This is a genomic window from Geodermatophilus sp. URMC 62, from assembly GCF_052931475.1.
The window spans coordinates 1371135-1601820 of record NZ_JBRFHY010000001.1 but is presented as its reverse complement, the minus strand read 5'-3'; the positions used below and the strand labels follow the sequence as shown (position 1 = coordinate 1601820).

The 230686-nt window shown below is 75.4% G+C and carries 221 protein-coding genes, 5 pseudogenes and 2 riboswitches (2 of these 228 only partly in view); of the genes and pseudogenes, 127 read left to right on the top strand and 99 right to left on the bottom strand.

Translation table 11 applies throughout. The annotated features are described in order from the left end of the window. From ACU616_RS07670 to ppk2, 3 genes are all read left to right on the top strand, one after another. A protein-coding gene (locus ACU616_RS07670; RefSeq protein ID WP_446757880.1) for an NAD-glutamate dehydrogenase crosses the window boundary here: on the top strand, positions 1-4276 show its 3' portion. The gene continues 677 nt to the left of window position 1, outside the view; 4276 of the gene's 4953 nt are visible here — the last part of the coding sequence; the start codon falls outside the window, past its left edge; the stop codon is at positions 4274-4276. 203 nt (positions 4277-4479) lie between these two features. Continuing rightward, positions 4480-5832, top strand: coding sequence for an alkaline phosphatase (locus tag ACU616_RS07665; protein ID WP_446757879.1), 1353 nt, complete (start codon positions 4480-4482; stop codon positions 5830-5832). 161 nt (positions 5833-5993) lie between these two features. Further along, on the top strand, positions 5994-7025 hold the full coding sequence (ppk2, locus tag ACU616_RS07660) for a polyphosphate kinase 2 (protein ID WP_446757878.1): 1032 nt from the start codon (positions 5994-5996) through the stop codon (positions 7023-7025). A 48-nt stretch (positions 7026-7073) separates the two neighbouring features. Here ppk2 and ACU616_RS07655 read toward each other — a convergent pair whose 3' ends face one another. Beyond that, positions 7074-8504 (bottom strand): amidase, encoded by a 1431-nt coding sequence (locus ACU616_RS07655; RefSeq protein ID WP_446757877.1) that lies wholly within the window; start codon positions 8502-8504, stop codon positions 7074-7076. A 115-nt stretch (positions 8505-8619) separates the two neighbouring features. On the opposite strand from ACU616_RS07655, the gene ACU616_RS07650 reads away from it, so the two are divergent. Next, a complete protein-coding gene (locus tag ACU616_RS07650; RefSeq protein WP_446757876.1) occupies positions 8620-10350 on the top strand; it encodes a DEAD/DEAH box helicase in 1731 nt (576 codons plus the stop codon). On the opposite strand, the gene ACU616_RS07645 is transcribed toward ACU616_RS07650, so the two are convergent. Both ACU616_RS07645 and ACU616_RS07640 read right to left on the bottom strand, forming a co-directional pair. After that, positions 10304-10852, bottom strand: coding sequence for an N-acetyltransferase family protein (locus ACU616_RS07645; protein ID WP_446757875.1), 549 nt, complete (start codon positions 10850-10852; stop codon positions 10304-10306). The two genes, ACU616_RS07650 and ACU616_RS07645, sit on opposite strands and share 47 nt — an antisense overlap. 23 nt (positions 10853-10875) lie before the next feature. Beyond that, entirely contained in the window at positions 10876-11505 is a 630-nt protein-coding gene (locus tag ACU616_RS07640) for a GDSL-type esterase/lipase family protein (protein ID WP_446757874.1), read from the bottom strand. Positions 11506-11728: 223 nt separating this feature from the next. Between ACU616_RS07640 and ACU616_RS07635 the strand changes: the two genes are divergently transcribed. The 3 genes from ACU616_RS07635 to fdhA all read left to right on the top strand — a co-directional run bounded on the left by ACU616_RS07635 (position 11729) and on the right by fdhA (position 16012). Then, positions 11729-12682, top strand: a complete 954-nt coding sequence (locus tag ACU616_RS07635; RefSeq protein WP_446757873.1) for a cyclase family protein — start codon at positions 11729-11731, stop codon at positions 12680-12682. Positions 12683-12701: 19 nt separating this feature from the next. Continuing rightward, a complete protein-coding gene (locus tag ACU616_RS07630) occupies positions 12702-14372 on the top strand; it encodes a class I adenylate-forming enzyme family protein (protein WP_446757872.1) in 1671 nt (556 codons plus the stop codon). Positions 14373-14794: 422 nt separating this feature from the next. Continuing rightward, positions 14795-16012: a formaldehyde dehydrogenase, glutathione-independent gene (fdhA, locus tag ACU616_RS07625; RefSeq protein WP_446757871.1), complete on the top strand. Its 1218-nt coding sequence runs from the start codon at positions 14795-14797 to the stop codon at positions 16010-16012. A gap of 50 nt (positions 16013-16062) precedes the next feature. Here fdhA and ACU616_RS07620 read toward each other — a convergent pair whose 3' ends face one another. The 3 genes from ACU616_RS07620 to ACU616_RS07610 all read right to left on the bottom strand — a co-directional run bounded on the left by ACU616_RS07620 (position 16063) and on the right by ACU616_RS07610 (position 20765). Then, positions 16063-18564: a SpoIIE family protein phosphatase gene (locus tag ACU616_RS07620; protein ID WP_446761460.1), complete on the bottom strand. Its 2502-nt coding sequence runs from the start codon at positions 18562-18564 to the stop codon at positions 16063-16065. Between the two features lie 267 nt (positions 18565-18831). Further along, positions 18832-19581 (bottom strand): peroxide stress protein YaaA, encoded by a 750-nt coding sequence (gene yaaA / locus ACU616_RS07615; RefSeq protein ID WP_446757870.1) that lies wholly within the window; start codon positions 19579-19581, stop codon positions 18832-18834. Positions 19582-19649: 68 nt separating this feature from the next. Next, positions 19650-20765, bottom strand: coding sequence for a spore photoproduct lyase family protein (locus tag ACU616_RS07610; RefSeq protein ID WP_446757869.1), 1116 nt, complete (start codon positions 20763-20765; stop codon positions 19650-19652). Between the two features lie 158 nt (positions 20766-20923). Between ACU616_RS07610 and ACU616_RS07605 the strand changes: the two genes are divergently transcribed. From ACU616_RS07605 to ACU616_RS07595, 3 genes are all read left to right on the top strand, one after another. Then, a complete protein-coding gene (locus ACU616_RS07605; protein WP_446757868.1) occupies positions 20924-21676 on the top strand; it encodes a TSUP family transporter in 753 nt (250 codons plus the stop codon). Positions 21677-21811: 135 nt separating this feature from the next. Continuing rightward, complete coding sequence (locus ACU616_RS07600) at positions 21812-22441, top strand: ATP-dependent Clp protease proteolytic subunit (RefSeq protein ID WP_446757867.1); 630 nt, start codon at positions 21812-21814, stop codon at positions 22439-22441. Between the two features lie 20 nt (positions 22442-22461). Then, positions 22462-23031, top strand: a complete 570-nt coding sequence (locus tag ACU616_RS07595) for a hypothetical protein (protein ID WP_446757866.1) — start codon at positions 22462-22464, stop codon at positions 23029-23031. A gap of 38 nt (positions 23032-23069) precedes the next feature. Here the strand turns inward: ACU616_RS07595 and ACU616_RS07590 are convergent, their stop codons facing one another. Continuing rightward, a complete protein-coding gene (locus ACU616_RS07590; RefSeq protein WP_446757865.1) occupies positions 23070-25058 on the bottom strand; it encodes a potassium transporter Kup in 1989 nt (662 codons plus the stop codon). Between the two features lie 251 nt (positions 25059-25309). Between ACU616_RS07590 and ACU616_RS07585 the strand changes: the two genes are divergently transcribed. Beyond that, entirely contained in the window at positions 25310-25840 is a 531-nt protein-coding gene (locus tag ACU616_RS07585; RefSeq protein ID WP_446757864.1) for a gamma carbonic anhydrase family protein, read from the top strand. Here the strand turns inward: ACU616_RS07585 and ACU616_RS07580 are convergent. Both ACU616_RS07580 and ACU616_RS07575 read right to left on the bottom strand, forming a co-directional pair. Beyond that, positions 25837-25968, bottom strand: coding sequence for a hypothetical protein (locus tag ACU616_RS07580; protein ID WP_446757863.1), 132 nt, complete (start codon positions 25966-25968; stop codon positions 25837-25839). The two genes, ACU616_RS07585 and ACU616_RS07580, sit on opposite strands and share 4 nt — an antisense overlap. Positions 25969-27202: 1234 nt before the next feature. Continuing rightward, a complete protein-coding gene (locus tag ACU616_RS07575) occupies positions 27203-27871 on the bottom strand; it encodes a TIGR04222 domain-containing membrane protein (protein ID WP_446757862.1) in 669 nt (222 codons plus the stop codon). 976 nt (positions 27872-28847) lie between these two features. Between ACU616_RS07575 and ACU616_RS07570 the strand changes: the two genes are divergently transcribed. From ACU616_RS07570 to ACU616_RS07550, 5 genes are all read left to right on the top strand, one after another. Beyond that, the gene (locus ACU616_RS07570) at positions 28848-29135 is read left to right on the top strand and encodes a transposase (RefSeq protein WP_446757861.1); all 288 of its coding nucleotides are present in this window, start codon (positions 28848-28850) and stop codon (positions 29133-29135) included. Between the two features lie 60 nt (positions 29136-29195). Beyond that, positions 29196-30023: an IS3 family transposase gene (locus ACU616_RS07565; protein ID WP_446757860.1), complete on the top strand. Its 828-nt coding sequence runs from the start codon at positions 29196-29198 to the stop codon at positions 30021-30023. 139 nt (positions 30024-30162) lie between these two features. Then, positions 30163-31416, top strand: coding sequence for an IS256 family transposase (locus ACU616_RS07560; RefSeq protein ID WP_446757859.1), 1254 nt, complete (start codon positions 30163-30165; stop codon positions 31414-31416). A gap of 167 nt (positions 31417-31583) precedes the next feature. Beyond that, positions 31584-32126: a helix-turn-helix domain-containing protein gene (locus tag ACU616_RS07555; protein ID WP_446757858.1), complete on the top strand. Its 543-nt coding sequence runs from the start codon at positions 31584-31586 to the stop codon at positions 32124-32126. Continuing rightward, positions 32036-32650: an IS630 family transposase gene (locus ACU616_RS07550; RefSeq protein WP_446761459.1), complete on the top strand. Its 615-nt coding sequence runs from the start codon at positions 32036-32038 to the stop codon at positions 32648-32650. Before ACU616_RS07555 ends, ACU616_RS07550 begins: the two co-directional genes overlap by 91 nt. Positions 32651-32891: 241 nt before the next feature. Here the strand turns inward: ACU616_RS07550 and ACU616_RS07545 are convergent, their stop codons facing one another. Then, positions 32892-33932 (bottom strand): TauD/TfdA family dioxygenase, encoded by a 1041-nt coding sequence (locus ACU616_RS07545; RefSeq protein ID WP_446757857.1) that lies wholly within the window; start codon positions 33930-33932, stop codon positions 32892-32894. Between the two features lie 472 nt (positions 33933-34404). Next, entirely contained in the window at positions 34405-34995 is a 591-nt protein-coding gene (locus ACU616_RS07540; RefSeq protein ID WP_446757856.1) for a YdcF family protein, read from the bottom strand. A 159-nt stretch (positions 34996-35154) separates the two neighbouring features. Here ACU616_RS07540 and ACU616_RS07535 point away from each other — a divergent pair, with 159 nt between their 5' ends. Continuing rightward, complete coding sequence (locus ACU616_RS07535) at positions 35155-36423, top strand: hypothetical protein (protein ID WP_446757855.1); 1269 nt, start codon at positions 35155-35157, stop codon at positions 36421-36423. A 146-nt stretch (positions 36424-36569) separates the two neighbouring features. Here the strand turns inward: ACU616_RS07535 and ACU616_RS07530 are convergent, their stop codons facing one another. After that, positions 36570-37445, bottom strand: a complete 876-nt coding sequence (locus ACU616_RS07530) for a protein phosphatase 2C domain-containing protein (RefSeq protein WP_446757854.1) — start codon at positions 37443-37445, stop codon at positions 36570-36572. 468 nt (positions 37446-37913) lie between these two features. Here ACU616_RS07530 and mobF point away from each other — a divergent pair. The 3 genes and pseudogenes from mobF to ACU616_RS07515 all read left to right on the top strand — a co-directional run. Beyond that, positions 37914-40559, top strand: a pseudogene (mobF, locus tag ACU616_RS07525) (MobF family relaxase); the annotation flags it as partial. A 266-nt stretch (positions 40560-40825) separates the two neighbouring features. After that, on the top strand, positions 40826-41035 hold the full coding sequence (locus ACU616_RS07520; RefSeq protein WP_091161178.1) for a helix-turn-helix transcriptional regulator: 210 nt from the start codon (positions 40826-40828) through the stop codon (positions 41033-41035). Between the two features lie 146 nt (positions 41036-41181). Further along, complete coding sequence (locus ACU616_RS07515; protein ID WP_446757853.1) at positions 41182-42303, top strand: tyrosine-type recombinase/integrase; 1122 nt, start codon at positions 41182-41184, stop codon at positions 42301-42303. Here the strand turns inward: ACU616_RS07515 and ACU616_RS07510 are convergent. Then, positions 42300-43103, bottom strand: coding sequence for an exodeoxyribonuclease III (locus tag ACU616_RS07510; protein ID WP_446757852.1), 804 nt, complete (start codon positions 43101-43103; stop codon positions 42300-42302). The genes ACU616_RS07515 and ACU616_RS07510 overlap by 4 nt on opposite strands. Before the next feature lie 186 nt (positions 43104-43289). Here ACU616_RS07510 and ACU616_RS07505 point away from each other — a divergent pair, with 186 nt between their 5' ends. Beyond that, complete coding sequence (locus tag ACU616_RS07505; protein WP_446757851.1) at positions 43290-44924, top strand: LCP family protein; 1635 nt, start codon at positions 43290-43292, stop codon at positions 44922-44924. Positions 44925-45029: 105 nt separating this feature from the next. Continuing rightward, positions 45030-45656, top strand: coding sequence for an FMN-dependent NADH-azoreductase (locus tag ACU616_RS07500; protein ID WP_446757850.1), 627 nt, complete (start codon positions 45030-45032; stop codon positions 45654-45656). A 6-nt stretch (positions 45657-45662) separates the two neighbouring features. On the opposite strand, the gene ACU616_RS07495 is transcribed toward ACU616_RS07500, so the two are convergent. Next, the gene (locus tag ACU616_RS07495) at positions 45663-46106 is read right to left on the bottom strand and encodes a MarR family winged helix-turn-helix transcriptional regulator (RefSeq protein ID WP_446757849.1); all 444 of its coding nucleotides are present in this window, start codon (positions 46104-46106) and stop codon (positions 45663-45665) included. A 135-nt stretch (positions 46107-46241) separates the two neighbouring features. Here ACU616_RS07495 and ACU616_RS07490 point away from each other — a divergent pair, with 135 nt between their 5' ends. Beyond that, complete coding sequence (locus ACU616_RS07490; protein ID WP_446757848.1) at positions 46242-46463, top strand: hypothetical protein; 222 nt, start codon at positions 46242-46244, stop codon at positions 46461-46463. Between the two features lie 74 nt (positions 46464-46537). Beyond that, on the top strand, positions 46538-46738 hold the full coding sequence (locus ACU616_RS07485) for a hypothetical protein (RefSeq protein WP_446757847.1): 201 nt from the start codon (positions 46538-46540) through the stop codon (positions 46736-46738). A 91-nt stretch (positions 46739-46829) separates the two neighbouring features. Here the strand turns inward: ACU616_RS07485 and ACU616_RS07480 are convergent, their stop codons facing one another. The 11 genes and pseudogenes from ACU616_RS07480 to ACU616_RS07430 all read right to left on the bottom strand — a co-directional run bounded on the left by ACU616_RS07480 (position 46830) and on the right by ACU616_RS07430 (position 61453). After that, a complete protein-coding gene (locus ACU616_RS07480) occupies positions 46830-48041 on the bottom strand; it encodes an acyl-CoA dehydrogenase family protein (RefSeq protein WP_446757846.1) in 1212 nt (403 codons plus the stop codon). Positions 48042-48185: 144 nt separating this feature from the next. Continuing rightward, entirely contained in the window at positions 48186-48629 is a 444-nt protein-coding gene (locus tag ACU616_RS07475; RefSeq protein WP_446757845.1) for a DUF4383 domain-containing protein, read from the bottom strand. Between the two features lie 274 nt (positions 48630-48903). After that, entirely contained in the window at positions 48904-50550 is a 1647-nt protein-coding gene (locus ACU616_RS07470) for a carbamoyltransferase family protein (protein ID WP_446757844.1), read from the bottom strand. A 270-nt stretch (positions 50551-50820) separates the two neighbouring features. Beyond that, positions 50821-52089, bottom strand: coding sequence for a right-handed parallel beta-helix repeat-containing protein (locus ACU616_RS07465; RefSeq protein WP_446757843.1), 1269 nt, complete (start codon positions 52087-52089; stop codon positions 50821-50823). 305 nt (positions 52090-52394) lie between these two features. Further along, complete coding sequence (locus ACU616_RS07460; protein WP_446757842.1) at positions 52395-52766, bottom strand: amidase family protein; 372 nt, start codon at positions 52764-52766, stop codon at positions 52395-52397. 161 nt (positions 52767-52927) lie between these two features. Beyond that, positions 52928-53710: pseudogene (locus ACU616_RS07455) on the bottom strand (amidase); the annotation flags it as partial. Between the two features lie 79 nt (positions 53711-53789). Beyond that, a complete protein-coding gene (locus tag ACU616_RS07450; RefSeq protein WP_446757841.1) occupies positions 53790-53990 on the bottom strand; it encodes a hypothetical protein in 201 nt (66 codons plus the stop codon). A gap of 59 nt (positions 53991-54049) precedes the next feature. Beyond that, positions 54050-55762, bottom strand: a complete 1713-nt coding sequence (locus ACU616_RS07445; RefSeq protein ID WP_446757840.1) for a RecQ family ATP-dependent DNA helicase — start codon at positions 55760-55762, stop codon at positions 54050-54052. A 190-nt stretch (positions 55763-55952) separates the two neighbouring features. Further along, positions 55953-57707: a DUF222 domain-containing protein gene (locus ACU616_RS07440; RefSeq protein ID WP_446757839.1), complete on the bottom strand. Its 1755-nt coding sequence runs from the start codon at positions 57705-57707 to the stop codon at positions 55953-55955. 162 nt (positions 57708-57869) lie between these two features. Continuing rightward, positions 57870-59042 carry a DUF2786 domain-containing protein gene (locus ACU616_RS07435; RefSeq protein WP_446757838.1) on the bottom strand — a complete coding sequence of 391 codons (1173 nt, stop codon included), beginning with the start codon at positions 59040-59042 and terminating at the stop codon, positions 57870-57872. Positions 59043-59134: 92 nt separating this feature from the next. Then, a complete protein-coding gene (locus ACU616_RS07430; protein ID WP_446757837.1) occupies positions 59135-61453 on the bottom strand; it encodes a putative bifunctional diguanylate cyclase/phosphodiesterase in 2319 nt (772 codons plus the stop codon). A 99-nt stretch (positions 61454-61552) separates the two neighbouring features. On the opposite strand from ACU616_RS07430, the gene ACU616_RS07425 reads away from it, so the two are divergent. The 8 genes and pseudogenes from ACU616_RS07425 (at position 61553) to ACU616_RS07390 (ending at position 67463) form a co-directional block, all read left to right on the top strand. After that, on the top strand, positions 61553-61948 hold the full coding sequence (locus ACU616_RS07425) for a TOBE domain-containing protein (protein ID WP_446757836.1): 396 nt from the start codon (positions 61553-61555) through the stop codon (positions 61946-61948). A 126-nt stretch (positions 61949-62074) separates the two neighbouring features. Further along, a complete protein-coding gene (gene modA, locus ACU616_RS07420) occupies positions 62075-62872 on the top strand; it encodes a molybdate ABC transporter substrate-binding protein (protein ID WP_446757835.1) in 798 nt (265 codons plus the stop codon). After that, complete coding sequence (locus ACU616_RS07415; RefSeq protein WP_446757834.1) at positions 62869-63663, top strand: ABC transporter permease; 795 nt, start codon at positions 62869-62871, stop codon at positions 63661-63663. The genes modA and ACU616_RS07415 overlap by 4 nt, the downstream gene beginning before the upstream one ends. Before the next feature lie 29 nt (positions 63664-63692). Further along, positions 63693-64130 (top strand): annotated as a pseudogene (locus tag ACU616_RS07410) (ATP-binding cassette domain-containing protein); the annotation flags it as partial. A gap of 120 nt (positions 64131-64250) precedes the next feature. Beyond that, entirely contained in the window at positions 64251-64706 is a 456-nt protein-coding gene (locus ACU616_RS07405) for a TOBE domain-containing protein (protein WP_446761458.1), read from the top strand. 13 nt (positions 64707-64719) lie between these two features. After that, positions 64720-65301 (top strand): nucleotidyltransferase family protein, encoded by a 582-nt coding sequence (locus ACU616_RS07400; protein ID WP_446757833.1) that lies wholly within the window; start codon positions 64720-64722, stop codon positions 65299-65301. After that, on the top strand, positions 65298-65723 hold the full coding sequence (locus ACU616_RS07395; protein WP_446757832.1) for a molybdenum cofactor biosynthesis protein MoaE: 426 nt from the start codon (positions 65298-65300) through the stop codon (positions 65721-65723). Before ACU616_RS07400 ends, ACU616_RS07395 begins: the two co-directional genes overlap by 4 nt. 150 nt (positions 65724-65873) lie before the next feature. Next, on the top strand, positions 65874-67463 hold the full coding sequence (locus tag ACU616_RS07390) for a SpoIIE family protein phosphatase (protein ID WP_446757831.1): 1590 nt from the start codon (positions 65874-65876) through the stop codon (positions 67461-67463). 9 nt (positions 67464-67472) lie between these two features. Here the strand turns inward: ACU616_RS07390 and ACU616_RS07385 are convergent, their stop codons facing one another. From ACU616_RS07385 to moaA, 5 genes are all read right to left on the bottom strand, one after another. Further along, positions 67473-67691 (bottom strand): hypothetical protein, encoded by a 219-nt coding sequence (locus ACU616_RS07385; RefSeq protein WP_446757830.1) that lies wholly within the window; start codon positions 67689-67691, stop codon positions 67473-67475. Further along, complete coding sequence (locus tag ACU616_RS07380) at positions 67688-68737, bottom strand: hemolysin family protein (RefSeq protein ID WP_446757829.1); 1050 nt, start codon at positions 68735-68737, stop codon at positions 67688-67690. The genes ACU616_RS07385 and ACU616_RS07380 overlap by 4 nt, the downstream gene beginning before the upstream one ends. Continuing rightward, positions 68730-70118, bottom strand: a complete 1389-nt coding sequence (locus ACU616_RS07375) for a hemolysin family protein (protein WP_446757828.1) — start codon at positions 70116-70118, stop codon at positions 68730-68732. The genes ACU616_RS07380 and ACU616_RS07375 overlap by 8 nt, the downstream gene beginning before the upstream one ends. A 69-nt stretch (positions 70119-70187) precedes the next feature. Further along, a complete protein-coding gene (locus tag ACU616_RS07370) occupies positions 70188-70430 on the bottom strand; it encodes a MoaD/ThiS family protein (RefSeq protein WP_446757827.1) in 243 nt (80 codons plus the stop codon). A 4-nt stretch (positions 70431-70434) separates the two neighbouring features. Further along, positions 70435-71496 carry a GTP 3',8-cyclase MoaA gene (gene moaA / locus ACU616_RS07365; protein ID WP_446757826.1) on the bottom strand — a complete coding sequence of 354 codons (1062 nt, stop codon included), beginning with the start codon at positions 71494-71496 and terminating at the stop codon, positions 70435-70437. Between the two features lie 253 nt (positions 71497-71749). Here moaA and ACU616_RS07360 point away from each other — a divergent pair, with 253 nt between their 5' ends. Further along, positions 71750-72664, top strand: coding sequence for an IS982 family transposase (locus tag ACU616_RS07360; RefSeq protein WP_446757825.1), 915 nt, complete (start codon positions 71750-71752; stop codon positions 72662-72664). A gap of 10 nt (positions 72665-72674) precedes the next feature. On the opposite strand, the gene ACU616_RS07355 is transcribed toward ACU616_RS07360, so the two are convergent. Then, entirely contained in the window at positions 72675-72956 is a 282-nt protein-coding gene (locus ACU616_RS07355; RefSeq protein ID WP_446757824.1) for a hypothetical protein, read from the bottom strand. A gap of 135 nt (positions 72957-73091) precedes the next feature. Here ACU616_RS07355 and ACU616_RS07350 point away from each other — a divergent pair, with 135 nt between their 5' ends. Further along, entirely contained in the window at positions 73092-74351 is a 1260-nt protein-coding gene (locus ACU616_RS07350; RefSeq protein WP_446757823.1) for an MFS transporter, read from the top strand. 101 nt (positions 74352-74452) lie between these two features. Further along, complete coding sequence (locus tag ACU616_RS07345) at positions 74453-75292, top strand: aldo/keto reductase (protein ID WP_446757822.1); 840 nt, start codon at positions 74453-74455, stop codon at positions 75290-75292. 81 nt (positions 75293-75373) lie between these two features. Here ACU616_RS07345 and ACU616_RS07340 read toward each other — a convergent pair whose 3' ends face one another. Continuing rightward, positions 75374-76183 carry a DUF3097 domain-containing protein gene (locus tag ACU616_RS07340; protein WP_446757821.1) on the bottom strand — a complete coding sequence of 270 codons (810 nt, stop codon included), beginning with the start codon at positions 76181-76183 and terminating at the stop codon, positions 75374-75376. Positions 76184-76557: 374 nt separating this feature from the next. Here ACU616_RS07340 and ACU616_RS07335 point away from each other — a divergent pair, with 374 nt between their 5' ends. The 5 genes from ACU616_RS07335 (at position 76558) to ACU616_RS07315 (ending at position 81589) form a co-directional block, all read left to right on the top strand. Then, positions 76558-77523, top strand: coding sequence for a PRC and DUF2382 domain-containing protein (locus ACU616_RS07335; protein ID WP_446757820.1), 966 nt, complete (start codon positions 76558-76560; stop codon positions 77521-77523). A 153-nt stretch (positions 77524-77676) separates the two neighbouring features. Beyond that, positions 77677-78591 (top strand): AAA family ATPase, encoded by a 915-nt coding sequence (locus ACU616_RS07330; protein ID WP_446757819.1) that lies wholly within the window; start codon positions 77677-77679, stop codon positions 78589-78591. Between the two features lie 85 nt (positions 78592-78676). Then, entirely contained in the window at positions 78677-79759 is a 1083-nt protein-coding gene (locus tag ACU616_RS07325) for a vWA domain-containing protein (protein ID WP_446757818.1), read from the top strand. Between the two features lie 29 nt (positions 79760-79788). After that, positions 79789-80910, top strand: a complete 1122-nt coding sequence (locus tag ACU616_RS07320; RefSeq protein WP_446757817.1) for an XdhC family protein — start codon at positions 79789-79791, stop codon at positions 80908-80910. Positions 80911-81007: 97 nt separating this feature from the next. Then, positions 81008-81589, top strand: a complete 582-nt coding sequence (locus ACU616_RS07315) for an MOSC domain-containing protein (RefSeq protein ID WP_446757816.1) — start codon at positions 81008-81010, stop codon at positions 81587-81589. On the opposite strand, the gene ACU616_RS07310 is transcribed toward ACU616_RS07315, so the two are convergent. Continuing rightward, the gene (locus tag ACU616_RS07310; RefSeq protein ID WP_446757815.1) at positions 81564-82472 is read right to left on the bottom strand and encodes a LysR family transcriptional regulator; all 909 of its coding nucleotides are present in this window, start codon (positions 82470-82472) and stop codon (positions 81564-81566) included. The two genes, ACU616_RS07315 and ACU616_RS07310, sit on opposite strands and share 26 nt — an antisense overlap. Positions 82473-82542: 70 nt before the next feature. Between ACU616_RS07310 and ACU616_RS07305 the strand changes: the two genes are divergently transcribed. The 3 genes from ACU616_RS07305 (at position 82543) to ACU616_RS07295 (ending at position 86157) form a co-directional block, all read left to right on the top strand. Then, positions 82543-82908, top strand: a complete 366-nt coding sequence (locus ACU616_RS07305; RefSeq protein ID WP_446757814.1) for a nuclear transport factor 2 family protein — start codon at positions 82543-82545, stop codon at positions 82906-82908. Between the two features lie 136 nt (positions 82909-83044). Next, the gene (locus ACU616_RS07300; RefSeq protein ID WP_446757813.1) at positions 83045-84184 is read left to right on the top strand and encodes an NDMA-dependent alcohol dehydrogenase; all 1140 of its coding nucleotides are present in this window, start codon (positions 83045-83047) and stop codon (positions 84182-84184) included. Positions 84185-84228: 44 nt separating this feature from the next. Beyond that, positions 84229-86157 carry an AAA family ATPase gene (locus ACU616_RS07295; RefSeq protein WP_446757812.1) on the top strand — a complete coding sequence of 643 codons (1929 nt, stop codon included), beginning with the start codon at positions 84229-84231 and terminating at the stop codon, positions 86155-86157. An 87-nt stretch (positions 86158-86244) separates the two neighbouring features. Here the strand turns inward: ACU616_RS07295 and ACU616_RS07290 are convergent, their stop codons facing one another. Next, the gene (locus tag ACU616_RS07290; protein ID WP_446757811.1) at positions 86245-87102 is read right to left on the bottom strand and encodes a LuxR C-terminal-related transcriptional regulator; all 858 of its coding nucleotides are present in this window, start codon (positions 87100-87102) and stop codon (positions 86245-86247) included. Between the two features lie 134 nt (positions 87103-87236). Between ACU616_RS07290 and ACU616_RS07285 the strand changes: the two genes are divergently transcribed. Continuing rightward, on the top strand, positions 87237-88976 hold the full coding sequence (locus tag ACU616_RS07285) for an AMP-binding protein (RefSeq protein ID WP_446757810.1): 1740 nt from the start codon (positions 87237-87239) through the stop codon (positions 88974-88976). Between the two features lie 72 nt (positions 88977-89048). Here the strand turns inward: ACU616_RS07285 and ACU616_RS07280 are convergent, their stop codons facing one another. The 3 genes from ACU616_RS07280 to ACU616_RS07270 all read right to left on the bottom strand — a co-directional run bounded on the left by ACU616_RS07280 (position 89049) and on the right by ACU616_RS07270 (position 91228). After that, positions 89049-90176: an NDMA-dependent alcohol dehydrogenase gene (locus ACU616_RS07280; RefSeq protein WP_446757809.1), complete on the bottom strand. Its 1128-nt coding sequence runs from the start codon at positions 90174-90176 to the stop codon at positions 89049-89051. A gap of 112 nt (positions 90177-90288) precedes the next feature. Then, positions 90289-90453 (bottom strand): hypothetical protein, encoded by a 165-nt coding sequence (locus ACU616_RS07275; RefSeq protein ID WP_446757808.1) that lies wholly within the window; start codon positions 90451-90453, stop codon positions 90289-90291. A 10-nt stretch (positions 90454-90463) separates the two neighbouring features. Next, positions 90464-91228 carry a class E sortase gene (locus tag ACU616_RS07270; protein WP_446757807.1) on the bottom strand — a complete coding sequence of 255 codons (765 nt, stop codon included), beginning with the start codon at positions 91226-91228 and terminating at the stop codon, positions 90464-90466. Between the two features lie 56 nt (positions 91229-91284). Here ACU616_RS07270 and ACU616_RS07265 point away from each other — a divergent pair, with 56 nt between their 5' ends. The 4 genes from ACU616_RS07265 to ACU616_RS07250 all read left to right on the top strand — a co-directional run bounded on the left by ACU616_RS07265 (position 91285) and on the right by ACU616_RS07250 (position 96355). Continuing rightward, complete coding sequence (locus ACU616_RS07265) at positions 91285-92748, top strand: bifunctional 3-(3-hydroxy-phenyl)propionate/3-hydroxycinnamic acid hydroxylase (protein WP_446757806.1); 1464 nt, start codon at positions 91285-91287, stop codon at positions 92746-92748. A 44-nt stretch (positions 92749-92792) separates the two neighbouring features. Beyond that, positions 92793-93020, top strand: coding sequence for a hypothetical protein (locus tag ACU616_RS07260; RefSeq protein WP_446757805.1), 228 nt, complete (start codon positions 92793-92795; stop codon positions 93018-93020). Positions 93021-93198: 178 nt separating this feature from the next. Further along, entirely contained in the window at positions 93199-93885 is a 687-nt protein-coding gene (locus tag ACU616_RS07255; RefSeq protein WP_446757804.1) for a MadR family response regulator transcription factor, read from the top strand. 262 nt (positions 93886-94147) lie between these two features. Then, positions 94148-96355 carry a glycoside hydrolase family 15 protein gene (locus tag ACU616_RS07250; protein ID WP_446757803.1) on the top strand — a complete coding sequence of 736 codons (2208 nt, stop codon included), beginning with the start codon at positions 94148-94150 and terminating at the stop codon, positions 96353-96355. Positions 96356-96395: 40 nt separating this feature from the next. Here ACU616_RS07250 and ACU616_RS07245 read toward each other — a convergent pair whose 3' ends face one another. After that, positions 96396-96860 carry an SRPBCC family protein gene (locus ACU616_RS07245; RefSeq protein WP_446757802.1) on the bottom strand — a complete coding sequence of 155 codons (465 nt, stop codon included), beginning with the start codon at positions 96858-96860 and terminating at the stop codon, positions 96396-96398. Positions 96861-97140: 280 nt separating this feature from the next. Here ACU616_RS07245 and ACU616_RS07240 point away from each other — a divergent pair, with 280 nt between their 5' ends. After that, positions 97141-98352 carry a cysteine desulfurase-like protein gene (locus ACU616_RS07240; protein WP_446757801.1) on the top strand — a complete coding sequence of 404 codons (1212 nt, stop codon included), beginning with the start codon at positions 97141-97143 and terminating at the stop codon, positions 98350-98352. A gap of 106 nt (positions 98353-98458) precedes the next feature. Here ACU616_RS07240 and mftR read toward each other — a convergent pair whose 3' ends face one another. Beyond that, complete coding sequence (gene mftR, locus ACU616_RS07235; RefSeq protein ID WP_446757800.1) at positions 98459-99112, bottom strand: mycofactocin system transcriptional regulator; 654 nt, start codon at positions 99110-99112, stop codon at positions 98459-98461. Positions 99113-99246: 134 nt separating this feature from the next. Between mftR and mftA the strand changes: the two genes are divergently transcribed. The 6 genes from mftA to ACU616_RS07205 all read left to right on the top strand — a co-directional run bounded on the left by mftA (position 99247) and on the right by ACU616_RS07205 (position 102579). Further along, the gene (mftA, locus tag ACU616_RS07230; protein ID WP_446757799.1) at positions 99247-99369 is read left to right on the top strand and encodes a mycofactocin precursor MftA; all 123 of its coding nucleotides are present in this window, start codon (positions 99247-99249) and stop codon (positions 99367-99369) included. A 10-nt stretch (positions 99370-99379) separates the two neighbouring features. After that, positions 99380-99724: a mycofactocin biosynthesis chaperone MftB gene (gene mftB, locus ACU616_RS07225; RefSeq protein ID WP_446757798.1), complete on the top strand. Its 345-nt coding sequence runs from the start codon at positions 99380-99382 to the stop codon at positions 99722-99724. Continuing rightward, complete coding sequence (gene mftC / locus ACU616_RS07220; RefSeq protein WP_446757797.1) at positions 99721-100935, top strand: mycofactocin radical SAM maturase; 1215 nt, start codon at positions 99721-99723, stop codon at positions 100933-100935. The genes mftB and mftC overlap by 4 nt, the downstream gene beginning before the upstream one ends. 128 nt (positions 100936-101063) lie before the next feature. Then, positions 101064-101642 carry an SDR family oxidoreductase gene (locus ACU616_RS07215; RefSeq protein ID WP_446757796.1) on the top strand — a complete coding sequence of 193 codons (579 nt, stop codon included), beginning with the start codon at positions 101064-101066 and terminating at the stop codon, positions 101640-101642. Then, positions 101582-101989, top strand: coding sequence for an IS630 transposase-related protein (locus ACU616_RS07210; protein ID WP_446757795.1), 408 nt, complete (start codon positions 101582-101584; stop codon positions 101987-101989). Before ACU616_RS07215 ends, ACU616_RS07210 begins: the two co-directional genes overlap by 61 nt. Further along, positions 101986-102579, top strand: coding sequence for an IS630 family transposase (locus ACU616_RS07205; RefSeq protein WP_446761457.1), 594 nt, complete (start codon positions 101986-101988; stop codon positions 102577-102579). Before ACU616_RS07210 ends, ACU616_RS07205 begins: the two co-directional genes overlap by 4 nt. Before the next feature lie 9 nt (positions 102580-102588). Here ACU616_RS07205 and ACU616_RS07200 read toward each other — a convergent pair whose 3' ends face one another. Beyond that, positions 102589-103077 (bottom strand): pyridoxamine 5'-phosphate oxidase family protein, encoded by a 489-nt coding sequence (locus ACU616_RS07200; protein ID WP_446757794.1) that lies wholly within the window; start codon positions 103075-103077, stop codon positions 102589-102591. A 79-nt stretch (positions 103078-103156) separates the two neighbouring features. On the opposite strand from ACU616_RS07200, the gene ACU616_RS07195 reads away from it, so the two are divergent. After that, a complete protein-coding gene (locus tag ACU616_RS07195; RefSeq protein WP_446757793.1) occupies positions 103157-104407 on the top strand; it encodes a multidrug effflux MFS transporter in 1251 nt (416 codons plus the stop codon). A 9-nt stretch (positions 104408-104416) separates the two neighbouring features. Then, entirely contained in the window at positions 104417-105103 is a 687-nt protein-coding gene (mftE, locus tag ACU616_RS07190; RefSeq protein WP_446757792.1) for a mycofactocin biosynthesis peptidyl-dipeptidase MftE, read from the top strand. 12 nt (positions 105104-105115) lie between these two features. Here the strand turns inward: mftE and ACU616_RS07185 are convergent, their stop codons facing one another. Further along, positions 105116-105880: a DUF427 domain-containing protein gene (locus ACU616_RS07185; protein WP_446757791.1), complete on the bottom strand. Its 765-nt coding sequence runs from the start codon at positions 105878-105880 to the stop codon at positions 105116-105118. A gap of 59 nt (positions 105881-105939) precedes the next feature. Here ACU616_RS07185 and ACU616_RS07180 point away from each other — a divergent pair. The 10 genes and pseudogenes from ACU616_RS07180 to ACU616_RS07135 form a co-directional block, all read left to right on the top strand. Further along, positions 105940-106566: pseudogene (locus tag ACU616_RS07180) on the top strand (cytosine permease); the annotation flags it as partial. A gap of 175 nt (positions 106567-106741) precedes the next feature. Then, on the top strand, positions 106742-107452 hold the full coding sequence (locus ACU616_RS07175) for a hypothetical protein (protein WP_446757790.1): 711 nt from the start codon (positions 106742-106744) through the stop codon (positions 107450-107452). A gap of 59 nt (positions 107453-107511) precedes the next feature. Next, a complete protein-coding gene (locus ACU616_RS07170) occupies positions 107512-108051 on the top strand; it encodes a cysteine hydrolase family protein (RefSeq protein ID WP_446757789.1) in 540 nt (179 codons plus the stop codon). After that, positions 108048-109496, top strand: a complete 1449-nt coding sequence (gene mftF, locus ACU616_RS07165) for a mycofactocin biosynthesis glycosyltransferase MftF (RefSeq protein ID WP_446757788.1) — start codon at positions 108048-108050, stop codon at positions 109494-109496. The genes ACU616_RS07170 and mftF overlap by 4 nt, the downstream gene beginning before the upstream one ends. Before the next feature lie 183 nt (positions 109497-109679). Then, positions 109680-110999: a GAF domain-containing protein gene (locus ACU616_RS07160; protein ID WP_446757787.1), complete on the top strand. Its 1320-nt coding sequence runs from the start codon at positions 109680-109682 to the stop codon at positions 110997-110999. Between the two features lie 51 nt (positions 111000-111050). Next, complete coding sequence (locus tag ACU616_RS07155) at positions 111051-112277, top strand: MFS transporter (RefSeq protein ID WP_446757786.1); 1227 nt, start codon at positions 111051-111053, stop codon at positions 112275-112277. Between the two features lie 227 nt (positions 112278-112504). After that, the gene (locus ACU616_RS07150; protein WP_446757785.1) at positions 112505-113008 is read left to right on the top strand and encodes a (2Fe-2S)-binding protein; all 504 of its coding nucleotides are present in this window, start codon (positions 112505-112507) and stop codon (positions 113006-113008) included. Continuing rightward, the gene (locus ACU616_RS07145) at positions 113005-115503 is read left to right on the top strand and encodes a xanthine dehydrogenase family protein molybdopterin-binding subunit (protein ID WP_446757784.1); all 2499 of its coding nucleotides are present in this window, start codon (positions 113005-113007) and stop codon (positions 115501-115503) included. Before ACU616_RS07150 ends, ACU616_RS07145 begins: the two co-directional genes overlap by 4 nt. Beyond that, positions 115500-116357 carry an FAD binding domain-containing protein gene (locus ACU616_RS07140; protein ID WP_446757783.1) on the top strand — a complete coding sequence of 286 codons (858 nt, stop codon included), beginning with the start codon at positions 115500-115502 and terminating at the stop codon, positions 116355-116357. The genes ACU616_RS07145 and ACU616_RS07140 overlap by 4 nt, the downstream gene beginning before the upstream one ends. A gap of 97 nt (positions 116358-116454) precedes the next feature. After that, on the top strand, positions 116455-117465 hold the full coding sequence (locus ACU616_RS07135; RefSeq protein WP_446757782.1) for an SRPBCC domain-containing protein: 1011 nt from the start codon (positions 116455-116457) through the stop codon (positions 117463-117465). A gap of 53 nt (positions 117466-117518) precedes the next feature. Here the strand turns inward: ACU616_RS07135 and ACU616_RS07130 are convergent, their stop codons facing one another. From ACU616_RS07130 to ACU616_RS07120, 3 genes are all read right to left on the bottom strand, one after another. After that, positions 117519-118148 carry an alpha/beta hydrolase family protein gene (locus ACU616_RS07130; protein ID WP_446757781.1) on the bottom strand — a complete coding sequence of 210 codons (630 nt, stop codon included), beginning with the start codon at positions 118146-118148 and terminating at the stop codon, positions 117519-117521. Continuing rightward, positions 118145-118813 (bottom strand): HAD family hydrolase, encoded by a 669-nt coding sequence (locus ACU616_RS07125; RefSeq protein WP_446757780.1) that lies wholly within the window; start codon positions 118811-118813, stop codon positions 118145-118147. The genes ACU616_RS07130 and ACU616_RS07125 overlap by 4 nt, the downstream gene beginning before the upstream one ends. A 73-nt stretch (positions 118814-118886) precedes the next feature. Further along, positions 118887-119579 carry a DedA family protein gene (locus ACU616_RS07120; protein WP_446757779.1) on the bottom strand — a complete coding sequence of 231 codons (693 nt, stop codon included), beginning with the start codon at positions 119577-119579 and terminating at the stop codon, positions 118887-118889. Between the two features lie 81 nt (positions 119580-119660). Between ACU616_RS07120 and ACU616_RS07115 the strand changes: the two genes are divergently transcribed. From ACU616_RS07115 to ACU616_RS07105, 3 genes are all read left to right on the top strand, one after another. Further along, complete coding sequence (locus ACU616_RS07115) at positions 119661-120956, top strand: amidohydrolase family protein (RefSeq protein WP_446757778.1); 1296 nt, start codon at positions 119661-119663, stop codon at positions 120954-120956. A 213-nt stretch (positions 120957-121169) separates the two neighbouring features. Beyond that, positions 121170-121523, top strand: a complete 354-nt coding sequence (locus ACU616_RS07110) for an ArsR/SmtB family transcription factor (protein ID WP_446757777.1) — start codon at positions 121170-121172, stop codon at positions 121521-121523. Then, entirely contained in the window at positions 121520-121999 is a 480-nt protein-coding gene (locus ACU616_RS07105) for an SRPBCC family protein (protein ID WP_446757776.1), read from the top strand. Before ACU616_RS07110 ends, ACU616_RS07105 begins: the two co-directional genes overlap by 4 nt. A gap of 4 nt (positions 122000-122003) precedes the next feature. Here ACU616_RS07105 and ACU616_RS07100 read toward each other — a convergent pair whose 3' ends face one another. Both ACU616_RS07100 and ACU616_RS07095 read right to left on the bottom strand, forming a co-directional pair. Then, positions 122004-122804, bottom strand: coding sequence for an MBL fold metallo-hydrolase (locus ACU616_RS07100; protein ID WP_446757775.1), 801 nt, complete (start codon positions 122802-122804; stop codon positions 122004-122006). Between the two features lie 29 nt (positions 122805-122833). Then, a complete protein-coding gene (locus ACU616_RS07095) occupies positions 122834-123223 on the bottom strand; it encodes a hypothetical protein (protein WP_446757774.1) in 390 nt (129 codons plus the stop codon). Positions 123224-123303: 80 nt separating this feature from the next. On the opposite strand from ACU616_RS07095, the gene ACU616_RS07090 reads away from it, so the two are divergent. Together ACU616_RS07090 and ACU616_RS07085 are read left to right on the top strand one after the other, a co-directional pair. Further along, positions 123304-124818: a TldD/PmbA family protein gene (locus ACU616_RS07090; RefSeq protein ID WP_446757773.1), complete on the top strand. Its 1515-nt coding sequence runs from the start codon at positions 123304-123306 to the stop codon at positions 124816-124818. Continuing rightward, complete coding sequence (locus ACU616_RS07085) at positions 124815-126203, top strand: metallopeptidase TldD-related protein (RefSeq protein ID WP_446757772.1); 1389 nt, start codon at positions 124815-124817, stop codon at positions 126201-126203. Before ACU616_RS07090 ends, ACU616_RS07085 begins: the two co-directional genes overlap by 4 nt. Before the next feature lie 105 nt (positions 126204-126308). On the opposite strand, the gene ACU616_RS07080 is transcribed toward ACU616_RS07085, so the two are convergent. Together ACU616_RS07080 and ACU616_RS07075 are read right to left on the bottom strand one after the other, a co-directional pair. Continuing rightward, positions 126309-127673, bottom strand: a complete 1365-nt coding sequence (locus ACU616_RS07080; RefSeq protein ID WP_446757771.1) for a phosphotransferase family protein — start codon at positions 127671-127673, stop codon at positions 126309-126311. Continuing rightward, complete coding sequence (locus tag ACU616_RS07075) at positions 127670-128965, bottom strand: acyl-CoA dehydrogenase family protein (protein WP_446757770.1); 1296 nt, start codon at positions 128963-128965, stop codon at positions 127670-127672. The genes ACU616_RS07080 and ACU616_RS07075 overlap by 4 nt, the downstream gene beginning before the upstream one ends. A gap of 279 nt (positions 128966-129244) precedes the next feature. Here ACU616_RS07075 and ACU616_RS07070 point away from each other — a divergent pair, with 279 nt between their 5' ends. From ACU616_RS07070 to ACU616_RS07015, 12 genes are all read left to right on the top strand, one after another. Next, positions 129245-130291 carry an LLM class F420-dependent oxidoreductase gene (locus tag ACU616_RS07070; protein ID WP_446757769.1) on the top strand — a complete coding sequence of 349 codons (1047 nt, stop codon included), beginning with the start codon at positions 129245-129247 and terminating at the stop codon, positions 130289-130291. Next, complete coding sequence (locus ACU616_RS07065) at positions 130288-131070, top strand: enoyl-CoA hydratase/isomerase family protein (protein ID WP_446757768.1); 783 nt, start codon at positions 130288-130290, stop codon at positions 131068-131070. The genes ACU616_RS07070 and ACU616_RS07065 overlap by 4 nt, the downstream gene beginning before the upstream one ends. A 28-nt stretch (positions 131071-131098) precedes the next feature. Continuing rightward, the gene (locus ACU616_RS07060) at positions 131099-131911 is read left to right on the top strand and encodes an enoyl-CoA hydratase/isomerase family protein (RefSeq protein WP_446757767.1); all 813 of its coding nucleotides are present in this window, start codon (positions 131099-131101) and stop codon (positions 131909-131911) included. A gap of 31 nt (positions 131912-131942) precedes the next feature. Beyond that, entirely contained in the window at positions 131943-133154 is a 1212-nt protein-coding gene (locus ACU616_RS07055) for an acyl-CoA dehydrogenase family protein (RefSeq protein ID WP_446757766.1), read from the top strand. A 75-nt stretch (positions 133155-133229) separates the two neighbouring features. After that, positions 133230-134342 (top strand): acyl-CoA dehydrogenase family protein, encoded by a 1113-nt coding sequence (locus ACU616_RS07050; RefSeq protein ID WP_446757765.1) that lies wholly within the window; start codon positions 133230-133232, stop codon positions 134340-134342. Between the two features lie 5 nt (positions 134343-134347). Continuing rightward, a complete protein-coding gene (locus ACU616_RS07045; protein WP_446757764.1) occupies positions 134348-135211 on the top strand; it encodes an enoyl-CoA hydratase in 864 nt (287 codons plus the stop codon). Further along, the gene (locus tag ACU616_RS07040) at positions 135208-135912 is read left to right on the top strand and encodes a TetR/AcrR family transcriptional regulator (protein WP_446757763.1); all 705 of its coding nucleotides are present in this window, start codon (positions 135208-135210) and stop codon (positions 135910-135912) included. Before ACU616_RS07045 ends, ACU616_RS07040 begins: the two co-directional genes overlap by 4 nt. Before the next feature lie 46 nt (positions 135913-135958). Beyond that, a complete protein-coding gene (npdG, locus tag ACU616_RS07035; RefSeq protein ID WP_446757762.1) occupies positions 135959-136657 on the top strand; it encodes an NADPH-dependent F420 reductase in 699 nt (232 codons plus the stop codon). 146 nt (positions 136658-136803) lie between these two features. Continuing rightward, entirely contained in the window at positions 136804-137106 is a 303-nt protein-coding gene (locus ACU616_RS07030) for a hypothetical protein (RefSeq protein ID WP_446757761.1), read from the top strand. Between the two features lie 196 nt (positions 137107-137302). Continuing rightward, positions 137303-137776 carry a hypothetical protein gene (locus ACU616_RS07025; RefSeq protein WP_446757760.1) on the top strand — a complete coding sequence of 158 codons (474 nt, stop codon included), beginning with the start codon at positions 137303-137305 and terminating at the stop codon, positions 137774-137776. Positions 137777-137943: 167 nt separating this feature from the next. Beyond that, positions 137944-138978 carry a C40 family peptidase gene (locus tag ACU616_RS07020; protein ID WP_446757759.1) on the top strand — a complete coding sequence of 345 codons (1035 nt, stop codon included), beginning with the start codon at positions 137944-137946 and terminating at the stop codon, positions 138976-138978. A gap of 25 nt (positions 138979-139003) precedes the next feature. Next, complete coding sequence (locus ACU616_RS07015) at positions 139004-140482, top strand: APC family permease (RefSeq protein WP_446757758.1); 1479 nt, start codon at positions 139004-139006, stop codon at positions 140480-140482. Here ACU616_RS07015 and ACU616_RS07010 read toward each other — a convergent pair. Both ACU616_RS07010 and ACU616_RS07005 read right to left on the bottom strand, forming a co-directional pair. Further along, positions 140400-141026, bottom strand: a complete 627-nt coding sequence (locus ACU616_RS07010) for a YdeI/OmpD-associated family protein (RefSeq protein ID WP_446757757.1) — start codon at positions 141024-141026, stop codon at positions 140400-140402. The genes ACU616_RS07015 and ACU616_RS07010 overlap by 83 nt on opposite strands. A 28-nt stretch (positions 141027-141054) precedes the next feature. Beyond that, positions 141055-142092 (bottom strand): uroporphyrinogen decarboxylase family protein, encoded by a 1038-nt coding sequence (locus tag ACU616_RS07005; protein ID WP_446757756.1) that lies wholly within the window; start codon positions 142090-142092, stop codon positions 141055-141057. Between the two features lie 38 nt (positions 142093-142130). Between ACU616_RS07005 and ACU616_RS07000 the strand changes: the two genes are divergently transcribed. Then, on the top strand, positions 142131-142718 hold the full coding sequence (locus ACU616_RS07000; RefSeq protein ID WP_446757755.1) for a gamma carbonic anhydrase family protein: 588 nt from the start codon (positions 142131-142133) through the stop codon (positions 142716-142718). A 72-nt stretch (positions 142719-142790) separates the two neighbouring features. On the opposite strand, the gene ACU616_RS06995 is transcribed toward ACU616_RS07000, so the two are convergent. From ACU616_RS06995 to ACU616_RS06955, 9 genes are all read right to left on the bottom strand, one after another. Continuing rightward, positions 142791-143861 carry a threonine aldolase family protein gene (locus ACU616_RS06995; RefSeq protein WP_446757754.1) on the bottom strand — a complete coding sequence of 357 codons (1071 nt, stop codon included), beginning with the start codon at positions 143859-143861 and terminating at the stop codon, positions 142791-142793. Between the two features lie 88 nt (positions 143862-143949). Continuing rightward, positions 143950-145032: a homoserine O-acetyltransferase MetX gene (gene metX / locus ACU616_RS06990; RefSeq protein WP_446757753.1), complete on the bottom strand. Its 1083-nt coding sequence runs from the start codon at positions 145030-145032 to the stop codon at positions 143950-143952. Then, positions 145032-146324, bottom strand: a complete 1293-nt coding sequence (locus ACU616_RS06985; RefSeq protein WP_446757752.1) for a bifunctional o-acetylhomoserine/o-acetylserine sulfhydrylase — start codon at positions 146322-146324, stop codon at positions 145032-145034. The genes metX and ACU616_RS06985 overlap by 1 nt, the downstream gene beginning before the upstream one ends. Before the next feature lie 42 nt (positions 146325-146366). Next, positions 146367-146481, bottom strand: a riboswitch (SAM riboswitch). Between the two features lie 31 nt (positions 146482-146512). Continuing rightward, a complete protein-coding gene (locus ACU616_RS06980; protein ID WP_446757751.1) occupies positions 146513-148513 on the bottom strand; it encodes an acetyl/propionyl/methylcrotonyl-CoA carboxylase subunit alpha in 2001 nt (666 codons plus the stop codon). A gap of 74 nt (positions 148514-148587) precedes the next feature. Then, positions 148588-150198, bottom strand: a complete 1611-nt coding sequence (locus tag ACU616_RS06975; protein WP_446757750.1) for a carboxyl transferase domain-containing protein — start codon at positions 150196-150198, stop codon at positions 148588-148590. A gap of 75 nt (positions 150199-150273) precedes the next feature. Then, complete coding sequence (locus ACU616_RS06970; protein ID WP_446757749.1) at positions 150274-150840, bottom strand: hypothetical protein; 567 nt, start codon at positions 150838-150840, stop codon at positions 150274-150276. Further along, positions 150840-151751, bottom strand: coding sequence for a mechanosensitive ion channel family protein (locus ACU616_RS06965; RefSeq protein ID WP_446757748.1), 912 nt, complete (start codon positions 151749-151751; stop codon positions 150840-150842). The genes ACU616_RS06970 and ACU616_RS06965 overlap by 1 nt, the downstream gene beginning before the upstream one ends. 66 nt (positions 151752-151817) lie before the next feature. Beyond that, positions 151818-152597, bottom strand: coding sequence for a thioesterase family protein (locus ACU616_RS06960; RefSeq protein WP_446757747.1), 780 nt, complete (start codon positions 152595-152597; stop codon positions 151818-151820). Positions 152598-152640: 43 nt separating this feature from the next. Next, positions 152641-153009 (bottom strand): hypothetical protein, encoded by a 369-nt coding sequence (locus tag ACU616_RS06955; protein WP_446757746.1) that lies wholly within the window; start codon positions 153007-153009, stop codon positions 152641-152643. Between the two features lie 135 nt (positions 153010-153144). Between ACU616_RS06955 and ACU616_RS06950 the strand changes: the two genes are divergently transcribed. Beyond that, positions 153145-154137 (top strand): EamA family transporter, encoded by a 993-nt coding sequence (locus ACU616_RS06950; RefSeq protein WP_446757745.1) that lies wholly within the window; start codon positions 153145-153147, stop codon positions 154135-154137. A 15-nt stretch (positions 154138-154152) separates the two neighbouring features. Here the strand turns inward: ACU616_RS06950 and ACU616_RS06945 are convergent, their stop codons facing one another. The 3 genes from ACU616_RS06945 to ACU616_RS06935 form a co-directional block, all read right to left on the bottom strand. Continuing rightward, the gene (locus ACU616_RS06945) at positions 154153-154866 is read right to left on the bottom strand and encodes a mycothiol-dependent nitroreductase Rv2466c family protein (protein ID WP_446757744.1); all 714 of its coding nucleotides are present in this window, start codon (positions 154864-154866) and stop codon (positions 154153-154155) included. Positions 154867-155015: 149 nt separating this feature from the next. After that, complete coding sequence (locus tag ACU616_RS06940) at positions 155016-155555, bottom strand: glutathione peroxidase (protein WP_446757743.1); 540 nt, start codon at positions 155553-155555, stop codon at positions 155016-155018. Positions 155556-155564: 9 nt separating this feature from the next. After that, complete coding sequence (locus ACU616_RS06935) at positions 155565-155960, bottom strand: DUF2237 family protein (protein ID WP_446757742.1); 396 nt, start codon at positions 155958-155960, stop codon at positions 155565-155567. 85 nt (positions 155961-156045) lie between these two features. Between ACU616_RS06935 and ACU616_RS06930 the strand changes: the two genes are divergently transcribed. Together ACU616_RS06930 and ACU616_RS06925 are read left to right on the top strand one after the other, a co-directional pair. Then, on the top strand, positions 156046-158025 hold the full coding sequence (locus tag ACU616_RS06930; RefSeq protein ID WP_446757741.1) for an acetoacetate--CoA ligase: 1980 nt from the start codon (positions 156046-156048) through the stop codon (positions 158023-158025). Between the two features lie 73 nt (positions 158026-158098). Next, positions 158099-159100, top strand: a complete 1002-nt coding sequence (locus tag ACU616_RS06925) for an extracellular catalytic domain type 1 short-chain-length polyhydroxyalkanoate depolymerase (protein WP_446757740.1) — start codon at positions 158099-158101, stop codon at positions 159098-159100. Here ACU616_RS06925 and ACU616_RS06920 read toward each other — a convergent pair. Genes ACU616_RS06920 through ACU616_RS06910 form a run of 3 tightly spaced genes read right to left on the bottom strand, consistent with a single transcriptional unit; the run spans position 159079 to position 160921 of the window. Then, entirely contained in the window at positions 159079-159762 is a 684-nt protein-coding gene (locus ACU616_RS06920; RefSeq protein WP_446757739.1) for an NUDIX domain-containing protein, read from the bottom strand. The genes ACU616_RS06925 and ACU616_RS06920 overlap by 22 nt on opposite strands. Further along, positions 159759-160130, bottom strand: a complete 372-nt coding sequence (locus ACU616_RS06915; protein ID WP_446757738.1) for a DUF4406 domain-containing protein — start codon at positions 160128-160130, stop codon at positions 159759-159761. Before ACU616_RS06915 ends, ACU616_RS06920 begins: the two co-directional genes overlap by 4 nt. Further along, positions 160127-160921, bottom strand: a complete 795-nt coding sequence (locus ACU616_RS06910; protein ID WP_446757737.1) for a DeoR/GlpR family DNA-binding transcription regulator — start codon at positions 160919-160921, stop codon at positions 160127-160129. The genes ACU616_RS06915 and ACU616_RS06910 overlap by 4 nt, the downstream gene beginning before the upstream one ends. A 427-nt stretch (positions 160922-161348) precedes the next feature. Here ACU616_RS06910 and ACU616_RS06905 point away from each other — a divergent pair, with 427 nt between their 5' ends. Then, positions 161349-162629, top strand: coding sequence for an MFS transporter (locus ACU616_RS06905; RefSeq protein WP_446757736.1), 1281 nt, complete (start codon positions 161349-161351; stop codon positions 162627-162629). Here the strand turns inward: ACU616_RS06905 and ACU616_RS06900 are convergent. Continuing rightward, a complete protein-coding gene (locus ACU616_RS06900) occupies positions 162613-164322 on the bottom strand; it encodes a glycoside hydrolase family 13 protein (protein WP_446757735.1) in 1710 nt (569 codons plus the stop codon). The two genes, ACU616_RS06905 and ACU616_RS06900, sit on opposite strands and share 17 nt — an antisense overlap. Positions 164323-164391: 69 nt before the next feature. Between ACU616_RS06900 and ACU616_RS06895 the strand changes: the two genes are divergently transcribed. The 4 genes from ACU616_RS06895 to ACU616_RS06880 all read left to right on the top strand — a co-directional run bounded on the left by ACU616_RS06895 (position 164392) and on the right by ACU616_RS06880 (position 167466). After that, the gene (locus ACU616_RS06895) at positions 164392-165138 is read left to right on the top strand and encodes an SDR family oxidoreductase (protein ID WP_446757734.1); all 747 of its coding nucleotides are present in this window, start codon (positions 164392-164394) and stop codon (positions 165136-165138) included. 73 nt (positions 165139-165211) lie between these two features. Beyond that, complete coding sequence (locus ACU616_RS06890) at positions 165212-165589, top strand: FKBP-type peptidyl-prolyl cis-trans isomerase (protein ID WP_446757733.1); 378 nt, start codon at positions 165212-165214, stop codon at positions 165587-165589. Positions 165590-165734: 145 nt separating this feature from the next. After that, the gene (locus ACU616_RS06885) at positions 165735-166751 is read left to right on the top strand and encodes a cation diffusion facilitator family transporter (RefSeq protein WP_446757732.1); all 1017 of its coding nucleotides are present in this window, start codon (positions 165735-165737) and stop codon (positions 166749-166751) included. A gap of 28 nt (positions 166752-166779) precedes the next feature. Continuing rightward, on the top strand, positions 166780-167466 hold the full coding sequence (locus ACU616_RS06880; RefSeq protein ID WP_446757731.1) for a DsbA family oxidoreductase: 687 nt from the start codon (positions 166780-166782) through the stop codon (positions 167464-167466). Positions 167467-167551: 85 nt separating this feature from the next. Here ACU616_RS06880 and ACU616_RS06875 read toward each other — a convergent pair whose 3' ends face one another. Beyond that, positions 167552-167794, bottom strand: coding sequence for an acyl carrier protein (locus ACU616_RS06875; RefSeq protein WP_106281135.1), 243 nt, complete (start codon positions 167792-167794; stop codon positions 167552-167554). A 78-nt stretch (positions 167795-167872) separates the two neighbouring features. Beyond that, entirely contained in the window at positions 167873-168124 is a 252-nt protein-coding gene (locus ACU616_RS06870; protein ID WP_446757730.1) for a hypothetical protein, read from the bottom strand. Positions 168125-168197: 73 nt separating this feature from the next. On the opposite strand from ACU616_RS06870, the gene ACU616_RS06865 reads away from it, so the two are divergent. From ACU616_RS06865 to ACU616_RS06835, 7 genes are all read left to right on the top strand, one after another. Beyond that, complete coding sequence (locus ACU616_RS06865) at positions 168198-168539, top strand: ArsR/SmtB family transcription factor (RefSeq protein ID WP_446757729.1); 342 nt, start codon at positions 168198-168200, stop codon at positions 168537-168539. After that, entirely contained in the window at positions 168536-169063 is a 528-nt protein-coding gene (locus ACU616_RS06860; RefSeq protein ID WP_446757728.1) for an SRPBCC domain-containing protein, read from the top strand. The genes ACU616_RS06865 and ACU616_RS06860 overlap by 4 nt, the downstream gene beginning before the upstream one ends. Before the next feature lie 359 nt (positions 169064-169422). Further along, positions 169423-171237: a phosphoenolpyruvate carboxykinase (GTP) gene (locus tag ACU616_RS06855; RefSeq protein WP_446757727.1), complete on the top strand. Its 1815-nt coding sequence runs from the start codon at positions 169423-169425 to the stop codon at positions 171235-171237. Between the two features lie 226 nt (positions 171238-171463). Further along, positions 171464-172678 (top strand): MFS transporter, encoded by a 1215-nt coding sequence (locus tag ACU616_RS06850; RefSeq protein ID WP_446757726.1) that lies wholly within the window; start codon positions 171464-171466, stop codon positions 172676-172678. A 10-nt stretch (positions 172679-172688) separates the two neighbouring features. Beyond that, complete coding sequence (locus tag ACU616_RS06845; protein WP_446757725.1) at positions 172689-173360, top strand: acVLRF1 family peptidyl-tRNA hydrolase; 672 nt, start codon at positions 172689-172691, stop codon at positions 173358-173360. Between the two features lie 123 nt (positions 173361-173483). Beyond that, positions 173484-175523, top strand: a complete 2040-nt coding sequence (locus ACU616_RS06840; protein WP_446757724.1) for a HelD family protein — start codon at positions 173484-173486, stop codon at positions 175521-175523. A 103-nt stretch (positions 175524-175626) separates the two neighbouring features. After that, the gene (locus tag ACU616_RS06835) at positions 175627-178155 is read left to right on the top strand and encodes a transglycosylase domain-containing protein (RefSeq protein WP_446757723.1); all 2529 of its coding nucleotides are present in this window, start codon (positions 175627-175629) and stop codon (positions 178153-178155) included. A gap of 41 nt (positions 178156-178196) precedes the next feature. On the opposite strand, the pseudogene ACU616_RS06830 reads toward ACU616_RS06835, so the two are convergent. Together ACU616_RS06830 and ACU616_RS06825 are read right to left on the bottom strand one after the other, a co-directional pair. Then, positions 178197-179015: pseudogene (locus tag ACU616_RS06830) on the bottom strand (YhjD/YihY/BrkB family envelope integrity protein); the annotation flags it as partial. Positions 179016-179065: 50 nt separating this feature from the next. Then, positions 179066-179290 (bottom strand): hypothetical protein, encoded by a 225-nt coding sequence (locus ACU616_RS06825; protein WP_446757722.1) that lies wholly within the window; start codon positions 179288-179290, stop codon positions 179066-179068. A 188-nt stretch (positions 179291-179478) separates the two neighbouring features. Beyond that, positions 179479-179612, top strand: a riboswitch (cyclic di-AMP (ydaO/yuaA leader). Positions 179613-179628: 16 nt separating this feature from the next. Here ACU616_RS06825 and ACU616_RS06820 point away from each other — a divergent pair. Then, positions 179629-180783, top strand: a complete 1155-nt coding sequence (locus ACU616_RS06820; protein ID WP_446757721.1) for a C40 family peptidase — start codon at positions 179629-179631, stop codon at positions 180781-180783. A 125-nt stretch (positions 180784-180908) separates the two neighbouring features. After that, complete coding sequence (locus ACU616_RS06815; protein ID WP_446757720.1) at positions 180909-181286, top strand: DUF2568 domain-containing protein; 378 nt, start codon at positions 180909-180911, stop codon at positions 181284-181286. 66 nt (positions 181287-181352) lie between these two features. On the opposite strand, the gene ACU616_RS06810 is transcribed toward ACU616_RS06815, so the two are convergent. After that, complete coding sequence (locus ACU616_RS06810) at positions 181353-181667, bottom strand: hypothetical protein (RefSeq protein WP_446757719.1); 315 nt, start codon at positions 181665-181667, stop codon at positions 181353-181355. A 78-nt stretch (positions 181668-181745) separates the two neighbouring features. On the opposite strand from ACU616_RS06810, the gene ACU616_RS06805 reads away from it, so the two are divergent. Both ACU616_RS06805 and ACU616_RS06800 read left to right on the top strand, forming a co-directional pair. Beyond that, entirely contained in the window at positions 181746-182063 is a 318-nt protein-coding gene (locus ACU616_RS06805) for a DUF3817 domain-containing protein (protein WP_446757718.1), read from the top strand. Positions 182064-182077: 14 nt separating this feature from the next. Continuing rightward, positions 182078-183409: a serine hydrolase domain-containing protein gene (locus ACU616_RS06800; protein WP_446757717.1), complete on the top strand. Its 1332-nt coding sequence runs from the start codon at positions 182078-182080 to the stop codon at positions 183407-183409. Between the two features lie 122 nt (positions 183410-183531). On the opposite strand, the gene ACU616_RS06795 is transcribed toward ACU616_RS06800, so the two are convergent. Further along, positions 183532-184050 (bottom strand): hypothetical protein, encoded by a 519-nt coding sequence (locus ACU616_RS06795; RefSeq protein ID WP_446757716.1) that lies wholly within the window; start codon positions 184048-184050, stop codon positions 183532-183534. A gap of 54 nt (positions 184051-184104) precedes the next feature. Here ACU616_RS06795 and ACU616_RS06790 point away from each other — a divergent pair, with 54 nt between their 5' ends. Beyond that, positions 184105-184359, top strand: a complete 255-nt coding sequence (locus ACU616_RS06790) for a DUF3253 domain-containing protein (protein WP_446757715.1) — start codon at positions 184105-184107, stop codon at positions 184357-184359. On the opposite strand, the gene ACU616_RS06785 is transcribed toward ACU616_RS06790, so the two are convergent. From ACU616_RS06785 to ACU616_RS06775, 3 genes are read right to left on the bottom strand one after another with little or no spacing between them, the layout of a single operon-like run. Beyond that, the gene (locus tag ACU616_RS06785) at positions 184349-184831 is read right to left on the bottom strand and encodes a hypothetical protein (RefSeq protein WP_446757714.1); all 483 of its coding nucleotides are present in this window, start codon (positions 184829-184831) and stop codon (positions 184349-184351) included. The genes ACU616_RS06790 and ACU616_RS06785 overlap by 11 nt on opposite strands. 8 nt (positions 184832-184839) lie before the next feature. Beyond that, positions 184840-185421, bottom strand: a complete 582-nt coding sequence (locus tag ACU616_RS06780; protein ID WP_446757713.1) for a hypothetical protein — start codon at positions 185419-185421, stop codon at positions 184840-184842. Positions 185422-185449: 28 nt separating this feature from the next. Next, positions 185450-185947 carry an Lrp/AsnC family transcriptional regulator gene (locus tag ACU616_RS06775; RefSeq protein WP_446757712.1) on the bottom strand — a complete coding sequence of 166 codons (498 nt, stop codon included), beginning with the start codon at positions 185945-185947 and terminating at the stop codon, positions 185450-185452. Positions 185948-186166: 219 nt separating this feature from the next. Between ACU616_RS06775 and pdhA the strand changes: the two genes are divergently transcribed. The 3 genes from pdhA to ACU616_RS06760 are packed head-to-tail and all read left to right on the top strand — an operon-like array spanning position 186167 to position 189772. Continuing rightward, positions 186167-187306 carry a pyruvate dehydrogenase (acetyl-transferring) E1 component subunit alpha gene (pdhA, locus tag ACU616_RS06770; RefSeq protein ID WP_446757711.1) on the top strand — a complete coding sequence of 380 codons (1140 nt, stop codon included), beginning with the start codon at positions 186167-186169 and terminating at the stop codon, positions 187304-187306. After that, on the top strand, positions 187303-188283 hold the full coding sequence (locus ACU616_RS06765) for an alpha-ketoacid dehydrogenase subunit beta (protein ID WP_446757710.1): 981 nt from the start codon (positions 187303-187305) through the stop codon (positions 188281-188283). Before pdhA ends, ACU616_RS06765 begins: the two co-directional genes overlap by 4 nt. Positions 188284-188287: 4 nt before the next feature. Further along, positions 188288-189772: a dihydrolipoamide acetyltransferase family protein gene (locus ACU616_RS06760; protein WP_446757709.1), complete on the top strand. Its 1485-nt coding sequence runs from the start codon at positions 188288-188290 to the stop codon at positions 189770-189772. Between the two features lie 38 nt (positions 189773-189810). Here the strand turns inward: ACU616_RS06760 and ACU616_RS06755 are convergent, their stop codons facing one another. Next, positions 189811-191010 (bottom strand): FAD-dependent monooxygenase, encoded by a 1200-nt coding sequence (locus ACU616_RS06755; RefSeq protein ID WP_446757708.1) that lies wholly within the window; start codon positions 191008-191010, stop codon positions 189811-189813. 126 nt (positions 191011-191136) lie between these two features. Here ACU616_RS06755 and ACU616_RS06750 point away from each other — a divergent pair, with 126 nt between their 5' ends. After that, a complete protein-coding gene (locus ACU616_RS06750) occupies positions 191137-191604 on the top strand; it encodes an SRPBCC family protein (RefSeq protein WP_446757707.1) in 468 nt (155 codons plus the stop codon). Between the two features lie 229 nt (positions 191605-191833). On the opposite strand, the gene ACU616_RS06745 is transcribed toward ACU616_RS06750, so the two are convergent. From ACU616_RS06745 to ACU616_RS06730, 4 genes are read right to left on the bottom strand one after another with little or no spacing between them, the layout of a single operon-like run. After that, complete coding sequence (locus ACU616_RS06745) at positions 191834-192094, bottom strand: HPr family phosphocarrier protein (protein WP_204692040.1); 261 nt, start codon at positions 192092-192094, stop codon at positions 191834-191836. 55 nt (positions 192095-192149) lie between these two features. Beyond that, positions 192150-194282, bottom strand: a complete 2133-nt coding sequence (locus ACU616_RS06740) for a PTS fructose transporter subunit IIABC (RefSeq protein WP_446757706.1) — start codon at positions 194280-194282, stop codon at positions 192150-192152. Positions 194283-194300: 18 nt separating this feature from the next. After that, positions 194301-195317 carry a 1-phosphofructokinase family hexose kinase gene (locus ACU616_RS06735; protein WP_446757705.1) on the bottom strand — a complete coding sequence of 339 codons (1017 nt, stop codon included), beginning with the start codon at positions 195315-195317 and terminating at the stop codon, positions 194301-194303. Further along, the gene (locus ACU616_RS06730; RefSeq protein WP_446757704.1) at positions 195314-196081 is read right to left on the bottom strand and encodes a DeoR/GlpR family DNA-binding transcription regulator; all 768 of its coding nucleotides are present in this window, start codon (positions 196079-196081) and stop codon (positions 195314-195316) included. The genes ACU616_RS06735 and ACU616_RS06730 overlap by 4 nt, the downstream gene beginning before the upstream one ends. 190 nt (positions 196082-196271) lie before the next feature. On the opposite strand from ACU616_RS06730, the gene ACU616_RS06725 reads away from it, so the two are divergent. The 3 genes from ACU616_RS06725 (at position 196272) to ACU616_RS06715 (ending at position 200729) form a co-directional block, all read left to right on the top strand. After that, positions 196272-197981: a putative PEP-binding protein gene (locus ACU616_RS06725; RefSeq protein ID WP_446757703.1), complete on the top strand. Its 1710-nt coding sequence runs from the start codon at positions 196272-196274 to the stop codon at positions 197979-197981. A gap of 143 nt (positions 197982-198124) precedes the next feature. Beyond that, positions 198125-198259: a hypothetical protein gene (locus tag ACU616_RS06720; RefSeq protein ID WP_446757702.1), complete on the top strand. Its 135-nt coding sequence runs from the start codon at positions 198125-198127 to the stop codon at positions 198257-198259. A 394-nt stretch (positions 198260-198653) separates the two neighbouring features. Next, complete coding sequence (locus ACU616_RS06715; RefSeq protein ID WP_446757701.1) at positions 198654-200729, top strand: diguanylate cyclase domain-containing protein; 2076 nt, start codon at positions 198654-198656, stop codon at positions 200727-200729. 61 nt (positions 200730-200790) lie between these two features. Here the strand turns inward: ACU616_RS06715 and ACU616_RS06710 are convergent, their stop codons facing one another. Continuing rightward, entirely contained in the window at positions 200791-201621 is an 831-nt protein-coding gene (locus ACU616_RS06710) for a tyrosine-protein phosphatase (protein WP_446757700.1), read from the bottom strand. Positions 201622-201799: 178 nt separating this feature from the next. Between ACU616_RS06710 and ACU616_RS06705 the strand changes: the two genes are divergently transcribed. The 5 genes from ACU616_RS06705 to ACU616_RS06685 are packed head-to-tail and all read left to right on the top strand — an operon-like array spanning position 201800 to position 206699. After that, entirely contained in the window at positions 201800-203008 is a 1209-nt protein-coding gene (locus ACU616_RS06705) for a substrate-binding domain-containing protein (RefSeq protein ID WP_446757699.1), read from the top strand. Positions 203009-203057: 49 nt separating this feature from the next. Then, complete coding sequence (locus tag ACU616_RS06700) at positions 203058-203858, top strand: ABC transporter ATP-binding protein (RefSeq protein ID WP_446757698.1); 801 nt, start codon at positions 203058-203060, stop codon at positions 203856-203858. Beyond that, on the top strand, positions 203855-204676 hold the full coding sequence (locus tag ACU616_RS06695; protein ID WP_446757697.1) for an ABC transporter ATP-binding protein: 822 nt from the start codon (positions 203855-203857) through the stop codon (positions 204674-204676). The genes ACU616_RS06700 and ACU616_RS06695 overlap by 4 nt, the downstream gene beginning before the upstream one ends. Further along, positions 204673-205557, top strand: a complete 885-nt coding sequence (locus tag ACU616_RS06690; protein ID WP_446757696.1) for a branched-chain amino acid ABC transporter permease — start codon at positions 204673-204675, stop codon at positions 205555-205557. The genes ACU616_RS06695 and ACU616_RS06690 overlap by 4 nt, the downstream gene beginning before the upstream one ends. Next, positions 205554-206699 carry a branched-chain amino acid ABC transporter permease gene (locus tag ACU616_RS06685; protein WP_446757695.1) on the top strand — a complete coding sequence of 382 codons (1146 nt, stop codon included), beginning with the start codon at positions 205554-205556 and terminating at the stop codon, positions 206697-206699. Before ACU616_RS06690 ends, ACU616_RS06685 begins: the two co-directional genes overlap by 4 nt. Positions 206700-206811: 112 nt before the next feature. Here the strand turns inward: ACU616_RS06685 and ACU616_RS06680 are convergent, their stop codons facing one another. The 3 genes from ACU616_RS06680 to ACU616_RS06670 all read right to left on the bottom strand — a co-directional run bounded on the left by ACU616_RS06680 (position 206812) and on the right by ACU616_RS06670 (position 210474). Next, on the bottom strand, positions 206812-207105 hold the full coding sequence (locus ACU616_RS06680; protein WP_446757694.1) for a hypothetical protein: 294 nt from the start codon (positions 207103-207105) through the stop codon (positions 206812-206814). 601 nt (positions 207106-207706) lie between these two features. Continuing rightward, the gene (locus ACU616_RS06675; protein ID WP_446757693.1) at positions 207707-209650 is read right to left on the bottom strand and encodes a helix-turn-helix domain-containing protein; all 1944 of its coding nucleotides are present in this window, start codon (positions 209648-209650) and stop codon (positions 207707-207709) included. 71 nt (positions 209651-209721) lie between these two features. After that, complete coding sequence (locus ACU616_RS06670) at positions 209722-210474, bottom strand: 3-hydroxybutyrate dehydrogenase (protein WP_446757692.1); 753 nt, start codon at positions 210472-210474, stop codon at positions 209722-209724. A gap of 254 nt (positions 210475-210728) precedes the next feature. Here ACU616_RS06670 and ACU616_RS06665 point away from each other — a divergent pair, with 254 nt between their 5' ends. The 5 genes from ACU616_RS06665 to ACU616_RS06645 all read left to right on the top strand — a co-directional run bounded on the left by ACU616_RS06665 (position 210729) and on the right by ACU616_RS06645 (position 215915). Beyond that, positions 210729-212102 (top strand): MFS transporter, encoded by a 1374-nt coding sequence (locus ACU616_RS06665; protein ID WP_446757691.1) that lies wholly within the window; start codon positions 210729-210731, stop codon positions 212100-212102. A gap of 170 nt (positions 212103-212272) precedes the next feature. Continuing rightward, the gene (locus ACU616_RS06660; RefSeq protein WP_446757690.1) at positions 212273-213223 is read left to right on the top strand and encodes an ABC transporter ATP-binding protein; all 951 of its coding nucleotides are present in this window, start codon (positions 212273-212275) and stop codon (positions 213221-213223) included. A gap of 27 nt (positions 213224-213250) precedes the next feature. Continuing rightward, positions 213251-214063, top strand: a complete 813-nt coding sequence (locus ACU616_RS06655) for an ABC transporter permease (protein ID WP_446757689.1) — start codon at positions 213251-213253, stop codon at positions 214061-214063. A 56-nt stretch (positions 214064-214119) separates the two neighbouring features. Continuing rightward, on the top strand, positions 214120-215313 hold the full coding sequence (locus tag ACU616_RS06650; RefSeq protein ID WP_446757688.1) for a sensor histidine kinase: 1194 nt from the start codon (positions 214120-214122) through the stop codon (positions 215311-215313). After that, a complete protein-coding gene (locus tag ACU616_RS06645; RefSeq protein WP_446757687.1) occupies positions 215310-215915 on the top strand; it encodes a response regulator in 606 nt (201 codons plus the stop codon). The genes ACU616_RS06650 and ACU616_RS06645 overlap by 4 nt, the downstream gene beginning before the upstream one ends. 64 nt (positions 215916-215979) lie before the next feature. Here ACU616_RS06645 and ACU616_RS06640 read toward each other — a convergent pair whose 3' ends face one another. From ACU616_RS06640 to ACU616_RS06595, 10 genes are all read right to left on the bottom strand, one after another. Beyond that, positions 215980-216171 (bottom strand): hypothetical protein, encoded by a 192-nt coding sequence (locus ACU616_RS06640; RefSeq protein WP_446757686.1) that lies wholly within the window; start codon positions 216169-216171, stop codon positions 215980-215982. Beyond that, positions 216168-216428, bottom strand: a complete 261-nt coding sequence (locus tag ACU616_RS06635; protein ID WP_446757685.1) for a hypothetical protein — start codon at positions 216426-216428, stop codon at positions 216168-216170. Before ACU616_RS06635 ends, ACU616_RS06640 begins: the two co-directional genes overlap by 4 nt. A 127-nt stretch (positions 216429-216555) precedes the next feature. Next, positions 216556-218400: an acyl-CoA dehydrogenase gene (locus tag ACU616_RS06630; RefSeq protein WP_446757684.1), complete on the bottom strand. Its 1845-nt coding sequence runs from the start codon at positions 218398-218400 to the stop codon at positions 216556-216558. Between the two features lie 171 nt (positions 218401-218571). After that, positions 218572-218946 carry a LapA family protein gene (locus tag ACU616_RS06625; RefSeq protein ID WP_446757683.1) on the bottom strand — a complete coding sequence of 125 codons (375 nt, stop codon included), beginning with the start codon at positions 218944-218946 and terminating at the stop codon, positions 218572-218574. 46 nt (positions 218947-218992) lie between these two features. Next, the gene (locus ACU616_RS06620; protein ID WP_446757682.1) at positions 218993-219178 is read right to left on the bottom strand and encodes a hypothetical protein; all 186 of its coding nucleotides are present in this window, start codon (positions 219176-219178) and stop codon (positions 218993-218995) included. A gap of 98 nt (positions 219179-219276) precedes the next feature. Next, positions 219277-219702 carry a hypothetical protein gene (locus ACU616_RS06615; RefSeq protein WP_446757681.1) on the bottom strand — a complete coding sequence of 142 codons (426 nt, stop codon included), beginning with the start codon at positions 219700-219702 and terminating at the stop codon, positions 219277-219279. A 72-nt stretch (positions 219703-219774) separates the two neighbouring features. Beyond that, entirely contained in the window at positions 219775-220413 is a 639-nt protein-coding gene (locus ACU616_RS06610; protein WP_446757680.1) for a TetR/AcrR family transcriptional regulator, read from the bottom strand. A gap of 167 nt (positions 220414-220580) precedes the next feature. After that, positions 220581-220712: a hypothetical protein gene (locus ACU616_RS06605; RefSeq protein ID WP_446757679.1), complete on the bottom strand. Its 132-nt coding sequence runs from the start codon at positions 220710-220712 to the stop codon at positions 220581-220583. 127 nt (positions 220713-220839) lie between these two features. Next, positions 220840-222033, bottom strand: a complete 1194-nt coding sequence (locus ACU616_RS06600; protein ID WP_446757678.1) for a ribokinase — start codon at positions 222031-222033, stop codon at positions 220840-220842. A 33-nt stretch (positions 222034-222066) separates the two neighbouring features. Beyond that, positions 222067-222666 carry a DUF6328 family protein gene (locus ACU616_RS06595; protein ID WP_446757677.1) on the bottom strand — a complete coding sequence of 200 codons (600 nt, stop codon included), beginning with the start codon at positions 222664-222666 and terminating at the stop codon, positions 222067-222069. 93 nt (positions 222667-222759) lie between these two features. Here ACU616_RS06595 and ACU616_RS06590 point away from each other — a divergent pair, with 93 nt between their 5' ends. The 4 genes from ACU616_RS06590 (at position 222760) to ACU616_RS06575 (ending at position 225679) form a co-directional block, all read left to right on the top strand. Continuing rightward, complete coding sequence (locus ACU616_RS06590; protein ID WP_446757676.1) at positions 222760-223101, top strand: DUF3140 domain-containing protein; 342 nt, start codon at positions 222760-222762, stop codon at positions 223099-223101. Between the two features lie 10 nt (positions 223102-223111). Further along, positions 223112-223894 (top strand): class I SAM-dependent methyltransferase, encoded by a 783-nt coding sequence (locus tag ACU616_RS06585; RefSeq protein ID WP_446757675.1) that lies wholly within the window; start codon positions 223112-223114, stop codon positions 223892-223894. 40 nt (positions 223895-223934) lie between these two features. Then, positions 223935-224963, top strand: coding sequence for a type III polyketide synthase (locus tag ACU616_RS06580; protein WP_446757674.1), 1029 nt, complete (start codon positions 223935-223937; stop codon positions 224961-224963). A gap of 95 nt (positions 224964-225058) precedes the next feature. Continuing rightward, positions 225059-225679: a response regulator gene (locus tag ACU616_RS06575; RefSeq protein ID WP_446757673.1), complete on the top strand. Its 621-nt coding sequence runs from the start codon at positions 225059-225061 to the stop codon at positions 225677-225679. 39 nt (positions 225680-225718) lie between these two features. Here the strand turns inward: ACU616_RS06575 and ACU616_RS06570 are convergent, their stop codons facing one another. The 5 genes from ACU616_RS06570 to ACU616_RS06550 form a co-directional block, all read right to left on the bottom strand. Then, positions 225719-227428, bottom strand: a complete 1710-nt coding sequence (locus ACU616_RS06570) for a GAF domain-containing protein (RefSeq protein ID WP_446757672.1) — start codon at positions 227426-227428, stop codon at positions 225719-225721. Continuing rightward, positions 227425-227871 (bottom strand): universal stress protein, encoded by a 447-nt coding sequence (locus tag ACU616_RS06565; RefSeq protein ID WP_446757671.1) that lies wholly within the window; start codon positions 227869-227871, stop codon positions 227425-227427. The genes ACU616_RS06570 and ACU616_RS06565 overlap by 4 nt, the downstream gene beginning before the upstream one ends. Positions 227872-227932: 61 nt before the next feature. After that, a complete protein-coding gene (locus ACU616_RS06560; protein WP_446757670.1) occupies positions 227933-228751 on the bottom strand; it encodes a putative protein N(5)-glutamine methyltransferase in 819 nt (272 codons plus the stop codon). 32 nt (positions 228752-228783) lie between these two features. Beyond that, positions 228784-228957 carry a DUF1059 domain-containing protein gene (locus ACU616_RS06555; RefSeq protein ID WP_446757669.1) on the bottom strand — a complete coding sequence of 58 codons (174 nt, stop codon included), beginning with the start codon at positions 228955-228957 and terminating at the stop codon, positions 228784-228786. Positions 228958-229011: 54 nt separating this feature from the next. Next, a complete protein-coding gene (locus ACU616_RS06550; RefSeq protein WP_446757668.1) occupies positions 229012-230178 on the bottom strand; it encodes an EAL domain-containing protein in 1167 nt (388 codons plus the stop codon). 125 nt (positions 230179-230303) lie between these two features. Here ACU616_RS06550 and ACU616_RS06545 point away from each other — a divergent pair, with 125 nt between their 5' ends. After that, positions 230304-230686: the 5' portion of a sulfurtransferase gene (locus tag ACU616_RS06545; protein ID WP_446757667.1), read on the top strand. 430 nt of this gene lie beyond the right edge of the window; the window shows 383 of its 813 coding nt (coding positions 1-383); its start codon is at positions 230304-230306; its stop codon lies beyond the right edge, outside the window.

Below are 230686 nucleotides of genomic sequence, written 5' to 3'. Positions count from 1 at the left end.
GACGGTGCTGGCCGACGTCCGCGCCGTCGACGAGGACGCCCCGCGCACCGCCGCCCGGGCGCTGGAGCTGGCCACCCGGCTGGAGGAGCAGGGGACCGTCGACACCGCCGACCCGGCCGACGACCCGGCGGAGGCCGCCGCGCTGCTGCGCTGGCTGGCCGACGGCAACTTCGCCTTCCTCGGCGCCCGCGAGGTCGAGGTGGGGGAGACCGTCCGCGCCGTCCCCGGCAGCGGCCTGGGCGTGCTGCGCAGCGACGCCGGCCCGGCGGCGCTGCCCGAGGCCCCCGGCCGGCTGGGCCCCGCGCTGGTCACCGTGACCAAGGCCGACATGCGCTCGACGGTGCACCGCCGCGCCTGGCTGGACCTGGTGGCGGTCACGCTGCCGGCCGACGGCGACCGCCCGGCCCGCCAGCACCGCCTCGTCGGGCTGTTCCCCACCGCGGCCACGGCCGCCGGCGTCCGCGACGTGCCGCTGGTCCGCCGCAAGGTCGACGAGGTGGTGGAGCGCTCCTCGGTGCCGGCCGACAGCCACACCGGCAAGGTGCTCGTCGACATCCTGGAGACCCTGCCGCGCGACGAGCTGTTCCAGGCCTCCTCCGGCGAGCTGCTGCCCGTCGCGATGTCGGTGCTGTACCTGCAGGAGCGCCGGCAGACCCGCCTGTTCCTGCGCCGCGACCCCTACGACCGGTTCTGGTCGGCGCTGGTCTACCTGCCGCGCGACCGGTACACGACCGAGGTCCGCCTGGCCATGCAGCAGCTGCTGCTGTCCCGGCTGGGCGGGCGCGACATCGAGTTCACCGCCCGCTCCACCGAGTCGGTGCTGGCCCGGCTGCACTTCGTCGTCCGGGTGCCGATCGGCCGCGACGGCGTCCCGCGGCTGCCCGAGGTCGACGCCGAGGCGCTGCAGCAGGAGCTGTCCGCCGTCGCCCGCAGCTGGACCGACGACCTCGCCGACGCGCTGGCCGCCCGCCACGGCGACGGCGCCGGGCAGGTGCTGGCCCGCGTCGCCGACGCCTTCCCCGCCGCCTACCAGGAGGACTTCCCGGCGACGGCGGCCGTCGAGGACCTCGCCCGCCTGGAGGCGCTGGCGCCCGGCGAGCTGGGCCTGCGGCTGCGCCGCCCGCGCGGCGCCGGGGCGGCCGAGCCGCGGCTGACCGTCTACCGGGTGGGGGAGCGGCTGCTGCTGTCCGACGTCCTGCCGGTGCTGCAGCACATGGGGGTCGACGTCGTCGACGAGCGGCCCTACGAGATCGACCGGATCGGCGCCCGGCCGGCGTGGATCTACGACTTCGGGCTCACCGCGCCCGGCGGCGAGCTGCCCTTCCCCGGCTCGCTGCCCGAGCGGTTCACCGAGGCGGTCGGCGCGGTGTGGCGCGGCGAGGCCGAGGACGACGGCCTGGGCGCGCTGGTGCTGCTCGCCGGGCTGAACTGGCGGCAGGTCACCGTGGTGCGCGCCTACGTGCAGTGGCTGCGCCAGGCCGGGCTGCCCTTCGGCCAGCGCTACGTCGAGACGACGCTGGCCGCGCACCCCGACGTCGTCGCCCGGCTGGTCGCGCTGTTCGAGACCCGGTTCTCCCCCGGCCGCGAGTCCGGCCGCGCGACCCGGCAGGAGGCGCTGGTCGGCTCGCTGCGGGAGTCGATCGGCCGGGTGGAGTCCCTCGACGCCGACCGGGTCCTCACCAGCCTGCTCGCCGCCGTCACCGCCACCCAGCGGACGACGTACTACGCGGGCGGGCCGCTGGCGATCAAGCTCGACCCGCACGCCGTCCCCGACCTGCCCGAGCCCCGGCCGGCCCGCGAGGTGTTCGTCAGCTCGCCGCGGGTGATGGGCGTGCACCTGCGCTTCGGCGCGGTCGCCCGCGGCGGGCTGCGCTGGTCCGACCGGCGCGAGGACCTGCGCACCGAGGTGCTCGGCCTGGTCAAGGCGCAGATGGTGAAGAACACCGTCATCGTCCCGACCGGCGCCAAGGGCGGCTTCGTCGTCCGCAACCCACCCCCGGAGGGCGCCTCCCGCGAGGAGGTCCAGGCCGAGGGCCAGGCCTGCTACCGGCTGTTCATCGGCGCGCTGCTCTCGCTCACCGACAACCTGGTGGGCGGCCGGGTGGTGCCGCCGGAGCGCGTGGTCCGCCACGACGGGGACGACGCCTACCTGGTCGTCGCCGCCGACAAGGGGACGGCGACCTTCTCCGACCTGGCCAACGCCGTGGCGCTCGAGCGCGGGTTCTGGCTCGGCGACGCGTTCGCCTCCGGCGGCTCGGTCGGCTACGACCACAAGGCCATGGGCATCACCGCCCGCGGCGCGTGGGAGTCGGTGACCCGGCACTTCCGCGAGCTCGACGTCGACGTGCAGAGCCAGGAGTTCACCGTCGTCGGCGTCGGCGACATGTCCGGCGACGTCTTCGGCAACGGGATGCTCCTGTCCGAGCACATCCGGCTGGTGGCGGCCTTCGACCACCGGCACGTCTTCGTCGACCCCACGCCGGACGCCGCGACGTCGTTCGCCGAGCGCCGCCGGCTGTTCGACCTGCCCCGCTCGTCGTGGGCCGACTACGACCCCTCGCTGATCAGCCCCGGTGGCGGCGTGTGGCCGCGGACGGCGAAGGCGATCCCGGTCAGCGAGCCGATGCGCGCCGTGCTGGACCTGCCCGCCGACGTCGACACCCTCTCGCCGGTCGAGCTCATCCGTGCCGTCCTGCTCGCGCCGGTGGACCTGCTGTTCAACGGCGGCATCGGCACCTACGTCAAGGCCGCCGCCGAGAGCCACCTCGACGTCGGGGACAAGGCCAACGACGCCGTCCGCGTCGACGGCGGCCAGCTCCGCGTGCGCGTGGTGGGGGAGGGCGGCAACCTCGGCCTCACCCAGCGCGGCCGCGTCGAGTACGCGCTGGCCGGCGGCCGGGTCAACACCGACGCGATCGACAACTCCGCGGGCGTGGACACCTCCGACCACGAGGTGAACATCAAGATCGCGCTCAACGGGGTCGTCGAGGCCGGCGCGCTCGACGCCGAGGGCCGGGCCGCGCTGCTGGCGGACATGACCGACGAGGTCGCCGTCGCCGTCCTCACCGACAACCACGCGCAGAACGCGACGCTCGCCGCCGAGGTGACCAACGCCCGCAGCCTGCTCGACGCCCACGAGCGGTTCATCCGGGCCCTGGAGCGCTCCGGCCGGCTGGCGCGCGCCGTGGAGGCGCTGCCCGACGACCGCGCGCTGGCCCAGCGCCGGCGCGACGGGCAGGCGCTGACCAGCCCGGAGCTGTCGGTGCTGCTGGCCTACGCCAAGCTCGAGGTCAGCGACGCCGTCCTGTCCTCCGAGCTGCCCGACGACCCGGCACTGGCCAGGCTGCTGCGCGACTACTTCCCGGCGGCGCTGCGCGAACGCTTCCCCGAGGCGGTCGACAGCCACCCGCTGCGCCGGGAGATCGTCGCCACCGCGCTCACCAACCGGGCGGTCAACACCGCCGGGGTCACCGGCCTGTTCCGGCTGGCCGAGGAGACCGGCGTCGACCTGGTCGGCGTGGTGCGGGCGCACGCGGTGGCCCGGGCGGTGTTCGACGTCGACCGGCTGTGGGACAGCGTCCGGCCGCTGGACAACCGGGTGCCCGCGCCGGTGCAGGTGGAGGTGCGCACCGAGGCGACCCGGCTGGCCGAGCGGGCGACGCGCTGGCTGCTGGGGCTGCCCGAGCTGGTCAGCGGGCCGGCCGCCGGCATCTCGGCCCTGACCGACCGGTTCGCCGCGCCCGTGGCGGCGGTGCGGGCCGGCCTGCCGGGGTGGCTGCTCGGCGAGGAGGCGGCCGCCCACGCCGAGCGGTCGCAGCGGCTGCAGGCGGCGGGAGTGCCCGCTGCGCTGGCCGCGGAGGTGGCCGCCGCGCCGCTGATGCCCGCCGCGCTCGACCTCGCCGTCGTCGCCGAGCGGACCGGTGCGCCGATCGAGCTCGCCGGGCAGGTGGCGCAGGCGCTGGCCGAGCGGCTGGCGCTGGTGCCGCTGCGGGAGCTGGTCATCGCGCTGCCCCGCGACCGGCGATGGCCGTCGATGGCGCGGGCGTCGCTGCGCGACGACCTGGCCGCCGAGCAGGCCGAGCTCACCGCCGAGGTGCTGGCCGGGCGCGGCCGGGGAGCCGACGCGGCCGGGCTGGTCGAGGCGTGGGCCGCCGGGTGGGACCCCACCCAGCGCCGGGCCGCCGCCCAGCTCGCCGACATCGCCGCGGGGGACCGGCACGAGCTGCCCGAGCTGCTGGTCGCCGTCCGGACGCTGCGGGGGCTGCGCCGCCGCTGAGCGCCCGTCCCACGGGCCTCCTGGGCCGGCTGCGAGGTCGCTGGGCGGTGACCGTGAGGAACCGGTCCGTCGCGCACGAGTGGCGACGCGGCGCGGTGTGTGACGTGGTTCACCAGATGTCCTCGCGTCGCACACCTGCCGGACGGTGCCGCCCCGGACGGTGGCCGGGCACCGGGAACCGCTCCCGGGCGGGAGGGACGGTCATGACCAGGTCGAGGACAGGACGGCGGACGCGGACGCTCGCCGTGGTCGCGGTCGCGGGCGGCACGCTGGCACTGCTGCCGGCGACCGGCGCGTTCGCCGGTGGCGGCGGTCCGGGCAACGGCTCCGGGAACAGCTCCGGGAGCGGCACCGCGAACGGGCACCCGCGCAGCGTCATCTTCGTCAACGGTGACGGGATGAGCGCCGCCCACCGCGAGGCCGGCCGGCTCGACCAGGAGGGCTTCGACGGGGAGCTGGCCATGGACCAGCTGCCGATCGCCGGGCTGCAGACCGCCGACGCACGCGACCCCGAGGACACCGTCACCGACTCCGCGGCCGCGGCGTCGGCCTGGGCAACCGGGGTGAAGACCTACAACGGCGCGATCAGCGTCGACGTCGACGGCAACCCGCTGCCCACCATCGGGCAGCAGGCGGAGGAGGCGGGCCTGGCCGCCGGCATCGTGACCACCGCGCAGGTCACCGACGCCACGCCGGCGGCCTTCTTCTCCAACAGCGTCAACCGCTCAGCGCAGGACGACATCGCCCGCCAGTACCTCGAGGTCAGCCACCCCGAGGTGATCCTGGGCGGTGGCGAGGACTGGTGGCTGCCCGCCGGCGACGAGGGCACCTACCCGCCCCGCACCGGCGACACCGAGGACCCGGAGGTGTCCCGCAGCACCCAGGGCGACCTCGTCGCGCAGGCGCAGGCGCAGGGCTACCAGTACGTCAGCACCGCCGAGGAGTTCGCCGACGCCGGCTCCGGCCCGCTGCTCGGGCTGTTCGCCAACGAGGAGATGTTCCAGCAGCGCCCCGAGGGCGAGGGCGACGAGTACGACCCGGTCGTGCCCCTCGCCGACATGACCACCAAGGCCCTCGACGTCCTCTCCCAGGACGAGGACGGCTTCTTCCTGCTGGTCGAGGAGGAGGCGGTCGACGAGATGAGCCACGACAACAACGGCACCCGGATGCTGGAGGCCATGCGCTCGCTCGACGCCGCCGTCGAGGTCGCCCGCGCCTACGTCGAGGAACACCCGGACACGCTGCTGATCGTCACCGGCGACCACGAGTGCGGCGGGCTGACCATCGAGGACGTCGATCCCGAGGACGAGAGCGGCCCCGGCGGCACGCTGCCGCAGGAGACCGCGGCCGAGGGCGAGACGGTCTCCGGTGAGGACGGGCCGTTCGCCGTCGCCGGCACCGGCGGCGCCTACGACTTCGCCCTGGACTGGACGACGACCGCGCACACCGGCGTCCCGACCGTCGTCACCGCGGAGGGCCCGGGCAGCGAGGAGTTGACCGGCTACTACCCGAACACGCACCTGCACGACGTCGTGTCCTCGGTGCTGTTCGACTGACGCCGCAGGGGCCGACCCCCGGGCGCGTGCGCGCACCCGGGGGTCGACCCACGACGGCGAGGCTCCCGGCGCGGGGAGTCCGCTCGGTGCGGCGCAGGACTGCCGGCGCGCGTCCGGGGTACGGCCGCACCGGAGCGTGACCGACCCGGGAGGGGATCCGCGTGCAGCCCGACGCCCTGATCGACCGCGACGACGCAGCAGCCCGCCCGGTGGCGGAGGACGGGACACCGTGCCGGCTGGAGCCGCCCCGCACGGCCGACGTCCTGGACCTGTCCCGGTGGCGGCTCAACGCCCTGCCCGACGAGAACAGCGACGAGGACTGGGACGACGACCGGGAGCTGTTCGACCCCGACGGGCTGCTGGTCGAGACCTGGCGCGAGGGCTATCCCTACACCGAGCGGATGCAGCGCCGCGAGTACGAGATCGAGAAGCGCCGGCTGCAGATCGAGCTGCTCAAGCTGCAGGGCTGGGTCAAGGACACCGGCCAGCGGCTGGTCATCGTCTTCGAGGGGCGCGACGCCGCGGGCAAGGGCGGCACGATCAAGCGCTTCACCGAGCACCTCAACCCCCGCGGCGCCCGCGTCGTCGCGCTGGACAAGCCCAGCGAGCGCGAGCAGACGCAGTGGTACTTCCAGCGCTACGTGCAGCACCTGCCGGCCGCCGGGGACCTGGTCCTGTTCGACCGCTCCTGGTACAACCGCGCCGGCGTCGAGCGGGTCATGGGCTACTGCACCGACGAGCAGTACGAGCAGTTCCTGGTGCAGGCCCCCGAGCTCGAGCGGATGCTCGTGGCCAGCGGCATCCGGCTGTTCAAGCTGTGGTTCTCCGTCTCGCGCGGCGAGCAGCGGACGCGGTTCATCGTCCGGCAGATCGACCCGGTGCGGCGCTGGAAGCTCTCGCCCACCGACCTCGCCAGCCTGGACAAGTGGGACGCCTACACTGAGGCCAAGGAGGCGATGTTCCTGCACACCGACACCGCGCACGCGCCGTGGACGGTGATCAAGAGCAACGACAAGAAGCGCGCCCGGCTCGAGGCCATGCGCCACGTGCTGTGCCGGCTGGACTACGAGGGCAAGGACTGCGACGTCGTCGGCGACCCCGACCCGCTCATCGTCGGCTCGGCCGCCGACGTCCTGGAGGAGTCCTCCGGCACCCCGGTCGCCCCCCCGCCGCCGCGCGCCGAGCGTCGATGACCTCGTCTGCGGCTCTCTAGCGACGGAGCTAGAGAGCCGCAGACGGCGTCAGACGGGCGGCCGACGGCGGCCGTGCCCGGTGGCCTGCTCGATCGCGGAGGCGATCTCCAGCAGCCGCCGGTCGGCGCGGGGCGCGGCGACGAGCTGCAGGCCGACCGGCAGGCCGTCGTCGGTGAAGCCGCCGGGCAGCGACAGCGCCGGGCAGCCGGTGGCCGAGACCAGCGTGCACGAACGCATCCAGCTCAGGTAGTCCGGCTGCGGCACCCCGGCGACCTCGGTCGGGTACTCCAGCTCCACGGGGAAGGGCAGCACCTGCGTGGTGGGCGCCAGCAGGACGTCGTAGCGGTCGAAGAACTCGACCACCCGCTCGTGCAGCCGGGTGTGCGCCTGCTCCGCGCGGGCGACGTCGGCCCCGGTGAGCGCCGCCCCGGCCGCCGCGTTCCAGCGGATCGTCTCCTTGACCGCCTCCGGCGAGCGGCGGACGACGTCGCCGAACGTCGCGTCGAACAGCCAGGCGCGCAGCGTGCCGAACACCTCGTCGGCCTCGCGCAGGTCGGGGCAGGCCTCCTCGACGGTGCCACCCAACGACTCGACCACCGGCAGCACCGCGGCCAGCACCGCCGTGATCGCCGGGTCGACCGGCACCAGGCCGCCGAGGTCGGGCGCCCAGGCGACCCGCAGGCCGCGCAGGTCGCCGTCCAGGGGGGCCGCGAAGCCGGCGGGGTCGTCGGACAGCGACAGCGGCGCCCGCGGGTCGGGCCCGGCGATCGCGGAGAGCACCAGGGCGACGTCGCCCACCGTGCGGCCCAGCGGCCCGTCCACCGACAGGGTCGACCAGCCCATCGCCGCCGGCCAGCTCGGCACCCGGCCGGGCGTGGGCCGCAGGCCGACGACGTTGCAGAACGCCGCCGGGTTGCGCAGCGAGCCGCCCATGTCGCTGCCCTCGGCGACCGGCACCAGCCCGGCGGCCAGCGCCGCGGCCGCGCCGCCGCTGGACCCGCCGGCCGACAGCCCGTGCCGCCAGGGGTTGTGCGTGGCCCCGAACAGCGGGTTGACCGTGTGCGACCCGGCGGCGAACTCGGGCACGTTGGTTTTGCCCACCCGGACCGCGCCCGCGCGGCGCAGCCGCTCGACCACCAGCTCGTCGTGCAGCGGCACGTGCTCCGCGTGCAGCGGCGAGCCCCAGGTGGTGCGCATGCCGCCGGTCAGGTGGTTGTCCTTGTGCGCCACCGGCAGCCCGTGCAGCGGCCCGACGTCCTCGCCGGCGGCGAGCGCGGCGTCGGCGGCGTCCGCGGCGGCGCAGGCGCCCTCGGCGTCGAGCGTCACGATCGCGTTGACCTGCGGGTCCACCCGCCCGATCCGCGCGAGGTGCGCCTCCAGCAGCTCGCGCGCCGACACCTCCCGCGCGCGCACCAGGGCGGCCAGCTCGGTGGCCGGGCGGAAGCAGAGGTCGTCGTCGGCGCGGGTCGCGGCGGTCACCGGGGGAGGGTGCCACGGACGGCCCTCCCCCGGTGACCACGGGCCGGTCGGGAGGCTCCGCGCGTGTGGTCCACCCGGCAGGAGGAGCGGCGCCCCGACCGGGGACCATCAGGACATGACCAGCGAGGTGGGCACGGTGACGGCACCGGACGAGGAGAGCGCGCCTCCGCCCGAGGACGGCGTGGCCTTCGCCGACCTCGGCCTGCGCCCCGAGCTGCTCGCGGCGCTGTCCCGCCTCGGCTATGAGGAGCCGACGCCGATCCAGCGCGAGGCGGTCCCGCCGATGGTGGCGGGCCGCGACCTGCTCGGCCAGGCCGCCACCGGCACCGGCAAGACGGCGGCCTACGCGCTGCCGGTGCTGCAGCGGCTGCCCGACGACCGGCCCGGCGGCGACCCGCTCGCGCTGGTCCTGGTCCCCACCCGCGAGCTGTGCATCCAGGTGTCGGAGGCGCTGCACCGCTACGGCCGCGACCTCGGCGCCCGGGTCGTGCCGGTCTACGGCGGCCAGCCGATCCCGCGCCAGCTGCGGGCCCTGGAGGCCGGCGTCGACGTCGTCGTCGCCACACCCGGGCGGGCGCTGGACCTCGTGCAGCGGAACAGCCTGCACCTCGGCGGCGTCACGACCGTCGTGCTCGACGAGGCCGACGAGATGCTCGACATGGGCTTCGCCGACGACCTCGAGGCGCTGCTCGACGAGGTGCCGGAGGACCGGCAGACGGTGCTGTTCAGCGCCACGATGCCGCGCCGCCTCGACGCGATGGCCCGCCGGCAGCTGCGCGACCCGCTGCGCATCCAGGTCGCCCGCGAGGTGCCGGTCGAGGGCGAGGCGCCCAGGGTCCGGCAGACGGCGTTCGTCGTCGCCCGGGCGGCCAAGCCCGCGGCGCTGGGCCGGGTGCTCGACGTCGAGAGCCCGACCGCGGCGCTCGTCTTCTGCCGCACGCGCGACGAGGTCGACGACCTGACCGAGACGCTCAACGGCCGCGGCTACCGCGCGGAGGCGCTGCACGGCGGGATGAGCCAGGAGCAGCGCGACCGGGTGATGAACCGGCTGCGCAGCGGCACCGCCGAGCTGCTAGTGGCCACCGACGTCGCCGCCCGCGGCCTGGACGTCGAGCAGCTCACCCACGTCGTCAACTACGACGTCCCCGCCGCGGCCGAGACCTACGTGCACCGCATCGGCCGGGTGGGCCGCGCCGGCCGCGAGGGCGTGGCGATCACGCTGGTCGAGCCCCGGGCGCACCGGATGCTCAAGACCATCGAGCGGGTCACCGGCGCGCCGATCTCCGTGGAGCGGGTGCCCACCGTCGCCGACCTGCGCGCCCGCCGGCTCGAGCTGACCCGCGCCGCGCTGCGGGAGAGCCTGCTCGGCGACGACCTCGAGCGCTTCCGCGCCGTCGTCGACACGCTGACCGACGAGTTCGACGTCGTCGAGGTGGCCCTGGCCGCGGTCAAGCTCGCCCACGAGGCCACCACCGGCCCGGACGACGACGAGGAGATCCCCGAGGTCACCCTGCGGCCCGAGCGGCCGCGGCGGGACGGCGACCGGGACGGCCGCGGCGAGCGGGGTCAGGGCCGACCGCCGCGCTCGCGGTCGGGCTCGGGCGACGCCGTCCGCCTGTTCATCGGCGCCGGCCGCAGCGCCGGGGTGCGCCCGGGCGACCTGGTCGGCGCGATCGCGGGGGAGACCGAGCTGCGCGGCCGCGACGTCGGCGCCATCGAGATCGCCGAGCGGTTCTCGCTGGTCGAGGTGCCCGCCGCGGCCGCCGAGGACGTCATCGCGGCGCTGCGGGCCACCACCGTCAAGGGCCGGAAGGTGACCGTCCGCCGGGAGCGCCCGCGCCCCTGAGGGCGGGGTCGCCGGGCACGGGCCGGCTGAACACCACCCGGTGCAGCCCTGGGCCGTCGTGGTCGGCGTGCACCGGGACGCCGTCCACCACCAGGTCGCCGGGCTCGACGCGGAACCCGACCCGGGTGTGGAAGGCGATCGAGGCGGCGTTGCCCGGGCTGGTCACGCACCGGACCTCCCGCGCGCCGCGCTGCGCCGCCGCCGAGAGGAAGCGGGCGTGCAGCTCCCGGCCCAGGCCGGCCCGCCGCACGGCCTGGTCCACGCCCAGGAAGTGCACGTAGGCGGTCGCGGGCCGCGCGGGGGAGAGGAACCCGACCAGGAACGCCACGAGGCGCCCACCGGCGTCCTCGACCACGGTGCTGGTGTCGGCGAAGTGCTCGAGGAAGAGCCGGGGGAGCAGCAGCGCCCGTTCCCGGGACCCGGCCGCGCCGCCGAACCCGCCCCACCACTCGTCGAGCACGGCCAGCACCCGCGGGTGGTCCTCCTCGACGGGGCGGCGCACGGTCCACCCCGCCGGCAGCCCGGTCACGGGGTGCCGCCCGGCCGGGCCACCGGTCCGGCCAGCCAGGCGGTGAAGGCCGGGCCGACCAGCGCGGCCAGCCGCCCGTAGCCGGCGGTCGAGGGGTGGAACGCGTCCCCGGCGGCGACCTCGGCGATCCAGACGGGGTCCGTGGCCAGCCCGCCGACGTCGACGAAGGGCACGCCGGAGCGGGCGCACACACCCGCCATCCCGCGGGCCAGGTCGGCCGCCCGGGCGCTGAGGTCGGCGTCGCGCGCGGGGGGCGGGCCGACGACCAGCGCCGGCCAGCCGGCGCGGGACGCGTCCGCCAGCAGGGCGGCCAGGACGGCGAGCGACCGCTCCCGCCCGACCCGCCGCCGCCCGTCGGACGTGTCGACGTCGTTGGTGCCGAACGCGAAGGCGACCCCGTGGCGGTCGCCGTCGCGCAGCCGGCGGCGGGCCTCGTCGAGCCACCGGTCGGCGACGTCCGCCGAGGTGTCCCGGCGCACCCCGAGGCCGTAGGCCGTGAGCGCCCAGCCGGCGTCCCGGGCCGCGGCGGCCACGGGGCCGACCCAGCCCCCGCCCGTCGGGTCGCCGACCCCCGCGGTGAGGGAGTCGCCGAAGAGGCACACCCGTACGTCGAGCGCGGCGGTCACGGCAGGTCGCCGACACGGAGGGAGGACACATACGTAGCATAGTCATGCACTGCACTGCATGAGCATTCACGCCGGCAGGCCGCCACCGGCTCGTCGGTCACGTCCCGTCGTCCCGGATCCGCCTGCGACCTGCGCTTGACGCCGCTGTCACCTCTTGTGACGCTGGCCACCTTCCCGCCCCGGAGCTGCGCGCTCAGCCGGGGCCCGACAGCTGGGAGACACCGTGGCCGACGCGCCCGCCATCACCGAGGTCCTCGCCGACGCACCGAAGAACTGGGGCAGGTGGGGTGACGACGACGAGGTCGGTGCGCTGAACTACCTCACCGCCGACGAGGTCCTGCGCGGCGTGCGGCACGTCCGGCAGGGCAAGGTCTTCACCCTCCAGCGACTGATCGGCGACCCGAAGGGCGACCCGGTGTGGCCGGGGCGCTCGCCGGCCGAGCGGACGATGATCCTCGACGAGTCCTCCTGGGACTCCCCGGGCGCCCCGCAGTTCCCCGGCGGCCTCCACTACGCCGACGACAAGATCAACGCCTTCCTGCAGGGCTCCACGCAGTACGACGCGCTCGGCCACGTCTGGTACGACGGCCAGATCTGGAACGGCTACGACGCCCGCACCACCGTCGGCGGGCTGGACCGGGCCAGCGTCGAGCCGATCGCCCGCAAGGGCGTGGTCGGCCGCGGCATCCTGCTCGACATGGCCCGCTTCCGCGGCAAGCCCCAGCTGGACAAGGGCGAGACCTTCACCCACGAGGACCTCGTGGCCTGCGCCGAGGCCCAGGGCACCCCCATCGAGAAGCGCGACGTCCTGCTGATCCGCACCAACTTCCTGCAGCTGTTCTTCGACCAGGGCCAGGCCTTCTACGAGGGCTTCAACGAGCCCGGCCTGGTCTACAGCCCCGAGCTGGTGCGGTGGTTCCAGGACATGGAGATCCCCAACCTGACCACCGACACGATCGCCAACGAGGTCACCTACGACCCGAACAACGGGACGGCGCTGCCGCTGCACTGCGCGCTGATGCGCAACCTCGGGGTGACCCTCAGCGAGATCGCCGACCTGGAGGAGCTCGCCGAGGACTGCGCCGGGGACGGCCAGTACACCTTCCTCTACGCCGCGGCCCCGCTGAAGATCCACCAGGCGACGGGCGCGCCGGTCAACCCGCTCGCCGTCAAGTGACCGGCGGGAGGGGACGACGGTGAGCGTCTACACCGACCGGCCCTGGCTGGCCCTCTACGGCGAGGGGCAGCCGGCCGACATCACGCCCGAGCACGAGACGCTGCTCGACGTCTTCCGCGCCTCGCTGGCGGCGGCGCCCGACACCGTGGCGATCCGGTACTTCGACGGCGTCCTCACCTTCGCCGACCTCGACCGCGCCTCCGACGCCCTGGCCGTCGCGCTGGCCGAGGGCGGCTTCGCCCCGGGCGACCGGATGGGCGTCTACGTGCAGAACGACCCGGCGTTCGTCATCGGGCTGCTCGGCGCGTGGAAGGCCGGCGGGGCCGCCGTCGCGATCAACCCGATGAACAAGGCCCGCGAGCTCACCTACCTGTTCAGCGACTCCGGCGCCACGGCGCTGCTGTGCCTCGAGCAGCTCTACGAGTCCGTCGCGCGCGACGTCATCGAGAGCGGGGAGACCAAGGTGGCGACCGTGGTCACCTGCTCGCCGCTGGACCACCAGTCCCGCGACGACGTGCGGGTCCTCGGGGACGTCGTCCGGACCCGCCAGGAGGGCACCCTCGACCTCGCCGGGCTGCTGGAGACCCACGCCGGGCGGACGCCGTCGCCGGCCGCCCTGTCCGGCGGTGACGTGGCGATCCTGACCTACACCTCCGGCACCACCGGGCAGCCCAAGGGCGCCATGAACACCCACGCGACGATGGTGTTCAACGCCTGCACCTACCGGGAGTGGATGCGGCTGACGCCCGACGACGTCGTCCTCGGGGTCGCGCCGCTGTTCCACATCACCGGGCTGATCGGGCACGTCGCCCTCGCGCTGCTGCTGCCCTGCCCGCTGGTCCTGGCGCACCGGTTCCACCCGGAGGTGGTGCTCGACGCGATCCGGGAGCACCGGCCGACGTTCACCGTCGGGGCGATCACGGTGTTCATCTCGCTGTCGGGGGTCGAGGGCGCGAGCCGGGAGGACTTCTCCTCGCTGCGCACCATCTACTCCGGCGGTGCCCCGATCGCACCGGCGGTCACCGACGCGTTCGAGGAGAGGACCGGGCGCTACATCCACAACATCTACGGGCTGACGGAGACCAACTCCCCGTCGCACGCCGTGCCGATGGGTGTGAAGGCGCCGGTGGACCAGAACTCCGGGGCGCTGTCGGTCGGCGTCCCGGTCTACAACACCGTCGTCCGGATCCTCGGCGAGGACGGCCAGGAGCTGCCGCCCGGCGAGGTCGGGGAGATCGCCACGTCCGGCCCGCAGGTGGTGCCCGGGTACTGGGGCCGGCCCGAGGCCACGGCGGAGTCGATCCCGGGCGGCGAGCTGCGCACCGGCGACGTCGGCTTCATGGACGAACAGGGCTGGTTCTACCTGGTCGACCGCAAGAAGGACATGATCAACGCGGCCGGCTACAAGGTGTGGCCGCGCGAGGTCGAGGACGTCCTCTACGGCCACCCGGCGGTGCGCGAGGCCGCGGTGGTCGGGGTCGCCGACCCCTACCGCGGCGAGACGGTCAAGGCCTTCGTGTCGCTCAAGCCCGGTTCCTCGGTGACGCCGGAGGAGGTCATCGCCTGGGCCAAGGAGCGCATGGCCGCCTACAAGTACCCGCGGTCGGTCGAGTTCGTCGACGAGCTGCCCAAGACGACGACCGGGAAGATCCTGCGCCGCGAGCTGCGCGACCAGCAGTCCGGCGGCTGAAGGAGGCCCCCTCCAGGAAGGCCTCCGGCCGCGACGGGGCGCCCGCCCGGCAGCGGGACGAGCACGACGGGCCACGCTGCGTGCACACGGGCCAGGTCCCTCCGGAACCGCCCCGTCCCGTGGTGCGCGACCGAGTGGTCTGCACCACACTCGTTCTCCTGCCGCCTCCGAGACGTGGAGGTCCGAGATGGATCCGACCCGATGCCCGCCGCCCGGCCCCCGGGGCCGGCCGTGCCCGGCTGGCGGTCGCCTCCCCGGGTCGGCGGCAGGTGTGCACCAGGCACCCCGAGCACCCGCGACCGGGGCGGCCGGCGACGACGCCGGACCGCGCCGGCCGTCGGGGACGGCCGCGCCCACGGCGCGGTGGACGACGGACGAGGCCGGCACATCGGCGTGCCGGCCACCGACTGGGAGGAGCGTCCGTGGCAGGCAACAAGGCAGTCATGTACATGGGGCCGGGCAAGGTCGAGGTCGCCGACCTGGACTACCCCGGGCTCGAGCTCAAGGAGGGGCCGGGGGTCAACCCGGCCAACGTCGGCCGCAAGACCCCGCACGGGGTCATCCTGCGGACGGTGGCCACCAACATCTGCGGCAGCGACCAGCACATGGTCCGCGGGCGCACGACGGCGCCCGAGCGCCTGGTGCTCGGCCACGAGATCACCGGGGAGATCGTCGAGAAGGGCTCGGACGTCGAGTTCCTGCAGGTCGGTGACATCGTCAGCGTGCCGTTCAACATCGCCTGCGGCCGCTGTCGCAACTGCAAGGAGGGCAAGACCGGCATCTGCCTGAACGTCAACCCCGACCGCCCCGGCTCGGCCTACGGCTACGTCGACATGGGCGGCTGGACCGGCGGCCAGGCGGAGTACGTGATGGTCCCGTACGCGGACTGGAACTGCCTGAAGTTCCCGGACCGGGACCAGGCGCTGGCCAAGATCCGCGACCTGACGATGCTGTCGGACATCTTCCCGACCGGCTACCACGGCTGCGTGACCGCCGGGGTGGGCACGGGGTCGACGGTCTACATCGCCGGCGCCGGCCCGGTGGGCCTGGCGGCGGCCGCCTCCGCGCAGCTGCTCGGCGCCGCGGTCGTCATCGTCGGCGATCTCAACGCCGACCGGCTGGCCCAGGCCCGCAGCTTCGGCTGCGAGACCATCGACGTCTCCCAGGGCGACCCCAAGGACCAGATCGAGCAGATCCTGGGCGAGCCCGAGGTGGACTGCGGCGTCGACGCGGTCGGCTTCGAGGCGCGCGGTCACGGCAAGGACGCCGAGCGTGAGGCACCGGCCACGGTGCTCAACTCGCTGATGGACATCACGCGGGCCGGCGGTGCACTCGGCATCCCGGGTCTCTATGTGACCGGTGACCCGGGCGCGGCCGACGAGGCGGCCAAGACCGGGTCGCTGTCCATCCGGCTGGGCCTGGGCTGGGCGAAGTCGCACGCGTTCACCACCGGCCAGTGCCCGGTCATGCGCTACAACCGCCAGCTGATGATGGCGATCCTGCACGACCGGGTGCAGATCGCGAAGGCGGTGAACGCCGAGGTCATCCCGCTGGAGGACGCACCGCGCGGGTACCAGGAGTTCGACCAGGGCGCGGCGAAGAAGTACGTGCTGAACCCGAACGGCCTCATCCCGGCCTGAGCCGAGACCCTGCAGGGGGGCTTGCTCACGTCCCCCTGCAGGGTCCTCCCTCAGCGGCGGGGCGGGCCGGCCGGGTCCTCCGGGACGACGTCGGGCACCCGGTTGGGCCCGGCCACCGCCGGGCGCGGCCGGTCCTGGGGGTGCAGCCGGACGGCGACCAGGGCGACGTCGTCCTCCGGGTGGCCGTCGACCAGCCGCTCGAGGACCTCGTCGAGCAGCTCCTGCAGCGGCCGGTCGGCCAGCTCCCGCAGGGCCTGGCGCAGCCGCGCCAGGCCGGCGTCGAGGTCGGCGTCGCGCCGCTCGACCAGGCCGTCGGTGAACAGCAGCACCGTCGCGCCGCGGTCGAGGGTCACCACCGACTCCTCGCGTCGGGTCTCCGGGTCGACGCCGAGCAGCAGGTCACCGCGCCAGGCGGCCAGCTCGGTCACGCTGCCGTCGGCGCCGACGACCAGCGGCGGCAGGTGGCCGGCGTTGGCCCAGCGCATCCGGGTGACGCCGCGGGCGCGCTCGTCGTCGGTCTGCTCGAACCGGGCCACCGCCGCGGTCGCCAGCACCCGGGTCTGCAGCAGCGCCATCGAGGCGTCCAGCCCGCGCAGCACCTCGCCCGGGCCGGCGTCGCTGTAGGTCGCGATGCCGCGCAGCAGCCCGCGCAGCTGGCCCATCGCCGCGGCGGCCTCGGTGTCGTGACCGACGACGTCCCCGATGACCAGCATCGTCGCCCCGCTGGGCTGCAGGAAGGCGTCGTACCAGTCGCCGCCGACCCGCGCGGCCTCCGCGGCCGGCTGGTACCGGACGGCGACCTCGGCGTGGTCGGGCTCGGGGGGCTCGGTCAGCAGGCTGCGCTGCAGGCCCTCGGCGAGGGCCCGCTGCTGGCCGTAGAGCCGGGCGTTGTCCAGGGCCAGGCCGGCGCGGTCCGCGACGTCCTGGGCGGTGGCCAGGTCCTCCTCCCGCGGCGTCCAGCCGCGGCGGAAGTACAGGGTCATCACGCCGAGCGTCCGGTCGCGGCCGCGCAGCGGGATGGCGATCGCCGACTCGGGGGCCAGCGCGGCCAGCAGGTCGCGCGCCTCCCCCTCGGGCAGCACCCCGAGCACGGACTCGGCCAGCTCCCTCACCGGTTCGCCGGTGAGCAGGGCGCGCATGAGCGGCGCCGTGACCGGCATGGCGTCGGTGCGCACGGCGGCGTAGCGCTCCACCAGCGGGCGGGCGGAGGGGTCGGCGTGCCAGTGCCCGACGTCGCGCGGGCGCCCGTCGGGGTCGACGACGGTGACGATGCAGCAGTCGCCCAGCGCCGGCACGACCAGCCTCGGCAGGTGGGCGGTCGCCGTCCGGACGTCGAGTGCCCCGGCCAGCTCCGCGCTGACCTGCGCGAGCAGCGCCAGCCGCTGGGCGCCGCGCTCGGCGCGGTCCTGCACCCGGCGCCGCTCGGTGACCTCCAGGAAGTAGACCGACAACCCCTCGGGGCTCGGCCAGGCCCGCAGCTCGTACCAGCCGTCGAGCGGCGCGGGGTAGTGGGCGTCGAAGTGGACCGGCGTCCCGGTGCGGACGGCGGTGCGGTAGTTCTCCTCGAACACGCTGCCGACCGCGGCCGGGAAGGCGGTCCACAGCTCCCGGCCGAGCAGCTCCTCGCGGCTGCGCCCGAGCAGCCGCTCGGCCTCGGCGTTGACGTGGGTGAACCGCCACTCGCGGTCGAGGGAGTAGAAGCCGGCCGGCATGGCCTCCAGCACCCGGGTGACCCGCAGGCCGGCGGCCCGCTCGGCGGTGGTGTCGTACGCCGCGCCGATCACCCGCGACGCCCTCCCGTCGCCGTCGACCAGCGTGCGGCCGCGGGCCTGCAGCCAGCGGGTGTCCCCGCCGGGCCACACGACCCGGTACTCGGCCTCGTAGTCGCCGCGGGTCTCGATGCTGGCCTGCAGCGCGTCGGTCACCCGGGGCAGGTCGTCGGGGTGCACGCGCTCGTTGAAGGCCTCGATGCTGTTGCCGAAGGTCTCCGGCGTGTGGCCGAACATCTCGATCAGCCGCGCGTCCCAGGTGAGCTCCCCGGTGCGGAGGTCCCAGTCGAAGGTGCCGATGCCGGCGGCGTCGACGGCCAGGCCCCAGCGCAGCCGGTCGCTCTCGTAGGCGGTGGTGAGCGCGGCGAGCTCCAGCTCGGTGACCGCGGCCCCGGCCAGCTCCCGCAGGGTGGCGACGTCGGTCTCCGACCACGGCCGGGGCGCCGGGGCGACGGCGCACAGGACCCCCACGGTGTGCCCGTCGCCGTCGATCAGCGGTGCGCCGAGGTACGCGCCGACGGCGCCGGCCGCCACCGGCGCCAGCCCGCTGACCCGCGGGTCCGTGGGCGCGTCGGGGACGGCCAGGGGCGCGCGGTCGGCAGCGGTGATCGCGCAGGCGGTCGCCTGCAGCGGGGTCTCCGTGCCGACGCTGCCCGGCCGCAGCCCGGCGCCGGCCACCACGACCTGGACGTCGTCGATCAGGGAGATCTGGGTGATCGGGGCGCCCACCAGCCGGGAGGCCAGCTCGGCGAGGCGGTCGAGCGCGGCGCTGGCGTCGCGCAGGCGCAGCCGCCGCGCCGCCCGCGCCCGGGGGCGGTCGGCCTGCAGGACCTCGGCCGCCGCACGAGGTCCGCGACGGCGCCCCCCGCGGGGGGACGCGACGTGTCGTCCACCGAACCTCTCCGCCCGGCTCGTGGCCGACTCCGGTGCCGCGGCCGACCGGCCGCCGTTGGGTCGGGGAGCCGGACAGATCGTAGGTGACGTCCGCTGCGACGGGACGGACCTGACGCTCACCGCTGTGTCGGATCACGCCCGGTGACGGCCCCCCGCTCAGGCCGCCGGCAGGACCAGCGTGAGCGCCGTCCCGCCGTCGTGTTCCACGTGCAACCCCGACCGGCGCAGCAGCGCCCGCAGCCGCACCACGTCGTCCGGCTCGGCGGTCGTGGTGGCCAGCACGCGGGCGATCCGCCCCTTGTGCGACTTGTTGGCGTGGCTGACGACGGTCCGGCTGCCGTCGGGACGCTCGCTCCGCACGTCGACGGTCACCGCGCCCGGGACGGGGGCCAGGGCCCGGTAGCCGCCGCTGCGCAGGTCGACGACGAGCTCGCCCGTGGCGGCCAGGGCCGGGCCGAGGACCGGCCGCCACAGCGCGCGCAGGGTGGGCAGCCCGGGCAGCGCCGAGCCGGCCGAGAGCCGGTAGGCCGGGATGGGGTCGCTCGCGCGGGCCAGGCCGAACAGCGCCGAGCCGACGGCGAGCCGGCGGTCGGCCCGCGCCCGCTGCGCCCGGGTCATCGAGCGGACGCCGAGGGCGTCGTAGAGGACGCCGGTGTAGCGCTCGACCGCGGGCTTCGTCGGGCTGGTGCACAGGGCGGCGTTGCGGGCGAGCTCGGCGTCCTGGCCGGGGGAGAGGCCGAGCGCGGTGCGGGCCGCCGGCGGGTCGGCGGCCAGCCGGACCAGGGCGCCGACCAGCCGCTCGCGGACCGGCGTCAGCTCGGGCGTGGCCAGCGCGGCGAGGTCGAGGGGGTCGCCGTCGCCGTCCGGGGACTTGGTCTCCGACGGCGGCAGCAGGAGGAGGACCACGTCCTACCCACCCTTCGCGAGCTCGGGGCGGGGCCCGGGACGTGGCCGTCCGAGCGTACGAGACGGCCTCACGTCCAGTAGAGGAGGCGGGCGCCGGGGAGCCGCTCGGCCACCTCGCGCTCGAACCAGCCGCGCAGCTCGGTCATCGTGTCCCTGGGGTAGACGTGCTTGACCGAGCCGAACTTGCCGCGCTTGGTGGTGCGGCGGGACTCGTCCATCTCGAGCTTCGTGCGCGGGTACCAGTCGAGCAGCGTCTCCTTGCTGCCCGGCGTGAACCGGTGGGTGATGCACTCGACGGTGAGGTCGTGCCCGGCCGGGACGGCGGCGGCGATGCCGTCGAGCAGCTCCGCGTACTGCTCCTGCCAGCCCTCGACCGGCATGATCGGCGCGATGGTGACGCCCACCGGGTAGCCGGCCGCGGCCACGGCCGACAGCGCGCGCAACCGTGCCGGCACCTTGGCCGTCGCGCCCTCGAACCGGCGGTCCACCGACGTCGCGTTGACCGAGAACCGCAGCCGGGTGCGGCCGCCGTGCGGCAGGTCCAGCAGGCCGGCGACGTCGTCGAACTTGGTGGTGGCGCGCAGCTGCACCGGGCCGGACCACTCGTGGGTGCCGAAGTGCTCGACCATGCGCGACAGGCCGCCGGTCAGGTGCTCGATGGCCAGCGGGTCGGTGTAGCAGGAGGCCTCGAACGTCGTCCCCTCGCCGCCGCGCTCCAGGGTGCCGGAGGTGATCGTCCCGCGGCCGACGTAGTCGTCGAGGCCGTCGAGGACCTCGTCGAGGTCGGCCCACACGCGGGTGATCGGCGGGCCGCCGAGCGAGCCGGCGAGGTAGCAGTACTGGCAGTGCGCGGGGCAGCCCTCGGCCAGGTCGAGCCGGAAGTCCGCCGACGGCGGGATGGGCTGCAGCTTCCGCTTGGACGGCGGCGGCACGACGAGCGCCATCGTGTCCTTGGCGGCCATGAAGGCGGCGCGGTCGTCGTCGCCGCGAAGCGACGGGAGCCGGTTGCCGGACAGGAGCTCGATCGCGTCGACGCCGGCGGCCTCGAGGCGCGCGAGCACGCGCTGTCCGTGCGGGCGCTCGGCGGCCGAGCGGGTGACGAGGACCCGCTTCGGGGTCCACAGCCGGGAGGGGGCGGGAGCAGCGGGGGCGGTGGGAGCGGGCGGTGCGAGCAGCGCGGTCATCGCCCTCTACAACACCGGCGGCGGGCCGCTGATGCCCTGCTCAGCGGCCTTTCCGGCCGCTCCTGTCGCCGTCGACGGCGGCGTCGGTCAAGGTCGGGACGTGTCCGCCCGCACCCGCCCCTGCCCGGCCGCGGCGTGTCCGGGCCGGGCCGGCTGACGTGGACGCCGGCTGGCTCCCGTCGCTCGGACTCGCCGCCGCGGTGGCCCTGGGGGCCGGGACGCAGCGCATCACCGGGCTCGGGTTCGCCCTGGTCTCCGCCCCCTTCCTGGTGCTGCTGCTCGGCCCCTTCACCGGGGTGCTCGTGGTCAACGTGCTGGGCGTGGCGGCCGCGGTGCTCGTGCTCGCGCAGGTGCGGCGGGACGTCGACGTGCGCCGGGGCCTGCTGCTCTCGGCACCCGCGCTGCTCGCGGTCCTGCCCGGGGCGTGGGTCGCCCGCCACACGGCGCCGGACGTCCTGCAGGTGCTCGTGGGCGGCAGCGTGGTGGTGGCGCTGCTCGCCCTCCTCGTGATCGGCCGGCGCAGCGGCGCCCGGGGCGGGTCCGGGCCGGGCACCGGACCCGGGCCCGCGGTGCTCGCCGGAGCCGCGTCGGGCTTCATGAACGCGACCGCGGGGGTCGGGGGACCGGCCCTCACGGTGTACGCGGTGGCCACCGGCTGGCCGCAGCGCGCGTTCGCCGCGACGGCGCAGCTGTGCTTCACCGTCATCGGCGCGGCCACCGTGGCGGCCAAGGGGCTGCCCTCCCTGCCCGTCGTGGACTGGGCGGTCGCGGCCGCCGCCCTCGGTGCCGGCCTGGTGGCCGGCACCGCCCTGTCGACCCGGGTGCGGCCGTCCGCGGCACGTGCCGCCGCCCTCGCCCTCGCCCTGCTGGGCAGCCTGGCGACCGTGGTCGACGGACTGCTCGGGGGCTGATCCGTCAACGGTTTTCGCGGGCAGCGAACGCCATTCCGCGTATAGCGGAACAATGGCGTCGGGCGCGCATTTCCGTGCCATTCCGGCCAGGCTCTCGCATGTCGGGGAGGAACGACCGGAGGAGGCCTCCACACCATGCCCAGCCACACGCCGACCGGTGCACGACCGGTCCTGAACGGCGGGGACGGCGCCTCGACGGGCCTGTCCGACGCCGTCCTCGACCGGCTGCTGCGGGAGCGGATCGTCGTCCTCGGCCGCGAGGTCGACGACGACGTCGCCAACCAGTTGTGTGCCCAGATGCTCCTGCTCGCGGCCGAGGACCCGCGGCGGGACGTCTCCCTCTACGTCAACTCACCCGGCGGCTCGGTCACCGCGGGGATGGCCATCCACGACACGATGCGGTTCCTCGACTGCGACGTCGCCACCTACGCGTTCGGGATGGCGGCCTCGATGGGGCAGTTCCTGCTCACCGCGGGCACCCCGGGGAAGCGGTTCTCGCTGCCGCACACGCGGATCCTGGTGCACCAGCCCTCGGCCGGCGTCGGCGGCACCCAGGCCGACATCGCCATCCAGGCCGACATGCTGCGCCGGCTCAAGCGCGACCTCAACGGCCTGCAGGCCGAGTACACCGGCCGGACGGTCGAGGAGATCGAGCGGGACTCCGACCGCGACCGCTGGTTCACTCCCGAGCAGGCGCGGGAGTACGGCCTGATCGACCACGTCGTCGCCTCCGCCGCCGCGCTGCCCACCGCGCTCGCGGGCTGAGACGACGGAGAGAGGTCCGGGTGGACGTGCTCGTCCTCGGCGGGACGGCGTGGCTGGGCCGGGAGGTCGCGCGGCAGGCCCTGGCCCGCGGCCACGCGGTCACCTGCCTGGCCCGCGGCGCGTCCGGCGGGGTCGCCGACGGCGCCCGGCTGGTGGTCGCCGACCGGGAGCGGCCCGGGGCGTACGACGCGGTCGCCGACCGCACGCGGGACGCCGTCGTGGAGGTGTCCTGGCAGCCGCCGTTCGTCCGTGCCGCGCTCGACGCGCTGGGTGCGCGGGCGCGGCACTGGACGTACGTCTCCTCGGTCGGCGTCCACGCCGGCCGCACGACGCCGGGCGGGGACGAGACCGCGCAGCTGGGGCGGTCCACCGAGCGGGCCCGCTTCGCGGGCCGTGGGCGGGCACACCGGCCCGGTGGTCCCCGCGCCGTCGGACTGGCTGCTCGCGCGGGGCGGCGAGCCCTGCACGGGCGACGGGTCGCTGGCGGTGTGGCTGCCCGCGCCCGAGGACCGGGGCTGGTCGAGCCGCTCGGGAGGCCGAGCCGCTGGCCGCGCTCGGCCGCTAGCTGTACCCGGCCAGGACGTTGGTGACGGCGGACGGGTTCTGGGCGAGCTCGTCGGCCCGGCGGCTACACGTCGACGGGACTGCCCATCGTCACCGTGCGGTGGACTGGGAGCCCGAAGTACGCGGCGGGGTCGGCCGCGTTGTGCGCGAGGACCAGGAACAGCACCTTGCGCCACTGCGCCATGCCGCGCGCGGAGGTCCGCCGGATCGGCCCGCGGGACAGGAAGTAGGACGCCACCGACGCGTCCACGAGGCCGCCCTCGAACAGGCCGGCCTCGCACGCGTGGTGCAGCGCCTCCGGCAGGTTCGGGTCGTCGGAGAAGCCGAAGCGGATCGCGAGGTGCTGGATGCGGTCGTCGGTGTGGCCGAGGTCGTCGACCTCGAACCGCTCCGCGACGGGCACGTGCGGGACGTTCGCCGACGTGGCCGAGACGATGAGCACGTCGTGGTGGAGCACCTTGTTGTGCTCGACGTTGGCCCGCAGCGCCAGCGGGGTGGTGTCCTTGCCCGGGTGCGGGAACACCGCGATCCCGGGCACCCGGGGCAGCGGCCGCCGGTACAGGTCCTCGACGAAGTCGGCGAGCGACCCCTCCTGCCTCCTGCGGTTGGCCGCGACGATCTCGCGTCCCCGGCGCCAGGTGGTCATCACGGTGAAGACGGCGAGCGCGATGGCGAGCGGCAGCCAGCCGCCGTGCGCGACCTTCGACAGGTTGGCCGAGAGGAAGGTGACCTCCAGGCCGCCGAAGGCGACCGCGGCCAGGGCCAGCTGCCACGGGCGCCAGTGCCACAGCGCGCGCGCCACCATGAGCAGCAGGACGGTGTCGATGACCAGGGCCCCGGTCACGGACACGCCGTAGGCGGTGGCGAGCCGCTCGGCCGACCGGAACGACAGCATGACGACCAGGACGCCGACGAAGAGGAACGCGTTGACGCCGGGCAGGTAGATCTGCCCGGCCTCGTGCTCGGAGGTCTGCCGGACCGTGACCGGGGGCAGCAGGCCGAGCTGGACCGCCTGGCGCGACAGGGAGAACGCCCCGGAGATGACCGCCTGGCTGGCGATGACGGTGGCGGCGGTGGCGAGCAGGACCATGGGCAGGCGCGCCCACGCCGGCACGAGCAGGAAGAACGGGCTGGACACCGACTCCGGGTGGTGGAGGATCAGCGCGGCCTGCCCCAGGTAGTTCAGCGTCAGCGCGGGCAGCACGACGGCGAACCAGGCGCGCAGGATGGGCTGCCGGCCGAAGTGCCCCATGTCGGCGTAGAGGGCCTCCGCCCCAGTGATGACCAGCACGATGGCGCCCATTGCGATGAACGCGGTGCCCGGGTGCTCGGCGATGAACAGGACGGCGTAGGTGGGGGACAGCCCGGTGAGGACGTCGGGCTGGGTGAGGACGCCGTGCAGGCCGGCCACGGCGAGCGCCGCGAACCACAGCAGCATGACCGGCCCGAACAGGAACCCCACCCGGCCGGTGCCGAACCGCTGCACCGCGAACAGCGCGGTGATGATCACCGCGGCGACCGGCACGACGACGTGCCCGAGCGCCGGGGTGGCGACGTGCACGCCCTCGACCGCGGACAGCACGCTGATCGCGGGGGTGATCAGCGAGTCGCCGTAGAACAGCGACACCCCGAGGATGCCGACCACGACGAGCAGGCCCGTGCGTCGCCTGCGGCTCCCGTACAGGCGCCGCACCAGGGCGGTCAGGGCCATGACCCCGCCCTCGCCGTCGTTGTCCGCGCGCATGAGGACACCGACGTACTTGACCGAGACGATCAGGGTGACCGACCAGAACATCATCGAGATGACGCCGTAGACGTCGCCCTGGGTGGGCCGCACCGCGCCGTGGTCGATGGAGAAGACCGTCTGCAGGGCGTAGAGGGGACTGGTCCCGATGTCGCCGAACACGATGCCCAGCGCGGCGAGGACCAGGCCGCCGGCGCCCGCACGACGTGCAGGGTGTGCGGCGGGGGGATCGGCGGACCGGGGTGCGGGGGACCGGGGCGCGGGGGGCCGGGGCGGGGTGACGCCGGGAGCCCTCGAGGAACCGGTCACGACGGCGTCCCTCCCTTGGAGAGGCGCCGGAGGTGGGGGGCGGGGAGGACGCGCGCCGCCGCGCGCACGGCAGGTGGCCCGACCGACATCGGCGTGCTCGTCACCGGACACCTCCTGGCTCGAGGCCGTGCACCACGAGGAGTGTCCGCCGACGTCGGCCCACGTGCGCGACAGACGCCGCCGTCCCTCCCCGGCCGGTCCGGCACCGCCGGGTCCCGGACCGCGCGCGGGCGTGCCTACGCTGCGGGACCGTGCCGCTGTTCTCCTTCGAAGGCCGATCGCCGCAGGTGCACCCCGACGCGTGGGTGGCCCCGACGGCCACACTCGTCGGCGACGTCGTCGTCGAGGCGGGCGCGTCCATCTGGTACGGCGCGGTGCTGCGCGCCGACTTCGGCCGGATCGTCGTCCGGGCCGGGGCCAACGTGCAGGACAACTCCGTGCTGCACGGCGGCGAGGACCCGGTCACCGAGGTCGGGCCGGGCGCGACCATCGGGCACGTCTGCGTCGTCCACGGGTCGGTGATCGGCGCCGAGGCGCTGGTCGGGAACGGGGCGACCGTGCAGGACGGCGCCCGCATCGGCCGGAGGGCGCTCGTCGGTGCCGGCAGCCTCGTGCCGCCGGGCATGGAGGTGCCCGACGAGGTGCTTGTGGTCGGCGCCCCGGCGCGCGTGCGCGGCCCGCTGTCGGAGGGCGCCGCAGTGTGGGTCGACGGCAACCCGTCGATCTACCAGGAGCTCGCCCGCCGGCACGCGGCCGGTGTGCAGCGCCTGGACGTCGGTTAGTCCGCCAGCTCGACCAGCACGGGCGCGTGGTCGCTGGCGCCCTTGCCCTTGCGCTCCTCGCGATCTACCAGGGCATTCGTCACCCGCGAGGCGAGTTCGGGGGAGCCGAGGACGAAGTCGATCCGCATGCCCTCGCGGCGGGGGAAGCGCAGCTGGGTGTAGTCCCAGTACGTATCCGCAAGCCTGACTGACGAGGGCGGCAACCGGAACTTGCTTCTTGACCTGCAGGGATACACCACGCTCAATCAGTGCCACGCAGTGCCAATTACAGGCTCCTGTGCCCCAAATGTGCCCCGGGGAGAGCGACGGGGACGTGGCGATAAAGCGTCCCCTGAGCCTCTGGCGGGCCGTCCTCGCCGCCATCGACGCCGCCCCGCAGCCGGCGGATGGTGCCGACTGCAGCGGGTCGCCGGAGGGGCGCTCCCGCGTCCCTGCCGGATGGGTCTGCGGCCCACCCTTCCCCAACCCGCCGCAGCCGGGAGGAAGCCGGTTGCGTGGGAGCGGCCAGAGGTATGGCCGAGGGCTGCGCCGCCCGGCCAGGACCGGCCGCCCTGGTGGTTACTGCTGAGAGCCAGGAAGGGAGGGACCATGGCGGGGTCAGCAGCAGCCCATGGTGACCAGGAGCCCCATCACGAGGGCCGCGAGGATGGCAACGGGACCGTCGGAGCGCTGCCCACTGCGTCCAACCTGAGGTCGGCATCCATTCGATCTTCATCCCTGGAGACGCTTCGAGGTGAACACGAACCTCCAGTGAGCCTCCAGTTCGTTTCGATGTTGGTCGGGCGCCTGCTGGCGGCCGACTGGAGAACCCTGCGGCCCCGTGGACGGCTCGGGTCGGTAAGCCGCCGCTCGGCGACTGCTTGGACCGGGCAGGCACTGGAGGTTGACTGCAGCACCGCAGCGCGTGCCCACGTCTTTTGGTGGCGCTTCGCGTAGTCCTCAAGAGTGGCGCGGATGATGCCGGCCCATGTCTGCTGAGGGTCCTCATCAACCATGGTGTCCAGCAGCTGTTGACGCATCCTCGGGAGACGCATCAGAGACTGCGTCGTCGGTTTCAGGTTCATTCCCTTGTGCGTGATCGTCATGACGACAGACCGTAGCCGCGCTATACACCGGGCCGGTGGATGGGCGTTCCCCACATGACCGACGATATGCACGTAAGGGAGCGCGGGGGCTATTCCCCAGGAAAGAACGGGCCAGGAAATTGAGGCGCTGGTGGATCAGCCTGCCTACTGCTGTCTTCGGACTGCCGCTGGCTTTTTCTTCCAGCTGTGTAACGTATGGGGCCAGCTAGCAGTGCAAGGCCTGCCAGGGTGCCGAATAGGGCTAGGCCGATCAGTAGCTGGACGACTTGAGTCCACATCAGCACCCACCGCCGTCTCCACCGCCTGCGCCGCAGTCACCGCCGAAGCCGCCACCTATGGGGCCAACGCCCCATCCGGCCCCGGCGCCGTGGGCGTACAACGCGGAGTGGCTCCGGCGGACCTCGCGCACGCTCGGGCCGGTGTCCGCCGGCAGGTACGGCCGGGGCGGGGAGAAGACGGCTCCCCGGAGCTCGGCGTCCGCCCACGCCCCGGGGCCGCCGAGCGCCACCGCCAGGGCCTTGGAGCCCCCGACGACCGACGGGTCGGACCGGAGCCGGCGGAGCGCACTCCGTCCGGCCCGGGTGAGCCCGACCGCCGTCCAGAACCGGTCGGCCGTGGTGTGCACGCCGCCGCGCCGGGTGACCAGGCCAGCCTGCTGCAGACCGTCGGCCAGCGCGGCCAGCCGGGCGTCGGTGCGCACCCGCCAGGCGATCCCGTCGATCGACCGACGGGCGCGCGGGCCGGCAGCGTCGAGCACGGCGGCCTCGACAGGATGCCGGCGGCAGGGGTCGACCACGTGCAGCTCGGCGGTGGCCCGGGTGACCCGCAGGCGCCCGTCCTCGATGAGGGTCACCACCGCGGCCTCGACGGCCCGACGCGAGCCACCGGCCAGGTAGGCGACCTCGTACAGGTCCGAGCCCAGGAGGGTCACGTGCGTTCCCGTCATGCCGTCGTCCTTGCTCGAGGATCGAATGACGCGGTCGAGCCAACGGTCTCAGGGACGACCCCGTTTCGGAAGTCGTCTTTGTGTGATTGTGATGTGCCGAAGATTGGCCGGCCAGCTCCTAGAGGTACTGACCAGAGACGTTGGTCAAGGTCGTGTGACGACACGACCTGACTGATCTTGTTCGCGGAGGACCTTCCCGGGCGGGGTGTAGTCCCCGCCGAACTTCGCGTGCACGGCCTCGGCGATGCGCGGCAGCGTCCAACACTGAGGTTTTCTCACCAGGAATCCGCACTCGGTTGAAGGGTGCGGTCGGCGTCGCTGGTCAGCACTGCAGCGGGTCGTCAGGAACTTCGAGCGCGGCGCCGCGGGGCAGGCTCCCGCCACGTGGCAGTCGACTCTCTGCTGACACATGGGCCTGACCTGCAGGGATGCTTCTCCTCGCCGTGCGTGGACGGCCAATCCTGGTGAGAAAACCTCACTGGTCGTCCCAGCCCCAAACGGCCGGCCCGGCGTCGAGCACCAGTTGTAGATCGTCGAGCTGGGCCGGGCTGAGCCTGCAGCGCGCCTCGCCGGCTCCCTTTGAGGCCAACGCCGGCCGGCCCCCGCCTCCGCAGAGCTCTCTCGACCGAACGACCGACTCAAGGATTAGGAGACCGACTCAAGGATTAGGAAACCGATCCAGGCGTGGTCCTGACCTGGGCTCCGGCAACTCATTGCGGCTTTGACCTGGGGTGTTGTGCCGAGCTGATGAGTGCTGTCGACGGCCTTGACGAACATTTTGCTGACTGGGTGCTGACCAGATGTCCGCAAGCACGAGCAGCCGTGTGTCAGACCCCTCCGCCTTGGGACGCCGGGCCGAAGCTGGGCAAGCCGCTTCCCACCCGGCGGCAGTCTTCCGCCTGTCTCGGTCGGAGCCTGACCCGATTTCCCGGACTCCTCTCCTGAGGCGATGATCGCCTCAGGAGAGGAGTCCTGGATGCCTGCTGCCAAGCCGCCGGAGTTCCGCTGTAGGGCGGTGGAGCTGGCGCGTCGGCGAGAGAAGCCGATCGCGGCGATTGCTGCCGACCTCGGCAGCGCGGAGTCGTGCCTGCGGCGGTGGCTCAAGCAGGACGACATCGATGCCGGCCGCGCCGAGGGGCTGAGCAGCGAGGAGCGGGCCGAGCTGGTCCGGCTGCGGCGCGAGCTGCGGGTCGCGCAGATGGAGATCGAGATCCTCAGGCGGGCTAGCGCCTACTTCGCCCGGGAGAACGTCCTCCCAAAATAGCGTTCCGGCTGGTCCAGGAGCTCGCCGCCGACGCTTCGACGTCGAGGTGGCCTGCCGGGTGTGCAGGTCTCGCGGTCGGGCTTCTACGAGTGGCGGGCTCGTCCGGCCAGTGCCCGCCAGATCGCCGACGAGGCACTGATCATCACGATCACCGACGTGCATCAGGCCTCCCGGGCCACCTACGGGGCGCCGCGGATGCACGCCGAACTCCGCCTCGGGCTCGGGGTGGCCTGTGGGCGCAAGCGGGTCGCCCGGCTGATGTGCAGCGCCGGTCTGACTGGCGTCTGTCACCGACGCAAGTACCGCCGGGCCGGCCCGGCGCCGGCCGTACATGAGGACCTGGTGCAACGCCGGTTCGTCGCCGACGCACCTGATCGGCTGTGGGTCACCGACATCACCGAACACCCGACCGGCGAGGGCAAGGTCTATTGCGCCGCCGTCCTGGACGTCTTCAGCCGGGTCGTCGTCGGCTGGTCGATCGCCGACCACATGCGCTCCGAACTGGTCGTCGACGCCCTCGAGATGGCCCGGTGGCGCCGCCGGCCCGGACCCGGCGCAGTCGTACACAGCGACCGCGGCAGCCAATACACGTCCTGGATATTTGGCCACCGGCTGCGCGCCGCGGGCCTGCTCGGTTCGATGGGGCGGGTCGCGTCCAGCGTCGACAACGGCATGATCGAGTCGTTCTGGTCGACCCTTCAGCGCGAGCTGCTCGATCGGCAGGTCTGGGCCACCCGGGCCGACCTCGGGTCGGCAATCTTCGAGTGGATCGAGGCCTTCTACAACCCTCGCCAGCGCCATTCCGCACTCGGCTACCTCTCGCCAGTCCAGTTCGAGGGCCTTCACACCGCCGCACTCCCGATTGACCGGGGGTCCCTCCACAGATAAGGGCGCTGCGCGTCGCTTCGCGATAGTGGCGTCCGCCAAGGTGGTGTTCGACGGGCTCGGTGACGAGCGAGCCTCGGACGTAGGGGCGGCCACCGCGTGATCTTCTGGAGACCTTCCACAGACCCAGGAGTTCGACGCGATGACCGCTCCGAGCAGTATCGACCCTGCCCACTTCCTGCACGAGCAGCTGACCCAGGCCAGCCCTGATCTGCTCCGGCAGATGCTCACGACGTTCATCAACACGCTCATGAGCGCCGAGGCCGACGCGGTCTGCGGCGCTGGCTGGGGTGAACGCAGCGACGAGCGCACCAACACCCGCAACGGCTACCGACAGCGGGACTTTGACACCCGCGCCGGCACCCTCGAGGTGGCGATCCCCAAGTTGCGGGCCGGCTCCTACTTCCCCGATTGGCTGCTGGAGCGCCGCCGCCGGGCCGAGCGGGCGCTGACCACCGTGGTCGCCACCTGCTACCTGCTCGGCGTCTCCACAAGGCGGATGGAGAAGCTTGTCGAGTCCCTCGGGATTACGCGGCTGAGCAAGTCCCAGGTCAGCGAGATGGCCCGGGAGCTGGACGGCCAGGTCGCCGACTTCCGGCACCGCCGGCTGGATGCCGGCCCCTACACCTTCCTGGCCGCCGACGCCCTGGTCCTGAAGGTCCGCGAGGGGGGCCGGGTGGTCAACACCCACGCCCTGGTCGCCACCGCCGTGAACGCCGACGGGCACCGGGAGATCCTCGGGCTGCAGGTCACTTCCGCCGAGGACGGCGCCGGCTGGCTGGCCTTCTTCCGCGACCTGACCGCCCGCGGCCTGACCGGAGTCCAACTCGTCACCAGCGACGCCCACCGCGGGCTGGTCGAGGCGATCGGCGCCACTCTGCCCGGCGCCAGTTGGCAACGCTGCCGCACGCATTACGCGGCGAACCTGATGGCGGTCTGCCCCAAGGCGTCCTGGCCGTGGGTGCGGGCGCTGCTGCACTCGGTCTACGACCAGCCCGACACGGCCTCGGTGCACGCCCAGTTCGACCGGGTGCTGGCCGCCCTGGCCGACAAGCTGCCCAAGGTGGCCGAGCACCTCGAGAGCGCGCGGGCCGACGTGCTGGCCTTCACCGCCTTTCCCAAGGAGGTCTGGCGCCAGATCTGGAGCAACAACCCCTCCGAGCGGCTCAACCGCGAGATCCGCCGGCGCACCGACGTGGTCGGCATCTTTCCCGACCGCAACTCACTGATCCGCCTGGTCGGCGCGGTCTTGGCCGAGCAGCACGACGAATGGACCGAAGGTCGCCGCTACCTCGGCCTCGACGTCTTGGCCCGCTGCCGCGTCCAATCCCTCACCGCCTCGGACACCGACTCCGCCACCACCGAGGAGGTGACCATCCCGGCGCTCAGCGCCTGACCAGACAGGAAGATCACGCCGAAGCCGTCACACACCACGCCAACGGACTTGACCGTCGGCAATCGATTGTCGCAGGACAATCACTACGGCTTCCCGTCTAACGATCATTAATGGCGGGAGTTCCGTAGCCTGCTGACAACCCGCGCGGCGCGCGCTATGCCAGACCCATGAGGTATCCCCAGGGTGGCGGGCTCACCGCCGAGGACTGCGCCCGGCGGGAGCAGGTGCGGCTGGCCGCAGCGGAGTGGATCGAGGAGGGCGCCACCGACCGGGAGGTGGCGGACCGGTTTCGGGTGAGCCGGATGTCGGCCAACCGGTGGCGGCGCGCACTGGCCGCCGGTGGTCGCCCGGCGCTGGCGTCGAAGGGCCCGGGCGGCGCCCGGTGCAAGCTCACCTCGGCCCAGCTCGAGGAGCTGCAGGCGCTGCTGGACGCCGGCCCGGCGGCGTGGGGCTGGGCCGACCAGTGCTGGACGCTGCCGCGCATCGCCGAGGTCGTGCACACCAGGTTCGAGGTGGACTACACCCTGCCCGGGCTGGACCTGCTGCTGCACCGCCTCGGCTGGAGCGTGCAGGTGCCCGCGCGGCGCGCGGTCGAGCGCGACGAGGAGCAGACCAGCGCCTGGCGGGAGGAGACCTGGCCGCAGATAAAAGGACCGCGGCGGACCTGGGCGCCTGGCTGGTCTTCGAAGACGAGTCCGGTCAGGGGCTGAGGCCGCCGAAGGGGCGCACCTGGGGCCGCCGCGGTCGGACTCCGGTGGTGCGGGTGACCGCGGCGATCAGCCCGCGGGTGTCGGTGGCCGCCCTGGTCGCGGTCAAGCCCGGGCAGCGGCCCCGGCTGATCTACCGCACCCACCGCGGCCGGCGCGGCGGCGGGCGCACGGGGTTCACCGAGGCCGACTACGCCCGCCTGCTCGACGCCGCCCATCAGCAGCTGGGCGGGCCGATCGTGCTGGTCTGGGACAACCTGAGCACCCACGCCAGCAAGGCCATGGCCGAACTGATCGCCGCCCGGCCGTGGCTGACGGTCTACCGGCTGCCGCCCTACGCCCACGAGCTCAACCCCGTCGAGCCGGTGTGGTCGCACCTGAAGCGCTCGCTGGCCAACCTCACCAAGCACACCATCGCCGAGCTGACCGCGCTGGTGAAGACCCGCCTGAAACGGATGCAGTACCGTCCCGGGCTCCTCCGCGGCTTCCTCGCCAGCACCGGCCTTGAGTACGGACCGTTCCTGTAACAACCACTCTTAACGATCGTTGGACCTTCGCGCCGCCTCCGTCGGACGCACGGCCCAGATGGCCGTCGCCGGGTCGCCAGCCCAAAGTGTCGTGCCGCGACGGCTACAGCCCTGAACGAACTTGAGTCGTCGCAGCGGCCCCTGTCGTGAACGCGGTCAGGAGGGTGTTCGGTCCGGTCCTAGTGCCTGATCCCGAACACCCTCCCCCCATGTCCTAAAGCGGGCTCCGACCGCAGAGGTGCTAGGGCTTCTGCCCCTCGAAGTACCTCCTCGTGTCGATAACGCGGCTGGTGTTCATAAGGGGCCTCAGTCGCCGGAACGTGTGCTCGGGGAACACCGATGTCCGGAGTAGCCACCGGTCGGTGCCGGTGTGACGAGAAGGCACCTGGCCGCGCCCGTGTGTGGCGGATCGGTTCGGGATGACGACGACGTCACCGGGGTATAGCGCCACAGGTTCGGCGACGTTGTCGAGCGCCGTCCGGAGCTTGCGGGTCACAGCTTCAGCCTGGCGGCTCAGGGGTCGCGTGCGGTCCCCGTAGAAGGCAGCCCTGATCCGACGGCGCCCGTCGGGGAGTCGCTGCACCAGAGGGACGTTGCGGGTGACCTCCTGCCCGGCGGCCCTGGCCGCCTCCTCGTAGGCGTACGGCATGGCGATGTCCCAGTCAGGCTGCTCGAGCGCTTGTCGTTCACGCGGCGACAGAAGCCGCAGCGCCGCCTCCAGCCCGGCGACAAGCGTCGGGACTGGCGGGTCTCCAGCGCGCAGACCAGTGATGATCAGTGCCTCCGGAGTGTCGTTCAGTGCGGCTAGGTCGTTGTGCTGACCGAGCGGTGCGCCTCCGCGGCCTGTGAGCGTGTGCTCCTGTCCACGCTGCGCGACGAGGTGATGGATTAACCGGCCGGACTGCTCGACGTCGTAGGACGCCGGCTCCGCCACCACCGCGCAGACGGCCAGGTGCAGGTTGTTGGTGACCAGAGGCGGAAACCCAGCGTCCTCGGACGGTGTCATGGGCAACTCGTCGTCGAGCAGGCCGATCCCGCGTAGCACCGTGACTGTCTGGCTGCGAAGCGCCTCGTAAATGTATTCGCGGGTCGGGCCCGAGATGCTACCGAGGAAGGCGCTGCGGTGGGCCTCAATAAGGCCGTCAGTTACGTCCTGGTCGCTAATCGGGCCAAATCTCTGCATGGTGGTGCGCAGGTTCATACGCTCAACTCTCGGCAGGTGGATCTGGCGGATCAGTGTCGTGACCTTGTAGGGTGACGAGTGGGAGTGGTCGATGGACATGGAGAGCTCCTGATACGAGACCGTCGGCGCCTAGCCTGGCAAGGGAACTGGCGACGACTGACTGGGACCGGGCGGGCCAAGCCTCGCCCGGTTCTGCATTGTCCTAGCGCCGAGTCCTCTGCCACCTCCCTCCGTGTCTCTCGGCGTTGGGCGTAGCAAAGCACCGCTCCCCAGGATTCATCTCGGGGAAAAAACCGGAAAAAAAGCGGAGGGCGATTCACTCGCTAGCAATCCACACCCAGTTGAAGGGGTGCGGCTAGCGTCGCCGGTCTAAGTCGCAGCGGGTCGCGAGGGACTTCGGTCACGCCACTCGGCGCAGGCCCCCTCCAGGCGGCACTCGACACTCGCTGGCACAGGGCTCGACCTGCGTCGATGCCTCTCTCACGTGTCCCTGGGAGCCAATCCTGGAAGGAAAACCTCAGGTGAAGCAGTTCCAGAAGTTCACTCGGCAGGAGAAGGCCGCAAAGGATCCTCAGGCGTCCAAATCCTTGAGGACATACCGGTCGTAACCGACTGCGACCAGCTCCTCATAGGCCGCCCAAACCGCGGGTGGGATGACCTGAGGTAACTGAAGTCCGCGTTCGGCGTAGACCTTCATACGCTGAAGGTCTCCAACCATTAGATTGATGAACTCGGTCGAGTCCAGATTGCTACTTCCGTGCAGGTAGTCGCTGAATGGCAGCTTAGGCGCTGAGGTGAAGTGCCGGACTTCTGGCCAGCGCTTCCCTGCGGTTGCCGCGGCTCGGCGCTGCATATAAGGCTTGGTCGCCAGAACGACCGCGTGAACCTTCTGGCCGCGCCCTTCCAGTAGAGCGCGAGAGAAGTCGATATTTTCGCCGGTGTTGCTGGCGCGCGTCTCCATCAGGATCTGTGTACGCGGCACCCCTTGATCCTCTGCGACCTGTCGGTAATACGCCGCCTCAGATGCCCCCCAAGATATCGGCGTATCCTTTCCTTGTCCACCGGTCACTACGAGTACTGGCGCAATGCCCGCCAGCACGAGTTCCGCCGCGTGCCGCGCGACGCGCTCGTCATGTGAGCCCAGCGCAATGACGGCGTCCACGGGGCCCGACGGACCATGGCCGTGGCAGAGGTAGTCCCAGATGGTTCGCGCACTCTCCTCCATCCTCACCGCCTCCCGCTCGACCCTCTGGTGCAGAACGCCTCAGCCAAGCAGACTGACTCGACGGTGACAAACGGTCATGACCCGGAGGAGGCTCCCATGGGCGACGACGCTGGCCGTGCCCTCGTCAATGACTTGGTGAGGCTCAAGAAGGCTGGCTGGAAAGATCTCGCCCAACGGCCGGAGCGCTACGACGCGCTCCGTGGGCTGGTCACATCGTCAATCGGTGAGGGACTATCTACTATCTCCCCAACAGCCGCATTGGACAAAGTCGAGCGATTCTTCACGAGCATACTTCGGCAGCTACCTGACCGACGCGCTGCTGACGCGTGGTACCTGTTGCTCGGCCTGAATACGCGCGGCAATGTCGGCACACTGGATCACCGGCGAGTCAGGGCAGACGCGGCCTTCCGAAACGGCAAACCAAGGAAGCCTGATACATTCCGCAGGTTCGACGAACAGCTTCTCATGCGTCTCTTGCTTGAAGTGTTGGGTGGTGAAAAACCCAATGCCCCTCCAGCGATCCGCGGGGACCGCCAGTCGGAGTCGCGGATCCTCACGGTGCGTGACTTCGTGCGCATGGAGGACGTTCTTGCTGCCGTGACTGACGCCATCTCCCAACAGCGATTCGTGCCAGCCGAGGCAGCTCTAAAGGAAATACTGAGGGCCCCACGTAGTTCATCGCCTTCCGCGCGCGAGCTGCGGCTGTATGCCACGGCACATTTTTTGCTCGGGCATGTCTACAGAGACCGGGGCCGTCTGCATGTCAGGCGTCCGGCCGAGAAGAACTACCGACTTGCAGCGGCGATGTGGGCGGAGGCGCGAGAGACCCCCCGTCAGGCGGAGGCCGAGTTGATGACTGCGGTGCTCCTCGAAATGAGCAATCAACTCCGGGAAGCCCTGGCAGCCTATTCATCGCTCTCCGACGATGGCCGACTGACCGACAGGGGCCGCTTTAGGGCGATCCTGTTTGCCGGGTCCGTCCTTACGAAGCTAGGCCATGGCGATGAAGCAAAACGACGCATCTTGCGAGCGATCGATTACTTTGAACAGCACAACACCGACGTAGTCAGCGGTTATCTCAAGCTAGCGTCTGCCCTCCTGAGGTTCGAGGGGCCAGACGCGGCTAATGAAGCATTAACTGAGGTACGCCTGTCCGCAGCTGCCTCCCCGCTGCTAGTAGTCCGTCGGGAATTGAGCCTTGCTCATGTCCTTGTCAGCCAACCTAAGACCTTTGCCGAGGGGCAAGAGAAGCTTCGACACTTAGGTCTGGAAGCAGAGCGCAACGACCTCGGGCACCAACTGTCAAAAATCCAGGAGTTGAGGAGGGCGCCGCATGCTGGCCTCTTCCTGCGGGGGCTTGATTGAAATTTGTAAGACATCGAAATTTCGATCCTGCGTGCAGCGATCGTCCAAGACCGTCGCGTAATGGATGGATCCCGACCGTCCGTCCGTGAATGAACGCGCTACTGTGGATCGCGAACTGAGGCACGGAGTCCCTAGACGCGACCCCCTCAATGTGCCGTCGATTCGTGCTGGTCCAATGCATTGGCCGCGAAAAAGAGGACCGCAGTGGCGTCGTCGCTCCTCTTCAGTCGCGGATGCAGGGTGCAGTCGGCGTCCGCCTTTTCCGCCGAACGAACGCAGCGTAGAACAAGCTCTAAGGGTAAACCTGCCGAAGCGACCGGCTCCCAACTCTCGAGGCAGCCATACCGTTGGGCCGCCGCGAATCCGTCGGTCATTAAAAGAATACGAGTGCTGGTTGTTCGAGGGATGCTTCCGCAGATTGCGTGGTCGGCGGCTGCTGGATCCAGGCTAGCGATCCAGTAGCCATTGGCTGTGTTCATGGCCCAGGCGCGACGCTCCTCAATCTTTCTCAATATCTTCTCGTGAGCCTCCTGCATCGCCATTCCAGTACCACGCAGGGTCACGTACTCCTGTATCAAGGCATTTTCCGTGACGGACTGGCGGATAGGCCGGACGGTCAGCGCCTCACTGCTAGGGCTGTTTAAGTATAGGATGGTGACATCGCCGAGTACAGCATATCGGTACACTTTGTGACGTCGGTCGTCAAGGGTGACAACTGCGACGGACGATGAAGGGGGTATTTGTCCCTCGTATCGGTTCCCTGCCTGCTGGGCGAGCGACTCGATGGCCGCACGCAGGGCCTCTACCGGATCCGTCCCTCCGGAAGCGAACTGATGTTTCAGTTCCCGTGACAGCGTTTGGGCGTGCCACCGTGCATCACTTTCAAGATCCGACCGTGCCGTTGATAGCGATGTGGCTCCGTCAATGACCCATGCAGCGTTATCGGTTGCGCCCCATGCGTCCTCATTCACATTCGAATCGAGGCTGGGCTCAGTTATGTGATCGAGGATGCGAAGCGTCACGTTCGAAATACTAGCAAGCTAAGCCGCATCCACCAGAGGTGGCACGGATCTGCGGGTGGAGTTGAGGATCGCGCTTGGCGGTCCGACCGATCACAGGCTGCCATTATCAATCTTGAGCCCGTCGCAGCTGGCCCGACGCCGTCAGTGAATGCACTCCCATGCAAAGCGTTGCCATCAGCACCATTAATTCATTGAGGAATGTTCACGGCAAACCAACAGATCAACTGTTATCGTCATCATTCAACTATTCAGTCAGTCCTTTCCGAACCGTCGGCAATCGTCAGCCCGAGTCATCGTCGTCCAAGTCTTTACTGGTGAGCGGCACGCATGCTACCAATAGCGGTAGTCCGGGTCCCGCTTCGCGGGGCCCGTCGCCGTTTCTAGGGGTGACCTGTTGGTCATCGTTGGGTGGCGTCGGAAATGCGCGGTGAAATGAAGGTGTACGCCGGGTAGCCGGCGGCGGCCCGGGTGTACCTGCAGGCCGACCGCGGCCGAGCAGACGACTACTACCTGACCGAGGGCACCGGCCTGGCCCGCCGCTTCGTGGCCTGTGACGGACGGGTGGCCGAGCGGGCGCCGCTCACGGGCGAGACCTACGAAACCTGGGTGGCCGGCCGCGACCCGGACACCGGTGACCCATGGGGGCGGCTGCGCACCGACGAGCGGGCGGTGCGGTTCGTCGAGGTGGTGGTCAACGGCCCGAAGTCCTGGTCACTGGCAGCGGCCGTGCACTCGGACGTCGCCGCCGCCTACGACGCCGCCCAGGACCGCGCCGCCGCCCAGATCATCGGCTGGCTCGCCGCCCACGCGACCACCCGGGTCGGTCCCCGCGGCGGCCAGGTCCAGGTGCCGGTGGAGGTGCTGGAGGCGGTGACGGTGCGGCACTACACCTCCCGGGCCGGGGATCCGCACCGGCATCTGCACCTGCAGATCGGCGCCCGGGTGTTCGCCGCCGAACAGTGGCGCGGGCTGCACACCGTCGGCGTCCGCGACTTCCTCGCCGCCATCAACGGAATCGGGCACGCCGCGGTCGCCTGCGATCCGCAGTTCCGGGCCACACTCGCCAGCCACGGCTACACCGTGGATGCGACCGGAGAAATACTGGAGCTCGGCGCCTACGTCGGCCCGTTCAGCGCAAGGGCGACGCAGATCGGGCACAACCTGGACCGCTACGAACGCGACTGGATAGCGGCGCACCCCGGAAAACAGCCCGGTCCGGCGCTGCGGCGGGCCTGGGACACCCGCGCCTGGGCCGAGGGGCGCCCGGACAAGGTCATCCCCCGCTCCGGGGCCGACCTCGTGGCACGGTGGCGAGCCGAGCTGGGGTCACTGGGCTATCGCAATCCCGCCCACCCCGTCCCCCTGGCGCCGACTCCGATCGGCGCGCTCAACCGCGAGGCTGCCGTCGACACCGTGCTCACCCGGCTGGCCGCCGGCCGCTCGGCCTGGAACGCCGCCGACATCCGCGGCGAGGTCGAGCGGCTGATCGCCGCGGAGGGCATCGTCGCCGACACGGCGGTGCGCCTGGAGTTGGCCGAGGACCTCACCGCCCGCGCTCTCGACCGGTGCGTTCCCCTGGTCGACCGGGAGGGAGTGCCCGAACACATCCGGTCCTGGACCTCACAGCCGGTGCTCGACGTGGAGACCGACCTGCGCACCCGGTTCGCCGCCCGCGCCGGTCAGCCACCACTGGGTGCACCACGGCCGGCGCCGCCGCCGGCCAGCGCTGTCCGGGGCCTGGACCCCGGTCAGGCCGCCGCAGTCGCCGTCCTGGCCGGCGACCGATGGCTGGTCGTGGTGGAGGGCGCGGCCGGCGCGGGCAAGACCACCACGCTGGCCGCTACCCGCGACCTGCTGCAGCGGCAGGGACGGCGGCTGATGGTGGTCACCCCGACGCTGAAGGCCGCGCAGGTCGCCCGCGCGGAGGTGGGCGCGCCCGCCGGGTCGGCCGCGTCCCTCGCTTTCGCCCACGGCTGGCGCTGGAACGAGCACGGCGAGTGGACCCGACTCGCCCCCGGCGAGCTCGACCCGGTCACCGGCCGCCCCCACACCGGGCCGGCGGAGGAGGCCCGGCTGCGGCCCGGAGATGTACTGGTTGTGGACGAGGCCGGCATGCTCGACCAGGACACCGCCCGCGCTCTGCTCACCGTCGCCGACGAGGGCGGGGCGCGGCTGGCGCTGCTGGGGGACCGCCACCAGCTCGCCGCGGTCGGCCGTGGCGGTGTCCTGGACCTGGCCGCCGCCCAGGTCGACCCGGCCGCCCACCTCACCCTGGAGTCGGTGCACCGCTTCACCCGCACCGACAGCACCGGCCAGACGGTTCCGGACGGCGAGTACGCCGAGCTGACGTTGGCGATGCGGCGGGGTGACACGCCGGGCGCGGTGTTCGACGCCCTCCTCGCCCGCGGCCGGATCCACCTGCACCCCAACCACGCAGCGCTGCAGGACGCCCTGGCCGCGACCGCCACCCAGATCCTCCGGGCGGCCGACGTCGCAGTGGTGGCGGACACCCGCGAGCAGACCAGCGAGCTCAACGCCGCCATCCGCTACCGGCTGGTCACCGACGGCCGCGTCGATAACGTCCGGGTCGTGACCACGCGGGCGGGCCAGCGGATCGGCGCCGGCGACCGGATCGCCACCCGGCGCAACGACCGTGACCTGGGGGTGGCCAACCGGGACACGTGGACCGTCACCGCGGTCGGCCGACGCGGCGGGCTGCTGGTCACCGCCGGCACGGCCACCGGTGACGTCCCCCGCGGCGATGTCACCCCGGCCGGCGCACGGGTCCGGGTGCTGCCCGCCGACTACGTCACCGAGCACGTTGAGCTGGCCTACGCCAGCACCGCGCACGGCGTGCAGGGTGACACCGTTCCCGCCGCGCACGTGGTGATCGGTAACGCGACCGGCGCGGCCTCGGCCTACGTCGGCATGACCCGCGGACGGCTGTCCAACACCGCGCACCTCGTCGCGGCCGACGTGGCCGAGGCCCGGGCGCAGTGGATCGCGGTCTTCGGCCGCGACCGGGCCGACCTCGGCCCCGGCCACGCCGCCGAGCTGGCCGCTCGAGAGGCCGCCCGCGACCGCCAGGACCGGTCGTTTGACCGGACGGCAGCCGCTCCCCGGCGGCCGGTCGCGCCGGTACCGAGCGTCCCCCGGCCCGAGGCGGAACGGCGGGGACCATCCCTCGCCCGTGGGGGCGCCGCGCGGGGCATCGGTCGATGAGCAGGGCCGCCTCCACCGTCGGCTGCGGGCCCGGACACCAGCAAGAGGAGAACCGGAGGATTTCGGAAGCCATCGGTGGTCGGCTGTCACCAATCGCGCCCGAATGGCGCCTTCTCTCGTGACGGAGCACAGCCCACCCGAGCCCACCGGAGGCAACCATGTCCGAGCACACCGCCGGCCACCATCCCGACCTGCTCACCATCAGCGAGGCCGCCGAACTGCTGCGCGCCCCCGTCGCCACCCTCCGGTACTGGCGCCACCTCGGCACCGGCCCGCGCAGCTTTCGCCTCGGCCGGCGCGTCCTCTACCGCCGCGACGATCTCCAGGCGTGGGTCGAGGAACAACTGGGTCGTAGCGCCACCGGATAGCGACCCGGCGAAGGGCCACAGTCCGTGGGTTGACGCCCTCGCCTCGTCGGCTCTCTTCGGCATGCTGCGTGCCCATCCGTTCCGTCCCCAGAAGCGACGACGCCCACCCCGAGCCAGGCCGCGTCGGAGACGTTGAGGAGTCAGCCATGGCGAGTGTTGAGAAGCGGGTCCGCAACGGGCGGACGACCTACGAGGCGCGGTGGCGGGACGACCAGGGCAGACAGCGCAAGAAGTCCTTCAGCAAGAAGGGCGACGCCGATCGTCACGCGGCCACGGTCGAGGCGGACAAGGCGCGCGGCACGTACGTCGAACCCTCGAAGACCACCGTCGCCGAGTACGCCCGGAGGTGGGCGGAGACCCGCCCGCACCGGCCGACCACGGCGCGGCGGACCGAGATGATGATCCGGCTGCACATCGAGGGGACGCGTCTCGGTGGTCGGAGGCTCGCGGACGTGCGCCCGTCCGAGGTCCAGGCGTGGGCCACCGATCGGTCGAGGGTGCTGGCCCCGACCACCCTGCGACAAGCGGTCGGGCTGCTGCGAAGCGTGTACGGGGCCGCGGTCCTCGACAGGCTGGTGGCCTCCTCACCCGTCGTCCGCATCCAACTTCCTCGGCACGAGAGGGAGCGGGTCGTGCCGCTGTTGGTCGAGCAGGTCGCGGCGCTCGCCGGGGCCATGCCACACCGCTACCGGGCCATGGTCCTGACTCAGGCCGGGCTCGGGCTCCGGATCGGCGAGCTGCTCGCGCTTCGCGTCCAGGACGTCGACTTCCTGCGCCGCACCGTGCGGATCGAGTGGCAGTTCACCCAGGGGTCGAAGGGTGAGCGGAGCGAGCCGAAGACCCCCCGGTCGAAGCGGATAATCCCCCTGCCTCGGGTGGTCGCCGAAGCGCTGGCCTCGCACCTGACGGCGTCCCCAGCGGCCGAGGACGGAACGATCTTCACCACAGGGAAGGGCGCCCCGCTCGGGCACGTCTACTACGGCCACAACCTGATGAGCCGGGCGGTGACCAAGGCGGGGTTACCGAAGGGGACGACGAGCCACGACCTGAGACATCACTACGCCAGCGTCCTCCTCGCGGCCGGCGAGTCGGTCGTCGCGGTGGCGGAGCGGCTGGGGCACGAGGACGCCTCGCTGGTCCTGAGCACCTACGGGCACCTGATGCCGGACTCGGACGACCGGACGCGGGGCGCCATCGACGCGGCGTGGGACATGGCCAGCGCCTTGTGTGCCCCAGATGTGCCCCAGGGCGCCCAGACGGTCCGCTAGTCGGTCAGCTCCACCACAACCGGGGCGTGGTCGCTGGCGCCCTTGCCCTTGCGCTCCTCGCGATCTACCAGGGCATTCGTCACCCGCGAGGCGAGTTCGGGGGAGCCGAGGACGAAGTCGATCCGCATGCCCTCGCGCCGCGGGAAGCGCAGCTGGGTGTAGTCCCAGTAGGTGTAGACGCCGGGACCGGGCGCGTGCGGCCGGACGACGTCGGCGTACCCGGCGTCCACGACCGCGCGGAACGCCGCCCGCTCGGGCTCGGAGACGTGCGTCGAGTGGGAGAAGACGTTCACGTCCCACACGTCCTCGTCCCGGGGGGCGATGTTCCAGTCACCGACGAGGGCCACCTGGGCGCCGGGGTCGGCGGCCAGCCAGCCGCCGGCCGCGGTGCGCAGCGCGGCCAGCCACGCGAGCTTGTAGTCGTAGTGCGGGTCGCCCAGCGCCCGACCGTTGGGCACGTAGAGGCTCCACACCCGCACGCCGCCGCAGGTGGCCCCCAGCGCGCGGGCCTCCTCGGTGGGGTCGGCGCCCTCCTTGCTGCTCCAGGTCGGCATCCCGGGGAAGCCGACCTCGACGTCGGAGAGCCCGACGCGAGAGAGCACCGCGACGCCGTTCCACTGCGAGTGGCCGACGTGGGCGACCTCGTAGCCCAGCTCGGTGAAGCGCTCGGTGGGGAACTGGTCGTCGCGGCACTTGGTCTCCTGCAGGGCCAGGACGTCGACGTCGCGCCGCTGCAGCCAGGCGACCACCCGGTCGGCGCGGGTGCGGACGGAGTTCACGTTCCAGGTCGCGAGGCGCACGGCACCCGAGCGTAACGAGAGCCGGCGCCCGGGACGGCTCCGACAGGAGACCACGGTCACGTCCTCCCGGGTGACCTGCGCGTTCACGGGGTACGGAGCCGCCGTGACTGCCAGGTACCAGTGGGACGATGGCCGGATGACCACGCCCTGGACGACGCGGACCCTGGCTGCCCGCCGGGTGCGGTCGTGACCGACCACGACGACCTCACCCGTCCGATCGGCGACGCGCCGGCCCTCCCGCCGGTGCCGGGCGCCACGGCCCACGGGCGCGACGAGGGGTCCGCGCGGGGGCGACTGGGGTCGCGGTCCCTGGGCGCCGTCCTCGGGCTGACCGTCGCGAACACCGTCGTCCCCGGCACCGCCTACCTCGCCTCCGGACGCCGGAAGCTGGGCGCCGCCGTCCTCGTCGTCTTCCTGCTGCTCGTGGCCGGCGGCGTCTGGCTGGCCACGGCCGGGCAGCGCACTGCGGCGCGGCTGCTGGTCGACCCCACGAGCCTGGACTGGGTGCTCGCCGGGATCGTCGCGGTGGCCCTCGCCTGGGTCCTCGTCGTCGTCACCGGCTACCGGTCGCTGCTGCCGCGGCGCAGCTCGCGCCCGAGGCTCGCCGTCGGGGCGCTGCTGGTCGTCGCCCTAGTCGCTGCGGTCGCCTACCCGGCCTACCGGGTCGGCACGGTGGCGGTGGCCCAGCGCGGCCTCCTCGACGGCCTGTTCGGCGACGACCGCCAGTCGGCCACCGTCGACGACGCCGCCGACCCGTTCGGCAGCAAGGAGCGGGTCAACGTCCTGCTGCTCGGCGGCGACGGCGGCGAGGGCCGCGAGGGCGTGCGCACCGACACGGTGATCGTGGCCAGCATCGACACCGACACCGGTGACACGACGCTGTTCAGCCTGCCGCGCAACCTCGAGGACCTGCCGTTCCCGGCCGACAGCCCGCTGGCCGCGCTGTACCCGAACGGCTTCGACGCCGGCAGCGAGAGCGAGAGCCTGCTCAACTCCGTCTACCGCAACGGCCCCGCCGCCCACCCGGACGTCCTCGGGCCCACCGACGACCCCGGCGCGGACTTCCTCAAGCTCGGCGTCGGCGAGGCGCTCGGCCTGGACATCGACTACTTCGTCCTGGTCAACCTCGACGGGTTCAGCCGGCTGGTGGACGCGCTCGGCGGGATCACGGTCGACGTCAACTACTACGTGCCGATCAACGGCATCACCGGCGAGGAACTCCCGGACGACTACATCGCCCCCGGGCCCGACCAGCACATGGACGGCTACACGGCGCTGCAGTTCGCGCGTGGCCGGTACGGGCTGACCGACTACGACCGGATGGACCGGCAGCGCTGCGCGATCAAGGCGATCATCGACGCGGCCGACCCGATCACCCTGCTCGAGCAGTACCAGGAGCTCGCGGCCACGACGCAGGACATCGTCAGCACCGACATCCCGCGCTCGGCGCTCGACGACTTCGTCGACCTGGCCTTCCTGGTCAAGGACGCCGAGGTGCGCAGCGTCGTCTTCGACACCAGCCTGATCAACCCCGCCTACCCCGACTACGACCTGATGCGGCGGATCGTGTCCGACTCCCTGGCGCCTGCGGCCGCGGCATCTGCCTCTGCCGCACCGGCGGCGTCCTCGACGGCTCCCGCAGGGTCCGGCGACCAGGCGCCCGGCGCCGGGGACGCCACCGCCGGGGACGCCACCCCCGGGCAGACGCCGGCAGCGCCGACCACCACGCCCGCCGCCGAGGTCGGCGACGCCTGCGCGTACGACCCGGTCCGGGCACAGGCAGCCCTCGACGCCGGCGAGCCACCGAGCAAGAACGGCTGAGCCGCGGGGGGTGGGAACCGATGTGAGGGGTGCCGGGTCTTGTGCGTGCGCACGCACGTCTGCATACTACGTGCGTCCGCACACATCCTCCCGAGAGGACCTCCGATGTCCGCCCTGCTGCACGTTGCCGCCTCCCCGCGCGGATCGGCCTCCGAGTCCCAAGCGCTGGCCGCCACCTTCCTGACCGCCTTCGCCGAGACCCACCCGGGCGTCCCGGTCGACACCCTCGACCTCTGGGACGGCACGTTGCCGGCCTTCGGCGCTGAGGCCACGGCCGGCAAGATGGCCCTCTTCGCCGGCCAGGAGCCCCAGGGGGAGGCTGCCGAGGCCTGGCGGGCGGTCGAGGCGACGTTCCGCCGCTTCGACGCCGCCGACCGCTACCTGTTCAGCGTGCCGATGTGGAACGCCGGCGTGCCCTACGTCCTCAAGCAGTTCATCGACGTGGTCAGCCAGCCGGGCCTGCTGTTCGGCTTCGACCCCGACACCGGCTACCGCGGCCTGCTCACCGGCAAGAAGGCCGCCGTCGTGTACACCAGCGCCGTGTACGGGCCCGGCCGCGGTCCCGCCTTCGGGTCGGACTTCCAGAGCACCTTCTTCACCGACTGGCTGCACTGGGCCGGGATCACCGACGTCACCGAGATCCACCTGCGGCCCGACCTGGTCGCCGACGACGTCGACGTCCGCCGGGGGCTGGCGCACGCGCAGGCCCGCGACGCGGGCAAGACCTTCTGAGGCGCCTCAGCGCCGCTCCTCGGCCTCCAGCACGCGGGCCAGCGCGCGGGAGAGGACGGCGATCTCCTCGTCGTCGAGGTGGCGGGTGTAGTGGGCCTCGATACCGGCGAGGTAGTCCGGGGCGGCGGCGCGCAGCCGTTCCCGGCCCTCGTCGGTGAGGACGGCGAACAGCGACCGCCGGTCGTCGGGATTGGGCTCGCGCCGGACCAGGCCGGCGCGCTGGAGCTCGTCGACCACCCGGCTGACCCGCTCCCGGCTGAGGACCACCCGGGCCCCCAGCTCGCTCATCCGCAGCCGGCGCCCGGGCGCGGCGTTGAGCTCGAGCAGGGCGTCGTACCAGGCCAGGGGCAGCCGGTGCGGTGCCAGGGCGCGCTCCAGCTGCGGGAGCACGGCGGCGTGCACCCGGAGCAGCAGGGCCCACGGGAGCACCCGGTCGACCGGCTCCGCCACGCCCCGACCCTAGCGAGGACGCGGGGACGGGCGGCCGGGACGTCGGCCCGCCTCCAACCCCCCGCAGCCTGCCACCCGCCGTCTGGTTGGCTCGGCCGGAGCAGCCGGTCGCGGGCCGGCGGGGACGGAGGCGAGATGGGCGGCGGTCCGGCACGGGCTGGGGACGGCGGGACGACGGCGCGGCGGGAGCGGCTGGTCGCGCTGCTGGTCCTCGGCATCGGCGTGGTGCTGCTGGTGTCCTCACCGACGTGGTTCGCCAGCGACCGCACCGTCGTCGGCGTCGCGCAGCTGGCCCTGGGCGTCGTCCTGCTCGCGGTCGGCGGGTTCCTGCTGCGCCGGTCGCGCCAGGCGCGCTGAGCTCCGCGTTGCAGTGCGGCCGTGACGGGCACCACACTCCGGGGACCGAGCGGACCCCAGGACGGAGGACGTGCGTGGAGCTGCAGAAGAAGCGACTGCTCGAGATCCTGCGAACGGAGGGCGACCACTCGACCGCGGACGCGGTGGAGAACGGGTTGCCCGACGACATCGACACCGACCGCGACGCCGACGCCCTGTCCGGGGTGGGCCTCGACCGCACCCCGCTGATGGCCAAGCTCGCGGCCGCGGGCTTCGGGACCAGCCTGTCCCCCTGAACCGGCGGGGAGGCCAGCACGTGCGCCGGGGCCGGCACCTCGGGGAGGTGCCGGCCCCGGCGTCGTGCGGGGGAGCCGTCGGGCCCGGGGCTCAGCCGACCCAGGGACGCTCGCGGGCGAGCTCCTCCTTGGCCACCCCGCGGATGTGCACGGCGTCGGGGCCGTCGACGATCCGCAGCGTGCGGGCGCTGGCGTAGAAGCGGGCCAGCACGGTGTCGTTGCTGACGCCGGCGCCGCCGTGCACCTGGATGGCGCGGTCGATGACGTCGAGGGCGACCCGCGGGGCGGCGACCTTGATGGCCGAGATCTCGGTCCGGGCGCCCTTGGCCCCGAACTTGTCGATGAGGTCGGCCGCCTTGAGGACGAGGAGGCGGGCCTGGTCGATCTCGATCCGGGACAGCGCGATGGCCTCGCGCACGGTGCCCTGCTCGGCCAGCGGCCGGCCGAAGGCGACCCGCTTCTGGGTCCGGTCCACCATGAGCGCCAGCGCCCGCTCGGCCATGCCGATGGCGCGCATGCAGTGGTGGATGCGGCCGGGACCCAGCCGCGCCTGGGCGATCATGAAGCCGTCGCCCTCCCCGGAGAGGATGTTCGACACCGGCACCCGGACGTCGGTGAAGCGCAGCTCCGAGTGGCCGTGCTGGTCCTGGTACCCGAACACCGGCAGGTGCCGGACGATCTCCAGGCCCGGGGTGTTGCGCGGGACGAGCACCATCGACTGCTGCCGGTGCGGCGCGCCCTCGGGGTCGGTCTTGCCCATGACGATGAAGATCTGGCAGCGCTCGTCGGCGGCACCGCTGGTCCACCACTTGCGGCCGTTGATCACGTACTCGTCGCCGTCGCGCACGATCGAGGTCTGGATGTTGCGCGCGTCGGAGGAGGCGACGTCGGGCTCGGTCATCGCGAAGCCGGAGCGGATCTCGCCCTCCAGCAGCGGCTCGAGCCAGCGCTGCTTCTGCTCGGGCGTCCCGAACAGCATCAGCGTCTCCATGTTGCCCGTGTCAGGGGCGCCGCAGTTGGTGACCTCCGGCGCGATCACCGGCGACCAGCCCATGATCTCGGCGACCGACGCGTACTCGAGGTTGGAGAGGCCACCGAGCTCGTGGTGGAAGAGGTTCCAGAGGCCGCGGGCGCGGGCCTCCTTCTTGAGGTCCTCGAGGACCGGGGGGTGTCCGTGGTCGTCATGACCGCGTTCGGCGCGCCAGGCGTCGTAGACCGGCTCGGCGGGGAAGACCTGCTCACGCATGAAGTCCCACATCCGGCCGCAGACGTCCTCGGCTCGGGCGGAGAGGGCGAAGTCCATGCCCGGAAGGTAGCCCGCTGCGTGACCGTCGTCGCACCGGGGTTCGGCCCCGTTCCGCCTCGTTCCCGGGAGCCAGGACGCCGGGAGCCGGGCACCCCGTGAGGTGCCCGGCTCCCTGGTGGCGTACCGAACGGGGGTCCTCCCTCAGGCGCGCGAGGGCCGGGCGATGCGGTCGTTGACCGGGCCGAGGGCGATCACCAGGCCGACGACGGCCGTGGCGATGTGCAGCACGTTGTCGGCGGCGTTGATGTTGAGGAAGTCCCATGGCTGGTTGATCGCGATGAGGCCGTAGACGAAGGCCGCCGCGTAACCGACGGCCAGCAGCCAGCCGTAGGTGCGGGCGCCGGCCAGGGTGCGGGACAGCGCGATCCCGGCCAGGCCGATGACGATGTGCACGATGTTGTGCAGCGGGTTGATCATGAAGATCAGGAGCATCTCGTCCTGCGCGTTGTCGGCGAAGGAGTCGAACCCCGTGACGAAGAAGCCGACGATGCCCACCAGGAGGTAGACGACCCCAAACGCGAGGGCGAGGGTCTGGGGCCAGGTGCGCCCCGGGTGGGCGCCGGTGTTGCCTGCGGATGCGGCCATGGTGGGTTCCTCCGGGATGTGGTTCCCGCCGACGTGGCGGGTGTCGATCGAGCGGTTACCCCGGCGTGATCAGCGGTAACGAGACTCCCCCCACCGGGGGAGCCCCGTCACCGGAACGCGATCGTCGCCGGCGCGGTGCACCCGGACTTCGCACCGAGCCGGCCACCCGGTTCGCCCGGCTCCCCCGGAGGGAGGAGCCCAGCCTCAGGACCCGGGCGTCAGGCCCTCGGCCTCAGGACCCCGGCGTCAGGGCTCGACCGTCAGGGCCTCGGCGTCAGGGCCTCGGCGTCGGGCGGGAGCGGCGGACGACGAACGGGCCGATGGCCAGCAGGTCCACCGGCGCGGAGCCGAAGCACTCCAGGGCGTCGCGCGGGTCGTCGACCATGGGCCGGCCGGCGGTGTTGAGGCTGGTGTTCACCACGACGGGGATCCCCGTGCGCCGCTCGAACGCCGCGATGGTGCGGTGCACCAGCGGCTCGGTCGCGGGGTCGATCGTCTGGATGCGCGCCGTCCCGTCGACGTGGGTGACCGTCGGGATGCGGTCCTTCCACTCCGGCGCGACGTCGTGCACGAAGAGCATGTACGGCGAGGGGATCGGGCCGCGGCTGAAGATCTCCGGAGCCCGCTCCAGCAGCACCATCGGCGCCACGGGGCGGAACTGCTCGCGGCCCTTGACGTCGTTCATCCGCTCGAGGTTGGCCTCGTACCCGGGGTGGGCCAGCAGCGACCGGTGGCCCAGCGCCCGCGGGCCGTACTCGCTGCGGCCCTGGAACCAGGCGACGATGCCGTTGTCGGCGAGCGCCTCGGCCACGGCCTCGGCGACGTCGTCCGGGCGCTCGTAGTCGATCGCCGCCGTCTGCAGCCACCGCTCGATCTCGTCGTCGCTCCACCCGCGGCCCAGCGCCGCCCCCGGCATCGGCTCGGTGCGCTCGCCGAGCTCGTGCGCCACGTGCAGGGCGCTGCCCAGCGCGGTGCCGGCGTCGCCGGCGGCCGGCTGCACCCAGACCTCCTCGAACGGGCTCTCGGCGAGGATGCGGGTGTTGGCCACGCAGTTGAGCGCGGTGCCGCCGGCCAGGGTGAGGGTCTTCTCGCCGGTCTGCTCGTGCACCCAGCGGGCCAGGTCGACGAGCACCTCCTCCAGCCGGGTCTGGACGCTGGCGGCGAGGTCGGCGTGGTCCTCGGTCCACGGCTCGTCCTTGCCCAGGCGCGGCGCGAACTCGGCGAAGTCGATCCGCTCGGTGCGGAAGCCGCCGTCGTCGGTGGCGCGGATGAGCTCGGACAGCTCGCCGAGGAAGCGCGGCTTGCCGTAGGAGGCCATCGCCATGACCTTGAACTCGTCGGAGCTGCGCAGGAAGCCCAGGTGGTCGGTGAGCTCCTCGTACATCAGGCCGAGCGAGTGGGGGAGCGCCTGGCCGGCGAGGATCTCCAGCTGCCCGTCGACGTAGCGGCCGGCCAGGTGGCTGTGGGCCTCGCCGCGGCCGTCGAGCACGAGGACCGCGTTGTCGCGCTGGGGGGCGGCCTTGCCGGCGGAGGCGGCGTGCGCGACGTGGTGCTTGACGAAGTGCACCTTCGCGGGGTCGAGACCCGGCAGCGCGTGGGCGAGGAAGTCCGGCGCCATCTCGGCGTACCGCTTGCGCATGACGTCGCCGTCGTCGAAGAGACCCGTCTCCTCCGGGGTGACCATCAGCGCCGGGTCGAAGGAGTAGGCGACGGCGTCGAGCTCCTCGGGGCGGATGCCCGCCTCGGCCAGGCACCACGCCGCCGACAGCTCGGGCAGCTCCCAGGCGCTCCACGGCAGCGGGCGCTTGCCGTGCTTGCGCCGGCTGAACCGCTCCTCCTCGGCCGCGGCCACGACGTGTCCGTCGACGACCAGAGCCGCCGCCGGGTCGTGGTAGATGGCGTTGATGCCGAGGACCTTCACGTGCGCTCTCCTCCCGCACCGGGCGCGGTGCCCGGCTCTCCGGCCTTGATCATCGACGTCTCCCCGCGGTCCCGCAGGGTGAGCACCCGGTGCGGTGACCGGCCCGGCCGGGTACTGCAACGGCAGTCATGGCGGTGCCTGTCGTCGGGCGCGGTAGTGGGCGCGGGCTTGGACGTGGCGTCGTTGGCGCCATCAGGCCGAGTCAGCGAGGGGCACGCGGGTTCTGGCGCGCAGGTGGGTCTGCCTGTCGAGGCCGGCGGACCCCGCGCGTCAGGGTGCGCAGATGTCTGGCGGGATGCTGGAGTTGCAGGTGTTGTGGCGGAACTCGATCCCCTCGCCCACCGGGCGCAGGATCGGGTTCAGGTCGGGTGAGCCCAGCACGACGTCGACGGGGGCGTTGCCGGTGATCGTGTTGCCGGCCACCTCGACGTCTTCGACCGGACCGGGATCGGTGCCCAGCGGGTTGTTGAACGGCGGCTGCGTGAGGAGCACGAGTCCGCCGGCCGGGCTGGCGAGCACGGCGGGGTCCACGCCGGGCGTGTTGTCCTGGATGACGTTGTGCTCGATGTCCACGTCATCGGCGTTCGTGATCTGCACGCCGACGCCGGAGAGGATCGCTGTGCCACGACCTCGGGTCGACCGGCAGAGCAGGTCGTTCTCGGCCGACCGGTTGCCGGCAACCTTCCAGTCCCCGCCTTCGACATTCCGGGTCGCGTCCGGGATCTCGGTGAGCGCGTCGTCGAAGACCACGACGCCGAGGCAGTTGCCGCTCACGCTGTTGCCGACGATGCGTCCGCCGCGGGACTCGCGGGCGAAGAGGCCGATGTTGTAGCCCTCGACCACGTTACCGGCGATGCGGGCGCGCGCGTCCTCGGAGTCAGCGACGGCGATCGCGGCAGTGCCCCTGTCGGGTTGGTCGGCGGTGCCGCGGTCGACGCCCACCTCGACGTTGTCGACGATCCGGCTGCCAGTCGAGTCGGCTGCCAGGATGCCGTAGCGGCCATGCCCGTAGCCCTTGGTGTCGCTGACGTCCAAGCCGTCGGCACCCCACGCGGCGATCCCGTGGGCGGGGTGGTTGCGGGTCTGGAGGGCTGTCACGTCGACGGGGCCGTCCGGGTTCAGGAAGAACAGCCCGGACACGTTGTCCGACACGTCGCCAGGGGGGGTCTCCGCAGGATCGACGCGCTCCTGTTCCGTCCAGCAGGCCGCAGGCTCGACGGCCGGTGGCTCGTCCAGCGGCCAGTCGATGATCGTCTCGTCGCGCCCCGAGCCGACAATCGTGAGGCCCTTGCCTTCGATGCACACGGCCTCGGTGTAGGTGCCGGGCGCGATCTTGAGTGTGTCGCCGGACGCGGCGTCGTCCACGGCGTCCTGGATGGTCTTGTACCGCTCGCCCGGTCCCACCTCGAGGGTGTGCCCGGCTGCGGCGGCGACGCCTGACGGGAGGACGGCGAGCAACAGGCCTGTCGCGCTGGCCACCGCCAGGCCGCGAACCGTCCCGGCACGAGACCTCGGCTTCGTCGTCGGGGTGTGGTGCATGGTGTGAGGCCTCTTTCGGTAGCAGGGCATGCCCACGGGTCCGCGCGTCCGCTGGTCGGAGGTGACCTGGATCCTGTGAGGTTCCTGCCCGATGCCGGTCCATCCTCGATCGCCGTGCCCAGCGGTGTCCAGACGCCCGGAGCGGAATCTCTCCTCCGGAGACGGCCTCCGTACTGCAACGGCACCTGCCGAGCGCCGGCCCCGTGACCTGCGAGGAAGGTGTGTGCCGCGCAAGCCTCGCAACGGGCCTTCGGAGTCCTGACCTGCTGTTCTCGTACGGACGATGAGCACGTGCCGTTGCAGTACTAGAGCGGGGGGCGCCGCGTCCCCCAGTCGGTCGCCGACTCGTAGGCCCGTCCCACGCGGAGCACCCCGGCCTCGTCGAAGGGCCGGCCGATGACCTGCAGGCCGATGGGGAGCCCGGTGGAGGTGAAGCCGCACGGCACGGACAGCGCCGGCAGGCCGGTGACGTTGCCCGGGGCCGAGTGGCCGACCCAGGCGTCGATCACCGCCTTCTCCCTCCCGCCGGGGAAGGTGAAGGTCTGCTGCCCCACCTCGGCCGCGGCGGCGGGCAGGGTCGGGCACACCAGCGCGTCGAGACCCTCGAAGGCGCGGCGGAACGCCTGCTGCACCAGCGTGCGCACGCGCAGGGCCTTGATGTACTGGGTGGCCAGCACCGTCTCGCCGGCCTCGAGGAACACCCGGACGTCGTCGGTGTACAGCTCCCCGGACTCGCGCAGCAGCTCCTGGTGGTACGCGCTGGCCTCGGGACGAGCACCCCGAACTCGACGGCCATCATCTGCTCGGCGAAGGGGATCTCCACCTCCCGCAGCCTCGCCCCCTGTGCCTCGAGGACGCCGATGGCCTCCCGGACGGCGGACTCCACCTCGGGGTCGACGTCGTCGAAGAAGTAGGTGGTCGGCACGCCGAGCGTCAGGCCGCGGACCCCGGCCTCCAGGTCGGCGGTGAAGTCGGGGACGGGCTCGGACGCCGAGCCCGGGTCGCGGGCGTCGAAGCCGGCGATCGCCTGGAGCGTCAGGGCCGCGTCGCGCACGGTGCGGGTGAGGGGTCCGGCGTGGTCGAGCGACCAGCACAGGGACGTGATGCCGTGGCGCGAGACGCGGCCGTAGGTCGGCTTGAGGCCGACGGTGCCGCACACCGACGCCGGGATGCGGATCGAGCCGCCGGTGTCGGTGCCCATCCCCACCAGGCACTCGCCGGCCGCCACCGCCGCGCCCGAGCCGCCGCTCGAGCCGCCCGGCACGCGACCGGTGTCCCAGGGGTTGCGGGTCGTGGGCGTCAGCACGCCGTAGGCGAACTCGTGGGTGTGCGTCTTGCCCACCACGACCGCGCCGGCGTCACGGAGCCGGGCCACGCAGGCGGAGTCCTCCGTCGCGACGTGCTCGGCGCGGACCGCGGAGCTGGACGTGGTCGGCAGGCCGGCGACGTCGTAGAGGTCCTTGATGCCCACCGGGATGCCGTGCAGGGGCCCACGGTGGCCGCCGTCGGCGATCTCCCGCTCCGCCTGCCGCGCCGCCTCCAGCGCCTGCTCGGCGGTGACGACGACGAAGGCGTTCAGCCGGCCCTCGACCGCCTCGATGCGGTCGAGCGCGGACTGCACGAGTTCGACCGGGGACAGGGTGCGCTGCTCGATCTGGCGGGCGGCCTCGGCGATGTCGAGCTCGGAGGGCTGCACGTCCTCACGCCCACCGCGCGTCGAAGGCGGCGGCCGGGGGCGTCTCGCCCACGGCGATCTCGTCGAGGCTGTCGTACAGCCCGAGGACCATGGTCACGGCCGGACCCGCCGCGGCCCGTCGCTCGGTGCTGAGGTCCAGACGGGCGTGGGCGAGCAGCTGGTCGAACGCCTCGTCGCCGAGCGGCGACCGTTCTGCCGGGGCCATGGGCCACCTCTTCCGGGTCGGGTGTGACGTGCGGCACAGCATGCCCGAGGTCGGGGTGGTCAGCCGCCGCGGACCTGGAGCAGGTCGTTGGCCTCGATCGCCTTGAGCGCGAGGGTCTTGTAGCCGACCTCGTCGAAGAGGACGACGACGCGGTCGTCCTCGACCCGCATGACCATCCCCGGCCCCCACTCGGTGTGCACGACCGGCGTCTCGGGTGGGAACGGGGTGTCGGCGTCGACGACGGTGGCGTGCTCCTGCGCGGTGCCGGCGGAGCAGGTGTCGCAGTTGCCGCATGGCTCGTCGAGCTGCTCCCCGAAGTAGCCGAGCAGGAACTGGCGGCGGCAGTCGGTGGTCTCGGCGTAGCCGCGCATCATCTCGACCCGGCTCTGGTCGACCCGCTCGTGGTGCTCGGCCAGCTCGCGCGCGGCGGCCGCGGCCTCGCCGGGGGACGGTGCGCCCTCGGCCGGGTGAGCGGCGCCCTCCTCGTCGAGGACGACGGCCGAGACCTGCTCGAGCAGGTTGAGGTCGCGGGCCAGGGGGGTGGCGGGGCGGCCGGTCTCCTCGCGCAGCTGCTTGACGTCGACGCCGTCCTCGACCCCGGCGGCCGGCGCCGCGGCGACCAGCCCGGCCACCTGCTGCAGCTCCTCCTCGGCGGGGGCGCCGGCGGCGAAGAAGCGGCGCAGGCCGAGGTCCTCCTGCCGGTAGACCAGGACGGCGAGCGCCGGGTCGCCGTCGCGGCCGGCGCGGCCGATCTCCTGGTAGTAGCTGTCGACGGAGTCGGCCGGCTCGGCGTGGACGACGAAGCGGGTGCCGGGCTTGTCGATGCCCATGCCGAAGGCGGTGGTGGCGACGACGACGTCGAGCTCGTCGTCCATCCACGCGCGCTGGGCGTCCTCGCGCTCGCTCTTCTTCAGGCCCGCGTGGTAGGCCCGGGCGCGCAGCCCGCGCTCGGTCAGCGCCTCCGCGAGGTCCAGCGTGCCCTTGCGGGTGGCGCTGTAGACGATGCCCGGGCCGCGGCCGGCCTCCACCTCGCCGGCCGCCCGGTCGAGCACCGCCTGCCGCTTGGCGTGCGCGTCGGCGTGGTGGTCGACCTCCAGCCGGATCTCCGGCCGGTCGAAGCCGGCGACGACGACCTCCGGGTCGCGCATCGACAGCCGCTCGAGGATCTCGGCGCGCACCGGCGGGGCGGCGGTGGCGGTGAGCGCCAGCACCGTCGGGTGCCCCAGCTGCTCGACCACCTGGCCCAGCCGCAGGTAGTCGGGGCGGAAGTCGTGGCCCCAGGCGGAGACGCAGTGCGCCTCGTCGACGACGAACAGCGCCGGGCCGGCGTCGCGGACGGCGTCGACCACCTCGGACTTGGCCAGCTGCTCGGGTGCGAGGAAGAGGTAGCGGACCGTTCCGTCCGCCAGCCCCTCCAGGGCTGCGCGCTGGTCGCCGGCCGACAGGCTGGAGTTGAGCTGGGCGGCGCGGCCGACGGCGTCCCCGAGTTCGTCGAGCCGCTCCACCTGGTCGCGCTGCAGCGCGATCAGCGGCGAGACGACGAGCACCGGACCGTCGAGCAGTTGCCCGGCCACCTGGTACACCGCCGACTTCCCGGCCCCCGAGGGCAGCACCGCCAGCGTGTCCTGGCCGGCGAGGACGGCCTGCATCGCGCGTTCCTGCCCCGGGCGGAAGTCGTCGAAGCCGAGGACGTCGCGAGCCGTCTCGCGCAGCCGGCGGGTGCGGACGGAGGCCGAGCCGCCGGCGGGGTTGTCCTGCTTCTCTCGGGGCACCGGCACGCGCTGCCCGGGGCCCGAGATCGGCAAACGGAACCCTGCTGGACGCTGGGCTCCGCGGGCTCGGCCGCGTCTCCGCGGGAACGCGACGGGAACGCGGTGGGATCGGCAGGGTCGCGTCTCCGCGGGAACGGGACGGGAACGCGGCGGGATCGACTCGGTCGCGTCTCCGCGGGAACGCCGGTCGTCAGGTGCCGGACGGCCCGTCCCCGCTCGTGAGGCGGCGGAGCCGGTCGCGGTGGTCCGCGAGGACCCCGACCGCATGCCGCAGGTCCATCCGGTCGCCGCTCGGGGGCAGCGCGTCGCCGAGCGCCGGCTCACCCGCGGGGAACAAGACCCTGCCCATCGCCGCGGCGTCCTCCGCCGCGCACGCCGTCCGGTCCGGGAGGTCAGCAGTCCGGCCGGAGCGTTGACCGGCGGAGGGGCGTTGACCGGCGGAAGGGCCGGTCCGCCGGAGCGATCGGCCCTCCGGACGGCTGCCGGTGCGGAGGCCCCGCCGTCCGGCCGCGGCCCGTCTCCGACGAGCCGACCGCGTCCCCTGGGCGTCCTCGGCCCGGCGGGCGACACGCACCGGCCGCCGGCCGACCTCGTCGTCGATCGGGTGCACGCCGGTGAACGGGTCGAGCGTCGTCGGCTCGGCTGCCGCGTCCCGGGGCTGCGAGGTGTCGTGGAGGCCGGCCAGGCCGCCGTGGAAGGCCGCGTCGGCGGTGCCCCAGACGTACCGCCCGTCGGGTGCCGTGACCGCGAGCCGGCCGTCGACCCGGGCCACGACCAGGTCGCGGTCGTGCACCAGGCCGTGGTCGACATCGCAGAGCAGGACGAGGTTGTCCAGGTCGGTGCGACCGCCGAAGGACCAGTGGCGCAGGTGGTGGGCGTGGAGTCGCTCGACGCGCGTCTCCGGGCAGCCGGGCCGTGCGCAGCCGCCGTCGCGACGCAGCAGCGCCCGCCGCTGTCCCTTGCTGGCGCGTCGCCGTCCGCGGCCGAGGGCGAGGGGCTCGCGGCCGCGCTCCAGCATGATCACGGCGGTGGCGTCGCAGAGCACGCGCCGGGCCTGGGCCGGCGTCAGGGCCGGACCGCCCTCCAGGTGCGCCCGGCCGGCCGCGGTGTCGTCGGCGAGGACGGCAGCGTCGACGTGCACGACGACCTCGCGCCGGGGCGGGTCGCCGGGACGGCGGTCGGCGTCCACCCCGGCCCGGGCGAGCGAGGCGAGCGCGCTCAGCCGGCGGGCGGTGGTGCGTTCGCGGGCCAGCCCGGCCAGCTCGTCGTCGTCCGCACAGCGACGGTGCAGCTCCTGCCGCTCCTGCCAGTCCGATCCCCGGGCCGGACCGGCCTCCCGGGTGCGCGCGTTCTGCGCCCGCTCGCGCCGGGCCTCGCGCTCGGCGACCGACTCGATGGCGGCCAGCACTTCCGCGCCGGGTTCGGGACGCATCCGCAGCCGCAGGGTCAGCATCCCGTCGTCGTCCCAGGAGTACTCGAAGGACTCCTGGGACCCGGGCCGGTCACGCTCCTCGTCGTCGGCACGGTCGGTGCGGCGCCAGGAGCGGACGAAGCGCTCGAGCTGGGCGGCGGTGGTGTCGACGGCGAGGTCGAGCAGCGCCTCCTCGGTGTCGGGCTCGGCGATGCGCGTCAGCGCCCGCACCGTGGAGTAGGACAGCCGCCCGTCGGCGAAGGCCGCCTCGGCGAGCGGCAGCAGGCGCAGGGCCCGGGCCACGCGGACGTGCTCTCTCGCGGCACCCGGTGTCAGGCCGCACTGCCACGCCAGCCAGTGCCCGCAGGACCGGATGCCCCACCCGTGCCAGCCGTCGCGCTCGTCGAACTCGGCCACGAGGCACAGCCACGAGGCGGTGGCGGCCGCCAGCCGGACGGCGCCGGCGGTGATCGCCCGGGCCAGTTCGGGCAGCGGGCTGCCGGAGGGGTGCGGAGTGCTGCTCGGCTCGGGCACGGCGCCTCCTCGTCGATCGTGTGTTCGGAGGCTATGGCCGACCAGTGACGGAAACCGCAGGTCACGAGCGTGGGGGCGTTGCCGCGGAGACGCGGCCGGACGTCAGCGCAGGTGCGGGTGGCGGGAGCCGACCTCGGCGGAGTCGGCGGCCGCGCGGCCGGCTCACCAGCCCGCGGCGTCCGCCGGGGAGCGGCCGCGGCTGCTGCGGACGCGGGGGAACAGCCCGGTGAACGCGTCGTCGACCGCCTCCTGCCGCGAGCGCAGGACGGGCAGCAGGTCCACGCCCTGCTCCGTCGCCGCGGCCGCCGCGGCCCGGTCGCGCGCGCTGGTCAGCCGCTCACCGATGCGGCTCGCGTAACCGAGCAGGAACGCCCGGCGGAACGAGCGGGAGGCCGACCCCCGGCGCGCCGCCCGCTCCGCGGCCCCGAGGGCCTGGCCGACCTGGAGCAGCAGCGAGGTGAACAGCAGCTCGACGGCGTCGAGGTCGCAGGTGTTGCCGACCAGGGTGGCGATGCCGAGACCCTGGTACCAGACCAGCCGCACGCCGTTGGCCTCGGCGACCGCCCCCAGCAGCTGCACCTTGGCCCGCACGTACGGGTCGTCGACGTGGACCCGGCGGGTGCCCACGCCCGTCCGGGCCGCCCCGTCGCCGGCCTCCAGCAGTGCGGAGTCGACCGCGTGGCGGGTCATCAGCTCCTGCGCCTTGGCGGTGAGCGCCTCGGCCTCGTCCGGGAACCCCGTGGACTCCGCCTTGGCCAGCAGCGCCCGGATGCGGCGCAGCGCCCGGGCGTCGTCGGGCGCGGACGCCGGCTCCGCCCGGCGCGCCGCCGGGCCCCAGCGCGAGGGCGGCGGCAGCAACTGGTCGATCCGCGCCAGCGTGCGCAGCGTCGCGGCCACGATCAGCACCTCCCGCCACGCCTCGCCGGCCGACCGGCCCTCGGCGCGGTGCCAGGCGGCCACCACGGCGGGGTCGCCGGCCGGGGTGCCGGCGCCCAGCGCCCCCAGCTCGCGGAGCTGGTCGACCCAGCCCTGCGGCGCCCGGGAGGCGGCGTCGGAGCGGCGGGCGTCCTCGGCGATGAGGGCGACCACCAGCCGGGCCGCGCGGGTGGTCGCCCGGCGGCGGACCGCGTGGGCGACGTCGGCCGGCTGCCAGCCCCGCTCCCACGCGTCCGCCAGGGCCGACAGCAGCGCCCCGGTGGCCCCGCCCGACCCGTCGACCGCCGGGTCGCGTCCGGCCAGGACGGCGGCCACCGCGCCCGCGTCGGCGCCGTCGGCGTGCCAGTCGCCGCCGAGCAGCAGGGTCCGCAGCCAGGTGTCGTCCGCCGTCGTCGCCATGCCGGCGATGCTCTCCCGGCGGCGCGGCGCCGTCGCGGAGGCGCTGTGGACGGCCGGCCCCTGTCCACAGGCCCGCGCGGGTGCACCGCGGATCACCGCGGACGGGCGAGCCACTCCCGTTCGATCCGGTCCGCCGGCGCCGGGCGGCCCAGCAGGTAGCCCTGGACCTGCGGGCAGCCGAGCTCCCGGAGGCGCCGCAGCTGCTCCTCGGTCTCCACGCCCTCGGCGGTGACGGTGGCCCCCAGGTGGTGGGCGAGCGCGAGGACGGCGGAGACGATCGCGTCGGTCGGGCGGTCGTCAGGCAGCCGCGCGACGAAGGAGCGGTCGAGCTTGAAGGCCTGCGGCGTCCGCTCGCGCAGCGCGGCGAAGCTGGAGTAGCCGGTGCCGAAGTCGTCCACGGCCAGCACGACGCCGGCCGCGGTGAACTGCTCCAGGGCCGCCCGCGCGCCCGGCTCCACGGCGCAGGACTCGGTCATCTCCAGTTCGAGGGCGTCCGCGGGCAGCCCGACGCGGTCGAGCAGCGCGAGCACCCAGGGCGCGAAGTCGGCCGGGAGCAGCTGGCGGGTCGAGACGTTGACCGCCACGCGGGGGGTGGCGGCCCCGAAGACCCGGCGCCACCGCGCGGCCTGCGCGCAGGCCTGCTCGAGCACCTGCGCGCCGAGCTCGTGGATCAGCCCGGTCTCCTCGGCGGCGGCGATGAACTCCGCCGCCGGCACCTCGCCGCGCTCGTCGTCGTGCCACCGCGCGAGCGCCTCGACGGTCACCAGCCGGCCGTCGGCCACCCGCACGATCGGCTGGTAGGCGACCGTGACCGCCCCGGCGCCGACCGCGCGGCGCAGCGCGGCGCGCAGCCCCAGCCGGTCCCGGGTCCGCCGGCGCAGCGGCTCGTTGAACAGCTCGTAGCGGTGCCCGCCCCTCGCCTTGGCCCGCTGCAGGGCCATGTCGGCCGCCCGGAGCACCTCCTCGGCGTGCCCGCCCCCGTCCGCCCCGGACGCGGCGTCCTGCTCCTCGCGCAGCCGCGGCCCGGCCAGGCCCTCCGCGTCGGCGACCGCGATCCCGACGCTGACCGTCACGACGACCTCCCGGCCGTCGACGGCGTAGGGCTCGGCCAGCGCCGCCAGCAGCCGCTCGGCCACCCCGGCCGCCTCCTCCGCGCCGGTCACGCCGTCGAGCAGGACGGCCATCTCGTCCCCGCCGAGGCGGCTGACTAGGTCGGCGGGCCGCACCGCCTGCTCCAGCCGGCGCGCGACCGCCACGAGCAGCTCGTCGCCGGCGTCGTGCCCGAGCTGGTCGTTGACGCCCTTGAAGCCGTCCAGGTCGCAGTAGAGCACCGCGAACCGGGCGTCGGGACTGCGCTCGGTGCGGTGGGCCGCGGCGTCGACCCGGTCCATCAGCAGCACCCGGTTGGCCAGCCCCGTGAGCGAGTCGTGGACCGCCGCGTGCTCGGCTGCCGCGATGCTGGCCTGCCGGCCGGTGACCAGCGCGCCGAGGGTCAGGCCGGCCAGGGTGAGGGTCACCAGGCCCAGCTGCAGTCGCAGGGGGTTCTCCACGACGTCCCGGCCGACCAGGGCCACGGCCAGGGCGTTGGCGACGAGCACGGCGAGGGCCACCCGGGGCAGCCCGCCACGGACGGCGATCCAGATGAGCGGCACGTACACCAGGTAGGCCAGGTCCAGCCCGCCGACCGACGGCTCGCCGTAGGCGAGGTACACCGTCGTCAGCAGCAGGACGGCCTGCCCGGCGACCTCCAGCTCCCGGTCCAGCAGGCGGGCGGCGAGGCGGCCGAGCCAGCGCGGGCGCACCCGGTCCGGCCAGGACGCGTGCCCCCGTCCGGTCCGCGGCGCCTCGGGGGGCGCCGGCCGGTCGCGCCAGAGCGCGGGCACCCGCCGGCTCGCGACGAGCAGCGCGGGCGCCAGCACCCCGACACCCGTGGCGCGCCCGGACCAGAAGCCGAGGACGGCCCGGAACCACTCCCCCCAGGTCAGCAGGCCCGTGACGGTGTACTGCAGGACCTGCACGACGGCGACGACGAACGGCCCGGCGACGGCGGCCAGCCCGAGGAACCACGCGACGTCACGCTGGCCGGGCAGGCGGGGGTCGATCCGGAGGCGCCGGAGCAGGACCCAGGCCACGGCCGTGTAGACGGCGGTGCCGAACGCGCCGCTGAGCCAGACGCTGGCCCAGCTCACCTCCGGACTGCTCAGCACCAGTCCGTGCAGGGGGTTGGTCAGCAGCAGGAGCGGGGCGTAGCGCAGCCCGAACACGAGCAGCAGGGTGAAGCTGAGTCCCGTCGGCGGGTACCACAGCGACACCTCCTGCCGGGCCTGGAAGACGCTGGCGACGACGTCGAGGCCCAGCCAGAGCCCGAGGTAGACCACCGAGACGATCAGCGGACCGCGCCACCGGCGCATGCTCGTCGCGTCCCCCTGTCCCCGGCGGCCGGGCCGGCACCGGCTGCCTGCTCCCTGCCCCAGGCCCGCAGCCCTACACCCGGCTCCTACCCTGCGGCGGTGACGACCAGCTACCGGATCGCCGAGGCCGCGGCGCTGCTCGGGGTCAGCGACGACACAGTCCGCCGCTGGGTCGACAGCGGCCGGCTGCCCGCGCACCGCGACGGCGGCGGCCCGGCCGTCGTCGACGGCGCCGACCTCGCCCGCGTCGCCGCCGCCCTGCACGAGGCGCCCGAGCCCGGCACCACCCGCGGGTCCTCGGCCCGCAACCGGCTGGCGGGCATCGTCACGCGGGTCGTCCGCGACACCGTGATGGCGCAGGTGGAGATCCAGGCCGGGCCCTTCCGGCTGGTCTCGCTGATGTCCCGCGAGGCCGCCGACGAGCTCGGCTTGGAGGTCGGCGTCCGCGCGGTGGCCACGGTCAAGGCGACGCAGGTCAGCGTCGACGTCCCCTGAGGCCGCGACGGTGGGAAACGGAGATGCGGACGTACCGGCCGATCGGGTAGCCGCAAGTCCGGAGCGGACTGGGCTATGGTCCCGCGAGCGCGGATCGGGAGGTCCGCCCGGCGGGGAGGAGACCCGATGCGCAGGCGGACGGCGGCGGTGCTGGCGGTGGTGGCGCTGGCGGCCGCCGGCTGCGGGGGCGGGGACGACGACGCGGCGGCGTCGACGGCGGAGACGTCGGGGACCTCCTCGAGCGGGCCCACCGGCACGGTGACCGTCTTCGCCGCCGCCTCGCTCACCGACGTCTTCACCGACCTCGGCCGGCGGCTGGAGGACGGCAACGACGGCCTCGACGTGCAGTTCAACTTCGCCGGCAGCTCGGCCCTGGCCACCCAGCTCACCCAGGGCGCCCCGGCCGACGTCTTCGCCTCGGCCAACGGCACGCAGATGTCGGTCGTCACCGACGCCGGCCTCGCCGACGGCGACCCCACCGTGTTCACCGGCAACGTCCTGGAGATCGCCGTCCCCGCGGGCAACCCGGCCGGGATCACCGGGCTGGCCGACTTCGGCCGCGAGGAGCTCACCCTCGCCGTCTGCGCGCCCGAGGTGCCCTGCGGCGCGGCCGCCGAGGACGTCTTCGCCGCCGCCGGCGTGACCGCGCGCCCCGACACCCAGGAGGAGGACGTGCGCGCCGCGCTGACCAAGGTCGAGCTCGGCGAGGTCGACGCCGCACTGGTCTACGCCACCGACGTCACCGCCGCCGGCGACGCCGTCGAGGGCGTCCCCTTTCCGGGGGCCGAGGACGCCGTCAACGAGTACCCGCTGTGCACGCTGGCCGCCGCTCCCAACCCCGACGGCGCCCGGGCCTTCGTCGACCTGGTGCTCTCCGAGGAGGGACGGCGGGCGCTCGCGGACGCCGGCTTCCGCACCCCGTGAGGCGCCCCCGGACCCCCGCGCCGCTCCTGGTCCCCGCCGCCCTCGCCGTCGCGTTCCTCGTCCTGCCCCTGGTCGGGCTGCTCGTGCGGACGCCGTGGTCGCAGCTGGGCACCCTGCTCACGGCGCCCGGCGTCGGGCAGGCGCTGCGCCTCTCGCTGGTCTCGGCGACGCTCGCCACCGCCGTCTCCGTCGTCCTCGGCGTGCCGCTGGCCTGGGTGCTGGCCCGGTCCACGGCGCGTGGGCGGGCGGTCCTGCGCGCGCTGGTCACCGTGCCGCTGGTGCTGCCCCCGGTCGTCGGCGGTGTCGCGCTGTTCCTCGTGCTCGGCCGCCAGGGGATCGTCGGCAGCTGGCTGGCCGCGGCCACCGGCACCACCATCCCGTTCACCACCGCCGCCGTCGTCATCGCCGAGACGTTCGTGGCCATGCCGTTCCTCGTCATCAGCGTCGAGGGCGCGCTGCGGGCCGCCGACGCCCGCTTCGAGGACGCCGCCGCCACCCTCGGCGCCGACCGCTGGACCACCTTCCGCCGGGTCACCCTGCCGCTGGTCGCGCCGGGCGTGGCCGCCGGCGCGGTGCTGTGCTGGGCGCGGGCGCTGGGGGAGTTCGGCGCGACGATCACCTTCGCCGGCAACTTCCCGGGGACGACGCAGACCATGCCGCTCGCGGTCTACCTGGCCCTGCAGCGCGACCCGCAGGCGGCGATCGTGCTCTCCCTGGTGCTGCTCGTCGTCTCGGTGGCCACGCTCCTGCTGCTGCGCGACCGCTGGCTGGGCCGCGGGGCCGCGGCGTGACCGTGGAGGCGCGCGTCGTCGTCCGCCGGGGCGCGCTCACCGTCGACGTCGACCTCGCCGTCGCCGACGGGGAGGTGCTCGCCGTCCTCGGGCCCAACGGCGCGGGCAAGTCCACGCTGCTGCGGGTGCTCGCCGGCCTGCTCCCCCCTGACGGCGGCCGGGTCGCCGTCGACGGGCAGGTCTGGGACGGCGCCGGCGTGCACCTGCCCGCGCACCGCCGCTCCCTCGGGATGGTCTTCCAGGACCACCTGCTCTTCCCGCACCTGAGCGTGCGCGAGAACGTCGCCTTCGGCCCGCGGACGCGGGGGGTGCCGAGGGCCGCGGCGCGGCGGGCGGCCGACGCGTGGCTCGAGCGGGTGGGGCTGGCCGGGCTGGGGGACCGCCGTCCCGGGCAGCTGTCGGGTGGTCAGGCGCAGCGGGCGGCGCTGGCCCGGGCGCTGGTGGGCGACCCGGCGCTGCTGCTGCTCGACGAACCGCTCTCGGCCCTCGACGCGCGGACCCGGCTGTCCGTCCGCGCCGAGCTGCGCCGCCACCTCGCCGACTTCGGGGGCAGCACCGTCCTGGTCACCCACGACCCCGTCGACGCGATGGCGCTGGCCGACCGGGTGCTCGTCGTGGAGGACGGCGCCGTGGTGCAGGCCGGCACCCCGGCCGACGTGGCCCGGCACCCGCGCACCGACTACGTCGCCCGGCTGGTGGGCCTCTCGCTGCTGCCGGGCACGGGGGAGGGCGGGGTGGTGCGGCTGGACGGCGGCGGCCGCGTGGCGGTCGCGGCGGAGGCGGCGGGGCCGGTCTTCGTGGCCGTCCGCCCGGAGTCGGTCGCGCTCTACCCGACGCGGCCCGCGGGCAGCCCGCGCAACGCCTGGCCGGTGCGGCTGGCCGGCGCGACGCCGCACGGCTCGACGGTGCGCTGCGAGCTCGACGGCGAGGTGCCGCTGGTCGCCGACGTCACCGCCACCGCCTTCGCCGAGCTGGGCCTGGCGCCGGGGTCGCCGGTGTGGGCGGTGGTGAAGGCCTCCGAGGTCGCCGTCTACACCCGGTGACAGGGTGGCGGGCATGAGCACGGTCGCCGGTCTGGTCCTCGCCGCGGGCGGGGGACGCCGCTACGGCATGCCCAAGGCGCTGGTCGAGCACGGTGGCAGCCTGCTGGTCGAGCGGGCGGTGCGGACGGCGCGGGCGGTGTGCGACCCGGTGCTCGTCGTCCTCGGCGCCCGGGCGGTCGACGTCTGGCGGACGGCGGACCTCGACGGCGCCACGGTGCTGGCCAACCGCGACTGGGAGACCGGGATGGCCTCGAGCCTGCGCACCGGCCTCGACGGGCTGCGCGGCTGGCCGGGGCGGGTCGACGCCGTCCTGGTCACGCTGGTCGACATGCCGGGGATGACGCCCGAGGCGCTGGCGGCGGTGGCCGCGCACGCCGCCCCGGACGCGCTGGCCGTCGCCACCTACGACGGCGTCCGCGGGCACCCGGTGCTGCTCGGCCGGGAGCACTGGGCCGGCGTGGCCGCGACCGCGACCGGCGACGAGGGCGCCCGCCGCTACCTGGCCGCGCACGACGTCACCGAGGTCGACTGCACCGGCCTGGCCGACCCGGTCGACCTCGACGTGCCGCCCGGCGGGGTAGCTTCGGGCCCGTGATCGCCGGGCACCTGATCGCCAGAGTCGTCGACGAGCCGCTGTCGGTCGCCGAGCACGAGCAGGCGGTGGCCGACTCCGGTGCCGGCGCCGTCGTCTCCTTCTCCGGCGTGGTCCGGGACTCCGACGGCGGCCGGTCGGTGACCGAGCTGGAGTACGTCGGCCACCCGACCGCCGCGCAGGTCATCACCGAGCTGGCCGAGGAGTTCGCCGCCCGTCCCGAGGTCCGCGCGGTCGCCGTCTCCCACCGGGTGGGCCTGCTCGGCATCGGCGACGTCGCCCTGGCGTGCGCGGTCAGCGCCGCGCACCGCGGGGAGGCCTTCCGCGCCTGCGCCGACCTCGTCGACGAGGTGAAGAAGCGGCTGCCGATCTGGAAGCGGCAGGTCTTCGCCGACGGCGAGGAGGAGTGGGTCGCCTGCCCGTGACGCGCTGACGCCCCGGACCGGGGCGACCGCGTGCCGTGACCGGCCCCTGCCCCTGCGTGCAACCGGACACCTTGACCCGGCGTGGCCCCCGTGGCACAACGGTGCGCGGGCTCGCCGGCCCGTCACCACACCGGACGGAGGGTGCGCCACGTGCTCGTGCCGCAGCGGGACCCCGTCCTGGAGTCGATGCCGCTGGGTTACGTCGCCGTCGACACCGACTGGCGGGTCACCTACGTCAACGCGGTCGCCGAGGCGGTCGTCGGCCGGACCTGGGACGAGCTCGTGGGGCGCGAGTGGTGGTCGGCGTTCCCCGACGACGTCGACAACGAGTTCGGCCGCACCTACCGCGCGGCGGTGGCCACCGGTCACCCGCAGACGGTCGAGGCCTTCCACCCCGAGCCGCTGGACCGCTGGTTCGAGGTGCGGGCCGTCCCGGTGCCCACCGGCCTGGCGCTGTACTTCTCCGACGTCGGCGCCCGCCGGCTCGCGCAGGACCGGCTGGCGCTGCTGGCCCGCGTCGGCGCCGAGCTGACCGGCACGCTGGACCTCGCCGAGGCGGTGCGCCGCATCCCGCGCATGGTCGTGCCCGAGCTGGGCGAGGCCTGCCTGCTCACCGTCCTCGACGACGAGGGCCGGCCGCGCGACCTCGGCTCCTGGCACGGTGACCCCGCGCGCCGCGACGTCCTGGTCCGCTACGCCTCGGTCCGCCTGCCCGGGATGCCCGCCGCCGCACCCGTCGTCCGGGCCCTGGCCGGTGAGACGGTGGCGGCCAGCGGCGCCGAGGTGCTGGCCGCCATCCCCGGTGGCGAGGCGCACGAGCTCTACCGGGAGCTCGGCACACCCGCGGTGCTGGCCGTGCCGCTGCCCGGCCGGGAGCGGGTGATCGGCGCGCTGACCTTCCTCGCCGACACCGGCAGCGTCACCTCCCGCGTCGACCCGCTGACCGCCCGGGAGGTGGCCGGCCGGGTGGGCCTGGCGCTGGACAACGTCCGGCTCTTCGCCCGGCAGCGCCAGCTGGCCGAGGCCCTGCAGCGCAGCCTGCTCACCACGCCCCGCCGCTCGCCGCTGGGCCGCATCGCGGTGCGCTACACGCCGGCCGCCGAGACCGCCCGGGTCGGCGGCGACTGGTACGACGCCTTCACCCAGCCCGGCGGGGGGACGACGCTGGTCATCGGCGACGTCGTCGGCCACGACACGGCGGCCGCGGCGGCCATGGGGCAGCTGCGCTCGCTGCTGCGCGGCATCGCCGCCTACAGCGACGCCGGCCCCGCCGAGGTGCTGCGCGGGCTGGACACCGCGATGGCCACCCTCGGCGTCGACACCTACGCCACGGCGGCCGTCGCCCGCTTCGAGCAGACGGCGGAGGACGCCGCGGCCGGCCGGGTGCGCATGTGCTGGTCCAACGCCGGCCACCTGCCGCCCCTCGTGCTCGACCCCGGCGGCTCCCCGCTGGCGCTGCCCGAGGGCGCCGGCGACCTGCTCCTCGGCGTCGACCCCGACAGCCCGCGCAGCGAGGAGGCGGTGACCCTCGAGCGCGGCACGACCGTGCTGCTGTTCACCGACGGCCTGGTCGAGCGGCGCGGCACCGACCTCGACACCGGCACGGCGCGGCTGGTCGCCACCGCCCGCGAGCTGGCCGACCGGCCGCTCGACGAGCTCTGCGACGACCTCATCGAGCGGCTGGTGCAGGGCCGCCCCGAGGACGACGTCGCGCTCGTGGCCCTCCGCCTGGGCGGCTGACCCGGCGCGTCAGCCGACGGTGCGGCCGTCCTCGTCGGTGGGGCGGGCCGCGCCGGAGCCGGGCGCGGCCTCGTGCCCGCGCTCCTCCTCCAGCTCGACCTCGGCCTCGAGCCGGTGCGCCTCACCGGCCACCTGCGCGGCGGCGTCGCCGTGCGACTGCCCGTAGACCTCCTCGGCCCGGCCGAGCAGCTCCTCGGCCTTCGCCTTCGCCCTGTCGAGAAAGCTCATCGCAGCCCCGTCCTCTCCGAACCCCGGTGTGCGGCGTCCCGGATCTCGCCCACCAGCTCCTCCAGGATGTCCTCCAGTGCCACGACGCCGACCACCCGGCCCCCGTCGGTGACCGCGGCGAGCTGCGCGCGCCCGGCCTGCATGACCCCGAGGGTGCGGCGCAGGTCGTCGGCGGCGGCCACCCGTGGCAGCGGCCGGGTGATGTCGCGGACCCGGGGCTCCGGCGCGCCGTCGGCCACCAGCACGTCCTTGACGTGCACGTAGCCGAGCAGCCGCTCGCCGTCGGCCACCGGGAAGCGGGAGAACCCGGTGGCTGCGGCCGCCCGCTCGACGGCGGCGGTGTCGTCCCCCGGCCCGACGACGGTCAGTGCCGCGCGGGGGATGAGCACCGAGCGGGTGTCGCGGTCCTCCAGGCCCAGCGCACCTGTGAGCAGCTCGTGGCCGCGCTCGTCGAGCAGCCCGCCGGCGCGCGACTCGTCGATCAGCCCGGCCACCTCGTCGCGGGTGAACGCGCTGGTGACCTCGCCGCGGGGCTGGACGCGCAGCAGCCGCAGCACGCCGTTGGCCAGCGCGTTGAGCGCGACGATCACGGGCTTGAGCACGGTGACGACGCCGGCCAGCGGCGGCGCCAGCGCCAGCGCGGCGCGGTCCGGGCCGGCCAGGGCGAGGTTCTTGGGCACCATCTCGCCGATCACCACGTGCAGCGCGACGACGACGGTCAGCGCGATGACGAAGGCGATCGGGTGCACCAGCGCCTCGGGGACGGCGAGCAGCTCGAACACTGGCTCGAGCAGGTGGGCGACCGCGGGCTCGCCGATGGCGCCCAGGCCGAGCGAGCACACGGTGATGCCCAGCTGGGCGCCGGCCATCATGAGCGAGACCCGCTCCATCGCCGCCAGCGTCGTCCGGGCGCGGCGCGAGCCGGCCTCGGCCAGCGGCTCGATCGAGGAGCGGCGCGCGGAGACCAGCGCGAACTCCGCGCCGACGAAGAACGCGTTGGCCAGCAGCAGCACGACCGCGACGAGGACGCCGACCCAGTCACCCACGGTCGTCCTCCGCCTCGTCGCCGGTGGTGGCGGGCAGGCCGCCGACGACGGCGCGCTCGACCCGGGTGCCGTCGACCCGGTCCACCTGCACCCACACGCCGGCCGGCAGCCCCTCGGCCTCGGCGGCCAGCTCCGGCGGCAGGGTGGGGCGGGCCTCGATCCGGTCGCCGACGTCGGGGATGCGGCCCAGGACGTGCAGCACCAGCCCGCCGAGGGTCTCCCAGTGCCGGTCGGCGGGGACGGCCAGGCCGGTGGCCGCGGCCACCTCGTCGGGCCGCAGCAGGCCCGAGACCGACCAGGTGCCGTCGCCGCGGTCGACGACGTCGTCACCGGCCTCGGTGTCGTACTCGTCGGTGAGGTCGCCGACCAGCTCCTCGACGAGGTCCTCGACGGTCACCACGCCGTCGGTGCCGCCGTACTCGTCGACGACGACGGCCATCTGCAGGCCGCCACGGCGCAGGTCGCCGAGCAGGTCGTCGAGGCGGCGCGAGGTCGGGACGAACAGCGCCGGCAGCATGACCGCCGACACCGGGGTGGCCCCCCGCCGGTCGCGGGCGACGGCGAGGGCGTGCTTGACGTGCACCATCCCGACGACGTCGTCGACGCCGCCGGCGGACACGACCGGGAAGCGCGAGTGCCCGGAGTCGCGGGCGGCGGTGAGCACCGCGGCGACGGGCTCGCCGGCGTCGACCGTGGTCATCCGGGTGCGCGGGGTGGCGGCGTCGCTGGCCCGCAGCTCGCCGAAGGCCAGGCCGCGCTCGAGCAGCACCGCGGTCTCGGCCGGCAGCGTGCCCTGCCGGCCCGAGCGGCGGACCAGGGAGGTCAGCTCCTCGGGGGAGCGGGCCGAGGCCAGCTCCTCCTGGGGCTCCACCCCGAACAGCCGGCGCAGCACCGCGTCGGCCCAGCCGTTGAGCAGGCGGATGACCAGCGCCGTGGCCCGGGTGAAGCCCCGCTGGAAGCCCGCGACCGCCCGCGCGGTGCGCAGCGGGTCGCTGATCGCGAGGTTCTTCGGGACCAGCTCGCCGAACACCATCGTGAGGACCGTGGCCAGGACCAGCGCCAGGGTGATCGACACCGACCGGGCCGCGGCGCCGGACAGGCCCACGGACTCCAGCGGCCCCCGCAGCAGGGCGGCGATCGAGGGCTCGGCCACGAAGCCGATGGCCAGGTTGGTCACGGTGATGCCGAGCTGGGCGCCCGACAGCTGGGTGGACAGCGTGCGCAGCGCGGCGAGCACGCCCGACGCGCCGCGGGTGCCCGCGGCCGCCTCGCGCTCCACGGTGGCCCGGTCGACGGTGACCAGGGCGAACTCGAAGGCCACGAAGCCGGCGCAGGCGAGGACCAGCACGACACCGACGAGGACGAGCAACCACTCGGTCATGCGGTGGTCCGGGGACGGGGAGGGGACGGGGGACGGCTCGTATGGTGAGGCTGGCTCACAGGGGCGCGGTCATCCTCCGGCGAAGGGGGGCAGCACGTCGACGACCGCCCCGGGTGCCAGCTGCAACGAGCGATCGCGCGTCTGCGTTCCGTCGACGAGGAACGAGCAGGCGGTGAGCACGCGCTCGAGCCGCTCGCCGTGGGTGGCCACGATCCGGCCGACCAGCTCCTCGAGGGTGCCGGCCGCGCAGGTCTCGGTGTCGATGCCGGCCGCGGCGCGGGCGCCGGCGAAGTAGCGCACGGTGACGGTCACCGGCTCAGCCCCCGATCGCGGACATGGGGCGGGTCGGCTGCAGGAAGGCCGGGTCGTCGATGCCGTGGCCGGGCAGCTTGGCCAGCGTGGCGATCCGCCAGCGGTCGGCCAGCTCGTCGTCGGTGGCGCCCTCGCGCATCGCCGTCCGCAGGTCGGACTCCTCGCGAGCGAACAGGCAGTTGCGGATCTGGCCGTCGGCGGTGAGCCGGGTGCGGTCGCAGGCGCCGCAGAACGAGCGGGTGACCGAGGCGATGATCCCGACCGTGGCCGGGCCGCCGTCGACCAGCCAGCGCTCGGCCGGGGCGGAGCCGCGCTCCTCGGTGTCGGGGGTGAGCGTGTGGGCGGTCGACAGCCGCTCGAGGACGTCCTCGGCGGTGACCATCCGGCCGCGGGTCCAGGCGTGGTGGGCGTCGAGCGGCATCTGCTCGATGAACCGCAGCTGGTAGCCGTGCTCGAGGCAGAAGTCGAGCAGGGGGACCGCGTCGACGTCGTTGAGGCCGTGCAGCAGGACGGCGTTGACCTTCACCGGGGTGAGCCCGGCGTCCTGGGCCGCCTGCAGGCCGGCGAGCACGTCGTCGAGCCGGTCGCGGTGGGTCAGCGTCCGGAACCGCTCGCGGTCGAGGGTGTCGAGGCTGACGTTGATCCGGTCCAGGCCGGCCGCGGCCAGGGCCGGGGCGGTCCGGGACAGCCCGATGGCGTTGGTCGTCAGGCTGACCTCGGGCCGGGGGGTCAGCGCGGTGGCCGCCGCGACGATGCCCGGGAGCCCGGGACGCAGCAGCGGCTCCCCGCCGGTGAACCGGACCTCCCGGATGCCCAGCTGCTCCACGCCGATGCGGACCAGGCGGGCGACCTCGTCGTCGGTGAGCTGCTCCACCTTGGGCAGCCACTGCAGCCCCTCGGCCGGCATGCAGTAGGTGCAGCGCAGGTTGCAGCGGTCGGTCAGCGAGACCCTCAGGTCGGTGGCGACCCGGCCGTGCCGGTCGACCAGCCCGCCGCTGCCGGGCGCGGTGGCGGGGAGCGCCGGGCGGCGCACCACCGGGTCGGGCAGGGGGCTGGGGGAGGTCACACCAGCGAATGTAGTGGCGCCGTGCCCGGCCGCGCCGCTCCCGGACACGGGGACGGGGGCGACCCGGGTGCGGGCCGCCCCCGTCGGGGGAGTGCAGATCAGCCGGGTGTCAGCCGATCGGGGTGGGGGCGGTCGGGTCCTGCGGCACGACTAGATGACTGATTCCAAGGGGTTCGGGCTGAAACCGGTGTGATCACGGGCGAGGGTGTTCAGGCTTGGCGTTGCTAACCCAACGTCGAGCCGGGAGGCCCTCGTGGACGCCGACCTGGACACCCTCGCCACGGCACTGTATGCCCGCACCGATGACCTGCTGAAGGCCGCGCCGCAGCGGCTCCCGTGGCGCCCGGCGGTGGGCATCGCTCCCCGGCTCAGCGATGCCGAGCTGGTGACCCTGGCGGTGTTGCAGGCGCTGCTGGGGTTCACCAGCGAGGCCCGCTGGCTGCGGTTCGCCGGCCAGCAGCTGCGCCCGCTGTTTCCCTACCTGCCGCACCAGCCCGGCTACAACAAGCGGCTGCGCCGCCTCGCCGGCACCGTGATCTGGCTGATCCGGGCCCTGGCGACCGACACCAGCCTGTGGGCCGATGACGTGTGGGTCATCGACTCCACGCCGATCGAATGCGCCCGCTCCCGGGAAGCGGTCCGCCGCTCGGAGCTGGCCGGCTGGGCCGAGTACGGCTACTGCGCCAGCCACACCCGCTACTTCTGGGGGCTGCGGCTGCACCTGATCGCCACCCTGCACGGACTGCCGGTCGCCTTCGCCCTCTCCGGCGCCACAGCCGACGAACGCCAGGTGCTGCTCGACCTGCTCGGCGCCGACCCCGCCCTCATCTCGAGCCATCCCGGACAGATCCTCATCACCGACAAGCACGACTACGGCCGCCGCTTCGAAGCCGAGCTGGCCGACGCCGGGCTGAGGCTGCTGCGCCGCCCCCGCCGCGGAGAACCCGACCGGCCCGGCGCATCGGTGTTCAAACCGCTGCGCCAGACCATCGAGTCGGTCTTCGACACCCTCAAAGGCCAGCTCGACCTCGAACTGCACGGCGGCCACACCCCAGCCGGCGTCCTGATCCGGGTGCTGCAGCGCCTGCTGGCCCTGACCGCGGTCATCTGGCACAACGACCACACCGGCCAATCCGTCCGCAGATCGCTACTCGCCTACGACCACTGACCCCTTGGAATCAGTCATCTAGGTCGCCCTGGACCCGGTTCTGGGCCTGGCAGTCGGTGGTGCAGCTGGTGGCACCGGCCGACAGCTCGATCGCGTCCTCACCGAGCACGCCGCCCATGCGGCCGCCCGAGGCGACCGACCAGCGCGTCGTCGTCGCCGGCTGCGACGGCTTGCTGGCCACCCGGGGGCTGTCCTTGCCGAGCAGCATCCGGTGGGTGGCGTCGGCGGCGACCCCGTTCCCGAGGTCGACCTGGCCGGGGTACCGGTTTACGGAAGGTGCATGAGTCTTCATGTACCGCTCCGGGACACGCGGTGTCGACAAACCGGGACGACGACGCGGGAGCGGTTGGCTACCGTCGGGGACGCCACCCGAGGAGCCGGCGGACGGATCCGCACTCGCCTGTGGCCAGGAAGCGCGAGAGAGCCCGTGTCACCCCGCACCGTCTTCAGGCCCTACGCCCGTCTGTTCGCCGTCCCGGGGGCCGCGTGGTTCTCCCTGGCCGGCTGGGTCGCCCGCCTGCCGCTGCCGATGCTGGGCCTCGGCGCGGTGCTGCTCGTGGAGGGGGAGTCGGGGAGCTACGCGCTGGCCGGCGCCGTCTCCGGGACCCTGGCGCTGTCGGCGTCGGTGGCCGGGCCGCAGTGGTCGCGGGCCATGGACCGGCGCGGCCAGGGTGCCGCGCTGCGGCCGGCCATGGCCGCCTACCTGGTCACCGGGCTGTCCTTCGTCGGGGTGGTGGTCCTCGACGCGCCGCGCTGGAGCTGGTTCCTCCTCGCCGCGCTCACCGGCGCGAGCCTGCCCAACATCGGGGCGATGGTGCGGGCCCGGTGGGCCGCCGCGCTGGCCGACGCCGAGCGGCGGCAGACCGCGTTCGCCTTCGAGGCCGTGGTCGACGAGGTCGTCTTCGTCGTCGGCCCGCCGCTGGTGACCGTGCTGGGCACGGTGGTGGCCCCGGCCGCCGGCTTCACCACCGGCATCGTGCTCGGCACGGTCGGCGGGCTGTGGCTGGCCCGCCAGCGCGGCACCGAGCCCGCGGTCGTGCCGGTCGCGGCCGGCCAGCGGCACGGGCGGGCGGCTGCGCTGGGGCCGGCGGTGCTCGTCGTGTGCACCGGCTTCCTGGGCGTGGGCACGGTCTTCGGCGCGATGGACGTCGTCGTCGTGGGGTTCGCCGAGGAGCAGGGCGTGCCCGCGCTGGCCGGGCTGGCGCTGGCCCTCTACGCCGGCGGGAGCCTGCTGGCCGGCCTGGCCTACGGCGTCGCCCGGCTGCGCGGCACGCTGGCGGCCCGCTTCCTGGCCACCGCCGTCGCCTTCGGGCTGGCCGCGCAGGGGCTGTGGGCGGTCAGCTCCCTGCCGCTGCTGGTCGGTGCCGGGTTCCTCGCCGGGCTCGCCGTCGCGCCGGTGCTGGTCTCCGGGGCCTCGCTGGTCGAGTCGCGGGTGCCCCGCGCGGCACTGACCGAGGCGCTGGCGTGGACCAACACCGGGCTCACCCTCGGCGTCACGGCCGGGTCGGCGCTGGCCGGCGCGGCGGTCGACGCCTGGGGCGCGCAGGCGGCGTTCGCCGTCCCCGCGCTGGCGGCCGCCGCGGCCGCGCTCCTCTCCCTGGCCGGGGCGCCGCTGCTGGGCCGGGCACCCGCGGCTGCAACGGGCGAGGGTGCCCCGGCACCGGTTGAGGACGCGGTCGGCGGGTAGGCGCAGCGGGCGGGGAGATCGCGCGCCACCGGGTGGCGCGCCGCCCGCCGTCCGCAGACCCCGTTCCGCAGACCCCCTCTGCGGACCCACGAGGAGGCCCCGTGGCACCCGTGCCCACCATCGCCCTGAACAACGGCGTCGAGATCCCGCAGCTGGGCTTCGGCGTCTACCAGATCCCGCCGGAGGAGACCGCCGCGGCCGTCCGCACCGCGCTCGAGGTCGGCTACCGCCACATCGACACCGCCGAGATGTACGGCAACGAGAAGGAGGTCGGCCAGGCGGTCCGCGAGTCGGGGATCGACCGGTCGGAGGTGTTCCTCACCAGCAAGCTCGACAACGGCTTCCACCGCCGCGACGACGCCCTGCGCGCCTTCGACCAGACCCTGGCCGACCTCGGCGTCGACCAGCTGGACCTCTTCCTGGTCCACTGGCCGCTGCCGACCATCGACGTCGACTACGTCGAGACCTGGAAGGCCATGGAGGAGATCTACGCGTCGGGCCGCTGCCGGGCGATCGGCGTCTCCAACTTCCAGGCCCACCACCTGCGGCGGCTCTTCGGCGAGACGCAGGTGCGCCCGGCGGTCAACCAGATCGAGGCGCACCCCTACCTCGCCAACGACGAGCTCCGGGCGTTCGACGCCGACCACGAGATCGTCACCGAGGCCTGGTCGCCGATCGCGCAGGGCAAGGTGCTCGACGACCCGGCGATCACCGCGATCGCCGAGGGGCTGGGCCGCACGCCGGCGCAGGTCGTGCTCCGGTGGCACGTGCAGCGCGGCGACGTCGTCTTCCCCAAGTCGGTGACCCGCAGCCGCGTCGAGGAGAACTTCGCGCTGTTCGACTTCGAGCTCGACCAGGGCCAGATGGCGACGATCACCGGCCTCGACCGCGGCGAGCGCACCGGCCCCGACCCCGACACCTTCGACTACGTGCCCCGCTGAGGGACGCCCTCGCGATCACGGCGCCGTGACCACCGCGGACCCCTGCGGGGCGGTCGCGGCGCCGCGATCGTCAGCTGGGGTTCACTCCGTGGTGACGAAGTCGATGAGCTCCTCGACGCGGCCGATCAGCGCGGGCTCCAGGTCGGTCCAGGTGCGCACACGGGCGAGGACGCGCTGCGCCCAGACGTAGCCGGTGTCGTCCTCCCAGCCCAGCCGGCGGCAGACGCCGGTCTTCCAGTCCTCGCCCTTCGGCACGGCCGGCCACTCGCGGATGCCGACGACCGAGGGCTTGACCGCCTGCCAGATGTCGATGAACGGGTGGCCCACGACGAGTGCGTGCTCGCCGGTCACCTGCCCGGCGATCCGCGACTCCTTCGAGCCGCGCACCAGGTGGTCGACCAGCACGCCCAGCCGCCGTCCCGACGACGGGCGGAACTCCCGGACGATGCCGGGCAGGTCGTCGACGCCGTGCAGCGGCTCCACGACGACGCCCTCGATGCGCAGGTCGTGGCCCCACACCTTCTCGACCAGCTCGGCGTCGTGCTTGCCCTCGACGTAGATGCGCCCCTCGCGGGCGACGCGCGCCCGGGCGCCGGCCACGTACGTCGAGCCCGACGCGCTGCGCGTGGGGGCGGCCGGCGCCTGCGGCTTCGGCCGCACCAGCGAGACCGGCCGGCCGTCGACCCAGAAGCCGGGTCCGAGCGGGTAGGCGCGCACGCGCCCGCGGCGGTCCTCGAGGTGGACGACGTCCTTCTCGCAGCGGACGACGGCGCCGACGAAGCCGGAGCTCGGGTCCTCGACCACGAGGTCGCGCTCGGCGGCGACCTGCGGCGGGGGCTTCTTCACGGTGCGCGGGTGCACCAGGTCGTCATAGGGGGAACGCGGCGGCACGCCCCCAGGAGACGTGATGACGGCTCGCTCCCGGGGGAGACGCGCCGGGACGGGGCGTCGCCGAGTGGTGTGCGACACGCCCGGGCACGGTCGTGATCGCGCTGCGTGGTCGTCCGCGGTGACGCGACCCGCACCGGCCGGTGCGGCTCCCGCCTCCCTCGATGGGGCTCTGAGCTGCACGGATGCCGTGCGGACCTGCTGCGGCCGACCCCGATCCGGTCCCCGGGAGGCGGTCACGCGGAGTCCTCGTCCGGAGGAAGATCCAATCCGGCCGTTTCGGTCCGTCGTGCCTGGTCACCCATCTCCCCGACCGTTCCACCAGAGCTCAGATGGGAGCGAGAACGACGATGATCGGCACCGACACCATCAGCCGTGTGATCGGACAGGACGTCTACGACGAGTCGGGCGACAAGATCGGTTCCGCGTCGGAGGTCTACCTCGACGACGAGACCGGTCAGCCGGAGTGGGCCACGGTGCGCACCGGTCTGTTCGGCACCAAGGAGTCCTTCGTCCCGCTGCGTGACGCCGACCTGACCGACGACGGCCTGCGCGTCCGCGTGAGCAAGGCCCAGGTCAAGGACGCCCCGCGGATCGACACCGACGGCCACCTGTCCCCGCAGGAGGAGCAGGAGCTGTACCGCTACTACGGCCTCGGCTCCGGCACGGGCACCGGCATGGGCACGCAGACCACCACCGAGACCACGCAGACCACGACGGGCACCGCCGGCATGGCCGGGACCGCCGGGACCGCCGGGACCGCGGGCATGGCCACCACGGGCACCAGCCGCGACCGCGACGGCGACGGCGTCTACGACGACGTCCAGGGCCGCGCCGTGGGCCGCGACACCTCCGGTCCCACGACCGACAGTGCGATGACCCGCTCCGAGGAGCACCTCGAGGTGGGCACCCAGCGCGTCGAGGCCGGCAAGGCGCGGCTGCGCAAGTACGTCGTGACCGAGAACGTGACCGAGACCGTGCCGGTCTCGCACGAGGAGGTCCGGGTCGAGCGCGAGCCGATCACCGACGCCAACATGCCCAACGCCATGGACGGGCCGGCCATCTCCGAGGAGGAGCACGAGGTCACGCTGCACGCCGAGCGTCCCGTCGTCTCCAAGGAGGCCACGCCGGTCGAGCGGGTCCGCCTCGACACCGAGACCGTGACCGGTCAGGAGACCGTCAGCGGCGACGTGCGCAAGGAGCAGATCGAGGTCGACGGCGGCCAGACCGGCGTCGCCGGCACCGGCACCTCGACCGGGACCACGGGTCACGACGACCGCGGCCTGGTGCAGAAGGCCAAGGACGCCCTCGACCGCGACAACGACGGCAAGATCGGGCGCTGAGGCACCACTCCCAGCGGGGGAACTGCAGCACCTGACCGCGACGGCCGGCCGGAGGGCACCCTCCGGCCGGCCGTCGCGCCGTGTGGGCGGGGGCCGTCCGCCCGTCCGGTCGGTGGTGTGTCACCCGCTGACGCAGGTGGGATGCTCGGCGGCGTGACCGAGACGACGGCAGCGCCCACCGCGACCGACGGCCTGCCCGGCGGCCCCGACGAGCTGGCCGCCGCGCTCCGGCAGACCGGCTACCTCCCCGACGAGGGGCTGGCGACCGCCGCCTACCTCGCGCTGGTCATGCGCCGTCCGCTCTTCCTCGAGGGCGAGGCGGGCGTGGGCAAGACGGCGCTGGCGCGGGCGCTGGCCGAGGTCACCGGCCGCCCGCTGTACCGGCTGCAGTGCTACGAGGGGCTGGAGGCCAGCCAGGCGCTCTACGACTGGGACTTCGGCCGCCAGCTGCTGCACCTGCGCGCCGCGGAGGCCGCGCACGCCACCGGGGACACCGAGTCGCTGGAGGCATCGCTCTACGACCGCCGCTTCCTGCTGGCCCGGCCGCTGCTGCAGGCCCTCGAGGACGCCCCGAGCGTGCTGCTCGTCGACGAGGTCGACCGGGCCGACGACGAGTTCGAGGCCTTCCTGCTCGAGGTCCTCTCCGACTTCACTATCTCGATCCCGGAGCTCGGCACCGTCCGCGCGGAGGTGCCCCCGCTGGTGGTGCTGACCAGCAACCGCACCCGCGAGGTGCACGACGCGCTCAAGCGCCGCTGCCTCTACCACTGGCTGCAGCACCCCGACTTCGACCGCGAGGTCGCCATCCTGCGCACCCGGCTGCCCGAGGTCACCGAGCAGCTGGCCCGCGAGGTGGCCCGGGCGGCGGCGACGCTGCGCACCCTCGACCTGCTCAAGCCGCCGGGCGTGGCCGAGGCGATGGACTGGGCCACGGCGCTGCACACCCTCGGCGCGCGCGACCTCGACCCCGACCTCGCCGCCCGCACGCTCGGTGCGGTGCTCAAGTACCGCGAGGACACCGACCGGGTGCACTCGCTCGCCCGCGGAGCGTTGTTCGGTGGCGGCTGACGGACCTCCTCCCCCGCGCGTCTCGCAGGCTCGGCGCGAGCCTCCGGACGAGGCCGTTCCCGTACGTCACGACGTCGTCGCCACGGTGCTGGGGTTCGCGCGGACGCTGCGCGCGGCCGGGGTCGCCGCCTCGCCGGACCGGGTGGAGGCGATGCTGTCGGCGGTCTCGGCGCTCGACGTCCTGGACGCCACCGCCGTCTACTGGGCCGGGCGCCTGACGCTGTGCGCGGGCCCCGACGACCTCGACCGCTACGACGCCGCCTTCGCCGCGTACTTCGCCGGCGAGACGCCCCGCCGCACCGCGTCGGCGGCGCAGCAGCCGCCGACCCTGGCCGCCTCGGCTCCCGTGGACGCGGGTGCGGGCACCGGCGAGGAGGGCGAGGACGCCCCCGACCTGGCCGCCCAGGCCAGCGGGAACGAGGTCCTGCGCCACCGCGACGTCGCCGACCTCACCGTCGCCGAGCGCGAGCACCTGCGCCGGCTGTTCGCGCTGCTGGTCCCGGCGGCGCCGATGCGCCCGTCCCGGCGGCGCCGGCCCAGCCACCACGGCGCGGTGCACGCCTCGCGCACGGTGCGGCGGGCGCTGCGCGACGGCGGCGAGGTGGCCCGGCTGCTGCACCGGCGGGCCCGGCCCCGGCCGCGGCGGGTGGTGCTGCTGGTCGACGTCTCCGGTTCGATGGCGCCCTACGCCGACGCGCTGCTGCGCTTCGCGCACGCCGCCGTGCGCGCCCGGCCGTCCTCCACCGAGGTGTTCACCGTGGGCACCCGGCTCACCCGGGTCACCCGCGAGCTGCGGCTGCGCGACCCCGACCGGGCGTTGGCCGCCAGCGGCGACGCCATCCCCGACTGGTCGGGCGGCACGCGGCTCGGCGAGGTGCTCAAGGCCTTCCTCGACCGCTGGGGTCAGCGCGGCACCGCCCGCGGCGCGATCGTCGTCGTGTGCAGTGACGGGTGGGAGCGCGGCAGCCCCGACCTGCTGCGCGAGCAGATGGCGCGGCTGCGCCGGCTCGCGCACGCCGTCGTGTGGGTCAACCCGCACAAGGGCCGGGCCGGCTACGAGCCGCTGACCGGCGGGATGCAGGCCGCGCTGCCCTCGGTGGACGTGTTCGTCTCCGGGCACAGCCTGGCGGCGTTCGAGGAGCTGTCGGGGGTGATCTCCCGTGCCTGAGCAGGCGGGCGGCAGAGAGGTGGACGACGGTGCGTGACGTGCTCGAGGACCTGGTCGGCTGGTGGCAGGCCGGCGAGACGGTCGGGATGGGGACGGTGGTGGCCACCTGGCGCTCGGCGCCGCGGCCGGCCGGGGCGTCGATGCTGGTCGGCCCCGACGGGACGGCGGTGGGCAGCGTCTCCGGCGGCTGCGTCGAGGGGGCGGTGTACGAGGAGGCCAAGGACGTCGTCGAGACCGGCGTCCCCACCCTCGAGCGGTACGGCGTGAGCGACGACGACGCCTTCGCCGTCGGCCTGACCTGCGGCGGGATCCTCGACGTGTTCGTCGAGCCGGTCTCGCGCGAGTCGTTCCCCGAGCTGGGCGAGATCGCCGAGTCGGTGGGCCGGCACGAGCCGGTCGCCGTCGTCACCGTCGTCCGCGGGCCGGAGGACCGGCTCGGCAAGCGGCTGGTGCTCTGGCCCGACCGCAGCTCCGGCACCCTCGGCCTGCAGCGCCTGGACGCCGCCGTCGCCGACGACGCCCGGGGCATGCTCGCCGCCGGCCGGACCGCGACGCTGACCTACGGCCACGACGGCGAGCGGCGCGGCGACGAGCTGACGCTGTTCGTCTCCTCCTTCGCCCCGCCGGCGCGGATGGTGGTGTTCGGCGCGATCGACTTCGCGGCCGCCGTCGCCCGGGTCGGGGCGTTCCTCGGCTACCGGGTGACCGTGTGCGACGCCCGGCCGGTGTTCGCCACCGCCCGCCGCTTCCCCGACGCGCACGAGGTCGTCGTCGAGTGGCCGCACCGCTACCTGCAGGCCGAGGTCGACGCCGGGCGCATCGACGAGCGCACCGTGCTCTGCGTGCTCACCCACGACCCGAAGTTCGACGTGCCGCTGCTGGAGGTCGCGTTGCGGCTGCCGGTGGCCTACGTCGGCGCGATGGGCTCGCGGCGCACCCACGAGGAGCGGCTCGACCGGCTGCGCGAGGCCGGGCTGGCCGAGGACGAGGTGGCCCGGCTGTCCTCCCCGATCGGGCTGGACCTGGGCGCGCGCACGCCGGAGGAGACCGCCGTGTCGATCGCCGCCGAGATCATCGCCGGGCGGTGGGGCGGCACGGGCGAGCGGCTGACCGGGACGGAGGGCCCCATCCACCGGACGGCCGAGCGCTGATGGTCTGCCGCCGGGCTGAGGCTCGCCGTGGTCATCGGCGGGTGGTCGTGGGGGCCGGCGTGTCGGGCAGCCACCCGCCGATGATCGCGAGGGGAGGGTGAGCGAGTCCCTCGGGCTGCCGCACCGGTACGACGTCGAGGTGGTGGGGCTGCTGGTCTCGCCGGTGCACCGGTACGACGGGCGGCCGGATGGCGCCGTCCCGCGCCAGGACGGCGACCGGGTGGACCGGGTCGAGGTCCGCGCCGGGCACGGCATCCTCGGCGACCGCTACGCCGGGCGGCCCGCGCACCGCGACGCCGCGGTGACCGTGCTGGCCGCCGAGTCGGTGGAGGCGCTGACCGCCGAGCTCGGCGCCGGCCTCCTCGACCCGCTGCTCACTCGCCGCAACGTGGTGCTGCGCGGCGCCGAGGTCGAGGCGCTGCGCGGCGAGCGGTTCGCCCTCGACTGCGGCGGGGGCGTGGTGCTGCTGCAGGGCGGCCGCCCGGCCAACCCCTGCGCCTGGCTGGACACCGTGCTCGCGCCCGGCGCCCACCGCGGGATGCGCGGGCGCGGCGGCGTGCGCTGCACGCCCCTGTCGGACGGCGTCCTGCGGCTGGGCCCCGCCGTCCTGACCAGTGCCGTGCCGCTGGACCCGGTCCGCGCCGGGGACGCCGTCAGGCCGGTGGCCCGGCCGCGCTGACCCGGGCCGACCGGGCCACGTGCTCCCGGGCGACGGCCACCAGCGCCCGTCCGGCCGGGGACGCCGGCCCGCCGGCGCGCCACGCCAGCTCGATGCGCGAGCACACGGGCGGGTCCAGCGGCCGAGCCGCCACCGCCCCGCCGTGGGCCGCGGCCACCGAGGCCGGCACCAGCCCGGTCCCCAGCCCGCGGGCGGCCAGCCGGAGCACCATCTCCAGGCCCGTGGCCTCGCAGGCGACGGCGGGGACCACGCCGGCCCGGGCACAGGCCTCGTCCAGCGCCGTCCGCCCGCCGGTGCCGCGCGGGAGGGCGACCAGCCGCCGTCCGGCCAGCCCGGCCAGCGGCAGGCGGCCGGCCTGCCCCTCCGCGGCCGGGACGACCGCCACCTGCTCCTCCTCGTACAGCACCGCGGTCTCGATCCCGGCCGGCGGCGGCCCGGCCCGCCCGACCCAGGCCAGGTCCAGCTCGCCACCGGCCAGGCGCGCCAGCAGCTCGTCGCTGCCGCCCTCCTCCAGCGCGACCTCCACCGCCGGGTGGGCGCCGGTGAAGTCGGCCAGCAGGTCGGCGAGCACCTCGGAGGTGCAGCCGACGACCATGCCCACCTGCACCCGGCCGCGCAGCAGGCCGGTGAGCTCGTCGGCGACGTGCCGCGCGCCGGCGACGGCGGCCAGCGCGGCCCGGGCGTGCGCCAGGACGGCCCGGCCGGCGTCGGTGGGGCGGGCGCCGTGCCGGCCGCGCTCCAGCAGGGTCACCCCGAGTTCCCGCTCCAGGCCGCCCAGCGCGGCGCTCACCGCGGGCTGGGCCACGTGCTCACGGGCCGCCGCACGCGTGTAGCTGCCCTCCTCGCAGACGGCGACGAGGTAGCGCAGCTGGTGCAGTTCCACAACCGCAGGTTATGGCAGACAGCAGGACTGCGTCTTGGACGCATGGCTCCCGTACGGGCAGCGTGAGGGCATGGACACCGACCGCACCCCCGCCGCCCTGGCCGAGACCTACTTCCGCTGCTGGGTGGACGGGGACTTCGCCGCGCTGCGCAGCGCCCTCGCCGACGACGCCACCTTCGAGGGGCCGCTGGGCACCGCGGGGGACGCCGACGCGTGCGTCGCCGGGCTGCGCGGCATGCGCGAGCGCCTGCTCACCGACGTGGTCGTCCGGCACCGCTTTGTCGACGGGCCCGACGTCCTCACCTGGTTCGACCTGCACACCTCCGTCGCGCCGCCGGCGCCCACGGCCAACTGGATCCACGTCGAGGACGGGCGGATCTCGCGGATCCGGGTCACCTTCGACCCCCGGCCGCTGCTGGGCGGCCGCCCGTCCTGAGCACCCGCACCTCCCCCCGTCCGGGGGTGGCCTGCGTCACACGCGGGGCCGAACGATGGACCTCCGGCGGCGACGGTCTGCCGCGTCTCCGAGGAGCCGAGCCGGTGCCCGCGGGTGCCGGGGACTGGAGGGATCGATGAAGACCAGGGCAGCCGTGCTGCGCGACGTCGGGCAGCCGTTCGAGATCACCGAGCTGGAGCTCGACGAGCCCAAGGCCGGTGAGGTGCTCATCCGCTACGTCGCGGCCGGCCTGTGCCACTCCGACGAGCACCTGCGGCACGGCGACATCGTCCCGCAGTTCCCCATCGTCGGCGGCCACGAGGGCGCCGGGATCATCGAGAAGGTCGGGCCCGGCGTCACCCGGCTGCAGCCCGGCGACCACGTCGTCTGCTCGTTCCTGCCGGTGTGCGGCCACTGCCGCTGGTGCTCGACGGGGAAGTCCAACCTCTGCGACATGGGCGCCTCGATCCTCGTCGGCAACCTGCCCGACGGCACCTTCCGCTTCCACGACGACGACGGCCAGGACTACGGCGGCATGTGCATGCTCGGCACGTTCTCCGAGCGCGCCGTCATCAGCGAGAACTCCGCGGTCAAGGTCGACCCCGACCTGCCGCTGGACAAGGTCGTGCTCATCGGCTGCGGCGTCCCGACCGGCTGGGGCTCGGCGGTGCACGCGGCGGCCACCGAGCCCGGCGACACGATCGTCATCTACGGCATCGGCGGCATCGGGATCAACAGCGTGCAGGGCGCTGCGCTGGCCGGGGCGCGCAACGTCGTCGCCGTCGACCCGCTGCCCAACAAGCGCGAGGCCGCCGAGCAGATGGGCGCCACGCACAGCTGCGAGACCGCCGAGGAGGCGCAGGAGCTGGTCCAGGAGCTCACCCGCGGCGTCGGTGCGGACAAGGCGATCATCACCGTGGGCGTCGTCGAGGCGAAGGTCGTCACCGACGCGGTGAACACCATCCGCAAGGGCGGCACGGCGGTCATCACCGGCCTGGCCGATCCGACGAAGACCAACATCGAGCTCAGCAGCTCGCTGCTCACCCTCTTCGAGAAGACCGTGAAGGGCAGCCTGTTCGGCTCGGGCGACCCGTTCCACGACATCCCGAAGATGATCGAGCTCTACCAGTCCGGCGACCTCAAGCTCGACGAGCTGATCACCAAGACCTACACCCTCGACCAGGTCAACGAGGGCTACGAGGACCTGGTCAACGGCAAGAACATCCGCGGCGTGATCGTCTACGACACCGCGCCGCTGGAGGGCGCACCGGCCTGAGCCCGGGTGACGCCGGGCACACCGGGGGCTGCACACTCGGAGGCGTGACCGACGCCGCGGGTGTGCAGCCCCCGCACGACCAGGAGAGGGGCCGCGTGAGCGCACCGGCCGGGCCGCACCCGGTCATCGGGCTGCGGCGGGAGCGCGAGGTGCTCACCGTCGCGCTGCGGACCAACCGGCACGTCGTCCTCGAGGGGCCGCCGGGCACGGGCAAGTCCACGCTGCTGCGGGCGATCGCGGCCGACGCCGGCCAGGAGGTCGTCTTCGTCGAGGGCAACGCGGAGCTGACCCCGGCCCGGCTCATCGGCCAGTACGACCCCGCCGCCGTGCTCGCCGAGGGGTACGTGCCCGACAGCTTCACCGACGGGCCGCTGCTCACGGCGATGCGCGGGCACGGGCTGCTCTACCTCGAGGAGCTCAACCGGATCCCCGAGGAGACGCTCAACGTCCTCATCACGGTGCTCACCGAGGGCGAGATCACCGTGCCCCGGCTCGGGCACGTGCGGGCGGCGGCCGGCTTCCGCCTCATCGCGGCGATGAACCCCTTCGACGCCATCGGCACCGCGCGGGTCGGGCAGGCCATCGCCGACCGGATGTGCCGGGTCGTCCTCGGCTACCAGGACGCCGCGGCCGAGCGGGCGATCGTCGGCGCGGTCACCGGGGCGCCGCCGGTGCTCATCGGCCTGGCCGTCCGGCTGGTGCGCGCCTCCCGCGAGCACCGCGACGTGCGGATGGGCTCCTCGGTGCGCGGCGCCACCGACCTGGTGCTGCTGCTCGGCGGCCTGCTCGACGTCCGCGGGCAGTCCGGCCTCGGCGCCGACGGTGCCCGCGAGACCGCCCGCGACGCCGCCTACGCCGCGCTGTCGGGGCGCATCCGCATCGCCGAGGGCGTCGAGCGGACGCCCGAGGCGGTCATCGACGACATCCTCGACGACGTCTGGCCCGAGACGGGGCCACCACCGCCCGACGAGCAGGACGCCCCCGCCGCCGAGCCCGCGGACGCAGGTGGTCAGGGAAAAGCCGATAGCCCGCCGGACGCTCCGGCGGGCACGGACCCCCCCTCCTCGCTGCGCCGCGACCGCCGGTCCGGGAGCGCGCGCCGGCAGACCAGCCGCCGGGAGATGGCCGCCCGGCACGAGGCGTTCGAGGAGGTCAGCCCCGAGGTCGGGGAGCTCGACGAGGAGGCCTTCGCCGCGCTGATGGCCGAGGACGCCGACGCGGCGGCCGCGCTGCTCACCGACCTGGCCGCGGCCACCGACCGCGAGCTGCGCGCGGCGGCCCGGCGGCTGGCCGGCCGGGTCTTCGTGCAGGTCGGGCGGGTGGGCCGCGCCCGCACCCGCGGGACCCGGCGGCTGGTGCCCGACCACCGCGGCGACGGCGACCTCGACCTCGACCGCACCCTCGACCGGTGGGACCTCGGCACCCCGCTCGAGCCCGGCGACCTGGTCACCCGCCGGTGGACGGGGCACCGGCGGGCGGTGTGCCTGGCCGTCGACACCTCCGGGTCGATGACCGGCCTGGGGGTGGCGATCGCGGCGGTGGCCGCGGCCGGCGTCGTCCTCACCGGCGACGAGAAGCTGCGCACGAGCCTGATCACCTTCGGCCGGGACGTCGACGTCGTGCAGCGCTCCGGGCACCGGCGGGCCGCCGAGGACGTCGTGACGCACCTCGTCGGCCTGCGCGGGCACGGCATGACCGACCTGGCCGCCGCGCTGCGCGCCGCTCGCCTGCAGCTGGCCGCCGACGTCGCCGACGAGCGGGTCGTCGTCCTGCTGTCGGACTGCCTGCACACCACCGGCGACCCGCCGGAGTCGGCGCTCGGCGGCATCGACCGGCTGCACGTGCTGTGCCCGCTGCCCACGCCCGAGGCCGAGGAGGCCGCCCGCGCGCTCGCGGCCCGCGGCGGGGGGACGGCGCAGATGGTGCGCACCGTGCGCGACCTCGGCCCGGCGCTGACCCGCCTGCTGGGCTGAGCCGGTCCCGCGGCAGCGGCTACGGCCGGGTACGGCTGCGGCTGCGGCTACGGCCGGGTACGGCTGCGGCTGCGGCTGCGGCTACGGCTACGGCAGCAGGCCCAGCCGGCGGGCTCGGACGACGGCCTCCAGGCGGGTGTGCGCGTCGAGCTTGGTCATCGCCGAGCCCAGGTAGCTCTTCACCGTCTCCGGCCGCAGCGACAGCCGCGCGGCGGTCTCCCGGTTGCTGCAGCCCAGCGCCACCTGGGTGAGGACGTCGACCTCGCGGCCCGACAGGTGCACGCTCGCCGGCGGGTGTCCGGCGGCGCTGAGGGCGGCCAGGCGCGTGCAGGCCGACAGCAGCCGGTCGCGCAGGGCGGCGTCGTCGGTGGCCTGCGCGGCCAGCCGCAGGTCGGCGTGCACCGCGCGGACCTCCTCCCACCGGGCGGGGTCCTCCGCCGCCGGCGTCCCGGAGGGGACGGCGGCCACCAGCGCCAGCCGGCGGTCGACCTCGTCGCGCACGGTGAGCTCGGTGGCCATGCGGGCGGCCGCCCGGGCCAGCGCGTCGCGCACCCGGTCGCCGACCGAGCCGCCCTCCCGGCTGGCGGCGTAGAGCACCGCCCGCGGCCGGCCGTCGACCAGCACGGGGACGGCGGCCACCGTGCGCAGCCCCTCGGCGAGCACCGGGCCGTCGTAGTCGTGGGTGATGTCGAGGGCGCGGCCGTAGTCCTCCACCCCGGCCGGGCGGCCCTCCTGCAGCACCCGGCCGCCCAGCCCGGCGCCCGAGCGCACCTCGAGGCCGCGCAGGTACCGCGTGCGCCCGCCCAGCAGCTCGGCGATGCGGACGCTGCCCGACCCGGCCGGGCCGGCGAAGGTGACGCTCATCCCCGAGGTCGCCCGGACCTCGCGGACGGCGGCGCGCAGCACGTCGCGGTCGTCGGGACGCGCGGCGGCCGGCAGGGGCACGCGGACCTCCTCGCTCACGGGCGGTGACCCCGGTCACGTTAGCGCAGCTCGGGAGGGGAGAACGCCGGCGCGGCCCGAGGGCCGCCGGGTCCGGCGCGATCGGGGGTGGCGGGGCGGGGGAGGTGTCGCCGACCATGCCGGGAACGCACCCCGACGACGACGAGGAGGCCGCGATGCCCGGGCCTGCCACCTCCGCCTACCGCGCCGCCCGCGACCAGCTGCTCGCCCTGCGCGGGGACCCCGTGAAGGCCGCGGCCGAGTTCCGCTGGCCGGCGATCGAGGGGCCCTTCAACTGGGCGGTCGACTGGTTCGACGAGATCGCCCGCGGCGTCGAGCGACCGGGGCTGGTGATCTCCGAGGACGACGGCAGCGAGGGCCGGTGGTCCTTCGCCGAGCTGTCCCGCCGCTCGGACCAGGTGGCGGCCTGGTTGCGCGAGCGCGGCGTGCAGCGCGGTGACCGCGTCGTCCTCATGCTCGGCAACCGGGTCGAGCTGTGGGAGTCGATGCTCGCCGTCATGAAGCTCGGGGCGGTCATCCTGCCCACCACCACGGCCCTCCCGCCTGCCGACCTCACCGACCGCATCGGCCGCACCGGCGCCCGGCACGTGGTCGCCGACGCCGCTGAGGCGGCCAAGTTCGACGACGTCCCCGGCGACTACGGCCGCATCGCGGTGGGGGGCGAGCCCGCCGGCTGGGCGCCCTACGCCGACTCCGCCGCTGCCCCCGACCGGCCGCTGGGCCACCCGGGCACCGACCCCGGCGACCCGCTGCTGCTCTACTTCACCAGCGGCACGACCAGCCGGCCCAAGCTCGTCGAGCACACCCAGGTCAGCTACCCCGTCGGGCACCTGTCGACGATGTACTGGCTGGGCCTGCAGCCCGGCGACGTGCACCTCAACATCAGCTCGCCCGGGTGGGCCAAGCACGCGTGGAGCTGTTTCTTCGCGCCGTGGGCGGCCGAGGCCACCGTCTACCTGGCCAACTACCGGCGCTTCGACGCGACGGCGATGCTCGAGCGCATCCGCAGCGCCGGGATCACCACGTTCTGCGCGCCGCCGACGGTCTGGCGGATGCTCATCCAGGCCGACCTGTCCGGCGGGTCGGGGCAGCTGCGCGAGGTCATCGCCGCCGGGGAGCCGCTCAACCCCGAGGTCATCACCCAGGTGCAGCGGCACTGGGGGCTCACCCTGCGCGACGGCTACGGGCAGACCGAGACGACGGCGTCGGTGGGCAACCCGCCCGGCGCGCAGGTCCGGCCGGGCTCGATGGGCCGGCCGCTGCCCGGGGTGCCCGTGGTGCTCGTCGACCCGATCACCGGCCAGCAGGGCGACGACGGCGAGATCTGCCTGGACCTCTCGCAGGAGCCGCTGAGCCTGATGACCGGCTACCAGGGCGACCCCGAGCGGGCGGCCGAGGCGATGGCCGGCGGCTACTACCACACCGGCGACGTCGCGACCCGGGACGCCGACGGCTACATCACCTACGTCGGGCGCACCGACGACGTCTTCAAGGCCAGCGACTACAAGATCAGCCCGTTCGAGCTGGAGAGCGTGCTCATCGAGCACCCGGCGGTGGTCGAGGCCGCCGTCGTCCCGGTGCCCGACCCGGTGCGGGCCGCCGTCCCGAAGGCCTACGTCACCCTCGCGCCGGGCTGGGAGCCGGGCCCGGAGACGGCGCTGGCGGTGCTGCGGCACGCCCGCGAGCGGCTGGCGCCGTTCCTGCGGGTGCGCCGGGTGGAGTTCGCGGAGCTGCCCAAGACGGTCTCCGGGAAGATCCGCCGGGTCGAGCTGCGCGAGCGCGAGGAGCACGCGGCGCCGCGGGGCACCGGCACCGACTACGCCGACACCGACTTCCCGGAGCTGCGCGGGAGCTGAGGTCCTCGTCGCGGCCGTCGTGCTCTGCCCACACCCGTGGGCAGAGCACGACGGCGTCGGCGAGGGGAGGGGTCAGCGGTCGGCGTCGGTGTAGACGACCATCCCGCGGATGTTCTTGCCGTCGCGCATGTCCTGGTAGCCCTGGTTGATGTCCTCCAGGGAGTACCGCGTGGTCACCAGGTCGTCGAGCTTGAGCTGGCCCTCCTGGTAGAGGCTGAGCAGCTCGGGGATCGCCGCGCGCGGGGCCAGGCCGCCGAAGATGGCGCCCTGCAGGTCCTTCTGCAGCAGCGTCAGCTCGAACAGGCTGAGCTTGACGTCGGTGTTGGCCGCGTTGCCCATGCCGGTGACGACGGCGCGGCCGCCCTTCCCGGTCAGGCTCAACGCGGTCTGGATGTCCTCGCCCTGGATGTCGCCGACGGTGATGATCGTCTTGTCGGCCATCCGGCCCCAGGTCAGCTCGTTGACCTTCTCGGTGGCCTCCTCGGCCGACTCGAAGACGTGCGTGGCGCCCAGGTCCATGGCCCACTCGCGCTTGCGGGCCACCGGCTCGATGACCATGACCCGCTTGGCGCCGGCCGCGGCCGCGCCCTGGACGGCGTTCATGCCGACACCGCCGGCGCCCATGACGACGACGCTCTCGCCCGGGCGGACGTCGGCGACCTTGGTGGCCGAGCCCCAGCCGGTGGTGACGCCGCAGCCGACCAGCGCGGCGATCTCCAGCGGGATGTCCGGCTCGATCTTCACCACCGACGCCTGGTGCACGGTGATGTACGGGGAGAACGTGCCGAGCAGGCACATCGGGACGACGTCCTTGCCGCGGGCCTGCACGCGGTAGCTGCCGTCGGAGATCGCCGTCCCGGCCAGCAGGTTCGCGCCCAGGTCGCAGAGGTTCTGCATCCCCTTCGAGCACGGCGGGCACTGCCCGCAGGCGGGGATGAACGCGGTGACGACGTGGTCGCCCTCCTGCAGCCCGGTGACGCCCGGGCCCACCTTGGTGACGACGCCGGACCCCTCGTGCCCGCCGATCACGGGGTAGAAGGCGACCGGCGTGCCGCCGGTGACCAGGTGCTCGTCGCTGTGGCACAGACCCGAGGCGGCCAGCTGGACCTGGACCTCACCCTCCCGGGGATCGCCCAGCTCGATCTCCTCGACCGACCACTCCTCGCCGACACCCCACAGGATCGCGCCCTTGGTCTTCAACCCTCGTCCCTCCGTCCGGCCCGGCCCCCGTTGGCCGGGTCCCGGCGCGTGTGCGCCGCGCCACAGACTCATTCGGGACGGAACCGTCGTCAAGTCGCCCGCGGGGGGACCCTCAGCGGCCGGGGTCGACGGTGACCGCGCTGAAGGGCAGGTGCGGCTCGACCCAGGGGAAGACGACGAACAGCAGCAGCGCGCACACGGCCAGCGCGAGCAGCAGCGAGAGGGCCGCCCGGCTCGCCGTCCCGCCCGGGAGGTGACGCCAGATCCAGCGGTACACGCGCTCCTCCTCAGCCCTCGGTCAGGGCCGGCGGCCCGTCGGGTGCCTGCGCCCTGCTCACGCCCGGGCCGTCGAGGACGGCGTGCACGACCAGCCGCTGCCGCGCCGAGTAGCGGGGGTGGCAGGTGGTGATCGTCAGGTAGGCGCCGGTGGGGCCGGCCGCCGGGTCGTCCGGCGTCGGCGCGATGACCTCCGTCTGCGACGGCGACACCACCTCCACGCCCGGGATGCCGCTGGGATCCGCGGTGGCGTCGCCGGTGACCGGGTCGCCGAGCACCCGGTAGGTGAACCACCCGTCGGCGGTCTCGACGACGATCGGGTCGCCGGGCCGCATCGCGTCGAGGTCGAGGAACGGCGAGCCGCGGCCCACCCGGTGGCCGGCGAACGCGGCGTTGCCCTGCTGGCCGGGCAGCGCCGTCCCGACGTAGTGGCCGGGGCCCTGCGACAGCTGGTCCTCGGCGGTGCCCTCGAGCACCACGCGCGACCAGTCCTCGCCGAGCCGCGGCACGTGCAGCACGACGAACGGCTCGCCCACGGCCACGGCCGCCGGCGGGGCCGGCGCCGCCGGCGCGGTCCCGGACGCGGACCACTCACCCTGCAGCCGGTCGGCGAGCCGGTCCTGGTCGCGCGCGGCGAACAGGTCGGTGACCCACAGCTGGTAGACGACGTAGAGCAGGCAGACGACGCCGAGGGTGACCAGCGTCTGGCCCAGACCACCGGCCAGCGTGCGCCACGCGTCGCCCCGGTGGCGGGCGACCGGGGGAGCGACTGCCATGGCATGACCACGATGCCAGCCGTGCGGCCGTGATCGGGTCCGCGACACTGGGCGGCGTGTCGCAGCTCGCCGCGGACCCGGCGCCGGTGGTCGTGGTGGGCGCCGGCCCAGTCGGCACCACCGCGGCGCTGCTGCTGGCCCGGCAGGGACTGGAGGTCCTGCTGTTGGACCGCCGGCCCCGGCCGCACGACCTCCCCCGCGCGGTCCACCTCGACGACGAGGCGCTGCGGGCGCTGGCCGACGCCGGCGTCGCCGACGGCTTCCTCGCGGTCAGCCGGCCGATGGCGGGCCTGCGGCTGCTCGACGCCGGCCACCGGACGCTGGCGGAGTTCCGCCGCGCGCCGGGAGCGGGGCGGCACGGCTGGCCGCAGGCGTCGATGTTCCACCAGCCCGACCTCGAGCGGCTGCTGCGCGCCGCCGTCGACCGGGCGCCCGGCGTCACCGTCCGCACGGGCGTCGAGGTCGTCGGGCTGGAGGACGCGGACCGGTCCGTCACCGTCCGGGTGCGCCACCACGGGGCCCCGGACCAGGACGTCGTCGCCTCCGCCGTGCTCGGCTGCGACGGCGCGCGCAGCACCGTCCGCGCCCTGCTGGGCGCCCGGATGCGCGACCTCGGCCGGCCCGACCGCTGGCTGGTCGTCGACCTGCGCTCGGCGGCGCCGCTACCGGTCTGGCCGGGGGTTCACCAGGTCTGCGACCCGTCCCGCGCGGCCACGTTCATGCCCGTCGCCGGCGACCGCTACCGCGCCGAGGCGCGGCTGCACCCGGGGGAGGCCCCGGCCGACCTCACCGAGCCGGCGGCGCTGCGTGCCCTGCTCGCGCCCTTCGGTGCGCAGGACGCCGAGGTGGTGCGGGCGGCGGAGTACGTCCACCGCGCCCAGGTCGCCGACCGCTGGCGCCGCGGGCGGGTGCTGCTGGCCGGCGACGCCGCGCACCTCACCCCGCCGTTCGTCGGCCAGGGCCTCGGACTCGGCCTCCGCGACGTCCACCAGCTCGCCTGGAAGGTGGCCGCCGTGGTCGGCGGGACGGCCGGCGAGGAGCTGCTCGACACCCACCAGGCCGAGCGCGAGCCGCACGCGCGGGCGCTGGTCCGGCTGGCGGTGCTGGTCGGGCGGCTGATGACCGGCGGGGGAGCGGCCGCCGCGCCGGTGCGCCGCGGGGTGCTCGCCGCCGTCGCCCGGGTGCCGGCGCTGGCCGCCTACGCCACCGACAGCCGCACGCCGCCGCTGCGCCGCGGGCCGCTGGTGGACCGGCGCGGCCGGGCCGGGCGCCGGCTGGCCGGGACGCTGGTGCCCCGCGCGCGGGTCCGCGTCGACGGGCGGGAGTGCCGGCTCGACGACGTCCTCGGGACCGGGCCGGCGGTGCTCACCGCGGCCGGCGACGGCGTCCTGACCGTCGAGGCCGGCGGGCGGCGGACGCGGGTCGGCGACGTCGACGGCGTGCTCGCCGCGTGGCTGCGGTCGGGCCGGGCCACCTCCGTCGCGGTCCGGCCCGACCGCATCGTGCGCGCCGCGTGCTGACCTGCCGGCGCGTGCGGGCCGGGCGCCGGGGGTAGGGGCGGTCCATGCAGATCGACAAGGACCAGATCCTCCAGCTGCTGCGCTCCCAGGGCGACGACGCCAAGGCGCAGCAGGCCGACCAGGAACTGCCCGGCCAGGTCGACACCGACCAGCACGCCGGCCTGCTGCAGAAGCTCGGCCTCGACCCGATGGACCTCGTGAAGATGCTCAGCGGCGGCGGGGGCCAGGGTGGCGGCCTCGGCGGCGCGATCGGCGGCATCCTCGGCCGCTGAGGCAGCCCCTCCCCGACCGGACCCCGCCCCCTCCCGGCCCGGGAGCGGGCGGGGTGTTCGTCGTGCACGACACTGTGACGCGCACTACGAACCGGCTATCGTGGGCGGGCTGCCCGCCTCCGGAGGTCGCCGTGCCCGCAGAGACCCGCGCCCCCGCTCCGCCGTCCCGTCCACCGCGGTGACCGCCGTCCCGCTGCGGGCCGGCCCGCTCACGACCCGCCTCCCGATCCGGCTGGTGATCGTCGACGACCACGCCATCGTCCGGCAGGGGCTGCGCTCGATCCTGGAGCGCGAGCCGGACGTCGAGGTGGTCGGCGAGGCCACCACCGCCGCCGACGCGCTCGACCTGGTCGCCCGGGTCCGGCCGCACATCGTGCTGCTCGACCTCGAGCTGTCGGCCGGCTCCGACCTCACCGGGCTCGCCCTGTGCGGCGAGCTCACCGCCCGCACACCGGCCCCCGGCGTCCTGGTGGTGACGACGTTCCTCGACGAGCGGCTGGTGCTCGAGGCCATCCAGCGCGGCGCCCGCGGCTACGTGCTCAAGGACGTCGACGCCGTCGCGCTGGTGGCCGCCATCCGCGCGGTGCGCCGCGGGGAGAGTGCCTTCGACAGCCACAGCGCGGCGATGGTGGTGCGGTCGCTGGCCGCCCCGGCGCCGCCCTCGCCGTCGTCGCCGGACCTGACCGGCCGCGAGCGGGAGGTGCTGGCGCTCCTGGCCCGGGGCCTGTCCAACGAGGCGATCGGCCGCGAGCTCTACATCTCGGCGACGACGGCGAAGTTCCACGTCACCAACCTGATGCGCAAGCTCGCCGTCTCCCGCCGCGCCGAGGCGGTGTACGCCGGCTCCAAGCTGGGGCTCATCTGAGCGGTGCCGTCCGCGGTCGCCGCAGCCCCGTCCGGCGGTGGCGCGGGGCGGCCGGGCTCCCTAGGGTGTGGCGCGGGTCACACCTCAGCCCCGGGTGGTGGCCCGCTCAGCTGCGGCGCCCGTGCGCGAGCGGCGCCGCGCCGGCCCCGGCGACGCCCGGCGGGCCGGCACCGACCGAACGGTGCCCCGCGTGCCGCGACCCCGGACCTCGCCTGTGCGGGGTGTCCCAGGTCGGGCGGCGGCGGGCCGGGGGGAGCAGCCGGTGAGCGCTCGAGACGTCGTCCACGGCCCGCGCCGCCGCAGGCGCCTGCGGAGGCCGGCCCGCGCGGTGCTCGGGGGCGCCGTCGGCGCCCTCGTCCTCGGCGTGGTGCCGCCCGCGGCCGCCCAGGAGGAGGCGGCCCCGGGGTACCCCGGTCAGGCGGCGGACTGGTCGCCCGGCGACAAGGACGGCTTCGGCACCGCGATCGGCGCCCTGGACAGCCGGGTCTGGTACACGCTCAACGACGGCACGCTCAGCGAGGTCTACGCGCCGCGCATCGACACCCCGAGCTCGCGGGACACCCAGCTGGTCGTCACCGACGGGGCCACCTTCGCCGACCGCGAGGACGAGGACACCGAGTCCGTCGTCGAGCTGGTCGACCCGCGGGCGCTGGTCTACCGGCAGACGAACACCGCGACCAGCGGCCGGTACCGGATCACCAAGACCTACACGACCGACCCCGACCGGTCGGCGGTGCTCGTCGACGTGCAGGTGGAGTCCCTCGACGGGCAGCCCTACCAGGTCTACGTGCTGCACGACGTGGGCCTGGGCCTCAACGCCAACGACGACACCGGCCGCTCCGCCGACGGGCGGCTGCTGGCCACCGACGGCGCGCTGAGCAGCGCGGTCGCGAGCTCCGGCGGCCTCACCGACACCTCCAGCGGCTACCTCGAGCGCAGCGACGGCTGGTCCGACCTGCGTGACGACTTCGTGCTCGACGACACCTGGGACGCGCCCACCCCGGGCAACGTCGTCCAGATCGGGCGGACCGGCCTCACCGGCCTGGACGGCGCGCAGCGGCTCACGCTGGCGCTGGGGTTCGGGACGACGGAGGACGAGGCCGCGCAGGCCGCCGACCAGGCCCTCGACCGCGGCTTCGGCGCCGCCCTGCAGGCCTACACCGACGGCTGGCACGGCTACCTCGACGGGCTCGCCCCGGCGCCGGCCAGCGTCGGGGAGTGGCGGACCGAGTACGACGTGTCGGCCATGGTGCTCGCGGCGAGCGAGGACAAGACGTTCCGCGGCGGCTTCGTCGCCTCGCCGGGCAAGCCGTGGGCGTGGGCGAACGAGCTGCAGCACCTCCCCGTCTACCACGAGGTCTGGTCGCGCGACCTGTACCAGGTCGCCAGCGGTCTGCAGGCCATGGGCGACGTCGCGGCCGCGAACCGCGCCCTGGACCACCTGTGGACGGTGCAGCAGCGCCCCGACGGGTCCTTCCCGCAGAACGCGCGGCTCGACGGCGAGCCGGTCTTCGGCGGGCTGCAGATGGACGAGGTCGCCCTGCCGATCGTCCTCGCCTGGCAGCTGGGCCGGACCGGTCCGGAGGACTGGGCGCGGATCCGGCTGTCGGCGGACTTCCTGGTGGCCGAGGGCCCGGAGACCGACCAGGAGCGGTGGGAGAACCTCGGCGGGTGGTCGCCGAACACCATCGCCGCCGAGATCGCCGGCCTGGTCACCGCGGCCGACGTCGCGCAGGCCAACGGCGACGACGCCCGCGCGCAGACCTACCTGGCTACCGCCGACCGGTGGCGCGCGGAGCTGCCCGGCTGGACGGTCACGACGAACGGGCCGCTGTCGTCCGAGCCGTACTACCTGCGGATCACCGCCGACGGGAACGCGGACGCCGGCACGCAGATCCAGATCTCCGACGGCGGCCCGCTGGTCGACCAGCGGACGGTGCTCGACCCGAGCTTCCTGGACCTGGTGCGGTTCGGCATCGTGCCGGCCGACGACCCGGCCGTCCTCAACACGCTGCGCCTGATCGACGAACAGCTGGGCTACGACACCGCCAACGGGCGGTTCTGGCACCGGGCGAGCTTCGACGGCTACGGCGAGAAGGCCGACGGCACCCAGTGGGAGCCGGTGGACCCGGGCTCGGGGGAGACGATCGGCCGCGGCTGGCCGCTGCTGACCGGCGAGCGCGGCGAGTACGAGCTGGTCACCGGCGCCAGTGCCCAGGAACGGCTGGACACGATGGCGCGCTCGGCCGACGACGCGTCGTTCTTCCTCGCCGAGCAGGTGTGGGACGACCGGCCGCCGTCGGCGGAGGGGACGGAGTTCGTCCCCGGTGAGCCAACGTTCTCGGCGACACCGCTGGCCTGGTCGCACGCCGTGTTCCTCCGGCTGGCCCGCGCGATCGACGCCGGCCGCCCGGTGGACACGCCCGACGTCGTCGCCTGCCGGTACGGCTCGTCGCTCTGCCAGGGCTGACCGGCCGGGCCGGCGGCCCGTCCGCGGACGGGCCGCCGGCTCAGCCCTCCGCGACGCGCTTGATCGCGGCCAGGGTGGCCGGGATGCCCTCGTGCGCCATGCGGGTGCGCAGCTCCACCTGCTCCTGCGCACCCTCGCCGTAGCGCTCGGCCATCAGCGCCACGCCGCCGGGCAGGTACGCCCACGACTCGGTGAGCCGCGTGCCGCCGTCCACCGGCTCGAGCGTGTAGCCCCACCGCACCCACGAGCCGCCGACCAGCCAGGCGAACTCCCGACCGCGGTCGGCGACGGCCACCTGGCTGCGGGTCTCCCAGGTGCGCGCGGGGGTCACGTTGCGGCCGGTGAACCAGTCGCCCACGCGGCCGGTGGCGCCCTCGTCCCACCAGCAGGCCACGCACACCGGGCTCCACTCGCCGGTCCGGGTCACGTCGCTGACCAGGTCGTAGACCGCCTCCGGCGAGGCGGCGACGACGATCGAGTCGGAGAAGGTGAGGTCCTCGGTCACCCCGGCAGTGTCTCTCGGCCCCGTCCGGAGGCTCGCGCCGAGCCTGCGAGGCGTGAGGGGGACGGGGCCTTCCTCAGCGGGCGGAGGCGCGGGTGACGACGTCGGTGGCCCAGGTCTCCAGTCCTTCCTTCTGCCTGCGGGAGCCGTCGGCGCGGACGGTACGAGCGGCGTTCCACCCGGCGGGAGGGGTCGCCGGGGGGAACCGGCCGTCCGGAGGAGCAGGTCGGCCCGTCCGGCCAGGTGCGCCTGCCCGACCGGAGGGGGGCGGCATGCTGCGGGGGTGACCACTGCCACCACCTACGACGTCGCCGCCGTCCGTGCCGACTTCCCCGCCCTGCGCGCCGGCGCCGCGCACTTCGACGGCCCCGGCGGCTCCCAGGTGCCGCGGCAGGTGGCCGAGGCGGTGGCGGCCACCCTGGTGGCCCCGATCGCCAACCGGGGGCAGGTGACCGAGGCCGAGCGCAACGCCGACGCCGTCGTCGTGGCCGCGCGGTCCGCGGTCGCCGACCTGGTGGCCGGCGACCCGGGCGGCGTCGTCTTCGGCCGGTCGATGACCCAGCTGACCTACGACCTGTCCCGCGCGCTGTCGGCCGGCTGGGGCCCCGGGGACGAGGTCGTGGTCACCCGCCTCGACCACGACGCCAACGTCCGCCCGTGGGTGCAGGCCGCCGCCGCGCGCGGGGCCACCGTCCGCTGGGCCGACCTCGACCCCGACACCGGCGAGCTCACCCCCGAGGCGGTCGCCGCGGTGCTCACCGACCGGACCCGGCTGGTGGCCGTCACCGGCGCGTCCAACCTCATCGGCACCCGGCCCGACGTCCCCGCGGTCACCGCGCTGGCGCACCGGGCCGGCGCGCTGGCCTACGTCGACGGCGTGCACCTCACCGCGCACTCGGCGGTCGACGTCGCCGCGCTCGGGGCCGACCTCTACGCCTGCTCGCCGTACAAGTTCCTCGGCCCGCACCTGGGCTGCGTCGTCGCCGCGCCCTCGCTGCTGGAGACGCTGCACCCGGACAAGCTGCTGCCCTCCACCGACGCCGTCCCCGAGCGCTTCGAGCTGGGCACGCTGCCCTACGAGCTGCTCGCCGGCACCACCGCGGCGGTGGACTACCTGGCGGCGCTGGGCGGGGCCGACGGGGACCGGCGGGCACGGCTGGTCGCGGGCCTGTCCGCCGTCGAGGCGCACGAGGACCGGCTGCGGGAGCGCGTGGAGGAGGCCGTCGCCGGGCTGCCCGGCGTCACCCTGTGGTCGCGGGCGGCGCACCGGACGCCGACGCTGCTGCTCACCTGGGCCGACCGGCCGGCCGCCGAGGTGTCGCGTGCGCTGGCCGGGCGCGGCGTCAACGCGCCGGCCGGCTCGTTCTACGCGATCGAGGCCTCCCGCCGGCTCGGGCTCGGCGACGCCGGCGGGCTGCGCATCGGGCTGGCGCCCTACAGCGACGACGCCGACGTCGACCGCCTGCTGGAGGGCCTCCGCGAGGCGTCGGCCTGACCTCGCGCTCGCTCAGCCGATCCGAGCCGCGCGACCGCGGTGTGTGCACCCGGCGCGGACGGGGGGCCCCGGGACCGCGTCGTGTGCACACCGTGAGCGGGCGGCGTCACGCCGGGGCGCGGAGCTCGGGGAAGCCGGCCGCGAGCTGGCCGAAGGCGGTGCGCAGGGTGTCGGCCAGCGTGGCCCGGTCGTCGCCGAGCCACACCTCGAACGCCGTGGTGGCCGCCGCGCGGGTGGTCGTGGCGACCAGCCGGGGGAGCAGCCCCGCCGGGTCCTCCCCGCGGCGCCGCGCCACGTACCGCGCCACCACCCGGTCGACGTCGGCGTAGCGCACCTGCGAGTGGGCCAGCAGCGCCGGCTCGGTGAGGATCAGCCGCATCCGCTGGCGCAGCACCGGCAGGTCGGCCCCGGCGTAGGCGTTGGCCTCGACGTAGGCGCCGAAGACGGCCGGCAGGACCGGGACGTCGTCGCCGGCGGCGGCGAGCAGGCCGGCCAGCCGGGACACGTGGCCGGCGAAGTCGCCCCACACGGCGTCGGCCTTGCTGCCCACGTGCCGGAAGAACGTGCGCCGGCTGGTGCCCGCGGCCGCGGCGATCTCCTCGATCGTCACCTGCTCGAACCCCTCCGCGGTGAACAGCTCCAGGGCCGCCTGCTCGATCCGCGCGCGCGTCGCCGCACGGACGCCGCCGACGGCGCGGGGGAGGGCCGTGGGGGCGTCCGGCACCGGCCCGGGGGCGGCGGGACCCGGCGACGTGCTCACCGACCCATCCTCGCCCACCCGGTCGGACGGGGCGGTCCCCGCCGACCGGGCGGGTCGCGGGGACGCGCTTGCCGGTGGCACCCGGTGTCTCTAACGTCCTCGCCATCCCCGTCCCCCGGAACCCGGAGGTCCGCATGCCCGAGACGACGAAGACCGAGACCCAGGCCGAGACCCAGGCGACCGTGGCCGAGGAGGCGCTGGTCGAGGAGTCCCTCGTCGAGGAGGTCTCCATCGACGGCATGTGCGGCGTCTACTGAGCCGACCGACGTGACCTCGACCGCTCCGGCCGCGGACGTCTCCGACCCCGCCGCGTTCGACCCGGCTGTGTTCGACCCAGCTGTGTTCGACCCAGCACTGCCCTGGCGGCGCGCCCGGTCGGTGGCCCTGCGGCCGGAGCCGTTCGGGGCGCTGGTCTACCACTTCGGCAACCGGAAGCTGTCGTTCCTCAAGTCGAGGACGCTGGTCGCCGTCGTCGAGGCGCTCGCCGACCAGCCCAGCGCCGACGCGACCCTGCTCGCGTGCGGCGTCCCCGAGGCCCAGCGGCCCGCCTACGTGAAGGCGCTCGCCGACCTCGCCCGCTCGAACATGATCGAACCCCGGGAGACCCCGTGACCGCCGTCGTCCCCCAGCGTCCCGTCGGTGGGCGCCTGGTCGACCAGTTCGAGTACGGCCTCGACGCCCCCATCTGCCTGACCTGGGAGCTCACCTACGCCTGCAACCTGGCGTGCGTGCACTGCCTGTCCTCCTCGGGACGGCGCGACCCGCGCGAGCTGACGACGGCCGAGGCCGAGGGCGTCATCGACGAGCTGCAGCGGATGCAGGTCTTCTACGTCAACGTCGGCGGCGGCGAGCCGACCGTGCGGCCGGACTTCTGGCACCTGCTCGACTACGCCATCGGCCACGACGTCGGCGTCAAGTTCTCCACCAACGGCGTCAAGCTCGACCGCACCCGGGCGCGGCAGCTGGCGGCCACCGACTACGTCGACGTGCAGATCTCCCTGGACGGCGCCACCGCCGAGGTCAACGACCGGGTCCGCGGCACCGGCTCGTTCGCCACCGCCACGAAGGCGCTGGAGAACCTGGCCGAGGCCGGGATGAAGGACTTCAAGGTCTCCGTCGTCGTCACCCGGGAGAACGTCTCCCAGCTCGACGCGTTCCGGGCGCTGACCGACCGCTACGGCGCCCAGCTGCGGATCACCCGGCTGCGCCCCTCGGGCCGCGGCGCCGACGTCTGGGACCAGCTGCACCCCACCCAGGCCCAGCAGCGGGAGCTGTACTCGTGGCTGCTGGCCAACGGCGACCGGGTGCTCACCGGCGACTCGTTCTTCCACCTGTCGGCCTACGGCGAGGCGCTGCCCGGGCTCAACCTGTGCGGCGCCGGGCGGGTGGTGTGCCTCATCGACCCGGTCGGCGACGTCTACGCCTGCCCGTTCGCCATCCACGAGCAGTTCCTCGCCGGCAACGTCCGCAGCGAGGGCGGCTTCCAACGGGTCTGGCAGTCCTCGGAGCTGTTCGCCGAGCTGCGCAGCCCGCAGACCGGCGGCGCGTGCACGAAGTGTGCGCACTTCGACGCCTGCCGCGGCGGCTGCATGGCGGCGAAGTTCTTCACCGGCCTGCCGCTGGACGGGCCCGACCCCGAGTGCGTGCAGGGGTACGGCGAGTCCGCCCTGGCCGCGCGCGACCTCGAGCTGATCACGCCGAAGAGCCACGTCGACCACTCGCACACCGGCCCCGTGCGCGGTCAGCCGACGCTGCTCGGCATGCCGGCGGTCCCGCCGGCCAGGATCTGCGACGAGTCGCCCCTGGCCGGCTTTGCCGGCTGACCCTCAGCGCAGGGTCACCAGCGTCGGTCCCTCGGGCAGCAGGGCGGGCGCGAGGTCGGCCAGCGTCATGGTGACGAGCAGGACGACGAGCACGGTCAGGGCGAGCACCGGGCACCTCCGGGTCGTGGGTGGACTCCCCCCGGGGCGCCCCCTCGCGAGCCGGAGGGGCGCCCTGGGGAGAGCTCCCTGAGCGTCGTCCCCCCAGCTGGCCGCCCGCGGGGCGGCGGCTGGGAGTCCGCTGTCACCCGCACGCGGTCCGACCCGCCCGCCTCCGCAGGGCCGCGCGCGGCCAGGGGCGCAGCCACGCGCTGCGCCTGGCGCAGGAGCGCGCCGACGTCGTCGCCGTCGACCGCTGCGGCCCGGTCGAGCTGCCGGTGCCCTGCGTCGACCCGGTCGACATCTCCGACGCGATCCTGTTCCTCGTCTCCGACGAGGCGCGCCACGTCACCGGCGTGACCCTGCCGGTCGACGCCGGCTACACGATCCGCTGGCGGAAGGACCCCGCCGCCCCCCGCCCCTCGCCCCTCACCCCTCGCCCCTCGCAGGCTCCCGGCTGGCCCCTGCAGCGGGGCCGACGGAGCGAGGGGCGGGGGGCGAGTGGGTCTCACAGCGGTGTGCTGGTTGCTTGGTGGAGTAGGCCTGAGGCATGCGGGCGTACTCGATGGATCTGCGTGAGCGGGTCGTTGCCGCAGTCGATGGCGGGATGACCCAGGAGCAGGCGGCAGTGACCTTCCGGGTGTCGGTGAACACCGTGGGCCGATACCTGGCCCGGCGGCGGAACATCGGCAGTCTGGCCCCGACCGCGCAGCGGCACGGGCCGGTGCCGGAGAAGAGGCAGCAGCTGCAGGCCTGGCTGCCGGATAGGCTGGGCGCGGCGGCCGATGCCACCCTGGCCGAGCATGTCAGCGCCTTCGCCAGCCAGCGGGGCGTGGTGGTGTCGGCGGCGACGATGTCGCGGGCGATCGCCGCCCTGCCGGCCGACGATCCCGATCAGGCGCTGACGCCGCGCGGACGGCGGCGGCGGCCGGGCCGGCCGCTGAAGTCAAAAGCCTGAGCGCCACCGAGCGCGACGAGACCGCGCGCGCCCGGTGGCATCGCGAGGTGGCTACCACCGACGCGGCCCGGCTGGTGTTCGTCGATGAGTGCGGCACGCACATTTCGATGACCCGCCGCCGGGCCCGCGCTCCGCGGGGCACCCGGGCGGTCGGGGCGGTGCCGCGCAACCGCGGGCCGGTGACCACGTTGATCACCGGGCTGGCGCTGTCGGGCATGAGCCCGGCGATGACGGTGGAGGGCGGCACGACCGCGGCGGTGTTCGCCGCCTATCTGCAGCAGGTGCTGCTGCCGGCGCTGCGGCCCGGGCAGGTGGTGGTGGTCGACAACGTCGGCGCGCACAAGCCTGAGCGGATGCGCGCGCTGGTCGAGGCCGCGGGATGCCGGCTGGTGTTCCTGCCGGCCTACTCGCCGGACTTCTCTCCGGTGGAGGAGGCTTTCAGCAAGATCAAGGCCCTGGTGAAAGCCGCCGGCGCGCGCACCCGCGCGGCCCTGGACGCGGCCATCGCCGTGGCGCTGGCCGCGGTCACCGCCACCGACGCCGCTGGCTGGTTCGCCCATGCCGGCTACTCCACCCACCAAGCCACCTGAAGACCGCTGTCAGAGGTCGACGACGTCCTTCTCGCCGGTGTCGGGCTGCGACCCGGTGGCCTTGGCCTTGACGAAGCTCAGCGCCGTGGCCAGCCGGTTGCCGGGGTTGTCCCAGTACTCCGCGGTGTCGCCGTCGACCTTGACCAGCAGCACGGACGGGTCCTCGGGGCCCTGGGGCAGCCAGGCCTCGACGCCGCTGTTCCACAGCTCCTTCTTCTTCGCGACGTCGTCGACGACGCGGGCGGTGCCGGTCAGGGACACCCAGGTCCCGCCCGAGCCGATCCCGACGTTGACCTGCGGCGAGGCCGCGATGTGGGTGAGCCAGGGCGCGTCGTGCTCGGCGAAGAACCACAGGTCGCCGTCGAACTCGACCTCCTGCAGCGCCATCGGGCGACTGGTCAGGCGGCCGTCGGGCATCGTCGTCGTGAGGAAGCCGAACCGCTGTCCCTTCATGAGCTCGGCGACCTTGCGGGTGGCGTCCGGGGAGTGAGTGGTCATGGGTCTCCCGTTCCCCGATCCGGCCGGCTGACACGACCTCGGCGGAATGCGCCAGTGCCGGCGCGGCTTGCCCCTTGTCGTGACGACGACCCACGAACGGCCGGCCGCGGCGCCCGCTCTCGCCGACCGTCCGGGGACGGCGCGCACCGCGCTCACCCTCGGCGCGTTCGTGGCGCTCGGCCCGCTGACCATCGACATGTACCTGCCGGCGCTGCCCACCATCGCCGACGACCTGCAGACCAGCTCGGCCACCGTGCAGCTCACCCTCACCGGCACGCTGGTCGGGCTGGCCCTGGGCCAGCTGGTCCTCGGCCCGCTGTCCGACGCGTTCGGCCGGCGCCGCCCGCTGCTGGCCGGGACCGCGCTGCACGTCCTCGCCTCGCTGCTGGTGCTGGTGGCGCCGTCGATCGCGGTCCTGGGCGCGCTGCGGTTCCTGCAGGGCGTGGGGACGGCGGCCGGCGCGGTGATCGCCCTCGCGGTCGTGCGCGACCTGTTCGAGGGCCGCGCCGCGGCGACGATGCTGTCGCGGCTGTTCCTCGTCCTCGGCGCGGCGCCGGTGCTCGCGCCCACCGTCGGCGGGGAGGTGCTGCGGTTCACCTCGTGGCGCGGGGTGTTCCTGCTGCTCGCGCTCTACGGGGCGCTGCTGCTCGCCGTCGGCTGGTTCGCCGTCCGGGAGACCCTGCCGCCGGAGCGGCGGAGCGCCGCCGGCCCGGCCGGGACGCTGCGCGGCTACCGGGCGCTGTTCGGCGACCGGGTCTACGTCGGCCTGGTGCTGGTGGCCGGGCTGACGATGGCCGGGCTGTTCAGCTACGTGTCGGGCTCGTCGTTCGTGTTCCAGGGCGAGTTCGGCCTCGACGAGCAGCAGTTCGGCCTGCTGTTCGGCGCCGGCGCGGTGTGGCTGATCGCCGCCACCCAGCTCAACCCGGTGGTGCTGCGCCGCTTCTCGCCCGCCCAGGTGCTGGTGGCCGGGGTGGTCGTCGGTGCGCTGGCCGGCGTGGTGCTCGTGGTCCTCGCCGCCACGGGCACCGGTGGGCTGTGGGCGGTGGCGCTGCCGCTGTGGGCGGTGCTGTTCGCCTCCGGCCTGGCGCTGCCCAACGCCCCGGCCCTGGCGCTGTCGCGGCACGGTGAGGCGGCCGGCACCGCGGCGGCGCTCCTCGGCGCGGTGCAGTTCGGCGTCGGCGCGGCGGTGGCCCCGCTGGTCGGCGTCCTCGGCAACGACGCGGTCGCCATGGGGACGGTCGTCGTCGCGGCGCTGGTCACCGCGATCGCCGTCCTGGTGCTCGTCGTCCGCCCGTGGCAGCTGCCCGACGAGGTGCCCGACCCCGCCTAGGCTGCCGGCGTGCCCGACCTGGCCGGCGCCGTGTGGCCGGAGCTGCCCGAGCGGCCGCTGCTGGTCGTCCCGCTGGGCTCGGTCGAGCAGCACGGGCACCACCTGCCGCTGGCCACCGACACGACCGTGGCCGAGGCGGTGGTGCGGACGGCGGACCTCGGCGGGGCGCTGGTGGCGCCCGCCCTCGGCTACGGCGCGAGCGGTGAGCACGAGGGCTTCCCCGGCACCGTCTCGATCGGCACGGAGGCGCTGGCCGCGGTGCTCATCGAGTACGGCCGCTCCGCCTGCCGGTGGGCCGGCCGGCTGCTGGTCGTCAACGGCCACGGCGGCAACCTCGAGGCGCTGCGCCGCGCGGTCCCCCTGCTGCGGGCCGAGGGCCGCGACGCCGCCTGGTTCCCGTGCGGTGTCCGCGGCGGCGACGCGCACGCCGGCCGCACCGAGACCTCGCTGCTGTTGCACGTGGAACCACGCGCGGTGCGGACCGACCGGTCCGTCCCGGGCGACACGACGCCGATCTCCGAGCTGCTGCCCCGGCTGCGGGCCGAGGGCGTGCGCGGGGTCAGCCCCACCGGCGTGCTCGGCGACCCGGCCGGCGCCTCGGCGGAGGAGGGCGCGCGCCTGCTGTCCGGCATCGCCGCCCGGCTGACGGCGGCCGTCGGGCGCTGGGACGTCGGCACGGACGGCCGGCTGCGCTGAGCCGCGGCCGGGTCAGCGCATGCCGGTGCTCGGCCGCTCCCGGCGGACGCCGTCGACGAACACGTCGACCACCTCGTCGTAGAAGGCGACCAGCCCGGCGACGGGCGACACCTCCCGTGTCGGGAAGTCGTAGGACCAGGCGACGTCCTCGACCACCCCGCCGCCCACGTGCGCCGACCAGTACCCGCTGGTGCGCCCCTTGTACGGGCACTGGGTCACCGTGCCGCTGGGCGTCAGGTGCTCCCAGTGGACGTCGGTGCGCGGCAGGTAGGACCGCGTCGGCAGCCCGGTCTCGAAGACGAGCACCGGCGAGGCGGACTCGGCCAGCACCACCCCGTCGCGCTCCACCCGCACCCGCCGCGACGAGCGGACGGCGTCGACCCGCGCGTAGGGGTTGCGGGGGTGGACGAACACCTCCTCGTCCTCCTCGAACCAGGCGTCGAGCGCGGCCCAGTCGATCCGGACGTGCCCGGCCAGCTCCGGGACCCGGTCGCCGCTGTGCACGAGCGCCGCGCCCGGCCGCTCGACGTCGCCGGCGTGCAGCCCGTGCCGGGCCGCGGTGCCGACCGGCGTCTCCACCGCCTCGCCCTCGTCGACGAGCACGCCGGGCGCGACGTCGTCCACCGGGATCGCGTACTGCGGATAGGGCGGCCGCTCCCACACGTAGCGCGCGCGGGTGGTGTCGACGACGACCACCCCGCCGAGCAGCGCGCGCACGCGCCGGGGAACGGGCTCGACGTGCCCGACGGGGACGATCATCTGCGGGTGCTCCTGCACGGGCCCTCCTCGGTTCGGGGCACCAGGATGTCGGAGCCACCCAGCGAGAGGGGACCCAGATGGCGCACCAGCCGGCCGTGGACCGGACACAGGGGAGCCCGGCGGCGGCCGCTCGGGTCGCCGTCGAGACCAACGGCATCAACGTCATCGCCGAGGAGGAGCGCCGGGGCCGGCCGGGCTCGCTGTTCTGGCCGTGGTTCGGCGCCAACGTCAGCGTCCTCGGCCTGGCCTACGGCTCGTTCCTGCTCGGCTTCGGCATCTCGGCCGGGCAGGCGCTGGTGGCCGGCGTCGTCGGGATCGTCGTCTCGTTCCTGCTCTGCGGGCTGGTGGCGATCGCCGGCAAGCGCGGCTCGGTGCCGACCCTGGTGCTCAGCCGCGCGGCCTTCGGCGTCACCGGCAACCGCGTGCCCGCCGTGCTGTCCTGGGTGCTCACCGTCGGCTGGGAGACCGTCCTCGTCTCGCTGGCCACGCTGGCGACGGCCACGGTCTTCACCCAGCTGGGCTGGAGCGGCGGGACGGCGACCCAGGTGGTCGCGCTGCTCGTCGTCGCCGCGCTCGTCGTCGGCGGCGGAGTCCTCGGCTTCGACGCGATCATGCGCATGCAGCGCTGGATCACCGTGGTCAGCGGCGTCCTCACCGTCGTCTACGTGGCCCTGGTGGCCGGGGAGGTCGAGTGGTCGGCGGTCACCGCCGTCCCCGGTGGGTCCGCCGCGGCCGTCGTGGGCGCGCTGGTGCTGGCGATGACCGGCTACGGCTTCGGGCTGGGTCAACGCCGCGGCCGACTACTCCCGCTACCTGCCGCGGACGGCGTCCACCGCGGGCGTCGTCGGCTGGACGACGGTCGGCGGCGCGCTGGCCCCGGTGCTGCTGCTGGGCACCGGGCTGCTGCTCGCGGCGTCGGACGCCGAGCTGTCGGCCGCGATCGGCGCCGATCCGATCGGGGCGCTGGGGTCCATCCTGCCGACCTGGTTCCTCGTGCCGTTCGTCGTCGTCGCGGTCCTGGGCCTGGTCGGCGGGGCGCTGCTGGACATCTACTCCTCGGGCCTGTCGCTGCTGGCCGCTGGTCTCCGGGTGCCGCGCCCGGTCGCCGCGGGGATCGACGGCACGCTCATGGTGCTCGGCGCGGTCTGGGTGGTCTTCCTCGCCACCGGCGGGTTCTTCGTGCAGTTCCAGGGCTTCCTCATCACCCTGGGCGTGCCGATCGCCGCGTGGTGCGGGATCTTCCTGGCCGACCTCGCGCTGCGCCGCCGCGACCACGCCGAGGCCGACCTCTACGACCCCCGCGGCCGCTACGGCGCCGTCCCGCCGGTGCCGCTGCTGCTGCTCGTGCTGGGCACCGTGCTGGGCTGGGGGCTGGTCACCAACACCTACGCCGGCTGGCTGGACTGGCAGGGCTACCTGCTCGGCCCGCTGGGCCTCGGCGGCCGCGACGGCGCGTGGGCCTACGCCAACCTCGGCGTCCTCGCCGCGTTCCTGGTCGGGCTGCTCGGCACGCTGCTGCTGCGCCGCGCGGCGGTGCGGGCGCAGGAGGCCGCCCCGCTGCCGGCGGGACGGCCTCCGGTCGTGCGCTGACCTCGCCTGCTGGGACGGCGGTCCCGAGGCGCACGCGGCTCCCGGGCTAGCCTCCGGCGGTGAGCGCTCCTCCCGGCTGGCTGGTCGTCGTCGACCTCCAGCACGTGTTCGGGGACCCCGGCTCGCCCTGGGCGGTGCCCCGCTTCGCGGAGGTCCGCCCCCGGGTCCGCGCGCTGGTCGCCGCCTTCGGCGAGCGCGTCGTCTTCACCCGGTTCGTCGCCCCGCCCGAGCCGGCCGGCGCCTGGGTGGACTACTACGAGCAGTGGCCCTTCGCCCTCCAGCCGCCCGACGCGCCGCTCTACGCGCTGGTCGAGGACCCCGGCACGGCGCCGGTGCTGGACGCTCCCACGTTCGGCAAGTGGGGACCGGAGCTGGCCGGCCTCGTCGGCGACGGCCCGCTCACCGTGGCCGGGGTGGCCACCGACTGCTGCGTCGTCTCCACCGTGCTGCCGGCCGCCGACGCCGGCGTCCCGGTGCGGGTGGTCACCGACGCCTGCGCCGGCTCCGGCGACGACGACCACGACGGCGCGCTGCGGCTCATGGGCCTCTACGCGCCGCTGGTGGAGCTGACCACGACCGCCGTGGTCCTGCGCGGGTGACCGCGGTCCCCGCCCCGCCGCAGGAGCGGCTGCCCGACGGGTACGCCGTCCGGCTGGCCCCCGGCACCCGCCGGCGGGAGGACGGCGCGGCACTGCTCGGCGGCTCGCCGCTGCGGCTGCTGCGCCTGGCCCCGCGCGCCCGCGACCTGCTCGCCGGCGACCGGCTCACCGTCACCGGCCCGGCGACGGCTGCCCTCGCGGCGCGGCTGCTCGACACCGGGGTCGCCGTCCCCGAACCGGCCGGTCCCGCCCCCGGGCCGGACGACGTCACCGTCGTCGTGCCGGTGCGCGACCGCGCCGCCGGCGTCGCGCGGCTGCTGGGCGCCCTGCGCGCCGACCCGGCCACCGCCGGCGTGCGGGTGCTCGTGGTCGACGACGGCTCGGCCGACCCCGCCGCCCTGGCCGCGGCCGCCTCCGGCATCGGCGTCGAGGTGCTGCGGCACGACCGCTCCCGGGGCCCGGCCGCCGCGCGGAACACCGGCCTGCGCGCGGCGACGACGGCGGCGGTGGCCTTCCTCGACTCCGACTGCGTGCCGGAGCCGGGCTGGCTGGAGGTGCTCCTGCCGCACCTGGCCGACCCGCGGCTGGCCGTCGTCGCCCCGCGGGTCACCGCCCTGCCGGCCGCCCGGGCGGGCTGGGTGACGGCCTACGAGACGGCCGTCAGCGCGCTCGACATGGGCCCGTCCCCGGCGCCGGTGGTGCCGCTGACCGGCCTGTCCTACGTCCCGAGCGCGGCGCTACTGGCCCGGCGGGCGGCCCTGGGGGACGGCTTCGACGCCGGCATGCGGGTGGCCGAGGACGTCGACCTGGTCTGGCGGCTGGCCGGGGCCGGGTGGCGGGTGCGCTACGACCCGGCCGCGCGCGTGGCGCACGACCACCCGACCTCGACGGCCGCCTGGCTGTGGCGCCGCGCGCTCTACGGCACCGGCGCCGCGCCGCTGGCCGCCCGGCACGGCAGTGCGGTCGCCCCGGTCGTCGTCTCCCCGTGGTCGGCCGCCGCACTGGCGCTCGCCGCAGGAGGCGGCCGGCCCGGCCGGGTGCTGGCCGCCGGCACCCTCGCGGTCGCGACGGCCCGCCTGGCCGCCCGGCTGGCCGGCCCGGGCCGGCCGGCGCCCCACGGGCTGGCGGCCGCGCTGGTCCTGCGCGGCACCGTCGCGGCCGCCCGCACGCTGGCCCGCGCGGCCACCCGGCACCACTGGCCGCTCACCGCCGCGGCCGCCGTCGTCTCCCGCCGCGCCCGGCGGGCGGCCGCCGCCGTCGCGGTCGCCGACGCCGTCCTCGCCTGGTGGCCCCACCGGGCCGACGTCGGCCCCGTGCGCTTCGCGGCCGCCCGCCGGCTCGAGGACCTCGCCTACGGCGCCGGGCTGTGGGCGGGAGCGCTGCGCGCGGGCGACCCCCGGGCGCTGCTGCCCGCCCGTCCGCCGCCCGGCGGGCCCGCGCGATGATCAGCTGACCTGATCCTCGCGTGTCCTCCCTCACCGTGGGACGTGAGGGAGGACGCTCGACGATCAGGTCCCCTGATCGTGGCCCCGTCCACCACCGGCTGACCAGCGGCCCGGCAGCCTGGCGCGGGCGTGGGATCGGCGTCACCATGGGCGGGACATGAGTCCCAGCCCCCGGACCACGCCGTGACCGGCGTCAGCCCGTGGCTCGCGCTGCCCGGAGGCCGCCCGACGCCCGAGCTGACCCGCCAGCTCCGAGCCGCCCACGAGACGTTCGTGACCCGCGGCGCCCCGCCGCAGCGCCCGGGCGTGCGCGCCGTCGTCTGGGACTCCTGGCGGCGCAGCCTCGGCAGCGGCGTCGACCCCGACGGGCAGGGCCCGCCGGTCGACCTGCTCGACGACGACCTGGCCGCCTACCGCGCCGCGCACCCGCTCGCGCCGGTGCTGCCGGTGATCCGGCGGCTGCTGGTCGAGGACGCCGAGGCCGACCGGATGATCGTCGCGGTCACCGACGCCGACGGCCGGATGCTGTGGGTCGAGGGCGACCGACGGCTGCGATCGCTGGCCGAGGGCATGCACTTCGTGCCCGGCGCCCGGTGGTCGGAGGACGTCGCCGGCACCAACGCGCCGGGGACGGCGCTGGCGCTCGACCACCCGGTGCAGTTCTACGGCAGCGAGCACTACCGCCGGCCGGTGCAGCCGTGGAGCTGCTCGGCCGCCCCGGTGCACCACCCGGTCACCGGGGTGCTGCTCGGCGCCATCGACGTCACCGGCGGCGACCACGTGGCCAGCCCGCACGTGCTCACCCTCGTCCGCGCGACCGTGGCCGCCGTCGAGTCGGAGCTGCGGTGGCTGCACCGGGAGGAGCCGCGCGACGGGGCGCGCCCAGTCCGGGCCGCACCGGCGCGCCCGGCCGCGCCGGTGCTGGAGGTGCTCGGCCGCGACCGGGCCCGGCTCACCCGCGCCGGCGGCCCGGTCGAGCTCTCGCTGCGCCACTCCGAGCTGCTCCTGCTGCTGGCCGAGGCGGCCGCGGCGGGGGAGGGCCGCAGCGCCGAGCGGCTGGCCGCCGAGTGCCACGCCGGGGACGCCGCCGCCGTCACCGTGCGCGCCGAGCTGTCCCGGCTGCGCCGGCTGGTCGGCCCCGACCTCGTCGGCTCGCGGCCCTACCGGCTGCTGGGCCCGCTGGAGACCGACCTCGACCGCGTGCGCCGGCTGCTCGACCGCGGCGCCGTCGCCGCGGCCCTCGACTGCTACACCGGCCCGGTCCTGCCCCGCTCGGGCGCGCCGGGCGTGGCCGCCGCCCGCCGCCGGACCGCCGCCGCCGTGCGCACCGCCGTGCTGGGCGCCCGGCGGCCGGAGCTGCTGCTGCGCTTCACCGCCCTGCCCGAGGCCCGGGACGACGCCGCGGCGTGGCAGGCCCTCCTCGAGGTCCTGCCGGCCGGCTCGCCGCGCCGCCCCGCGGCCGCCGCCCACCTGCTCGCCCTGCGCCGGGGCCCGCGGGGCTGAGGACACGCCGGGCCGGGAATCCCCCCGCGCGGGGGGCCTTGGCACGGTCACGTGACCGTCCGCGCCGCCGCCCCGCCCGCCCCCGCGCCGACCTCGCTCCGCACCCCGCGCGTGGCGGTGGCCCTGGTCGCGCTGGCACTGGGTGGCTTCGCCATCGGCACCACCGAGTTCGTGACCATGGGGCTGCTCCCCGACATCGCCACCGGGGTCGGCGTCGACATCCCCACGGCCGGGCACGTCATCTCCGCCTACGCCCTCGGCGTCGTCGTGGGTGCGCCGGTCATCGCCGCGCTCGGGTCGCGGCTGCCGCGCCGCGGGCTGCTGGTCGGGCTGATGGCGGCGTTCCTGGCCGGCAACGTCCTCAGCGCGCTGGCACCCGGGTCGACGGCGCTGCTGCTGGCCCGCTTCGTCAGCGGCCTGCCGCACGGCGCCTACTTCGGCGTCGCCTCGCTGGTGGCCGCCGCGCTGGTGCCGGCGGAGCTGCGCGGGCGGGCGGTCAGCACGGTGATGCTCGGGCTCGCCACGGCCACCGTCGCCGGCGTCCCCGCGGCGACCTGGCTGGGCCAGACGACGGGCTGGCGGTCGGCCTACTGGGCGGTCGTCGTCCTCGCGGCGCTCACCGTAGCCGCGGTGCTCGCCGTCGTCCCGCCGGTGGCCGGGCGCCAGGACGCCGGCGTCCGCACCGAGCTCGACGCGCTGCGCCGGCCGCAGGTCCTGCTCACGCTGGTCGTGGCCGTCGTCGGGTTCGGCGGCATGTTCGCCGTCTACAGCTACGTCGCGCCCCTCACCACCGACGTCACCGGGCTGTCCCGCGGCGCGGTCCCGTGGGTGCTGCTGGCCTACGGCGTCGGGGGCTTCGCCGGCACCGCGCTGGGCGGCCGGCTGGCCGACCGGGCGCTGTTCCGGTCGCTGGTCGGGGCCATGGTCGCCGTCGGCGTGCTGCTCCTGCTGGTGCGGCCGGCGGCCGCCACCGGTCCGACCCTCTTCGCGGGGATCTTCCTGCTCGCGATGAGCGCCTCGGTGCTCGTCGTGACCCTGCAGCTGCGGCTCATGCAGGTCGCCGGCGAGGCGGAGATGCTCGGCGCGGCCCTCAACCACTCCGCGCTCAACGCGGCCAACGCCCTCGGGGCGTGGCTGGGCGGCGTGGTGATCGCGGCCGGGTACGGCTACACCGCGCCGAGCCTGGTGGGCGCCGCTCTGGCCGGCGCCGGCCTGGTCGCGCTGGCCGCCTCCGCGGCGCTGCGCCGGCGCGAGCTGCGCGCCGTCCCGGCCGGCTGAGCGCCGAGCACCGCTGCAACGACCCTGCAACCTCTCGTCTGCGGTTGCACGGGGTCTCTTCCTCCGCCCCAGCGGGTGTCTGGCGCGGTGGTCCTCCGCCAGTGCGGAACCGGCCATCGTCCGCACCGCGGTAAGCGTGGCCTAAGTCACTCCGCCGTTGACAGACTCCGCCCGAGAGCGCCCGCGGCACGGGCGCGTCCGGCCCCTGCAACGACAGCGGAGGATCCATGACACAGGTCAGCATGCGGGTCGACGGCGTCACCTACACCGACGACGTCGAACCCCGGACGCTGCTGGTCCACCACCTGCGCGAGGCGCTGGGCAAGGTGGGCACCGTCGTCGGCTGCGACACCAGCAACTGCGGCGCCTGCACCGTCCACCTCGACGGGCAGGCCGTGAAGTCCTGCACCGTCCTGGCCGTCCAGGCCGACGGCGCCGAGGTCACCACCATCGAGGGCGTCGCCGCCGACGACGGCACCCTGCACCCGGTGCAGAAGGCCTTCCACGAGATGCACGGCCTGCAGTGCGGCTACTGCACCCCGGGGATGATCATGGCCTCGATCGACCTGCTCAAGGAGAACCCGAACCCCAGCGACACCGAGGTCCGCGAGGGCATCGAGGGCAACCTGTGCCGCTGCACCGGCTACCAGAACATCGTCCGCGCGGTGCAGCAGGCCGCCGGCGAGATGTCGTCCACCGCCGCCCCTGAGACCACCGGAGCGCAGGCATGACCGTCACCGAGGACCCGGCCACCCAGGCCGACGCACCGCAGAAGGAGGTCGGGCGGGCCCGCCGCCGCAAGGAGGACGCCCGCCTGATCACCGGGCGCACCACCTGGACCGACAACATGGTGCTGCCCGGCATGCTGCACCTGTCGGTCGTGCGCAGCCCGGTCGCCCACGCCCGCATCACCGGCGTCGACGTGTCCGCGGCGAAGGAGGCCCCGGGCGTCGTCACCGTCCTCACCGGCCGCGACCTCGCCGAGGAGCAGGGCTCCATCCCCTGCGCCTGGCCGGTGACGCCGGACATGGTCAACCCCGGGCACCCCTCGATCGCCGTCGACCAGGTCAACCACGTCGGTGAGGCGGTGGCGGTCATCGTCGCCCGCTCGCGCACCGCCGCGGCCGACGCCGTCGAGCTCGTCGACGTCGACTACGACCTGCTGCCGCCGGTGCTCGACATGGAGGAGGCCGTTCGCGAGGGCGCCGACCTCGTGCACGACTCGGCCGGCACCAACACCAGCTACCACTTCGTCTTCGACGCCGGCGAGGCCGGCACCGGCGCCGACACCGAGCAGGCCTTCAGCGACGCCGAGGTCGTCGTCAGCCGGCGGTTCGTCAACCAGCGGCTGATCCCGGCGTTCATGGAGCCGCGCTCGGTCGTCGTCCAGCCGCAGGGCGACAACTTCACGATGTGGTCGGCCACCCAGATCCCGCACGTGCTGCGCGTGATGCTGGCGATGGTGACCGGCATCCCCGAGCACAAGCTGCGCGTGATCGCGCCCGACGTCGGCGGCGGCTTCGGCGGGAAGCTGCAGGTCAACCCCGAGGAGGTCCTCGCGCTGCTGGTGGCGCGCCGCCTCGGCAAGCCGGTCAAGTGGACCGAGACCCGCAGCGAGTCGCTCATGACCGCCCACCACGGCCGCGACCAGATCCAGTACATCGACATCGCCTCCACCCGCGAGGGCGAGGTCAAGGGCCTGCGGGTGCGGCTGCTCGCCGACATGGGCGCCTACCTGCGGCTGATCACCCCGGGCGTCCCGGCCCTGGGCGCGTTCATGTTCCCGGGGATCTACAAGTTCCCGGCCTACCGCTTCGAGTGCGACGGCGTCTTCACCAACAAGGTGCCCACCGACGCCTACCGCGGCGCCGGGCGGCCCGAGGCGACCTTCGCCGTCGAGCGGATCATGGACGAGCTCGCCGTCGAGCTCGGCATGGACCCGCTGGAGCTGCGCCGCAAGAACTGGATCCAGGCGCAGGAGTTCCCGTTCACCACGGTGGCCGGCCTGGAGTACGACAGCGGCGACTACGACTCGGCCACCCAGCAGGCGCTGGACCTCCTGGGCTACGACGAGCTGCGCGAGGAGCAGCGGCGCCGGCGGGAGTCGAACGACCCGGTGCAGCTGGGCATCGGCTTCTCCACGTTCACCGAGATGTGCGGCCTGGCCCCGTCCCGGGTGCTCGGCTCGCTGTCCTACGGCGCCGGTGGCTGGGAGGCGGCGTCGATCCGGATGCTGCCCACCGGCAAGGTCGAGGTCGTCACCGGCTCGACGCCGCACGGCCAGGGCCACGAGACGGCGTGGAGCCAGCTGGTCGCCGACCAGCTGGGCGTGCCGTTCGAGGACGTCGAGGTCCTGCACGGCGACACCGCCGTCTCCCCCCGGGGCATGGACACCTACGGCTCGCGCTCGCTGGTCGTCGGCGGCACCGCGGTGGTCAAGGCCGCCGACAAGGTGATCGCCAAGGCCCGCAAGGTCGCCGCGCACCTGCTCGAGGCCAGCGAGGACGACCTCGACTTCTCCGGCGGGAGGTTCTCCGTCCGCGGGACGCCGGGCTCGGGCCTGTCCATCCAGGAGATCGCGCTCGCCGTCTTCGCCGCGCACGACTACCCGGAGGACGTCGAGCCCTCGATCGACGCCGATGCGACCTTCGACCCGGTCAACTTCTCCTTCCCCCACGGCACGCACGTGTGCGCCATGGAGGTCGACACCGACACCGGGTTCGTCACGATCCGCAAGTACGCCTGCGTCGACGACGTCGGCACGATCGTCAACCCGCTCATCGTCGAGGGGCAGATCCACGGCGGGCTGGCGCAGGGCATCGCGCAGGCGCTGTACGAGGAGGCCGTCTACGACGCCGACGGCAACCTCACCACCGGCACCTTCGTCGACTACCTGGTGCCCTCGGCCGCCGACCTGCCGCACTTCGACACGGGCAACACCGTGCACGTGGCCCCGGGCAACCCGATCGGCGCCAAGGGCGTGGGAGAGGCCGGCTGCATCGCCAGCACCCCGGCGGTGGTCAACGCCGCGCTCGACGCCGTCCGGCACCTGGGCGTCAGCGACATCCGCATGCCGCTGACCCCCGAGCGGGTCTGGCGGGCGATCCACCAGGGCGGCGACGGCGGGGACCGGGCCACGGCCGGGACCAACGCCTACGGCGGCGCCCAGACCGAGACCACCGCCGGTGTCTCGACCCCGCAGTCCGCTCTCGGAGGTGACCGGTGATCCCCGCTGCGTTCCAGTACGTCCGGCCGACGACGGTCGAGGAGGCCGTCCGGGCGGTCGCCGAGGGCGGCGAGGACGTCAAGATCATGGCCGGTGGCCAGTCGCTGATCCCGGTCATGCGGCTGCGGCTGGCGGCACCGGAGACGGTGGTCGACCTCGGCCGCGTCGCCGAGCTCCGCGGCGTGCGGGAGGAGGGCGACCACCTGGTCATCGGCGCGATGACCACGCACGCCGAGGTGATCGCCGACCCGCTGATCGCCCGGTACGCGAAGCTCATCGCGGAGGCGACCGAGACGGTGGCCGACCGGCAGACCCGCCGCCGGGGCACCTTCGGCGGGGCGCTGGCGCACGCCGACCCGGCCGGTGACCTGGCGGCGGTGGCCCTGGCGCTGGACGCCGAGATGGTCGTCGCCGGCCCGTCCGGCCGGCGCACGGTGCCCGCGTCGGAGTTCTTCGTCGACTACCTCACGACCGCCCTCGACGAGGGGGAGATCCTCGTCGAGATCCGGGTGCCCAAGCTGGTCGGCGACTGGGGGGTGCGCTACGAGAAGCTCAACCGCGTGGCGCAGGCCTGGTCGATCGTCGCGGTCGCGGCCGCCGTCCGGCGGGAGGACGGGCACATCGCCGAGGCGCGCATCGGGCTGACCAACATGGGCCCGACGCCGCTGCGCGCGTCGGCCACCGAGGCCGCCCTCGCCGGGGCCCCGGCGACGGCCGACGCGGTCGCGGCCGCGGCGCGGTCGGCCGCGGAGGGCACCAGCCCGAGCAGCGACCTCAACGCCCAGGCCGACTACCGCGAGCACCTCGCACAGGTGCTCACCCGCCGGGCGGTCACGGCGGCCGCGGGGCTGTAGTTTCGGTCCACCGCCCGGCACCGCCCGTTCCTCCCTCGGCCGGCCCGCCCCTCGGGGCGGACCGGCCGAGGCGTCATCCCACCCCGGAGGTCGCACCGTGCAGCTGGAGAACTCGTTCACCGTCCCCGTGCCCGTCGACGAGGCCTGGCGGGTGCTCCTCGACATCGAGCGCATCGCCCCGTGCATGCCCGGCGCGGCCCTGGACTCCGTCGAGGGCGACTCGTTCACCGGCCGGGTCAAGGTCAAGCTCGGCCCGATCAACCTGACCTACCAGGGCAAGGCGTCCTTCGTGGAGAAGGACGAGGCCACGCACCGCGCCGTCATCGACGGCCGCGGCAAGGACCAGCGCGGCAACGGCACCGCGGCCGCCCTCATCACCGCCCAGCTCAAGGGCGAGGGGGACTCGACCCGGGTCGACGTCCTCACCGACCTCAACATCACCGGCCGGCCGGCCCAGTTCGGCCGCGGCGTGATGACCGACGTCGGCAACAAGCTGCTCGGCCAGTTCGCCGACAAGCTCGCCGCCCAGCTGGGTGAGGGCGACGCGCAGGGCGACGCGGTGCGGGCCGACGCCGCGTCCTCGACCGCCGCGACCGCCACCGGCGTCGCCGAGGAGGTCGCCGCCTCCGTCGAGCAGACCCCCGGCGACAACGCCGTCGCCGAGGCGGTGCGCAGGGCCGGGACGGCGGCCCGGGAGGCCGCGGCGTCCGCCACCGACGAGGCCGGCACGGCCCCGGCGGCCGCGGGCACCGGCGCGACCGACACCGTCTCGATCTCCGCGGTGGGCGCCACCGACACCGCCCCCGTCCCCGCCGTGGGGGACGCGGCCGCGGGGGCGACCGACACCACGCCGGCCCTCAGCCCGGTCGGCGGCGCACCCAGCACCCCGCCGTCCGGTCCCACCGCGCCGCCCACCCGACCCGCCACGGGCGCGCCGCCGCGCAGCACGCCGTCCACCGTGCGGCAGCCGGCGGAGGAGCCCGAGCCGATCGACCTGCTCGAGGTCGCCGGCGGCGCGGCCATGGCCCGCTTCGCCGCCCCGGCCGCCGGGGTGGCCGCGGTGCTGCTGCTGATCACCCTCGTGGTCCGGCGCCGCCGCCGGCGCTGAGTCCGTGCCGCCGGCGGTGGATCCTCGCCGCCGGCGGTGAGGGATCGCCGTGGTCACCGCGGGAGCCGGGCCGCGGCCAGCTCGTCCAGCCAGGTCAGCGCCGCCGCGGCCACGGCTGCGGGTGCCCGCGACAGCGCGTGGTCGCCCGGGACGGCCACCACCGAGGCGCCGGGCACCCCGGTGAGGGCCGCCTCGACCTCCGCCGGGTGGCCGTGCGCGTCGGACCCGCCCTGGACCACGGCCAGCGGCACCCCGGCCGCGGCCAGCTCGTGCGCGCGGCTGCGCTCGGGGCGGCCCGGCGGGTGCAGCGGGAAGGCCAGCGCGAGGACGCCGTCGGCACCCGCACCGGCCGCCGTCCGGCAGGCCACCCGGGCGCCGGCGCTGCGGCCGCCGAGCACCAGCGGACCGGACAGCTCGGGACGCAGCGCGGCGAGCACCGCCGTCCAGGCGGTGTCCAGGCGCGGCGGCGCCGGGGCGATCCGCCTCCCGGCCACCCGCCACGGCTGCTCGACGCGCAGCACCCGCCAGCCGGCCGCGGCCGCGGCGGCGGTGACGGCGGTCAGGTCGGCGGAGGTCACGCCCCCGCCGGCGCCGTGGCCGAGCACGAGCGTGCCGCGGGGGTCGCCGTCCGGGTCGTCGCGGTGGACGCCGGCCGGCCCGAGCGGGGTCGGGACGAGCCTCACTCCGGGAGCGCGAGCAGCGCCTCCACCGCCCCGGCCAGGTCACCGGCGACGACGGCCGGCGCCGGGTAGGCCGGCGGGTAGACGCGCTCGGCGCGGGGGAACCAGGCGCCGGTGAGGCCGGCCCGCTCCGCGCCCAGGACGTCCCAGCCGTGCGCGGCGACCAGCGCCATCCGGTCCGGGGCGACCCCGCAGGCGCCGGCGGCCCACAGGTAGGCCGCGCGGGAGGGCTTCCACGTCCGCACGGTCTCGCTGGTGAGCGTGCGCTCGACCAGCGGCGTGATCCCGCCGCGCTCCAGCCCCGCCTCGGCCACCCCGGGCGAGCCGTGCGTGAGCGTCACCACGCGGACCCCGGCCGAGACCAGCCGGCGCAGCGCGGGCTCGACGTCGGGGTGCGGCGAGAGCTCGAGGAAGGCGTCGGCCACCCGGCCCCGGTCGTCGTCGGTGAGGTCGGTGAGCTGGGCGAGCGCGGTCTCGAACGCGGCGCGGAAGGGCAGCCAGGTGCCGGCCACCGTGGCGGCGAACCCGGTCTGCAGGGTGCGCCCGAAGACGGTGGGCAGCAGGTGCGACGGCAGGCCGAGCTCGACCATCGCCGCCTGCACGGGCGCGAGGTCGAGCAGCGTCTCGTTGACGTCGAAGGCGACGACGTCGGGACGGCGGGCGCTCACGCGGCCTCCTCGCTGGCGCTCGTCAGCCGCGTTCACGGCGCTGCCGTGTCCATCGGTGAGCTCGCGAGCTCGCTCACGCGGCCGGCCGGTCGCTGCCGGCGTCCTCGACGCGGCCCGCGGTGGTGCGCCGGCGGCGGTGGTGGCGCACGTCCTTGGCCCGCTTGTAGACCAGGTAGCCGATGCCGAGGGCGAACGCGGCGACCACGACGTAGTCGAGGTAGTGCAGGTTGGCCTGCAGGAAGTCGCCGGCCAGGACGCCGAGGGTGACCAGGACGGTGTTCCAGATCAGGCTGCCGGCGGCGGAGTAGACGACGAACTGCAGGATCGGCATCCGCACGACGCCCGCGGGCACGGAGATGAAGCTGCGCACGATCGGCACCATGCGGCCGAAGAACACCGCCGAGCGGCCGTGCCGCTCGAACCAGGCGAAGGTCCGGTCGACGTCGGCGGTCTCCACCAGCGGCAGCCGGTCGAGGAAGGCGTGCGAGCGGCGCGGGCCGAGCGCGCGGCCGACGTAGTAGAAGAACAGCGCGCCGAGGATCGAGCCGACGGTGGCGCAGGCGATGACCGCGACCACGTTGAGCTGGCCGTCGTTGATGAGGATCCCGGCCAGGCCGAGGACGGCCTCGCTGGGGATCGGCGGGATGACCGTCTCGAGCAGGATGCTGAACCCCACGCCGACGGGCCCCAGCTTCTCGACGAGGTCGAGCAGGAAGCCGGTGATCCCGCCCTGGTCGGAAGCGGCCGCGGCGGCGAGGAACGACATGGCCTCCACGGTAAGGGGGGCTCCTGGAGGCCGCCTGGACGCCGACCGGACGCGCGGGGCCGCTGGGGCTAGCGTGCCGCCATGCGCCAGCGACTCACCGCCCGGGCCGTCGTGGTGGGGGACCGGGCGGGCACCGTGGTCCCCGACGCCGTCGTCGACGTCGACGACGGCCGGGTCGCCTGGGTGGGGGCGGCCGCCGACGCCCCGCCGGCCGGGGACGCCGAGGTCGTGGCGCTGCCGGGGCTGCTCGCGCCGGGCCTGGTCGACGCCCACTCGCACGCGCCGATGGTGCTGTTCCGCGGCCAGGGCGAGGGCCTGCCGCTGGACCGCTGGCTGCGCGAGGTCATGTGGCCGCGGGAGGCGCGGCTGACGCCCGACGACGTCGAGGTCGCCATGACCGCGGCGTCGGCGGAACTGCTGCGCGGCGGGGTCACCACGAGCGTGGAGATGTACTTCTCCCCCGAGCGGATCGCCGCCGCGGTCGGCGCCACCGGCGCCCGCGCGCTGATCGCGGCGCCCATGGTGCCGCTGCCGGGCATGCCGCCGCTGGAGGAGCAGATGGCCGCGGCCGTCGACCTGGCCGCCGGCGTCCCCGGCGACGGCACCGTCGAGTACGGCCTGGGCCCGCACGCGGCCTACACCGTGCCGCTGCCCCTGCTGCGCCGGGCCGCCGAGCTCGCGCGCGAGCACGGCCTGCTGCTGCACCTGCACGTGGCCGAGACCGCCACCGAGGGCGCCGACCTGCTGGCCGCGCACGGGCTGTCGGTGCCGGCGCTGCTGGCCGCGCACGACGTCCTGGGCGGGCGGGTGCTGGCCGCGCACTGCGTGCACGTGGACGACGGCGACCTGGAGCTGTTCGCCGAGTACGACGTCGCCGTCGCGCACTGCCCGGCCAGCAACGCCAAGCTCGCCAGCGGCGTCGCGCCGGTGCGGGACATGCTCGACCGGCGCATCCGGGTGGGCCTGGGCACCGACGGGCCGGCGTCCAACGACGGGCTGGACCTGCTGGCCGACGTCCGCCTGGCCGCCCAGCTGGCCCGGCTGCGCGGGTCGTCGGCGACCGCGCTGACCGCCGCCGAGGCGTTCTGGCTGGCCACCGGGGGCGCGGCCGACGCGATCGGCCGCCCGGACCTCGGCCAGGTCGAGGCCGGGCGGCGGGCCGACCTGGTGCACGTCGACACCCGCGACCTCGGCTTCGAGCCGGTCGGTGACGCCGCCGACTGGCTGACCCACCTGGTCTGGTCCGGCGTCTCCCGGCTGGTCCGCGACGTGTGGGTGGGCGGCCGGCAGGTGGTCGCCGACGGCGCGGTCACCACGGTCGACGTCGGGGCGCTGCGGACCGAGGTGGCGCAGCGCGCCGCCCGCCTGGCCCGCTGAGCGGCCGCCGCGACGATCAGGTGACCTGATCATCGCGTGTCCTCCCGCACGGTGGACGGTGAGGGAGGACGCGCTGCGGTGAGGGAGGACGCGCCGCGGTGAGGGAGGACGCCGGGCGGGGACCCCGGCGTCCTCAACCACGTGGTTGGAAATGGTCGGTGCGCCGCCTATCCTCTTCGTAAACCAGGTGGTTGAACGAGGAGGCCGCAGGTGGTGGCGGATCCGCTCTCGCGGGTGTTCTCGGCGCTGGCCGACCCGACCCGGCGCGACATGGTCGCCCGGCTGGCGGTCGGTGACGCGACGGTCGGGGAGCTCGCCGCCCCCTACGAGGTGACCGTGCAGGCGGTCTCCAAGCACCTGCGGGTGCTCGAGGACGCCGGCCTGGTCAGCCGCAGCCGGGAGGCCCAGCGCCGCCCGGTGCACCTGGAGGCGGAGGTGTTCGACCTCATGACCGCCTGGATCGAGCGCTACCGGCGCCAGGCCGAGGAGCGCTACCGCCGCCTCGACGACGTCCTCCGGTCCGTGCCGGACGACGACCCACCACCGCAGGGAGGGAACCCGTCATGACCACCAGCACGCGTCGGACGCAGATCGCCGCCGACCCCGAGGTCCCGCTCATCCGCATCACCCGGGAGTTCGACGCCCCGCGGTCCACGGTGTTCCGCGCGCACACCGACCCCGACCTGCTCGTGCAGTGGCTCGGCCCGCGCGGGGTGGAGATGCGCATCGACACCCACGACTGCCGCACCGGTGGCTCCTACCGGTACGTGCACAGCGACGCGAACGGCGAGTACGCCTTCCGCGGCTGCTTCCACGAGGTCCGCCCCGACGAGCTCATCGTGCAGACGTTCACCTTCGAGGGGATGCCCGACGACGTCGCCCTGGAGAAGCTCGTGCTCACCGACCTCGGCGACGGCCGCACCCGGCTCACCGCCACCTCGCTGTGCGACTCCTTCGCCCAGCGGGACGCGATGCTGGCCAGCGGCATGGAGGTCGGCGTCGTCGAGGGCTACGAGCGCCTCGACGAGGTCCTGGCCCGCTGAGGGGTCAGGCGTGCAGCGAGATCGTCTCCCCGCGCTGCACCACCCGCACCTCCCCGGGCGCCCGCCGCTCGGCGACCTCCCGCACGAAGTCGCCCAGCGGCGAGGCGAACCGGTCGTAGTCGTCGAAGTGCACGGGCACGGTGACCGGCGGCCGGAGCAGCTCCACCAGGTCGGCGCCCTGCCGGCCGTCCATCGTCACGGTGACGCCGAGCGCCTTCGTGCCGCCCAGGTGCGGCACGAGGACGTCGAGCGGGCCGCAGCGCTGCAGCACCTCGGCGAGGTAGGGACGGAACAGCGTGTCGCCGGTGATGTACCCGCGCCAGGTCACCTGGCCGGCCCGCTCGAGCTCCAGCACGCTGCCCATGACCGGGGGCAGCACCCTCGCCAGCAGCCCGGGCCCGTGCTCGCCGGGCACCGAGGTGATCCGCAGCGTCTCCTCACCGCGGGCCACCTCGTGCACCTGCCACGGCCGCAGGTCCGCCGTCGCGGAGAAGCCGCGGGACGACAGCGTCCGGGCGGCGGCCTGCGTGGTGACGATCGGCGTGGCCTCGTCGATCGTGGCGTAGGCGATCCGGTCCCAGTGGTCGCCGTGCAGGTGCGAGAGCAGGACGGCGTCGAGGTCGGGCAGGTCGTCGGGCAGGATCGCCGGGTCGGTCAGGCGCTTGGCGAACAGCCCCTTGCCCAGGTAGACCCGCTGCCCGCGGCGGACGAAGTTCGGATCGGTGAGCAGGGTGAACCCGCCCAGCCGCAGCAGCGTCGTCGCGTTGCCGCCGAAGGTGAGCGTGACGTCGTCGGGGCCGGTCATGCGCGCCCCCTACCCCGCGGTCCGCGCGGTCAGGCGCGGCGGCGGACGACGGCCACCAGCGCCGCGGTGGCGGCGGTGAGCAGCAGCGGGTGGAGGAACGCGAGCACCTCCAGGCCGTCGCCCCACCCGGAGGAGCGGTACCGCGCCACGCAGACCACCGCCGCGACGACCTGCGGCCCCACCAGGGCGAGGGTCGGGGCGCGCCCCGCCGCGGGCCGCCGGCGGGCGGCGAGCGCGGGCACCGGCGCCAGGGCGAACGCCAGCCACCACCAGCCGCTGACGAACTCGGTCCGGTAGGAGTCCCCGCCCAGGTGCACGATGCCGCGCGCGGTGACCAGCGCCAGGACGGCGACCGCCGTCGACAGGGCGAGCAGGACCAGCGCGACGGCGAGGTCGGCGCGGGCCCGGGTGGGGGACACGCCGCGATGCTGGCACGGCCGCCGTGCGCCGCCGCGGAAGTGCACGCGGGCGGGTGAGCGGTGGCTGGTAGACAGGGTCGGTGTCCGGATCACGCGACGTGGACGACTCCTTCTCCTCGCTCCCCCTGTCCGCGCTCACCGAGGCGGCGCTGACCCGCGCGGTCGACCTCGGCTGCGAGCACGCCGACCTGCGGGTGGAGCGGATCCGCACCCAGGCGATCAGCCTGCGCGACGCCCGCCTCGAGGCGCTCACCGACGGCGAGGACCTCGGCCTGGCCGTCCGCGTGGTGCACGAGGGCACCTGGGGCTTCGCCGCGGGCGTCGTCCTCACCGCGGCCGAGGCGGTGCGGCTGGCCGAGCAGGCGGTCGCCGTGGCAAAGGTGTCGGCCGCCGTCGCGAGCGACCGGGTGGAGCTGGCGCCCGAGCCCGCGTACCCCGACGGCACCTGGGTGTCGGCCTACGACGTCGACCCCTTCGCGGTGCCCGACGCGGAGAAGACCGCGCTGCTCACCGAGTGGTCGGAGCGGCTGCTGGCCGCCGACGGCGTCGAGCACGTGCAGTCCGGGTGCGTGCACGTCAAGGAGCAGAAGTACTACGCCGACACCGCCGGCACCCGCACCCGTCAGCAGCGGGTGCGCATCCACCCGGAGTTCACCGCGCTCACCGTCGACCGCGCCACCGGCGCGTTCGAGAGCATGCGCACCCTCGCCCCGCCGGTCGGCCGCGGGTGGGAGTACCTCACCGGCGGGCACTGGGACTGGGACGGCGAGCTGGCGCAGGTGCCGGAGCTGCTGCGGGAGAAGACCAAGGCGCCCTCGGTGGAGCCCGGCCGCTACGACCTCGTCGTCGACCCGTCGAACCTGTGGCTGGTCATCCACGAGTCGGTCGGGCACGCCACCGAGCTCGACCGGGCGCTCGGCTACGAGGCCGCCTACGCCGGGACGTCGTTCGCCACCGTCGACAAGCTCGGCAGCCTGCGGTACGGCTCGGAGCTCATGCACGTGACCGGCGACCGGGTGGACGAGCACGGCCTGTCGACCGTCGGCTGGGACGACGAGGGCGTCGCCGCCCAGCGGTGGGACATCGTGCGCGACGGCGTGCTCGTGGGCTACCAGGTCGACCGCAACACCGCCCGGCTCGGCGGCATGGCGCGCTCGAACGGCTGCGCGTTCGCCGACTCGCCGCGGCACGTGCCGGTGCAGCGGATGGCCAACGTGTCGCTGCAGCCGGTACCCGACGGCCCCGACCTCGCCGGCCTGATCGGCGGGGTGGAGCGCGGCATCTACGTCGTCGGCGACAAGAGCTGGTCGATCGACATGCAGCGCTACAACTTCCAGTTCACCGGCCAGCGCTTCTACCGCATCGAGGGCGGGCGGCTGGCCGGGCAGCTGCGCGACGTGGCCTACCAGGCGACGACGACGGACTTCTGGGGCTCGATGCGCGCGGTCGGCGGCCCCTCCACCTACCGCCTCGGCGGGGCGTTCAACTGCGGCAAGGCCCAGCCCGGGCAGGTCGCGCCGGTGAGCCACGGCTGCCCGGCGGCCCTGTTCGAGGGCGTGAGCATCCTCAACACGGTCCAGGAGGGCGGGCGATGAGCCGGCTGACGGCACAGCAGCTGGTCGAGCAGGTCCTGGCGGCCTCGACCGCCGACGGCTGCGTCGCCTACGTCGTCGAGAGCACCGAGGCCAACCTGCGGTGGGCGTCGAACAGCCTGACCACCAACGGGGCGATGCGCTCGCGGCAGGTCGTCGTCGTCTCCTTCGTCGACGGCGGCGCCGGGACGGCGGCCGGCACGGTCGCGCGCACCGGCACGCCGGACGTCGCCGCGCTGGTGGCCGCCAGCGAGCAGGCCGCCCGCGACGCCGGGCCGGCCGAGGACGCCGTCCCGCTGCTGGGCGAGGCGCCGCCGGGGGCGGGGGACTGGGACGCCGACCCGGCCGAGACCTCCATCGAGGTGTTCGCGGAGTTCGCGCCGGCGCTCGGGGAGGCGTTCGGCGCCGCGCGCGACCGGGGTGACCTGCTGTTCGGCTACGCCGAGCACTCGCTGACCACGACCTACCTGGGCACCTCGACCGGGCTGCGACTGCGGCACGACCAGCCGACCGGCCGGGTGGAGCTCAACGGCAAGAGCACCGACTTCTCCCGCTCGGTGTGGGCCGGGGTGGGCACCCGCGACTTCCGCGACGTCTCGGTGGCGGGCCTCGCCGCCGAGGTCGAGCGCAAGCTGGGCTGGTCGCGGCGGCGGGTCGACCTGGCGGCGGGCCGCTACGAGACGCTGCTGCCGCCCTCGGCGGTCAGCGACCTCATGCTCTACGCCTACTGGACGATGGAGGCCCGCGACGCCGACGAGGGCCGCAACGTCTACGCGCGCGCCGGCGGTGGCAACCGCATCGGCGACCGGCTGGCCGCGCTGCCGCTCACCCTGCGCAGCGACCCGGCGGCCCCGGGCCTGGAGACCGCGCCGTTCCAGGTCGTGGGCGCCTCGTCGGGGTCGGCGAGCGTGTTCGACAACGGCATGGCGACCCCGGCGGTCGACTGGATCTCCGGCGGCGTCCTCACCAACCTGATCCGGCCGCGGGCGTGGGCGCTGAAGACGACCGCGCCGGCGGTGGCCGCCGTCGACAACCTCGTCCTGGAGGCGCCGGAGGCGACGGCCACGCAGGACGAGATGGTCGCCGCCACCGACCGCGGGCTGCTGCTCACCACGCTCTGGTACATCCGCGAGGTCGACCCGCAGACGCTGCTGCTCACCGGCCTGACCCGCGACGGCGTGTTCCTCGTCGAGGGCGGGGAGGTGACCGGCGCGGTGAACAACTTCCGGTGGAACGAGTCGCCGGTGGACCTGCTGACGCGGATCACCGAGGTCGGCCGCACCGAGCGGACGCTGCCGCGCGAGTGGAACGACTGGTTCACCCGCGCCGCGATGCCGCCGGTGCGGGTGCCGGACTTCAACATGAGCTCGGTGTCGCCGGCCAGCTGATCGAAGGACCCGCCTGCCCCCCACCCCTCGCTGGCGCTCGGGGCGGGCCCCTGCGGGCGGGCCGTTCCAGCGCGTCACCTGCTCGTGGCAGCCCCATCCGGCTGTTCAGGCGTCGGGGACGGCGAGGTGGCGGGGGTTGGCCACCCGCAGCCGGTCGCGCACGCCCTCGCGGACGGCGTCGACCACGGCGTCCCAGCGGTCGTCGCGCGTGCCGTCGGCGATCGCCCCGGACAGCGCGGCGTCGTCGGCCAGCTCCAGCCCGGCGAGCCGGGCCCGCCGCCGCGCCCGCGCGCCGTCGCCGAGCAGCAGCTCGCGGCGCACCGTGGCGACCGCGTTGGCCGCCACCTGCGCGTGGAACGACGTCCGCCCGCCGGTGGCCGCCCGCACCTCGCCGGCCAGGAAGTCGCCGACCGCGGCGGCGAGCTCGGCCGCGGTGGGCCGGCCGAAGAGCAGGTCGTCGTCCGGGCCGGCCGGGTCCTCGGGCGCGCCGGCGTCAGGGGTGTCGAGGCCGAGGGAGAGCAGGACGTCGAACTCCTGCTCGGCGGCGCGGCGGCCGATCGCGGCCCGCTCCACCGACGGCTCGGCACCCGACAGGTGCCGCTCGGTCATCGCCCGGCACATCAGGCCCCACTGGACGGTGCCGTAGAGCTCCCACCAGTGCAGCTCGGCCGCCGTCGGCCGCCAACCGGCGACCGCGGCGTAGCCGTCGAGCAGCTCCTCCCGGGTGCCGACCCCGGCCGCGGGCAGCCGCGAGCCGAAGCGCCACACCTTGGCGCAGCACCAGCCGAGGTCCTCCAGCGGGTCGCCGCGGTGCACCAGCTCCCAGTCGAGGACGGCGCGCAGCCCGTCGGGGCCGACCACCAGGTTGCCCAGCCGGAAGTCGCCGTGCACCAGCGCCGGTCCCCGCGGCGGCGGGCGGTGCTCGCGCAGCCGGCGCAGGCCCAGCGCCAGCCCGGGCGGGGGCGGCCCGCCGGTGAGGAAGGTCGTGGTCAGCCGGTCCAGCGGGTCGCCGACGGCCGGGATCGCGCCCAGCCCGTCGAGCGGGGCGGCGTGCAGCCGGGCGAGGACGGCGCCGAGCTCGCGGGCCAGCCCCGCCCGCGCGCCCGCGTAGGCCTCGTCCCGCAGCAGGCGGCGCGGGATCGTCTCGCCGTCCACCCGGCCCATGAGCAGGTGCTCCGCCGGCAGTCCGTCCTCCCCGGTGCCGACGTCGACCAGCTCGGGCACCGGCACCCCCACCCGCGCGGCCGCGGGGATCGCCTCGGCCTCCACCGCCAGCGGGGCGCCGCCGGTGCCGGTGCCGGCGCCGCCGCGCAGCACCAGGTCCCGGCGCCCCGAGGGGTCCACCGCGGTGAAGGCCCAGGTCTCGCGGTTGGCCCCGCCGGTGAGCCGGGTCAGGCCCTCGACGGTGACCGGCCGGCCGGTGAGCCGGGTCAGCCGCCGGGCGAGCGCGCTCGCCGGCCCGCCGGTCACCGCAGGAAGCCGAACAGCTGCCCGGCCACCCGCCGCATCTGGATCTCCTCGCTGCCCTCGGTGATCCGGTAGCGGCGGTGGTGGCGGTAGATGTGCTCGAAGGGCAGGTGACGGGAGTAGCCCATGCCGCCGTGCACCTGCATCGCGCGGTCGGCGGCGTCGCAGACCAGCCGGTTGCCGCGGTAGTTGCACATGGAGACGCGGTGGCCGATGGTCACCGCCGGCGCGCCGCGCGCGGTCAGCTCGTCGAGGTCGGCCGCGGTGGCGCGGATGAGCGTGCGCACCAGCTCGGCCTCGGTGTGCAGCTCGACCAGCGGCCACTGGATGGCCTGCCGCTCGGCCAGCGGCCGGCCGAAGGTGGACCGCTGCCGGGCGTACTCCACCGAGCGGTCGATGCAGAACTGGGCGGCGCCGACGCCGGACGCGGCCTGGCGGATCCGGTTCTCGTGCACGAAGGTCTGCGCGACGGCCAGCCCCTCGCCCTCGGCGCCGAGCACCGCCGAGCCCGGCACCCGGACGCCGTCGAGCACGACCTCGCCGTGGTCGGTGGGCATGTTCAGCGTCCACCAGAAGTGCGGCACCGACAGGCCCGGCGCGTCGATCGGCACCAGCAGGGCGCTGATCCCGCGGGCCTCGCCCGGGCGGCCCGAGGTGCGGGCGAAGACCAGCAGGTGGGTGCCGGTGTGCACGCCGGTGATCCAGCGCTTGCGGCCGGTGAGCACCCAGTCGCCGCCGTCGCGCTCCGCGCGGGTCTCCATCCAGGTGGCGTCGCTGCCGTGGTCGGGCTCGGTGAGCGCGAAGGACATCCGCCGCTGCCCGGTGACCAGCGCCTCGACGAACTCCTCGCGCTGCTCGGGGGTGCCGAACAGGTGCAGCAGGTGCGGCACGACGAGGTTGCCGACGACGCTGTGCTCGTTCTGCAGGTCGTTGTGCAGGCCCAGCCCGCGGTGCGCGAGGTGCTCGCGGATGACGGCCATGTCCACGTTGCTCCCGCCGCGCCCGCCGAGCTCGGCCGGCAGCGAGTAGCGCAGCCAGCCGGCGGCGTCGGCGCGGCGGCGCACCTCGGCCAGCAGCTCCTCCCACTCCGCGCGCGGCACGCCGCCGGCCTCGACGTCGGTGCGGGCGAACTCGCGGCGGTGGTCGAAGAACCGGACGTTGTCTTCCTGCTGCTCGAGCGGGTCGATCTCGGCCGCGACGAAGGCGTCGAGCTCGTCGAGCAGCGCGGTCAGCCGGGCGGGCAGCGCCGAGCCGGTGACCTCGGCGCCGGAGGCGGGCTGGTCGAGCGTGGTCATGCGACCTCCTGTCCGGCGGCGGTGCCGGGTGGGCCCGACCATGACAGTGCCGGCACTTGACGTCAACGTCGACCGGGCGCGGAGGACGGGACGGACCGGTCCGCCTCCCGGGCGGAGCCCGCGGTCACCCTGGTGCTGTACGGCCGGACGACGTGCCAGGCGGCGTTGACAGCCGACCGGCCCCGCCGGTTGACTGCCCGACGTTGACGTCAGCGTCATGACCGCACCGCGTCGGACGACCGGTCCGCGCCCGGAGCACCCACGAGGGGACGGCGACCGATGCGCATCGGCATGCGGGTGCAGTACAGCGGCGGCTTCCGCGAGGCGGCCCGGGAGATCGGCGAGCTGGAGAGGGCCGGCCTGGACGTGGTGTCCATCGCCGAGGCCTACAGCTTCGACGCCGTCAGCCAGCTCGGGTACCTCGCGGCGGTCACCGAGCGCATGGAGCTGACCAGCAGCATCCTCCAGGCCCTCACCCGCACCCCCACGCTGACCGCGATGACGGCGGCGGGCCTGGACTTCGTCTCCGACGGCCGGTTCACCCTGGGCCTCGGCGCCAGCGGCCCGCAGGTGGTCGAGGGCTTCCACGGTGTCCGCTACGACGCGCCGCTGGGGCGGCTGCGGGAGATCGTCGAGGTCTGCCGGATGGTCTGGCGCCGCGAGCGCGTGGTGTACGAGGGGAAGCACTACGCGATCCCGCTCCCCGCCGACCAGGGCACCGGCCTGGGCAAGCCGCTCAAGCTGATCAACACCCCGGTGCGGGAGCGGATCCCGATCGCGCTGGCCTCGATCGGCCCGAAGAACGTCGAGATGACCGCGGAGATCGCCGAGGGTTGGGAGCCGATTTTCTTCGTCCCCGAGCGGGCGGCCGAGATCTGGGGCCCGTCCCTGGAGGCCGGGCTGGCGAAGCGGGACCCGGCGCTGGGGCCGCTCGACGTCCGCGTCGGCGTCCCGTGCGCGATCGGGGAGGGCCTCGAGCACGTCCGGGAGCGGTCCCGGGCCGACCTGGCGCTCTACATCGGCGGCATGGGCGCCCGCGGCAGGAACTTCTACAACGAGCTGACCGTCCGCTACGGCTTCGCCGAGGCCGCCGCCACCGTCCAGGACCTCTACCTGTCCGGGCGCAAGGAGGAGGCCGCCGCGGCCGTGCCGGCCGAGATGGTCGAGGCCACCTCGCTGGTCGGTCCCCGCGGCTGGGTGGCCGAGCGGCTGGCGGCGCTGCGGGACGCCGGCGTCACCACGCTGATGACCTCCCTGGTGCAGCCCGACCCGGCCGACCGGCTGCGCACCGTCGAGCAGCTCAAGCAGCTGGCGGCCGACCTGTGAGCCCCGACGGCGCCCCGCCGGTCGCGCTCACCCGGGACGGCGACGTCGCGACGCTGACCCTGGCCGACCCGCGGCGGAAGAACGCGATGACGCCCGAGGCCTGGCGCCTGCTGGGCGAGGTCCTCGTCGAGCTGTCCCGCTCCGACGCGCGGGTGCTGGTAGTGACCGGTGCGGGCACCGACTTCTGCGCCGGCGCCGACCTCTCCGCCGACAGCGACCGGCCGCGGGCCCCGATGGCCGGCATGGCCGTGGTGAACGCCGCCTGCCTGGCGCTGCACCGCCTGCCGGTGCCGACGATTGCCCGGGTCGACGGCGTGGCCGTGGGCGCGGGCATGAACCTGGCGCTGGGCTGCGACTTCGTCATCGCCAGCGACCGGGCCCGGTTCTCCGAGATCTTCGTGCGCCGCGGCCTGTCGGTGGACTTCGGCGGCTCGTGGCTGCTGCCCCGGCTGGTCGGCCTGCGCCGGGCCAAGGAGCTGGTGCTGCTCGGCGAGGTCATCGGGGCCGCGGAGGCGCTCGAGGCCGGCCTGGTGCGCGAGGTCGTGCCGCCCGCGCAGCTCGACGCCGCGGTGGCCGCGCTCGCCGCGCGGCTGGCCGCCGGGCCGCCGGTGGCGCTGCGGCAGTCCAAGCGGATGCTCACCGACTCCTTCGAGGTCGGCCTGGAGCGCGCGCTGGAGGACGAGGCGCGCAGCCAGGAGGTCAACGTCGGCACCGACGACTTCGCCGAGGCCGTCGCCGCCTTCCACGGCAAGCGCGAGCCGCGCTTCACCGGCCGCTGAGGCACCCCACCCGCCGACGGAGACGCCCGTGACCACCCCCCTGCGCCTGGAGCACCCGGAGCCCGGCATCGCGGTGCTCACCCTCGACCGGCCCGAGCGGCTCAACGCCCTCTCCCCGGACCTGCTGCTGGAGCTGCACGCCACCCTCGACCGGCTGGCCGGCGACCCGTCGGTGCGGGTGCTGGTGCTCACCGGCGCCGGCCGCGGCTTCTGCGCCGGCCTGGACCTCACCGCCTACGACATGGGCGGCACCGACCGCCGGGGCGAGGCCGACAGCCCGCAGCGCCGGCTGGCGCTGCAGAAGCACATCGCCGCGCTGGTGCCCAAGCTGCGGGCGCTGCCGCAGGTGGTGGTCGCCGCGGTCAACGGCCCGGCGGCCGGCGGGGGACTGGCGCTGGCGCTGGCCTCCGACGTCCGGATCGCGGCGGCCGGCGCCCGGTTCGGCGTCGCCTTCGTCCGCATCGGCCTCTCCGGCTGCGACATCGGCGTCAGCTGGCTGCTGCCGCGGCTGGTCGGGGCGTCCCGGGCCTTCGAGATGCTGCTGACCGGCCGGGTCGTCGACGCCGCCGAGGCCGACCGCACCGGCCTGGTCAGCCGCGTCGTCCCCGACGGCGAGGTGCTCGACGCCGCGCTGGAGACCGCCCGGGCGGTGCTGGCCAACTCGCCGATGGGCGTGCGCATGACCAAGGAGGTCATGTGGAGCCAGCTCGAGGTGGGCAGCCTGCAGGCGGGTATCGACCTGGAGAACCGCACGCAGATCCTCACCACCTACACCCGCGACGCCGACGAGGCCGCCCTCGCCTTCCGCGGCCGCCGCGACCCCGTCTTCCGCGACGCCTGACCGAGCTGCCCGAGAGACCCCGGAGGTCAGCGTGACCACCACCGCCGCCGCCACCCACCGCGAGCTGGTGGCCGAGACCGCCCGCCGCGTCGTCGCCGAGCACCCACCGGCGGCCACCCCGCGGGCGGAGTTCCTCGGCGCCTGCTTCGACGCCGGTCTGGCGTGGGTGCACTTCCCCCGCGGCTCGGGCGGGCTCGGCGTCGAGGCCGGCCTGCAGGACCTCGCCGACTCGATCCTGCAGGGCGCCGGCGGGCCGGTGCCCTTCGCGCTCAACCCCATCGGCTACGGCATGGCCGCGCCCACCGTCGTCGAGCACGCCCGGCCCGAGGTCGCCGCGCAGCTGCTGCGCCCGCTGGCCACCTGCGAGGAGCTGTGGTGCCAGCTGTTCAGCGAGCCCGGCGCCGGCTCCGACCTCGCCGGGCTGGCCACCCGCGCGGTCCTCGACGGCGACACGTGGGTGGTCGGGGGGCAGAAGGTGTGGACCAGCCTCGCCCACCGGGCCCGCCGCGCGCTGCTGCTCGCCCGCACCGACCCCGACGTCCCCAAGCACCGCGGGCTGACCTACTTCGTGCTGGACATGACCGACCCCGGCGTCGAGGTCCGCCCGCTGCGGCAGATGACCGGCGCCGCGGAGTTCAACGAGGTCCACCTCGACGGCGCCCGCATCCCCGACGCCCACCGGCTCGGCGGCGTCGGCGAGGGCTGGCGGGTCGCGATGACCACGCTGATGAACGAGCGGCGCGCCATCGGCGGCGGCAGCAGCCGGCGGGGGAGCGGCAGCATCGGCACGGCGCTGCGGCTGTGGCGCGAGCGGCCCGACCTGCGCACCCCGGCGCTGCGCGAGCGGCTCACCGTGCTGTTCGCGCAGGCCGACGCCGCCCGGCTCACCGGCGAGCGGCAGCGGGTGGAGAGCGGCGACCGGCCCGTCGGGCCCGAGGGCAGCATCGGGAAGCTGGTCGGCGCCGAGCTCAACCAGGCCGTCTACGACTTCTGCATGGACCTGCTCGGCATCGAGGCCACCCTCTACGGCTCCTACGACCCGCCGGACGGCGTCGACGACGCCACCGACGAGCTCGCCGGCGTCGGGGACGTGCAGCGGGCGTTCCTCCGCTCGCGCGCCAACACCATCGAGGGCGGCACCTCGGAGGTGCTGCGGAACATCCTCGGCGAGCGGCTGCTGGGCCTGCCCGGCGAGCCCCGGGCCGACACGAACCGACCGTGGCGCGAGGTCCCCCGTGGCTGAGCGCGCTCGCGCCTCCGTCCCCGACCAGCGCGTCGTCGTCGACGGCGGCACGTCCTGACCCGAGAGGACCGACCCGTGGTCGAGTTCGAGTTCACCGCCGAGCAGCGGGCCCTGCGCGAGGTGGCCCGCGACGTCTGCACCCGTTCCTCCCCGGAGGCGGAGGTCCGCCGCCTCATGGGGACGCCGGAGGGCTTCGACCGCGCCGTCTGGCGGCGGCTGGGCTCCGACGTCGGGCTGCTCGGCCTCGCCGTCCCCGAGGAGCACGGCGGCGCCGGCGCGGGGCTGGTCGAGCTGGCGCTGCTGGCCGAGGAGACCGGCCGCACCCTGCTGGGCGGGCCGCTGCTGGGCACCGTCGCCCTCGCCGTCCCGGCGCTGCTGGTCGGCGGCGATGCCGCCCTCGCCGCCGAGCTGCTGCCCAGCGTCCTGGACGGCTCGACGGTGCTCGCGCTGGCGGCCACCGACGACCGCGGCGGCTGGGCGCCGGCGCAGCCGTCGGTGACCGCCGACGGCGGCACGCTGACCGGCGGGCAGGCGCACGTCCTCGACGGCGCGGCTGCGGACGCGCTGCTCGTGCTGGCCGCCGGCGAGCACGGCCCGGCGCTGTACCTGGTCGACGGCGACGCGCCCGGGCTGACCCGCGAGGTGCAGTCCGGTCTCGACCTCACCCGCCGGCAGGCCCGGCTGCGGTTCGACGGCGTCCCGGCCCGCCCGGCCGGGTCCGCGGCGGACGCCGCGGACGCCGTCGCCACCGCCCGCCGCACCGCCGCCGTCGTGCTCGCCGCGGCCGCCGTCGGCAGTGCCCAGCGCTTGCTGGACTCCGCGGTCGAGCACGCCCGCACCCGGCTGCAGTTCGGCCGGCCGATCGGCTCGTTCCAGGCGGTCAAGCACCGCTGCGCGGACATGCTCGTCGACGTCGAGCACGCCCGCTCGGCGGCCTACCACGCGGCGTGGGCCGCCGACGAGGGCACCGACGACCCCGGCCTGGCCGCCGACCTGGCCACCGTGGTCACCACCGAGGCCCACCTGCGGGTGGCCAGGGGCACCGTCCAGGTGCACGGCGGCATCGGTTTCACCTGGGAGCACCCGACCCACCTGCACTACAAGCGCGCGGTCAGCGACGCGGCGCTGCTCGGCGGGCGGGCTGCGGCCGCCGCGCGGCTGGCCGACGCCGTCCTCGAGCCGGCCTGACCGCGATGACCGAGCCCGACGTCGTCCTCGTCGAGCGGGACGGCCCGGTCGCGACCGTCACGCTGCACCGGCCCGGGGTCCGCAACGCGCTCTCGCCCGGGCTGCTGGCCCGGCTGCGGGAGGCGATGGCGGCCCTGGACGCCGACGAGGGCGTCGGCGCCGTCGTCCTCACCGGCGCCGACCCCGCGTTCTGCGCCGGGCTGGACCTGCGGCAGCTGGGCGGCGGCGCGATCGACCCCTCCGCCGGCGCCTCCGCCGACGCTGACGACGGACGGCCGTCCTGGCAGCCCTGGGCGCGGCTGTCCACGCCCGTGGTCGGCGCGGTCAACGGCCCGGCGGTCACCGGCGGCCTGGAGCTGGCGCTGCACTGCGACGTCCTGGTCGCCTCCGAGCGAGCGCGCTTCGCCGACACCCACGCCCGGGTCGGGATCCTGCCCGGCTGGGGGCTGACGGTGCTGCTGCCGCTGGCCGTCGGCCGCGGCCTGGCCCGCCGGATGAGCCTCACCGGCGACCACCTCGACGCCGCCGGGGCGCTGCGCGCGGGCCTGGTCACCGAGGTGGTGCCGCACGCCGAGCTGCTGCCCGCCGCGCACCGGCTGGCCGCGACGATCGCCGGCAACGACCGCGCCGCCGTCCGCCGGCTGCTGCGCTCCTACCGCGACGTCGAGGCCGCCGCCGTCGGTGAGGGGTTCGCCGTCGAGGCGGCCACCGCCGCGGAGTGGGCGGCGCGCCACGACCCGGCCGAGGTGGAGCGCCGGCGCGCCGGCCTGCTCGAGCGCGGCCGCGCGCAGCTGGGCCGCGACGACCCCGGGATACGCGACGACTCCGGGCTACGCGACGACCCCGGGCCGGGGGAGGGCGGCCGGTGAGCGCACCCCGGGGACCGGCCGTGGGCGCGGCGGGCGGCGCCGGGCAGCAGGAGCGCCGTGAGGCCGGGCCGCTGACCGGCAGGGGCCAGGCGCGCAAGGCCGCCCTGCTCGACGCCGCCCGGCGCGTGTTCGAGCGGCGCGGGTTCCTCGACACCCGGGTGGCCGACATCGTCGCCGAGGCACGTGTGGCCCAGGGCACCTTCTACACGTACTTCGACTCCAAGGACGCCGTCTTCCAGGCCGTCGCCACCGGCGTCGTCGGCGAGATGCTGGTCGCGCTGCGGGCCGACGCGCACGGCGGGACCCCGTACGAGCGGGCGTACGCCGCGATGGAGCGGTTCGTCGACGCCTACCGTCCGCGGGCCCGGATCATCGCGCTCGTCGAGCAGGTCGGGACGTTCACCCCCGAGCTCCGGCACCTGCGGCTGCAGGTCCGCGAGGCGTTCGTCGAGCGCGCCGCCCGCGGCATCGCCCACCAGCAGGAGGCCGGCGTCGCCGACCGGTCGCTGGACCCGGTGCTGGCCGCCGAGGTGCTCGGCGCGATGGTCGACCACACCTGCTACGTGTGGCTCACCCTCGGCCGCGAGTTCGACCGCGACGCGCTGCTGCGGACGCTGACCACCGTCTGGGTGCGGGCGATCGGGGCCGAGGCGCCGGCCCCGACGAACCCTGCGCATCGATTGCGCGGAGGCGACCGTTAGCGTCCGCCCGGGTGCTCCACCGGGGAGCGCGGCGAGGAGGCGTCGGGTGACCGAGGCACGGATGACCGAGGCGAGCGGCACCACCCTGCCCGAGGGCCTGACCGTGGCGGTGCTCGGCGGCACCGGCCCGCAGGGGCGGGGCCTGGCGCGGCGGTTCGCCGCGGCCGGCGTCCGCGTCGTGCTGGGCAGCCGCGACGCCGGGCGCGCGCAGGCCGCCGCCGCCGACCTGGCCGCGGCCACCGGCGGGGACGTCACGGGGGAGGACAACGGCGGCGCCGCCCGCGCCGGCGACGTGGTCGTGGTCGCGGTGCCCTGGGACGGGCACGCCGACCTGCTCGCCGGCCTGCGCGCGGACCTCGCCGGCAAGCTCGTCGTCGACTGCGTGAACCCGCTGGGCTTCGACGGGCGGGGGGCGTTCGCCCTCGCCGTCGCCGAGGGGTCGGCCGCCGAGCAGGCCGCGGCGCTGCTGCCCGACAGCCGGGTGGTGGCCGCGTTCCACCACGTCAGCGCCGTCCTGCTCGAGGACCCCGAGGTGACCACCCTGGACACCGACGTCCTGGTGCTGGGAGAGGACCGCGAGGCCACCGACCTGGTGCAGGCGCTGGCCGGCACCATCCCGGGGATGCGCGGGGTCTACGCGGGCCGGCTGCGCAACGCTCACCAGGTCGAGGCGCTGACCGCCAACCTGATCAGCGTCAACCGCCGCTACAAGGCCCACGCCGGGCTCCGCGTGACCGACGTCTGAGTCGCGGCGCCTGGGGCGGGTGTGACGACGCGCGCCGAAACCTCGCTCGATACCGCACGGCTGCTGTCCTCAAACGCGGTCTCCCGATTAACTTTCGGGCGACCGCAGCAGGCCCCCCGGGACGGGGGCGTCGAGGGGAGCGCCTCATGACCCGCAGCCAGAAGCCCTCCGTCTTCCAGGTGGGCCGGATCTGGGACGACGGCAACACCGTCGTCGTCTCCGGGTGGGGCATCGGCCTGTGCGCCTCCTCGTGCCCCTGCCACCGGTCCCCGGTCGCCGGGCGCCTGGCCATCGACGAGGACCAGTCCGGCGGCACGCTGGGCCTGCGCAGCTTCCGCGAGGACGGCTGCGACTGCTGCGAGCCCTGGACCGCCGACGAGCTCTCCGCGGTCCTCCGCGACCTGGAGCGGCTGTCCGGGCTCGACGCCGAGGAGCCCCTCGCCGGCTGATGCAAGGACCCCGTCCCCCTCACCGCTCGCAAGCTCGCGGCGAGCCTCTGGACGGGGCCGCCCGTGCCCCCCACGCCCCGCAGGCTCGGCGCGGGACCCTGCACGGGGGCCGTTCCAGCGCGTCACCGACCCGGGCGGAGTACCCCGCTCGCGCGAGCGCGTTCGCAGGAGGTGCGTCCCGGGGTAGGAGTGCCCCGTGTTGGGACGAGCGGCGCTGCGCGGCGCCCTGGCCGGACTGGCCGGCACCGCGGCGATGACCCTGGCCGAGAAGGTCGAGCAGCAGGTGACCGGGCGGCCGGACAGCTACGTGCCCGGCCGCACCCTGATCGCCCTCACCACCGGCCGGCGGCTGCCCGAGTCGGCCCGCCCCCCGGTGGTCAACCACGTCATGCACTGGGGCACCGGTGCCACCGTCGGCGCGCTGCGCGGCGTCTGGTCGGCCAGCGGGCTGCGCGGCTGGCGCGCCTCGGCCTGGCACACCTCGGTCCGGCTGGCCACCGACCAGACCCTGGAGAACGCCACCGGGGTCGGCAACCCGCCGTGGACCTGGTCGCGCCGCGACCAGGTCGTCGACGTCGCGGGCAAGGCCCTCTACTCCTTCGTCACCGGCGCGGTCGCCGACCTGCTGGTGCCCATGGCCCCCGACCGCCGCCGCAGCACCCGCTCCTGACCGGACCGGCCGGCCGCGGGGCGGCCGGCACCTCCCGGGACGGGTGTGACGGGTGCGCCCTCCCCCGCGGGGGAGCCCGCGCGCCGCCCTCACCCTCTGGTCACCACCTCCCTACGGTCCGTGTGGATCAACGGGGGCCGCCACCGGCGGCAGGGGGGACGGCGGACGTGCAGCGCAACCGGACGACGGGCCGCCGCTGGTCGGTTGTGGCCGTCGCCACCACCGGCCTGCTGGCCCTCGTGCTCGCCCCCGCCCCCGCCTCGGCCGCACCCACGACCTCGACCGCACCCGTGACCGCCGATCAGGCCGCCCGGCTGGTCGAGGAGACCGGCCGCCGGCTCACCGCGCTCGACGAGCAGGTGCACCAGGCCGAGCTGACCGTGCAGACCCGGCAGCAGGCCGCCACCGACGCCGAGCGGGCCGCCGCACAGGCCGAGACCACGCTGGCCGAGTACGGACCGCGCATCCGCGCGATCGCGCAGACCGGCTACACGGGTGGCACGCGGTCGCGGGTGGCCGCCTTCCTCGCCAGCGACTCCGCCGACGACCTGATCGCCCAGATGACCACCCTGGACCTCATCGCCGACCACACCGAGGGGGTGCTCGCGGAGGTGGCCGCCGCCCAGGCCGCCGCCGAGCAGGCCCGCTCGGCGGCCGACGCCGCCGGTGCCGAGGCCGCCGCGGCGCTGGCCGCGCTGCACGACCAGCAGACCCAGGTGCAGCAGCAGGTCGACGCCTACGAGGCCGACTTCACCCGGCTCTCGGCCGCCGAGCAGGCCACGGTCACCGCCGCGCTGGCCGGGCCGACGCTCACCGCGCCGTCCACCGCGGACGCGGTCGCCGCCGCTCCCGGGCCGGCCGCCGCCGTCGCGGTGCAGACCGCCCTGGCCCAGCTCGGCGACCCCTACGTGTGGGGCTCCTCCGGCCCGGACGGGTTCGACTGCTCCGGGCTCACCCAGTACGCCTACGCCGCGGCGGGGATCTCGCTGCCGCACTCCAGCGGCGCGCAGGCCCAGCTGGGGACGCCGGTCGCCCGGGCCGACCTCGAGCCCGGCGACATCGTCTACTTCTACGCACCGATCAGCCACGTGGGGATCTACGTCGGCGACGGCAAGATGGTGCACGCCCGCACCTTCGGCTCACCGGTCGCGGTGACCAGCGTCGACCAGTCCGGCTACCGGGGCGCCGTCCGCATCGCCTGAACGACGGCGCCGTAACGTGCCGCCGGTGACCCGGGCAGCGCAGCGACCGCAGCCGGCCCTGCGCCCGGAGGCGATCGGCTTCCTCGACGCGCTGGTCATCGGCCTGGCCGCGACCTCGCCGGCGTACTCGCTGGCGGCGGTGATCGGGCCGGTCGTGGCGCTGGTCGGCGTGCACGCCCCCGGGGTCGTGCTGGCCTCCTTCGTCCCCATGCTGCTCATCGCCGGGGCGTTCGCCGCGCTCAACCGGGCCGACCCCGACTGCGGGACGACGTTCTCCTGGGTCACCCACGCCTTCGGCCCGACCACCGGCTGGATCGGCGGCTGGGCCATCACGACGACCGGCGTCCTGGTGCTCGGGTCGCTGGCCGAGGTCGGCGTCCGCTTCACCCTGCTGGCCCTCGGGCTGGACTCCTGGGAGGCCTCCACGCCGCTGGTCGTGGCGCTCAGCGTGGCGCTCGTCGTGGGGATGTCCGCGCTGTGCGTGCTGGGCACCGAGCTCTCCGCCCGGCTGCAGAACGGGCTGATCCTGGCCCAGACGCTGGCGCTGGCGGTGTTCGCCGTCGTCGCCGTCGTCCGCGGGGTGCGCGGCGACACGCCCTCCGGTGGGCTGGTGCCGTCCTGGAGCTGGCTGGACCCCTCCGGCGCCGGCGGCGCGGCGCTGACCGGCGGGCTGCTGCTCGGCGTCTTCGCGTTCTGGGGCTGGGAATCGGCGGTCAACCTCACCGAGGAGACCCGCGACCCGCTGCGTGCGCCCGGGCGGGCCGGGGTGCTCGCCACCGTCGTCCTGCTGCTGACCTACCTCGGCGTCGCGGTCGCCGTCGTCTCCTTCGCCGGCACCGGCTTCCTGGCCGGCAACGCCGACGAGGAGGAGGCGGTGTTCGCGCTGCTGTCCACCGACGTGCTCGGCGGCTGGGACTGGGTGGTGCTGCTCGCCGTCGCCACCTCGGCGATCGCCTCCACGCAGACGACGATCATCCCGGCGTCGCGCACGGCCCTGTCCATGGCCCGGCGGGCGGCGCTGCCGGCCCCGTTCGGCTCGGTGTCCGAGCGGTACCGGACGCCGGACGTGTCGACCTGGTGGGTCGCCGGCGTGGCGGTGGCCTGGTACGTCGGCGTGCACCTGGTCAGCGAGAACGCGCTGCTGGACTCCATCACCGCGCTGTCGCTGCTCATCGCGCTGTACTACGCGCTCACCGGGCTGGCCTGCGCCTGGTGGTTCCGCCGGCGGCTGACCCGCAGCGCGCGCGACCTGCTGCTGCTCGGGATCGGGCCGGTGGCCGGCGCGGCGGTGCTGCTGTGGCTGCTCGTCCTCTCGGCGCGCGACCTCGCCGACCCGGCGAACAGCTACGGCGGGCAGGCGTGGTTCGGGTTGGGCCCGCCGCTGGTCATCGGCGTCGGGGTCGTGGTCGCCGGCGTGCTGCTCATGCTCCTGTGGCGGTGGCGCGACGGCCGCTTCTGGCAGGAGCGGCCGGGTGCGGCCGGCGACCCTCCGCCAGCATCGTGACGACCGCGGCGACCCGCTTCGCCCGCGTGGCCGGGGTGGCCGCGGTGTGCACCCGGTGGAGCACCGCGTAGCGGTTGGTGGCGTCGAGCCCCGCGAACGCCTCCTGTGCGGCCGGCTCGGCGGCCAGGGCGGCGGCGAGGTCGTCGGGCACGGTGATGGTGGCCGCGCCGGCGTAGGCGCGGTCCCAGCGGCCGTCGGCCCGGGCCGCCTCCACCTGGGCGAGGCCGGCCGGGCGCATCCGGCCGGCCGCGGTGAGCTCGGCGACGGCGGCGACGTTCTTCTGCGACCACACGCTGCGCGGACGCCGCGGGGTGACCCGCACCAGGTAGGAGTGCTCGTCGAGCCGGTTGACCCGGCCGTCGATCCAGCCGAAGCACAGCAGCGACTCGACCAGCTCCGCCTGGGTCACCGAGGGCACCCCGGCGCCCTTCTTCGCCAGCCGCACGTAGCAGCCGGGGGCGGTGGCGTGCTCGGCCTCCAGCCACGCCTCGAGCGCGGCCCGATCGGGGAAGGCCAGCACCGGCAGGTCGGTCGGCACGGTCACGACGGCGATCCTGGCCCCTGCCGGTCCCTCACGTCAGCTCCGCGCGCAGCATGCCGGCCGCCTCGGCGAGGGCACGCATCTTGCCCTCGGCGGAGGCCCGCGGCAGGTACTTCAGGCCGCAGTCGCTGGAGAGCACGAGCCGGGTGACGTCCACGTCGTCGAGCGCGCGCCGGACGCGGTCGGCGACCACCTCCGGCGTCTCCACCTCCGGCGTGGAGAGGTCCAGCACGCCCAGCGCGATCCCCTTGCCGCGCAGCGGCCGCAGCGACGCGGGGTCCAGGTGCGACTGGGCGGTCTCCACCGACACGGTGTCCACCGGGGTGTCGGCGAGCTCGGGCAGGAACGAGTAGCCCTCCGGGCGCTCGGCGACCATCGCCGCGTAGCCGAAGCACAGGTGCAGGTGCACCGGGCCGGGCGCGCCCTCCACCGCCCGGGTCACCGCCTCCGCTCCGTAGCGGCGGGCCACCTCGGGCCGCGCCTGCAGCCACGGCTCGTCGATCTGGACGACGTCGGCGCCGGCGGCGAACAGGTCGGCGACCTCCTCGCGGACGACGTCGGCGTAGGCCAGCGCGAGCGCCCGGTCGTCGCCGTAGTGCTCGTCGGCCGCCTGCTGCGCCATCGTGAACGGGCCGGGCAGCGTGATCTTCACGGCCCGGTCGGTGTGCGCGCGCAGGAAGCGCACGTCGCGCGCCTGGATCGGGCCGCGCCGGCGGATCTCGCCGACCACCCGCGGCACCGGGATCGGCTTCCCCGACCGGTTGACCACCGTGCCGGGGGTGTCGACGTCGACGCCCTCGAGTGCCGTGGCGAAGTGGTTGGAGTAGGACTCCCGCCGCTGCTCGCCGTCGCCCACGACGTCGAGGCCGGCCGCCTCCTGGGCGCGCAGGACCAGCAGCGTCGCGTCGTCCTGCGCCTCCTCGAGCAGCTCGGGAGCCGGCCGCCACAGCTCCCGGGCGCGCACCCGGGGCGGGAACTGGTGCGCCAGGCGGTCGCGGTCGATGAGCCACCCGGGCTGGGGGAGGCTCCCGACGACGGTGGTGGGCAGCGGCGGCAGCGGGGCGGGCACGGGGTGAGTCTGCCCGCGGGGAGCCGAGGTGTGCTGGGGTGGACGCCGTGGCGGACAACTACATCGCGGAACTGCCGTTCGGCGCCCCGGCCATCGACGACGAGGCCTTCGTCGCACCGACGGCGGTGGTGGTCGGCGCGGTGACCATGGGACCGCGCTCGAGCATCTGGTACGGCGCGGTGGCCCGGGCCGACGTCGAGGTCATCGAGATCGGCGAGGGCTCGAACGTGCAGGACGGCAGCACCCTGCACGCCGACCCGGGGTTCCCGCTCGTCGTCGGCCGCGGGGTCACCGTCGGGCACCGGGTCGTGCTGCACGGCGCCCGGGTCGACGACGACGTGCTGGTCGGCATGGGCAGCGTGGTGATGAACGGCGCCCACATCGGGTCGGGCTCGATCGTGGCCGCGGGCGCCGTCGTCACCCAGGGGACGCAGGTGCCGCCGGGCTCGCTGGTGGCCGGCGTGCCCGCGAAGGTGATCCGGCAGGCCACCGAGGACGACCTCACCCACATCCGGCTCAACGCGCAGAGCTACACCGAGCGGCTGCCCGCGGCGCGGAAGGTGCGGCCGGTGGTGCGGCGTCCGCTGCCCCCGGCCGGTTACACCCCGGGCGACGCGGCCGACTAGGTCCGTCCGCGAGATCTGCACACTCGCGGTCCCCCGTGCCGCGGAGGCCGCCAGTGTGCAGATCTCGCGGCTTCACACCGCGCCGGCCAGGCGGGCGACGGCGGCGCGGACCTCCCCGGAGGACAGGGCCAGGGTCGCGTCGCCCACCGACAGCTCCACGCGCACCACGGTGGGGTCGCCGGTGATCCCCGGCTCCGCCCAGGTCCACAGCCCCTCCTCGGCCAGCGCGCGGGCGGCGGCGCGGAAGGCGTCCGGCGTGGCCGACAGCAGCAGGTGGAGCATCGGCGTCTCCGGCGGGTCGGGGACCACCCGCACGCCGGGCAGGTCGCGCACGGCGCCGGCCAGCTCCCGCGCGCACTCGAGGTAGGCGGGGAACAGCGGCAGCCGGCGGCGCAGGCAGGTCAGCGCCGAGGCGGCGCCGGGCCACAGGCCGAACAGCGTGCCGCCCATCCGCCGGCGCCACTCCCGGACCTCGGAGACGACGTCGGCCGGCCCGGCCACCGCGCACCCGGCCAGCGCGCCGACGCCCTTGTAGAAGCTGACGTAGACGGTGTCGAAGGGCGCCGCGACGTCGGACGGCGGGAGGCCGTACCCGGCGGCGGCCTCCCACAGCCGCGCGCCGTCGAGGTGCGCGACCGTGCCCCGGTCGTGCGCCCACGCGGCCTGCGCGACCACGTCGTCCCAGGGCGGTAGCGGCCCGCCGAGGTCGCGCTGCGGCAGCTCCACCACCAGCGCGGCCGGCGGCTCGGCCACGTCGTCGAGGTCGGCGCGCAGCAGCATCCGGTGCCGGTCGCCGACCGGGCGCTCGACCAGGCCCTGCAGCCGCGCCAGCGCACCCCCCTCGTGGCGGAACAGGTGGCACTCGGGATGGCCCACGACCGTCTCCCGGCGGCTGCGCCCGGCGTGCACACGCAGCACCGACTGCTGGGCCATGGTCCCGCTGGGCAGGTAGACCGCGGCCGGCTTGCCCAGCACCTGCGCGACCTCGCTCTCGAGCTCGGCGACCACCCCGCCCGCGCCGTACCGGTCGACCGCCGTGTCCGCGGGGATCGTGGCCAGCAGGTCCGCGGCGCGCACCGGTCCGTGGCCGCTCAGCGCGCGGTCGCAGGCCAGGCGCAGGGCGTCGAGGTCGTCGTCGCTCACGCACGCCAGTCTTCCCCGGGCGAGATCTGCACACTCGTGGCTTCCGGGGTCCCGGGAGCCACGAGTGTGCAGATCTCGCGGAGAGGGGTCAGGTGCCGAGCAGCTCGCGCACCAGCGCACCGACGGCGCCGGCCTCGACGAGGAAGCCGTCGTGCCCGTGCGGAGAGGACACCACCCGCAGCGGGACGCCGAGCGCGTCGGCCACCCGCTGCTGCAGCTCCAGCGGGTAGAGCCGGTCGCTGTCCACCCCGGCGACGACGACCCGCGCGGTCACCCGCGACAGCGCGGCCTCGATCCCGCCCCGGCCGCGGCCGACGTCCCAGGTGTTCATCGCCTCGGTGAGCACCACGTAGCTGCCGGCGTCGAAGCGGCGGGCGAGCTTGTCGGCGTGGTGGTCGAGGTAGGAGACGACGGCGAAGCGGCCGTCGTCCTGCACGGTCGTCCCGAACCGCTCCTCCAGCTCGACCGGGCTGCGGTAGGTGAGCTGCGCGATCCGCCGGGCGACGCCGAGCCCGGCGACCGGGTCGGCGCGGATCGCGGCCTGCTGGGTCGTCTGCGTGCCGATCTGGTCGGCGGTCGCGGCCGCGCCGGAGGCGAGGAAGAGCACCCCGGCGACCCGCTCGGGCAGCGCCACCGCCCACTCCAGCGCCCGCATCCCGCCCATCGACCCGCCGACGACGGCGGCCCACCGGCGGACGCCGAGCGCGTCGGCCAGCGCGGCCTCCACCAGCACCTGGTCGCCGACGGTCACCTCGGGGAAGCGCGCGCCCCACGGGGCGCCGTCGGGCGCGGTCGAGGACGGCCCCGTCGTCCCCTGGCAGCCGCCGAGCACGTTGGCGCAGACGACGAAGAGCCGCCCGGTGTCCAGCGGCGCCCCCGGCCCGACCAGCGGCGCCCACCAGCCCGCGGTCGGGTGCCCGGGCCCGGCCGGCCCGGTGACGTGGCTGTCGCCGGTCAGCGCGTGCTCGACGAGCACCGCGTTGCCGCCGTCGGGCGCGAGCGTCCCCCAGGTCTCGTAGGCGACCCGGACGCCGGGCAGCACCCCGCCGCGCTCGAGGCGGACCGGTCCGTCCAGGTCGAGGAACAGCCGGTCCCCGGCGGGGTCGCCGTCGCGCCACCCGCCGGTGCGCGGCGGGGTGCGGGACGCCGGGACGTCCCGCACCCCCGTCATCACGCCCCCTTGGCCGCGCGGAACCCCGCCTCGAGGTCGGCGAGGATGTCGTCGATCCCCTCCAGCCCGGCGGCCAGGCGCACCAGCCCGGGCGTGACCCCGGTGGTCTGCTGCTCCTCGGGCGTGAGCTGCGAGTGCGTGGTCGAGGCCGGGTGGATCACCAGGCTGCGGACGTCGCCGATGTTGGCCACGTGGCTGTGCAGCTCCAGCGCCTCGACGAAGCGCCGGCCGGCCTCGACGCCACCGCGGATCTCGAAGGCCAGCACCGCGCCGGCGCCGCGCGGGGCGTAGCGCTGCTGGGCGGCGTGCCACGGCGAGGACGGCAGGCCGGCGTAGTGCACCGACTCGACCTCGTCGTGCGCCTCGAGGAACTCCGCCACCCGCTGGGCGTTGGCCACGTGCCGCTCCATGCGCAGCGACAGCGTCTCGATGCCCTGCACGACCAGCCAGGCGTTGAACGGGCTGATCGCCGGGCCGAGGTCGCGCAGCAGCTGCACGCGGGCCTTGAGCGCGTAGGCCGGGGCGCCGAGGTCGGCGTAGACCACGCCGTGGTAGGTCGGGTCCGGCGTCGTGAACCCGGGGAACCTCCCCGACGTCCAGTCGAACGTGCCGCCGTCGACGATGACGCCGGCGATCGCGGTGCCGTGCCCGCCGAGGTACTTCGTCGCCGAGTGGACGACGACGTCGGCACCGTGCTCCAGCGGCCGCACGAGGAACGGCGTGGCGATGGTGTTGTCCACGATCAGCGGGACGCCGTTGCGGTGGGCCACCTCCGCGACGGCGGCGATGTCGAGGACGTCGCCCTTCGGGTTGCCGATCGACTCCCCGTAGAGCGCCGTGGTGTTCTCGCGCACCAGCGACTGCCAGCTCTGCGGGTCGTCGGGGTCCTCGACGAAGGACACCTCGACGCCGAGCTTGGGCAGCGAGTGGTGCAGCAGGTTGTAGGTGCCGCCGTACAGCGACGCCGAGGCGACGACGTGGCTGCCGGCCTCGGCGACGTTGAGCAGCGCCAGCGTCTCCGCCGCCATGCCGCTGGCCACCGCGAGCGCCGCGACGCCGCCCTCCAGCGAGGCCACGCGCTGCTCGAGCGCGTCCTGCGTCGGGTTCATGATCCGGGTGTAGATGTTGCCCATCTCGGCCAGCGCGAACAGGTCCGCGGCGTGCTTGCTGTCGCGGAACTGGTAGGCGGTCGTGGCGTAGATGGGCAGGGCGCGGGCGCCGGTGGTCGGGTCGGGGCCGGTGCCGGCGTGGATCTGCCGGGTCTCGAAGCTCCAGCTCTGCGGGTCGGTCACGCGCCGTCTCCTCTCGTTCGGGAGACCCCGCGGCGCACGGAGGACTCCGTCCTGCCGGGCGGCGGGTGCCGCGCGGCCGGCTCTTCCCCTGGAGCACCTCGGACGGAGAGAGGTTGCCGGGCAGCCAGCCAGGTGCTTGACGCTGCCTCTCGTGAGCCTGCGCCGACCCTAGCGGAGCGGGCTCCGGCTCAGGCGGGGGTGAGCCGGGCGAGCACCTGGTCGAGCCGCACCTGGTCGCCGGCCGCGACGAGCAGCTCGACGACGCCGTCGGCCGGGGCGCGCAGCGTGTGCTCCATCTTCATCGCCTCGACGACGACCACCGGCTCCCCGGCGGTGACGACCTGTCCGTCGGTCACCGGCACCGCGATCACCGAGCCGGGCATCGGGCTGGTCAGCTCCGGGGGGTGCGCCGCGGCGCTGTCGGGCCGCAGCACCACGCGGCGGGCCCGGCGCAGCGGCCAGTCCGCGCCGTCGGCGTGCACGAACAGGCCGTGCCCGTCGCCGTCGCCGTCGGCGGCGGCGTCTCCCTCGGCGGCGACCAGGCAGCGGGACCGCACACCGTCGCGCACCAGCGCCAGGCCGCCGTCCTCGGCCGCGCAGGACAGCGTCCCGGCGTCGGCGCCGTCGAGGGTGGCGCGGGCCGCGGCCGGCGTGCCGGTCAGCGCCACCGTGCGCGGCCGGCCGCCGGCCTCGAGCCGGACGGTGAACGGCGCGGCGTCCCCCAGCCGGAAGCCGCTCGGCGCGCTCCACGGGTCGGCCGGGTCGGCCGCGGCCCAGGCGGTGAGCCACAGGTGCGCGGCGGCGGCGAGGACGGCGAGGTCGGGCACCGGCGGGACCGCGTAGGAGGCGGCCACCCGGTCGAGCAGCGCGGTGTCCAGGTGCCCGGCGCGCACGTCGGGCTCGGCCAGCAGCGCGCGGACGAACCCGACGTTGGTGGTCACGCCGAGCACCGCGGTGTCGCCCAGCGCCCGGTCGAGCGCGGCGAGCGCGGTGGCCCGGTCGGGGCCGTGCGCGACCACCTTGGCCAGCATCGGGTCGTAGTCCGAGCCGACGACGGTGCCGGCCGCGACGCCGGAGTCGACGCGGGCGCCGGCGGGCTCGGCCAGCGCGAGCACCCGCCCGCCGGTGGGCAGGAAGCCGCGGCCGGGGTCCTCGGCGTAGACCCGCGCCTCCATCGCCCAGCCGGTCAGCGCGACGTCGTCCTGGCCGAACGCCAGGGGCTCGCCGGCGGCCACGCGCAGCTGCTGCTCGACCAGGTCCAGGCCGGTGACCAGCTCGGTGACCGGGTGCTCGACCTGCAGGCGGGTGTTCATCTCCATGAAGAAGAACTCCTCGGGCCGGTCGGCCGAGACGATGAACTCCACGGTGCCGGCGCCGGTGTAGCCGACGCTGCGCGCGGTGGCGCAGGCGGCCGCACCGATCCGGGCGCGGGTGGCCTCGTCGAGCAGCGGCGAGGGGGCCTCCTCGACCACCTTCTGGTGGCGGCGCTGCAGGCTGCACTCGCGCTCGCCGAGGTGGACGACGGCGCCGTGGGCGTCGGCGAGCACCTGGACCTCGACGTGCCGCGGCCGGTGCACGAACCGCTCGAGGAACAGGGTGTCGTCGCCGAACGCGGCGGCGGCCTCCCGGCGGGCGCTGACCAGTGCGGCGGGCAGGTCCGCGGCGTCCTCGACCACCCGCATGCCCTTGCCGCCGCCGCCGGCCGAGGGCTTGACCAGCACGGGGAAGCCGATGCCCGGCGCCGCGGCCACGAGGTCGTCGTCGGGAAGGCCGGGCTCGGCGATCCCCGGGACGACGGGCACGCCGGAGGCGGCCACGGTCTTCTTCGCGGCGATCTTGTCGCCCATCACCCGGATCGCCTCGGCCGGCGGCCCGACGAAGACCACGCCGGCGTCGGCGAGCGCGGCGGCCAGGGCCGGGTTCTCCGAGAGGAAGCCGTAGCCGGGGTGCACGGCCTGCGCGCCGGTGGCCCGGCACGCCTCGACCACCCGGGGCACCGACAGGTAGCTCTGCGCGGCCGGGGCGGGGCCCAGGCGGTAGGCGACGTCGGCGGCGCGGACGTGCGGCGCGTCGGCGTCGGCGTCGCTGTACACGGCGACCGAGCGGATGCCGAGCCGGCGCAGCGTGCGGATCACCCGGACGGCGATCTCGCCCCGGTTGGCGACGAGGACGGTGTCGAAGGTGCTCATCGCTCGACTCCGCACTCGTTCGGATCGTCGGTGGCCGGCGGTTCTGGCAGGTGCGTCGTCTTCGGCATGGCGGCTCACATCCGGAAGACGCCGTAGGCGACGTCGTCGAGGGGGGCCTGGGCGCACGCGGACAGCGCCAGGCCGAGGACGGTGCGGGTGTCGGCGGGGTCGAGGACGCCGTCGTCCCAGAGCCGCGCCGTGGAGTAGTAGGGGTTCCCCTGGGCCTCGTACTGCGCGCGGACCGGCGCCTTGAACGCCTCCTCCTCGTCGGCGGGCCAGTCGGTGCCGCGGGCGGTCAGCCCGTCGCGGCGGACGGTGGCCAGCACCGAGGCGGCCTGCTCGCCGCCCATCACCGAGATGCGGGCGTTGGGCCACATCCACAGGAAGCGGGGGGAGTAGGCCCGGCCGCACATCGAGTAGTTGCCGGCGCCGTAGGACCCGCCGATGACGACGGTCAGCTTGGGCACCCGGGCGCAGGCGACGGCGGTGACCATCTTGGCGCCGTGCTTGGCGATGCCGCCGGCCTCGTAGTCGCGGCCGACCATGAACCCGGTGATGTTCTGCAGGAACAGCAGCGGGATGCGCCGCTGGTCGCAGAGCTGGACGAAGTGCGCGCCCTTCTGCGCCGACTCGCCGAACAGCACGCCGTTGTTGGCCACGATGCCCACCGGGTGCCCGTGCAGCCGGGCGAAGGTGGTCACCAGCGTCGGCCCGTAGAGCGCCTTGAACTCCTGGTGCTCGCCGCCGTCGACGAGCGTGGTGATCACGTCGCGGACGTCGTAGGGCGTGCGGGGGTCGACCGGCACCAGGTCGTAGAGGTCGGTCTGCGGGCGGACGGCGTCGCGCGGCGGGGCGACCTCCCAGGCCGGCGGCGCGGGCGGGGCCAGCGTCGCGACGATGCGGCGGACGATCTCCAGCGCGTGCTCGTCGTCGTCGGCCAGGTGGTCGGTGACCCCGGAGACGCGGCTGTGCAGGTCGCCGCCCCCGAGGTCCTCGGCGCTGACCACCTCGCCGGTGGCGGCCTTCACCAGCGGCGGGCCGCCCAGGAAGATCGTGCCCTGCTCGCGGACGATCACCGACTCGTCGGCCATCGCGGGGACGTACGCCCCGCCGGCGGTGCACGAGCCGAGGACGGCGGCGACCTGCGGGATGCCGCGGGCGCTCATCGTGGCCTGGTTGTAGAAGATCCGGCCGAAGTGCTCGCGGTCGGGGAACACCTCGTCCTGCATCGGCAGGAACGCCCCGCCGGAGTCGACCAGGTAGACGCACGGCAGCCGGTTCTGCAGCGCCACCTCCTGCGCCCGCAGGTGCTTCTTCACCGTCATCGGGTAGTAGGTGCCGCCCTTGACCGTGGCGTCGTTGACGACGAGGACGCACGGCCGCCCGGCGACCCGGCCGATGCCGGTGATGATCCCGGCGCCGGGGGAGTCGCCGTCGTACATGTCCTCGGCGGCCAGCGGCGAGAGCTCGAGGAACGGGCTGCCGGGGTCGAGCAGGTGGGCGACGCGGTCGCGGGGGAGCAGCTTGCCGCGCTCGACGTGGCGGGCCCGCGCCGACCCCGAGCCGCCGAGCGCGCGCTGCCGCAGCCGCTCGCGCAGGTCGGCGACCAGGGCCTCGTGCCGGGCGCGGGGTGGGGCCGGCGCAGCCGCGGCCACCTCCGCTGCGGCGTCGACGTCGGCTGCCATGTCGTCCTCCGGGAGGTGCGCGGGGTGGTCACCCCGGACGTTAACGGCCGTTCACGTCGGCTGTCCACGTGCCGGTCAGCCGGTCGGCGGGGTCCCGGGTGTCGGCGCCGGCCCGACGGTCGTCCGCGGCGCCTCGCCGGTGGTGGCCGGCGCGCTCGTCCCCGGTGCCGGCTCCTGGGTCGTCCCCCCGGGCGTCGTCCCCCCGGGCGTCGTCCCCCCGGGCGTCGTCCCCCCGGGCGTCGTCCCCCCGGGCGCCGTGGGCTCCGTCGTGGGCAGGTCGTCGGTCGGCGTCGGCTCGCCCGTCCCCGGCCCGGTCGTCGTCGTGGGCGCCTCGTCCTCGTCGGTGGGAGGCGCGGTCGTCGTGGGCGCGTCGGTCGTCGCCGGGGCGGGTGCCGGCGCGGTGGTCCTGGGCGTGCCGGGGGCACCGGGCGGGACCGCGGCCGGCGGGGGGACGGAAAGGTAGAGCACGCCCAGCCCCACGAACAGCACGGCCAGGACCACCGTCGACGTGCGCGCGCGGCCGATGTGCCCGGGCACCCGGGAGCCGCGGGACAGGCCGAAACGCCCGCGCGCGGCCGGGTCGCCCCCCGGGCGGTCGGGGTCGCGCTGGTCGTCCGGGCGCGGCGCGCCGGGGACGGTCACTACGGGGCTCCCTGCCGCGCCGGCTGCCCGGTCGGCCCTCCCGCCGGCCCCGACGCCGGGTCCGGCGGTGGGGCCGGGGTGAGCGTGAGGCCGGCGCGGCGGAAGGCCAGCACGATCCGCTCCCGCAGGTCGCGGCCGACCTCGAACTGCCGGCCGGGCAGCGTCCGGGCGACCACGCGGACGTTGACCTGCTCGAGGTCGATGCTCTCCACGCCCATGACGCTGGGCTCGTCGAGCAGCAGCCGGCGCAGCCCGGCGTCGCCGAAGGCCTGCCGGCCCACCTCGCGGAGGATCTCGTTGACCCGGTTGACGTCGGCCGTCGTCGGCACCGGGACGTCGACCACGGCGCGGGCCCAGTCGCGGGAGAGGTTGACGACCTTGACGATCTGCCCGTTGGGGACGGTGACCACCTCGCCGTCGGCCGAGCGCAGCCGGGTGATGCGCAGGGTGACGTCCTCGACGGTGCCGTCGGCCGGGTCGCCGCCGCCGACCACCTGGATCGAGACGACGTCGCCGAAGCCGTACTGGCGCTCGGTGATGAGGAAGAACCCGGCCAGGACGTCGCCGACGATCCGCTGCGCGCCGAAGCCGAGGCCGACGCCGAGCACCGTGGCCGGCGCGACCAGTCCGGTGACCGGGACGCCGAGGCGCTCGAGCACGTAGAAGGCCGCCACCGTGTACACGAGCACGACGAGCGACCAGGTGATCACCTGGGTCAGCGAGTGGCGGTGCTTGGCCGCCTCCGATCGGACGAGCACGTCACCGCCGGTCGAGCGGGCGTCGATGCGGTCGGTGATCCGCCTGCCCACCCAGGTGACGAAGCGGGCCAGCAGCACCGAGCCCAGGATGATCAGCACGATCTCCAGGCCGCGGCCGGCGAGCCAGTCGAGCCGGTTGGTCAGTTGGGGCATGGCAGGTCGGGTCCTCCTCTCCTCGTCTGGTCGCCCCCATCCAACCGGCTCTCCCTGGCAGGACGCTCAGCGCGGCTCCACGAACAGCGACGCGACCGAGCGGCCGATCCGCCCCTCGACGTCGTAGAGGTCGGCGCCGCACTGGCCCGCGCCGGCCGGGCCCAGCGTCGTCGTCGCGTCCATGGCCAGCCACTCGCCCGCGGGTGGGCGGAACAGGGCGACGACGAGGTCGACGTTGGCGAAGGTGGCCTCGGTCCAGTCCAGCTCCGCGGAGATGCCGCTGGCGGCGTCGGTCATGGCCAGCAGGTGCTGCAGCGGCGTGATCGGCTCGCCCTCGACCAGCGCGCACAGCGGGCGGGTCCAGGTGGCCGCCGGCCCGGGCGCGGTGATCGAGCCCGCGGCCAGCCGCCACTCCAGCGACCGGTGGTAGGCGACCGGCTCGGAGAAGACGCTGAACTCGGCGGGCGCGGCGTCCTCGGGGCCCACCGGGTGGCGCTGCGGCGGGGAGACCGCCGTCGCCGCGCCCGAGCGCATCCGCCAGGCGGTGAGCCGCATCGCCGCCCGCCCGCCCGCGGTGAGGGTGGCCTCGACCAGCTCGATCCGCCGGCCCGGCCGCAGCACCCGCGCCGCCACCTGCACCGGCCCGACCGGGACCGGCCCGAGGAGGTCGTAGGCCAGCCGCACGGTCTGGCCGCCGGGGATGCCGCTCGCGCGCTCGGCCTCGCGCGCCAGCAGCGCGGCGGGCGGGCCGGCGTGCTGGAGACCGGGGTCCCAGGGGCCGATGGTCAGCGCGGTGGCGTCGAGGCCGTCGCCGTCCGGGACGTAGAAGGCGGGGGGCAGGTCCACGCCCGGCAGTCTGCCGCCGCCCGGCCGGCGCCCCGGGCGGGGGTCAGCCGCGGCGGACCAGCCACAGCGCCGTCGCCAGCCAGGCCAGGCCGGCCGCCGCCGCCAGCGCCCACAGCCAGCGCAGCGGCTGGCCGGCGGTCGAGAACCACAGCAGGACGGCGACGACGGTCACCGCCCCGCCCAGCGACGGCGAGCGCAGCAGCGTGCCGACCGTGTCCGGGCCCGGGACGGCGAAGAACAGCACCAGCGCCACCAGGAACAGGAAGCCGCACAGCGCGGCGAGCAGGGCCGCGGTCACCCCGATCTCCGCGGGCAGCAGGAGGGCCCCGATTCCGCAGACGACCGCGCCCACCGCCGGGCCGCCGAGCGTCCGGCGACGGCGCGGGGACCACGGGGGGCGCAGTTCGGTCACGCCCCGAGGGTGCCCGCTGCGGCTGTGGGACACCCGGGAGCGCGGTGTGGTGTCCCCGACGCCCTGGGGGACCGACCGGTGGGTGGCCGGGGCCGGTAGGGGTCGTCGGGCGCGACGCCCGCTACAGTCGGACGGGTGCCGCACACCCGCCGTCCCGCCGCCGGCTACCTGCTCACCGTGGCGGCGGGAGGGCTGTTCGCCGTCAACGGCACCGTGTCCACGCTCGCGCTGCAGGCGGGGGTCCCGCCGACCTGGCTGACGGCGATGCGCTGCGCCGGCGCGGCGGGAGGGCTGCTGGTCGCGCTGGCCGTCGTCGCCCCACGGCGGCTGCGGGTCACCTGGCGCGAGGTGCCCTTCCTCGCCGTGTTCGGCGTGGTCGGTGTCGCGCTCACCCAGTTCCTCTACTTCGTGGCCATCGGCCGGCTGCCGGTGGGCATCGCGCTCGTCTTCGAGATGACCGCGCCGGTCGGGATCGCGCTGTGGGTGCGCCTGGTGCGCCGGGAGCCGGTGCGGCCCCGCATCTGGGTGGCGCTGGCGCTGTCGCTGTCCGGGCTGGTCCTGGTGGCGCAGGTGTGGCAGGGCGGCGGCTCGCTCGACCCGCTCGGCGTCGGTGCCGGCCTGGCGGCGGCGGTGTGCCTGGCCACCTACTACCTGATGGGCGAGCGGGGGACGGCGACCCGCGACCCGGTCGCGCTCACCACCTGGACGTTCGTGGCCGCGGGCCTGTTCTGGACGGTCGTCGCGCCGTTCACCGCGCCGCTCGACCCGGCGGTGCTCGGCGAGCGGGTGCCGGTGTCGCTGGGCGAGGCGACCCTGCCGCTGTGGCTGCTGGTGCTGTGGATCGCCGTCCTCGGGGCGATCGTGCCGTTCTGGCTCTCGATCGCCGCGCTGCGGCACCTGCCGCCCACGACCGCCGGCCTGGTGGCCACCGTCGAGCCGGTGTTCGCCTCGGTCGTCGCCTGGCTGTGGGTGGAGCAGGTGCTCACCGGCTGGCAGGTGGCCGGTGGCCTGGTGGTGCTCGGCGGCATCGCGCTCGCGCAGACCGCCCGCACCGCCGCGCGGCCGGCGCCGGCGCCCCTCCCGGAGACGCCGGCGCCGCTCGCGCCGGGGACCCGCTCCGCCGCGTGACCCCGGTGCCGCCGGTCAGCGCTTGAGCCGGCGGCTGCCCCCGTGCCAGTCCTCCTGCACCCCGACCTCGTCCTCCGTGACGCCGAAGGCGGGCAGCTGCGGGCGCTCGCGGAGGCTGCGCTTGAGCTCGGCGAACCCCGGGAAGCGGGCCAGGTGCACCACCGACTCCCAGAGTGCGACGGCCTCCTCCTCGCTCGGCAGCCGGCTGATGACGGGGCCGAAGAAGGCCACGCCCTCCGGCGGCTCGAAGTGCAGGATCGGCGTGCCGACGTCGCGGCCGGTCAGGCCCAGCGCCTCGTCGGTCTCGGCCCGGATGCCGTCGTCCCACGAGTCCTCGTCCACGGCCGAGGCCAGGTCGGCGGGCAGACCGGCCTCGCCGAGCACCGTGTCGAGGAACTCGCGGCTGGTCGCGCGCTCGGGCGGCGGCTGGCCGGCGGGGTCCTCGAAGACGTGCCGGCCGAGGGCCTCGTAGAGCGGGCCGACCGCGGCCGCGCCGTGCTCGGCCCGGGTCCGGGCGGCGACGCGGAGCAGGTGCAGCCCGGAGGTGTGGCCGGCCTCGTACTCGGGCGGGAAGTGGCTGTCGTAGTCGACGTGGGCGTTGAGCAGCCGCAGCGAGATGAACCGCCAGTCGACGTCGTACGCGCGCTGCCTCGCCACCGTGCGGACCCACTTGCTGGTCATCCACGCGAACGGGCAGACGGGGTCGAAGTAGAAGTGCAGGTCGGCCATGCCCCCATGCTGGCCCCGCGGTCGCCGTCCGGCCGCCCGAGCACCGTGAGCCCGGGCGGCGGTGCGGGCCGCTCCACGGGCCGGTTCCGCGCGCCACGGGTCCGATGCGGCCCGCGGAGGACGGGACGAGCCGGTGGCGCGCGCCGCGGTCAGCGGGGGAGGAGGGCCTCGATCGCCGTCCGGACCTCCGGGGCGGCCGGGTCGGTCTTCGGGCGGAACCGGGCGACCACCTCGCCGTCCGCGGTCAGCAGGAACTTCTCGAAGTTCCACTGCACCGGCCCGGCCTCGCCCGAGCCGTCGGGGACGGCGGTCAGCTGCCGGTACACCGGGTGCGCGCCCTCGCCGTTGACCTCGACCTTCGCGGTCATCGGGAAGGTGACGCCGTAGGTGGCCGAGCAGAACCCGGCGATCTCCTCGGCCGTGCCCGGCTCCTGCCCGGCGAACTGGTTGCACGGCACGCCGACGACGGTGAAGCCGCGCGGGCCGTACTCCTGCTGCAGCTGCTCGAGCTGGGTGTACTGCGGGGTGAGCCCGCAGCGGCTGGCCACGTTGACCACCAGCGCGGGCCGGCCCCCGGTGAGCGCGCCGAGCGTGGTCTCCTCGCCCTGCAGGGTCGAGACGGGCACGGAGAGCAGGTCGGCGGCCCCCTCGCGGGGTCCCTCGCCGAGCTCGCGGGTCGTGGGGGTCACGGGGTCCTCTCAGTCCAGGCTGCTGATGTCGTCGGGCACGTCGACGGCGTGCTGGCGCAGGGCGCTGAGCGGCACGATCTCCAGCGCGCGGGCGTTGGTCGCCGCCAGGACGACGCCGGCCGCCACGCCCGCCCGGTAGGCCTGCAGCCACCGCGCGGCCACCACGCACCACCGGTCGCCCGGCCGCAGCCCCGGGAAGCCGTACTCCGGCCGCGGCGTGACGAGGTCGTTGCCGAGCTCGCGCTGGAGCTCCAGGAACTCCTGGGAGACGACGGCGCACACCGTGTGGCTGCCCACGTCCTGCGGGCCCGTGCGGCACGAGCCGTCGCGGTAGAACCCGGTGAGGGGCTCGGTGCCGCACGGCTGCAACTCGCCGCCCAGCACGTTGCGCTCCGGCTCGGTCACGGGGAGATCGTCGCAGAGGAGGGGTGCCACCGCCCTCCGCCCGCCCGGGCACCCGGCGCGGGCAGGCCGGTGGCAGGGTGCTGCTGTGACCGCCGACACCTCCGCCGCCCCGGTGCTCTGGCAGCCCACCCCGCGGACGAAGGAGGCGACCCGCCTCGCGGCCTTCGCCCGCGAGGCGGCCGCCCGCCGCGGGCTGGACCTCGACCCGACCGACTACGACGCGATCTGGCGCTGGTCGGTCGAGCACCTCGACCAGTTCTGGGCGGACGTGGCCGAGTGGTCCGGCGTGCTGCCCCCGGTCCCCGACGACCAGGTGCTCCCCCGGCGGGAGATGCCCGGCGCGGAGTGGTTCCCCGGCACGACGGTGAACTACGCCGAGCAGGCGCTGCGGCACGCCACCGACGAGCACCCGGCGCTCATCGCCGTCGCCGAGGACGCCGAGCCCACCGAGGTGTCGTGGGCGCAGCTGCGCGGGCGGGTCGGCGCGTTCGCCGCCACCCTGCGCCGGCTGGGCGTGCGGCGCGGCGACCGGGTCGCGGGCTACCTGCCCAACGTCCCCGAGGCGGTCGTGGCCTTCCTCGGCGCCGCGGCGATCGGCGCGGTGTGGTCCTCGTGCGCGCCCGACTTCGGCACCCGCGCCGTCCTCGACCGGTTCGCCCAGATCGAGCCCACCGTCCTGGTCGCCGTCGACGGCTACCGGTGGGGCGGCAGGGAGTTCGACCGGCGCGACGTCGTCGCCGAGCTGCGGGCGGCGCTCACCAGTGTGCGGACGACGATCGCCGTCCCCCGGCTGCACCCCGGCGAGGTCCCCGACGGCGCGCTGCCGTGGGCCGAGGCGGTGGCCGACGAGCGGGAGCCGGAGTTCGAGGCGCTGCCCTTCGACGCGCCGCTGTGGATCGTCTACTCCTCGGGCACCACCGGGCTGCCCAAGGGGATCGTGCACGGGCACGGCGGCGTGGTCCTCGAGGAGCACAAGCAGCTGGGCCTGCACGGCGACGTCGGCCCCGGCGACCGCTTCTACTGGTACGCCTCCACCGCCTGGATCATGTGGAACATCGCCACCTCGGCGCTGCTGCGCGGCGCGACCGTGGTGGTGCACGACGGGGCGCCGGCGTACCCGTCGGTCGACGCGCAGTTCGCCCTGGCCGCGCGCACCGGCATCACCTACCTGGGCACCAGCGCGGGCTACCTCATCGCCTGCGAGAAGGCCGGCATCCGCCCTGGCGAGACCCACGACCTGTCGGCGCTGCGCACCATCGGGTCCACCGGCTCGCCGCTGCCGGCGTCGGCCTTCCACTGGGTCTACGACGCGGTCAAGCCCGACGTCTTCCTCAGCTCGGTGTCCGGCGGCACCGACGTCGCCACCGGCTTCATCGGCAGCACGCTGCTCCTCCCGGTGACCGCGGGCGAGCTGCAGCGACCCATGCTCGGCGTCGCCGCCGCCGCGTGGGACGAGAGCGGCGAGCCGGTCGTCGGCGAGCTCGGCGAGCTGGTCATCACCGAGCCGATGCCCTCCATGCCGCTGTACTTCTGGAACGACCCCGACGGCGTCCGCTACCGCGAGTCCTACTTCGAGCCGTGGCCCGGCGTCTGGCGGCACGGCGACTGGATGGAGGTCACCGACCGCGGCACCTGCGTCATCACCGGCCGGTCGGACTCCACGCTCAACCGCGGCGGCGTGCGCATGGGCACCGCCGACATCTACGCCGCCGTCGAGAGCTTCCCCGAGGTCGCCGACTGCGTCGTCCTCGGCGTCGAGCAGCGCGACGGCGGCTACTGGATGCCGCTGTTCGTCCAGCTCACCCCCGGCGCCGAGCTCACCGACGACCTGCGCGACCGCATCCGGGCCGCGATCCGCAGCTCCGCGAGCCCGCGGCACGTGCCCGACGAGATCCTCGTCGCGCCCGGCGTGCCGCACACCCGCACCGGCAAGCGGCTGGAGGTGCCGCTCAAGCGGCTGTTCCAGGGCGTGGCGCCGGAGAAGGCGGTCAACCCGGGGGCCGTGGACGACGCGTCACTCGTCGAGCACTACGTGGCGCTGGCCCGGGAGCGCGGCGCCCGCTGAGGGAGGACGGGGCCCTGCAGCGCGGCCCGTGACCGTTGTCATACCGTCGGTCACCCCAGCCCGAGGAGGCCCCGTGCGACGCCGTGCCCTGCTCGTCCCGGCCCTCGTGGCCGCCGGCCTGCTGAGCGCGGGGGCGACCCCGGCGGCCGCGGCCGGGCCCCCGGTCCGGGTCGCCGACTTCGGCGCCAACCCCGGCGCGCTGCAGATGTACGTCCACCGCCCGGCCGGGCTGCCCGCGGGCGCGCCGGTCGTCGTCGCGCTGCACGGCTGCACCCAGGACGCCGCCGGCTACGCCCTCGGCTCGGGCTGGCCGGAGCTGGCCGACCGGTGGGGCTTCACCGTCGTCCTCCCGCAGCAGGTCACCGCCAACAACGCCAACCGGTGCTTCACCTGGTTCCAGCCCGGCGACGTCACCCGCGGCCAGGGCGAGGTGGCCTCGATCCGCAGCATGGTGGCGCACGCGGTCACCGCGTACGGCGCCGACCCGGGGCGGGTCTTCGTCACCGGGCTGTCGGCCGGCGGCGCGATGAGCGCGGCCCTGCTCGCCGCCTACCCCGACGTCTTCGCGGCCGGCGCGGTCATCGCCGGCGTCCCCGTCGGCTGCGCCGACGACCTGCTCACCGCGCTCGCGTGCATGACGGTGTCCGGGCAGCGGACGCCGGGGCAGTGGGCGGACGCGGTCCGCGCCGCGGCGCCGGCGGGGACGACGGAGTGGCCGGAGGTCTCCGTCTGGCAGGGGACCGACGACCGCACCGTGAACCCGGCCAACGCGCTCGACCTGCGCGACCAGTGGACGGCGGTGCACGGCCTCCCGCAGGTGCCGTCGTCGATCACCGCCCTGCCCGCCGGCACGACCCGCGCGCGCTACGCCGACGCCGGCGGCACCGTGCGGGTGACCACCTACACCGTCGTCGGGATGGGCCACGCCACGCCGAACGACCCCGGCACCGGTCCCCGGCAGTGCGGACGGCCCGGCCGGTACTTCGCCGGCACCGTCTGCTCGAGCTGGTACGACGGCGTGAGCTGGGGCCTCGACCAGCCCGGCGGCACCCCCTACCGCCCGGCCCGGCTCTGACGGTCCCGGAACGGCCCGCGCAGCACCGCCCACTGCAGCAGCAGGATCGTCTTCGCGTCGGCGATCCGGCCGTCGTCGACCATGGCCAGCGCCTCGTCGACGTCGAGCTCGAGCACCTCGATGTCCTCGCCCTCCTCGGCGAGCCCGCCCCCGGCGCTCACCCGGTCCGCCGGGGTGTAGGGCGCGGCGAAGAACGCCAGCCGCTCGGTCACCGACCCCGGGCTCATCCACACGTCGGGCAGCCGGGTCAGCGCGCCCACCGCCACCCCGAGCTCCTCGGCGGCCTCCCGGCGGACGGCGGTCTCGGGGTCGTCCTCGTCGAGCAGCCCGGCCGCGGCCTCGACCAGCACCCCGTCGGGGGAGCCGTTGACGTAGGCCGGGAGGCGGAACTGGCGGGTGAGGAGCACCGTCCGCCGCGCGGTGTCGTAGGGCAGCAGGGTGGCGCCGTTGCCGCGGTCGTGGGTCTCGCGCTGCTCGGTGTGCCAGACGCCGTCGCGCCCGCGCCGGTCGAACGTCGTCCGCCGGTTGACGTACCAGGAGCTGGAGAGCACCTCGACGTCGCGGACGACGACGTCGGGGTTGCCGGTCAGATCGCGGCCGGCCCGGTCCAGCCCGGTGCGCCCGCGCGCGTCGGGGACGTCGACCCCCACGACGCCGGTCACCGCGCCACCGCCGGCACCTCGTCGAGGCCGGTGTAGACCGCGGCACCCCGGGCCCGGGCCAGCGCGACCATCTCGTCGGACCCGGCCGAGGCGCCGGGGAGCCGCAGGACGGCGTCGACCCGCTCCACCAGCCGCCGGCCCATCGGGTGGAACACCTCGTCGAACGCGGCGTCGCCGACCCGGGTCGACCCGGCCAGCTCCGCCAGGGGCAGGGCCAGGTCCTCCCCGTTGACGGCGAGGTGGCCCGCGCGGAACAGCGCCAGGCAGGCCTCCCGGATGGCGCGGTGGTTGGCCGCGATCTTCTCGGGGTCGTCGCCGGTGCCCCCGCGGTAGGGGCCGGCGACCAGGATCATCAGGGGCTGGTTCACGCGAGCAGGACCTCCACGTCGGCGTTCTCGAGGGCGGCGAGGGTGTCCTGCGCCGCGGGGGTGATCCGGGGGTCGCCGGCGCTGGCGTCGGTGACCAGGCGGCCGACGGCGTCCAGCGGCGCGACCGAGGCGAAGGCGCGGACGCCGAGCTTGGAGGCGTCGGCGACGACCAGGCTGCTGCGGGCCTGCTGCAGGGCGACCTGCTTGACCGCGGCGTCCTCCAGCGTGAACTCCGACCAGCCGGCCTCGGCGCTGACCGCCCCGATCGACATGACGAACAGGTCGAAGGTGAGCTGCCGCAGCACCGCGGCGGTGAGCGGCCCGGCCAGGCTGCGCTCCCCCGGCCGGGACTCCCCGCCTACGACCAGCAGCCGCACGCCGGGCCGGTCGGCCAGCGCCTCGGCCACGGGCAGGCTCAGGACGGCGGCGGTGAAGGGGCCCTCGCCGGCGGCTGCGCGGTCGGCCAGTGCCCGGGCGACGTGCACGGTCGTCGTCCCGGCGTCGAGCAGGACGGTGGCGCCGGGCGCGACAAGCGCGGCGGCGGCCCGGCCGATGCGGTCCTTGAGGCCGGCCTGCCAGCCGGCGCGGGCGGTGAACCCGGCGGCGCTCTCCGGCTCGGCGACGGCGACCGCGCCGCCGCGCACGCGCTCGACCAGGCCGCGCGCCTGCAGGGCGTCGAGGTCGCGGCGGACGGTCATCTCCGAGACGCCCAGCCGGGACGCGAGGTCGGCCAGCGACGCCCGCCCGGCGTTGCGCACCAGCCGCAGCGTCACGTCGAGTCGGTCGGCCACGGTGGCTTTCTATCATCCCCATGTGAAACTTGTGAAGTGTTCGTGAGATGCCGCTGTGTGCCTCAGTACCAGCGAGATCCGGGAGCGGATCACCAGCGACCGCCTGCTGCCCCGCAGCCCGCTCACCCGGTGCCCCTGCCGACGGTCGTGCTCTGCCCCCACCTGTGGGCAGAGCACGACTGCCCGGAGGAGGAGCTCAGGCGGCGGCTGCGTCGGCGTGCGCCAGGTGGCCGAGCTCGCGCCACAGGAGCGCGGGCAGCACCGCGGACCCGGCGAAGGCGAACCAGAACGGGTCCCCCCACGAGCCCGGACCGTAGCCGTCCGGATGCGGGCCGTCGTCCGGGAAATCGGGTGCCCGCTGTCGGTGCCCTCCGCGAGCATGGGGGTCCGGGCGCCGACGGTGCGCCCGCCGACGACGGAGGGGGAGATGGCCAGGCTGCCGCGCGCGCTCGCACCCCTGCGCTCCCGGGACTACCGGCTGCTGGCGTCGTCCATGGGCCTGTCGCTGTTCGCGCAGGGGCTGTGGACGGTCGCGCTCGTGTGGCAGGTCGTCGCCCTCGGCGGCGGGCCGGGCGCGCTGTCCCTGGCCACCTCCCTGCAGGCCGCCGGCATGCTGGCCAGCACCCTGGTCGGCGGCGCGCTGGCCGACCGGGTGCCGCAGCGGCGCATCCTGCTCGGCGTCGCGCTGCTGCAGACGGCGGCGGTCGGGACGGTCGCGCTGATGTCGCTGGCCGGCGTCCTGGCGCTCGGGCCGCTGGCCGCCGCGGCACTGGCCGGCGGGGTCGCGACGGGCCTGTACTACCCGGCCTACTCGGCGCTGGTGCCCGGCGTCGTCCCGCCGGGGGAGCTGCTCGCGGCCAACGGCCTGGAGGGGGTGGTCCGGCCGGCGCTGGCGATGGCCGCCGGCCCCGCGGTCGGCGGACTGCTGGTGGCGGTCCTCTCGCCCGGTGCGGCGCTGGCCGCGACGGCGCTGACCTCGGCCGCCGCGGCCGGTTGCGTGGCGGCGCTGCCGACGCTGCCGGTCCGGCGGGAGGGCGAGCACCCGGGGATGCTCACCGACGTCCGCGAGGGCGTGGCCTACATGGTCGGCACGCCGTGGCTGCTGGCCACGCTGCTGTTCGCCTCGCTGATGGTGCTGCTGATCATGGGTCCGTTCGAGGTCCTGGTGCCCTTCGCGGTCCGGGACCGGGCCGGCGGTGGCCCGGCCGAGCACGCCTGGGTGCTGGCCGCGTTCGGCATCGGCGGCGCGCTCGGGTCGGCCGTCGTCGCCTCGTTCCGGCTGCCGCGCCGCTACCTCACGGTGATGAACCTGCTGTGGGGCGCGGGGTGCGTGCCGCTGGTCGTCTTCGGCGCGACGTCGCAGCTGTGGGTGATGATCGCGGCGGCCGGGCTGCTCGGGGCGGCGTTCGAGGCCGGCACGGTCATCTGGGGCACGCTGCTGCAGCGGCGGGTGCCGCCGGCGCTGCTGGGGCGGGTGTCCAGCCTCGACTTCTTCGTCTCGATGGCGTTCATGCCGCTGTCGATGGCGCTGGCCGGCCCGGTCAGCCAGACGGTCGGCCTGACCGGCACGTTCCTGCTGGCCGGGCTCGTGCCGCCGGTGCTCGCCGTCGCCGCCGTCGTGGCCTGGCGGCTGCCCGACGACGAGCTGGCCCACCCGCTCGACGAGCCCGCGGACCGGCCCGCCGAGCGGGTCACCGAGCCGGCCTGAGCACCCGGGCCTCCCACGGCCGCAGGACGGCGGGGTCGTCCTCGGGCATGTTCCCGAGGACGACCCCGGCGCCCACGGCCTCCGGGAGCAGCCCGGCGAGGTCCTGGGCCGACCCGCCGAGGTTGCAGACGACCAGCAGCGTGTCGCCGTCCAGCGAGCGGGTGAACGCGTACACCTCGTCGTGCTCGGGCAGCAGCATGGTGAAGTCGCCCAGCGCCACCACCGGGTCCTCGTGCCGCAGCGCGATCAGCCGCCGGTGGTGGGCGAACACCGAGTCGGGGTCGGCGCGCTGGGCCTGCGCGTTCCACTCGGCGTGGTCGGGGTTGACCGCGATCCACGGCGTCCCGGTGGTGAACCCGGCGTTCGGTGAGGCGTCCCACTGCACCGGCGTCCGAGCGTTGTCCCGGCTCATCCGGCGCATCGCGGCGAGCACCTCGCCGGCGTCGGCGCCGTGCGCGACCGCCTGCACGTGGTGGTTGAGCGACTCGACGTCGCGGAACTGCTCGAGTGCGGTGAACGGGAAGTTGGCCATCCCGATCTCCTCGCCCTGGTAGACGTAGGGCGTCCCGCGGTGCAGGTGCAGCAGCGTGGCCAGGCAGGTCGCCGAGTCGCGCCGGTGGCGGGGCGAGTCGTCGCCGAAGCGGGAGACCGCCCGCGGCTGGTCGTGGTTGTCCCAGTAGAGGGAGTTCCAGCCGACCTCGGCCAGCCCGGCCTGCCAGCGGCCGAAGGATGCCTTGAGGTCGCGCATCCGCAGCGGCCGCGGGCGCCACTTGGACTCGTCGAAGTCCAGGCCGACGTGCTCGAACTGGAAGACCATGTCCACCTCGCCCCGCGCCGGGTCGGTGAACAGCCGCGCCTGCTCCACGGTCACGCCGGGCATCTCGCCGACGGTCAGCAGCCGGTCCGGCCGCCCGGCGAACACCTCGCGGTGCATCTCCTGCAGGAACTCGTGGATCCGCGGCCCGCAGAGGAAGGACGCCGACCCGTCGCCGTAGGGGACGCCCGGCAGCGGCGGCCCGTCGTGCAGCGAGCCGTCGGGGGCGACGTCCTTGCTGATCATGTTGATGACGTCCATGCGGAAGCCGTCGACGCCGCGGTCGAGCCAGCGCCGCATCATCGCGTACACCGCCTGCCGGACCTCGGGGTTCTCCCAGTTGAGGTCCGGCTGCTTCGCGGCGAACAGGTGCAGGTAGTACTCGCCGCTGGCCGGGTCGAGCTCCCACGTCGGCCCGGAGAAGAACGAGTGCCAGTTGGTCGGCTCGGCGCCCGGCGCGCCGGGGGCCATCCCGGGACGCGGCGGCCGCCACCAGTACCAGTCCCGCTTGGGGGAGTCCGGCGAGGAGCGTGACTCGACGAACCACGGGTGCTCGTCGCTGGTGTGGTTGACCACCAGGTCCATCACCAGCCGGATCCCGCGCGCGTGCAGCCCGGCGATCAGCTCGTCGAACTGCCCGAGCGTGCCGAACAGCGGGTCGACGTCCTCGTAGTCGCTGATGTCGTACCCGTTGTCGGCCTGCGGCGACGGGTAGACCGGGGAGAGCCACACGACGTCGACGCCGAGGTCGGCCAGGTGGTCCAGGCGCTGCAGGATGCCGCCGAGGTCGCCGATCCCGTCGCCGTCGGAGTCCTGGAACGAGCGCGGGTAGACCTGGTAGACGACGGCGCGGGTCCACCACGGGGGCTGCTCGGGCACGGCTCCCAGCCCAGCACGGCGCGCAGCGGCCCGCACCCGCTACGCCCGCACCGGCTACGGTCGCCGGCCGTGCCCCCTGGAGTGCTGCTTGTGACCGGCGGGAGCCGCGGCATCGGCGCGGCGACGGCGCGCGCCGCCGCGGCCGCCGGGTGGTCGGTGGCCCTGACCTACCGGGAGGACGACGCGGCGGCCGCGGCCGTGGTGGCCGACGTCGAGGCCGCCGGCGGGACCGCCACCGCCGTGCGCGCCGACGTCTCGGTGGAGGACGACGTCCTCGCCGCGTTCGCCGCGGCCGACGCCCTCGGGCCGGTGACCGGGCTGGTCGCCAACGCCGGGATCGTCGGCGCGCGGGCGCGGGTCGACGAGATGACCGCCGAGCGGGTGCAGCGGATGCTGGCGGTGAACGTGCTCGGCGCGCTGCTGTGCTGCCGGGAGGCCGTGCGGCGGATGTCGACGCGCCACGGCGGGCCCGGCGGCTCGATCGTGCTGGTCTCCTCGGCGGCCAGCCGGCTGGGCTCGCCGGGGGAGTACGTCGACTACGCCGCGAGCAAGGGCGCCGTCGACACCCTCGGTCTCGGCCTGGCCCGCGAGGTGGCCGGCGAGGGCGTCCGGGTCAACGTCGTCCGCCCCGGGATCATCGAGACCGACATCCACGCCAGCGGCGGCCAGCCCGACCGGGTCGCGCGGATCGCGCCGTCGGTGCCGATGGGCCGGGCGGGCCTGCCCGGGGAGGTGGCCGCCGCGGTGCTGTGGCTGCTCGGCGAGGGCTCCGGCTACTGCACCGGCAGCCTGCTCGACGTCTCCGGGGGCCGCTGAGCGCCGCAGCCGGGCCGCTGTTTGGATGGGCGGGACCCGTCGGGACCACCCGGCACCGACCCGAGGAGCACCGATGTCCCAGCCCACCCGCCCCGACGTCGAGCCGCCGACCGGCCCCGCGCCCGACGACCTGGTGATCGAGGACATCACCGTCGGCGACGGCCCCGAGGCCAAGGCCGGCGACCTGGTGAGCGCCCACTACGTCGGCGTCACCCACGACGGCGGCGAGCAGTTCGACGCCTCCTGGGACCGCGGCGACCCGCTGGAGTTCCGGCTCGGCGTGGGCATGGTCATCCAGGGCTGGGACGAGGGCATCCAGGGCATGCGCGTCGGTGGCCGGCGCCGGCTGACGATCCCGGCGCACAAGGCGTACGGGGAGCGCGGGGCCGGCGGCGTCATCAAGCCCGGCGCCACGCTGGTCTTCGTCGTCGACCTCGTCGGCGTCCGCTGACCGGGTCGGTCGACGATCAGGTGACCTGATCGTGCAGCGTCCTCCCTCACCGTGGGACGTGAGGGAGGACGCGCTGGGATCAGGTCACCTGATCATCGCGGAGCCCGGTGGTTGTCGGGGGCAACGGCGGGGCACCGGTGCGGCCATGAGCGAGCCGGTTCCCACCCGTGACCACGCCCTCGCCACCGAGGGCACCCACGACCGGTCGGGTGGCGAGTCCGGCGGCGAGTCCACCGGCACCGTCGTCGTCGCCGGGCTGGCCAACCTCGGCATCGCGATCGCCAAGCTGGTCGGCGGCCTGATCAGCCACTCCTCGGCGATGCTGTCGGAGGCGGCGCACTCGCTGGCCGACACGATCACCGAGGTGCTGCTGTTCGTCGCGCTCAAGCGCGGGAACAAGGCCCCCGACGCCCGGCACCCGATCGGCTACGGCCGGGAGACCTACTTCTGGGCGCTGCTCGCCTGCCTGGCCACCTTCACCCTCGGCGCCGGCTTCTCCTTCTACCAGGGCGTCCAGACGATCCTCGTGGGCGAGGAGCAGGGCTCGCCGCTGGTCGCCTACGTCGTCCTGGCGGTCTCCTTCGTCCTCGAGGGCTCCTCCCTGCTCAAGGCCGTCCGGCAGGTCCGGGGGGCGGCGACGAAGTGGGGGACGACGCCCCGCCGCTACCTGGCCGAGACCACCGACACCACGATCAAGGCCGTCACGTTCGAGGACAGCGCCGCGCTGGTCGGCCTGGTCCTCGCTGCGCTGGGGCTCTTCCTCGAGCAGATCACCGGCGAGCCGGTGTGGGACGGCGCCGCCGCGATCCTCATCGGCGTCCTGCTGCTCCTGGTGGCCGGCTCGCTGGCGCGGGCCAACGTCTCGCTGCTCATCGGCCGGTCGGTGACCCCACGGCTCCAGGAGGAGCTGCGCGCGGAGATCGCCGGGCTGCCGCAGGTCGACGGCGTCCCGGTCCTCCTGACCACGGTCATCGGGCCCGGGCAGCTCGCCGTCATGGCCAAGGTCGACTTCGCCGACACCGCGACCGTCGCGGACATCGAGCACGCCTCCGACGAGGCCGAGCGGCGGCTGGTCTCCCGGTACGAGGGCGTCCGCTACGTCTTCCTCGACCCCACCCCCGGCGACGGCCGGGCACGGGCGGAGGTGCACCGGCCGGAATGACGGGCGGCCGGCCACGGTTGGGCCGGCCGTGCGCATCGAGGTGTGGTCCGACGTCGTCTGTCCGTGGTGCTACATCGGCAAGCGCCGGCTGGAGACCGCGCTGGCCCGTTTCCCGCACCGCGACGAGGTCGAGGTGGTCTGGCGGTCCTTCCAGCTCGACCCGTCGATCCCCGAGGGGCAGACGCACCCGACCCTGCCGGCGCTGGCCGCGAAGTACGGCCGCCCCGTCGAGGAGGTGCGGGCGATGATGCGGCACGTCGAGGAGACCGCCGCGGGTGAGGGGCTCCAGTACTCCCTCGCCGACGGCGTCAGCGGCAACACGCTGCTGGCCCACGAGCTGGTCCACCTCGGGGCCGAGCGCGGGCTGCAGGCGCAGACGAAGGAGCGGCTGCTGCGCGCCTACTTCGAGGAGGGGCGCCCGGTCTTCGACGTCGACTCGCTGGCCGCCCTCGCCGTCGAGGTCGGGCTGGACGAGGCCGAGGTGCGCGCGGCGCTGGCCGACCACCGGTACCGCCCCGCCGTCCTGGCCGACGCCGCGACCGCGCAGCAGCTCGGTGCCACCGGCGTCCCGTTCTTCGTCGTCGACCGCCGCTACGGCGCCGCCGGAGCCCAGCCGGCCGACGTGCTCCTCCAGCTGCTCGAGCGCGCCTGGGCCGAGCGCGCGCCCGTCGCGAGCGCCGGAGACGTGCCGAGGGCCCCTCACCGACGCGGGTGAGGGGCCCTCGGGACGTGCTTCACGGCCACCCTTCAGGGGCCCGCGCCGAGCGTGCGAGGCGTGGGTGGGAAGGGTGGTCCTTCCACTACTGGGTGGCCGGGCCGCCCTGCTCCGTGCCGGAGAGGGTGCGCAGGAACTCGTGGCAGCGCCGGGCGCGCGCCGAGTCCTGCTCCATGACCTCGCGGAAGAAGGCGGCGATGTCGTCCAGGCCGGCGTTCTCGGCGTCCCGGACGTACTGGCCGTAGTCGTGCCCGGCCTTCAGCGAGTGGTACTGCACGGAGATGAGGTCGTACGTGACGTCCTCGAAGCCGGTCTCACCGGTGGCCATGGGGGACCTCCTCGTCGATGGGGATGGGCGAACGAGCAGGTTCCCCGTCATCGCCCGGTGGAAACGGACCGGTCCGCCTCAGGAGCGGCCGGCGTCCGTCGGCGCCTCGGAGGACGCCCCGCCGGTGACGTCCCCACCGCCGGCGTCGTCGGCGAGGGTCTGCCCGCCGGTCGTCTCCGCGTCGTCGGCGGCCGGCTCGTCCTCGCCGCTGGACGCCGGGTCGTCGCCGGTCGAGGCCAGGTCCGCGCCCTGGCCGTAGGCGCCGGGGTCGGCCTGTGCCGTCCGGGGGTCGTTGAGCGGGTCCGGGACGTCGGGGTCGGTGACGGTCATGTGGCGTCGGGTGCCCGCCGCCGACGCCGGCGAACCCCTGGCGGACCCGTAACCGGTGTGTTACGCAGTTGCCGTGCAGGCGCTCGCGGCCCTCGCCGACCCGATCCGGCGGGAGCTGCTCGCCCTGCTCGTGCGGGGTGAGCTGGCCGCCGGTGAGCTCGCCGGCCGGTTCCCGGTGAGCCGGCCGGCGGTCAGCCGCCACCTGCGCGTGCTGCGCGAGGCCGGGCTGGTCAGCAGCCGGGTCGAGGGACGCCGGCGGCTCTACGCGCTCGACCCGCGGCCGCTGCGGGAGCTCGACGAGTGGCTGGAGTCCTACCGCGGCCTGTGGGCGCAGCCGTTCGACGCGCTGGACACCGAGATCGCCCGCGGCCGCCGGCCCCGGGTCCACCCCCCGACGGACGGAGCCGCACCGTGACCGACCGGACGACCCCCGCCGACCCGCCGACGCACCGCAGCGGCGTGGTCACCGAGCTCCCCGACGGGCGCCGGCGACTGGAGTTCCGCCGCTCCTGGCCCGACGGGCCCGACGACGTCTGGGCCGCGCTCACCGAGCCCGACCGGCTGGCCCGCTGGTTCGGCACCTACGAGGGCGAGCGGACCCCCGGCGGTCGCGGGACGCTGACCATGACGCACGAGGCGGAGCCGGCCGGCGAGGAGGTGCGGATCGCCGAGTGCGACCCGCCGCGCCGGCTGGTCGTCGAGTGGGTCGACCAGGCCGACTGGCGGGTCGAGCTGGTCCTCACCGTCGAGAGCGGCCGCACCACGCTGCACGTCGTCCAGGTCTTCGCGGCCGGCACCGACGTCGTCGACGTCGCGCTGGGCTGGCACTGGTACCTGGACATGTTCGACGCCGAGGTCGGCGGGCGCCCCGCCCCTGCCGACTGGGACTCCTTCCTGGCCGCGACCGGCCCGGACTACGGCCGCGCGCCGGAGGCCTGAAGCGCCCCGCTCCACCGGCCGGATCGGTGCCGCGCCGGCCCGATCCGGCACGTGGAGGACGGAACCGGCCGGTGGAGCGCGGGGCCTGTGGGGACGAGCGGCCGCCGGGACGCGGCGGGTCGCGGGTGTGGAACCGGTCACGCCGGAGCCCGGGACCGGGCGTGTCGGCCCCCTTCCGAGGGACGGGACCCCGCACGACAAGACGTCCTATACGTAACATCTCTCACCGTTACAGGCAGGTGTCCCCGCTTGTACGCTTTCCCGACCGGACGGCCGGACTCGTTCCGCCGTCCCGCACACAGCACCGCACCGGCGCCGGCGTCCTCCGCACCCGGCGTGCCCCAGAGGATGGAGACGCCGTGACTCAGTTGGCCACCCCCGGTCTCGACAACGCCCCGACCACCCACGCCCGCCTGCTCGCGTGGGTGCGCGAGATGGCGGAGCTGACGCAGCCGGACCAGGTGGTGTGGGTCGACGGCACCGACGAGGAGTGGGAGCGGCTCACCCAGAAGCTGGTCGACGCCGGCACCTTCACCCGCCTGGAGAAGAAGCCCAACTCCTTCTGGTGCGCCTCCAACCCCAGTGACGTCGCGCGCGTCGAGGACCGCACCTTCATCTGCTCGGTCGACGAGGCCGACGCGGGGCCGACCAACAACTGGATGGCCCCCGACGAGATGAAGTCGATCATGACCGAGCTGTACCGCGGCTCGATGCGGGGCCGGACGATGTACGTCATCCCGTTCTGCATGGGCCCGGTCGAGGCCGAGAACCCGATGTTCGGCGTCGAGCTCACCGACTCGGAGTACGTCGTCGTCTCGATGCGGGTCATGGCGCGCATCGGCGGCCGCATCCTCGAGGCGATGGGCACCGACCGGCCGTTCGTGCCGGCCATGCACTCCCTGGGCGCCCCCCTCGAGCAGGGCCAGGAGGACGTGCCGTGGCCCTGCAGCCAGACGAAGTACATCGTGCACTTCCCCGAGGAGCGGGCCATCTGGTCCTACGGCTCGGGCTACGGCGGCAACGCCCTGCTGGGCAAGAAGTGCTACTCGCTGCGGATCGCCTCGGCGATGGCCCGTGACGAGGGCTGGCTCGCCGAGCACATGCTGATCCTCAAGCTGGTCAGCCCGCAGCAGAAGACCTACTACGTCGCCGCGGCCTTCCCCAGCGCCTGCGGCAAGACGAACCTGGCCATGCTCGAGCCGACCATCCCGGGCTGGAAGGTCGAGACCCTCGGCGACGACATCGCCTGGATGCGCTTCGGCGAGGACGGCCGGCTCTACGCGCTCAACCCCGAGTTCGGCCTCTTCGGCGTCGCCCCGGGCACCGGCTGGGACACCAACCCCAACGCGATGCGCACGATCGACAAGGGCAACTCGGTCTTCACCAACGTCGCCCTCACCGACGACGGCGACGTCTGGTGGGAGGGGATGACCGAGGAGCCGCCCGCGCACCTCACCAGCTGGAAGAAGCAGGACTGGACGCCGGACTCCGACGAGCCCTCCTCGCACCCGAACTCGCGCTTCTGCACCCCGATCGAGCAGTGCCCGATCCTGGCGCCCGAGTACGAGGACCCGAAGGGCGTGCCGATCTCGGCGATCCTCTTCGGCGGCCGCCGCAAGACCACGATCCCGCTGGTCACCGAGGCCCGCGACTGGAACCACGGCGTGTTCATGGGCGCCACCCTGTCCTCGGAGACGACGGCGGCGGCCACCGGCGCGGTCGGCGTCGTCCGCCGCGACCCGTTCGCCATGCTGCCGTTCATCGGCTACAACGCCGGCGACTACTTCCGGCACTGGGTCGAGACCGGCAAGGCGCACGACGCGACCAAGCTGCCGAAGATCTTCTACGTCAACTGGTTCCGCCGTGACGAGGACGGCGGCTTCCTGTGGCCGGGCTTCGGCGAGAACAGCCGGGTCCTCAAGTGGGTCGTCGAGCGCCTCGAGGGCACCGCGGCCGCCGAGGAGACGCCGGTCGGCCACGTCCCGGCACCCGACTCGCTCGACGTGTCGGGCCTGGACATGACCGAGGACCAGGTGCGCAAGGCGCTCGCCGTCGACAAGGACGAGTGGCGCGCCGAGGTCCCGGAGATCACCGAGTGGTTCGAGAAGTTCGGGGACAAGCTGCCCAGCACCATGTGGGACGAGCTGGAGATCCTCAAGAGCCGCCTCGCCTAGGGGGAGGACCCTCCTGCCTCCGCCCCTCGCTGTCCCCCGCGAGCGGGAGGTACCCCCAGCTCGGGGCGGGATCGTGCAGGGGGCCGCGGGCCCCGCACCGGACAGCGTCGTCCGGGGCGGGGCCCGTCGTCGTCCCGACACGGGATCGAGCGGTCCTCCGACCGCCTGCCCGGCCGTCGGTTAGCGTGGGGACCAACGGCATCCCCTGACGACAGGTCCCGATCCGGTGCCCAACCCGTACCTGCACGTGCTGCGCACGCCGCACGCGCTGCCCATGGTGTTCGCCGCCTTCATCGGCCGGCTGCCGCTGTCGATGGTCGGCCTGGGCTGCGTCCTGCTCGTGGCCTCCGAGACCGGTTCCTACGGCCTGGGCGGTGCCGTCGCGGCCGCCGGCGCGGTCACCACCGCGATCGCCGGGCCGCTGCTGGGCCGGTGGGCCGACACCCACGGCCAGCGCCGGACGCTGCTGCCGGTGGTCGTGGTCTTCGCCGCCGCCGGCTCGCTGTTCCTGACCGCGGTCAAGGAGGACTGGCCGCGCTGGACCTTCTTCGTCACCGCCGGCCTGGCCGGGGCGTGCATCCCGCCGGTCGCCTCGATGATCCGGGTGCGCTGGACGCACCTGCTGCGCGGCACCACCCGGCTGCCGGCCGCGCTGGCGATGGAGTCCGTCGTCGACGAGTTCGTGTTCATCGTCGGGCCGGTGCTGGTCACCTTCCTCTCGACCACCGGGCACTCGACCTCCGGCGTGGTCACCGCCTTCACGCTGGCCGTCGTCGGGGCGCTGCTGTTCGCCGCGCAGGGCCGCACCCAGCCGCCGCCGCACGGGCACGAGGCCCGCAAGGGGCCCGCGGCGATCCGGACGCCGGGACTGAAGGTGCTCTTCGTCGTCGGCGCCGCGGTCGGCTCGATCCTCGGCACGCTGGAGATCGCCCTGGTCGCCTTCGCCGACGAGGTCGACGCGATGGCGCTGTCGGGTGTGCTCATCGCCGGCCTCGCGGTCGGGTCGATGGCCAGCGGCATCGGCTGGGGCGCGGTGCACTGGCGGCACCCGCTGCGGCACCGGCTGCTGGTGGTGCTCGCGGCGCTGACCGTGCTCACCGTGCCGCTGTCGCTGGTCGGCAACGTCTGGGTGATGATCCCGCTGGTCGTGATCGCCGGCGTCGCCGTGTCGCCGTCGCTGATCAGCTCCTTCACCCTGGCCGAGCTGATCGTGCCGCGGTCGGCGGTGACCGAGGCCTTCACCTGGATCGGCACCGCGCTCGGGCTCGGCGTCGCCGTCGGCACCTCGGTCGCCGGCAAGATCGTCGACACCTACGGCGCCAACGCGGCGTTCCTCGTCGCCACGGTCTCCGCGGGGCTCGCCGGCGTCGTCGTCCTGGCGTTCCAGCGGCTGCTGCACGTGCCCGCCGAGCACGCCGCCGAGCCCGCGATGGCCGGCTGAGCCCGGGCCCGTGACGCGCCCCCGGCCGGCGGCCGGCGGTGGCCGCGTCCTCGGCGTCGCCCCCGAGCGGCTGGGCCGGTGGCTCGACGGCGTCGTCGCCCGCCACGGGGCGCTGGAGACGGCCGTCGACGACGCCGGCGCGCTGCACCTCACCTGCGCCGACGGCACCGCGGTGACCCTGCGGGCGCCCTTCGGGTGGACGCCGGTCCGGCCGCTGCTGACCTCGTTCACCGCCGCGGCCCGGCAGCCCCGGCGGGCGGCGGTGCTGCTGGTGCGGCGGGGCCGCTGGGCCGCCGGCGTGTTCGACGGGACCGGCCTCGTCGTCTCCAAGGTCGACACCCGCCTGGTGCAGGGCCGCACCGCCGCCGGCGGCTGGAGCCAGCAGCGCTTCGCCCGCCGCCGCGCCGCCCAGGCCGACGCCGTCGTGGGCGCCGCCGCCGACACCGCTGCCCGGGTGCTGCTGCCCCACGCCGGGCAGGTGGCGGCGCTGTTCACCGGCGGTGACCGGCCCATGGTCGACGACGTGCTCGCCGACCCCCGGCTGCGGCCCCTGGCGGCGCTGCGCCGGGAGCCCGTGCTGGAGGTCGGCGAGCCGACGAGGGCGGTGCTGGAGACCACGCCCACGCAGTTCCGGGCGGTGCGGGTGCACATCACCGAGCCCGCGGACCGCCCGGCACCGTGACCACCGGCGCGTGGTCGCCGCCGGCAGCGTGTCGGCCGCCCACCCGCCGACGATCACGGATCGACCATCGAGGTCCACGGACCCTTCCTCCCCGGGCACCGCAGCGACTAACGTCCACCGACCGTGTCCGCGACCCCGACCGACACGACCACCTCCGACCCCGCCACCGACCCCGTCCTCGCCGCCGAGCGCGCCCACCTGGCCCTCGCCGGGGACTGCCTGGGCCAGATGCGCAGCGCCGCCTCCGCCGTCGTCGACGCCGGGGTGGACGCCTGGGCCTCCGAGCGGCTGGGCGCGGCCCGCGCCGAGCGGCTGCGCTCCCTGGCCGCCGACCCCGGCGTCCCCGCCTTCTTCGGCCGCACCGACGCCGCCGACGAGACCTTCCACGTCGGCCGCCGGCACGTCCGCGACGCCGCCGGCCGCCCGGTGGTCATCGACTGGCGCGCCCCGATGAGCCGGCCGTTCTACCGGGCCAGCGCCGCCGACCCGCAGGGCCTGGTGCGCCGCCGCCGCTTCGGCTTCTCCGGTGGAGAGCTGACCAGCTACGAGGACGAGCTGCTCGGAGCCGGTCAGGAGGGCGACGGGACGCTGCTGCGGCAGGAGATCGAGCGCCCGCGCAGCGGCCCGATGCGCGACATCGTCGCCACCATCCAGCCCGAGCAGGACGAGATCGTGCGGGCGCCGCTGGCCGAGTCGGTCTGCGTCCAGGGCGCCCCGGGGACCGGCAAGACGGCGGTGGGCCTGCACCGCGCGGCCTACCTGCTCTACACGCACGGCGGGCAGCTCGCACGCACCGGCGTCCTCGTCGTCGGGCCCAACCGGGCGTTCCTCCGCTACATCGAGCAGGTCCTGCCCACCCTCGGCGAGGTCGACGTCGACCAGACGACGGTCGCCGAGCTCACCGGCCGGGTGCCGGTGCGGGCGCAGGACCCGCCGGAGGTCGCCGTCCTCAAGGGGGACGCCCGCATGGCCGAGGTGCTCTCGCGCGCGCTGTGGGGGTCGATCGCCAAGCCCACCGAGGACGTGCTGGTCCCGCTCGCCGGCCGCCGCTGGCGGGTGCCGGTGGAGCGGCTCAAGCGCCACGTCGACGACCTGCGCCGCCGCGGGCGGGTCCCCGACGACCAGCAGCGCCTCCACCACACCGCCGGCCGGGAGCGGCTGGCGATGCTGCTGGCCGAGGACGCGCGACGGCAGACGGAGGAGGCCGGCGGCAGCCCGACCGACGCCGAGACCCGCCGGGCCGCCCGCAGCGCCGAGGTGCGCGCGTTCTGCGACGCCGTCTGGCCGGCCCGGGACGCCGCCGGGCTGGTCGCCGCGCTGCTGTCCGACCCGGCCGTCCTCGCCCGTGCGGCCCGCGGCGTGCTCACCGACGACGAGCAGGCCCTGCTGCGCCGCCCGCCCGCCCGGTCGGTGCGCAGCACGCCGTGGACCGCGGCCGACGCCGTCCTGGTCGACGAGGCGGCCGGGCTGCTGGAGCGCACCGGCGGCTACGGGCACGTCGTCGTCGACGAGGCGCAGGACCTCTCGCCCATGCAGTGCCGGGCGGTCGCCCGCCGGCTGGCCGCGGGGTCGCTCACCGTGCTCGGTGACCTCGCGCAGGCGACCAGCCCCTGGTCGGCGGCCGACTGGTCCCCCACGCTGGCCGGCCTCGGCCGCCCCGACACCGCCGTCCACCCGCTGACGCGCGGCTACCGGGTGCCGGGGGAGGTCCTCGACTACGCCAACCGGCTGCTGCCGGCCATCGCCCCCGGCCTGCCGGCGGCCACGGCCGTGCGCCGGGACCCCGGCTCCCTGCAGGTGCGGCCGGTCCCCGACCTGGCCGGGCCGCTGGCCGGCGTGGTGGCCGGGCTCGCCGCGGGGCCGGGGTCGGTCGGCGTCGTCTGCGCCGACGCCGCGGTGCCCGACGTGGCGCGGCTGCTGCAGGACGCCGGCCTGCCGGCCGCGGTGCTCGCCGACGACGGCGCGGCCGCCGCGCGGGTCGCCGTCGTGCCCGCGACGCTTGCCAAGGGGCTGGAGTTCGACGCCGTCGTCGTCGCCGACCCCGCGGCGATCGTGGCCGCCGAGCCGCGCGGGCTCCACCGGCTCTACGTGGTGCTGACCCGCGCGGTCAGCACGCTGGTCGTGCTGCACCGCGACGACCTGCCCGCCGTGCTGAGCGGCTGAGCGGCACCGGTCCGTCCGTCCCCGTCCGGAGGACGTACGGCGCGGGTGGTTGTGACCCGCACCGATTCCTGTTGCAGTGTGCGCGGCCCGAGGAGGGAGCCCCATGGACCCGCTGCCGAGCCGGCTGGGCACGCTGGTGCGGCTGGCCGCCGTGATCCTGGTCGCCGGTGCCCTGGTGGCCGGGCTGCTCCTGCCGTGGGTCGGCGTGCCCTCGCTCGCCGCCCAGCAGTCGACCGGCCTGCTCGGCGACCTCCCCACCGAGCTGACCGTCGACCCGCCGGCGGGCAACACCGTCCTGCTCGCGGCGGACGGCGAGCCGATCACGTACTTCTACGACGAGAACCGCGACCCGGTGGAGCCCGGCGAGATCGCCGAGGTGATGAAGCAGGCGATGGTGGCCATCGAGGACGCCCGCTTCTACGAGCACCACGGCCTCGATGTGCAGGGGACGGCGCGCGCGCTGGCCATGAACATCGCCGCCGGCGGCGTGGAGGAGGGCGGGTCGACGCTCACCCAGCAGCTGGTCAAGCAGACCCTGCTGCAGACCGCCGACACCGCCGAGGAGCGCGCGGCGGCCACGGAGCAGACGCTCGGCCGCAAGGTGCGCGAGGCCCGCCTGGCGCTGGCGGTCGAGGACGCCTACAGCAAGGACGAGATCCTCACCCGCTACCTCAACCTGGTCTACTTCGGCCAGAACGCCTACGGCGTCCAGCCCGCCGCCCGCGCCTTCTTCGGCGTCGACGCCGCCGCGCTGACCCTGCCGCAGGCGGCGCTGCTGGCCGGGCTGGTGCAGAGCCCCACCTCCGACGACCCGTTCACCGCCCCGGAGGCGGCCACGGCGCGCCGCGACGAGGTGCTGTCGCGGATGGCCGAGCAGGGCCTCGTCACCGCCGACGAGGCCGCCGCCGCGCAGGCCGAGCCGCTCGGGCTCGCGCCCGGGCCGGCCCCGCCCCGCGGCTGCGTGCAGGCCAGCGTCGGCCCGTTCGTCTGCGACTTCGTGCAGCGGCACCTGATCGAGGACCTCGGCCTGACCCAGGAGCAGCTCGACAACGGCGGCTACGTCGTGCAGACGACGCTGGACCCGGAGCTGCAGCGCTCCGCCGACGCCGCCGTGCGGCAGACGCTGGCGCCGGAGGACTCGCTGGCCGGCATGTTCACCGCCGTCGAGCCCGGCACCGGCCACCTGCTGGCCATGAGCGTCAACCGGACCTTCGGCTACGACCGGGCCGACCCGACGCAGGAGTCGTTCAACCTCAACACCTGGCCCAGCCAGGGCTCGGGCTCCACCTACAAGGTGTTCGTGGCCGCCGCCGCGCTGGCCCGCGGCTTCTCGGCGCACTACACGCTCACCGCGCCCGACCCCTACGTGTCGCGGGTGTACGGCGGCCCCTGCGAGGGCCGCGCCACCGACGGCCGGTACTGCGTGCGCAACGCCGGGTCGGGCTACCGGCCGACCCTCGACCTGACCACGGCGCTCTACCAGTCGTCGAACACCTACTTCCTCGCGCTCGAGGACGCCCTGGGCAGCGTCGAGGAGCCGGTGCGGATGGCCGAGGCGGCGGGACTGTTCCAGTTCAGCCCGCCGGGCCTGGCCCAGCAGATCGTCGACGAGAACCGCGGCTCGTTCACCTTCGGCGCCGAGGCCACCAGCCCGCTGGCGCTCGCGAGCGCGTACTCCACCTTCGCCGCCAGCGGCACCCGGTGCGACGTCGTCCCGGTCACCTCCGTCCTCGACGCGCACGGCGAGCCCGCCGTCGGTGCCGACGGCGAGCCGCTGGACGTCGGCGACCGCTGCACGCCGGAGGCGGTCCCGCCGGGCGTGGCCGACACCCTCACCCAGATGCTGCGCAAGGACGTCGAGCCGGGCAATCCCGGGCAGACCGGGTCGCGCGCCTACGTGCCGGGGCACCAGATCGCCGGCAAGACGGGCACCTCGCAGGACAACTACTCGGTGGCCTTCGTGGGCTACACGCCCGAGATCACCGCGAGCGTCATGGTGCTCAACCCCAAGCGCAACGAGGACGTCGGCGGCTTCGGCGGCGGGAAGGGCGCCACGATCTGGCACGACGCGATGGCGCCGGTGCTGCAGGCCCGCGGCAGCGGCGAGTTCCCGCCCGCCGACCCCACCGTGCAGGACGGCAACACCCGGCCGGTGCCCGGGTGCTCCAGCGTGCGGGCCTGCGAGCGCGCGCTCGCCGACGCCGGGTTCACCTCCCGGACCGTGCGCGTCGACAGCGACGAGGCGGAGGGAGCGCTGCTGGGCACCAGCCCCCCGCGCGGCGGCCGCGCCGTCCCCGGCCAGCAGGTGTCGATCCTGGTGAGCAACGGCAGCGCCTACGTCGAGCCGGCTCCCGAACCCCCGGCCGCCCCCGCGCCGGACCCCCGGCCCGCGCCGGAGACGTCCTCGGCGCCCGAGCCGCCGCCGCCCGCCCCCGCGCCCGAGGCGCCGGCCCCGGAGCCCGCGCCGGCCCCCGAGCCGCCGCCACCGGCACCGGAACCGGCCCCCGAACCGGCCCCCGAGCCGGCACCGGAACCGGCGCCCGAGCCGCCGGTGGCACCGGCGCTGCCGGGGCCGGAGCTGCCCGTGCCCGGGCTGCCGCCGGGGTTCGCGCCGGGCTTCCCGTCGGGGTAGTCCTCCTGCTGCCGCCGGCCCAGGAGCTCGTCGAGGGACTGGGTGAGCAGCCACCCGGCCAGCAGCACCAGGTGCAGCAGGAACATCCAGAGGCCGACGGCCACCACCGCGCCCACGGCGACGAGGCCGCCGAAGGGCGCCCCGAGGTCCAGGGGCAGCGACAGGAACACCACGAACCCCTGCAGGAACCCCGACAGGCACGCCGCGGTGAACAGGGCGCCGCACGCCACCGCGCGCCGGCGGTGCCGGCCGGCGGCGACCACGCCGAAGCCCCAGGCGAGGGGCACGGTGAGGACGAACAGCACCGAGTAGTAGCCGACGAAGAAACGGCCGACCGCCGGGCCCACGCCGTCCTGCTGGGCCAGGTCGGCCATGAAGCGGGCGGCCAGCAGCAGCGGGTACAGCAGCACGGGCGTCACGACGACCAGCGGCAGCGTGAGCAGCCGTCCGCGCCAGCCGGTGAGGGTGTCGGTGTCCCGCTGCCGGCTGAAGCGCAGCAGGGCGCGGCGCAGGCCCTCGCCGTAGAAGGAGAGGGGCACCAGCGCCAGGACGAAGCCGAGCAGGTCCAGCCGGACCCCGGCGGAGGCCAGCCGCTCGACCGCGCCGGGCGCGCCCAGCTCGGCCGGCAGCAGCTCGGTCAGCCGGCCGACGAGCGCGCGCACCTCGGCGGGCGAGGTGGCCAGCGCGGTGAGCCGCACGGCCACCAGCAGCAGCGGCACGACCGCGATGCCCGCGTAGAAGGTCAGCCCGGCGGCGATGAGGGCGAGATCGCGGCCGCGCAGCAGGCGCCGGGCGCCGGCCAGGAGCGCGCGCGTCGCGGCGCCCGGCCCGGCCGCCGTCCACCTCCGTCCCCGGCTCACCGGCTCACGACCCGGGCGGTCGCGCGCCCGCCGACGGTCCGGGGCAGCGCTCAGCCGCCGGGGTTGGCGTCGTCGGTGGTCGGCGCGTCGTTGCCCGGGTTCTCGCCGGTCTCCTGGCAGCTGGCGTCGTTGGGGTTGCTCGCGTCCTCCCCGCTGGAGTCGCAGTTGGTGGGCCCCCGGGAGAAGTCGGTGTTGTCGCCGCAGGCGACCAGCGAGCCGAGGAGGGCGAGCACGACGAGCGGCCGGGCGAGGCGCGAGCGCGTGGAGGAGGACATGCCCGACTCGTGCTCGTCCCGGCACCCTCCCAAACGGGTGTGCCGGAACCGGGCGGCGACCCACCGGTCGGGTGTGAGCGGGACGACGGGAAAGTACTCATTGTCACGAGCCGGTTACACCCTTACGCTGTGTACGTCCAACGGGGCGTTCCGTCACCTACCTGGGTGACACCCCGTGGACGCCGTCGAGCCGGTCCTCCCCGAGGGGGACCGGGCCGGGGACCCAACGCAGTCCCGGGGTGAAGCGTGCGCGGTCCGCGCGCGCCGGGCGACTCCACGCCCGAACCCGTCAGCTAACCCGGTAGGCGGCCTGGGAGGAGAAGGAGAGACGCCGACCCGTGGCGCCCCTGAGCACGTCCGTCCCCGGCCTGCCCGTGACCACCCGGTCGCGCCGCCGCGCCGTCCTCGCCCTCGTCGGCGCCGTGGGCATCGGCCTCGGTCTGGGGAGCGTCCCCGCGCCGGCCGCCGCCGAGGAGCCCACCACGGCGGCCGAGGCCGCCGAGCTCGTCGCCGCCCGCGGGCACGACCTCGAGGTCGTCACGGAGCGGTTCAACGAGGCGCGCGAGGGGCTGGCCGCCCAGCAGGCCGCCGCCGAGGCCGCGGCCGCGACGCTGGCCCAGGCCCAGGCGTCGGTGGACACCGCCCGCGAGCAGGTGGTCGGGATCGCCCGGTCGGCCTACACCGGCGACGCGATGGGCCCGCTGCAGGCCCTCATGACCAGCCAGGACGCCGACGAGTTCGTCGACCGGGTGACCCTGCTCCAGGGCGTCGCCGGGTACCAGAACGGCCTGCTCGGCGAGGCCGTCACGGCCACCGAGACCGCGACCGCGGCGCAGACGGCGGCCGCCGAGGCCGCCGCCGAGGCCCAGCGCCGGTACGACGACGTCGCCAGCCAGCAGGCCGGCCTCGAGGCGCAGATCGCCGAGTACCAGGCCGACTTCGCCCGGCTGAGCGCCGAGGAGAAGCGCGCCGCCCTCGAGGCCGCCGCCGCCGCGCACGCCGCCGAGGAGGCCCAGCGGGCCAGCCGCGACGAGGAGCGCGCCGCCGCGACCTCCGGGAGCGCGCCCGCGTCGTCCTCGGGCTCCTCGTCCTCGTCGTCGTCCCCGACCTCGAGCGCCCCGGCCGCCGTGCCGTCCGGTGGGGGCAGCGGCGCGGCCGCGACGGTGGTGGCCATGGCCCAGCGCGGCAAGCCCTACGTGTGGGCGGCGGCCGGCCCGGGCTCCTTCGACTGCTCCGGCCTGACCCAGTACGCCTTCCGCGCCGCGGGCATCAGCCTCCCGCACTCCAGCGGCATGCAGTCGCGCATGGGCACCGCGGTCTCCCGGGCCGACCTGCAGCCCGGTGACCTGGTCTTCTTCTACAGCCCGGTCAGCCACGTCGGCATCTACGTCGGCAACGGCCAGATGGTGCACGCCCCCACCTCCGGCGACGTCGTCAAGGTGGCCAGCATCGACGCGATGGGCGGCTACGCCGGCGCCCGCCGCCTCACCTGACGCAGCGACCGCTGGCGGAGCCCCGGCCCCTCGCGGGAGCCGGGGCTCCGCTGCGTCTGGACCCCGGCCGGCTGGTGTGGAACGCTGCTCGCGAACGAGAGCACTGCTCACGTCAGAAGGCCGGGATGCGACGCACAGGGGCGTGGACGGGAGCGGTCGCCGCCCTCCTCTCGGAGATGGCGGCGCTGGGCGTCCTGGCCTGGTGGGGGGCCACCGTGCCGGAGGCGGCCGCCCTCCGGGTGCTCCTCGGAGCGGGTCTGCCGGCAGCTGCGGCGGTGCTGTGGGGTCTGTTCGCCGCGCCCCGTGCCGTCGTCCGGGCGCGGGCGCTGCTCGTCGTCACGAAGCTCGCCGTGCTCGGGGGCGCGGTCGCCGCCCTGGCCGACCTCGCCGGGCTCGTGCCGGCCGCCGTCCTGGCGGTGGTCTCGGCCGCCGGTGCGCTGCTGTCCGACCCGGCGGCCCTGCAGCCGCCGGTCAGGGACGCGGCGGCTGCCCGGGCGCGCTGACCCGCTGCAGCAGGCCCCGGACGAAGGCCGCCGTGGCGCCCGAGGTCAGGCGGACCTCCCAGCGGGTCACGACGCCGGGGTCGACGTCCACGGCGCCGGCAGCCCGCTGACGTCGCCGACGACGTGCTCCCACAGCCGCCCCGCGGTCGCCGGCGGCGCCCCCGTCCGGAGGCTCGCGCCGAGCGTGCGAGGCGGGGGAGGGACGGAGTCCTTCCAGCAGCGGGTGTGGGCGGCGTGGGCCTCGGCGCGGGTGGCGCCGAGGCGGGGGAGCGCCCCGGCGACCAGGTCGGGACGCAGGTCGGCCATCCGGCGGAGCAGCACGAGGCAGAGCTCGCGCCGCGCCGGACCCCGCACGCCCACCGGCCCTGCCACGGAGGTCACACCGCCGGCCGGGATCCTCGACGACCGGTCCCCGTTGGACAGGGGAGACCCGACCGTCCACCGGAGGACCTCCCCGCGATGAACCCCCGCACCGTCGCCCTCGCCTTCCGCGTCGCCGCCGTCGCCGAGGCGCTGTCCTGGGTCGGCCTGCTCGCCGGCATGTACGTCAAGTACGTGCCGGCGACCACGGAGGCGGGCGTGCAGTTCTTCGGCCCGGTGCACGGGGCGGTGTTCGTCGCCTACGTGGTGGTCGCCCTGGTCGCCGCCCGTGTGCTCGGCTGGTCGCGGTGGACGGCGCTGCTCGCGCTGGCCGCCTCGGTGCCCCCGCTGGCCACGGTGGTGTTCGAGCGCTGGGCCGGGCGCACCGGCCGCCTGCAGGAGCCCGCGCGCGCCTGACCTACCGTGCGGGCATGCCGGAGCCCGTCCTCCCCGCGACCGCCCGCACCCTGCTCGCCCGCACCGCCCGGGTGCAGCGCGACGGCCGGGCGCCGAGCCTGGTCGCCGGCGTCGTCCGGGACGGCGGACCGGTGTGGTCGGCCGGCCGCGGTGACGTCGACGAGCCGCACACCGACGTCCAGTACCGGCTCGGCTCGATCAGCAAGACGGTCACCGCCGTCGCGGTGATGCGGTTGCGCGACGAGGGGCGCCTCGGCCTCGACGACCTCCTCGACCGGCACCTGCCGGGTACGCCGTTCGGCGACCGCAGCGTCGGGCAGCTGCTGTCGCACCTCGCCGGTGCCGCGGCCGAGAGCCCGGGCGGGTGGTGGGAGCGCGTCCCCGGCGGGTCGCTGGCCGACCTCGGGCTGGCCGGCGAGCACGTCGTCCTCGGGGAGGCCCGCCGCTTCCACTACTCCAACCTCGGGTTCGGCCTGCTCGGCGAGCTGCTCGCCCGCGTGCGCGGCCGGTCGTGGGCCGACGTCGTCACCGCCGAGGTGCTCGGCCCCCTGGGGATGACCCGGACGACGACGCGCCCCTCCGGGCGGGCCGCCCAGGGCCACGCGGTGCACCCGTGGGCCGACGTCGTGCTGCCCGAGCCCGAGCACGACGCCGGCGTCATGGCCGCGGCCGGGCAGCTGTGGGCGACGCTGGCCGACCTCGCCCGCTTCGCCGTCTTCCTGCTCGGCGACACCGGCGACGTGCTGTCGCCCGCGACGCTGGAGGAGATGGCGGTGCCGGCCGGCGTCGACCCCTCCTCGCCGGCGTGGTCGGCCTACGGGCTGGGCCTGCAGGTGCTGCGCGTCGACGGGCGCACGCTCACCGGCCACGGCGGCTCGATGCCCGGCTTCCTGGCCGGGGTGTTCGTCGACCGCGAGGAGGGCACCGGCGGGGTCTCGCTGGCCAACACGACCAGCGGCCTGGACGCGCTGGTCCCCGGCCTGCTGGCCGACCTGCGCGCCGCCGAGCCGCGGGTGGTGGAGCCCTGGGTGCCCTCCCCGGCGCCGGTGCCGCTGGAGCAGCTGGGGATCTGGTACTGGGGCCCGGCGCCGCTGGCCCTGCGCGCGCTGCCCGGGGGGCTGCTGCACCTGGGGCCGCTGCCCGGGCGCGCGGGGAGGGCCAGCCGCTTCCGGCGGCGCGACGACGGCACGTGGGTGGGCCTGGACGGCTACTACGCCGGCGAGCCGCTGCGCATCGCCGCCGACCACCTCGACCTGGGCACGTTCGTCTTTACCCGCACGCCTTACGACCCCGCCGCGCCCGTCCCCGGCGGCGTCGACGAGGCCGGCTGGGGACTGCCGCGCTGACCCCGCGAGATCTGCACACTCGTCCCCTTCCCGGTGCTGATGGCGGCCAGTGTGCAGATCTCGCGGCCGGTCGAGTGGGCCGCGGCGGCGCGGGTCGGACGGTGAGCCCCCGGGAAGGGCGGCTACAGGCGGTCGAAGGCGTCCATCGTGGTCTTGACGACGGCGCCGTAGGCCAGGTGCGGCACGATGTCGCTGGCCCAGTCCGTGGCCGACCAGGTGCGGGGGTCGGTGATGCCGAGCGCGGTCATCGGGCCGTTGGCCGCGACCAGGACGACGAGCGTGGTGAGCGCCGTGCCCACCAGCGGCTGCGACCGGAAGCCCGAGGCCCGGGCCAGCCCGATGAGCACGCCGACGCCGACGCCGGCGACCAGGCCGGTGATCGGCCCCAGCCCCTGGATGCGGTTCTGCCGGTGCTCCTCGTCGCCGGGGATGGGCACGTGCGCCTTCTCGGCCAGCTTCTCCACGGTCTGCTCCGGGGTGGAGCTCGTGCCGCGGCCGCGGACGGTCATGTCGAGGTAGGTGACGGCGTTGAGCGCGGTGGTGCCGGCCGCGCCGGCCGCCGCACCGCGCAGCGCCCAGCCGAGCGTGCTGATGCCGCGCTTGCCCTTGCCGATCGTCCCCACGGGAGTGCGCGTCGCCATGCGCAACGGCGTACCCGTCGCGCTCACCAGGGCAAACGGGCGCACCCTGGGGGAGTGGACGACGCCGGCCCCGCCCTGGAGCGGGCGATCGAGGAGCTGCTGGCCGCCCGGGCGCCCGGCGCGACGATCTGCCCGTCGGAGGCGGCCCGCGCGGTCGACCCGGAGGGCTGGCGGGACCTGATGCCGGCGGCGCGGGCGGCGGCCGGCCGGCTGGCCGCGGCGGGCGCGGTCGAGGTCACCCAGCAGGGCAGGGTGGTCGACGTCGCCACCGCCCGCGGTCCCGTCCGCGTCCGGCGGGTCAGCCGCTGACCGGCGGCACCGGGCGGGCGAGGAAGGCGGCCAGCAGCCGGGCGGTCCGCTCCACCGTCCCGCTGTGCAGCACCTCGTACCCGTGCGTGCTGAGCGTGGGCAGGCTGAGCAGCGCCGCGCGCGCCGCCAGGCCCGCGGCCTCGGCCTGCGAGGCGTCGGAGTCGAAGGACTGCCACACCGCCGTCTGCGGGTCCAGGCCCAGCTCCCGGCCGATGTCGACGAGCGCGTCGGCGACCTCCCGGTCGTGGACGACGGCGTCGTCGGCGTAGGCGACCACCGGACCGCCGTCCACGGTGACCTGGTACTCCGCCTCGGCCGGGCCGACGTCGAGGGCCAGGGTGAGGTCGCCGGGCAGCGTGCGGCTGGCGTGCAGGGCGCCGATGCCGCTCATCTCCTCGCTGCTGGTGGCCACGAGGTAGACGTCGCCGGGCGGCCGCCCGCCGTCCGCGCGCAGCAGCCGGGCCGCCCCCACCAGCGCGGTCAGCGCCGCCCGGTCGTCGAGGAGGACCCCAGGAAGTCGCCGACCTCGGTCAGCCCGCGCTCGTCGGTGTGCACGCACACCCGCGTCCCGGGGTGCACGCCGGCAGCGGCGAGGTCGTCGGCGTCGCGGCCGGTGACGACGTACACGTGGGTCCAGTCCATGGCCTGGTCGCCGCCGTCGGGCTTGGTCTGCCAGATGCGCTGGCTCTCCGGGGTGGTGTGCTCCGAGCCGAGGGTGAGCACGCCGGTCAGCGTCTCCCGGCGGCCGAGCACCGCGACCGGCCCGAGCCCGGAGTTGCCCGGGTACATGACGCCCAGCGAGTTCACCCGCAGCGTGCCGTCGGGCTCGACCCGCTCGACCACCATCGACAGCTCGTCGAGGTGCGCCATCACCCGCACCGGCGAGGCGGACCGGTCCGTCCCGTGCACGAGCGCCACCAGGTCGCCCGCGGCGTCGACGGTCACCTCGTCGGCCAGCGGCTCGAGCTCCCGGCGGACGACGCCGCGCACGGCGCCCTCCTCGCCGCAGGGGCCGTAGGTGTGCAGCAGCTCGTCGAGCAGGTCGGTCAGCGGGGTCGGCACCGGCCGCCCCCACCCGGCGGCGGGGTCGCTAGTCGGGGCGCTGGTCGGTGCCGGCCGCCCGCTCGAGCAGCGGGGCGACCCGGTGGTCGACGTAGCGGCGCAGCGCGAGGGCGGTGTCGGTGCGCTGCACGCCCGGCAGCGCGAGCACCTGCTCGGTGAGCCGCCACAGGTCGTCGGCGTCGACGGCGACCACCCGCACCAGCAGGTCGGCCGCGCCGGACAGGGCGGTCACCTCCAGGACCTCGGGCAGCGCGGCGAGGGCGGCGGCCACCTCCGCCAGGCTGCGCTGCACCACCTGCACGGTGACGTAGGCGCCCAGCCGGTAGCCCAGCGCCTCGGGGCGCACCCGGGACCCGTAGGGCGCGAGCAGGCCGCCGGACTCCAGCCGCGCCAGCCGGGCCTGCACGGTGTTGCGGGCCAGCCCGAGCCGCTGGGACAGCGCCATCACCGTGGCCCGCGGATCGTCGGTCAGGGCCTGCACCAGGCGCGCGTCGGTGGCGTCCAGGCGGTCCTGCGGCGCGGGCACGGGAGCAGTCTGGCACGTCGGGACGCCGTCGTGCGGGCATCCTGCTCAGTTCCCGGACCGGCCCTTGCGCACCTCGACCGGGTGGTGGTGTGCTCCGGTGAGCGCGGGACCGTGTCAGGATGTGTGAGTGGCGCCACACCCCGGCGCCCACGCACGGACGTCCAGCACCCCAGCGCGACCGGCGACCCCGGTGGCAGGGGCCGAGGCGAGGAGGAGCACGTGAGCGTGTCCAGCGGAACCACCGAGGTGGTCGATCCCGTACCGGGGGCGGAGGCGCCGCACCTGCCCCGCGACACCGACCTGGTGCAGCTGCTGACCCCCGAGGGCGAGCGGGTCGAGCACCCCGACTACGCCATCGACGTCTCCGCCGAGGAGCTGCGCGACCTCTACCGCGACCTGGTGCTCGTACGCCGCTGGGACGCCGAGGCCACCGCGCTGCAGCGCCAGGGCGAGCTGGGGATCTGGGCCTCCCTGCTGGGCCAGGAGGCCGCCCAGGTCGGCGCGGGCCGCGCGCTCGCGCCCGGGGACGTCGCCTTCCCCACCTACCGCGAGCACGGCGTCGCCTGGGCCCGCGGGGTCGACCCGCTGCACGTCATGAGCCTGTTCCGCGGCGTCGACAACGGCGGCTGGGACCCGGTCGCCACCCGGTTCAACCTCTACACCGTCGTCATCGGCGCGCAGACCCTGCACGCCACCGGCTACGCCATGGGCGTGCAGCGCGACGGCGCGGAGGACGCCGTCGTCGCGTTCCTCGGCGACGGCGCGACGAGCCAGGGCGAGGTCAACGAGGCGATGATCTGGGCGGCGAGCTTCTCCACGCCCGTCGTCTTCTTCTGCCAGAACAACCAGTACGCGATCAGCGTGCCGCTGGAGCGCCAGTCGCGGGTGCCGCTGCACCGGCGCGCGGCCGGCTTCGGCTTCCCGGGCGTCCGGGTCGACGGCAACGACGTTCTCGCCGTCCTCGCGGTCACGCGGGCGGCGCTGGCCGCCGCCCGTGAGGGCCAGGGCCCCACCTTCGTCGAGGCGTTCACCTACCGGATGGGCGCGCACACCACCTCCGACGACCCCACCCGCTACCGGCTGGCCAGCGAGCTGGAGGAGTGGAAGCTGCGCGACCCGATCGCGCGGGTCAAGGCGTACCTGTCGCGCACGGGCACCGCCGACCCGGCGTTCTTCGACGCCGTCGAGGCCGAGGCCGACGAGCTCGCCGCGCGGATCCGCACCGGCACCCGGGAGATGCCCGACCCGCCGGGGACGGCGATGTTCGACCAGGTCTACGCCGAGCAGACCCCGCCGCTGGCCGCCCAGCAGGCCGAGTTCGAGGCCTACCAGGCGAGCTTCGAGGGAGGCCACGAGTGAGCACGCAGACCCTCACCATCGGCAAGGCGCTCAACCTCGGCCTGCGCCGGGCGATGGAGGACGACGCCAAGGTCGTGCTCATGGGCGAGGACATCGGCCGCCTCGGCGGGGTCTTCCGCATCACCGACGGGCTGCAGAAGGACTTCGGCGAGGACCGCGTCGTCGACACCCCGCTGGCCGAGGCCGGCATCCTCGGCACCGCCGTGGGCCTGGCCATGCGCGGCTACCGGCCGGTGTGCGAGATCCAGTTCGACGGGTTCGTCTTCCCCGCCTACAACCAGATCGTCACCCAGGTGGCCAAGATCCACGCCCGCTCGCGGGGGAGGCTGGCGATGCCGATCGTCATCCGCATCCCCTTCGGCGGCGGTATCGGCGCGGTCGAGCACCACAGCGAGAGCCCCGAGGCCTACTTCGCGCACACCCCCGGGCTCAAGGTCGTGGCGGTGAGCAACCCGGTCGACGCCTACTGGGGCATCCAGCAGGCGATCGCCCACCCCGACCCGATCGTCTTCCTCGAGCCCAAGCGGCGGTACTGGGAGAAGGCCGAGGTCGACACCGACGCCATCCCCGACCCGCTGTTCGCCTCGCGGGTGCTGCGGGGCGGCGACGACGTCACCGTGCTGGCCTACGGCCCGATGGTGAAGACGGCGCTGCAGGCCGCCGAGGCCGCCGCGGAGGAGGGCCGCTCGCTGGAGGTGGTCGACCTGCGCACGGTCAGCCCGCTCGACCTCGACCCGGTGTTCGACTCGGTGCGGCGCACCGGGCGCTGCGTCGTCGTCCACGAGGCGCCGGTGACCCTCGGCCTGGGCGCGGAGATCGCCGCCCGGGTCACCGAGGCCTGCTTCCACTCCCTGGAGGCGCCGGTGCTGCGGGTGGGCGGCTACGACACGCCCTACCCGCCGTCCAAGCTCGAGGAGGAGTACCTCCCCGACCTCGACCGGGTGCTCGACGCCGTCGACCGCGCGATGGGGTTCTGAGGACATGGCACTGCGTCAGTTCAAGCTGCCCGACGTCGGCGAGGGGCTCACCGAGGGCGAGATCCTGCAGTGGCTGGTCGCCGTCGGCGACACGGTGACGGTCAACCAGCCGCTGTGCGAGGTCGAGACGGCCAAGGCCGCCGTCGAGCTGCCCTCGCCGTACGCCGGCACGGTCACCGAGCTGCTGTCGGAGGCCGGGACGACGGTCGACGTCGGCACGCCGATCATCACCATCGACGACGGCGCGGACGCCCCGGCCGCCCCGGCGCCCGCACCCCAACCCGGCGGGGACGGCGCCGAGCCGGCCGCGGGACTCATCGGCGGTGCGGCACCCGGGGGCCGGACGGCGGTGCTGGTCGGCTACGGCCCGCGCACCACCGAGGCCCGCCGCCGTCCCCGCCGGGCGGAGCACGCGACCCCCGCCGCCCCCGCGCCGGTCGGCGCGGACTACGGCTCCGGCGGGCAGGAGCGGCCGCCGCTGCTGGCCACCGCGCCGGACATGACGGCCAAGCCGGTGCGCCACGGCGGCCTGGAGGTGGGGCGGCAGGCCGAGGCCCACGCCCTGTCCGGGGACGCCGCGCCCTCCCGCAGCGCCGAGCACGGGCACCGCCGGCCCCGGCCGCTGGCCAAGCCGCCGGTGCGCAAGCTGGCCAAGGACCTCGGCGTCGACCTCACCGCGCTGACCGGCAGCGGGGACGGCGGGGTCATCACCCGCGAGGACGTCACCGCCGCGGCCGCCGGACCCGCGCCGGCGCCCGCGCCGGCCGCGGTGCCGACCCCCGTCGCCACCGGGGGTGAGCAGCGCATCCCCGTCCGCGGCGTCCGCAAGCACACCGCGGCGGCGATGGTGGCCAGCGCCTTCACCGCACCGCACGTCACGGAGTTCCTGACCGTCGACGTGACCCGGATGATGAAGCTGCGGTCGCGGATCGCCGCGCGCCCGGAGTTCGCCGGCGTCAAGGTCAGCCCGCTGCTGTTCGTCGCCAAGGCGCTGCTGCTGGCCGCCCGGCGGCACCCGATGGTCAACAGCTCCTGGGACGAGGCGGCGCAGGAGATCGTCGTCCACGGGCAGGTCAACCTCGGCATCGCCGCGGCCACCCCGCGCGGGCTGGTCGTGCCCAACGTCAAGGACGCCGGCCGGCTGTCGCTGACCGAGCTGGCGCGGGCGCTGGCCGAGCTCACCGAGACCGCGCGGGCGGGGCGGACCGCGCCGGGCGACATGACCGGCGGGACGATCACCATCACCAACATCGGGGTGTTCGGCGTCGACACCGGGACGCCGATCCTCAACCCCGGGGAGTCGGCGATCCTGGCCTTCGGCGCGGTCCGCGAGATGCCGTGGGTGCACAAGGGGAGGGTCCGGCCGCGTCAGGTGACGCAGCTGGCGCTCTCCTTCGACCACCGGATCGTCGACGGCGAGCTGGGCTCCCGGTTCCTCGCCGACGTCGGCGCGCTGCTGTCCGACCCCGGGACGGCGCTGGCCTTCTGACCGGCCCGGCGCCGTGCCCGGTCAGCCGCCGTGCCCGGTCAGCCGCCGGCCACGGCCGCCGGCGGGGCCCACCGCACCACGCGCGCGCCGGCGTCCACGAGGAGGCCGGCGGGCAGCAGCCGGAAGACGGCGTTGCGCGCCGCCTGGGGCCAGCCGCCGGGCACGTGGGCGCCGATGCGCGCCGTCACCAGCGACCCGCGGGCGATCCGGCGGCAGCGCGGGCGACGGGCGGCGTCGTAGGCGGCCAGCGCGTCGGCCAGCGGCGTGCCCGCGGCGACCGGCCCGCCCACCAGCCGGCCCACGCACACGCCGTCCTCGAGCGAGGTGTTGGCGCCCTGTCCCATCGTCGGGAGCATGGCGTGCGCCGCGTCGCCGACCAGGACGGTCCGGCCGCGCGCGTAGGAGCCCAGCCCGCCCGGCAGGTGGTGGACGTCGTGGCGCATCAGCCGCTCGGGCGGGGTGCCGGCCACCGTGGCGCGCACGTGCGGTGCCCAGCCGGCGAAGTGCGCGACGGCCGCGGCGTGCTCGTCGTCGTGGCGGACGCCCTCGGAGGAGCGGACGTAGCCGTACCAGTAGACCTGGCCGGGGCCGATGGGCACGGTGCCGAACTCGGCCTGCGGTCCCCAGACCGCGACGAACCGGTCGTCGGTCGTCCCGGGGACGTCGACCACCGCCCGCCAGCTGCTCCACCCGCTGTAGCGCAGCCGGGCGCGGGGGAACAGCTGCCCCCGCACGGCGCTGCGGATGCCGTCGGCGGCCACGAGCAGGTCCGATGTCCGCGTGTGCTCCGTGCCGCCGGAGCGCCAGGTCACCGACGCCGGCTCCCCGTCGGGGTCGCCGGCGGTCACGCCGACGACGGCGGCGCCGGTGAGCAGGTCGGCGTCCCCGGCGGCGTCCAGCAGGGCGGCGTGCAGCCGCTGCCGGTGCACGCCCCAGAGGCGGTTGACCGGGTCGGGGTCGTCCCCCGGGGCCGGGAGGTGCAGCAGCCAGCGCCCGTGCCGGTCCTGGGTGCCGGCGGTGGAGGTCGCGCGCCCGGCCGCACGGACCCGAGCGCCCACCCCGACGTCGTCCAGCGCGGCCATGCCGTTGCGGGTGACCGCCACGCCCGCACCGACCTCGCCGAAGGCCGCGGCCCGCTCCAGGACCGTCACCTGCCAGCCGGCGCGCAGCAGCGACGCCGCGGCCGCCAGCCCGGCGATGCCGCCGCCGACCACCGTCGCCGTCCGCCGTCCCGTCATCCCCGCACCCCTCCCGCCGTCGCGACCCCATCATCGCGCCGGCGCGGGCGGACGTGTCCCCGCGCGACGGCAGGGGTAGGGCGCGCTCGACCGCAACGACATCTCGAGACACGAGGAGCGTTCCCCATGGCCAGCGTGCAGGAGTCCGTCGACGTCGACGTCCCGATCCGGGTCGCCTACGACCAGTGGACGCAGTTCGAGTCCTTCCCGCAGTTCATGGGCGGGGTGGAGCGGATCACGCAGCTCGACGACACGCACACCCACTGGGTCACCAACATCGACGGCGTCAAGCGCGAGTTCGACGCCGAGATCACCGAGCAGCACCCCGAGGAGCGGGTCGCCTGGACCAGCACCACCGGCGACTCCAAGCACGCCGGGGTGGTCACCTTCCACCGCCTCGACGACACCAAGACCCGCGTCATGATCCAGATCGACTGGGAGCCCTCGGGCATCGTCGAGAAGGCCGGCGCCGCGCTCGGGTTCGACGACCGTCAGGTCAAGGCCGACGCCAAGCGGTTCAAGGAGTTCATCGAGAGCCGCGGCACCGAGACCGGCGCCTGGCGCGGCGACGTGTCCCGCCCCGACCAGCCCTGAGCCGGGCACCGCGATGATCAGGTGACCTGATCCCAGCGCGTCCTCCCTCACGTTCCACGGTGAGGGAGGACGCTCCACGATCAGGGACCCTGATCATCGCGCGGGACCGCACCCGCGCCCGGCACCGACGACGGCGCCCGCCCCCTCGTGCAGGGGACGGGCGCCGTCGTCGTCCTCGCCGTGTCCGGAGGCCCACCCCCAACGTGCGAGGGGTGAGGGGGTGGGGGTGCTATTCGGCGTCGAGGTCCTGGGCGACCAGGCCCGCGATCTGCTCGACCACGCCGGCGTCGTCGCTGCTGACGGTGACCTCGGCGCCCTTCTGGGCACCCAGGGTCATGATCATCAGCGGTGACCCGGCGTCGACGGGCGCGCCGCCCGGGGTGGCCAGGGTGACCGGGACCCCGGCCTTGCCCACGGCCTCGGCGATGAGTGCGGCGGGGCGGGCGTGCAGGCCGACCCGGGAGCCGACGGTGACGGTCTGACTGGGCATTCGTCGTCCTCGCTTCAGGTGATGGGGCTGGGTTGTCGGGGTCGAGCCTGCCCTGTCAGGCGCGCGCGGGCGCGCTGACGGTCGAGGCCGGGGTCGCGGTGTGGGCGTGGGCCAGGTCGACGGCGTCCTCCGGGACGGCCTCGGCCTTCGTGCGGCCGATGCTCTTGGCGATCGTCACCGCCAGGCCGCCGACGACGGTGCCGGCGATGAGGGCCAGCACGAAGACCAGCACGTTGTTCATCGCGAAGAACACGAAGATGCCGCCGTGGGGCGCCCGCAGCTCGACGCCGCTGGAGGCGACGATCGCGCCGGTGGCCGCGCCGCCGAGCATCATCGACGGGATGACCCGCAGCGGGTCGGCTGCGGCGAACGGGATGGCGCCCTCGGAGATGAAGGACAGGCCCAGCAGCCACGCCGCCTTGCCGTTGTCCCGCTCGGCCGGGGTGTAGAGCTTCGGCCGGATCGCGGTGGACAGCGCCATCGCCAGCGGCGGGACCATGCCGGCCGCCATGACGGTGGCCATGATCACCAGCGAGCCGCTGGTCTGCGAGGCCAGGCCGGCGGTGGCGAACAGGTAGGCCGCCTTGTTGATCGGGCCGCCGAGGTCGAAGCACATCATCAGGCCGAGGATGATGCCGAGCAGGATCGCGGAGGTACCGCTGAGGCCGTTGAGCCAGTTGCCCAGGCCCTCGAGCGCGGCGGCCAGTGGTCGGCCGAGCACCGCGACCATGATCCCGCTGGAGATCAGCGTGGCGAGCAGCGGGATGATCACGACCGGCTGCAGCCCGCGGACACCGGTGGGCAGCTTCCACGACGCGATCCACCGCGCCACCAGGCCGGCGAGGATGCCGCCCACCAGGCCGCCGAGGAAGCCGGCGCCGACGCTGACCGAGACCGCGCCGATGACGAAGCCGGGCGCGATGCCCGGGCGGTCGGCGATGGCGTAGGCGATGTAGCCGGCCAGCGCCGGCACGAGGAAGCCGAAGGCGGCCTGGCCGAGCACGGTGCACAGCGCGCCGAGGTAGCCGAAGAAGCCGTCGTTGAGGCCCTCGACGCCCGGGGCGCTCGGCAGGTTGAGGAACGTGTTGTTGAGGACCCAGCTGAGCGCGTAGCTCTGGTCGTCGGTGGCGGGGTTGCCGTTGACGATCTGGTAGCCGCCGAAGAGGAAGCCCAGCGCGATGAGCAGTCCGCCGGCCGCGACGAAGGGGATCATGTAGCTGACGCCGGTGAGCAGCCAGCGGCGGATCTCCGCCCCGGTGCTCGGGCGGGCGCCCGAGCCGGCCGTGGCGGCCTCCGCGGCGGTGCCGGAGCCGGGCACCTTCCGGGAGTTCGGGTCGTCGGCGGCCGCGAGCGCCTCGCGGATCATGACCTCGGGCTCGTTGATCGCCCGCTTGGTGCCCGACTGGACGACCGGCTTGCCGGCGAAGCGGTCCCGGTCCTTGACGCCCACGTCGACGGCGAAGATCACCGCGTCGGCCTCGCGGATGACCGCCGGGTCCAGCGGCGTGGAACCCGAGGAGCCCTGGGTCTCCACGACGAGGTCGACGCCCTCGGCCTGCGCGGCGGCGGTGAGCTTGTCGGCGGCCATGTAGGTGTGCGCGATGCCGGTCGGGCAGGCGCTGACGGCCACGATGCGGCGGCGGCCCCGGGCCCCGTCGGCGGAGGCCGGCGCCGCGGCGGCCGCGGAGGTGGCAGGGGCGGGCACCGAGGCGGCGGCGCTCGCGCCGCTGGCCGGGCTGGGGGAGACGACCTCCTCGACCAGGCCGACGATCTCCGCGGCCGAGCCGGCCGCGCGCAGCGAGGCCACGAAGTCCGGCCGCACGAGGGCGCGGGCCAGCGCGCTGAGCAGCGTGAGGTGGTCGGCGTCCCCGGCCGCCGGGGCGGCGATGAGGAAGACCAGGTCGGCCGGGCCGTCGGCGGCGCCGAAGTCGACCGCGGGCGCGAGCCGGGCGAAGGCCAGCGACGCCTGGGTCACCGCCGCCGAGCGGCAGTGCGGGATGGCGATGCCGCCGGGCAGCCCGGTGGCCGCCTGGGCCTCCCGGGCGAGAGCGTCACCGGCGAGCGCCTCGGCGCCCGTCGCCCGGCCGGCGTCGGCCACCAGGCCGGCCAGCCGGCGGACCACCGCGGCCTTGTCTGAGCCGAGGTCGCTGTCGAGGACGACCAGCTCGGGGGTGATGAGTGCGGACATGACGGACCTTCCGGGGCGTCAGGAGACGTCCCGGCCGGCGGCCGGGACGGGTCGGGCTGCGGGTGGGGCGGACCCGGGCGGGCCGGGCTGTACGGAGACGCCGGCCAGGTCGACCTGGGCGGGCGTGGGGAGGGCCGAGCCGGGCAGCGCGGCGGCGGCCGCGCCGGTGGCCACCGCCCGGCGCAGGCGCTCGGCCGCGGGCGCCCCGGCCAGGGCACCCAGCACGTGGCCGGCCAGGCTCGAGTCGCCGGCGCCGACCGTGCTGCGCACGGTGATCCGCGGTGGGCGGGCCGACCACACCTCGCCGTCGGCGGTGGACAGGACCGCGCCGTCCCCGCCGAGGGTCAGCAGCACCTCGGCGATGCCGCCGGCGTGCAGCGCGTCGACGGCGGCGCGCAGGGCGGCGGGGTCGGCCAGCAGCTCGGCCTCGGTGGTGCCGGCCACCTGGGCCAGCTCCTCGCTGTTGGGCTTGACCAGGTCCGGCGCCGACGCGGGGCCGGCGGCCAGCAGCGCCAGCAGCGGCGCCTCGGAGGTGTCGACGGCGACGCGGGCGCCGGTGTCGCGGACGGCCCGGACCAGCTCGGCGTACCAGTCCGCCGGCGTGCCCGGGGGCAGCGAGCCGGAGAGCACCACCCAGCCGGCGTCCCGCGCCGCGTCGTGCAGCACCGTGCGCAGGGCGGCCCGCGTGTCGGTGTCCAGTGCCGTCCCCGGCTCGTTGAGCTTGGTGGTGGTGCCGTCGGGCTCGGTGAGCGTGTAGTTGGTGCGCACCGGCGCGCCGGTCGGCACGGTGCGCAGCGGCAGCGACAACGCCGCCAGGGCCGTGACGAGCGGGTCGGTCTCGTCGGCCGGGACGACGGCGAGGACGTCGGTGCCGGCGGCGGCCAGCACGCGGGCGACGTTGACCCCCTTGCCGCCGGGCTCGGTGGAGCTGCTGCCCAGCCGGGCGACCCCCCCGCGGGTCAGCGCGCCGGGCAGGACGAGCGTCCGGTCGAGGCTGGGGTTGGCCGTGAGCGTGACGACGCGGCCGCCGCTCACGCGACCACGACCTCGACGCCGGCGTCCTCGAGGCGCCCGACGACGGCCTCGTCGGCGCTGCTGTCGGTGACCACGACGTCGACGTCGTCGACGGCCGCGAAGCGCACCAGGTGCTCCCGGCCCAGCTTGCTGCCGTCGGCGAGGACGACCACGCGCTGGCCGGCGCGGACCATGGCCCGCTTGACCGAGGCCTCCGCCTCGTCGGGGGTGGTCAGCCCGTGGCCGGGGGTGATGCCGTTGGCGCCGAGGAAGGCGACGTCGATCCGCAGGTCGGCCAGCGCGCGCACCGGCGTCTCGCCGACCGCGCACTGGGTCAGCCCGCGGACCCGGCCGCCGAGCACGTGCAGCGTCAGCCCGGGGGCGGTGGCCAGCCGGGCGGCGATCGGGATCGAGTTGGTGGCGACGAACAGGTCCCGGTCGGTGGGCAGCGTCTCGGCCAGGGCCGCGGTGGTGCTGCCGCCGTCGAGCAGCAGGCTCCCGCCGGGGCCGGGCAGCAGGTCGGCCGCCGCGGCGGCGATCTTGCGCTTGGCCTCGGCGTGGGTGGCGTGGCGCTCGGCGAGCGCGGTCTCCATGAGGGTGAGCGCGCCGGAGGGGACGGCCCCGCCGTGCACCCGGCGCAGCACCCCGCCCCGCTCCAGGACGGCGAGGTCGCGGCGGACCGTCTCGGTGGTGACCCCGAACTGCTCGGCCACGGCGGTCACCGCGATCCGGCCCTGCTCGACGACCAGCGTGGCGATCGCCTGTTGGCGTTCCTCCGCGTACACCGGTCACCTCCTCGTCGTCCCGTCGGGGTCCCTGATCCGGATCACATTCGTGTCCGAATGTGTGGGACCGCGCTTGTGGCTTTGTTGTTCTACGTGGGATCCGTTGACAAGTCAACACCGATTCGTGAGTCTGGTCACTGACGGACGACGGTGTCCTGCCCCCACCCTCTGCCGACCCGATGAGGTGCCCATGTCCACCACCACCCCGACCGTCCCGACCGCGGACCGCCCCGCAGCGGGCGTCCTCACGGGCACGCCCGTCGTCCCCGGCGTCGTCCTCGGCCCGGTCGTGCGGCCGGCCGGTGCGGTCGTGCTGCCCGCTGAGGCGTTCAACCCGCTGCCCGAGTCTGCGCGTGCAGAGGAGAAGGCGCGGTTCGTCGCGGCGGCCGAGACGGTGGCCGACCGGCTCGCCCAGCGCGCGGCCGCCGCCACCGGGATGACCGCCGAGGTGCTCTCGGCCACCGCCGGCCTCGCCCGCGACCGCGGGCTGCTCGGCGCGGTGGAGCAGCGGATCGACTCCGGGGTCCCCGCCGCGGTGGCCGCCGTCCAGGCCGCGCAGCAGTTCGTCGACGTCTTCAGCTCACTGGGCGGGGTCATGGCCGAGCGGGTGACCGACGTCCGCGACGTCCGCGACCGGGTGGTCGCCGAGCTGACCGGCCAGGGCGAGCCCGGCGTCCCCACCCCCGAGGTGCCCTCGATCCTGCTGGCCGACGACCTGGCCCCCGCCGACACCGCGGGGCTCGACCCGGCGCGGATCGTCGGCCTGGCCACCCGCCTGGGGGGCACCACCAGCCACACCGCGATCATCGCCCGCCAGCTGAACCTGCCCCTGATCGTCGCGGTGGAGGGGCTCGACGCCGTGCCGGCCGGCGTGACCGTGCTGCTCGACGCCGAGGAGGGCGCGCTCACCGTCGACCCCGACCCCCAGGCCGCCGCCGGCCAGCTCGAGGCGGCGCGGCGCGCGGCGGCGGCCCTGGCCGGCTACCAGGGGCCGGCCGCCACCCGTGACGGCGTCCCCGTGCCCGTGCTGGCCAACGTCCAGGACGGCGAGGGCACGCGCCTGGCCATCGCGGCGCACGCCGAGGGCGTCGGGCTCTTCCGCACCGAGCTGTCCTTCCTCGGCCGGGCCGCCGAGCCGACGGTCGAGGAGCAGGCCCGCGGCTACGCCGACGTGTTCGAGGCCGTCGGCAGCCGCCGCGTCGTCCTGCGGACCCTCGACGCGGGCTCGGACAAGCCGCTGGAGTTCGCCACGCCGCCGGAGGAGGCCAACCCGGCCCTCGGCGTCCGCGGGCTGCGCGTGGCCCGGCGCGACCCGGGGCTGCTCGACCGGCAGCTCGACGCCGTCGCCGAGGCGGCCCGCCGCACCGGCGCCTCGCCCTGGGTGATGGCGCCGATGGTGGCCACCGTGGGGGAGGCCGCCGACTTCGCCGCCCGGGTGCGCGCCCGCGGGATGGTGCCCGGCGTCATGGTCGAGGTGCCCTCGGCCGCCCTGCTGGCCGACCGGGTGCTGCAGCACGTCGACTTCCTGTCGATCGGCACCAACGACCTCTCCCAGTACGCCCTGGCCGCCGACCGGCTGTCGGCCGACCTGGCCGACCTCACCGACCCGTGGCAGCCGGCCCTGCTCACGCTCGTGGAGGCCGCGGCGAGCGCCGGCCGGCGTGCGGGCAAGCCGGTGGGCGTCTGCGGCGAGGCCGCCGCCGACCCGCTGCTGGCCTGCGTCCTCGTGGGGCTGGGGGTGACCTCGCTGTCCTGCGCCGCCCCGGCCGTCGCCGGTGTCGGGGCCCGGCTGGCCACGGTCGACCTCGCCGCCTGCCAGGAGGCCGCGGCGGCGGCGCTGGCCGCCGACGACCCGCGGGCCGGCCGCGCCGCGGCGCGCGCCGTCCTCGTCCGCGGCTGAGGGACGGGCCGGTCTCACCCCGGCGGACCGAAGGATCGTCGGGGTGAGACCGGTCTCGTCCTGCGCATCATCGGAACACCGGCCTCTGCGCCTGCATTGTTGAGAGTGCACGGATCAGCAGCACCGCAGAGGAGACGACGGACATGAACAGCGGGACCACCTGGCGGCAGCGGCGGCAGGCGGCTCGGACGCGGCGGGCCCTCGACCGGGCCCTCGCGCGCACCAGCAGCCCGGCGATGCGCGACGAGCTGCTCACGATGGCCGATCGCGGCTTCTGAACCACGGCGTCGGAGGGCGGACCTCGCCGTCCGCCACCGCACGCAGCCCGCGGCGTCCTCTCCCCGGGGAGGCCGCCGCGCTGGGCGCACTCGCACGGCCCCGGTCCGCACCCGCTGACCGGGGCCGACCGCTGTCCGGGGCCGACTGCGGGCCCGATCGCTCTCCGGGGTGCCGGCCCTCGCCGGGCCGTCCTCCCTCACTGCAGCGCGTCCTCCCTCACCGTGGGCGGTCAGGGAGGACGCGCCATGATCAGGTCACCTGATCCTCGCCCCACCCCCGGTCCCCCGATCGGGGCAGGCGGCTCAACCCGGCACCGGAGTGTGCCGATGACCCCGCCGTGAGTGGAGTACGCCCGGGGGCCGACCCCCGTCCCGACGCCGACGGGGGATCCCGGTGACCGTGGCAGCCGCGGAGCCGCGGGAGACCTCCGGGGTCACCACGGCGCTGCTCATGAGCTACCTCAGGGAGCACGGCGGGGACGCCGCCGTCGCGGAGACCCTGCGCCGGGCCGGTGTGCCGTTCACCGCCGCCGAGCTGTCTGAACCGGCCACCTGGACCGGCTACGACACGCGCGTCCGGCTGTTCGCCGCGGCCACCGAGGTGCTGGGCGACCCCGACGCCATGTTCCGCATGGGCGCGGAGTCGCTGCGCAACGGCATGAACGCCACCGTGGTGCTGCTCGTGCGCGCCATGGGCTCGCCCCGGCAGGTCTACGCCCGGCTGCCGCGCGCGGTGGCCAACTTCAGCACCACGTCCACGATGACGGTGCTGTCGTCCGACGCCACCTCGGCGACGATCCGCTACGAGCTGCACGACGGGTACGTCCACTCGCGGCTGGACTGCGACTACGCCCGCGGCCTCATCAGCATGGTCCCCACGATCTTCGGCCTGGCGCCGGCGCGGGTCGTGCACGAGGAGTGCGAGTCCTCCGGCGCGGAGGCCTGCGTGTACCACCTGTCCTGGGACCGCCGGCTGCGGCCGTGGCGCCGCCGGGGCGCGCCGGCCGCCGACCCGGAGATCACCGCCCTGCGCAGCCAGGTCCGCAGCCTGCAGTCCGCCGCCACCGACCTCGTCGAGGGGGGCGACCTGCAGACGGTGCTCCCGCGCATCGTCGAGCGGGCCGCCGCGGCCGTCCTGGCCCCGGCCTACCTGCTCGCCGTCTCGGCGCCGCAGGGCGGCGCACCCCTGGTGCACAGCTCCGGCCTGCCGGCCGGTGACGTCCCGGCCCTGGCCGCCCGGCTGCTCGCCGGGGACGACCTGGGTCCGGGTGCCGTCGTGGTCGACGTCCGGTCGGCGCGGCGGACCCACGGCCGGCTGGCCGCCCTGGGGCGGGCCGGCGACGGTGGGCTCGGCGACGAGCGGGCCATGCTGGCCGCCTACGCCGGCCACGCCGCGGCCGCGCTGGACCTGGTGATGGTCCTCGAGAGCAGCCGCATGGAGGCCCGCCGGGCGGGCGCGCTGCTCGAGCTGGCCCACGGGCTGGCCCGGGCGACCGACGTCAACGGGATCTGCCGGACCGTGGCCGAGGCGCTGCCGAGCGTCGTCGGCTGCAGCAACGCCTCTGTCATGCTGTGGGACCCGGCCGCCGCGACCCTCGCCACGGCTGCCTCGACCGGGCTGCCCCGGGAGCAGGAGGCGGTCATGTACGCCACCGCGCTGCGCGCCGAGGACGTGCCCGAGCTGTTCGGCATGCTCACCGACCGCGAGCCGCGCGCGCTCAGCGCCACCGGCAGCAGCGGCCCCCTGCGCGACCTGCTGTCGACCCTCGGGCTGACCGACGCGGTCGCCGTCCCGCTGCTGGCCGGCGCCACCTTCCTCGGGGTCGTGACGGCCGGCTGGTCGCAGGGGGAGGTCAGCGGCGCCGCGGACGCCGACGTCCTGGCCCGCCTGAGCGGGGTCGGCGACCAGGCCTCCACCGCGCTGCAGAAGGCGCGGCTGCTGGAGACCGTCCGGCACCAGGCCACCCACGACTCGCTTACCGGATTGCCCAACCGGGCGCTGTTCCGGGAGCGGCTGGCCGCCGCGATCGCCGCGACCCCGGCGACCGGCTCGGTCGGTGTCCTCTTCTGCGACCTCAACCGGTTCAAGGCGGTCAACGACACCTTCGGCCACGCGGCCGGCGACGAGCTCCTGCGCCAGGTGTCGGCGCGCCTGCGGGCGGCGATCCGGCCCGGCGACACCGTCGGGCGGCTCAGCGGCGACGAGTTCGCGGTGCTGCTGCCCCGGCTGGCCGACCCGCTCGACGCCGACGGCGTGGTCGCCCGCGTGGACGCGGCCTTCGCCGAGTCGTTCCGGCTGGACGGGATCCCCGTCGACGTCGGCACCAGCACCGGGGTCGCGGTCCACACCGGCGAGGCCGGTGACTCCTCCGCGGTGGCCGAGCAGCTGCTGCGTGACGCCGACGCCGCCATGTACCTGCACAAGCACCGCGACCGACCGCCGGCCCCCGAACCGCGCCGGGCCACCTGACCGGCCCCTCCGGCCCCGCCCGGCCCCGAGCGTGCGAGGGGTGGGAGGACGGGGTCCTCCGTCAGTCCCGCAGGCGGGCGCGCAACCGTGCCTGCTCGTCGGCGCCGAAGCCGTGCTCCGCCAGCCAGCCGAGCGGGCCACCGTGGCGCTCGTGCAGCAGCTCGAGCACCCGCCGCATCGTCTCCGCGCGCGGGGTGTGGCTCGCCACGTCGCGGCGGGTCATGTCCTCGGCGTAGGTCGGGGAGCTCCGGAGCTTGGCCACCAGCGCGTCGATGACCTCGGCGGTCATCGCGTAGTCGGCGACGATCTCCTCGTCGGGCACCCCGGCCACGGCCAGGGCGAACATCACCACGACGCCCGTGCGGTCCTTGCCCGCCGCGCAGTGCACGACCGCTGCGCCGTCGCCCCCGGCCGCCAGCGCCCGCACCGCCGCCACGACGTTCTCCGGCCGGTGGTGCAGGTAGCCGAGGTAGGCCCGCACCGCGGGCGGCTCGACCTCGTCGGCCTCCGTCGTCTGCCGCGGGAGGACCGTCTCGGCCCAGTCGGCGGGCAGGTCCGGGACCTCGTCCTCCTCCACGGCGAACACGTCGGTGTGCTTCCCGCGCTCGGGCAGCAGGGTGAAGTGCCGGTGGGTGACGCCCTCCACCGCCCGCAGCGGGCCGCGCCCCTCGAGCAGCACCTCCGCGGTCGTGCGCAGGTCGACGACGTCGGTCAGCCGCACCTCCTCGGCCAGCCGGCGGACGTCGTCGTCGCTGAGCGTCTGCAGGTTGTCGCTGCGCAACACCCGGCCGAACGCCGTCGTGCCGCCGTCGGTGGTCGGCAGGCCGCCCAGGTCGCGGGTGTTGGTGGTCCCGTCGAGGCGCAGCCAGCGCTCGGAGCGCACGGAGGTCACCCCCCGACGTTACGGCGGGCGCCGTCGTCGTGTGGTCGTCACCCACACCTCCCGGTGCGGCTGTGGTGATCACCGCCATGGGCAGTACCAGGCAGTATCTCTAGCGTGTGGTGCAGACCACTCCGGACGACGTCGTCCGGAGTGCCCCGTGCACCGCCGCACACCTGAGGAGCCCGCCATGTCGCGTCCCCGTCCCCGGACCGCCGTCCTCGCCACGGGGGCCGCGCTGGCCCTGTCGGTGGCCGCCTGCGGCAGCCCCACCGCCACGAGCTCGGGGAGCGGCGACGACGGCGGCGGGGAGTCCCCGGTCCAGGTGGGGCTGGTCTACTCGGCCTCCGGGCCGCTGGCGACCTACGGCGAGCAGTACCTGCAGGGCTTCCAGGCCGGCCTCGACTACGCCACCGACGGCACCGGCGAGGTCGACGGGCGGCGCGTCGAGGTGGTCGAGCGCGACGACGCCGGCGACCCGGCCAAGGCCGTCGCCGAGGCCACCGACCTCATCGGCCAGGGCGTGCAGGTGCTCGCCGGCTCGACCGCCTCCGGCGTGGCCACCCAGGTGGCGCCGCTGGCCGAGCAGAACGACGTCCTGTTCATCTCCGGGTCCGCCGCCACCGACGCGATCACCGGCGTCAACGACAACACCTTCCGGTCGGGCCGGCAGACCTACCAGGACATCCTCACCGCGCAGTCGTTCATCGGCGACGCGCAGGGCAAGGACGTGCTGGTCTTCGCCCAGGACAGCGCCTTCGGGCAGGCCAACGTCGCCGCCGTCACCGCCGTCCTCGGCGGCGGTGGCGCGACCGTCACCCCGCTGCTGGTCCCGGCGAGCGCCACCGATCTCACCCCCTTCGCCTCGCAGGCCCGCGACGCGGGCGCCGACCTGGTCTTCGTCGCCTGGGCCGGCGAGACCGCCCCGGCGATGTGGCAGGCCATGGGCCAGCAGGGCGTCCTCGACTCCACGACGGTGGTCACCGGTCTCGACATCCGCGCCAGCTACGCCACCTACGGCGCCCAGGCCACCCAGATCGACTACCTGTCGCACTACTTCCCCGAGGCCGTCGACAACGAGGTCAGCCAGGCGATGACCGAGCGGGTGGAGGCCGACGGCGGACAGATCGACCTGTTCACCCCCGACGGCTTCACCGCCGCGCAGATGGTCGTGCACGCGCTCCAGGAGGGCGGGGACGACGTCGGCGCGATGGTCGACTCCCTCGAGGGCTGGACCTTCGACGGCGTCAAGGGCGAGCTGACCATCCGCGAGGAGGACCACGCCCTGCTGCAGCCGATGTTCCAGGCGCGCCTGGAGGAGCGGGACGGCGAGCTCGTGCCGGTCCTCGTCGACACGCTCGACCCGGAGTCCGTCGCCCCGCCGGTCGCCACCTCCTGACGACCGCCGCCACGACCACCACCACGACGACGCACCCCGAGGACCAGCCGTGGGCAGCACCCTCGCCGCCGGCGCCGCGCCGGCCGCCCGCCCCGCGGGCGGGCCGGTGCTCCAGGTGGCCGGCCTGACCTGCGCCATCGGCGGCGCGGTGATCGTGTCCGACGTCGGCTTCGACGTGGCCCCCGGCGAGTTCGTCGCCGTCATCGGCCCCAACGGGGCGGGCAAGACCTCGCTGTTCAACCTGCTGTCGGGGCTGCTCCCGGCGACGGGCGGGACGGTCACCCTCGACGGCACCGACATCACCTCGGCGAGCCCGGCGGCGCGGGCCCGCCGGGGCCTGGGCCGCACCTTCCAGGCCTCGTCGGTGTTCGCGGGCCTCGGCGTCCGGGAGAACGTGCGGCTGGCCGCGCAGGCCCGCCTGGGCGGCAGCCTGCGGCCGTGGCAGCGGGTGCGGGCCGGCGACCGGGCGTACGAGGTGGCCGACCGGGCGCTGACCCGTGTGGGCCTGGCCCGGCGCGGCGACGCCCTGGCCGGGGCCCTCTCCCACGGCGACAAGCGCAAGCTGGAGCTGGCGATCCTGCTGGCCACCGACCCGGCGGTCGTGCTGCTCGACGAGCCGATGGCCGGGGTGAGCATCGAGGACGTCGCCGGCCTGACCGAGGTCATCGCCGACGTGCACCGCGAGGAGGGCCGGACCGTCCTCATGGTCGAGCACCACATGGACGTCCTGCTGGGCCTGGCCGACCGGGTCGCGGTCATGCACCACGGCTCGCTGCTCGCGCTGGACACCCCGGCGAGGGTGACCGCCGACCCCGCCGTCCAGGAGGCCTACCTGGGGGACCAGCTGTGAGCGCCGAGCGCCCGGTGCTGCTGCGCATGCAGGACGTGCACGTCCGCCTGTCGGGCAGCCACGTCCTGCAGGGGGTCGACCTCACCGTCCGCCGCGGGGGCGTCACCGCCCTGCTGGGCCGCAACGGCGCCGGCAAGACGACGACGGTCCGGTCGGTGCTCGGGCTGGTGTCCTCCACCGGCACGATCGAGCTCACCGACCCGGGCGGCCGCGTGCACCGGCTCTCGGGTCGGCGCACCCACGACGTCGTCCGGCTGGGCGTCGGCTACGCCCCCGAGGACCGGGAGGTCTTCGGCGGGCTCACCGTGGCGGAGAACCTCACGCTGGCCGAGCGGCGCGACTCCGCCCACCACCGCGACCGGGTGTACGAGCTGTTCCCCGAGCTCGCGCAGCGCAGCAGGCAGCTGGCCGGGACGCTCTCGGGCGGCCAGCAGCAGATGGTCGCCATCGCCCGGCTGCTGCTCAACGACAACCAGCTGCTGCTGGTCGACGAGCCGACCAAGGGCCTGGCGCCGCTGCTGGTGGCCGAGGTCGCCGAGGTGCTCGCCCGCGCCGCCGAGGAGGTGACGGTGCTGCTCGTCGAGCAGAACCTGTCCGTGGTGCGCCGGATGGCCACCGACGCCGTCGTCGTCGACCAGGGCCGGGTGGCCTGGTCCGGCCCGGCCCCCGACCTGCTCGCCGACGCCGACCGCGCCCGCGAGCTGCTCGGCGTCGCCACGAGCGGGACGACGCACGCGGCGGGCGAGCCGGCGAGCCCACCGGAGACAGGGCCACGGGTGCGCGTCCACCGGACGAGCGCCGGCGAGGCCGGCGCATGAGCACCGTCGTGCTGCTGGCCGTGACGGGCCTGGGCCTGGCGGCGCTGTACTTCCTCGTCGCCTCCGGCCTCTCGCTGATCTTCGGGCTGATGGGCGTGCTCAACTTCGCCCACGGCGCCTTCCTCACCATCGGCGCCTACGGCACCTGGTGGGCGGCGGGGAACCTGCCCGGCGCCGGCGGGAGCGGCTGGGGGTTCGTCCTCGCCGTGGCCTTCGGCGTCGCGGTGGGCACGCTGGTCGCCGCGCTGGTGGAGCTGGCGCTCATCCGCCCGCTCTACGAGCGGCACATCGAGCAGGTGCTGGTCACCGTCGGGCTCAGCCTGGCGCTGGTGGCGCTCGTCCGGGCCGTCTGGGGCGCCGACCCGCGGCCCTTCCCCGCGCCGGCGTGGGCGGAGGACACGACGTCGATCCTGGGCGCCAGCGTGCCCAACGACCGCTTCCTGCTGGTCGGCAGCGCCGTCGTCGTGCTGCTGGCGGTGCTGGCCTTCCTCCGGTTCACCCGCTTCGGCCTGGTCATCCGGGCCGGCGTGGAGAACCGGTCGATGGTCACCGCGCTGGGCATCGACGTCCGGCGGGCGTTCACGCTGGTCTTCGCGCTCGGCGGGGCGTTCGCCGCCCTGGCCGGCGCGCTCGGCGGGGTCTACCTGGGGTCGATCTCCCCGGGGCAGGGCACGTCCCTGCTGATCTTCGCCTTCATCGTCGTCGTCATCGGCGGGATGAGCTCGATCACCGGCGCGGCCGTCGCCGCCGTCCTGGTCGGGCTCGTGCAGCAGTTCGCCAACTACTACGCGGCCAGCGGGGTGGGTGACCTGTCGGTCGTCCTGCTGCTCGCCGTCGTCCTGCTGACCCGCCCCGGTGGGCTGACTGCGAGGGTGGCATGAGCCGGAAGCTGACGCGGCTCGCGCCGCTGGTGGTCCTGGTCGTCCTGGCGGTCCTGCCGTTCTCGACGCTGCAGGTCCCGGTCCTGTTCGACGGCGTCCTCAACGGCCCCGGCACCCTGCAGCTGCTCGCGCTGTGCCTGGTCTTCGGCGGGGTCGCGCTCTCTTACGACCTGCTGTTCGGGTTCACCGGGCTGCTCTCGTTCGGCCACGCCCTCTACTTCGCCGCCGGCACCTACGTGGCCAACCTGGCGCTCACCGAGCTCGGCTGGGGCCTGGGGGCGGCGCTGGCGCTGACCACCGCCGTGGGCGTCGTGCTGCCGCTGCTGGTGGGCGCCGTGGCGCTGCGGGTGTCGGGCATCGCCTTCTCGATGGTCACGCTGGCCATCGCGCAGGTCGGGTCGATCGTCGTCCTGCGCGACCCCGGCGGCCTGACCGGTGGCGAGGAGGGCCTGGCGCTCGACCGCGGCAACGTCCCCGACGTCTTCGTCGGCGTGCTCAACACGGTGAACCTGTACTGGCTGGCGCTGGCCTACCTCGCCGTCGTCTACGCCGTCGTGGCGTGGGTGACTGGTTCGCGCGCCGGTCGGGTGTGGCAGGCGATCCGGGAGAACGAGCGCCGCGTCGAGGTGCTGGGCCTGCGGCCCTACGACTTCAAGCTGGTCGTCTTCGTCCTGGCCGGGCTGCTGGCCGCCCTCGGCGGGGTGGTGCACCTGCTGCTGCTGGGCGGCTCCACGCCGCGCACCACCACCGCCGACTTCACCCTCGGCCTGCTGGTCATGGTGGTGCTCGGCGGCGCCGGCAGCCGGTGGGGCGCCGTCGTGGGCGGGGTGCTCTACACCTACCTCGACAGCCGCCTCACCGACCTGGCCTCCTCGCCGGCCGTGCAGGACCTGCCCGCGTGGCTGCGGGTGCCGCTCTCCGAACCGCTGTTCCTGCTGGGCTCGCTGTTCGTGCTGGTCGTCTTCTTCGTGCCGGGCGGCATCGCCGGGGTCGTCGCGCGGCTCCGCGAGCGGCGTGCCGGACGGCGTCCCGCGGCCCCCACGGGCGGGGAGACCCCGGCGCCGGGCCGGGTGGTCGAGCAGCTGCGCGAGACGGCGGCCCGCGGGGTGGGCGCCGGCGCCGGCCCCCGCGACGGCGTCTGACCGCGGGGGCCGCGCCACGATCAGGGGACCTGATCATCGCGCGTCCTCCCTCACCGCCCACCGTGAGGGAGGACGCGCTGCGGTGCGGGAGGACGCTCCGGCAGTGCCCGCGTCAGCCCAGCAGGGCGTCGCAGACCTCGAGCAGCCGGGAGCGCAGTTCGGCGCCGCGCCGGGCGAACCCCCGCTGGGCGGCCACGTACTCGGCCCTGCCCTCCGCCGTCTCGATCGGCACCGGCGCGTAGCCGCGGTCGCGCAGGTCGTACGGGGAGGCGCGCATGTCCAGCTCGCGCACCTGCACGGCCAGGGCGAAGCAGTCGGTGACCAGCTCGCCGGGGACGGCGGGGCCGAGCTTGTAGGCCCACTTGTACAGGTCCATCGTGGCGTGCAGGCACCCCGGCTGCTCCATGGCGACCTGCGTCTCGCGGGTCGGCTGCAGCCGGTTGAGGCCGACGGCGTCCGGGGTGAAGAAGCGGAACGCGTCGTGGTGGGTGCACCGGATCTGCGCGGCTCGACGACGGCGTCGGTGCCCGCCTGCCCGAGCCGCAGCGGGACGGCGTGCCGGCGCTCCCCGGCCCGGTAGACCATCGCCCACTCGTGCAGCCCGAAGCACCCGGTCGCCGCCGGCCGCGACGCGGTCGCCGCCAGCAGGTCGCGGACGAACCGCACCGTGTCCCCGCGGTCGGTGAGGAGGGCCGCGACGTCGAGCCGCACCGTCCCGTCGTCCCCGGTCGCGTACCAGCGCCACCCCGCGTGGGGCGCCGGACCCTCCGGCGTCGGCGCCAAGGCGACGCCGACGCCGGGGTGCCAGCGGCGCAGCCGGCCGGGGGCGTGCGAGTAGTAGGTGAACAGGAAGTCGAGCACCGGGTGCGTCTCGCCGCGGCGCCGGCGCTCCCGGTGCGGCGCCGTCCACCGCTCGACCCGCGCCTCGTGGGCCGCGGCCCGCGCCGACCACTCCGCCGCGGACACGCGGGGCAGGACGGCGGTCACCGCACCAGCGTAGGAGCCGCTCACACCCCGTCGGCGGTGGTGAGCCGGTGCAGCCGCAGCGCCAGCTGCACCTCCAGCGCCCGCTCGGGAGCCGACCAGTCGCGCCCGAGCAGCCGGCCCACCCGGTCGAGCCGCTGGGTGACGGTGTTGACGTGCACGCCCAGCACCTCGGCGGCCCGGGCGGGGGAGCCGCCGGTGTCGAACCAGGCGCGCAGGGTGGCCACCAGGTCGGTGCCGCGGCGCGCGTCGTACTCGAGCACCGGCGCGAGCGTCGCGGTGACGAACCCCGGCACGTCGCGGCCCTCGCCCACCAGCAGGCCGACGAAGCCGAGCTCGTCGGCGCTGGCCGACTGCCCCGCGCGCCCCAGCGCCTCCAGCGTCGAGGCGCACCGCCCCGCCTCCGCGCAGGCGTCGGCCACCGCGGCCGGGCCGTGCACCGGGCCGGCGCCCCCGGCGGTCACCGGCCGCACGGCCGCGGCGGTGAGCTCCCGGCACGCCAGCGCCGCCGCCTCCCCCGCGGCCAGGTCGGGCAGGCAGAGGACGACGCGGCCGTCGCGCTGCCCGGCCAGGCCGGCGCGCGTGGCGGCCAGGTGCGCCGCGGCGGCCAGCGCCCGGCCGCGCGAGCGCTCCTCGACGCGGACGACGACGACCGACAGCGGCCGGTCGAGGTCGGCACCGAGCCGGCGGGCCCGCTCGCGCAGCCCGTCGGGGTCGCGCAGCGGCGCGGTGAGCAGCTCGTCGAGCAGCTCGCCGCGCACCCGGCCCTCCGCCTCGCCGGCGGTGCGCCGGATGAGCAGGAGCAGGGCGGTCACCAGCGCGGCGCGCTCGAGGATCCGCTGGTCGGAGTCGGCCAGCTCGTCGGCCCGCTGCAGCACCAGGCCGCCGAGCAGGTCGCTGCCCACCGTGACCGCGGCCGTCCACCACTCGCCGTCGCGCACGGTCCGACCGGTGGCGCGGGCCAGCGCCAGGGCCCCGGCCGGGTCGGGCGGGAGGGCGGCGCCGTCGTCGTCCCCACCGGTGGGCCGGCCCTCCTCGTCGAGCACGGTGATCCGGCCGCCCAGCGCCTCGGTCACGGCCGCGGCGACGTCCTCGACGCCGCCGCCGCGCAGGACGACGTCGATGAACCGGTCGTGCGCCCCCGCCGCCCGCTCCACCGACTCGGTGTGCGCCCGCATCGCCCGCGTGGCCGCCGAGAGCTCCTCCAGCGCCGTGCGCGTCTCCTCCAGCAGCCGCGCGTTGTCGATGGCGATCGCCGCGTGCGCGGCCAGCGAGCCCAGCAGGGACACCTCGGAGCGGTCGAAGGTCCGCTCGGTGCGGTCGGCGGCGTAGAGGACGCCGATCACCTGCGACCCGCGGATCAGCGGGACGCCGAGGATGGCGACCAGACCCTCCTCGTGGACGCCGCCGTTGATGTCGTCGGTGTGCCGGAACCGCGGATCGGTGAAGTAGCTCGCCGTCGCGTAGGGCGCCGCCGTCTGCGCCACCAGGCCGCCCAGGCCCGCGCCCATGGGCAGCCGCAGCGCCTGGAACCGCGCCGACACCGAGCCGTCGGTGACCCGCATGTAGGTGTCGCCGCGGGCGTCGTCGTTGAGGGTCAGGTAGGAGACGTCGGTGCCCAGCAGCTGCCGGGCGCGGCGGACGATCGCGGTGAGCACCGAGTCGACGCCGCGCAGCGTCGCCAGGTCGCTGGCGGTGTCGAACAGCGCCGAGAGCTCGGACTCGCGACGGCGGCGGGCGGCGAAGGCGGCGCGCACCTGCAGCGCCAGCAGCCGGACGTCCTCCAGCTCGGCAAGCGTGCCGGCGTCGGCGCCCGCGGCCCGGGCGCGCACCAGCGGCCCCTCGTACTCGATGGCGGCGGCGTCGTCGAGGACCAGCCGCAGGTACTCCGCGGCCGCCGACGTCACCCGTGGCGCACGGCCGGACCCGTCGACGGTGAGCGCCGCGGTCCGTACCAGGGCCGGCACCCTGCCCGGTGCCGGCCCCCGGGAGGGCTCTGCCGCCGGCCCCCGGGTGGTCCGGGGCAGGTGGTCGGCCATCAGTGGGCGGTCCAGCCGCCGTCCATGACCAGCGAGGTGCCCGTGACCGAGGTGGCCGCCGGCGAGCAGAGCCACGCGACGGCGTCGGCGACCTCGGCCGGCTCGATCAGCCGCTTGAGCGCCGCCGGCGCGAGCATCACCTGCTCGACGACCTCCTCCTCGGAGATGCCGTGGCTGCGGGCCTGGTCGGCGATCTGCCCCTCGACCAGCGGCGTGCGCACGTACGCGGGGTTGACGCAGTTGGAGGTGACCCCGTGGGGGGCGCCCTCCAGCGCGACCACCTTGGACAGGCCCTCGAGCCCGTGCTTGGCGGTGACGTAGGCGACCTTGTAGGCCGACGCCCGCAGCCCGTGCACCGAGCTGACGTTGACCACGCGGCCCCAGCCCCGGCCGTACATGTGCGGGAGCGCGCGGCGGACCAGGCGGAACGGTGCCTCGACCATCAGCCGCTGGATGGCCGCGAACACCTCGACGGGGAACTCGTGCACCGGCGCGACGTGCTGGAAGCCGGCGTTGTTGACCAGCACGTCGACGTCGACGTCGATCGCGTCGACGGCGGCGAGGTCGGAGAGGTCGACCGTCAGCGGCGTGCCCCCGACGCTGCGCGCCACGTCCTCGGCGGCCGCGCCGTCCCGGTCGACGACGACCACCTCCGCGCCGGCCTCCGCCAGCCGTGCGGCCACCGCCCGGCCGATGCCGGAGCCGCCACCGGTCACCATCGCCCGCCGACCCTCGAGGTCCTTCGTGCTCATGGCCGTGACGGTAGGCCGTGGTGTGCGCCACTCCCACGGCGCCGGACCACACAGCTCCGAGCCGGTGGGTGGCGTGCTGCCACATGACGCTGCGCCGGTCACGACCCGTGGCCGACCTGTCTCACCGCGTCGATGACATGGGGTGGGCACACATGGACCGGGTGAGAGGTCTGGCCTGGCGCACATGGGACCGGCTCAGGATCGTCCCTAACGTCAGGCACCGCCCGGACTCCCTCGTCCCTCAGGAGACCCGCATGACCGCACCCTCTCCGGTGCCCCGCCAGCGAGGGCACTTCGGCCGCGTCGTCGGCGCCAGCATCATCGGCACCACCGTCGAGTGGTACGACTTCTTCCTCTACGGCTCGGCCGCCGCGCTGGTCTTCGGACCACTGTTCTTCCCGGACCAGGACGACTTCGTCGGCGTCCTCGCCGCCTTCGCCACCTACGCCATCGGGTTCGCCGCGCGCCCGATCGGCGGCCTGGTCTTCGGCCACTTCGGTGACCGGATCGGCCGCAAGAAGCTGCTGGTCATCTCGCTGCTCATGATGGGCGGTGCCACGTTCGCCATCGGCCTGCTGCCCACCTACGCCACGGTCGGCGTGCTCGCCCCGATCCTGCTGATCGCCCTCCGGCTGGTCCAGGGGTTCGCCCTCGGCGGCGAGTGGGGTGGCGCGGTGCTCATCGTGTCCGAGCACGGCAGGCCGGAGCACCGCGGCTTCTGGGCGTCCTGGCCGCAGGCCGGCGCGCCCGCCGGCCAGCTGATCTCGACCGGTGTGCTGGCGGTCCTGGCCGCGTTCCAGTCCGACGAGGCGTTCGCCGCCTGGGGCTGGCGGATCCCGTTCCTGCTGTCCGCGGTGCTCATCCTCGTCGGGCTGTGGGTCCGGCTGGCCGTCTCGGAGTCCCCGGTCTTCCTCGAGGCACAGCGTCTCGCCGAGGAGAAGGCCCGGCAGACCGGCGCGGTCGAGAAGGCCCCCATCGTCACGGTGCTCACCCGCTACAAGCGGGAGGTGCTAGTGGCCATGGGTGCCCGCATCGCCGAGAACGTCGCCTACTACGTCGTCACCGCGTTCAGCCTCACCTACCTGACGCGGGTGCTCGGCCTGGAGACCTCGTTCGCGCTCAACGCGGTGCTCATCGCCGCCGCCGTCCACCTGGTGACCATCCCGCTGTGGGGGGCGCTGTCGGACCGCATCGGGCGCCGGCCGGTCTACCTGTTCGGTGCGGTCGGCGTCGGGGTGTGGGGTTTCGTGTTCTTCGCCCTGCTCGACACCGGGAGCTTCGCCCTCGTGGTCGTGGCGATCACCGTGGGACTGCTCTTCCACGGCGCCATGTACGGCCCGCAGGCGGCGTTCCTCTCCGAGCTGTTCGGCACCAAGGCCCGCTACTCGGGCGTCTCGGTCGGGTACCAGCTCGCCTCGGTGGTCGCCGGCGCCCCCGCGCCGCTGATCGCGGTGGCGCTGCTCGGCAGCTTCACCGACCCCAACGCGACGGCGGTGGCGGTGTACCTCGCCGTCTGCGCCGTGATCACGTTGGTCGCCGTCCTGTCCTACGGGGAGACCCGCACCCGCGACCTGGCCGCGGACCAGGCGGTCGCCGTCCGGGAGGGCCGGTCGCGCTCGTCGGTGTGAGGTCGGCTCACAGGCCCCCCGTGACACGTGTCACGGGGGGCCTGTGGCGTCGACAGCGGAAGTCGTGAGGAACGGCACCTGTGCCGGGGCGGGGCCGGCGGGAGCGTGGTCCCGTGCCCGGACGACAGCGGCCGACCCCCGGCCGGCGGGCACGCCGAGGAGGTCCCGCCGTGCACCCGACCCCCACCCTCGCGCCGTTCCCGGCGCCGGCCCCGGCCGACGCGCCCGCCGTCGAGGTGGCCGACCTGCGCCGCCGCTACGGCTCGTTCGAGGCCGTCCGGGGCGTGTCCTTCGAGGTCCGGCCCGGGGAGGTCTTCGCGCTGCTCGGCGTCAACGGTGCCGGCAAGACCTCCGCGCTGGAGGTGGTCGAGGGCCTGGCCGCCGCGTCCGGCGGGACGGTCCGCGTCCTCGGCCACGACCCGCGCCGGGAGAGGTCCGCCGTCCGCCCGTACCTGGGTGTGGTGCTGCAGGCCAGCGGCCTGCCCGGTGACCTGACCGTCGCCGAGACGGTCCGGACGTGGGCGGGCACGCTCACCGCGCCCCGCCCGGCCGGGGAGGCGCTGGCCCAGGTCGGCCTGACCGGACGCGCCGACGTACGGGTGCGCAGCCTCTCCGGCGGCGAGCGCCGCCGCCTGGACCTCGCGACGGCGCTGCTCGGCCGGCCGCGCGTGCTCGTCCTCGACGAGCCGACCACCGGGCTGGACCCGGAGAGCCGCCGCACCGTGTGGGAACTGGTCCGGCGCCTGGTCGACGACGGCGCCGCGGTGCTGCTCACCACCCACCACCTCGAGGAGGCCGAGCAGCTCGCCGACCGCATCGCGATCATGCGCGCCGGGACGATCGTGCTCGACGGCACCCGCGAGGAGATCGCCGCCACCCAGCCGGCCACCGTCCGGTTCGTCCTCGACCCCGCCGCGCCGCGACCGCCGGTGCCCGCGGGCGTCGAGGTCGTCTCCGCCGCCCCACGGGTCGAGTGGCACACCCGCACCCTGCAGCCGGTGCTCGCCGGGCTGCTCGCCTGGGCCGAGCGCTCCGGCGTGCTGCTGCACGGCCTCGAGGCCCGCGCGGCCTCCCTCGAGCAGGCCTTCCTCGCCGTCGCCGACGGCGCCGACCCCTCCTGACCGTCCCTCCCCGAGAGGAGCCCCTCGATGACCACCGCCACCGCAGTCCTCCCGGCCCCCGCCGGCCCCTCCCGCCTGCGCCGGGTCGGCGCCCTCGCCGCCGCCGAGACCCTCCTGCTGCTGCGCAACCGCACCGCCGTCGTGAACTCGGTCCTCTCCCCGCTGCTGCTCGTGGCGCTGGTCCCGCTGTTCGGGGCCGGGGACGCGCCGCTCGGCCCGACCCTGCTGGTCTCCGCGGCCGCCTTCACGCTGGTGTTCCTCACCTACTACAACCTGGTCACCACCTACGTCGCCCGGCGCGAGGCCCTGGTGCTGCAGCGGATGCGCACCGGCGAGCTGGGCGACGGCGAGGTGCTGGCCGGCACCGCCGTGCCGACGCTGCTGGTCACCGCCGTCCAGCTGGTCCTGGTCGCGGCCGGCGTCGTCGTCCTCGGTGAGTGGCGGGCCCCGGTCGACCCCGTCCTGCCGGTGCTCGCGGTGCTGCTCGGGGCGGTGCTGATGGTCGTGCTGGCCACCCTGAGCAGCGTCTACACCCGGACGCCGGAGTCCGCGCAGATCACCACCCTGCCGGTCGTGCTGGGGGCGACGGCGCTGTCCGGGCTGTTCTTCCCGCTGTCCGTGCTGCCCGAGGCGCTGGCCGCCGGCGCCCGGCTGCTGCCCCTCACCCCGGTCGTGGAGCTCGTGCAGCTGGGTCTGACCGGCCGGACGTGGGACGGCGTGGCCGTGGCCGGCGCCGACCTGTGGGGAGCCGCGCTCGTCCCGCTCACCGTCGCGGCCGCGTGGGTCCTGCTCGCCGGGGTGGCCGGCCGGCGGTGGTTCCGCTGGGCGCCGAAGCGCTGAGGCCGGACACCCTGACGCCGCCTGCGGACGACGGTCGGTACGGCAGCATGGGAGCCGTGCCGACCGTCGCGCGCTGGTGGAGCAGCCGCACCGACCCGCAGCGCATCGACCTCTACACCCGCTGGTCGTACTACCTGACGCTGGCGCTGCTGCCCCTGCTGCTGCTCGGGGCGGTGTCACCGGCCTGGGCCGGGGACTCCCCGGAGCCGGCGGTGCTGCTGCTGGTGGTCGCCACGCTGGCCACGACGGCGGCCTGCCTGCTGCTGGCCCGCCAGGGGTTCACCCACCGCGGCGCCGGACCCGACCGCAGGGCGCTGGCGGTCGCCGCGGGCGCCGGCCTGCTCACCGTCGGCACGACCCTGGTCGTGACCGACGGGCCCTCGCCCGCCGTGCCGTGGGCCGCGGGCATGGTGGGCGCGGTCGTGCTCGTGGCGTCCTCGGTCACCGTCCGCACCCGCGGGCTGGTGGCCGGGGCCGCCGTCGTGGGGGTGCTCACGGCGGCCCTCTCGCTCGCCGACGGGAGCCCGGCGCCGGCGGTCGTGACCCTCGGGCTCTCGATCGCCGTGGTGGTGGCCGTCACCGCCGGGGCCTTCCGGTTCACCGTGTGGATCCTCGACGTCGTGCTGGAGATGGAGCGCACCCGCGGTGTGCAGGCCCAGCTCGCGGTCGCCGAGGAGCGGCTGCGCTTCGCCCGCGACCTGCACGACGTCATGGGCCGCAACCTCTCGGCGATCGCGGTGAAGAGCCAGCTGGCCGCCGAGCTGGTGCGCCGCGGGAGGGACGGCGCCGTCGAGGAGCTCGCCGACATCAGCCGAGTGGCCGAGGAGTCGCTGCGCGAGGTGCGCGACGTCGTCCGCGGCTACCGGGGCAGCGACCTGCCCGGTGAGCTGGCCGGTGCGCGCTCGGTGCTGCGGGCCGCCGGCGTGGAGGTCACCGTGCGCGGCGAGGAGGAGGCCGTGACCCTGCCGGAGCCGGTGCAGACGGCGCTGGGCTGGGCGGTGCGCGAGTCGGTGACCAACGTGCTGCGGCACAGCCGCGCGACCTCGTGCACGGTGGAGCTGTCGGCGACCCGCGGCACGGCGGAGCTCCGGGTCGTCAACGACGGGGTCCCGGCGGGGGCGCCGGGCTGGGGCAACGGCCTGGCCGGCCTGGCGGAGCGGCTGGCGGCCGGCGGCGGCCGGCTCTCGGCCGGTCCGGACGGCGACCGGTTCGTCCTCGCCGCGACCGTGCCCGTGCGGGTCCCGGCGTGATCAGGGTGCTGCTCGCCGACGACGAGAACCTCATCCGCTCGGCGCTGGCCGCGCTGCTGGCGCTGGAGGACGACCTCGAGGTCGTGGCCCAGGCGGCCTCCGGCGGCGAGGCGCTGGCCATGGCGCGGGCCCACACCCCCGACGTCGCCGTCCTCGACCTGCAGATGCCCGACCGCGACGGCATCTCCGTCGCCGGCGAGCTGGCCGCCGTGCTGCCCGGCTGCGCGGTGGTCATCGTCACCGGGCACGGGCGGGCCGGGCACCTCAAGCGCGCGCTGGCGGCGGGGGTGCGCGGCTTCCTGCCGAAGACGGTCAGCGCGCCGGTGCTCACCGACGTCGTCCGCACGGTGCACCGCGGCGGGCGCTACGTCGACCCCGAGCTGGCCGCCGAGGCCATCAGCGCCGGCGACAGCCCGCTGACCCCGCGCGAGGCCGACGTCCTGGAGCTGGCGGCCGGCGGGGCGCCGGTCGAGGAGATCGCCGCCCGCGCGCACCTGTCACCGGGCACGGTGCGCAACCACCTGTCGTCGGCCGCGGGCAAGCTCGGTGCGGCCAACCGGCACGCCGCCGTGGAGGTCGCCCGCCGCCACGGCTGGATCTGACGAAGGACCCCCGTGCCCCCCACCGCTCGCAGGCTCGCGGCGGGCCCCTGCACGGGGGCCTGCGCTAGCTGGCCTCGTTGCCGCCGCGGACGACGGAGTCGTCGCGCTGGGCGTCGTCGTCGGTGGTGAGGGTGACGTCGTCCTCCCCGCCGTCCGGGCGGTCCTCCCCCGGGACGCCGTCGACCAGGTTGCTCTCGCTCGGCCCGTCGGTGGTGTCGGGGGACTCGCGGTAACCGCTGCTGTCGGACTCGCTCATCGGTCTGTTCCGCCTCCGGATCGGGGAGTGGGGCCGGGCACCTCGCCGGACGGGCCGTCGGTGCGGGCCCGGGCGACGTCGCTGTCGGCGCGGGCGGGCAGGTCGTCACCCGAGGCGGCGTCCCGCTCGATGGCCTCGTCGGCGGTGAGGGGGACGTCGTCGAAGCTGGACCCGGACCCGGTGCTGCTGTTGTCGCCGGTGCCCGACGCGGTCGGGATGCCCTGCTGGATCCGGTCGCTGCCCTGGGGGTCGCTCACGGGAGCCTCCTGTCCGACGGCATTGTCGGGGGAGCCATGCCCGCCGTCCGGGGCCCGAAAACGACCGGCGGCCGCCGTCCCGGAGTGGGACGACGGCCGCGGTGGGGTGCTGTCGGAGGGTCCTTCCTCAGAAGGCCGCCTCGGGGACCTCCATGAGCGCGTTGTCGGTGGCCTCGACGATCGCCCGCTCGCCGGCCAGGCGCGGCAGCACCTGGGTGGCGAAGAAGCGGGTGGCGGCGAGCTTGCCCTCGTAGAACAGCCGGTCGCCCTCGCTCACCTCGCCGGCCAGCGCGGCCAGCGCCACCTCCGACTGGCGGACCAGCAGCCACGCCGTCACCAGATCGCCGACCGCCAGCAGTAGCCGGGTGGTGTTCTGGCCGACCTCGTAGAGCTTCGCCGTGTCCTGCTGGGCGGCGGTGAGCCGGCCGAACAGCGCGGTGAGCATCGCCTGGACCTCACCGAGCGCGGTGGCCAGGTGCGCCCGCTCCTCCTTGAGCCGGCCGTTGCCGGCCTCGGCGTCGATCGTGGCCTGGATCTGGCCGGCCAGCCAGGTCAGCGCGACGCCGCCGTCCTTGACCACCTTGCGGAAGAGGAAGTCCTGGCCCTGGATGGCCGTCGTCCCCTCGTAGAGGGTGTCGATCTTGGAGTCCCGGACGTACTGCTCGATCGGGTAGTCCTGCAGGTAGCCCGAGCCGCCGAGGCACTGCAGCGACTCGCTGGTGAGCAGCTGGGTGGCGCGCTCGGAGCCGAAGCCCTTGACCACCGGCAGCAGCAGGTCGTTGACGCGGGCGGCGAGCCGCGCCTGCTCGCTGTCGGCGGTGCCGGCCGCCTCGGCCGCGGTGACCTGGTCGCGGAAGGTCGCGGCATAGAGGTACAGCGCGCGCATGCCCTCGGCGTAGGCCTTCTGCAGCATCAGCGAGCGGCGGACGTCGGGGTGGTGGGTGATCGTCACCCGCGGGGCGTCCTTGCTGGTGGCGGTGAGGTCGGCGCCCTGCACGCGCTCCTTGGCGTAGGCCAGCGCCTGCTGGTAGCCGGCCGACAGGGTGGCGATCGCCTTGGTGCCCACGAACATCCGCGCGTGCTCGATGATCCGGAACATCTGCGTGATGCCGTCGTGCACGTCGCCGACCAGCCAGCCCGTCGCCGGCACCGGGCCGTCGCCGAAGGTCAGCTCGCAGGTCGTGGAGACCTTCAGCCCCATCTTCTTCTCGACGTTGGTGACGTACACGCCGTTGCGCTCGCCGAGCGCGCCGGTGTCGAGGTCGACGTGGAACTTGGGGACGACGAACAGCGACAGCCCCTTCGTGCCGGCCCCCGCGCCCTCGGGGCGGGCCAGGACCAGGTGGACGATGTTGTCGGACAGGTCGTGCTCGGCGGAGGTGATGAACCGCTTGACGCCGCTGATGTGCCAGGAGCCGTCGTCCTGCCGGACGGCCTTCGTGCGGCCGGCGCCCACGTCGGACCCCGCGTCGGGCTCGGTGAGCACCATGGTGGCGCCCCACCTGTGCTCGAGCACCAGCTCGGCCAGGCGCTTCTGCTCGGGCGTGCCCAGCTCGTGCAGCACGGCGGCGAAGGCGGCCCACGAGCCGTACATGAACACCGCCGGGTTGGCGCCGAGCACCATCTCGAACGCCGCCCAGGTCAGGGCGTGCGGAGCGCCGAAGCCACCGAGGTGCTCGGGGAGGTCGAGGCGGAACCACTCGCCGTCCTCGATGGCGCGCACGGACCGCTTGAAGCTGTCGGGCAGCGTCACCGAGTGCGTGGCCGGGTCGAACACCGGCGGGTTGCGGTCGGCGTCGGTGAAGGACGCGGCGATCGGGCCCTCGGCCAGCCGGCGGACCTCGGCCAGCACGCCGCGGGCGGTCTCGGCGTCCATCTGCTCGAACGGGCCGGTGCCGAAGCGGTCCTTGGTGTCGAGGAACTCGAACAGGTTGAACTCGAGGTCCCGCAGGTTCGCGGTGTAGTGGCTCATGGCGGTCGCGCTCCGTTGCTCCGTGCCGGTGGACGGCGAGGCCTACTCGCCGGTAACCAACGTTATTACCGGCGAGTAACCAGAGCAAGGACGCAGGTGCGGGACACGCTCGCAGGGGTCAGGCCGCAGCGGGCCCGGGGACTCCGGCGGTGGTCCGCCGGGGGAGTGCGGTCAGCGGTGGCGGCGGCGGGCGCGCATCACGGCGCCGGCGAGCGAGGCGATCAGCGCCCCGAGCACCGCGGCGATGAGCAGCGCCAGCACGAGGGGCGCCTGGACGTCGGTGAAGACGAGGCTGATCTGCACGGTCTGCCCGTTGAAGACGACGAACAGCACCAGGATCACCGTGACGGCGATGAGCAGCGCCAGCGCCAGGCCCCAGCCGGCCGTGCGGCCGGCCGACCGCGCCCGGGACGGCGTCCCGGAGCGGGTGGTGGCAGGTGGCGTCGACGCCGGCGCGCCCGTCCCGTACGGGTCGGTGCCGGTCGCGAACGGGTCGGTGCCCGGCGCTGAGGGCCGGGGCTCGGCAGGCGTTCCGGGAGTGGTCACGCAGGAGGACTGTCCGCGCGGGCCCGGCGCCAAACGGGCCCGGGGCTCAGTCGCGGTGCGCGGCGGGCTCGGTCCCCGCGGGCGGGTAGGACGGGCCGGCGGCGCCGTCGGCCGGCCCGGTGTCCTCCGGACCGTCGGAGTCGGGCGCGGGCGGGCCGGACGTGGCGCTGCCCAGGGGGCCGACGGAGCGCGGGGTCTCCGGCTCGGGCATCTTCTGCTCGCGGGTGCTCACCCGCCGAGTCTGCGTTCCCGGCGGCCGGACGGCGACCCGGTTCGGCCTCCCTGCGGGGTCCTGCTACGAGTGGCGGGGGGGGGCGGGGAGGTCCTCCGTCAGTCCGCCAGCGAGGGACCGGCCTCGTGCGCGGGGTGCCCGGCGCTGCGCTCGCGCTGCTTCATCCGCGCCTCGAACACGTGGCGGTCGCCGTCGGCGAGCTCGGTGCGGGCGCGCTCGTCGAAGGCGCGGAACACCGACCAGTAGTGCGCGTCGTAGTCCTCGACGATCTGGAAGGTCCAGCGGTCGGCGATGACGTTGCGGCCGACCAGGTCGCGGTCGAGGTCGTCGGCGAGCTGGGTGTGCCCGGCCTTGCGGAGCAGCTCGACGGCGTCCTGCAGGAGCAGGTCGGCCTTGCCGGAGTGCTGGTGGAAGCCGTAGAGCTGGCCGCGGGCCTGCTCGATGGTCTCCAGGGCCTCGGACAGCTTGCCCAGCCCCTCGACCGTGGTGTCGTCGAGGTCGGGACGGCTGCGGTCGACGGTCACCGGCCCATCCTGCGGGCTGCTCCCCGGCCCCGCCCGGTGACCGCGGGAGGGAGAGGCCCCCCCGCGGACGGCTCAGACCGTGCGGGCCGGGCCGGCGGCCGCCAGGTCGACCAGCCGCTCGGCCAGCTCGCGGCCGTGCGCGGCCGGGCCGTCGGGGCCGAGCAGGCCGCCGGAGAGGTACATGCCGTCGATGATCAGGTGCACCTGGGCGGCGAGGTCGTCGCCGGCGCCGGGGGCCACCAGGCCGGCGAGCCGCTCCAGGCGGGCGTGCAGCTCGAACTTGTAGTCGGCCGCCGCGCTGCGCGCCGGGTGCTGAGGGTCGTCGTACTCGCTGCTCACGTTGGTGAAGGGGCAGCCGCGGAAGCCCGCGCGCGTGACGTCGCGCTCGACGGCGTCGACCACCGACAGCAGCGCGGCGCGCGGGTCGCCCTCGAGCCGCACCAGCTCGGCGTCGATGCCGGCCAGCACCGCGGCCGCCTTGCGGGCGAGGTAGGCGCCCACCAGGTCGTCCTTGCTCTTGAACAGCCGGTAGACCGTCATCTTGCCCAGGCCGGTCTCGCGGACCAGCTCGTCCATGCCCACGCTGCGCGAGCTGCGGCCGGCGAACAGGCGCTCGGCGGTGTCGAGCACGATCGCCTCTCGCTCCGCGCGGCTGCGGCGGACCGGGGCCGAGGGGTCGACGTCGGCGAGGGGGAGGGCGGCAGCGGTCACACGGCGATGGTGCCGGGTTCCGTGACGGAGCAGTCCACGGCACGCCGGGCACCGGGCACGGCTGCGTGACGAGGGGCGAACGCGCAGGTCGGGACACCGGTGAGCGGTGGGACCGCTGGGACGGCGCCCGCCGGTCCCGCGGCGGCCGGGACCGCCGCGGGACACCGTCAGGAGCGGCGGACCCGGCGGGGGTTGGCGAGCAGCCGCACGACGGCCCCGACGGCCTCGTGGGTGCGTGCGTCGCCGCCCTGCTCGGCGGTGCTGTCGTGGGTCTGCCGGTCGCGTCGGGTGTCGTCCACGGCTCCAGGCTGCCCGACGGGTCGCGCCGGGAAACGGCCCGCTGAGCAGGGACGACCCGTCCGGGTGGGAGATCTGCCTCACGCCCCGGCGCGCGGCCGGCGGCGGGGCGGACCGGTCCGTCCGGGCTCAGCTGCCGGGGGTGTCGGCGGGGCCGTCGCCGAGGGGCTGCCCCTCCGCGGGGTCGTCGGGGTGCGGGGTGCGGCCGGCGTCGGGCTCCTCGCCCGCCGGGTCGCCCTCCGCCCGCTCGGGGCTGCGCGGCGGCCGTTCGGACTCGGTCACGGCGTCCTCCTCGGGTGCGGCGTGCGTGCGGTCACGGGGGGCTTGCCCCGCACCCGCCCCGCGCAACCCCCCGGACCGGCCGACCGGGACGGCGTCGGGCACGCGGGGCAGCAGCTCCGCGACGGCGGCCGCGTCGGGCAGCGCACCACGGGCGCCGGGCCCGGTCGTGGACAGCGCCGCGGCCGCGACCGCCTCCCGCACCGCGGCGGCGAGGTCGGTCCCCCGGGCGAGCGCGGCGCCGAGCGCCCCGGTGAAGCAGTCGCCGGCGCCGGTGGTGTCCACGGCCTCGACCGGCGGCGGGGCCTGCAGCACGACCGGCCCGTCCCCGGGCACCACCAGCGCGCCGCGGGCGCCCAGCGTCACCACGGTGGCGGGCACGCCGAGGCCGCGCGCGAGCCCGGCCAGCTCCGCGGGTGAGCGCGGCCCGGGGTCGGCGCCGGCGAGCTGCACCAGCTCGTGCTCGTTGGGCACCAGGACCGACACCCGCCGCAGCAGCTCCGGGGGCAGCGGCCGCGGCGGTGCCGGGGTGAGGACGACGGTGCCCGACGCCGCGCCGGCCGCCGCCCGGACCGTCTCCAGCGGGACCTCGAGCTGCAGCAGGACCACCGCCGCCTCGCGGACGGCGGGGACGTCGACGTCGGCCGGCGTCAGGGCGCCGTTGGCCCCGGGGACGACGACGATCAGGTTCTCTCCGCTGCCGTCCTCCACCGGGATCGTCGCCGACCCCGTGGGGGTGCCCGGGGTGCGCAGCACGAGCGCGGTGTCCACGCCGTCGCGGGTCAGGGCGGCGACCTGCCGCTCCCCGGCCGAGTCCTCGCCCACCCGGCCCACCATGACGACGCGGCGCACGACGCGGCGGTCGACGCGGCGGTCGACGCGACGGTCGTCGGCCAGCCGGGCGGCGGCCGCGGCCTGGTTGGCGCCCTTGCCGCCCGGGGCGAGCACCGCGTCGCGGCCGACGACGGTCTCCCCGCGGCCGGGCAGCCGCCCGACGGCGACGAGCACGTCCTCGTTCAGGCTGCCGACGACGGTGACGGACACGGGGCGACCTCCGGGACGTGGGGGATCAGCACCTCATCCTGCGGGGTCCCGCTCCCCGGGCGGGTCGGACCCGGGCGCCTCGTCGGGGTGGACGCCCGCGGCGGTGCGCCGCGCCCAGACCGGCAGGCCGTACCAGAGCACCGTCGCGACCAGCAGCACGCCGACCCCGCCGACGACGCCCGGACCCCGGCCCAGCACGACGTCGAGCACGAGCAGGACGCCGCTGCTGATGGCCAGCACCAGCAGCGCCAGGCCGACCACGAGCATCCGGTCGGCCACCGCGATGAGCACCGCCTTCTGCCGCCGCCGGAACACGAGCCGGTGGAAGGAGACCGGCGCGATGAGCACCACCGTGGCCAGCGCGGTCGCCAGCAGCGTGACGGTGTAGACGGTGAGCGCGAAGGCGTCGAGCCCGTCGAAGCGGGCGGTGAAGGCGAGCCCGAGCAGGAAGGCGAACAGGACCTGCACGCCGGTGATCGCCACCCGCAGCTCCTGCAGCAGCTCGGCGAGGTTGCGGTCGAGCAGCTGGTCGAGGGTCTCGCCGCGCGCCCGGGCGCTGCGGACGGCGGCCGCCGGGTCGAACCGGCCGCGCGGCCGCGGTCCGGCGTCCGTCCCCGACCCGTTCGCGGCCACGGTCTCCGGGTACCCGGGGGCGCCGGTCGGCGACACCCGTTTCCCGGGGTGGGCCGCGCGGTACCGCGGGAGGGGACCGACCGAGGAGGAGCCGTGGCCCACGACGACCGGGACGCCATCAGGAAGGACTTCGACGAGGCGGTCAACATGAGCGCCTCGGAGCTGGAGAGGTGGCTGGGGACCGACGAGTCGCAGTCGGTGGGGCAGAAGAGCGGGGGGTCGGGCGAGTCGACCGGGCACGAGTCCGGCCGCCGGATCGTCGAGCTCCTGCACAAGAAGAGGGGCGACCTGACCGACGACGACTACGCCCACATGAGGAAGGTCCACGGCTACGTCCAGCGGCACCTGGCCCAGGAGCCGGCCAAGGAGGACGTCGAGGACTCCCGGTGGCGGTACTCGCTGATGAACTGGGGTCACGACCCGCTGAAGAAGTAGCGGCCCCGGCGTGCGCATCGACGACCCGCGGCGCAACGACAACGCGCAGTACGACGAGCTGGCCGACCAGTGGTGGGAGGCCTCGGGCGGCTTCGCGATGCTGCACTGGCTGGCCGCCTCGCGCGCCGAGCACGTCCCGCCGGCCGCGGCGCCGGGCGCCGTCCTCGTCGACCTGGCCTGCGGCGGGGGGCTGATGGCGCCGCACGCCGTCCGGCTGGGCTACCGGCACGTCGGCGTCGACCTCAACGCGGCGGGGCTGGCGGTGGCCGCCCGGCACGGCGTGCTCGCCGTCCGCGGGTCGGTGCTCGCGGTGCCGCTGCGCGACGGGTGCGCCGACGTCGTCGTGGCCGGCGAGGTCCTCGAGCACGTCGCCGACGACGTCGCGGTGCTGGCCGAGGCCGCCCGGCTGCTGCGGCCGGGCGGGACGCTGGTCGTCGACGCGATCGCCGCGACCCGGCTGGCCGCGCTGGTGGCCGTCCGGATCGGCGAGCGCGTGCCCGGCGGCCCGCCGCCGGGCATCCACGACCCGGACCTGTTCGTCGACCGGCGCGGGCTGCTCGCCGCGGCCGACCGGCTGGGCCTGGACCTGCGGCTGGTCGGCCTGCGACCGTCCGTCCGGGACGTGCTGGCCTGGCGGCGCGGGCGGCGCGACGTCGTCCGCATGCGCCCGGTGCCCACGACGGCGGTGCTGTTCGCCGGCTACGGCCGCAAGCGCGACCCGTCGCGACCGCCTGCTGACGCCGGGACACCACAGCGGCGGCCCGCCGCGCCCGCACGTACGGTCGGGACATGACCGCCCTGCTGAGCAGCACGTCGTCCCGGGGGCCGCGCGGGTGAGCGCCGCGGTGCTGACCGGCGCCGGCACGGCACTGCCGGCGACCCTCGACCAGGACGCCGCGTGGGAGGGCTTCTTCGCCCGGCACTACGAGGGCGTGCGCGCCGCCCGCCGCATCTGGGACGGCGCCGGCGTGCGCACCCGGCACGCGGTGGCCAACCCCGTCGACGAGGACCTCAGCCGGTGGGGCACCGGCGCGCGCATGGCCCGCTACGTCCAGGAGGCGCTGCCGCTGGGCAAGCAGGCCGTGGCCGGGGCGCTGGACGCCGCCGGCCTCGCGCCGGGCGACGTCGGCCTGTTCGCCGTGGCCACCTGCACCGGGTACGCGACCCCCGGCCTGGACATCCGGCTGGCCAGCGACCTGGGCATGCCGCCGGGGCTGCAGCGGCTGCTGGTCGGGCACATGGGCTGCTACGCCGCCATCCCGGGGCTCGCCGCCGTCGGCGACTACGTCACCGCGCGCTCCCGTCCGGCCGTGCTGCTGTGCTGCGAGCTGACCAGCCTGCACGTGCAGCCGGCGCGCCGCGAGCTCGACCAGGTGGTGGCGCACGCGCTGTTCTCCGACGCCGCGGCGGCCGTCGTCGTCGAGCCCGGCGCCGGCCGGGGGCGGCGGCTGGCGGGCGTGGTGGCCCGCACCGACCCCTCCACCGCCGACCACATGACCTGGGACGTCACCGACCTCGGCTTCCGGATGGGCCTGTCCCCGCGGGTACCCGACGTCCTGTCCCGGCACGTGGGCGACGTCGTCGCCGAGCTGCTCGGCGGCGCCGGCCTGCGGGTCGAGGACGTCGCCGGCTGGGCCGTGCACCCCGGCGGGCCGCGCATCCTCGACGTGGTCCGCGACGAGCTCGGGCTGACCGAGCCGCAGATGGGCGCCTCGCGCCGGGTGCTGGCCGAGCACGGCAACTGCTCGTCGGCGACCGTGCTGCTCGTGCTGCAGGAGCTCGCCGACGTCGACGGCCCGGTGGTGGCTATGGCCTTCGGCCCGGGTCTCACGCTCTACGCCAGCCTGCTGCTGCCTGCCTGACCGCCCCACATCCCCTCCTCGGCGCTACCTTGTGTGACGATCGTCACTCTGTGGCAGGGAGGGTGGTCGTGGGCCCGTCCGGATCGTCCGTCCGCGTGTTCCTGGTCGACGACCACGAGGTGGTCCGCCGCGGGGTGGCCGAGGTGCTGGAGGACGACCCGGGGCTGGTCGTGGTGGGAGAGGCCGGCACGGTGGCCGAGGCGCTGGCCCGCGTCCCGGCGGTCCGGCCCGACGTCGCGGTGGTCGACATGCGTCTGCCCGACGGCGACGGCGCCGACGTCGTCCGGTACCTGCGGGCGCGGCTGCCGGACGTGCGCTTCCTCGTGCTGTCCAGCTACGCCGACGACGAGGCGATCGCCGCCGCCTTCGCCGCCGGAGCGGCCGGCTACCTGGTCAAGCAGGTGCGCGGCGCGGACCTGGTCTCGGCGGTGCGGACCGTCGCGGCCGGGGGCACGCTGGGCGGCGCGCCCGGCCCCCGGCCGCGGTCCGACGGCGACGTCCACCGGCGGCTGGCGGCGCTGACCGAGCAGGAGCGCACGGTCCTGGCGCTGATCGGCGAGGGGCTGACCAACCGGCAGATCGGCGACCGGATGGGTCTGGCCGAGAAGACGGTCAAGAACTACACCAGCCACCTGCTGGCCAAGCTGGGGCTCGAGCGGCGCACCCAGGCGGCGATCCTGGCCACTGAGCTGCGGGAGCGGCGGCCCGGGGGCTGACGCCGGCGGGCGCGGTCCCGGCGGGGTCGCGGCCCTGGTTCAGCCCCGGCCCGGTCGTGGCGCCGTCCAGGTCACCTCGGTGCCCGCCGGCCCGCCGGCCGTGGTCAGCCGCCCGCCGTGCCACGCGGCCCGCTCGGCGAGGTTGGCCAGCCCGCTGCGCACGGTGACCGCCGGCAGGCCCCGGCCGTCGTCGGCGACCACCACGCGCACGCCGGCGCCGGGGTCCTCACCGGCGCTCACGGTGACCGCCACCCGGGTCGCGCCGGCGTGCCGGACGACGTTGCTCACCAGCTCCCGCACCACCGCGAGCAGGTCGGCGGTGAGGGTCGGCGGCAGGCCGTCGAGGTCACCGTGCACCCGCAGGTCGGGCCGGACGCCGGAGCCCTCGGTGGCCAGCCGCACCATCTCGGCCAGTTCACGGCCGAGGCCGGCGGGGGCGCTCACACCGTCGTGCAGGCCGGAGATCGACGAGCGGATCTGGGTGATCGTGGCGTCGAGCTCGTCGACGCTGCGCCCCACCCGCTGCGCGGTGTAGGGGTCGACGTCCTCCAGCGAGCGGGCGACCCGGTCGAGCGCCAGCGCGGTGGCGTAGAGCCGCTGGACGACGTGGTCGTGCAGGTCGCGGGCGATCCGGTCCCGGTCGGCCTGCACCTGCAGGCGCCGCTCGCGCCGCTGGCTGCGGGCCAGCTCCAGGGCCACGGCGGCCTGCGCCGCGAAGGCCGAGAGCGCGTCGAGGTCCTCGGTGTCGAACGGCTCGCGGTCCTCCGCGCGCATGCAGACGATCGTGCCCAGCGCCGGCCCGAGCGGCGCGATGACCGCCGACCGGTAGTCGCGGACCAGTTCGACGGCGACCGCGGCGTGCCGGCCCTGCACCGGGTCGACGCGGATGTCCTCGACGAGCTCCCCGACGCCGGAGCTGTGCACCCGGCCGACGTGGGTGTCCGCGAGCGGTATCCGCACGCCCTCGAGGTCGCGCGCGCCGGGCCCGGCCGCGGCGACGATGGTCAGCGCCCCGGCATCGCCCTCCTGGGCGACGAGCACCCCGGCGCGGTCGGCGCCGCTGAGCGCGGCCGTCCGGGCCACCACGGTGGCGAGCACGGCCTCGGGTTCGGCTCCCGACAGCAGCGCGGTGGAGACCTCGGTGGCCGCCTGCACCCACGCCCGGCGGCGCTCGGCCGCCTCGGCCAGCCGGGCGTTCTCGATGGCCAGGCCGGCGGCGGCGGCCAGGGCGAGCACGGCCTCCTCGTCGGCCGGGGTGAACGGCCCGCCGGTGCGCTTCTCGGTGAGGTAGAGGTGGCCGAACACGGCGTTGCGCACGCACACCGGCACGCCGAGGAAGGAGTGCATCGGCGGGTGCCCCTCGGGGAACCCGACCGACCGCGGGTGGGTGCCGAGGTCGTCGAGCCGCAGCGGCACCGGGTGGTCGACCAGCAGGCCGAGGATGCCGGCGCCCTCCGGCAGGCTGCCGATGCGGGCCTCGTCGGAGGCGTCCATGCCCACGATGACGAAGCGGTCGAGCCGCCGTCCGTCCGCCGTGAGGACGCCGAGCGCGCCGTAGGTGGCGTCGGCGTGGGCCACCGCGGCCTCGACGAGGTCGTGCAGCGTGGCCTCCAGGCGCCCGCCGGCGGCGGCCGCGCGCACCACGGCGGCGAGCGCGGGCTCGGTGGCCGGTGGCGCGCCCCCCGGGCCGGGCGGGGTCAGGGCCCGTTCGGAGGCGTCTCGCGCCGGCTGGTCGACCGGGACCGTCACGCGCCGCGGACCAGGCGACGTCCCGGGCGGGGCACCACCGGCCGCAGCAGCGTGCGTCCGGCACCCCCGACGAGGACCAGGTCCCCGCCGCGGCCCGCCGCCTCGAGCGCGTCGAACACCGACTGCTCGACCGTGGCCGTACGCACCCGCCCGGTCACACCGGTCTCGGCGATCGCCCGCACGACCTGGGCCTCCACCTGCGCGCGCACCGCCTCCCGCGTGCGCTCACCGGCCGAGCGGGGGGCGGGCACCAGGCCGTCGGGCGCGTCGGCGACCACGCCGGCGGCGAGCACGGTGCCGTCCCGGCGGGCCGCCTCGCGCAGGGCCCACACCAGCGCGCCGTAGGTGGCGGAGGAGCCGTCCACGTGCACCACGAGCCGAGGCCGGGGACGACGCGGCAGCAGCGGCGCCAGCCGGAGCGGTTCCACGGGCGTGTCGGCCATGGGCCGATCGTGGCGTGCCCCTCTCCGATCGGACAGGGACCAAGGACCCGGGACTCGGAACTCAACCGACCGGTAGGGCGGGGAGCGTCCCGGTGACCACCGCCGTCCCGTCGTCCGGGGACACGTCGGCCCGGGCGCACAGCCCGGCCCGGGTCACGACCTCGACCAGGGCGGGGGCCTGGTCCTCGCCGACCTCGACCAGCAGGCTGCCCGCCGGTGCCAGCCAGGCCGGCGCCCCGGAGGCCACGCGCCGGTGCACCTGCAGCCCGTCACCGCCGCCGTCGAGGGCCGTGCGCGGCTCGTGCAACCGGGCCTCCGGCGGCAGCAGGGCCAGCGCGCCGGTGGGCACGTAGGGCGCGTTGACCACCAGGACGTCGACCCGGCCGCGCAGCCGCCCGGGCAGCGCGTCGTACAGGTCGCCGCCGTGCACCCACCCGCCCACCGGGGCCAGGTTGCGCCGCGCGTAGGGCAGTGCCGCCGGGTCGACGTCGGCGGCGTGCAGCTCGGCCAGCCCGACGGCGGTGGCCAGGGCCAGCCCGACCGCGCCGCAGCCGCAGCACAGGTCGACGGCCACCGGCCGCCGCCCCGTGCGGTCCCGGACGCCGACGGCCTCCTGCACCGCGCGGGCCACCAGGGCCGCCGTGCGCTGCCGGGGGACGAACACGCCGGGGCCGACGGCGACCCGCAGGCCGCAGAACTCGACGGCGCCGAGCAGGTGCTCCAGCGGCGTCCCCGCGGCCCGGCGGGCGGCGAGGTCGTCCAGCCCGGCGCGGGAGGCCGCGGCGCCGGCGAGCAGCCGGGCCTCGTCCTCGGCGAACACGCAGCCGGCCGCGCGCAGCCGGGCGACGAGGTCCGCCATGGCCGCGGGGGAGAGGAGCACGGACCCAGGCTCCTCCCTCCCGCGGACGCCGGTCAGGCGGCGCGGATGTGCGCGCGGACCTGCACCACGAGTGCTGCGGGGACCTCGGTGAGGCCGTGGTCGGCGCGGGCGTGGTCGGCGACGGCGGCGAGGATGCCGTCCTCGGTGGGTGCGCTGAACGTGCGACCGCACGAGGGGACGACGTCGCCACAGGCGAACTGCTTCACGGGGACCTCCATGGTGGGGTGGACCGGCGTCCCTGCGACGCCGGGGTCTCGGGCTCAGCCGGCGCCGGCCGCGGCCAGGTGCAGCAGCAGGCGCTCGACCCGGACGACGCCGACGGCGGCGCCCACGGAGTCGACGCAGACGACGGGGTCGAACCGGGTGTCCTCGGGGCGGGCGGCCACGCGCTGGGCGACCGCGCGGACCCCCGCCGAGGCGGGCACCCGCAGGCTGATCGGGGCACGGCGGTGGCCGGGCGGGTCGTCGGAGCGGCGGTGCGGGAGCAGCAGCGCCACCGGGTGCCCGTAGCGGTCGACCTCCAGGGCCGTGCGGTCGGGCGGGGGGCCGACGAGGTCGCCGTCCCCGCTCACGGTCACGGTCACGGCCTCGACGAGGCTGGCGACGTGCTCGGTCAGGCGTGCCTGCGCCGCCCGGTGCCGCAACCGGTCGGCGACGCCGGGGTCGAGCTGCGCCCAGGCCGGCGCCGGCCGGCCGAGCAGGTAGCCCTGGCCGAGGGGGACACCGAGGCGGAGGAACGCCTCCAGCTCGCCCCAGGTCTCGATGCCCTCGGCCAGCAGCCGCGCGTCGATCCGGGCGCCGAACTGCCCGAGCAGCTCGGCCAGCGCCAGCTTGACCTCGTCACCGTCCGCCCCGGCCACCAGCGCCCGGTCGAGCTTGATCAGCTGGGGACGGAACTGGGTGATCTGCTGCAGGCCGGAGTAGCCGGAGCCGGCGTCGTCGACGGCGAGCAGCGCGCCTCGCGCGCGCAGCCGGTCCCGCAGGTCGACGAGGGGCCGCAGGTCGGAGACCTCGTGGTGCTCGGTCAGCTCCAGCACCAGCGGTGCCAGGTCCTCGGCGGTGAGGAGCAGGCCGGCCAGCTCGGGCTCGGTGAGCAGGTGCGGACTGACGTTGACGGTCAGGAAGCAGTCAGGCGGCAGGGTCGGCAGCAGGGCGAGGGCCCGGCGGACGACCACGGCCTCGAGCCGGGCTCCGCAGCCACGAGCGTCCGCGGCGGCGAACCACCGGTCGGGGGTGGCCGAGCTCGCCGACCCGTCCGGCTCGTCGAAGCGGGCCAGGGTCTCGTACCCCGCGATGACGCCGCGCTGCAGGTCGACGATCGGCTGGAAGACCAGCCGGACCAGCGCGGGGTCGGCGAGGACGGCGGCCAGCCGGGCGTCCCAGACCGGGGAACCGGCGGGCGCGCTCTCCTCGAGGGCCACGGGCATGGTCCCGGTATCGGCCGTGCGGTCCGGCGACTTGAGCGGCGTCCGCAGCCGCACCCCCGTGGAGTGACCCCTCCGCCGGCGGCGGCGAGGGGCCGCGTCGCCACCCGGGGTCGTACGGTCGGGCCGTGATCCCTCCCGTCGTCGACGTGACCTGGCTGGACACCTCCCCCGGCGACGTCCGGCTGGCCGACGTCCGCTGGTACCTCGACGGCCGGTCCGGCCGGGCGGCCTACGACGCCGGCCACCTGCCCGGCGCCGTCTTCGTCGACCTCGACCGCTGGCTGGCCGCGCACGGCAGCCCCGCCGAGGGCCGCCACCCGCTGCCCGAGCCGGAGGTCTTCGCCGAGGGCATGGCCGGGCTCGGCATCGGCGACGGCGACACGGTGGTGGCCTACGACGACGCCGGAGGGGTGATCGCCGCACGCCTGGTGTGGATGCTGCGCGCGACCGGGCACGAGGCCGCCCTGCTCGACGGCGGGATGGCGGCGTGGGACGGCCCGCTGGAGCA

Excerpts from the sequence above, each read along its gene's own strand:
- ACU616_RS07665 (WP_446757879.1), top strand. The coding sequence starts at position 4,480 with ATGACCAGGTCGAGGACAGGACGGCGGACGCGGACGCTCGCCGTGGTC.
- ACU616_RS07650 (WP_446757876.1), top strand. The coding sequence starts at position 8,620 with ATGACCAGCGAGGTGGGCACGGTGACGGCACCGGACGAGGAGAGCGCG.
- ACU616_RS07610 (WP_446757869.1), bottom strand. The coding sequence starts at position 20,765 with ATGACCGCGCTGCTCGCACCGCCCGCTCCCACCGCCCCCGCTGCTCCC.
- ACU616_RS07600 (WP_446757867.1), top strand. The coding sequence starts at position 21,812 with ATGCCCAGCCACACGCCGACCGGTGCACGACCGGTCCTGAACGGCGGG.
- ACU616_RS07580 (WP_446757863.1), bottom strand. The coding sequence starts at position 25,968 with ATGCGGATCGACTTCGTCCTCGGCTCCCCCGAACTCGCCTCGCGGGTG.
- ACU616_RS07575 (WP_446757862.1), bottom strand. The coding sequence starts at position 27,871 with ATGACGGGAACGCACGTGACCCTCCTGGGCTCGGACCTGTACGAGGTC.
- ACU616_RS07570 (WP_446757861.1), top strand. The coding sequence starts at position 28,848 with ATGCCTGCTGCCAAGCCGCCGGAGTTCCGCTGTAGGGCGGTGGAGCTG.
- ACU616_RS07560 (WP_446757859.1), top strand. The coding sequence starts at position 30,163 with ATGACCGCTCCGAGCAGTATCGACCCTGCCCACTTCCTGCACGAGCAG.
- ACU616_RS07555 (WP_446757858.1), top strand. The coding sequence starts at position 31,584 with ATGAGGTATCCCCAGGGTGGCGGGCTCACCGCCGAGGACTGCGCCCGG.
- ACU616_RS07545 (WP_446757857.1), bottom strand. The coding sequence starts at position 33,932 with ATGTCCATCGACCACTCCCACTCGTCACCCTACAAGGTCACGACACTG.
- ACU616_RS07535 (WP_446757855.1), top strand. The coding sequence starts at position 35,155 with ATGGGCGACGACGCTGGCCGTGCCCTCGTCAATGACTTGGTGAGGCTC.
- ACU616_RS07520 (WP_091161178.1), top strand. The coding sequence starts at position 40,826 with ATGTCCGAGCACACCGCCGGCCACCATCCCGACCTGCTCACCATCAGC.
- ACU616_RS07515 (WP_446757853.1), top strand. The coding sequence starts at position 41,182 with ATGGCGAGTGTTGAGAAGCGGGTCCGCAACGGGCGGACGACCTACGAG.
- ACU616_RS07500 (WP_446757850.1), top strand. The coding sequence starts at position 45,030 with ATGTCCGCCCTGCTGCACGTTGCCGCCTCCCCGCGCGGATCGGCCTCC.
- ACU616_RS07490 (WP_446757848.1), top strand. The coding sequence starts at position 46,242 with ATGGGCGGCGGTCCGGCACGGGCTGGGGACGGCGGGACGACGGCGCGG.
- ACU616_RS07480 (WP_446757846.1), bottom strand. The coding sequence starts at position 48,041 with ATGGACTTCGCCCTCTCCGCCCGAGCCGAGGACGTCTGCGGCCGGATG.
- ACU616_RS07475 (WP_446757845.1), bottom strand. The coding sequence starts at position 48,629 with ATGGCCGCATCCGCAGGCAACACCGGCGCCCACCCGGGGCGCACCTGG.
- ACU616_RS07465 (WP_446757843.1), bottom strand. The coding sequence starts at position 52,089 with ATGCACCACACCCCGACGACGAAGCCGAGGTCTCGTGCCGGGACGGTT.
- ACU616_RS07450 (WP_446757841.1), bottom strand. The coding sequence starts at position 53,990 with ATGGCCCCGGCAGAACGGTCGCCGCTCGGCGACGAGGCGTTCGACCAG.
- ACU616_RS07435 (WP_446757838.1), bottom strand. The coding sequence starts at position 59,042 with ATGGCGACGACGGCGGACGACACCTGGCTGCGGACCCTGCTGCTCGGC.
- ACU616_RS07430 (WP_446757837.1), bottom strand. The coding sequence starts at position 61,453 with ATGCGCCGGTGGCGCGGTCCGCTGATCGTCTCGGTGGTCTACCTCGGG.
- modA (WP_446757835.1), top strand. The coding sequence starts at position 62,075 with ATGCGCAGGCGGACGGCGGCGGTGCTGGCGGTGGTGGCGCTGGCGGCC.
- ACU616_RS07405 (WP_446761458.1), top strand. The coding sequence starts at position 64,251 with ATGGCGCTGGCCGACCGGGTGCTCGTCGTGGAGGACGGCGCCGTGGTG.
- ACU616_RS07400 (WP_446757833.1), top strand. The coding sequence starts at position 64,720 with ATGAGCACGGTCGCCGGTCTGGTCCTCGCCGCGGGCGGGGGACGCCGC.
- ACU616_RS07385 (WP_446757830.1), bottom strand. The coding sequence starts at position 67,691 with ATGAGCTTTCTCGACAGGGCGAAGGCGAAGGCCGAGGAGCTGCTCGGC.
- ACU616_RS07375 (WP_446757828.1), bottom strand. The coding sequence starts at position 70,118 with ATGACCGAGTGGTTGCTCGTCCTCGTCGGTGTCGTGCTGGTCCTCGCC.
- ACU616_RS07355 (WP_446757824.1), bottom strand. The coding sequence starts at position 72,956 with ATGAAGACTCATGCACCTTCCGTAAACCGGTACCCCGGCCAGGTCGAC.
- ACU616_RS07305 (WP_446757814.1), top strand. The coding sequence starts at position 82,543 with ATGGACACCGACCGCACCCCCGCCGCCCTGGCCGAGACCTACTTCCGC.
- ACU616_RS07300 (WP_446757813.1), top strand. The coding sequence starts at position 83,045 with ATGAAGACCAGGGCAGCCGTGCTGCGCGACGTCGGGCAGCCGTTCGAG.
- ACU616_RS07285 (WP_446757810.1), top strand. The coding sequence starts at position 87,237 with ATGCCGGGAACGCACCCCGACGACGACGAGGAGGCCGCGATGCCCGGG.
- ACU616_RS07270 (WP_446757807.1), bottom strand. The coding sequence starts at position 91,228 with ATGGCAGTCGCTCCCCCGGTCGCCCGCCACCGGGGCGACGCGTGGCGC.
- ACU616_RS07260 (WP_446757805.1), top strand. The coding sequence starts at position 92,793 with ATGCAGATCGACAAGGACCAGATCCTCCAGCTGCTGCGCTCCCAGGGC.
- mftA (WP_446757799.1), top strand. The coding sequence starts at position 99,247 with ATGCCCGAGACGACGAAGACCGAGACCCAGGCCGAGACCCAGGCGACC.
- ACU616_RS07210 (WP_446757795.1), top strand. The coding sequence starts at position 101,582 with ATGCGGGCGTACTCGATGGATCTGCGTGAGCGGGTCGTTGCCGCAGTC.
- ACU616_RS07200 (WP_446757794.1), bottom strand. The coding sequence starts at position 103,077 with ATGACCACTCACTCCCCGGACGCCACCCGCAAGGTCGCCGAGCTCATG.
- ACU616_RS07150 (WP_446757785.1), top strand. The coding sequence starts at position 112,505 with ATGACACAGGTCAGCATGCGGGTCGACGGCGTCACCTACACCGACGAC.
- ACU616_RS07145 (WP_446757784.1), top strand. The coding sequence starts at position 113,005 with ATGACCGTCACCGAGGACCCGGCCACCCAGGCCGACGCACCGCAGAAG.
- ACU616_RS07120 (WP_446757779.1), bottom strand. The coding sequence starts at position 119,579 with ATGTCGTTCCTCGCCGCCGCGGCCGCTTCCGACCAGGGCGGGATCACC.
- ACU616_RS07115 (WP_446757778.1), top strand. The coding sequence starts at position 119,661 with ATGCGCCAGCGACTCACCGCCCGGGCCGTCGTGGTGGGGGACCGGGCG.
- ACU616_RS07105 (WP_446757776.1), top strand. The coding sequence starts at position 121,520 with ATGACCACCAGCACGCGTCGGACGCAGATCGCCGCCGACCCCGAGGTC.
- ACU616_RS07100 (WP_446757775.1), bottom strand. The coding sequence starts at position 122,804 with ATGACCGGCCCCGACGACGTCACGCTCACCTTCGGCGGCAACGCGACG.
- ACU616_RS07085 (WP_446757772.1), top strand. The coding sequence starts at position 124,815 with ATGAGCCGGCTGACGGCACAGCAGCTGGTCGAGCAGGTCCTGGCGGCC.
- ACU616_RS07075 (WP_446757770.1), bottom strand. The coding sequence starts at position 128,965 with ATGACCACGCTCGACCAGCCCGCCTCCGGCGCCGAGGTCACCGGCTCG.
- ACU616_RS07070 (WP_446757769.1), top strand. The coding sequence starts at position 129,245 with ATGCGCATCGGCATGCGGGTGCAGTACAGCGGCGGCTTCCGCGAGGCG.
- ACU616_RS07045 (WP_446757764.1), top strand. The coding sequence starts at position 134,348 with ATGACCGAGCCCGACGTCGTCCTCGTCGAGCGGGACGGCCCGGTCGCG.
- ACU616_RS07030 (WP_446757761.1), top strand. The coding sequence starts at position 136,804 with ATGACCCGCAGCCAGAAGCCCTCCGTCTTCCAGGTGGGCCGGATCTGG.
- metX (WP_446757753.1), bottom strand. The coding sequence starts at position 145,032 with ATGACGGGGGTGCGGGACGTCCCGGCGTCCCGCACCCCGCCGCGCACC.
- ACU616_RS06980 (WP_446757751.1), bottom strand. The coding sequence starts at position 148,513 with ATGAGCACCTTCGACACCGTCCTCGTCGCCAACCGGGGCGAGATCGCC.
- ACU616_RS06975 (WP_446757750.1), bottom strand. The coding sequence starts at position 150,198 with ATGGCAGCCGACGTCGACGCCGCAGCGGAGGTGGCCGCGGCTGCGCCG.
- ACU616_RS06965 (WP_446757748.1), bottom strand. The coding sequence starts at position 151,751 with ATGCCCCAACTGACCAACCGGCTCGACTGGCTCGCCGGCCGCGGCCTG.
- ACU616_RS06945 (WP_446757744.1), bottom strand. The coding sequence starts at position 154,866 with ATGGCCGACCTGCACTTCTACTTCGACCCCGTCTGCCCGTTCGCGTGG.
- ACU616_RS06905 (WP_446757736.1), top strand. The coding sequence starts at position 161,349 with ATGGCCAGGCTGCCGCGCGCGCTCGCACCCCTGCGCTCCCGGGACTAC.
- ACU616_RS06890 (WP_446757733.1), top strand. The coding sequence starts at position 165,212 with ATGTCCCAGCCCACCCGCCCCGACGTCGAGCCGCCGACCGGCCCCGCG.
- ACU616_RS06885 (WP_446757732.1), top strand. The coding sequence starts at position 165,735 with ATGAGCGAGCCGGTTCCCACCCGTGACCACGCCCTCGCCACCGAGGGC.
- ACU616_RS06875 (WP_106281135.1), bottom strand. The coding sequence starts at position 167,794 with ATGGCCACCGGTGAGACCGGCTTCGAGGACGTCACGTACGACCTCATC.
- ACU616_RS06870 (WP_446757730.1), bottom strand. The coding sequence starts at position 168,124 with ATGACCGTCACCGACCCCGACGTCCCGGACCCGCTCAACGACCCCCGG.
- ACU616_RS06835 (WP_446757723.1), top strand. The coding sequence starts at position 175,627 with ATGGACCCGCTGCCGAGCCGGCTGGGCACGCTGGTGCGGCTGGCCGCC.
- ACU616_RS06825 (WP_446757722.1), bottom strand. The coding sequence starts at position 179,290 with ATGTCCTCCTCCACGCGCTCGCGCCTCGCCCGGCCGCTCGTCGTGCTC.
- ACU616_RS06815 (WP_446757720.1), top strand. The coding sequence starts at position 180,909 with ATGCGACGCACAGGGGCGTGGACGGGAGCGGTCGCCGCCCTCCTCTCG.
- ACU616_RS06805 (WP_446757718.1), top strand. The coding sequence starts at position 181,746 with ATGAACCCCCGCACCGTCGCCCTCGCCTTCCGCGTCGCCGCCGTCGCC.
- ACU616_RS06800 (WP_446757717.1), top strand. The coding sequence starts at position 182,078 with ATGCCGGAGCCCGTCCTCCCCGCGACCGCCCGCACCCTGCTCGCCCGC.
- ACU616_RS06795 (WP_446757716.1), bottom strand. The coding sequence starts at position 184,050 with ATGGCGACGCGCACTCCCGTGGGGACGATCGGCAAGGGCAAGCGCGGC.
- ACU616_RS06760 (WP_446757709.1), top strand. The coding sequence starts at position 188,288 with ATGGCACTGCGTCAGTTCAAGCTGCCCGACGTCGGCGAGGGGCTCACC.
- ACU616_RS06755 (WP_446757708.1), bottom strand. The coding sequence starts at position 191,010 with ATGACGGGACGGCGGACGGCGACGGTGGTCGGCGGCGGCATCGCCGGG.
- ACU616_RS06750 (WP_446757707.1), top strand. The coding sequence starts at position 191,137 with ATGGCCAGCGTGCAGGAGTCCGTCGACGTCGACGTCCCGATCCGGGTC.
- ACU616_RS06745 (WP_204692040.1), bottom strand. The coding sequence starts at position 192,094 with ATGCCCAGTCAGACCGTCACCGTCGGCTCCCGGGTCGGCCTGCACGCC.
- ACU616_RS06740 (WP_446757706.1), bottom strand. The coding sequence starts at position 194,282 with ATGTCCGCACTCATCACCCCCGAGCTGGTCGTCCTCGACAGCGACCTC.
- ACU616_RS06725 (WP_446757703.1), top strand. The coding sequence starts at position 196,272 with ATGTCCACCACCACCCCGACCGTCCCGACCGCGGACCGCCCCGCAGCG.
- ACU616_RS06720 (WP_446757702.1), top strand. The coding sequence starts at position 198,125 with ATGAACAGCGGGACCACCTGGCGGCAGCGGCGGCAGGCGGCTCGGACG.
- ACU616_RS06705 (WP_446757699.1), top strand. The coding sequence starts at position 201,800 with ATGTCGCGTCCCCGTCCCCGGACCGCCGTCCTCGCCACGGGGGCCGCG.
- ACU616_RS06690 (WP_446757696.1), top strand. The coding sequence starts at position 204,673 with ATGAGCACCGTCGTGCTGCTGGCCGTGACGGGCCTGGGCCTGGCGGCG.
- ACU616_RS06685 (WP_446757695.1), top strand. The coding sequence starts at position 205,554 with ATGAGCCGGAAGCTGACGCGGCTCGCGCCGCTGGTGGTCCTGGTCGTC.
- ACU616_RS06680 (WP_446757694.1), bottom strand. The coding sequence starts at position 207,105 with ATGGAGCAGCCGGGGTGCCTGCACGCCACGATGGACCTGTACAAGTGG.
- ACU616_RS06670 (WP_446757692.1), bottom strand. The coding sequence starts at position 210,474 with ATGAGCACGAAGGACCTCGAGGGTCGGCGGGCGATGGTGACCGGTGGC.
- ACU616_RS06665 (WP_446757691.1), top strand. The coding sequence starts at position 210,729 with ATGACCGCACCCTCTCCGGTGCCCCGCCAGCGAGGGCACTTCGGCCGC.
- ACU616_RS06655 (WP_446757689.1), top strand. The coding sequence starts at position 213,251 with ATGACCACCGCCACCGCAGTCCTCCCGGCCCCCGCCGGCCCCTCCCGC.
- ACU616_RS06640 (WP_446757686.1), bottom strand. The coding sequence starts at position 216,171 with ATGAGCGAGTCCGACAGCAGCGGTTACCGCGAGTCCCCCGACACCACC.
- ACU616_RS06630 (WP_446757684.1), bottom strand. The coding sequence starts at position 218,400 with ATGAGCCACTACACCGCGAACCTGCGGGACCTCGAGTTCAACCTGTTC.
- ACU616_RS06565 (WP_446757671.1), bottom strand. The coding sequence starts at position 227,871 with ATGGCCGACACGCCCGTGGAACCGCTCCGGCTGGCGCCGCTGCTGCCG.
- ACU616_RS06550 (WP_446757668.1), bottom strand. The coding sequence starts at position 230,178 with ATGCCCGTGGCCCTCGAGGAGAGCGCGCCCGCCGGTTCCCCGGTCTGG.